Consider the following 228339-nt stretch of genomic DNA (forward strand, 5'->3'; position numbering starts at 1 on the left):
GATCGCGGATCTGGTGGGCGAGGGCATCTGCGTCAGTGTCGACACGATGCGGGCGTCCGTCGCGGAGGCCGCGATCGAGGCGGGTGCGTCGATCATCAACGACGTCGCCGGTGGCCGCGCGGATGCCGCGATGGCCTCGGTGGTCGCGGACGCCGGAGTGCCGTGGATCCTGATGCACTGGCGTTCGGCTGCCGACTACGTGCACCGCGGCACCGCCGATCACTACGACGACGTGGTCCGGGAGGTTCGGGACGAGCTGATGACCCAGGTCGACCTGGCCGTGAAGGCCGGGGTGGATCCGGGTTCCCTGGTGCTGGATCCGGGTCTGGGTTTTGCGAAGAACGCCGACCACAACTGGGCGCTGCTGAAGGCGCTGCCCGAGTTCAACGAGCTGGGATTCCCCGTCCTGATCGGCGCGTCGCGCAAGCGGTTCCTGGGTTCGCTGTTGGCGGATGCGGACGGGGAGCCGCGGCCGCCCGCCGGACGGGAGATCGCGACCGCCGTCGTTTCGGCGCTCGCCGCGACCCACGGGGCGTGGGGAGTGCGCGTGCACGATGCGCAGGGTTCCCTCGACGCCATCGCGGTCGCCGAGGCCTGGGCAAAGGGTGCAGCCGGACGTGAGTGATCGAATCGAGTTGCGCGGCTTGAAGGTTCGTGGAAATCACGGCGTCTTCGAACACGAGAAGCGGGATGGTCAGGACTTCTACGTCGACATCACCGTGTGGATGGACCTCGCCCCGGCGGCCGCATCGGACGACCTCGACGACACCCTCGACTACGGCGGACTGGCCGAGCGCGCGGCCGCGATCGTCGCGGGGCCCCCACGGGACCTCATCGAGACCGTCGCCGCGGAGATCGCGGACGGGGTGATGACCGACCCTCGCGTCCGGAGCACGGAGGTGGTGTTGCACAAGCCGTCCGCGCCGATTCCGCTGACGTTCGCGGACGTCGCGGTGGTCGCGCACAGGTCGCGGCCATGAGTCGCGCGGTGTTGTCGATCGGATCGAACGTCGGCGACAGTCTTGCCCATCTGCAGTCCGTTCTCGACGGGCTGGGTGACGCGGTCGTGGCGGTCTCTCCGGTGTATTCGACGGCGCCGTGGGGCGGTGTGGAGCAGCAGGACTTCCTCAACGCGGTTCTCGTCGTCGACGATCCCGCACTCGACGGTTACGGCTGGCTGCGACGCGGGCAGGAACTCGAGGCCGCCGCCGACCGGGTGCGGATCGAACGGTGGGGCCCCCGCACGCTCGACGTCGACGTCGTCACGTGCGACGACGTCCGCAGCGACGACCCGGAACTGACGTTGCCGCACCCGAGAGCACACGAGCGTGCGTTCGTGCTGATTCCGTGGCTGGACGTCGAACCCGAGGCCGTCCTGCGGGTCGACGGGACGACGACCCGGGTGGATGCGCTGCTGCCACTGCTGGACGACGACGAACGGGCCGGCGTGCACCGGACGCAACTCGTTCTGGACCGGCGGTCGCGATGAAGCCGGAACCGACGGGCACGATGAAACCCACCCGGATCTGGGATCTGCTGTTCCTGGCCGCTCTCGCCGTCGCCGCCACCTGGATCCTGGTCCGGGTGTTCTACGGCTCGTTTCCGCCGATTCCCGTGTACGCCGGGGCGTCGCTGTACCCGGTCGCGCTGATCGAGGTCGTGCTCGCGTTCATGGTGCGATCCCGGGTCAGCAATCATCAGGTGGGCGACGGACCGCGTCAGCTGCACCCGATCACCGCCGCCCGGGTGGCGGCGCTCGCCAAGGCGTCCGCGCTCGTCGGTGCCGCGACGGCGGGGGTGTGGGGCGGTTTCCTGCTGTACCTGCTTCCGCAGCGGTCGGTGCTCCGGGCTGCGGTCTCGGACACTCCCGGCGCGTGGGTGGGTCTCGTCGCCGCGCTTGCCCTCGTCGGCGCGGCGCTGTGGTTGGAACATTGCTGCCGCACTCCCGACGACCCCTCGGACGAGCCGGCGCACTAGGGCACAGGGGATCGCCGCAGGTCCGATGGAATGCGCGGCGCACCCTTCGCGGCCAAGTACCCTGGCACCATGACGAATCCTGGTCGCCTCAAGTCTGCGCGCCGCAACAGGCGCAGCGCGAGCCAGATGATCGTTGCGGGGTTGCTCGCCCTCGCGGTGATCGCGTCCCTCTTCCTGATCTTCAGCGACAGCGTCCAACTCCTGCGGGTGGGCCTGGTGGCCGCACTGTGGGCCGCCACGGTCGGTGCCATCGCCATGACGAAGTACCGGCGCGAGTCGGCGCTCGACAAGGCGAAGGTCAACGACCTGCAGACCGTCTACGAGTTGCAGCTCGAGCGGGAGATCTCGGCACGGCGCGAATACGAGCTCACCGTCGAGAAGCGGGTGCGCAGCGAGGTGCGCGCCGACGCCGAAGAACTTGCCGCGCTGCGTGCCGAACTCTCGTCGCTCCGCAAGAATCTCGAGGCCCTGTTCGACGGCGCGATGCCGACCGAACGGATCGCGCTGCGGGCGGATTCGACGCGTGTGCAGGAACTTGCAGGCGGGTCGTACAGCAGTTACCAGCCTGCTGCGTCGGGCCTGTACATCCCAGGGGCGGGACATGCCGCCGGGGCGGGGCATCAGAGTGGTTCCGCCCAGTCGTCGCACCACTTCGCGAATCCGGACGACGATCCGGTCACCGCCGAGACGTCCATCGTCGAGCCCGCCTATGCCGGACACACCGAACCCGAGATCGAGATCGAGGTCGAGCCGGAACCGGAGCCCGAGCAGGTTGCCGAGACTCGGCAGGCTCCCGAGCCGGAGCCGGTCGCGGAGGTCGAGCCCGAACCTGTCGCGAAGCCCGAGCCGGAGCCCGACTCAGAGGCAGCGGCAGGGGCAGAGGCCGAGCCCGAAGCGCGGCCGGGCCGCCGACGCGCGCCCGAGGACGACGAACCGTCGGGTGCGCACGCCAACGGGCTGTCGGTCGCCGAGATCATGGCCAACATGCAGTCGGCATCCGGGGCCGCCCAGAGCACCGGCGGCAGGCGTCGCCGGGCCGAATAAGGCCGGACGCGCCCGAGGATCAACCCGCATCGTGTGAGGCATATATCACTCTGCCTGCGCATGGCGGGCCGTGTTAGAGCCGGGCTATCCTCACCCTGGAACGTCTGGTACCCGCCGAGCGGGACTGGAACGAACGAGAGGACGAAGGTGACCTCTTTCGGGATCACTAATGGCCCTGCGCCTGCGAGGTTGACGGTAGGAATCGTCTCCGCCGGCCGGGTCGGTACAGCAATCGGTGCCGCGTTGGAGCGGGCAGGTCACGTCGTCGTCGCCTGCTCGGCCGTCTCCGACGCGTCACGTCACCGAGCCCGGACCCGGCTTCCCGAGACCGAGATTCTGCCGGTGGCAGAGGTCGCGGCCCGTTCCGAACTGCTCGTTCTCGCCGTCCCCGACGCCGAACTGCCGTCGCTGATCGCGGGGCTGGCCTCCACCCGTGCGGTGCCGAGTCGCGCGATCGTGGCCCACACGTCCGGCGCGAACGGCATCGGGATCCTCGACCCCCTTACCGAGCAGGGCGTCGTTCCGCTCGCGATTCACCCCGCGATGACGTTCACCGGGCACGACGAGGACACCGTCCGTCTCGCGTCCGCCTGTTTCGGCATCACCGCCGCCGACGATATCGGTTACGCGATCGCGCAGTCGCTGGTCCTCGAGATCGGCGGCGAGCCCGTCCGGGTCCGCGAGGACATGCGACCGCTGTACCACGCCGCTCTCGCCCACGGCAGCAACCACCTGGTGACGCTCGTCGTCGACGCCGTGGCCGCGCTGCGCGTCGCCCTCGAAGGCCAGGAACTGCTCGGCCAGGAGTTGATCGGCGACGATCCGAACGGCCTGGCCGAACGAGTTCTCCAGCCGCTACTGTCCGCGGCGCTCGACAACGCCCTGCGGCGCGGGCCGTCGGCGCTGACGGGGCCGGTCGCGCGGGGCGATTCGGAAGCGGTCGCCACGCATCTGCGGGTACTCGAAGAGGTCGATCCGCGGATCGCGGCCGGCTACCGCGCCCTGTCCCTGAGGTCGGCGCAACGCGCCGGTGCGACACCCGAACTGCTGGAAATCCTGGAAGACCGGAGGTGAGTTCCGTGAGCGATCTGCAGGGCGGATACAAGCGCGGCGAACTGACCGTGCACCACGACCCGAGCGTGCTGACCCGGGTCTCGAAGGCGCTGCGCGGTGTCGGCCGCCAGGTCGCGCTCGTGCCGACGATGGGGGCCCTCCACACGGGCCATCTGGAGCTGGTGCGGCAGGCCAAGCTCACCGGCGCGGTGGTGATCGTCTCGATCTTCGTCAACCCGTTGCAGTTCGGCGCCGGCGAAGACCTCGACGCCTACCCGCGCACCCTCGACGCCGATCTCGAACTGCTGCGGGAGGCCGGAGTCGAGCTGGCGTTCGTGCCCACCGCAGCCACCATGTACCCGGCAGGACCGCGGACCACGATCCATCCCGGACCGCTGGGCGCCGAGCTGGAAGGCGTGTCCAGGCCGACGCACTTCGCGGGCATGCTCACCGTCGTCGCCAAGCTGCTGCAGATCGCCGCGCCGAACGTCGCGTACTTCGGTGAGAAGGACTACCAGCAGCTGACGTTGATCCGGCAGATGGTGACCGACCTGAACTTCGACGTCCGGATCTTCGGCGTGCCCACGGTGCGTGAGCACGACGGACTGGCACTGTCTTCGCGCAATCGCTACCTCGACGAGGCGCAGCGCAGCGCGGCGACGGCACTGTCCGCGGCCCTGATCGCCGGCGCCCACGCCGCGGCCGGGGGCGCCGAGGCGATCCTCGCCACCGCGCGCGAGGTGCTGGCGTCCGTCCCTGAGGTGGAGGTCGACTACCTCGAGGTGCGGGGCGTCGATCTCGGCCCCGCCCCCGAGCGGGGCGACGGCAGGCTGCTCGTCGCAGCCAAGGTCGGGACCACCCGCCTGATCGACAACGTCGGTGTCGCCGTCGGCACCGGATTCCTCGAACGCGACGCCGAACCACCGTCGGACGCGTCGGCCGCAGACGAACTTCTTTCCCGCTAGAAGAGTAAGGACCGGAACATGTTTCGCACCATGATGAAGTCGAAGATCCATCGCGCCACCGTCACGCACGCCGACCTGCACTACGTGGGCTCGGTGACGGTCGACCAGGATCTGATGGACGCCGCCGACCTTCTCGAGGGCGAGCAGGTGTGCATCGTCGACATCGACAACGGCGCGCGGCTCGAAACGTATGTGATCGCCGGCGAGCGGGGAAGTGGTGTCATCGGGATCAACGGTGCGGCAGCGCATCTGGTCAAGCCCGGCGACCTCGTCATCCTCATCGCGTACGGCGTCATGAACGAGCAGGAGGTGCGCGACTACGAGCCGCGTGTCGTGTTCGTCGACGCCGCCAACTCACCGATCGAGCTCGGCGCCGACCCCGCGCACGCGCCGGAGGGCTCCGGTCTCATCACCCCGCGCATGCTGTCGACGCTCGACGCCGAGCGCGAATCCAGTTTGGTGTAACCCATGCTCCTCACCGTCGACGTCCGGAACACGAACATCGTTCTCGGACTGTTCACCGGGTCCGGCGAACACTCGAAGTTGGTGCAGGACTGGCGGATGCGCACCGACGCGAGGATGACGGCGGACGAGCTGGCCCTCATCTTCCGGGGCCTCCTCGGCGCGCACACGGATCAGATCACCGGTGTGTCCGCGCTGTCGACGGTGCCGTCGGTGCTGCGGGAGATCCGCGTGATGCTGACGCGGTACTGGGGGCACGTCCCGCACGTGCTGGTGGAACCCGGGGTGCGAACCGGTGTTCCGCTGCTCGTCGACAACCCCAAGGAGGTGGGCGCCGACCGGATCGTGAACAGTCTTGCGGCGCATCACCTCTACGACGCACCGTGCATCGTGGTCGACTTCGGGACGTCCACATGTGTCGACGTCGTGTCCGCCAAGGGCGAGTTTCTCGGCGGCGCCATCGCGCCCGGCCTCGAGATCTCCTCGGACGCACTCGCGTCGCAGTCGGCGGCGCTGCGCAAGGTCGAACTGGTGCGGCCCCGCTCCGTCGTCGGCAAGAACACCGTCGAGTGCATGCAGTCGGGTGCGGTGTTCGGTTTCGCCGGTCTCGTCGACGGGTTGGTCCGCCGCGTGCGCAAGGAACTGCCCGCCTTCTCCGGTTCCGACGTGGTGGTGATCGCGACCGGTGACCGCGCGCCGCTGATCATGCCCGAGACGGAAACCGTCGACGAGCACGAACCGGATCTCACGCTCGAAGGCCTGCGCCTGGTCTACGAGCGGAATCAGGCTCGCCGGGGTGCGCGTCGCAGCCCGCTCGAGTGACGGGTTCCCTCTTCGCGGAAGTTATGTCAGAATGGTCCCCGTGAATCTCTGCACGAGTGCTCAGGAGTGTTGTCGAGGCTGAACGCTGCCTTGACCAATTCACACTTCTGGGAGTCTCTCTCGTGCTCGCAACGTATTCTTCTGCATCTGTACCCACCCGTCTTCGCCCGGCTGACCTGCTGCGCATCACCGATCAGGGTGCTTCCGAGGTCCTCGACGGCCGCCACGACGTCCTGCTCCCGCAGAGCTGGCCCACCGACGAGCGCTGGTCGACCCGGCTCTACTCGGACGACGACGTCGACGTCTGGCTGATCAGCTGGGTTCCCGACCGGAACACCGAATTGCACGACCACGCAGGCTCTTTCGGCGCACTCACGGTTCTCAGTGGTGCACTGTCCGAGTTTCGTTGGGCGGGTGACCGTCTGCGTCACCGCACTCTCGAGGCCGGCGATCAGGCCTCGTTCCCGCTCGGCTGGGTCCACGACGTGGTGCGGGCGCCGGACGCGCCCGGGGCGGAGGTGGTGACGCCGACGCTGAGCGTGCACGCCTACTCACCGCCACTATCGGCCATGTCCTATTACGAGGTCACCGACCACGGCACGCTGCGCCGTACCCGGACCGAGCTCACCGATCTCCCCGAGGGTGGTTCGAAGTGAACATCGACCAGATGCTCGAAGAGGCCCGCACCCAGATCGACCGCATGTACGCATTCGAGCTGCCCGAGGCCGTGGCGCGTGGCGCGATCGTCGTGGACATCCGCCCGCAGGCGCAGCGGGCGATCGAGGGAACGCTCCCCGGCGCACTCGCCATCGAACGCAACGTCCTCGAGTGGCGTTGCGATCCCACCAGCTCGGCGCACCTGGCGCTCGCGGTGGACCACGACGTCGAGTGGATCATCGTCTGCTCCGAGGGCTACACGTCGAGTCTCGCCGCGGCGGCGCTGCAGCAGCTGGGTCTGCACAAGGCGACCGATCTCGTCGGCGGGTACAAGGCGATCAAGGCTGCGGGGTTGCTGGGCTCGCTCATCGCCACGCAGCACTGCGTGCGGGAGCTGGCCACCGTCTCGGCTCACTAACGGCGAGCCGTCGCATGACGCTGACGGCGAGCCGTCGCATGACGCTGACGGCGAGCCGTCGCATGACGCCGACGGCGAGCCGTCGAGTTGGTGCTGACCTCTGAATAGGGGCACGCGCGGGCGTCGATTAGGCTGGTGACCCGTGAGTGAAGTAGCAGCCCAGCCAGTCGACGACACCCCCGAGCAGCTTCGCATCCGCCAGGAGAAGCGTGAGCGCATCCTCGCGGAGGGACGCGAGGCGTACCCGGTGTCGGTGGCGCGCACCCACTCGCTGGCGGAGATCCGGGCCAAGTACCCGGAACTCGAGCCCGACACGGCCACCGGCGACCAGGTCGGTGTCGTCGGCCGGGTGATCTTCGTGCGCAACACGGGCAAGTTGTGCTTCGCGACGCTGCAGGAAGGCGACGGCACCCAGCTGCAGGCGATGATCAGTCTCGCCGCTGTCGGTGAGGATGCTCTCGCGTTGTGGAAGGCCGATGTCGACCTCGGTGACTTCGTGTTCGTGCACGGCGAGGTGATCAGTTCCCGTCGCGGTGAGCTGAGCGTGATGGCCGATTCGTGGCAGATCGCGTCCAAGTCGCTCCGGCCCCTGCCGGTTGCGCACAAGGAGATGAACGAGGAGTCGCGGGTCCGGCAGCGTTACGCCGATCTGATCGTGCGCTCCGAGGCGCGGGAGAATGCGCGTAAGCGGGTGGCTGTCGTCCGTGAGCTCCGGAACGCGCTCGAGCTGCGCGGGTTCCTCGAGGTCGAGACGCCGATGCTGCAGACGGTGGCGGGTGGCGCCGCGGCCCGCCCGTTCATCACTCATTCCAATGCCCTGGATATCGACCTCTATCTCCGTATCGCTCCCGAACTGTTCCTGAAGCGGTGCGTCGTCGGCGGTATCGAGAAGGTCTTCGAGATCAACCGGAATTTCCGCAACGAGGGTGTCGATTCGACGCACTCGCCGGAATTCGCGATGCTCGAGACATACGAGGCGTACGGCACGTACGACGATTCCGCCGTGATGATCCGCGAACTCGTCCAGGAAGTGGCGCAGGCCGCTTTCGGTTCGCAGGTCGTCACACTCGCCGACGGCACCGAATACGACCTCAGTGGTGAATGGAAGACCCTCGAGATGTACCCGTCGCTGTCGCAGGCGATCGGTGTCGAGGTCACTCCGGATACCACCGTCGAGGAATTGCTGGCGCTCGCCGAGAAGGTGGGCCTCGAGGTCCCCAAGGACAAGGGTTACGGGCACGGGAAGCTCGTCGAGGAACTGTGGGAGCACCAGTGCGGCGACCAGCTGTTCGAGCCGACGTTCGTCCGTGATTTCCCGGTCGAGACGTCGCCGCTGACTCGTGACCACCGCAGCAAGGCCGGGGTCACCGAGAAGTGGGACCTCTACATCCGCGGGTTCGAGTTGGCCACGGGCTATTCGGAATTGGTCGATCCGGTCATCCAGCGTGAGCGGTTCGTCGATCAGGCGCGTCTCGCGTCGGCTGGTGACGACGAGGCGATGGCCCTCGACGAAGAATTCCTCGCCGCTATGGAGCAGGGAATGCCGCCGACCACCGGCACCGGAATGGGAATCGACCGTCTGCTGATGGCTTTGACGGGATTGGGAATCCGCGAAACAATCCTCTTTCCCATTGTTCGCCCTTCTTCTCGCTGATTCACCAGGGTGAATTCGCGCGGATAAATTCGATCCATTCCTCGTATTCCGAATCGGAAGAACAGGGGTATGGTTACCTCCGGGTCGTAGCTCACGTTGACGATGAGACGTCGCTTCATTCGAGAGGAATTTCATCCCATGGCTAAGAAGGTCACTGTCACCCTGATCGACGATGTCGATCAAGAGGCGTCTGCCGACGAGACGGTCGAGTTCGGCCTCGACGGTGTTCAGTACGAGATCGACCTTTCCTCGGAGAATGCGGCGAAATTGCGCGAGCAACTCGACGTGTGGGTTTCCCACGCGCGCAAGGTGAGCTCGCGCAAGCGCGGCAAGGCCGTGGCGGCTCCGGCCGCCACCAAGTCCCGAGTTTCGGTCGATCGAGAACAGAGCGCCGCTATCCGGGAATGGGCGCGCAAGAACAACAAAAAGGTTTCTGCGCGCGGACGTATCTCCGCGGAAATTATCGACGCCTACAACAAGGCGAACTGAAAGTTAGCTGGGGACAGAATTTGCTGATTCGCTCCGCGAGGTGACCTGCACTGTTACCGTCCCGCACTGATTCGTTAATCGGGAAGTCGGGGGGTAGCTGTGCGGCGCTGCGTGACCGTTTCAGGGATTCTGTTCCTGGCGTTCGTGATGTGGGCCGGGGTGGCGTCCGCGGCGCCGACCTATCCGGTGCCGGATTCGTTCCTCGCCGGCGTGCCTCTCGAATTGCGAAATCCGGGCGGTTCGGCCCCGGGTTCGAACGACTGGTCCTGCCGACCGAGTGACGCGCATCCCGAACCGGTGGTCCTCGTCCACGGCACGGGAGGCGCACGCCAGACCAACTGGGCGGTGTACGCACCGCTCATCGCCAACGAGGGCTACTGCGTGTATTCCCTCACCTACGGCAACTTCCCCGACCTGCCGTGGCCGCTCGATGCGATCGGCGGGATGACTCCCATCGACACGGGCACCGCTCAGATCGCCGTATTCGTCGATCAGGTGCTGTCGAGCACAGGCGCCTCGAAAGTCGACCTGGTGGGACATTCCCAGGGCACTCTGCAGGCGAACAACTACGTGAAGTTCTTCGGCGGAGCAGACAAGGTCGCGAAGGTCGTGTCACTGGCACCGCCGTGGCACGGCACGTACGGCACCGATCAGGTCAGCGTCGGGCGGTACATGCGGTCGCTCGGCATCGACGACGAGGTGGCGGCAGGTTTCCCCGTCTGCCGGGCCTGCCCCGAGATGCTGCAGGGTTCCGCGTTCATCGACCGCATGCGGGCGGACGGGGTCTACGTCCCCGGCGTCGAGTACACGAACATCGCCACCCGCTACGACGAACTGGTCGTCCCGTACACGAGCGGCATCGAGCCGGGCCCCGACACGACGAACATCGTCGTCCAGGACGGTTGTGAGCAGGACTACTCCGACCACGTCGCCGTCGCCGGTTCTGCGCGGGCCGCGGGATTCGTGCTGAACGCGCTGGATCCCGCGCACCCGCGCGACGTGCCCTGCCGGTTCGTCGCCCCCATCGCGGGGTAACCTTTTCTGGCCTCGTCGCCGGTTACCGGGAGAGTCCTGAGCAACCCGCTGGGTATCGCGGTCGCCGCCGGCGGAAACGTAAGGGTGGCGAACTCACAGCTCATCGACATACCCTGTCCGGACACGCAGGTCTGGCTTCGTTCGAAAAGCGGGCCGCGAACTTCGCGGGCAAGCGGTTGTCGCATTTCTGTGACACCACGGCCAGGACGTGCCCGGAGGATCCCGTCCAGGACCGTCTGGATGGGGAACAACTGGAAAGAAGTGTCCATTCGAGCCGGTCCCGGCGGCTACGACATGGTGGTCCGCATCGGCATCGCGGAACCTGTTCGCTCCAGGCGTACAGCGAAGGGGAAACGATTGCCGGAGCTGGGGCGTTAAATACGGGTAAGCAGGCCTGCACTTCCATCTAAAGGGGTGGAGGGGCAGCAGGTCGATCGGCAGCCAACTAGAGTAATAGCTGGGGTCGTGGAACCTTCGTCGGTTCGGGGCTTCGGCCCTCGCAGCAGGCGCTGGCGATCTGCTTGTAGTGCCGGAGCGAAACGCGGCGAACAGGAACGAGACACCCGGTCTCGTGACTGCACGTCGGAAAGTGTGAGGGAGAGCGATGTTCGAGAGGTTCACCGATCGCGCACGGCGCGTTGTTGTCCTGGCTCAAGAAGAAGCCAGGATGCTCAACCACAACTACATCGGTACGGAGCACATCCTGCTCGGCCTCATTCACGAGGGCGAAGGTGTCGCTGCCAAGTCGCTGGAGTCGTTGGGCATCTCCCTCGAAGGAGTGCGCAGCCAGGTCGAGGAGATCATCGGCCAGGGCCAGCAGGCCCCGTCCGGCCACATCCCCTTCACCCCGCGTGCCAAAAAAGTCCTGGAGCTCAGCCTGCGCGAGGCACTGCAGCTCGGACACAACTACATCGGCACGGAGCACATCCTGCTGGGCCTCATCCGCGAGGGTGAAGGCGTCGCGGCGCAGGTGCTGGTCAAGCTCGGTGCCGACCTCAACCGGGTGCGTCAGCAGGTCATCCAGCTGCTCTCCGGCTACCAGGGCAAGGAGCCGGCCGAGGCCGGCGGCACTCGCGGCGAGGCGGGCACCCCGTCCACGTCGCTGGTGCTCGACCAGTTCGGTCGCAACCTCACCCAGGCCGCCCTCGAAGGCAAGCTCGACCCCGTCATCGGCCGCTCGAAGGAAATCGAGCGCGTCATGCAGGTGCTGTCGCGCCGTACCAAGAACAACCCGGTCCTGATCGGCGAGCCCGGTGTCGGTAAGACCGCCGTCGTCGAGGGTCTCGCTCAGGCCATCGTCAACGGCGAGGTCCCCGAGACGCTCAAGGACAAGCAGCTGTACACGCTCGACCTCGGGTCGCTCGTGGCAGGCAGCCGCTACCGCGGTGACTTCGAAGAGCGCCTGAAGAAGGTCCTCAAGGAGATCAACACCCGCGGCGACATCATCCTGTTCATCGACGAGCTGCACACCCTCGTGGGTGCAGGCGCGGCCGAGGGCGCCATCGACGCGGCCTCGATCCTCAAGCCGAAGCTCGCCCGCGGTGAGCTGCAGACCATCGGTGCCACCACCCTCGACGAGTACCGCAAGTACATCGAGAAGGACGCCGCACTGGAGCGCCGCTTCCAGCCGGTGCAGGTCGGCGAGCCGACGGTGGAACACACCATCGAGATCCTCAAGGGTCTTCGCGACCGTTACGAGGCGCACCACCGCGTGTCCATCACGGACGGTGCACTCGTCGCCGCGGCCACCCTGGCCGATCGCTACATCAACGACCGCTTCCTGCCGGACAAGGCCATCGACCTCATCGACGAGGCCGGAGCCCGGATGCGCATCCGCCGGATGACCGCACCGCCGGACCTCCGCGAGTTCGACGACAAGATCGCCGACGCCCGCCGCGAGAAGGAGTCCGCGATCGACGCGCAGGACTTCGAGAAGGCCGCGAACCTGCGCGACAAGGAGAAGACCCTCGTCGCCCAGCGTGCGGAGCGGGAGAAGCAGTGGCGTTCCGGCGACCTGGACGTCATCGCCGAGGTCGACGACGAGCAGATCGCCGAGGTCCTGGGTAACTGGACCGGCATCCCCGTGTTCAAGCTCACCGAGGAGGAGACCACGCGTCTGCTCCGCATGGAGGAGGAGCTGCACAAGCGGATCATCGGTCAGGAAGACGCGGTCAAGGCTGTCGCCAAAGCCATCCGTCGTACCCGTGCCGGCCTGAAGGACCCGAAGCGTCCGTCCGGTTCGTTCATCTTCGCCGGCCCGTCCGGTGTCGGTAAGACCGAGCTGGCCAAGTCGCTCGCCAACTTCCTGTTCGGTGAGGACGACGCTCTCATCCAGATCGACATGGGTGAGTTCCACGACCGCTTCACCGCGTCGCGGCTGTTCGGTGCCCCTCCCGGCTACGTCGGCTACGAAGAGGGCGGCCAGCTCACCGAGAAGGTGCGCCGCAAGCCGTTCAGCGTGGTGCTGTTCGACGAGATCGAGAAGGCACACCAGGAGATCTACAACACGCTCCTGCAGGTGCTCGAGGACGGCCGTCTCACCGACGGTCAGGGCCGGACCGTGGACTTCAAGAACACGGTGCTCATCTTCACCTCGAACCTCGGTACCTCGGACATCTCCAAGGCTGTGGGTCTCGGCTTCACGTCCGGTAAGGGCGACGAGTCGAACTACGAGCGGATGAAGCTCAAGGTGCACGACGAGCTGAAGAAGCACTTCCGTCCCGAGTTCCTCAACCGCATCGACGACATCGTCGTGTTCCACCAGCTCACCACCGAGCAGATCGTTCAGATGGTGGACCTGATGGTGGCGCGTGTCGAGGTGGCCTTGAAGAACAAGGACATGACGATGGAGGTCACCGACAAGGCCAAGTCGCTGCTGGCCAAGCGTGGCTTCGATCCGGTCCTGGGTGCGCGGCCGCTGCGTCGCACCATCCAGCGCGAGATCGAGGACCAGCTGTCGGAGAAGATCCTCTTCGGCGAGGTCGGCCCCGGTCAGATCGTGTACGTCGACGTCGAGAACTGGGACGGCGAAGGCGCGGGCGAGGACGCGAAGTTCACGTTCCGCGGCGAGACGAAGCCGGTCACGGTTCCCGACGAGGTTCCGGTCGACCTGGCCAAGTCCGGCGCAGCCGACTCGGAGTAGACAGGCAGTAGTCGAACGACAACGGGCCGCCGGTGGTTTTCCACCGGCGGCCCGTTCGTGTGTGCGGGTCAGATGCTCTTGCGTCCCGACCAGTTGGCGAGTCGCTCGGTGGGTCCGGCGGTGGGGTGCGGTTCGACCACGTCCGCGAACGGCACGTGGCCGCCGCGTGTCTCCGCCGGGATCGCGTGCCGTGCGACGGCGAGCATGGCCTCGGCGAGCTCAGGGCGGGTTTCGGAGGGCTGGCCGGTGGCGACGGCCAGGTCCCAGCCGTGCACGAGAGTCTCGTTGATGTAGCCCCAGATCGCGGCCCGGCCGGGGACGGTGCCCCACGGCGCGGTCACCGTCGCGTCGAGCCGGCTGTCGTCGGCCCAGACGGGCCACATGCGGTCCGTTGCGGACCGGTAGGTGTCTGCGTAGCCATCGTCGGGGATGTCGGTGACGACGAGCGGAACGGTGCCCGGGTCGCCGCCCTCACCGATCACGCGGGCACGCTCCACGGTGGCGACGAGGTGGCCGAGCAGGGTGCGGACGTCGAAGTCGGCGCAGGGAGTGGCTGCCGTCAGCTGGTCGTCGCGGACTTTCTCGACGAGGGCGGTGGTCCAGGCGAGGGCTTCGCGGTACAGGGGCCGGGGGTCTGTCGTGTTGTTTGTCATGAGGCAACTATCGCCGTGAAACATGACATCTCCTGTCATGTATTTCTGCCAGACTTTCCGCATGCGCGCCGACCGTCTGCTCTCGCTCGTCCTCCTGCTCCGTAACCGCGGGCGTATGTCGGCGTCGGCGCTGGCCCGCGAACTCGAGGTGTCCCCGCGCACCGTGTTGCGGGACATCGACGCACTGTCGACGGCGGGAATACCGGTGTACGCCGAACGCGGTCGTGACGGCGGCTTCGAGTTGCTTCCGGGATTCACCACCGACCTCACGGGCCTGACCGTCGACGAGGCCAAGGCCCTGCTGGCGGCAGGCTCGGCGATGACGTCGGAATCGCTGGGCATGGCGCCGGCGTTCGCGTCGGCGATGCGCAAGGTGGTGGCGGCGATGCCCGACGCACACCGGGCGGCGGCGACGAAGGTGGCGGAGCGGGTGTACGTCACCCAGGGATCGTGGCTGACCGATCCGGAACCGGTGGACGATCACCTCGGGCTCATCCAGCAGGCGGTGTTCGTGGGCCGGCGGCTGAGCATCCTGTACCCGTCGCGGGGCAACGACGCGGTGTGGCGCGTCATCGACCCGCAGGGGCTCATCCACGCGGCGGGACGGTGGTATCTGGTGGCGACGGACGCCGGCCGCGACCGGACGTACCGGCTCGAGCGCATCGAGGACGTCCGTGAACTCGACGAGCCGGCGCAGCGATCTGCCGACATCGACCTCGCCGCGATCTGGGAGCGTCGCCGTTCGGCGTTCCGGGCGCGCGGGACGCCGGTGGTCGCCGACGTTCTCGTGGACCGTGAGCGCCGCGACGACCTGGTGGAGCGTGCCTACGCCGTCCGCTCCGAGCGGTCGGTCGGCGACGACCGGGTGCGGCTGGAAGCGGTGTTCGGCGACGACTCCCACGCACGCGGGGTTCTGTGGGCGTTCGGCGAGGCCGCGGAAGTGCTGGCACCGGACGCTCTGCGGGCCGCCCTGCGTTCCCGCGCGCTGCGCATGTCCGCCCGGTACGAGTAGGTTCGACACGTAAACCGAAGAACCACGAGAGGATGTGGCATGCCGACACGTACCGCACGGACCGCTTGGAACGGATCGCTCGAACAGGGAAGCGGTCAGGTGGAACTCACCAGTTCCGGTGTCGCGACCTTCGACGTCTCGTTCCCGAAGCGGGCGGCCGAGGAGGCTGGTGGAACCACCAGCCCGGAGGAGCTGATCGCCGCGGCGCATTCCTCCTGCTATGCGATGCAGTTGTCCGCGCTCATCGCGGAGGCAGGCGGCACCCCGCAGAGCCTCGAGGTGAAGGCGGATGTCTCACTCGGACCGGACAATCCGGGTTTCAAGCTCACCGGCATCAAGCTGACGGTCCGCGGCGAGGTTGACGGTCTCGACGCCGACGGATTCGCGAAGGCCGCTCAGGCCGCGAAGGAGTCGTGCCCGGTGAGCAAGGCGCTCACCGGAGTCGAGATCACGCTGGACGCCGCACTCGAGGCCTGAGTGCAGTCGGCTACTGACGGTTGAACCGTGCGCGCACTTCCTCCATCTTCGCCTCGAGTTCGTCCGGGCTGATGACGCCCTTGTCCATCAACGCGTGAGCGGTGGCGACGACGGACCGGGAGCGGACGGGGAAGTCGCGGTAGATGGTTTCGCCCAGTTGGTCCTCGGTGTGGCGCCTGTCGAGATTGTCCCAGGCGCCACGCCAGGACAGGCATTCCGCGGTGGCTTGCATGCTCGATTCCCACGGGTCGGGCTTGCGGTCGAGGTCCGGTAGCGTGACGTCGTCGCGGGTCGTCTCCGGCGTCAGCGTGTTCAGGATGACGTCGTAGGCCTTGTCCGTCATCATCGCGCGGTTCCTCCGTTGTCCGAGGGTGGTGTGGTCGCGGTCCAGTCGACCTGCGGTACGGCGACACCGATCATGGTGTCGCGGGTGACGATCGACGCCAGTTGCTCCTCACTCCACCCGTCGGTGCCCTCGGGGCGCATCGGCATCACCATGAACCGCGATTTCTGGTTCGAATCATGCACGCGCACTTCGACATCCGGTGGGAAGTGTAAGCCGAATTCGGCGATCACCTCGCGGGGCCAGCGCACCAACCGGCGGCGATAGTTGGGGGTGCGGTACCAGTCCGGAGACATACCGAGGACGGGCCGCGGATAGCACGAACACAGCGTGCAGACGATGACGTTGTGGACTTTCGGGGTGTTCTCCAGCACGTAGAAGTACGTGTAGTCGCTCGGCGTGCCCGATCCGGTCGGGTCGCGCCAGTCGATCCCCACTTCCTTGCACGTTTCGGTGCCGTCGGCCAGCAGTCGCTTCTTGAACTCCGGGTCGACCCACGCCTTCGCGACCAATTTCGAACCACCCGACGGCCCTACCGATTCGGCCCATTCGGAGAAACGGCGGTGATCCTCGCGGGAGAACAGTCCGTGCTCGATGGACAGTTCCCGAATGGCGGTCTCCAGGATCTCGAACTCGCTAACCTCCTCCGAGGCCTGGATGGGGGCGTGATCGTCGTGCGAATGCGTCATGTGTCCGCCTCTCCTGCCGGCTCGAGCCAGCGCTCGGAGCACTCGGTTTCCAACGTGTCGATCTCGAATCCGGTGTAGCGGGGCCAGAGGTCGGTCTGCCGGAAGCGGACGACGTAGAACGGCTCGGTTCGGCCGTCCTCCACGCGTCCCCACGCCTCGTCCTCGGGAATCACCCACTCCGGGCGATGTTCGACGACCACGCCGGTGTGCCCGCGGATGAATGCCTGAGTCCGGGTGTGGAACATCGACGTCGCGTCCTTGACGGTGACCCGGTCGCCGATCTCGAACTTCGTCATGACTGGCCTCCAGTCGCGTTCCCGCCACCCGACCGGGCGCGGACCTCGTCGATCTTGGCGGACAGTTCGTCGGGCGTGATCAGGCCCTTGTTGATGAGCGTCTTGGCGGCCACCGTGATCCACCGCGCGTAGTACGGCAGCCCGAAGTAGAGCGTGGCGCCCAGGTCGTTCTCGGCGCGGCGGCGCTCCTCGGAGTTCCACACACCGCGCCACCCGAGGCATTCGCACGTGACGTATGTGCTCATCTCCCAGTCCTCTTCGACCTTCTCCTCGTACTTGACGGGAAGGGCGGCCTGGCCGCCGACGTCGTGGAGAACGTGCCGCAACGCGTCGAACGCGGAATTGGACAGGTAATACGGCGAATCCATCTCGACGTGATGGATCGGGCCGTACTCCGCGACCCTGTTCGCCTGTGCTTCGAAATCTGCTGGAGAGTTCATCGCGTGCTCCGTCGTGGTGGAACTAGTGACAGGGAACTCCCAGGAGGTGGCGGCCGTCGTGCATCAATTCGTGCAGGTACATGCCACTTCGGGAGATCGCACCCTGGTCGAATCCGACCAGGTAGAGGGTGAGCAGAGCGAGCAGGACGACTCCGACGGCGATCAACACGATTCCGAGTGACTCGACGGGCTTGCTCGGTGAGGAGACGTAAACCATGGCTACTCCTGGAGGAGTTCGGATTCCACGATCTTCGGGTTCAATGATCATCGAACCGCCGATTGTCCGGGCATCGCGACGAGCGCCCCTCACTCAGCGGCACGATCGATACGACGTTACTCTCGCCGTGTCGATCCCCTCACCGTACCGTTCGGTCGAATCCGGCGTGCGGAAATGCAGCGCGGCGAACCAAGACAAACACCGCGTCGAACCTGGCGGAACAGAATGCACCATCGATTCGTTCCACTGAACTGTGAAGACACAGCAGAACACCGACAGCGACATCGAGATCGAGATCTGGTCTGACGTCGCCTGCCCCTGGTGCTACATCGGCAAGCACCGTTTCCTGTCGGCCCTCGCGGAGTTCGAGGGGGGCGACCGGGTGAACGTGGTGTGGCGGTCGTATCAGCTGTCGCCGGAGACACCGGTGGGGGAACGGCGCAGTGAACTCGACGCCCTGGTGGAGAGCAAGGGTATGCCCGCCGAGCAGGTCCGTCAGATGTTCGGTCACGTTGCGCGCACGGCGGCCGACGAGGGGCTGAGTCTCGACTTCGACACCGTGATCGCCGCCAACACCTTCGACGCCCACCGGTTGATCCACTTGGCGGGCGATGAGCGAGATGCCGTGGTGGAGGCACTGTTCCGTGCCCACTTCGGTGAGGGGGCCGTGATCGACGACCGCGAGGTGCTCGTCGACATCGCGTCGCGCGCCGGCCTCGACGCCGACACCGTGCGCGCCGAACTCGAGTCCGATGCCGGTGCGGACGCGGTCCGCGCCGACCTCGAGACCGCCCGTCGACTACAGGTGTCGGCGGTGCCGTTCTTCGTCGCCAACCGCCGCGTCGCCGTGTCCGGCGCGCAACCGAAGGACGTGTTCCTGCAGCTTCTGACCCAGGCGAGCGCGGTGCCGGTGAACTAGCGGCGCGTGAAGTACCGGTTGGCGTCGGGCCGGAACATGAGTGCCACCGCCGCGATCACCGCCACGAGATGGGTGAGCCGGGCGGTCGCGATCACCGCGGCGTCGAGGGTCAGGCCGGAGACGGCGGACATCGGGTCGTTGCCGGCCCACATCCAGGTGATCGGTTCCATCACGAGCGAAGCGACACCGAACACGCCGAGACCGATCGCGAGGGTGTTCCGCGCCCATGCCCTGCCACTGCGGAAACGGGTCATGACGAACAGCACCGCGCCGTAGACGACGATGCGGACCACGAGTTGCCGGGCGAGGCTGGCGACGTCGGCGGCCGGGCCCTCCAATGCCGGCGACGTGTGCGCGATGGCCTCGACCTCGCCGGCGAACAGGGCGAGTCCGAGCAGCCGGTACGCGCGCTCGACCGGCTGCGGGACCGAGGGTGCAGTGCGAGTGGTCATGTCCCAATGCTGGTATCGGCGACGTCGCGGCACATCACTCCGGGGAGTGGAGGCCACCCCTACCCGGGTATGGGTGCGACACGCTTGCCATCACCCCGTACGAGGGGCACATTGAAATGCACGTCGTCGGCAGGGAGGCACTGTGCGCGAGCAGACACGGTCCGGAGATGCGTGGCCGGCGTTGAAGGTGGACGACTGGACGTCGACGCGGAACACCCTGCACATGTGGACGCAGATCGTCGGGAAGATCCGCTTGGCCCACGCACCGCTGATCAACCACTGGTGGCAGGTCCCGCTGTACGTGAGCCCCCGCGGTCTCACGACGTCGACGATTCCGTACGGCACCGACTGTTTCGACATCGAATTCGACTTCGCCGACCATCGACTGGTGATCCGCACCAGCACGGGCGGCACCGGGACGGTCGCCCTCGAACCGAAGTCGGTGGCCGATTTCTATGCGGAGACGATGGACACGCTGGCCGAACTGGGTGTGGCGACGACCATTCTGGCCCGGCCCAACGAGGTGGACCCCGCCGTCCCGTTCGCGGAGGACACGCAGCACTGTTCGTACGACGGTGAGTCGGTGCACCAGTTCTGGCGGCAGCTCGTGCAGGCCGACCGCGTCCTGCACGAGTTCCGTTCCCATTTCATCGGGAAGGTCAGTCCCGTGCACTTCTTCTGGGGTGCGCTCGACCTGGCCTGTACGCGGTTCTCCGGAAGAACAGCACCGACTCATCCTGGGGGAGCGCCGAACTGCGGCGACTGGGTGATGGTCGAGGGTTACTCGCATGAGCTGAGCAGCTGCGGTTTCTGGCCCGGTGGTGGCGTCGAAGGCGCGTTCTACGCGTACGCCTACCCGGAGCCGGACGGGTTCGCCGACTACCCGGTCAGGCCCGACGGAGCCTTCTACAGCAAGGAGAACGGCCAGTTCCTGCTGCCGTACGAGACCGTGCGCACCGCAGACGATCCCGATGCCGCACTGCTGAAGTTCCTGCACAGCACGTATGACGCGGCCGCCGAGCGGGGTGCCTGGGACCGGGCCGCCCTGGAGGCGGACCCGGCCCGATGGGACAAATCCCGCTGACGCCCTGTGGGTCAGGCGGCGTTCGCCGGCGCGGGTGCCGTGGCCCGGGTGGCGCGCTCCGTGAGGAACGCGAATGCCAGTCCGAGAACCAGCCACAACGTGGCCTGCGTTGCGAGGGACGACAGCCGGAACTGCCACAGCAGCACTGCGGGGAAGTCGTCGCCCACTTCGTCGACGGTGGGCAGCACGAGGTAGCCGATGGTCACCACGACGAGGAAGGCGAGAACCGGCGCCGCGATTCGCAGCGACAGGAATTCCTGCGCCGCGACGGCCTTCGCCGCGAAGACCGAGGTCACCACCGCGAGCAGACCCAGCACGACTGCGGCGAGCCACAGCCAGGTGCGCTGGGTGATCGTTTCGGGGTCTCCGACAGCCGGTGGGTTGGCGGGGTACTTGAAGAACGGCACCGCCTCGATTGCCAACCAGCCCAATGTGGCCAATGTCAGACCGAGCAACGGCCCGGACAGCGTCGTCACTCGACGTGCGTAATTCGCGACGACGGCGAAGATCGCCCCCAGAGCCAGGCCCGCAAGGGACGTGGCGAGGAACAGCCCGAAGCGCTGTCCGTCACGGCTGACCAGTGCCTCTTCCTCGTCGTGCGAGTGCCCGGCCGGCTCGGCCGCCTGAGTGGCGTCGTGTGAGTGGACTTCGGCTTCGGCGGCGCTGTTCGACTCTTCGATCGCGATGGCCGCATCGATGTGCGACTCACCGAGGACGAACGCGACGCCACCGGCCAGGATGCCTGCGATCAGGCCGGCCAGCAGGCCGCGGATGAGGAGTTTCGCGAAGGAATCGGTCAGTGGCATGGCAGACCCAGGAGGTGGCGGCCGTCGTGCATCAGTTCATGCATGTACATGCCACTGCGCGAAATCGCGCCCTGGTCGAAACCAACGAGGTAGAGAGCGAGCATCGCGAACAGAACGATCGCGAAAGAGATGACGGCGAGACGGGTCGTGTCGACCGACGAGCCGGGTGCGTAGGCGAGTGCCATAGTTCCTCCTGGGATTTCGCGTCCCCTAGGTCCAGGCGATGGCCGCAGTATCTGGCTGTCGAGGTGGCTCCCGTGAAGGACTACTCCGATTTACAGTGGCGCGACCGCTCCGGGATTGCACCGGATTCCTGCCGAACCATCGCTTTGTCCTGCGAACTTTTGCACCCGGCGGGCCGTCGTGTCAATCCTCCCGCTCGGCCCCGTCTCTCAGCCCTTGTTCGCTGCCGCGACGTCGAGAACGACCTCGAACTCCAGCAGAGACGCTCCGGACGCCACCGGCTTCTTCTGCTCACCCGCGTGTGCTTCCCGGGCCGGACCGTCGCGCCACGCCGCGAATGCCTCTTCGCTCTCCCACTGGGTGACGACGAAGTAGCGGTTCTCGCCCTTGACGGGGCGCAGAAGCTGGAATCCGAGGAAGCCGGGGGAGTTCTCCACGGCGTGCGCGCGCGCTGCGAAGCGCTTCTCGAGTTCGGGGCCTGAGCCCTCGGGGATTTCGATTGCGTTGATCTTTACCACTGCCATGCGGGCGAGATTACTCCGCTAGCGTCGGAGGGGTGGCAGGTGAGAGTGCGTTGCACGACGAGGGTGGGACGGGGCAGCAGATTCTGCTGTTGCACGGGCTGATGGGCAGCGCGCGGACCTGGGGTCGGCACGTGCCGTGGTTGCGCGAGCACGGCCACGTCTTCACGTTCGACGCCGCAGGTCACGGCAGGCCCGCACCGTCGCGGTTGACGACGGAAGCGTTCGTGGCAGATCTGGCCGCCGCACTCGCGCCCTTCGCCGAGCCGTGGGTGGTGATCGGTCATTCGATGGGCGCCCTGCACGCGTGGTGCCTGGCGGCCGAACACCCCGAGAAGGTGTCGGCGCTCGTGCTCGAAGACATGGCCCCCGACTTCCGGGGCCGGACCGCCGCGGACTGGGCGGCGATGATCTCGAACTGGCCGCAGCCGTTCGCGACACGGGAAGACCTCTTCGAGTTCTTCGGTCCGGTTGCCGGACAGTACTTCCTGGACTCGTTCGAGCAGCGCGCCGACGGCTGGTACCTACACGGGGACGTCGACACGTTCCGCGACATCTCCGAGGAGTGGGGCGGCAGGCACTTCTGGGACCAGTGGGCGTCGATCACCGTTCCTGCCCTGCTGATCGAGGGGGAGTTCACGATCACCCCCGACGGTCAGATGCGGACCATGGCGGAGCGGCATCCCGGCGCCGAGTACGTCCGCATCGAGGACGCCGGGCACCTCGTCCACGACGACCAGCCGGAGCAGTACCGGAAAGTGGTCGAGGAGTTCCTCCACGGGCTGGGCTGAGAGCCACCTCGTCCGCTGCGCAGGAGATTGTGTTCGTTTTTTTCGCTTCATGGTTGAGGTATGGCCGCTCGGATGAACCACACGGTGTTGCCGCCGGGCGCCGACGATCGGGACCTTCTCACCCGCGTTGAAGTATGTTATCGCTGGTCAGGATGATGTGACGATCTCGACTCCGGAGGGTTCGGCGCCGTTGCCGGACAGTGTCCGGAGGCTGCTCGTCGACGCGGTCACGGCTCTGGATCGGGGGCAGGCGGTGACGGTGGAGCCGCATCGGACGGTGTTGACGACGCAGGAGGCCGCGGAACTGCTGGGCATTACCCGGCCGACGTTGGTGCGGTTGCTGGGCCGGGAAGATTCCGTACTCGTCGCCGGGCAGGCACCGGCGGGTGGAGTTGGCGGACGTGCCGGCCTTTCGACAACACGAGCGCGCGCGATGCGGTCAGGTGTTCGAGGAGATGGCGCACGAGGAAACCCCAGACCCCGGCGACGCCGCTGACGGCTTCGTCTCGACCCGCTGATCGAGGGGCAGGGCAACCATGGCTGCCTGTCGGGTGGTTCTCGACGCGTGCGTCCGGCTTCCGCAGCTGACCGACGAGCAGATCGACTCGTTGCCGCCCGAGGTCCGGCAGACGTACCGGCAGCTTCGTGCGGTGGATCCGGCCGAATGTGGATCCCGACTTCCGGGCGGTACTGGCGCAGAAGTGGGTGCGTGACAACCACTGTCAGTTGACTGTTGACTGTTGACGGTTGGGAAAGTGAGGCGGTTGAGGCCGCCCTTGCCGGGCCGGTGCCGGCTCATCCGCTGTGGGTGCCTTTCGACCAGGATGGTCGCCCCATAGGTCGAGGCGCTCTACGTACTCGACGCCTCGGCGCTGGAGGGCGGTCTGTGGCAGCCGAACGATCCCCGGTACGTGTGCCCGGTCCTCGTGCATCTCGTCGACGGGCGTTGGCTGGTGCGAAATCTGGGGTCGGAGTCGGACCCTGCGACTACCACCTGAACCTACGTCGGTGCGGGCGGGGGTGGATGGTTGCCAGCCCCTGGGTATCTATCGCGCGATGCGGTGAAACCTCACGCTGGTTGAACGCCCGGCAGTCCGGGAGTTCCACGTATTGCTGTACTCCACAACCTATTCGAAGGCGCACAATGTATTTCGACTTCCGTGACAAGCCCGACCGTCTCTGTGTCAAAGAAATGGTTCATGGCTACAACATATCCAGCTGCTTGTTCGTAGCCGTCGAGCTGGAGCTCGCCGATCTGCTGGCGGCGGGCCCAATGGCGCTTGCCGACCTCGCCCAACGAAGCGGCACTGATCCCGATGCGCTGAAGCGGATCCTCCGCCTACTCATGAGCGCGGGGATCTTCTCCGTGGACGAGCAGGACAGATGCGCACTCACGCCGCGAGCCGAATTCTTGCGCAGGGATAATCCGGAATCGATCGCAAGCGAGGTGGAGCTCTTTGCCGGCGCAGAAACGTACCTGGCCTGGAGTGAGCTGCTCCAATGCGCACGTACGGGACAGACAGGATTCGGCCAGTTCTTCGGCAAATCCCTCTTCGAGTACCTGGCCGAGCACCCCGACTCCGCCCAGCGCTTCCATCTGGGCTGGCACGAGATCTCGATCCGCGCCGGTCTCGAGACCGCGGAAGCGATCGATTTCACGGACAATCGGCACGTCGTCGATGTCGGCGGTGGCTACGGCATCGTGACCGCCCAGCTGTTGCACAAACACGATCATCTGCGGGGCACGATTTACGACTTGGAGTTCTCGCTGGCCAGGGCCGGTCACACGTTGCGGGAATATGGCGTCGATGAGCGGTGTGGCATTGTGCCCGGCGACGGTTTCACAGAGGTGCCTGGCGGGGGCGACGTCCACCTGCTCAAGAGCGTTCTCCACACGATGAACGACGACGACTCGGTACGCGTCCTCATCAATTGCGCGAACGCACTCGAGCCCGGCGGCAGGATCCTGGTCCTGGAGCGGGTGATCAGCGGGGACGGCGGATACGTCTGGGGAAATGTGGTGGACGTCGCCATGCTGGTCATGACGGGCGGCCGGGAGCGAACGATTCAGGACTACGCGCGCCTATACGAGCGCGCAGGCCTCGAACTCACCGGCAGTACGCTCCTGCCCTGCGGCTTCAGCGTAATCGAGGGCCGGAAGTGAGACCGGCCGGACGAGCGCGACCTCCGGGAATCAGCGGACCTCGAGGAGCTGGGTCGGCATGGCTCACATTTTGATCGTCGGCGGACATGACGAGACTTTCCGAAGGATCGAAGATCTACCGGTCGAGCTGTCTGTGTTTCAGAATTCCGAATCGGTCACCGCGCGGCAGGCCAGGCGCGCCCACCGGCTGTGCGTATTCGATTACCGCAACCAGGCAGAGGCGCTCAGCATGGCGCAGGAGCTGCACGAGGTTGAACCCGTCGATGCCGTCGTGTCATTCACCGAGCACGGCCTCATGCCGGCCGCCGTGATCAAAGAGGCATTGGGCATCAAGGGCAATGCGCGGGAAGCCGTCCGGTTGACCCGCGACAAGATCGCCATGCGCGAGCACCTGGCCGGCCGTGATCTCGGAGCTGTGCTGACCCGAAGCTGCGATTCGGCCTCCGAGGTACGGAGCTTTCTTCGGTCAGTGGGCGGCCCGATCATCGTCAAGCCGGCTGAAGGCGCCGGCAGCTCCGGTGTTTTTCGCGTCTCCAGCCTTGACCAGGTCGAATCCGCATTCGCCTGCTCTCGCGGCGAGTGCCCCGGGCCGACCCTCGTCGAAGAGTTCATCGACGGCCCCGAATACAGCGTCGAATCCTTCACCACGGATGGCCGGCACGACATCATCGCGGTGACCGCAAAAACCACCACCGGCCCGCCACGGTATATCGAAACCGGTCATCTGATGCCGGCCGCGCTCGCGGCATCGGCCCTTGCCGAGCTCCGCCGTCTCGTCACCGATTTCCTCAGTTCGATCGGTCATTCCTTCGGGCCGGCTCATACCGAAGTGCGTATCGGTTCGGCCGGGCCCCGGATCATCGAGGGCAATACCCGTCCTGGAGGCGATTTCATTTGGGAGCTGGTGCACCGTGCGATGGGTCGCGATCTGGTCCGGGAGTCGATCTGTCATCTTGCCGGGCTGCCGCCGCAATCGCGAGCACCCGGGCGCGGTGCAGGCTGCGTCGCATTCTTTGGTTACGAGAATGTGGTGATCGAACGCGTGCAGGGCATCGAAGCCGCGCGTCAGGTCGAGGGGGTCATCCGGTTGCAGTGTTCTCTCGAACCAGGGCAACACCTCGGTCCACTCCGGTCCTCTGCGGATCGTCAAGGTGTCATAGTCGCGGTCGGCACTGATCTCGTGGACGCCGAGCGCCGCTTGGCTGAGGCGCAGGCTCGGATTCGGGTGGAGACGAGCGCCTACGTAGATCTCGTACTATCTGCCACTGGTGTGGCTGATGGTTGAGATGTACGTGTGTCACGGCTACCCGCATCACCGTGTGGTGGTGTGGGTTGGACCGTGTCCCACACCGACGCTTGTGGTGCAGGAACATGCTGTGTCGGAGTCACCCCCGCCCGCGGCGTTGTGGTGCGGAGGCTGCGGCGGACCCGGCGACAAATACGAGAATCCGATAGATAGCTTTAGATAAATTGACAACAGCTGACAGCCCTCTCCCGCACTGACCGGGCAGATTCACGTTCTGTCCGGTCAGCCAGTTGTGGGGCATTGCGTGGGCTGCTCAATCGGTACGACTTGCACGGTCGTCAGGATTTCGCGAATGAGTGAGGTCACTTCAGAGCTCGACCGGCCGGCGACGATGCCGCTGACGGGCAATTCGAAATCGAAATAGCTCACGGTCTCCGGAAGAGAAGCGCCCGCATCCAGCTCCTTCCATCGAACAACGTCTGGGTGGGCCTGAAACCGTTCTCCACCCGATATCGCGCAGTACCGCGACGGAAGCAGGTGACCCGGGAACATGAAATCCCCGTAGACCGTACTGCTCGCCGTACTTTCGAACCACCGTTTCAGTGGATTGATTTCGAGAGGTGACCAATCGAGGTTGCAGGCCAAACCGGCCGCGACCAAGTCGATGCCTGTGGCAAGCCTGAATGTCTCCTTGATATGTCCGCCGCCAGGGCGGGCGCCGACCTCCAGGAAAACCATTCCATCTGCGGCCTCAATCATTTCGAGATGGAATGGGCCATTGTCGATACCCACGGCCCGAAGGTACTCGACCGCTACCTTGCAACGCCCACCGTCGTCGTCGACTTGAATCGATCCCTGCGGAACTCCCTGGGCAAACTCGAGGCAAGTGCCCAGATATCTGCTGGCGACGATCGCCACCGGCGCACCGGCAAGCATCACGCCATCGAAGTGGAAGATCGGCCCCTCCACATATTCTTCGAGCTGGAAGCGTTCCGGATCCCAGTCCTCCAGACCCGTAGGGTGGTTGAGAATCGCAGTGCCGGCGTCAGCGTAGGTGGCGAAAACGAAAACATCCTTGCTGGCGGTTCCATCGAGTGGTTTGAGCACCGTCTTCCCAGCCCAGGGAGTGACATCGGCGGAGGAAGCGGTGAGCGCCTCATCGCAGCGAACAAATCTGGGCACGCGAAGTCCGCATCCTGCGACTGCGGCTTTCATCGCTACCTTGTCGTTCACGATGTGGACCTGCTCCGGTGATACTCCTTCTACTCCGAGGCTCCGTCTTATCTGCGCTGCCTCCATCATCTCGTACTGGGAGACGCTGATGACTCGGTCGAAGGCATCGTCGGGGGAGAACAGGGTGCGAACTTCCTCGGCCAGACCCGCTCGACCCGGGCGTTCAACCCTCGTGCAAGGAAGTTCGGGCGGCACGGTCGCAAGTTGCGCACTCGAGCCCACGTAGACGACATCGTGAATTCCATGATCGATTACACGATGGTATTCGATGAAGGAATACGGAACGCGATGGAGAATGAGCAGTTTCATTCAGAAGACCCCACTGGATGGAATATCGTTCGGCGAAATGGACTTTCACCTTCCAGTACTATCCCGGGCCGACGGCCGTGAAACTAGGAACCCTGGGGGGAAGGATGACCCACCTTGCTTGGTCGTCATCGGATCGCGGACCGGCCGTTGGTCAAGTGCCGATACTCGGTTGCAATCGCATCGACCACTGCGGACTTCGCATACCGGATCTCGTCGATGCCGGAAACCTCCATGATTTCGATCGCAGTCCCGCACAGAAACGCGGCGTCGAACGATCCGATCTCGTCGTAGGCGATGTCGCGTTCCGTTACCGAGAGCTTCAGTCGCGGACACAGCTCATCGATTATCACCCTTCGGGTAATTCCGTCGAGGGCCAATTCGGCAGTCGGCGTGAACAATGCGTTTCCCTTGACGAAGAACACGTTCGAGCCGCTCGACTCGCACACAGCGTCGGCTGTCGAGAGGAAGAGCACATCATCGTAGCCGTCGGCCCGCCCGCGGTGGCTCAAGTAGCTCAACGCGTAGGTAGACGACGTTTTCGCCTGATACGGGTGGCACGAGGCGGGTGCACGCCGCCACGTTGCCGTCGAGAGCCGATATTGCTCCGCGGCCGAATTCGAAGGAAAGGGCAGGGCGAACAGGACCACCTTGCTGGAAGAGCCCTGCGCCTTGAAACTCACATCGGTGTCGTCATAGAAGACCAAGCACTTGATGTACGCATCGGCCAGATCGTTGGCCCTCACCAATTCGTGGCACGCGTCGGCCAAGTCCGCATTCGAATAGTGCACGGTGTGCCCGAACAACTCGGCGGACCGTCGCAACCTCGCTATGTGGTCGTCGCATTTGAAGATGCTGCCGCCGTATGTGCGGATACCGTCGAACACCGAGGTGGCATAGGACAACCCATGGGTGGCAGGTGACAGGATCACCTCGTCGAATCGCACGCATCTTCCATCTGCCCAGGCTATTTCGCTGATCATCTCAGTCTCCATGTCGCGATCTCGCGTAGTCTTGCATCGCCTGTGTACGCTGTGTGTTGACCGGAATCAGCCAGTTGTCCAGGTCGACAATGTGAATTGCGCCCACCCGGACCTTCGCGTCGATGGCGCCTCGGCCGAGACAGACGTCCGCGAAACCCAGCCGATCCGCGAAATGATACATTTGGTAGTAGTCGGCGATATACAGATTCAACCCACGCGGAATTCGGTCATGGTCCAGTCCCCGAACGAGTTTCGTAAACACGCCACGGTGATCGTCGGCGTAGCTCAGTGATCCGGCCAACGGAGTATTCGAATACTTGTCGTAGTCCAGCTTCACGAAGTATTTCTCACCTTCGGACGAGCGTGCCAGCATACGCAGCACATCGCTCGTATAGAGGTTCTTGGCGTGTCGGTACTTGGCCACATTCAAGGCCTGAAGGCAGGCGAAATCGCGCAGGACCCGATTGTCTTCTGCCACGTCCGAGAGACGGTGTATCTCGGTTGTGCACGCCGCTTCGGCCTTCCTCGTGAGCCTGACGATTGATTTGTATTGGCTGGCTCCTACCGCGGTTCGCAGGGCGAGGTCCACACTTCGCGAAGACCGGAAGAATGCCGCCTTCATGAATGGAACTGCAATGACGTCGGCGCGCCGACGGCGATCGGATCTGCGAAGGGAAGGGACCAACAACCAGTCGGCGGTTGACGCCAGGCTCGACAACTCCGCCAATGTCCGATCGTCGGGCTCGTCGCACACGGGCATGTAGAAGTATCCGGGTGCGACGTACGCTCGCTCGTGATGCAGGGCGTCATTGCTCCTCACGCTGCCCTGGAGTACCGCGTTCCAGTGCGCGATGTTCCTCAGCGGAAGTTGTGGCCGTGGAACGTTGTGACTGTTACAGAACGCATCGCGTTGGGGCAGCCATTCCATGGTCTTCCTCCTGTCCATTCCAGTTCCGATCGGCTGTCGTGTGCGACTGGCCAGAATCCTCGAGGAGGCGTCGCTGGCCGTTGAAGTGGAAGACTCGGTTGGCAAGTTCGGTCAGCTCGGGATTGTGCGTGATGATGAAGAAGAGCGTGTCCGGCAAGGCAGAGATCACGGCCTGCAATATCGAGAGCTCCGCTGTTGTACTCAACTCGGAAGTCGCTTCGTCGAGAATTGCGACCGCCGGGCGATTGATCAACAGGTCGAGGAGCGCCAGCCGCTGCAGTTCCGTCTTGCTCAGATTCAACTGACCGGTGGCAGGGACGGGCTCGTCGAATCCGGACGGTAGTCGCCCGACGACGTCTGCCACGTCGAGATAGTCGACGACGCGAGCCAATTCGAGCGGTAACGGGCTGTTGAAGTGTTCGATCAATCTGCCTGGCTTGAAGATCGGACTCGACGTCAGGAGGAGGATGTCTTCGGCGTGGGAATTCGAGACGTATCCCGTCGTCCGGCCCAATGTCGAGAGGACGCCTGTTGTCGGCTGCAGACTGCCCACAACCAGCTTCGCAAATGTCGACTTACCGACCCCGCTCGGGCCCATGACGACCACGACGTCTCGGCTGGCAAAGGACTCGGAAAGCTCTTCCAGTAGCACCGCCCCGGTGTGCGGCGCGACGTACGTTACCTCCGAAAACGATACGAGCGCTGCGTCTTCAACTGCTGAGCGGGTCCAGCACTGCGCCGGGCCGGTCGGAGGCGTGAGGAGACGATCCGCGCTGTCGAGAACCTGTCTGAGGTCCACCAGGCAACGGCCCACTCGGGCGAAGACAGCGATGAGGCTGTACGAGAGACTGAGCGCGAGAACACCGCTGAGACCGGATCCGCCGCCGGCCTGGACAAACACAGTTGAACCGACGACGACCGACAGGAAGAGCACACCCATCAAATCGAGCTTGTAATTGAACCAGCGGCGCGCGCCCGCATTGTCCATCGAAGCGAAGGCGCGATTCATCAAACTCTTGTTCAGCCAATTGACGAGGGCCGAGTTGTCGCGTGCCAAGTCGAATCTCGCTGAGCTCCAGGTAATGGCCTCGACCCGCTCCAACACGGTCGACGTCGTACCGATCTCTCTATCGTTGAAGTCCTGCAGTCGCCTTCCCGATCGCTTCGAACTGTGCCAGTAGGCGAAGCACATCCCGACAAGGGGCAGCAGGACGAAAATGTTCTTGCTCAATACGAACGCGGCGGTCGTGAGCAGCAATGTAACCGCACCCAGCGTATTCAGAAGTACTTCTGGCAGAAGTTCGTCGATACGTCGTTGATCCCAGGTCAGTTTGCTCTGATAGTCCTGATCGACCTCGTCGAAGGCCGGCCTGGGCTTTGGACTCATGACGGTCGAGAAGTAATTCCGACATTTGCGGGATGCCGCCACGATGCTGCGTTTGACTATGAACAGGGAGGTGAAAATCGACAGGAGGGCCCCGGCGGACAGTGCGGCGATGAGGGTTGTCGCTGCTGTCCGCGCATTCGTGGTCGAAATTCCGCTGGCAGCTGTGTAGTCACCGACAATCGTCAGAACGTCGCGGCACGCAAACAGGACGCATGCGACAACCGCGACCTTCGCGACGCCCAGGCTCATCAGACTGCGGCGTGACGAAGTCGAGAGTTCCGCTCGGTCCACGCCCTGGGGACGGCGAGCGACCGACCGATCCTCTGGAGCGAGAAGCCTTTTGCGTTCTCGAGCAGGGTTCGCCGCACGTGGTGTGAGGTTTCGCATCACCTCCACGACTTCGCCTCCGGCCACTACCCATATCTCGTCTGCAGCATCTTTTTCATCGGGCTTGTCCGTTGCATAAATGACCGTGGTGTCGTGCCACGGCCCGCGCAGAAGGGAGGCCAACAGCCCATTCGCCAGGTCGTCGTCCAGCCCTGCTGTGGGCTGATCCAGGTAAACGAACTTCGGTTCGGCCAGTATTGCCCGTGCCAGTTCCAGCCGCTTCCCCTGCCCGCGGGACACGTTCCAGCCCTCGGTCCGGTCGCGTGACTTGCTCGAGAGGTAGTCGCCGTAGAAGGTTCCGGGAAGTCGGGACAGTGCCAAGGCTCGACGGGCCTCGTCGTCGGTGAATTCGCTTCGATAGAGACACAAATTCTCGTAGAGCCCGCCAGGGAATATCCACGGTTCATCCGGTACGAAGAACGTTTTGCTGTTCACCTGGCTGCTGTGGCGTGCACCGATTTTCAGAACGGACGTCTTGCCACTGCCTGCGGCGCCGACGACGGCGATGTGCTTCGCCGTTGTTGCCGGTAGGCGCGTTGCGGTCGCATCGGTGTCCAGCGAGTGCGGACTGGATAGATACTTCGCAACGTTGGTGTGCCCGACAATGCCCTGGGACAGACTCTGAACAATGAAGGGGATATTGTTGGCGACGGATTTCAAGCCTCCGACCAGCGCCATTGTGGACAACAGGCCTGCTGGATCGACGTAACCAACGTGGGCCAGCTGGGTAAACACCGCGGCAAGCATGGCAACGATCGGAGTGAGTGTCGATATGAGGTTGATCCGCGCGATGAGACGCGCCGCTTTCAGGAGCGCGCGCTCCTCGCCATCTCGCTTGTCGGCATAGCGCCGAAAGAGTTCGTCGTTCCAGTTCTTGAGCCACGCGAGCAGGCGATTGTTCAGCGAAAACAGGCCGACTTCGATGCGATCTGCCGCCGTCGCCGACAGTGCAGCGTGCGCGGCATTCAATTGTTTGGCGTTCCAGTAGATCACCGCGGAACTGACGAGAATCACCGACAGGGCCGCCAGAGCGCTCAGTCCCAACGCCACGAAGAAGTACGCGGAGGTAAAGGTGATGGTTGCGAGTGCCAAAATGATGAAAATGATTCCCGACCAAGCATTTTCGACGCGTGCTGCCTCCCGGTCCAGAAGGGTGACCAGGTCGGCCGGTTGGTCGGAAGGGGCAATGCTGCGTTTCTTGTGCAGCAGCCTTTGTTCGATGTATGTCCGGGCTCCGATGCCTACCACGTCGGCTTGCATGAAGGTGTGATTCAATGCAAGCCACGCCAAGTAGGTCAGCACGATGCAGGTGATACCAAGCGTGAGGTTCGTCGTGAGTGCTGAATCGCCGGTGACGAGGTGCTGGATAAGCGATTTCAGCGTGATCGCAGCACCGAAGGCGCATCCTGCATTGACCGCGATGGCCACGAGCCCGAGCATGATGTCACGACGAAGTCCGCCGAAGACGGATCTGCTCAGTCGCTCGCCTCGGAGCGCGTTCACGCTGTCCCGCTGCGCCGCGTCACACCACCGCTGCCATCTGGCAAGGTGCGAGGCGTTGGGCACAGGGTCGAGTCGAGTTCGGGGTTTGGGAACCTCGAACCAGACGACTTTCCTGAGGACGCTCAGCATGTGGAGTACGTGGGGACCGCCGTGTCGGCCAGGGCGATCGACGCGATTCTGTCGCACAATTGCGTGATCATCTTCCATCCCTCGGCGAGTGCTTCGCGGAGTTCTCGAATCTCGGCCGGCGTTGCGCGATCGAGCAGATCGATCCCCATACTCACGTGCTGGCCGTCGTCTTCTCCGTGTTCTTGGAAGTGCGGAATTGCCGGAAACGCTCGCGCCGCTTCCCGGTGCCAGATTTCGCCACTACCTTCAAGCACCACATGCATCAGCAGAGTGCGCACCATGTCGCTCCGGTACAGCATTTGATGCCTGAACCACTCCATTGTCGATACGAACGTCTCATCGGTGACCGGCGCGTGCGCTGATCCCCGTTGGTTGCGCAGGTTGTCGTTATGGCCCAGTTCCTCGACCAGATGGTCGAGCGCCACCTGCTTGTGCGCCGTATCGGTGGTCATCGCGACACGCAGGTGCAGCAGGTCCTGAAACACGTCCGACCAGGTCTGCTGGCAGTCGAGCAGCCGTTCCCGAACGTGGGGGTCGTCGAACGAGGGGTCATCGATCAGCCGCAACAGGCTGCTGGTACCAAATTGCTGCAGGTACTTCTCGTTGTCCGCCAGGAGCACAGCCGCCCGATTCGGTACCTCGCCTGCAAACACCGCGTTGGGCTTCTCGGCGTCCTCGTAGAGTGCCTTGCCGTTGAACTGGATCGAGAGCGCCCAGAAACCGTCCCGGGTTCCTTCGAAGCCGTGCCAGGAGTCGCCGGGGACGAGGATCATGTCTCCCGCACCGACCTCCTGCTCAGCACTGCCCATCGTTCGTCCGGAACCCTCGCAGATCAGGATCAGACTGGGCTCCGGGTGCTTGTGCACCGCCAGCACCTCACCGCACTCCAACCTGACCCAGCTGATCGCCAAATTGCTGGAGGCAGGAATGAATTGCGCCAACTGAGGGTGTTGGCTGAATATCTTGACGACACCCAGGTTGTGGACGCTCCCGCCGACAACGGCTTCGTTGATCGTCTCGAGTGCGCTTCTGGCGATTATGTGCATAGATTTCTTCCTTCTGTGGGATCGACCTGCCTCGAGTTCTGTATCGCTCCCAATCCTGGGCACGTGCCTGCGGGCGGAACAGGCACCCCAGGGTTGAAAACGTCACCCCCCCAGCGGAAAGGGTGTCGAGAAGTCTCCCTAGGGTGTCTATCCGCATTCGCCACGCGTCGTCGAAGCTAGCTGAACACCGCAGTACGGATGAGAGGCGAGTTTCGCATTGATTTCCGAAACGCTGCTCGAAGCCGAGCAGAAATTTGTTCGTTCCGGCGTGATCGGCGTCGGAGGCGCGTGCCTTCAGGCTGCTGAAGCGACGACCGATGAATTGTCTGGACGCAATATCGAGAATGCGCTCCGACAATGGGAGGCGGGACACGCGGAGTTTCCCCATGCGGCTGTCGCGGCCCATTATCAGACGGTCGGGCGTAGCGGGGTCCGGCCCCACCTGGTCGCCATGCTGCAAAACTTCCATGACAACAACCGTGCGCATCCTGTTCTCGGTGCCTGGCTACCGATGACGTTCGATGCTCAGAATGGCGACTATCTGTCATATGTCGGGCTCGACTATTTCGACCAGGTCGTCCGGTCCGATGACGCGCAGCGCGTGGACGCATTCGTTGCTGCCGCGGCCATGGACCTCGCGTTGTTGGAGGCGCGAGCACTCGGGAGGTCGGCACACGCCCCCCAGGTGGTCCGGACGCGCGCAGTGACACGGGTCGTGACCCAACTCGACAGGCTCGCACCCGATTTCTCGCTCGATCCTTCCGTCGCTGCGGCCGGTCTTGCGGCGCTGGCTCAGCCGGGCGCCGACTACAGTTCGTTTGCTTCACACGCCGCGCCGGCGCTGAACGGTGTCCCCGAAGAGATCGGAAGTGCAGTTCGGCTGACGTTGTTGCCGACGACGCGCCTGCACGACGAGCAGATGTTCATCCGCTGCATCCAGATCTTCGAAGGTCTGTATCGGCAAGTCGCGATAGCGATTTCGATGGCGATCCGTGACCTGGGTCATGGTCTGGCCGCAGTGGCAAAGAGTCGCCTCGACCGGGCGTCGATCCGCCTCGAAGCGGTGCCTGCGCTCTTCCGGGTTCTCACGACGATGCCGGTTGACGCCTTCTCGATTATTCGCGGCTTCACCCATGGGCGGAGCGCGGTGCAGTCGCGCGCGTTTCGTGAAGTGGAGTTCGCCTGCGCTCCACTCGATCCCCGTGACTTCGAGCATAATGGGAAGATCGATGTCGGGGACACTACGTTGCAGGACGTGTATCTCTCGATGCGGAAGACGCATCCGGATGCACACGTTCTCGAGGAGGCGATGCGGCGCCTGGACCGTGCGTGGGTTGCGATGAAGCGCGGCCACTGGGGCATCACCCTGAAAGTCATCGGAACGGTACCTGGCACCGGCGGTACGGCAGGCGCGTCGTATTTGAAAGATGCTGCGATGATGTCACTCTTCCCGCGGCTGTCCGAGGTGGCGTGAACATGAGCGATGTCAACCACCGAGTGAGAAAGCAGATCATGGGATACATCGTGTCCCAATCTATTTCAGCCGTCTGCGAACTGGGTGTGCCCGACCGATTGGCGGACGGTGCGTGCTTGCTCGGCGATCTCGCGGCGAGCGTGGGCGCCGACGCCGACGCACTCGGTCGATTCCTGCGGGTCCTCGTCGCGGAAGGCTTGTTTGCGGAAGTCGGTGGAGGGCGATTTGCGTTGACGGAGGCCGGTGAGCTTCTGCGGGCAGACGCTCCGGGCTCGCTTCGTCACTTGGTCGGCTTGATGTCGAACGAGGCCTACCTCGTGTGGGGGCACGCAGCGCATTCGATCCGGACGGGGAAGGAGTCGTTTTCAACGGCGTTCGGAAACCCGTACTTCGAATGGTTGTCCGAGAATCCGTCGGCAGCCGATGAGTTCGCACGGGGCCAAGCAGGGCTGGTCGAGTTGCGTTTGCTGCCTTTGCTCGACCACGACTGGTCTGACGTGGGAACGGTCGTCGACGTCGGTGGCGGGACCGGCGCGCTGATCACCCGGTTGCTCGATCGGCACGCGCATCTACGCGGAGTTTTGTTCGATCTGCCTCATGTGGTCGCGGAAGCGCCGTCGACGTTTGGTTCGGCGGGCATCGGTGAACGAACGACAGTCGTGGGCGGAAGCTTCTTCGACGACGTCCCAGGCGATGGTGACGTGTACGTGCTGTCTCAGATTCTCCACGACTGGGATGACGCGTCCGCCGGCAAGATTCTCGGCAGTTGCCGGCAAGCGATCCCGCCAGGTGGACGATTGATGATTGTCGAGCAGGTCCTGCCGGAATCGGCGACAACCCACCCCATGGCTCTGCTGGATCTCCACATGCTGGTTCTCCTGGGAGGTCGCGAGCGCACGATCACCGAATGGCGCCGACTGTTGACCGACCACGGATTCACGCTGGATTCGATCACGCAAGGTCCCCGGTCATCCGTCATCGAAGCGGTTCCGGTGTGAGCTAGCTGCCCTCGCCCGCGAGGGCGAAGAGTCCGTCGTCGGTCTGTTCGACGAGGCCGTCGATCAGCAGGGAGTGGAGGGCGCGGTCGCGTTGGCCCGGATCGCCCGGCCACACCTGGTCGAGCCGCACGCGTTCGACCGGGGAGGAGCTCTCACGGAGTACGGCCATGAGCTTGCCGCGCACCTGACGGTCGGTTCCGGCGAATTTTTGGACCTTCCGGCGCTCACCGGTGTGCGCGGGACGTCCGGCATCCACCCAGGCGCAGCTGGGGAGCGGGCAGCGGGCGCATTCGGGGGAGCGTGCGGTGCACACGGTGGCCCCGAGTTCCATCAGGGCCGCGGAGAACGTGGCGGCCCGCGCGCGGGTGCGGGGGAGCAGCGCGGACACGTCGGCGAGGTCACGCGTCGTCGACGGATTTCCCGGCTCGGCGCTTCCGTGCACGGCCCTGGCCACCACTCGCCGGACGTTCGTGTCGACGACGGGGACCCGCTGTCCATAGGCGAAGCAGGCGACGGCGCGCGCAGTGTAGGCACCGATACCCGGCAGGCCGAGGAGAGTGTCGACGTCGCTCGGAACCACGTCGCCGTGTTCGGCGGCCAGCACGCCGGCGCACTCGTGGAGCCTCAGCGCGCGACGCGGGTAGCCCAGCTTGCCCCATGCGCGCAGTACGTCGGCCTGGCTCGACGCGGCCATGCGGGACGGGACGGGCCAGCGCCGCACCCATTCCTCCCAGATCGGGGCCACTCGGACGACGGGCGTCTGCTGCAGCATGATCTCGCTCATCAGGATGTGCCAGGCGGTGACGCCGTCGCGGCGCCACGGCAAATCCCGGGCCTGTACGTCGTACCAGTTGATCAGCGCGGCGGAGTCAACGGCCACTTCGTCCTCACAAGTCCCTTCGTTCACGGGGGAAACAGATTTTCCGCGGTTGTCACATTCCCGTCGCGACGGTGCGTCACGCCCGGTGCACAATGATCCCATGCCTAATTCCAACCCCGTGTCCGCGTGGAAGGCCCTGCGTCAGGGTAACGACAGATTCGTGAGCGGTACCTCGCTCCATCCCAGCCAGGGCATCGCCGATCGCGCGAAGCTCGTCGGCGGCCAGCACCCCACGGCCGTCCTGTTCGGATGCGGAGACTCCCGCGTCGCCGCCGAGATCATCTTCGACCAGGGTCTGGGCGACATGTTCGTCGTCCGCACCGCCGGTCACGTGATCGACGACGCCGTGCTCGGGTCCATCGAGTATGCCGTCGGCGTGCTGAACGTGCCGCTTATCGTCGTGCTCGGTCACGACAGCTGCGGGGCCGTCAAGGCGACGCTCGACGCCCTCGACGACGGCAACGTGCCGCCCGGATTCATCCGCAGCATCGTGGAACGGGTCGCGCCGTCGATCCTCATGGGACGCCGCGAGGGCCTCAGCACCGTCGACGAACTCGAGGGCCGCCACGTGGTGGAGACCGGTGCCCTGCTCATGCAGCGGTCGCGCATCATCGCGGAGAAGGTGGAGAGCGGCGCGTGCGCCATCGCGGGTGTCACCTACAAGCTGTCCGACGGCCGCACCCACCTGCAGGGCGCTGTCGGTGACATCGGTGAGCTCACGGACTGACCGCGACACGCCGCACCCGCTGAGCCGTTGCCGCGCGACGCCGAACTACCGTTGACGTCGTGCTGGAACCGAATGGACCGTTGCCCCCCGAGATTTACTGGCGCCGCAGGGCGCTGGCGATCGGCGGCGCCATCGTCGTGTTGCTGCTCGTGGTGTGGTTGATCAACTCACTTCGTGGTGGCGGTGACTCCGAGACGGATCCGGCGGCAGCGAGTTCCTCGTTGACCACTCCTGTGTCGATTTCCCCGACAGCCTCGGGTTCGTCCACGTCCAGTGGCGGATCGGGCGGTTCCGGTGGCGGCGGCGGTGGCGCCGCTGCCGCCGGCGGGGAGGCCGCCTCGGGCACGTCCGGTTCGTCCGGGGCGTCGAGCAGCGGTGCCTCGAGCAGCGCTGCTCCGAGCGGTCAGCCGGTCGCGGCGGGACAGTGCCCGGACCAGTCGCTGGCCATCAAGGTGGCCGCCGACAAGCCGACGTACCTGGCAGGTGAGGAGCCGAGCTTCACCACGGTCGTCACCAACATCGGCACCACACCGTGCGAACGTGATCTGGGCAGCAGCCTCCAGCAGGTGCTCGTCTACACGATCGACGGCGCCGTGCGGCTGTGGTCCAACATCGACTGCTTCCCGCAGTCCGCTGCCGACGTGCGGACCCTCGCGCCCGGCGAGCAGGCTCAGTTCACCGTGAAGTGGTCGGCCAAGACGTCCGCTCCCGACTGCCTGACGCAACCGGAACCCCAGCGCGATCCGGTGGGGCCCGGTGCGTACACCGTGGTCGGCCAGCTCGGTCAGCTCCGCAGCGCGCCGGAGCCGTTCAACCTCAGCTGATCCTCGGTGCGGGGTCGATGCGTGAGCGTCGATCGAATTCCTTGTCGAGGTCGGTGTGCTCGGGGTCGGCGAGCAGCGCCGCGAGGAGGATGCGGGCCTGACCTGCTCTGAGGTCGGTGGAGAACAGTGCACCCGCCGAGACGAGGTCGTGCCCGCCGCCCCCACCGCCGTACGTGGCGGAGGTCGGGCCGTTCGGCACCCGGGTGGTGACCACGACCGGGATCCCGGCGGACGCGCAGTCCCGCACCGCCTCGACGATCGCCGGGTTCGCATTTCCGGATCCGAGCCCGTCGAGCACCAGCCCCTGGGCCCCGGCGGCCCGGCACGCGTCGATCTGGACGCGGTCGGCCCCCGGATAGGCGGCGACGATGTCGACGCGGGTTCCGGAGATCGGATGCCACGGCAGTGGATCGAGACGTCGCCGCGGGGTGACACCGGCGGGGTGGACGGATCGGAACGCGTCGAGTGACGTCGTGTCGACCTTCCGCGTACCCGACGCCGGGTGCAGGGCGCCTCCGAACGCGATGAGCACACCTGCTCCGCGCAGAGCGGGGTCCGATCCCGCGGCGACCGCGTCGGCCAGATTGGTCTGGGCATCGGATTCCGGGTGGTCGAACGTGCGTTGCGCACCCGTGAACACCACCGGCCGCGGGTCGGCGTGGTGGAGGTCGACCAGGAAGGCCGTCTCCTCCATGGTGTCGGTTCCGTGGAGCACGACTACCGCGTCGAGATCGGGATCGCGAAGTTCCGCGGTGACGGCGTCGCGCACCCGGTCCATATCGGCGAACGTGATGCTCGAACTGTCCTTCGACATCACGTCGACGACACGGAGTTCCGTCCCGGTCCACGCATTGCCCAGCAGGTCCGGGCCTGCGACCACCGGCCTGCTGACACCCTGCCCGTCCCGCATGCTGGCGATGGTGCCTCCGGTGGTGACGATGGCGACTTTCGGCACTGTTGTCCTCTCTCGCTATCCGGTCGGGCGGTCCGAGGCCAGGCTGCGGATGCGGTTCCGCGCGCCGAACCAGCCGATCACCAACAGTGGGGCGATGATCGCGATGGACCCGACGGTCCAGGTTCCGACGGGGTGATCGAACGCCATCAGTATGACGACGCATCCGAGGAAGGCCAGCGTCAGGAGCCCGGTGTAGGGGGCGCCGAACATCCGGAAACCGGGCCGGGTGAGTTTCCCTTCTTTGGCGAATTTCCACAGTTTCAGCTGGCACAGTACGATCACGGCCCAAGCGCTGATGATCCCGAGCGCGGCGAGGTTCAGCACGATCTCGAACGCCTGTGCGGGGACGACGGCGTTGAGTCCGACGCCGAGCAGGATGACGAATCCGGTGAGGGCGATGCCGCCGTACGGCACTCCGGATTTGTTCATCCGGGCGGCGAACGAGGGCGCCGATCCGGCCATGGCCATGGAGTGCAGTATTCGGCCGGTGGAGTACAGGCCCGCATTGAGTGAGGAGAGCGCGGCCGTGAGCACCACGAGGTTCATGATCGCGTCGGCGCCCTGCACGTTGATGGAGCCGAAGAACGTGACGAACGGGCTCTCGCCGGCGTGGTACTCGGTGTAGGGGAGCAGCAGCGACAGCAGCAGGACGGACCCGACGTAGAAGACCAGGATCCGGATGATGACCGTGTTGATCGCCTTGGGGATGACCTTCTGTGGGTTCTTCGTCTCGCCCGCAGTGGTTCCCACGAGTTCGATCGAGGCGTAGGCGAAGACGACGCCCTGGATCACCACGACGGCGGGCAGGATTCCGTTGGGGAAGAGTCCGCCGTTGTCGGTGATCATGCTGAAGCCCGACGAATGTCCTTCGATCGGCGTTCCGAACAGTACGAAGTAGATGCCGAAGCCGAGGAACGCGGCGAGGGCGACGACCTTGATGAGGGCGAACCAGAACTCCAGTTCACCGAACACTTTGACGGAGACGAGATTCAGTCCGAGGACCAGTACGACCGCGGCGAGGGCGAAGACCCATTGGTCGACGTTCCCGAGCGGTGCCCAGTACTTCTTGAAGAAGTTCATGTACAGCGCGACGGCGGTGACGTCGACGACGGCCGTCATCGCCCAGTTCATCCAGTACAGCCAGCCTGCGGCGAAGGCCATCTTCTCGCCGAAGAATTCGCGCGAGTACGACACGAACGACCCGGAGGTGGGTCGGTGCATCACGAGTTCGCCCAGGGCCCGCAGGATCAGGAATGCGAAGAACCCGCAGAGGGCGTAGACGAGCACGAGTGCGGGGCCGGCTTGCTGGAGGCGCCCGCCCGCGCCCATGAACAGGCCGGTGCCGATCGCTCCGCCGATCGCGATCATCTGGATCTGTCTGGGGCCGAGCGCTTTCCGGTAGCCGAGGTCTTCCTCGACGAAGATGTCTGCGCCGGAGGTGTCGTCCTTCTCGATCGTCACGAGACCACCTCCGCGGCAGCGGCGACGGGTGTCTGCCGTGGCGAACCGGACGCTCTCAAGTTGGCGAGGTGCTCGGGGCTGAGGAGGCGGTCGAGTTCCTCGCGGTCGAGCAGACCCGCCTCGATCACGAGGTCGGCGACCCTGCGGCCGGAGACCAGCGCTTCCTGCGCGATCCGAGTCGAGGCGGTGTAGCCGATGTACGGGTTGAGCGCGGTGACGAGTCCGATGGAGTCCTCGACCCGGGCACGCAGCAGATCGGTGTTGGCCGTGATGCCGAGTACGCAGCGGTCCGCCAGGATCCGGCAGGCGGCGCCGAGGTGGCGCATCCCCTCGGACAGGGAGTGCACGATGATCGGCTCGAACGCATTGAGCTGGAGCTGCCCGGATTCGGCGGCCATCGTGATGGTGACGTCGTTGCCGATGACCTCGTAGGCCACCTGGTTGAGGACTTCCGGGATCACCGGATTGACCTTGCCGGGCATGATCGACGAACCGGCCTGTACCGGTGGGAGATTGATCTCGTTCAGGCCCGCGCGCGGCCCCGACGACAGCAGGCGGAGGTCGTTGCACACCTTCGACAACTTGACCGCGATCCGCTTGAGCACGCCCGAGAGGTGGACGAACTGACCGACGTCCTGGGTTGCCTCGACCAGGTCTGTGGCCAGGACGAGGGGGAATCCGGTGAGTTCCCGCAGCGTGTCGCAGGCTGCCTCGGCGTAGCCGGCGGGTGCGTTCAGGCCCGTGCCGATCGCGGTGGCGCCGAGGTTGATCTCGTGGACGAGGAGAGCGGCCTCGTCGAGGCGGGTGCGGTCCTCGTCGATCATCACCGAGTAGGTGGCGAATTCCTGGCCGAGTGTCATCGGCACCGCGTCCTGGAGTTGGGTGCGCCCCATCTTCACGGTGTCGGTGAACTCGACCGCCTTGGTCGCGAAGGCCTCCTGCAGGACGCGCATCGCGTCCAGCAGGTCGTCGATCGCGAAGATCGTCGCGATGTTGACCGCGGTGGGGTAGACGTCGTTGGTCGACTGGCTGAGGTTCACGTGCTCGTTGGGATGGAGCTCCGCGTACTCCCCGCGCCCGTGTCCGAGGATCTCGAGTGCCCGGTTGGCGATCACCTCGTTGGCGTTCATGTTCGTCGACGTCCCGGCGCCGCCCTGGATGACGTCGACGACGAACTGCTCGTGCCAGCGGCCGTCGACGATCTCCCGGCACGCCTGCCCGATGGCGTCGGCCCGGCGGTGGTCGAGGATCCCGAGTTTCTCGTTGGCGGTTGCCGCGGCCCATTTGACGTAGGCGAGCCCGCGGATCAGATACGGGTTGGTGGAGATCGGCCGGCCGGTGATGGGGAAGTTCTCCACGGCCCGCAGCGTGTGGATTCCCCAGTAGGAATCCGCAGGCACTTGGCGGTCGCCGAGCAGATCGTGTTCTGTTCGCGTTTCGAGCACTTGATCATTCCTCACGGGGATTCGCGCGAGCTGCTGCTCTGCACGGATGCGGTGGACGGAGTCTGCTGCTCGAAGAGGTAGATTTCTCGGTCGAGCCACCCGGCTATCCACCTGCCAGGCTGTCAGACAGGTGCAATTGTTACCTCGCTCACTTGCAGGCGTCAACCCCGGGGGGTGTTCCGTATTGACGCTGCGGGCGGGGCGTGAGCAGAATATCCCCATGAACCTGTCAGACAGCTGGGCAGCCAGGCGTCCTGTCACGGCGCGGGTCAGCGCCGCGGAGGCGGTCCTCGCGGATCTTCGTGACGCGATCACGTCGGGTGAGCTGTCGGTCGGTGAACGACTTCCGTCGGAGGCATCCCTCGCGGCGCGGCACGGGGTCAGCCGGTCGGTGATCCGGGAGGCACTGCGGTCGTGCCATGCGCTCGGACTCACGGAGACGAAGTCGGGCCTCGGCACGTTCGTCGTCAGCGATTCGATCGCCCGAGACCTCGACTTCGGGAACTACGCGGCCAACGAACTCGTCGAGGCGCGCCCGCACGTGGAGATTCCCGCCGCCGGATGGGCGGCGCAGCGGCACACTGCGGAGGACCTGGCCGCCCTGCGCGGCCTGGTGGACCAGATGCGGGACGAGGACGATCCCCTCGTGTGGGTGTCCCTGGATGCGCAGTTCCATGCGTTCATCGCCCGGACGAGCCGGAACCGCGTGTTCGAATCCGTGATCGTCGACATCCGCGAGGCGCTCACCCGGCAGTCCGAAACGCTGAATCTCGTTGCGGGGCGGCAGCAGAAGTCGAACGACGAGCACGACCGGATCGTGGAGGGCATCGCCTCCGGAAGCTACGACAAGGCCGCCCGCGCCATGGCCGAACACCTGGACGCGGTCCGGGTCGCACTGGAATCCGTGGTCGGAGAAGCAGGCCCCGACCGCCGGCAGTAAGGACGAGAACAGGCCCTAGTCGTACGGGCCGGAGATCGACGTCTCGGCGAGCCGGGACAGGCCCTCGCGGATGTGCCGGGCCCACAGCCCGCCGATTCCCTCCACCGACTGCAGGTCGGCGGCGGTCGCGGCGAGCAGCGACTGCAGCGTCCCGAACGAGCCGACGAGCCGGTGAATCTGGTTGAACTGCAGTCGGGGAACGCGGGTGAGGACGCGGTAGCCGCGAGGACTCATCGGCGCCTCGAGCGCTTCGATGGTGCCCGGATAGCCGAACGCCCGGGCCAGCGTCGTGAGGTCGAGAAGGTCTGCGTCCGTGATCCGGTCGAGCGCAGAGAGCGATTTCGCGACATCCTCGGCCGGTGCCGGGCCGGTGCCGGCCAGGTAGTCGCGCACGATGAGTTCCCTCGCCACGTCGTTGTCGCCGACGAGTTCCTCGAGCTGCAGTGCGAGCTGACGCCCGTCCGTGCCGAGTTCGAGGACGTCCTGCTCGATCTCGACGGACACGCGGCGCACCATCTCCAGGCGCTGCACCACGGTCAGGGCGTCGCGGAGTGTCACGAAATCCTCGATCTCGACCACCGACAGCTGACGGGTCACCTCGTCGAGCCGTGCCTTGTACCGCTCGAGGGTGGCCACCGCCTGATTGGCACGCGACAGGATCGTCGCGGACCCGTCGATGACGTGCCGGATGCCGCCGACGTACACGCTGACGATGCTCATCGACTGACTGACCGACACCACGGGGTACCCGGTCTGCATGGCCGTCCGCTCGGCGGCGCGGTGACGCGTGCCGGACTCGACGGTCGGGATCTTGTGGTCGGGGACCAGCTGGACGTTGGCGCGCACGATGCGGGACCCGTCGGTGGACAGGACCACGGCGCCGTCCATCTTCGACAGCTCACGCAGACGGGTCGGCGCGAACTCGACGTCGAGCTCGAAGCCGCCGTCGCAGATCTCTTCCATCTGCTCGTCGTAGCCGAGGACGATCAGCGCGCCCGTGCGACCGCGCAGAATGCGCTCCAGGCCGTCGCGAAGTGCCGTACCGGGAGCCAGCCGGGCTATCGTTTCGCGCAGCGCAGACGACGACTCGGCATCGTTCATCGCGCAATACTCCCGCTGAGGTAGACGTCACTTGTCGGGGACCGCCGCGTAAACACGTCCGGACCCGCGTTTAGATTACCTATCCATGAGTAGTACCTGGACTTTGCCCGACGACCTGACCCTGCCCGCACCGGTCGGCAGCTTCCCCGCCGCAGGTCAGCCCGTGCCGCAGCACTGGTCACGGTGCTTCGGGTGCGGCGACCAGTCGCCTGCCGGGATGTCGATGAGCTTCACGGCCGGGGAGGGGCTCGACGTGTGGGGCCGACTCGAGGTGGCACCCCGCTACCAGGGCGGTCCGGGAGTGATCCACGGGGGCATCCTCTCGACCGCGTTCGACGAGGCGCTGGGCATGGTGTGCCGATCGATCGTCGACGGTCCGGTGGTCACGGGTCATCTGGAGATCGACTTCGCCAGGCCCATCCCGCTGGGTTCCGTCCTCGAATTCCACGCACGCATCGACGGATCGGTCCGCCGCAAGGTGTATGCGAGCGCCGAGGCGCGCATCGTCGAGGGGCCGACGGCCGACCCCGACGTGGTGGTGGCGACGTCGCGGGGACTGTTTCTCACCGTCACCGCCGAGCACTTCGAGAAGACCAAGGATTTCGTGGACGGCGTGCCGGAGCGTCCGTTCGGCACGTCGTCGATCTGAGCGACATCTCGATCCGACCGTCACCGCAGTGACGCGATGGCTGCCCCCAGGTTCCCGACCTCGGTGACCTTCATGCCCTTCGGGGCCGCCCCGGAGTCGAGGGGAACGATGGCGCGGGTGAATCCGAGGCGGTGGGCCTCCGCGAGCCTGCGCCCGACGCCGGGTACCCGGCGGACCTCGCCGGCCAGTCCCACCTCGCCGAGGATCACCAGTCCGTCCGGAACCGGCTTGTCCTTCACCGCGGACGCGACGGCGAGGGCCAGCGCGAGATCGGCGGACGGTTCGGTCATCCGCATTCCGCCGACGGTGGCCGCGTAGACGTCGTTCTTCGCGATCGGCACCCCGCACCGGCGGTCGAGCACGGCCAGGACCATGGCCACGCGGGCGCTGTCGAGCCCGCTCACGGCGCGCCGGGGTGCGGGCATGGACGTGGCCGCCACAAGCGCCTGCACCTCGCCGAGGAGGGGCCGTTTGCCGTCCATCATGACGGTGACGGCGGTACCGGGAACGGCCTCGGCGCGGTGGTGGAGGAACAGTCCGGACGGGTCGCTGATGCCGGCGATGCCGTCTTCCCGCAGTTCGAAGCAACCGACCTCGTCGGCGGCGCCGAAACGGTTCTTGACGCCGCGCACCATCCGCAGCGTGGAGTGCTTGTCGCCCTCGAAGTGCAGCACCACGTCGACGAGATGCTCGAGCGACCGTGGTCCGGCGACCGCACCGTCCTTGGTGACGTGGCCGATGAGGAGCACCGGCACGCCGCTTGCCTTCGCGAGGGAGGTGAGGGCGCTGGTGACTGCCTTCACCTGGGTGACTCCGCCGACCACGCCGTCGACGTCTGCGGCCAGCATGGTCTGCACCGAGTCGACGATCAGCAGGGTGGGACGCACCTGCTCGACGTGGCCGAGGATGGTCGCGAGGTCGGATTCGGCGGCGAGGTAGACCCGCTCGTGGACGGCGCCGGTGCGGTCGGCGCGCAGTCGCACCTGCCCAGCGGATTCCTCACCGGTGACGTAGAGGGAACGGTCGTCCGGGCCGCGGCGGGCCCACTGGTGGACCACCTCGAGGAGGAGGGTGGACTTGCCGACGCCGGGTTCGCCGGCGAGGAGAACGACGGAACCGGGCACCACGCCGCCGCCGAGAACACGGTCCAGTTCGTCGATGCCCGTGGGCTTGGCGCGGGTGGACGTGCTGTCGATCCGCGTGATCGGAGTGGCGGGGGTGGACGGAAGTACCGCTCCGGCGCCGGCTTTCGCGAGCGAGGCGCCGGGGCGGCTCGCGACGGACGCGACGATCGGGGCCTCGTCCATCGATCCCCAGCTACCGCACTCGGGGCACCGGCCGACCCATTTGGGAACCGTGCACTGGCACGACGAGCAGCGGAAGCTGGTTTTGAGTTTGGCCACCGGGCCAGCCTAGGTATCGGGTCCGACAGCGGACCCGATACGGCCGTTAGTGTCCGCCGCCCTCGGCTTCGGATCCGGGCGACGTGTCGGAGACGTGGCGCTCGGTCTCGTGGCCCGCGTCGACGGGAACGGACACGGTGACGTCGCCGGCCTTCTCGAACGCAAACGTGACGGGGAAGGTGAGGCCCGGGCGGACGCCCTCCTTCAGGCCGTCCAGGGTGACGAGGACGACGTCGACCGGTGCGTCGGCGCTCTCGTCCGTCTGACCGGCGGCCTCGGCGCTCGCTTCGGCGTCCTCGCCCGGCTGGCCGGCGACGAGAGCGGTCTGCGGCGCGATCTCCAGCCCGCCCGCCTTGTCGCCGAGGGTGACGGACTGCGCGAAGTCGGTGCTGATCCGGGTCAGCTTGTCCGGGGTGTCCTCGTTGTTGTTGATCGCGATGAACGAGAGGACGGCGTTGCCGCCCGGCTCGAGGCTGTACTCGGCGGAGTTGGGGTAGACCACGTGCACGTTGCGCAGGGCGATCGAGCCGACGTTCGCGCTGTTGCCGTTGACCGCGGCGACCTGACTCGACGTCTGAGTGATCTGGCCCGCGCTGCAGGCGGACAGCACGAGTGCTGCGCCGGCAGCGAGAGCGACGGCGGTAGCGACTCGGCGAGTCGACTTGTCGAGAGCAGTCACGAGTTGTCCTCCGGTGTCAGGTTCGCACTTCAACTAGGCAGAGTAGTAGTTCGCCCGCGTGGCCTGCTCGCTGGGTACTCACAATGGTTGTCTGCGTGCGGTTTCGGCGCTGGAGAACCGCCCGATCGGGGTGTCCGGAATGCACGTATCGGGGACCCTGTCAACCCCTACGGTCAGGCCATGATGCCCCTGACCTGCACCGTTGATGCGACCAGCTTCCGGACACGTGTTAAACTCGAATGATCGAAAGGGGCACGGGACAGATGATTTTTAAGGTCGGAGACACCGTCGTATACCCCCATCACGGTGCGGCGCTGATCGAAGCAATTGAAACCCGCACCATCAAGGGTGAGCAGAAGGAATATCTCGTTCTCAAGGTTGCTCAGGGCGATCTCACCGTACGGGTTCCCGCAGACAACGCAGAGTACGTGGGCGTACGCGACGTCGTCGGCCAGGAAGGTCTCGACAAGGTCTTCCAGGTACTGCGGGCACCGCACACCGAAGAACCCACCAACTGGTCACGCCGCTACAAGGCGAATCTCGAAAAGCTCGCGTCAGGTGACGTCAACAAGGTTGCCGAGGTCGTTCGGGACCTGTGGCGTCGTGAGCAGGATCGCGGCCTGTCCGCAGGAGAGAAGCGCATGCTCGCGAAGGCGCGGCAGATTCTTGTCGGCGAGCTCGCACTGGCCGAAGGCACCGACAGCGACAAGGCCGAGACCATCCTCGACGAGGTCCTCGCGGCCGCGTCCTAGACAGTCGCGATACACACAGTGGCCGACGGAAAAGGTCCTGTAGTCGCGCTGGTTCCCGCCGCAGGTCAGGGAGTACGTTTGGGCGAGAACAGGCCCAAGGCATTCGTTGATCTGGGTGGGACGACCATGCTGACACGCGCGGTCGACGGGCTCCTGCAGTCGGGGGCTGTCGACCGCGTCGTCGTGATCGTTCCGGAGGAGCTCGTCGAGTCGACGCGAACCCTCCTTCCCGGTGAGGTCACCGTCGTGGCCGGCGGAAGTGAGCGGACCGATTCGGTTCGCGCCGGACTGGCCGTCGCGGATGACGCCGACTATGTGCTCGTGCACGACGCCGCCCGCGCGCTCACGCCACCGTCGCTCATCGCGCGGGTGGTCGAGGAGCTGCGATGCGGCCGCAATGCGGTCATCCCCGTCCTGCCGGTGACGGACACCATCAAGACCGTCGACGTTCTCGGCGCGGTCACCGGCACCCCCGAACGGTCCGAACTGCGGGCCGTACAGACGCCGCAGGGTTTCACCGCGGAACTGCTCCGGCGCGCCTACGCTGCCGCCGACGGCATCGCCACGGACGACGCCGGCCTGGTGGAGCGCCTCGGGGAACGGGTCCGCAGCATCGTCGGAGAACCCACAGCATTCAAGATCACCACGCCGCTGGACCTCGTGCTGGCCCGCGCGCTGGTGGAAGAGGGAGCGCACTAGTGCGAGTCGGAATCGGGACGGACGTCCACCCGATCGAGCAGGGGCGGCCGTGCTGGATGGCCGGCCTGCTGTTCGAGGACGAGAACGGCTGCGCGGGTCACTCCGACGGCGACGTCGCCGTTCACGCACTCTGCGACGCCCTGCTCTCCGCCGCCGGACTCGGCGACCTCGGCTCCGTCTTCGGAACCGGGCGGCCCGAGTGGTCCGGGGTGAGCGGTGCCGCGATGCTCGCCGAGGTACGCCGTCTCCTCGAAGAGGACGACTTCGACGTCGCCAACGCCGCGGTCCAGGTGATCGGGAACCGGCCGAAGATCGGCCCGCGCCGAAACGAGGCACAGAAGGTGCTGAGCGACATTCTGGGCGCGCCGGTTTCGGTGTCCGCGACCACCACGGACGGGCTCGGCCTCACCGGGCGCGGCGAGGGGATCGCCGCCATGGCCACCGCGTTGGTCATTCCCGGTCGAAGCGCCAGGTAGGATCGCTGGTCGTGACCCTGCGCCTATTCGACACCGAGACGCGGGCCTTGCGTGACTTCGTTCCGCTGGCCCCTGGACACGCATCGGTGTACCTGTGTGGCGCCACGGTGCAGGGCGACCCCCATATCGGCCACGTACGCAGCGGCGTCGCATTCGACGTGCTGCGGCGGTGGCTGCTCGCCCACGACTACGACGTGGCGTTCGTCCGCAACGTCACGGACATCGAAGACAAGATCCTGAACAAGGCCGCGGAGGCGGGCAGGCCGTGGTGGGAGTGGGCCGCCACCTTCGAGCGGTCCTTCACCTGGGCCTACCAGCAGCTGGGTGTGCTGCCGCCGTCCGTCGAGCCGCGAGCCACCGGCCACATCACGCAGATGGTCGAGATGATGCAGCGCCTCATCGACAACGGCCATGCGTACGCGGCGGGCGGGGACGTCTACTTCGACGTCCGCAGCTACCCCCGGTACGGCAGCCTGTCCGGGCACAAGCTCGACGACGTCCACCAGGGCGAGAGCGCAGGCGAATGCAAGCGCGATCCCCGCGACTTCACGCTGTGGAAGGCGGAGAAGCCGGGAGAGCCGTCGTGGCCGACGCCGTGGGGCCGGGGCCGTCCCGGCTGGCACCTCGAATGCTCCGCGATGGCCGAGTTCTACCTCGGCGCCGCGTTCGACATCCACTGCGGTGGTCTGGACCTGGTGTTCCCGCACCACGAGAACGAGATCGCGCAGGCCAAGTGCGCCGGCGACGACTTTGCGCAGTACTGGCTGCACAACGGCTGGGTCACCATGGGTGGCGAGAAGATGTCGAAGTCGCTCGGCAACGTTCTCTCGGTGCCGAACGTGCTGAAAAAGGTTCGCCCGCAAGAGCTTCGGTACTACCTGGGCAGTGCCCACTACCGGTCGATGCTCGAATACTCCGACACCGCGCTCGACGAGGGGGCTGCGGCGTTCCGTCGGATCGAGTCGTTCGTCCTGCGCACGCAGGAACGTGCCGGTGAGGTTCCGGTCGGCCTGTGGACCGAGGCGTTCGCTCGCGCGCTCGACGACGACCTCGCCGTCCCCGCCGCGCTCGCCGAGGTGCATGGAAAGGTCCGCGAGGGCAACATCGCCCTCGACGGCGGAGATCTCGAGGGTGCGCGCGGGATCGCGTCGCAGGTCCGGGCCATGCTCGGAATCCTCGGCGTCGACCCGCTGGACGAGCACTGGACTCAGGAGACCGCGGACGCGTCCGCGGCAACCGATGCCCTGGACGTTCTGGTCCGGGCCGAACTCGAGCGCAGGCAGAGTGCCCGCGCCGAGAAGAACTGGGCTGTGGCCGACGAGGTGCGTGACCGTCTCATCCGGGCGGGCATCGAGGTCACCGATACCCCCAACGGGCCCGAGTGGTCTCTCAAGGCAGGACAGTAGTAATGGCTGGAAATTCGAGTAGGCGTGGAGCCATCCGCAAGACCGGTACCAAGAAGGGGCAGGTCGCCGGTTCCGGTGGCCAGCGCCGCAAGGGGCTGGAAGGCCGCGGCGCCACCCCGCCCGCGGAGGCCCGCACCAAACACCCCGCCGCCAAGCGCGCCGCCCGCGCAGCCAGGGAAGCCGACAAGCAGCCCGGCCGCGGTCGTCAGACCGCCGGACGCAAGGTGCTCGACGGCCCCGAGAACGTGCTGGGCCGCAACCCCGTCGTCGAGTGCCTGCGCGCCGGTGTCCCCGCGACCGCGCTGTACGTCGCGGTCGGGACCGAGAGCGACGATCGCCTGAAGGAATCCGTTCAGCGGGCGGCCGACGCGGGCATCTCCATCCTCGAGGTTCCCCGGAGCGATCTGGACCGGCTCAGCGCCAACGGCATGCATCAGGGCATCGCGTTGCAGGTGCCGCCGTACCGCTACGCGCACCCCGACGACCTGATCGCGGAAGCGCGCAAGCACCAGGAGGCGCCGCTACTCGTGGCCCTCGACAACATCACCGATCCCCGCAACCTCGGTGCCGTCGTGCGGTCGGTGGCCGCGTTCGGCGGTCACGGTGTGGTGATCCCGGAGCGCCGCAGTGCGTCGGTCACCGCGGTCGCGTGGCGGACGAGTGCCGGCGCGGCAGCCCGCCTGCCGATCGCCCGCGCTACCAATCTCACTCGCACGCTGAAGGATTGGGCGTCCAAGGGCGTTCAGGTGGTCGGTCTCGATGCGGGTGGCGACACCACACTCGACGAGTTCGACGGCAGCGGCCCCGTGGTGGTCGTGGTCGGCTCCGAGGGCAAGGGACTGTCGCGTCTCGTCCGCGAGAACTGCGACGCCATCCTCAGCATCCCGATGGCAGGCCCCGTCGAATCGCTCAACGCGTCCGTCGCCGCGGGTGTCGTGCTTGCCGACATCGCTCGCCGTCGCCGCGGCTAGGCTGCGGATCCGCGAACAGCAGGGCGTCCTCGGGGCCGCTTGGCCCGCACAGCCGGTAGTGATCCGAGGGCGTCGCTGTCAACGCTGTCGGCACCTACCGTAGACCTACAGTGTTGACAGGCTGCTACCAGCGGCGTTCACTGAGATCATCAGTGGCCGCGAGGTTGGAGGCCGGTCATGGCAATCACCGATATCAAGGAATACGCGCACCTCACCCAGCAGGACGTCGAGGCGCTCGGATTCGAACTCGACGCACTTCGCCGCGACGTCGCGGAGTCCCTCGGGGAGAAGGACGCGACGTACATCCGCCGCACCATCGCGTTCCAGCGCGTGCTCGACGGACATCCACGGCAGCCGGACGACCACGGGCGTGGTTCTCGGTACGACCGCACTGGGTGCGGCCAAGAGCATCGAGAACATGGAGATCAGCCACAACGTCTCGCACGGCCAGTGGGACTGGATGAACGATCCCGAGATCCACTCGAGTACCTGGGAGTGGGATCAGGTAGGGCCGTCGTCGCAGTGGAAGTATGCGCACAACTTCCGTCACCACAAGTACACCAACGTGCTCGGAATGGACGAGGACGTCGGGTTCGGCGTCATGCGGGTCACTCGTGATCAGGAATGGCGTCCGATCCACCTGCTGCAGCCGATTCAAAATCTGCTGCTCGCGGCGTCGTTCGAATGGGGCATCGCGCTCCACGATCTGCTTCCGCCCAGTGCCGAAGACAAGGCGAGTCGGCGTCTGCGTCCACCGGTGCGAGATCTGCTCGGCAAGATCGCGCGGCAGATGGGCAAGGACTACGTGCTGTTCCCCGTTCTCAGTGGGCGGCGGTGGCGGCGAACGCTGAAGGCGAATCTCGTCGCCAACCTCCTGCGGAACGTGTGGTCGTACGTCGTGATCTTCTGCGGGCACTTCCCCGACGGAGCGGAGAAGTTCACGCTCGCGGAGCTCGAGCACGAAAACCGGGCCGAGTGGTATCTCCGCCAGATGCTCGGCACCGCGAACTTCCGGGCCGGCGCCGTCATGGCCTTCATGAGCGGCAACCTGTGCTATCAGATCGAGCACCACCTCTTCCCCGACCTTCCCAGCAATCGGTACGCCGAGATCTCGACCGCGGTGCGCGGCTTGTGCGAGAAGTACGACTTGCCGTACACCACCGGTTCGCTTGCGCGGCAGTACCTTCTGACGCTGCGCACCATTCACAAACTGGCGCTGCCCAACCGGTTCCTCCGGGCGACGTCCGACGACGCGCCGGAGACGGCGTCGGAAGTGAAGTTCCGCGGGCGGTCGGCGCTCGGCGCCGATCCCGTGACCGGACGCCTTCGCGGGCTCCGGACCGCCCTGGCCGCGAGGTAGACCGTCACCGCGGGATGGTCGACGCCACCGTTCGGTGGAAGCGGACCCGGTGCCCGGGACGCAATTGCGCGGCCACCGGCAGATCGGCCTCGGCCACCACGGCGATCACCGGATAGCCACCGGTCACCGGATGATCGGCCAGGAACAGGATGGGCCGACCGTTGGGCGGCACCTGCAACGCCCCCGCCACCATCGCCTCGCTCGGCATCTCTTCCGTCACGGCGCGGTGCAACGGTCCCGGACCTTCGAGCCGCGCCCCCACGCGATTGGTGTCGGAGCTGACCGTCCACGTCTCGCGGAGAAGGGCCTCGACGGACGCTGGTGTGAACCAGTCGTCCCGCGGTCCGAGCCGAACGCGCATCATCAGGGGATCCTCGGGAGCGACGGGTGGGGGGATGATCTCGTCCGCAGGCCAGTCGCCGGCATCCGCACCGACCAGCAGCCGATCACCCTCGGCGACAGGATCGGGGCCGATCCCCGACAGAGTGTCGGTGGACCGGCTCCCCATCACCGCGGGCACGTCGAAACCTCCGCGCACCGCGACGTAGCTGCGAAGTCCCTCCGACGCGAACGCGATCTCCAGCAGGTCGCCGGTCGTCAGGTGCAGCATTGTGTAGTCGGGCCGGGGTTCGGAGTTGACGGTAACGGGGTTGCGGGCGCCAGTGACGGCGACGGAGACGGTCCCGGCCGCACGCACCGCGAGCCCACCCAGCGTGACCTCCAGCGTAGCTGCGCCGGAGTGGTTGCCCACCAACCTGTTTGCGCTGTCGTGCGCGTCTCGGTCGGCGGCCCCCGACTCGCCGACGCCGATCGACGCGTAACCGGGGCGGCCCCGATCCTGCACGGTGGTGAAGGGTCCGGTGCGCACGACCTCGAGCCAAGCCATCGTTCGATTGTCCCGCATCCACACGTCTGCTGGATACGCTCTCGTCGGATCAGTCGCTCAGGAGACTGCGGTGTAGCCGTGCGCGGCAGCGACTTCGGCGGACAGCAGCTGTCCGTCGTGGGTGGACAGTCCCGCGGCGAGTCCGGGGACGGTCGCGGTGGCTTCCTTCCAGCCCTTGTCGGCGAGCGCCACGACGTAGGGGAGGGTGGCGTTGGTGAGGGCGTAGGTGGAGGTGCGGGGGACGGCGCCGGGCATGTTGGCGACGCAGTAGAAGACGGAGTCGTGGACCTGGTAGGTGGGCTCGGCGTGGGTGGTGGGTCGTGAGTCCTCGAAGCAGCCGCCCTGGTCGATGGCGATGTCGACGAGCACCGAGCCGGGCTTCATCCGTGAGACGAGGTTGTTGGAGACGAGGGTGGGGGCCTTGGCGCCGGGGACGAGGACGGCGCCGATGACGAGGTCGGCGCCCTGGACGGCCTGTTCGAGTTCGAGGCTGTTCGAAGCGATGGTCTTGACCTGGCCGTGGTAGAGGGCGTCGATCTCTCGGAGGCGGGCGATGGACAGGTCCAGGACGGTGACGTCGGCCTGCATGCCGTAGGCGATCGCGATCGCGTTCTTGCCGGAGACGCCGGCGCCGATGACGACGACCTTGGCGGGGCGCACGCCGGGGACGCCGCCCATCAGGACGCCGCGGCCGCCGCCGTGGCGCATGAGGTGGTAGGCGCCGGCCTGTGGGGCGAGGCGTCCGGCGACCTCGCTCATCGGGGCGAGCAGCGGGAGGGAACCGTCGGCGCCGACGACGGTTTCGTAGGCGATGGAGGTGGTCTTCGACGCGAGCAGTGCGTCGGTGCACTCCTTCGATGCGGCCAGGTGCAGGTAGGTGAACAGCACCTGGTCCTGGCGCAGGCGGGCGTATTCCTCGGCGATGGGTTCCTTGACCTTCAGGAGCAGGTCGGCGGTGTCCCATACCTGGTCGGCGGCCTGGAGGATCTGGGCGCCTGCGGCTTTGAAGTCTTCGTCGGCGAAGGACGAGCCGATGCCTGCGCCGGATTCGATGACGACCTCGTGGCCGCGTTCGTTGAGTTCGTGGACACCGGCGGGGCTGATGGCCACGCGGTACTCGTGGTTCTTGATTTCGCGGGGGATGCCGATCTTCATGAGAGCTCCGTGCTGTCGAAAATTCGATTGGTAGGTGCCAATAGTGAAGAAAGCAACCATTCATGCCAATAGTTGTGAAGATAATTCTCAACATGTCGGTGCTGGCTCGCGACTATTCGAATACGGGCACCCTGAGCCGTTCCTTGCCGAAGGATGTTCGAGAATGGCTTCGCCCCGTGAGTACTTGTTAACCGCCCGACGTTAATAAGTACTCACGGGTGGCGGAGCCGCAGGATCAGCATGGCCGCGTGCAGCGACGTCCGGGACTCGGCGTCGTCGAGGCCGACACCGAGCAGTCGCTGGATCGTGGCCAGTTTCGCGTAGAGCGTGGGGCGGGAGAGATGGAGCTGTTTCGCGAGTTCCGTCTTGTTGCCACCGAGTTCGAGGAAGCTGCGCAGGACGTCGACGCTGTCGCCGCCGTGCCGCGCCTGATGCTCCAGCAGGCCGCGGAGTTCGGTCTCGGCGAAAGCCTGCACACGCGGATCGGTCCGGATGAGGGCGAGGAGACCGCGCAACCGGATGTCGGCTGCTCGGTGAAAGACCTTGTCGCCCGGTGGCAACGACAGCGCGACCTCGGCGATGTGAGCGGATTCCGTCAGGCCGCCTGCGGCGTCCAGGAGCCGGGTCGATTCGGGACCGACGCCGATCGTGCACTGCAGGACGCCGTCCAGCCGGATGAGTGCGGCACGGATCGCCGCGCAGAGTTCGGGCAGCGCGTCGGGTGTGGACGCCGGTGGATGGGACAGGAGCAGGTCGATCTGCCCGGCGCGGGTGTTCGCGGTGAGTGCGGTTTGCCGCGACGTCCGGACCGCGTGGCGGACGGCGTCCAGCATGTTCACTCGGCGTCGCTGCGCGAGAACCTGGTCGGCGCTGGCGGTTTCGCTGACCCGGATGGTCATCGGCAGGTAGGTCAGCGCCGGCCGGAGGCCGAGCGCATGGGCACGCGCGGTCGCTTCGGCCTCGTCCTGGATGCGTCCGCGGCGGAGTTCGTCGACGAGTCCGCTCTGGGCCTGCTGCTCGAGTGCGGTCCGGTCCTGCTCGACCATGCGGTTCAGTGCGAGCGCCTGCGCGGCACGTTCGAGGGTCATCCGCGCCCGACCTTCGGCGGCGACGGGTCGGGGGGCGACGAGTCGTCCCCATTCCTGCCGATGTGCGCCGACGGGCGTCGTCGTCCACGACTCCGGGCCGTCGACCGCGGTCTGGTGCGACACGGGCGTCAGCCGCGATCGACGTTCCCACTCGGCGAGGAGGTCCGCCGCCGTGGTTCCCTGCGCCGCGAACGCCAGTACCTGCCGGTTGAGGTCCTCGAGGACGATCGGGGCGCCGAGCATGCCGGCTGCGGCGTCGACGATCTCACCGAGTGACGCCCGTTTCATGCTCAGGTCGGTGAAGACCTCGTGCGCGTGCCGTGCGAAGGCGACCTCGTCGTACTGCTCCGCGACGATCGAGCGGTGCACTTCCTCGGTGACCTCGACGAACCGGATCTGACGGTGCAGTGCGACGACGGGGAACGACAGTCTGTCGGCGGCGCGTGCCACCCCGTCCGGCACCGTGTCGACGTGCACGCCGAGTTCGACGACGAGTCCGGCTGCGCCCGCCGCGGCCAGTCCCTCGAGGTACGCCACGCTCGACGAGTCGTCTGCGAGGGGTTGGCCGGTGGTGAGGACGAGTTCGCCACCCTGGAGAAGGTTCGACAGGTCGGGTAGATCGCTGACGTGCACCCATCGGACCGGTCTGTCGAGCGGTCCGCCGCCGATCAACTCGGGTGTTCCCGCCTGCACGACCGGGAGCGCCAGGATGTCGACGATGGTGGGCTGCATTTACGTAGTGTAAATCAGATGTCGGATTTCCTTACAGATCGTCGGGCTCGAGTGCTTGGTTCAGGGACCAGAGTGAAGACATCGCACTTCGCGCGGAGTTTCCGCGTATCGGCTCTCTCGGTAAGGACACCCATGACACACAGCGATGGCGCAGCGCAGACCCGGACCATCACGCACTGGTTCGACAACAAGAGTTTCACGGGTACGAGTGGCAACACCGCTGCGGTGACGAATCCGGCGACCGGTGCCGTGACCGGTCAGGTCGCCCTCGCCAGCGTCGAGGACGCCCGCGCCGTCATCGACGCCGCCGCCGCCGCGTTCCCCGCCTGGCGCGACACCTCCCTTGCCAAGCGCACCCAAGTGATCTTCACGTTCCGGGAACTGCTCAACGCCCGCAAGGGCGAACTCGCCGAAATCATCACCGCCGAGCACGGCAAGGTCGTCTCCGACGCACTCGGTGAGGTGTCCCGCGGCCAGGAGGTCGTCGAATTCGCCTGCGGCATCGCACACCTGCTCAAGGGCGGCATGACCGAAAACGCCTCCACCAACATCGACGTCTCCTCCCTCCGCCAACCCGTCGGCCCGGTCGGGATCATCTCCCCGTTCAACTTCCCCGCCATGGTCCCGATGTGGTTCTTCCCCATCGCCATCGCCACCGGCAACACCGTCGTCCTCAAACCCAGCGAGAAGGACCCGACCGCCGCGATCTGGATGGCCGAACTCTGGGCCGAGGCCGGCCTGCCCGCGGGGGTGTTCAACGTGCTGCAGGGCGACAAGACCGCCGTCGACGAACTGCTCACCAACCCCGCCATCAAGGCCATCAGCTTCGTCGGCTCCACCCCCATCGCCCAGTACGTCTACGCCACCGGCACCGCCCACGGCAAACGCGTCCAAGCCCTCGGCGGGGCGAAGAACCACGCCATCGTCCTCCCCGACGCCGACCTCGACCTGGCCGCCGACGCCATGGTCAACGCCGGCTTCGGCTCCGCCGGGGAACGCTGCATGGCCATCAGTGCCCTGGTCGCGGTCGGCGACATCGCCGACGAACTCGTCGCCAAGATCAAGGACCGCACCGACACCCTCAAGATCGGCGACGGCACCCGGGACTCCGACATGGGACCACTGGTGACCAAGGTGCACCGCGACAAGGTCGCCTCCTACATCGACGCCGGCGAAAACGACGGCGCCACCATCGTCGTCGACGGGCGCACCGTGCAGGCCAATGGCGGCAAGGACGGGTTCTGGCTCGGCCCGACCCTGATCGACCACGTCACCACCGACATGTCCGTCTACACCGACGAAATCTTCGGACCCGTCCTCTCCGTCATCCGCGTCGGCTCCTACGACGACGCCCTGGAACTGGTGAACTCCAGCCCGTTCGGCAACGGCACCGCCATCTTCACCAACGACGGCGGCGCCGCCCGACGATTCCAGAACGAGGTCGAGGTCGGCATGGTCGGCATCAACGTCCCCATCCCCGTCCCGATGGCGTACTACAGCTTCGGTGGCTGGAAGAACTCCCTCTTCGGCGACACCCACGCCCACGGCACCGAAGGCGTCCACTTCTTCACCCGCGGCAAGGTCGTCACCACCCGCTGGCTCGACCCCAGCCACGGCGGCCTCAACCTCGGATTCCCCCAGAACAACTGAGCCGGAAAGGACCTACGGTCATGACGACGACAGTCTCCCAGGAACTCCTGCCCACCGGTCAGTCCCTCGATGCGGCGCGCGTCGAAGGGGAGCGCGCATATGCCCTCGACCGTGCGCACGTGTTCCACTCGTGGTCCGCGCAGGAGCAGATCACCCCGATGACGATCCTCGCGTCGGAGGGTTCGTACGTGTGGGACGGCGCCGGGAACCGCATGCTCGACTTCTCGTCCCAGCTCGTCAACACGAACATCGGGCACCAGCACCCCAAAGTCGTTGCCGCCATCCAGGATCAGGCCGCGAAGCTGTGTACCATCGCACCGCAGTACGCGAACGACGCCCGCTCCGAGGCCGCCCGGCTGATCGCCGAGCGGACCCCGGGTGACCTGAACAAGGTGTTCTTCACCAACGGCGGCGCCGACGCCAACGAGCACGCCGTGCGCATGGCCCGGTTGCACACCGGCCGCTACAAGGTGCTGTCGCGGTACCGCTCGTACCACGGCGGCACGGACACCGCGATCAACCTCACCGGCGACCCGCGCCGGTGGCCCAACGACTACGGCAACAGCGGAGTCGTCCACTTCCACGGGCCGTTCCTGTACCGGTCGCAGTTCCACTCGGAGAACGAGCAGCAGGAAACCGAGCGCGCGCTCGAGCACCTCGACCAGCTGATCCGCCTCGAGGGGCCGAACTCGATCGCTGCGATCGTGCTCGAATCGGTTCCCGGGACCGCGGGGATCATGGTGCCCCCGCCCGGCCACATGGCCGGTGTGCGCGAGATCTGCGACCGCTACGGCATCGTGTTCATCGCCGACGAGGTGATGTCCGGGTTCGGCCGGACCGGAAAGTGGTTCGCGATCGACCATGTCGGTGTCGTTCCCGACCTGATCACGTTCGCGAAGGGGGTCAACTCCGGCTACGTGCCGCTCGGTGGTGTCGCGATCAGCGAGAAGATCGCGGCGACGTTCGCCGACCGGCCGTACCCCGGCGGGCTCACCTACTCGGGACACCCGCTCGCCACCGCGGCCGCCGTCGCGACGATCAACGCGATGGAGGACGAGCGGATCGTCGAGAACGCGGCCCGGATCGGCAGCGAGATCCTCGGCCCCGGACTGCGGGGCCTCGCCGACCGGCACCCGTCGATCGGTGAAGTCCGCGGACTCGGCGTGTTCTGGGCGATCGAACTCGTCGCCGACCGTGCCACGAAGGAACCGCTGGCTCCGTACGGCGCCTCCAGCCCGGCGATGAACGAGGTGATCGCGGCGTGCAAGGCAGGAGGATTGCTGCCGTTCGCCAACTTCAATCGCATTCACGCCGTGCCGCCGTGCACCGTCACCGAGGCCGAGGCCCGTGAGGGGCTCGCGATCCTCGACACGGTTCTCGACATCGCGGACGCACACCGCAACTCCTGACACCCGTCTGCCGACACATCCGTGTCCTGACACTCGATCCGTCCCGCGGTCAATGGCGCCCGCGGGACGGATCTTTCTCGTTTTCCACGACAACACACGGCGCCCGGATCTCAACGGAGAGAATCTATGAGCTCGACCACGTCCACGCTCGCACTGTCCCTGCCGGAAGGCTATGTCGAAGAACGGGATCGGCCGCCCGTTCCCGACGTCGCGATCCTCGACCGCCTGACCGCCGACGCATTCGACCTGCACGTCGACACCGTCGGACCGAACGAGAACCGGCAACTGCGGGTCACGCTCTACAGCGGAGACTCGACCGTGTCGCTCGAACGGGTGCTGCGACTTCTCGGGAGCCTCGACCTCGAGGTCGAGGGTCAGCGGACGTCGGTGTTCCGCCGCGCCGACGGACTGGTGTGCCGGCTCTACGACTTCCGGGTGTCCGCGGGACCGCTCGTCGCGTCCGCGGTGGCCTCGGGATCCGTCGAACCCGAGTCCGTCCTGGAGACGTTTCGTGCGATGTGGTCGGGCCGCGCGGAGGCGGATCGGTTCAACGTGCTGGTGCTCGCCGCCGGCCTGGACTGGCGGGAGGTGGTGCTCCTGCGCGCGTACGCACGCTTCCTGCGGCAGAGTGCTCTGCCGTACGACCAGGGCCGGATCGAGGCGGTCCTGCTGTCGCGTCCCGAGTTCGCGTCGGCGCTCGTCGAGCTGTTCCACGCGCATTTCGATCCATCCCGTCCCGGTGGCGGCACGTCCCGCGACGACGACGTCGAACAGTGTGCGCGCCGGGTCGAATTGCTGCTCGCCGACGTGGAGGGCCTCGACGCCGACCGTATCCTGCGCGCATACTCGGGCCTCGTCGCGGCGACGACCCGCACCAACTTCTATCGGGACGGCGCGCTCGGTCCGGCTCGTCCCCAGTTGTCGCTGAAGTTCCGCTCCGGCGAGATCGACGAACTTCCGCGGCCGCGGCCGTTCTACGAGGTCTTCGTGTATTCGCCGGACATGGAGGGCGTGCACCTGCGATACGGACCCGTCGCGCGCGGCGGGCTCCGCTGGTCCGACCGCCTCGACGACTACCGCACCGAGATCCTCGGTCTCGTCAAGGCGCAGGCAGTGAAGAACGCCGTCATCGTGCCCGCGGGCGCCAAGGGCGGTTTCGTCGTGCGCAACCCGTCGTCCACCGGCCAGGACTGCTACCGGCAGTTCATCTCCGGGCTGCTCGACGTCACCGACAACCTTTCGGACACAGCCGAATCGGTTCATCCGGACGGTGTCGTCTGCCGGGACGGCGACGACCCCTACCTCGTGGTGGCGGCGGACAAGGGCACTGCCACGTTCTCCTACACCGCCAACGATGTGGCCCGGACGTACGACTTCTGGCTCGGTGACGCGTTCGCGTCCGGTGGTTCGGTCGGCTACGACCACAAGAAGATGGGCATCACCGCGAAGGGTGCGTGGGTGAGCGTCACCCGGCATCTGGCCGAACTCGGAATCGACGTCGACCCCACGCCCCGCCGGGAACAGGCCTGGCAGGAACGCCGCCGGTTGTTCGAGCTGCCGCGGTCGTCGTGGGCCGACTACGACCGGACTCTCATCAGTGAAGGCGGTGGCGTCTGGTCGCGTGAGAGCAAATCGATTCCGGTGAGCAGCCAGATGCGGACGGCGCTCGGTCTCGCCTCGTCGGTGACGACGCTGACGCCGCCGGAGATGATCCGCGCCATCCTCGCCGCCCCGGTGGATCTCCTGTTCAACGGCGGCGTCGGGACGGACGTCAAGGCCTCGTCGGAGTCGCACACGGACGCGGGTGACAAAGCGAACGACACCGTCCGGATCGATGCGGGCCGGCTGCGTGCACGCGCTGTCGCCGAGGGCGGCAACCTGGGTATGACGCCGCTCGCTCGCATCGAATTCGCCCGCACGGGTGGGCTCGTCAACACCGACGCACTGGACAATTCGGCCGGAGTGGACTGTTCCGACCACGAGGTCAACATCAAGATCCTGCTCGACTCGCTGCCCGTCGACCGGCGGCTGGACCCGGTGCGGCGCTCGGACCTGCTCGGTTCGCTCACCGACGACGTGTCGGAACTCGTGCTCGCGAACAATCGCGCGCAGAACCGGGTACTCGGCGACGCCCGGTCGAATGCCCACCGGATGGTGGACGTGCACGCGAGGATGGTGAACGACCTGGTCGAAAAGCGCGGCCTGGACTGCGACCTGGAGGCGCTTCCGAACCCCGACGGCTTCGCCGAACTGTCGGAGGCAGGGGTCGGACTGACCTCGCCGGAACTGGCGACCCTCCTCGCCCACGCCAAGCTGGATCTGAAAGCGGAACTCGAGGATACGGACGTCTTCTCCGACGGGTACTTCTCCGAACGGCTCGGCGCGTACTTCCCCGCCGCGCTGCGCTCCGTCCTCCCCGTCGACGCGCACCCCCTCCGCCAGGAGATCCTCGCCACCGAGATCGTGAACGACATCTTCGCCCGCGGCGGGCTCACGTACGCGTACCGGCTGCGCGAGGAGACGGGGGCCGGACCCGCGGATGTGGTGCGCGCGTTCGTCATCGCGTCGGAGGTGTTCGGGCTTGCGGAACTCTGGTCCGACATCGCCGCGGCGAAGCTGCCGCCGGCGACGGAGTACGAACTGGTCGTCGAGGCCCGCAGGCTGCTCGACCGGGCGTCGCGGTGGTTCCTCGCCAACCGTCGTCAGCCGCTGTCGGTGGACGCCGAGATCGACGATTTCCGGCGCCACGTCCACATCCATTCCGGTGACGTCGGCGGATGGCTCCGCGGCGCGGAGGTGCTGGCGATGGAGGACACGCGTCGCTCCTACGACGAGGCGGGCGTCGAGACGTCCATCGCCCGTCGTATCGCGGACGGCCTCTACCGGTTCAGCCTGCTCGACATCGTGGACGTCGCCCGCGAACTGGAGCACGACGTCGCCGAGGTGGCGCCGCTCTACTTCGCGCTCTCCGATCACCTCGGCGTGGATCGATGGCTGATCAAGGTGTCGGCGCTTCCGCGGGGCGAGCGGTGGCACACCCTCGCCCGGGTGGCGCTGCGGGACGACCTGTACCGCTCCGTCCGCCTCCTGACCCGGGACGTACTGTCGTCGGGGGAGCCCGGTGACGAACCGGACTCCCGGATTCTGCTGTGGGAGAGTACGAATCGAGCGAGGATCGAGCGTGCTCGCCGGACGCTGTCGGAGATCGACGCCGCGTCCACCCACGATCTCGCGTCGTTGTCGGTCGCGGCGCGCCACGTGCGATCGATGGCATAATGCGCTTCGCGCCTGTGAGTACTTATTAACGTCGGGCGGTTAATAAGTACTCACGGGCGCGAAGCGCACGACGACGCCGGGGCGGAGCAGGGCGGGGGGAGTGCGTTCGGCATCCCAGATCGGTTCGTCGGTGGTGCCGATGAGTTGCCACCCGCCGGGCGAGCTGCGGGGGTAGATTCCCGTGAACTCCCCGCCCAGTGCCACGGTCCCGGCGGGGACGGAGGTCCGAGGCGTCGCACGGCGCGGCACGTGCAGCTCGGGTGCGCCGCCGGTGAGGTAACAGAAACCCGGGGCGAAGCCGCAGAACGCCACCGTCCACGGTGTTCCGCTGTGTGCGGCGACGACGCCGTCGACACCGAGACCGGTCAGCTCGGCCACGTCCTCGAGGTCGGGACCGTCGTAGCGCACCGCTATCCGGATCTCGTCCGGGGGATCCTCGGCGACAGTCGCCTCCGGTTCCGTGGTCCGCACCCACTTCGCGACGCGGTCACGACTGGTCGCGCCGTGGTCGAACCGCACCAGGACGGTGCGCGCCGCGGGGATCACCTCCACGACCCCGGGTGGCCGGGAGTCGTCCAGCGCACGAAAATGCGCGAGCACGGTGTCGAGGTCCTCGAACTCGGCGAGGACCGCGCTTTCTCCGACGTCGAGGATGCGCATCACACGAACGGCTCCACCGTGATGCCCTCGGCGTCGAGCAACGACCGGATGGCGGTGGCCATCTCGACGGCTGCGGGCGTATCGCCGTGGACGCAGACGGATTCGGCGGTGACCGCGAGGACCGTACCGTCGACCGCTTCGAGGGTGTGATCGACGACGAGTCTGCGGACCCGTTCGGCCACCACCGCGGGATCGTGCAGTACGGCCCCGTCCGTCGTGCGCGGCACCAGCGTCCCCTCGGGTGTGTACGCGCGGTCTGCGAACGCCTCGGTGACCGTCCGCAGTCCGGCCTTCTCGGCCTCCTCGAGGAACACCGAACCGGGCAGGCCGAGGACGGGCAGCGTCTCGTCGTACGCGCTGACCGCCGCGACCACCGCGCGGGCCTGCTCACGATGGTGGACGATCGCGTTGTACAGCGCGCCGTGGGGTTTCACGTACGCCACCGCGGAGCCGGAAACCTGGGCGAGACCGTCGAGAGCACCGATCTGATAGACGACGTCGGCCGTCAGGTCACGCGGCGCGACGTCGATGAACCGGCGCCCGAACCCGGCGAGGTCGTGGTAGCCGACCTGCGCGCCGATCCGGACCGTCAGCTCGGACGCCGCCGAACAGGTGGCCGACAGGGTTGTGGGATCGCCCGCATGAAAGCCGCAGGCCACATTGGCACTGGTCACGAGCTTCAGCATCGCCAGGTCGTCGCCGAGGGTCCAGGCGCCGTAGCTCTCGCCGAGGTCGCTGTTCAGATCGATTGCCGGCACATATTCGATACTAGGGTTCCGAGTGCAGTCTTGTAGATTCTCTCGCGGGGGCGGGCGGAACCGGTGAGGGCCCTGCTGCGTCAGAACAATTGACCGTGCGTGGTGGACTGCGCCATCGGAGGGGGACACATGACCGACCCTGCATACATCAAGGATCCCGAGAACTTTCACTCAGACCAGTGGGATCACGCGCGGATCGCGAGCGCCGTCGCCGGCATGAATGTCGAGAACGTCAGCGGCATCGCAAGAGCCTGGGCCGAACTGGGGACGACGGCCCACGACGCGATCGTCGAGTTCAGCGACGCGATCAAGAAGACGATCAGCGAGAGCTGGCACGGTGCTGCCTCGTCGGCGGCCTACGGCGAGACCGAACGGTACTCGACCTCTGCGCCGCTGGCGCAGCAGCAACTTCACGGAGTGGCGGACGCGCTGACGCCTCTGGCGGAGACGGTCGCGTCGTTTCGATCGCAGGTTCCCGAAACCATCGGCACCGGCCTGTGGGACAAGCTGACGCCCTGGGACACGGACACCGAAGACGAGTACTACCGGCGCGAGGGCGAAGCGCGCGAGAAGATGGCCACGATCTACAACCCCGGACTCGCGACGTCGGACGGAAACGTCCCGTCGTTCACGAAACCGGAGAGCATCGTCGACGTTCCTTCGGGTCCGGTCGGGCCCGGTGTCGACTACGCGAGCGGCAGCCCGAGTTCGAGCGACCAGTTCGGTGGACCGAGCGGCGGGCAGCCGACTTCCGGCGACGTGCCCGTCAGCGACCCGTCCGATGTGGACGGCGCACTCGCTGCGGACAGCACGCAGCAGAATGCGGCCACCGCTCCGTCGGCGGCCACCACACCGGCGACGACGGCCCCGGCCTCGGCGACGGGGGATCAGGCGCAGAACCGGTCGGGCATACCTTCCGGCGCCGATTCGTCCTCGGGTGCCGGCTCGCGCTCCGCGGGTGCGGGTGGGGGTTCCGGTGGAGGCGGACTGGGAGTCGGCCCCCTTGGCGGTGGTGTCGGCGCCGGAAATCGGCCGGGGGCCATGGCCCGGCCCGGCACCGCACCCGGGGTTCCGGGGGCCAACGCCGGAGGTCGCGCGGGAGCCGGGATGCGGGGCACCGGCCCGATGGGTGGGGGAATGATGGGAGGCGGAGGAGCTGCCAAGGGCGGCGGCGAGGACAACGAACACAAGACGCCCGACTACCTGATCACCCTCGACAACGGCAACGAGTTGATCGGCAAACTGCCCCTCGTCTCGCCACCGGTGATCGGCGCATGAACATGCGAAACTGGCGGCTGCGTCCCGAACTGTTCGACGCCCTGTGGGCCGGCACCGGGCAGGACCGCATCCCGTATCCGTTCCGGATCGTGAGTGCGCATCCCGGGCTCAATGCCTATGTCGCCGAGCAGAACCGGATACGCGAAGCCTTCGCGGGAGCCGAGCACGACGATGTGAGGTCGGCGTTGGGTGTGCTCGCCGAGCCCGACGTGTATGTCGAGATCTCCGGTTCGACCGCCGACGAGACCCCGATCCGAATCGTCGGTGCACAACAGGGGCAACGGGTGGTGATCGCGTCGCAACTCCCCGGCCGGGCACCCCAGATCGGTGGCGACGTGGTCATCGGCGCCGGTGCAGCCGGGCGTCTGGGCGCCCAACTGATCGGGCTGATCCCGCAGAACGCCGCCGGCCGACGCCGATTCCAGCGGCGCGACGAACAGGACACCCACTTCTCTCAGGGAATCCTGCAGGAGGTCAATCGGGCGGCCCCCGCCCCGCGACTCGAATCCGCCGTACAGAAGGGCTACGCGGGCCGTGGGAAGATCCGCGTCTACCGCGGCCCCCGCTACGGCACCGGCAGGGACGTCGGCATCATGCACTGGATCGACATCGCCGGCGACGGACGCTACGCGATCGGACCGCACGACCCATCCGCTGCGCACCCGGCAGGCCCCGAACAACTCGTATCCTCGCTCGACACCCTGATCAGGGTCGGTACCACTCCTCGAGCGAGGTCGGTCGGTGCCCGCAGTTGGTAGATTGCCACGCGCCGGCGAAGGCACAGGTGGGGACACAGCACGACACACGGAGGGGACACCGACATGGCGGGGCCAGAAGCACCGGAAGCCGGATGGAAGGCTTTCACCGAGAACATCACCGGGGGAGGCAGGCTCGAACTCGACCCCGCAGGCATTGAGCAGTGCATCAAGCTGTGCCAGGAGCATGCGGATCTGATGGGCGACTTGGCTGACAACGCTCGTCAGAAACTTCGCGCTGCTGATCTGGGAATTGGAGAGCAGGACATCGACTCGGCGAAGCAGCTGGCACGCAAATTCGACGAGAAGGCCATCGGAGGCGGCGACATCGAGTTCGCGAATACCGCGGTGGGGCTATTCGGTGCGCATCAAACGTATGCGAAGGACATGAAGTCGATGTTCGAGGCGGTCCTCGCGCGATACAACGAGCAGGATGCGGCCATCGCGTCGAGTCTGGGGTCGGTCGGAGGGAACTTGTGAAGCGTCGGTCCGGCGGAATCGCCTTCGTAACCGGCCTAATGGGTATTGGCGCAATTGCAGGCTGTTCAACTCCGGTGGATGGCGCAGCTGCGCAGCAACCGGCGAAGGCGATCGCGTTCCACCCCTGTGACGGTCTTACCCAGGAGGCACTCCAAGCGGCGCAGATCGACGTGCGCGCAGGATCGCGGCTTTCGGATGAGCCGGCGAATCGTTCATGCTCATTTCGATCGCGCAATCCTGACTACGGCGTTGTCATTTCCGCGCTTGCTGAAACCGTCAGCAGCGTGGAGTCGAGCGACCGCTTCCACGTCCTGAGTGAGACGGAGATCGGCGGGCGGCGTGCTCTGGTGTCGGATTTCCGTGGCGGGAGTGCGTGCACGGTGTCGGTGGCGATCGAGCCGGGGATTCTGGAGTTCATGATCGGGTACAGCGAGTTGGAGGATTTCACGACCGTCGACGCGGCGTGCGATCAGGCGACGAAGGTGGCGACGACGTTGGCGCCCTATTTCCCCGACCACCTGTAGGGCAGATCTTGTACTGAGCCTCCACTCTTCGGCGTGTGAGGGCCGGTTCGGCCTTCGGATTGCCGAGAGTGGCGGCTCAGTGCGTGTGTGCGTGGGTGGGGGTGATGCGTCCCGCGTTCTTGCGTCGTGAGGATCCGCTGAGCCGGCAGACGAGGTAGATGACGAACGAGATCGTGGTGACGAAGCTCGATACGGGCACTCCCGGTGCGAGGGACAGCAGGATGCCGCCGACGGCGGCGAGTTCGGCGAACACGATCGACAGGATCGTGGCCTTGAGTGGGCTGGCGGTGACGTAGGCGGCGGCCGCGGCGGGGGTGATGAGCAGTGCCATCACCAGCAGTGCCCCGACGATCTGGACGCCGAGCGCGGCCGTGATGCCGACGAGCACGGCGAACACGATCGACAGCGCACGCACCGGGACTCCGCGGGCCTCGGCGACGTCGGGATCGGTGCTCGCGAACAGGAGGGGGCGGTAGATCAGGCCGAGGACCCCGATGACCAGCACGGCGCAGAGCAGCAGCAGCTGGAGGCCGCTGTCTCCGGGTGCCACGATCTGGCCGATCAGCAGCGAGAAACTGGTGCCGGTGCGCCCTTGGTACGACCAGATGAACAGCACCGACAGGCCGAGCCCGAATGCCATGATCACGCCGATGACCGAGTCACGGTCGCGGGCCTTCGCGCCGAGCAACCCGAACAGGACCGCCGCGACCACCGACCCGGCGATGGCGCCGGCCCCGACGCTGACACCGATGAGCAGGGCCGCCGACGCACCGGTCAGCGACAGCTCGCTCGTGCCGTGCACGGCGAACGACATCTGCCTGCTGACGATGAGGGGGCCGATGGCTCCTGCCAGCAGGCCGAGGATGGCGCCTGCGATCAGCGCTTGCTGGACGAAGTCGTACTGGAGCAGGTCGACGGTGGCCGAGACGTCGAACATGCGCGACATCGCGTCGGTGAACTTGTTGCTCATGCGTGTCCCTCGTCCGTGTGGTGCACACCCTCACCGGGGCGGAGGCCGCCCGCGCTGCCGAGCGCGTCGATGGCGTCGCCGGTGCCGATGACGACGAGGCGGCCGCGTACGTGCAGCACCTCCACGTCGGTGCGGTACAGCTCGGACAGCACCTCCGACGTCATGACCTCTTCGGGTTTGCCGATGCGGAACTGTCCGTCGACGAGGTAGAGCACGCGGTCGACGAGGGGGAGGATCGGGTTGATCTCGTGGGTGACGAACAGCACCGCGGTGTCGTGGGTGCGGCGCCGTCGGTCGATGAGGCCCGACACGAGATTCTGGTTGGCCAGGTCGAGGCTGAGCAGCGGTTCGTCGCACAGCAGGATCTGGGGGTTGCCGACGAGGGCCTGCGCGATCCGCAGTCGTTGCTGCTCACCGCCGGACATGGAACCGATCGGTGCGTCCGCGTAGTTCTCGGCGCCGACTTCGGTGATTGCCGCGTCGACGATCGCACGGCGTCGGCCTCGCCGGAGGAGACCGGTTCCCCACTGGTGGCCGTCGACGCCGAGGCCGACGAGGTCGCGGCCCCGCAGCGGCAGTCCGTCGTCGAGCGACTTCTGCTGGGGGATGTACCCGACGTGCGAATTGCCCTTCCGCGCCGGTGATCCGGCGATGCGCGCGGTGCCGGAGCTGAGGGCGAGCTGGCCGAGTAGCACCTTCAGCAGCGACGTCTTGCCCGACCCGTTGGGTCCGAGGACGGCGACGAATTCGCCGGGTTCCACGGTGAGGTCGAGGTCCTGCCAGAGTGTGCGTTCGCCGAAGGACAGTCGCGCCCCCGTCAGTTCCAGTGCGGGGACGCGACCGTCGCCGGCGTTCTTCGAAGTGGGTTCTGTCACAAGCCGATCAGTTCTATTGCAGAGCCGCGGCAAGCGACTCGGCGGTGTTGGTCTGCCACTGAATGTAGTCCAGGCCTTCGGGCAGGGTTTCGGTCACCTCGACGACGGGGATTCCCGCCGACTCGGCCGTGGCCCGCACGTCCTGGGTGACCCGGTCCTGCGTCTGCACGTTGTAGACGAGGGCCTGCACCTGCTTGCCGGTGAGCAGCTGTCGCGTCGCGGCGATGGCGGCGGGTGCGGGGTCGTTGCCGTTCTCGATGGCGCTCGTGAAGTCGGGCGGGGTGACGTCCTTCAGGCCCGCGGACTGCAGCAGGTAGTAGGCGATCGGTTCGGTCTGGGCGACGGGTGCGTCCTTGTGCGCTGCCGCGATGCCGTCGGTGATCGCGGAGATCTGCTCGAGCTGACCGTGGAAGGTGGCGGCGTTGGCCTTGTAGGCGTCGGCGTTGTCGGGGTCGAGTTGGCCGAGCTTGTCCGCGATGGACTGTGCGGTGGCGTCGACGGTGTCGACGTCGAACCAGACGTGCTCGTTGACGTCGCCGTGGTCGTGGCCCTCGTGCGAGTCGCCGCCGTCCGAGTCGCCGCCGGAGTGCTCGTCCTCGCCCGCGTGCGCGCCGCCCTCGAGGAGGTCGAATGCATTGACGGTGAGCTGGTCGCTGTTGCCGGTGCCGATGATGTCGTCGACGAAGTGGTCGTACCCGCCGCCGTTGTAGACGATCAGGGAGGCGTCGGTGAGCTTGGCGGCGTCGGTGGGGCTCGCCTCGAACGAGTGCGGGTCGGACGACGGTTCGGTGATGATCGAGGTGACGTCCACCTTGTCGCCGGCGACGGCCTGCGCGACGCTGCCCCACACGTTCGTCGACGCGACGACGGTCAGCGTGCCGTCACCGGTCGTGTCGGAGCCGCACGCGGTGAGGGTGAGGGCCGCGGCGAACGACAGCCCGACGGCCGCCGTGGCGGCACGAAAACCTGAGGAAGCGCGCACAGAAAACTCCTGACCGAAGACGAACGCTAAACGCTATTGGAAACCGTTACCGTTGCACTTTAGCGGATAGGTCCTGGTAGTGCACTTTCGGCGCAGCCCCGACGCGCCCGAACGGGGGCCAGGTACTAACGTCCCCCTATGCCCAGGTCTCGACAGCCTCGTCGCCAAGCCACGCTGGCGTCGCTCGCGGCCGAGCTCAATATTTCGCGCACGACGGTGTCCAACGCGTACAACCGGCCGGATCAACTCTCCGCGGAACTGCGCGACCGGGTGTTGCAGGCGGCCAAGCGCCGCGGCTACCCCGGCCCCGACCCGGTGGCCCGATCCCTGCGCACCCGCAGGGCCGGTGCCGTCGGACTGCTGCTCACCGAGGCCCTCAGCTACTCCTTCCGCGACCCCGCCGCGATGAGCTTTCTGTCCGGACTGGCCGAGTCGTGCGAGGCCGCCGGGCAGGGTCTGCTGCTGATTCCGGCCGGCCCGGGACGCGAGGAGGCGGACGCCGCCGCGGTCGTGCAGCAGGCGGGCGTCGACGGGTTCGTCGTGTACTCGGTGGCGGACGACGACCCGTACCTCGCGGCGGTGTGCGAACGTCACCTGCCGATGGTCGTGTGCGATCAGCCGCGCGAGATCCCGGGTGCGTCGCTCATCGGGATCGACGATCGCGGCGCGATGCGGGGCCTCGCCGACTATCTGATCGGGCTCGGCCACCGCGACATCGGTGTGCTGAGCATGAGGCTGGGGCGCGACCGCTCGGACGGGGTCGCCGACGCCGAGCGTCTGCGGTCACCGAACTTCCACGTGCAGCGCGAACGCATCGAGGGAGTGCGCGACGCCATGTCGGACGCCGGCCTGGACCCTCGGACGCTGACCGTCGTCGAGCGGTTCGAGCACACCGGGAAGTCGGGGCACGCCGCTGCCGCGCAGGCGCTCGGTGTGAATCCGAGAATCACCGCACTCGTGTGCACCACCGACGTCCTCGCGCTCGGCGCGCTGGACTGGGCGCGCTGGCAGGGCATCGACGTGCCCGGCCGGCTGTCGATCACCGGATTCGACGGAGTCGACGACGCACTGCGTGAGGGCCTGACCACCGTGCGGCAACCCCAGGAGGAGAAGGGTCGCCGGGCGGGTGCACTGCTCATGTCCCCGTCGCACTCCGGCGTCGCGATCGTCGAGATGCTCGAGACCGAACTGCTGCGGGGTTCGACGGCCGGGCCCGCCAAGCGCTGACCCGGCCTCCCGTTCAGGCCAGGAGCTGAGCGCAACGCAGCAATCCCAGGTGGCTGTACGCCTGGGGGTGGTTGCCCAGCGACCGCTCGGCGACGGGGTCGTACTCCTCGCTGAGAAGCCCGGTCGGTCCGGCGGCGTCGACCAGTTGCGCGAACAACGCCTCCGCCTGCGACCGCTGACCGATCAGCAGGTACGCCTCGACCAGCCAGGCCGCGCAGAGGTGGAACCCGCCCTCGGTGCCGGGCAGCCCGTCGTCGTGGTGGTACCGGTACACGGTCGAGCCGCTGCGCAGTTCCGCCTCGGTGGCCGTGACCGTGGCGGCGAACTTCTCGTCCGACGGGTCGATCAGCCCGGACAGTCCGATGTACAGGGTGGCGGCGTCGAGGTCGGTGCCGTCGTAGGCGGCGGTGTACGAGCGGACCTCGTCCTTCCAGCCCTTCTCGCGCACCTCCTCGGCGATCTTGTCGCGCAACGACGTCCAGCCGGGCTCGACGTCGCGGCCGAAGTGCTCGGCCAGCGCCACCGCACGGTCGACGGTGACCCAGCCCATCACCTTCGAGTACACGTGGTGACGCGGGTTGTCGCGGATCTCCCAGATGCCGTGGTCGGGTTCGAACCAGCGACGTTCCACGGCCTCGACCATGGCGCAGACCAGTTCCCAGTCGCGGTCGTTGAGCGCCACTTCGACGCCCTGCTTCTCGCGGGCGTGGGACAGGTCGTGGATGAGTTCGACGATGGGCCCGAACACGTCGAGTTGCACCTGCTGGTTGGCCGCGTTGCCGATGCGGACCGGCCGCGAGCCCGCGTAGCCGGGGAGCGAGTCGATGACGGCCTCAGGCGGCAGACCGCCACCGTGCAGCGTGTAGAGGGGGTGCAGGCGTTCGGGGCCGGGCAGCGTCTCGAGGACGTCGTGCACCCAGTCGAGGTAGCCCTCGGCCTCGCTCAGCGAGCCGAGGCTGACGAGCGCGGACGCGGTGAGCGCCGCGTCGCGCAGCCAGCAGTAGCGGTAGTCCCAGTTGCGGACGCCGCCGATCTCCTCGGGCAGCGAGGTGGTGGCGGCCGCCATGATTGCTCCGGAGTCGACGTGCACCAGACCGCGGAGGGTGAGCGCGGAACGCTTCATCAGGTCGGGTTTGAGGGTGGGCAGGGTGAGGCTCTTCGCCCAGTCCGACCAATACGATTCGGCCAGCGCGCGACGCTCCTCCTCGGGTGTCTCCGACGGTCCGAGTTCTTCGGTACCGCATCGCAATTCCAGGACGACGTCACCGCCGGACGGGTCGACGACGGCATGCGCGGTCTGCTGGTTGCCGTCGGACGTCACGTTCCACTGCACGCCGGGGGAGCGCAGCACGATCGGCTCGTTGGTCCCGTGCACCCGCAGTCCCTCGGAGACCGCCTCGAGGATGACCTGGCCCTGCCCGAACTCGGGCCGCGGTGCGAACGTCACGACGGCGGCGGCCTGCCCGCTGATCACCCGGGTCAGGTCGGTGCGGCCCTGGCGGACGTCGTGCGGCAGGTAGTCGGTGACGGAGAGGCTGGCCCACCGTGTCTGCACGGTCATGGTGCTGTCGATGTACCGCTGGCTCAGCGGCAGCGCGCTGCGGTGCGGGCCGACGCTGAAATGGCCGGCCTCCGGTCCGCCGAGCAGATGCGCGAACACGGACGCCGAGTCGGGTTCGGGATGACACAGCCAGGTGAGGGTCGCGTCGGGGGTGACGAGTGCGACGGTCCGCGGGCTGGCGAGCATGGTGAGGCGCTCGATCGGCGGGGCGTGTGCCCCGGACAGCCAGGTGCGGCGCTCCTCGAGCAGGAACGCGAGGGCCGCGGCCACGTCTTCGGTGGTCGACACCCGGAATTCGGCGAGACTCTCGCCGGGGCCCACCTTCACGCCGAGGTCGGGGCCCTGGAGACGCGCGAACGCCTTCTCGTCGGTGACGTCGTCGCCGACGAAGACGGCCGCCGTCGCACCGTCCTGGTGACGGATCAGGTCGAGCGCATGGCCCTTGTCGGTGGCGACGACGGCCAGTTCGATGACGGACTTGCCCTCGGTGACCTGCACGCCGACGCGCTGTCCGGCGTCGGCGCGCACGGCGGCCAGGGCCAGGGCACCTTCCTCGGCGTCGGCGTTGCGGACGTGGAGGGCGACGCTCGCCGGCTTCGCCTCCACCGACGTACCGGCGTGCAGCGTGGCGATCCGGGTGAGTTCCTCGGTGATCTCACCGAGAAGTTTCTTGGCGTCGGCGTCGATCGCATGGATGAACCCGATGTCGAATTCCGAGCCGTGGCTGCCGACCAGCTGAACCTCGGCGGGCAGCCGCGACAGCGCGGCGAGGTCCTTGAGTGCCCGGCCCGAGATCACGGCCGCCGTCGTTCCGGCGAGGCTGGCCAGGGCGCGGAGAGCGCGCACCGATTCGGCGTGGGGGAACGCCTTCTCGGGGTCGGAGACGATGGGGGCCATCGTGCCGTCGTAGTCGGAAGCGACGAGCAGGCGAGGGGTCCGCGCAACCCTCGAGAGGGCACGACGAAGTTCGATGGACAGATCATGGGCGCTCACATGTTCAAATCTAGGGGATGTGACGGCTGTGAGCGCGTTCTCGGCCGGGGCTGTGCCCCGATCGCGTCCTACTCGGGTCTGCGGCTTCCGTCACCGAGCAGCAGTTCGACGGTGAGTTCGAGCCGATTCGCGACATCGGTCGCGGACGAGCGGCGTGTGAGCCAGGCCACCAGGTTCGACAGCCACACGTCGGAGATGACGCGGGCGACGGCCAACTGGTCTTCGGTGGGCTCGGTGTCCGTCATCGCGCGGGCGAACAGGCGGTCCATCAGCTTGCCCACCTGATCGACCTCGGCGGCGGCGGAGGCGTCGGCGAACATGAAGGCGCGCGTCATGGCCTCGGTCAGCAGTGGGTCGCGCTGCATGGCCCGGGTGATCTGGCTGAGGATGAGCTGCATCCGCTCGAGCGGGTTCCGGCCCGGCGGGTTCTTTCCCCGCGAGTCGATTCGCTCGAACTCGCGGGCGAGCGCCGACACCAGCAGGTGCACCTTGGACGGGAAGTAGCGGTACAGCGTCCCCACGGCGACGTCGGCGCGTTCGGCGACGGCCCGCATCTGCACGGCTTCGTATCCGCCCTTGGAGGCCAGGGCCAGGGTCGCGTCGAGGATCCGCTTGCGCCGTTCCTTCTGCGCGTTGGAACTGAGATCGTCCTCGCCCAGCGTCGCCGCAGCGACCGTCGAGGACCGTGATCGAGAGCTGGTCGTCATTACCTGTTTTCCTTCGCGCCTTGACTCATGGCCAGGTGTCATATTAGAACACGTTCTAGACGAATGTGTCATTCAGGAGAGGCGGATACCCGTTGTGACAATCGCCACCACCGAGGAACAGAGGGCTGCAGCGGGTTCGATCCAGGCTTGGGCGCGGTCCACGGACCCGCTGGTCACAGTACGGCAAGGACCAGCAGATTCGTGGCGGACGTCGTGGCCGTCCTTCGCCTCGCTCGGAATTTTCTCGGTCGCCGTGCCCGAAGAGGTCGGGGGGTCGGGAGCGGAGATCGTCGATCTCGCCGCGATGCTCGAACAGGCCGCGACTGAACTCGTCCCGGGCCCTGTTCTCTCGACCGCTCTCGCCGCGCTCGTCGTCGGCCGCAGCTCCGGCGCCGCCGCGAAACGGTGGTCCGAGGACCTCGCCGACGGCGCGATGCCGTGCGCGGTGGCTCTCGGCAGCAACTCCCCGGTGAACGCGACGCTCGGGGCCGACGGCGGGTTGACCGTCACCGGCGACGCGGGCTTCGCGATCGGCGGTGACACGGGGGTGTCCGTGCTGCTGTCCGCCGACGCGGGCGACGGCGTCGTGTGGTGTCTGATCGACGGCGAAGCCGACGGCCTGGACGTCACGGTCGCCGACACGATCGACAAGAGCCGCCCGCTCGCGCGGGTGCGCTGCGATCGTGTGGCGGTGGCGGCCGACCGGGTGGTCACCGGCGTGCGGGACGGGCTCGTGGCCGACCTCGCCGCGACCCTCGCCGCCGTGGAGGCATCCGGGATCGCGGCCTGGTGTCTGCGAACGGCGGTGGAGTACGCCAAGATTCGCGAGCAGTTCGGCAAACCGATCGGATCGTTCCAGGCGATCAAGCATCTGTGCGCGGAGATGCTGTGCCGCGTCGAACAGTCCGGTGCAGCGGCGTGGGATGCGGCCGTGGCGGCGGAGGACGCGTGGGACGCGGACGGCGGCGAGCTGCCGATCGCGGCCGCGGTCGCGGCGTCGCTCACGCTCGACGCCGCCGTCGAGACCGCCAAGGACTGCATCCAGGTGCTCGGCGGGATCGGCTTCACCTGGGAACACGACGCGCACTTCTACCTGCGCCGGGCGACGTCGCTGCGGCAGCTGCTCGGCGGCTCCGCCCGCTGGCGGGCGCGGGTCACGGAACTGACGCGGGCCGGTGCTCGCAGGCACCTGTCGATCGACCTGTCCGGGCTCGACGACGAGCGGGCGCAGATCCGCGCCGAGATCGCCGACCTGGTGGCGCGGCCGGAGTCGGAGCGACGCGCGGCCCTCGCGGAGTCGGGTTACCTGGCCCCGCACTGGCCCGCACCCTACGGACGGGGTGCGCGCGCCGCCGAACAGATCCTGATCGAGGAGGAGCTGGCGGCCGCCGGGGTCGGCAGGCCCGACCTCGTGATCGGCTGGTGGGCCGTGCCGACGATCCTCGAGCACGGCAGCGCCGAGCAGATCGAACGCTTCGCCACCCCGACGCTGCGCGGCGAGATCATCTGGTGCCAGCTGTTCAGCGAACCCGGCGCCGGCTCCGACCTCGCGGCGCTGCGGACGTCCGCGGAGAAGGTGGACGGCGGGTGGCGGCTGAACGGTCAGAAGGTGTGGACGTCGAGGGCGCAGGAAGCGGACTGGGCGATCTGCCTGGCCCGCACCGACCGGGACGCGCCCAAACACAGGGGCATCAGCTACTTCCTCGTCGACATGACGAGCCCCGGCATCACCATCTCGCCGCTGCGCGAGATCACCGGCGACGCCCTGTTCAACGAGGTGTATCTCGAGGACGTGTTCGTGCCGGACGAGCTGGTGGTCGGGAATCTCGGCGACGGCTGGAAGCTGGCCCGCACCACGCTGGCCAACGAGCGGGTCGCGATGGGCGGGGGCTCCTCGCTCGGTGCGGCGATGGAGGAACTGCTCGCGCTCGCGGGGGTCGGCGACCCCGTGACCGACGACAGGCTCGGGCATCTCATCGGCAACGCGCTCGTCGGCTCGCAGCTCGAACTGCGCACCACCCTCCGGCAGCTGGACGGTCAGGACCCGGGACCGGAATCGAGTGTCCGCAAGCTGGTCGGGGTTCGCCAGCGGCAGGCGGTCGCGGAATTCGCGATGGAACTCGGTGGCGTGGACGGCTGGGTGGAGGGGCCGCTGGCGCGGGAGTTCCTCAATACGCGCTGCCTGTCCATTGCGGGCGGAACGACGCAGATCCTGCTGACGGTCGCGGCCGAGCGGATTCTCGGGCTGCCGCGGGGCTGAGCCGCGTCGCGATGGTCTTTCGCGAGGTCCGGGATGGTGATACAACTAGAACACGTTCTAAATTGAAAGTGGGATTGTCAGCGTGGACTTCACTCGAGACGAAACCCAGGAGGCCGTGGCCCAGGTCGCGGCCGGACTGCTGGCCCGCGACCTCGACGACGACGCCCTCTGGGCCGCGTTCGCCGACGCCGACCTGCTGACCCTCGCACTGCCGGAACGTCTCGGCGGTGAAGGGCTCTCGGTCACCGACGTCGGTGCGCTGCTCACCGAGGTCGGGCGGAAGGCGGCTCGGGTCCCGGCCCTCGCAACGCTCGGATTCGGTGTGCTGCCCATCGTCGCGCTGGGCGACGACGCCCAACAGGACGCACTGCTCACCGGTCTCGCCGACGGCCGCACGTTCACCGCGGCGCTCGCCGAACCCGGGGCGCAGTTCCCGGCCCGGCCCTCGGTGACCGCGGTCGCGGACGGGAACGGCTACTCCGTCACCGGGCGCGTGCTCGCGGTTCCCTTCGCCGAGCGGGCACACCGGATCCTCGTGCCCACGGACACCGGGGTGGTGCTGGTGGACCCGGGCGCGGAGGGCGTCACGCTCACGCCGACCCCCTCGGCGTCGGGTAGCCCGGAATTCGCGATCATGTTCGACGGCGCGCGCGGTGAACTGCTCGCGGCCGGCGACGACGCGGTGCAGACGCTGTACCGCATCGCCCTGGCGTCCATCGGAGCGGTCGCGGACGGACTGCTCTCGGGGGCAACGGTTCTGGCAGGAGAACACCTCGCGACGCGCCACCAGTTCGGCAAGCCGCTCGCCACGTTCCAGGCCGTCTCGCAGCAGATCGCCGACGTCTACGTCACGTCCCGCACCCTCCACGTGTCGGCGCTCGCGGCGTCGTGGCGGGTGTCCGAAGGCCTGGACGCCCAGGACGATCTGGACGTGATGGCGTACTGGATCGCCGCCGAAGTGCCTGCCGCCATGCAGGTTCTGCACCACCTGCACGGCGGGATCGGCGTCGATGTCACGTACCCGCTGCACCGCTACTACTCGACCGCCAAAGACCTGGCCCGCCTCGTGGGCGGCGCCTCGTACCGACTCGACCTCGTGGGGGCCCGGTGTTCATCGATCTGACCGACGAGCAGCGTGAGCTGCAAGCGGAACTGCGGCGCTACTTCTCCGGGCTGATCTCGCCTGCCGAGGCCGAGGTGATGCGCACGGAGCGCCACTGCAGCACCTACCGCGAGGTCATCCGCCGGATGGGCAAGGACGGCTGGCTCGGGGTGGGCTGGCCGGTGGAGTTCGGGGGCCGCGGCTTCGGCGAGATCGAGCAGCAGATCTTCGTCAACGAGGCGACCCGCGCCGACGTTCCGCTGCCCGCGGTCACGCTGCAAACGGTGGGTCCGACGCTGCAGAAGTACGGGACGGAGGAGCAGAAGCGCAAGTTCCTGCCCGCGATCCTCGCCGGCGAGGTGCACTTCGCGATCGGCTACACCGAACCGGAAGCGGGCACCGACCTCGCGGCGCTGCGGACCACTGCCGTACGCGTGGGTGACGAGTACATCGTCAACGGGCAGAAGATCTTCACCACCGGCGGTCACGACGCCGACTACCTGTGGCTCGCCGTCCGGACGGGCTCGGCGGATTCGCGTCACCGCGGCATCTCCATCCTGATCATGGACACCAAGGACCCGGGCTACAGCTGGACGCCGATCATCACGTGCGACGGTGCGCATCACGTCAACGCCACCTACTACTCCGACGTCCGGGTTCCCGCCGACATGCTGGTCGGTGAGGAAAATCAGGGCTGGCGACTCATCACCACCCAGCTCAACCACGAACGCGTCATGCTCGGGCCGGCGGGCCGGGTCGGCGGTCTCTACGACCGCATCCGCAACTGGGCGGTCGCGCACGACCTGCTCGACGAGCCGGACGTGCGGCGCGCGCTCGGCGAGATCCACGCGACGTTCCGCCTCAACGAACTACTCAACTGGCAGGTGGCGTCGAGTGAGGCGGACGCCGTCGACATCGCCGACGCGTCCGCGACGAAAGTGTTCGCCACCGAACGTATTCAGCGGATCGGCCGGCTCGTCGAAGAGATCGTCGGACGCTACGGCGACCCGTCCGAGCCGGAGACCGCCGATCTCATGAGGTGGCTCGACATGCAGGTGAAGCGCAACCTCGTCATCACGTTCGGTGGCGGTGTCAACGAGGTGATGCGTGAGCTGATCGCGACAGCCGGCCTGAAACTTCCCCGAGTCCCGCGATAGGAGCGCCGCGCGAAATGAGTTCCGAACAGATTCTCGCTGCCGCGGACGAGGTCCGGTCGGCGGGTCCGAGCGCCCCTCGCCCCGGACGTGACCCGATCAACTTGCCGATGATCCGCAACTGGGTGGAGGCGATCGGCGACCGGAATCCGATCTACGTCGACGAGGCGGCGGCGCGGGCAGCGGGACACGACGGCATCGTGGCCCCGCCCGCGATGGCGCAGGTGTGGACGATGCAGGGGCTGAACGCCGTCCGGCAACCCGACGACCCGCTCGGCCGCATGACGACGATCCTCGACGAGGCCGGGTTCACGTCCGTCGTCGCCACCAACTGCGATCAGATCTACCACCGCTACCTGAGGGTCGGTGAGGAGGTCACCATCACCACGACCCTCGAGGACCTCGTGGGTCCGAAGAAGACGGGCCTCGGTGAGGGTTGGTTCTTCACCACCCGCAGCCTGTGGCGGGTCGCCGGCGACGACGGCACCGACGAGGTCGTCGCCGAGATGCTGTTCCGCATCCTGAAGTTCGCGCCCAAACCCGCCGAACCGGTGTCACCGTCGGCGAACGGGCAGGGTGCATCTTTCGACGATCTGGACCCCACCAAGCTGATGCGGCCCAGCGCCTCGCAGGACACCCAGTTCTTCTGGGACGGGGTGGCCGCGCACGAGTTGCGGATCCAGCAGCGTGAGGACGGATCGCTGCAGCACCCACCGGTGCCCGCGCTGTGGAAGGACAAGACGGAGACGACGGACTACGTCGTCGCGTCGGGCCGCGGCACCGTGTTCAGTTACGTGGTCCACCACGCGCCGAAGGTGCCGGGACGCTCGCTGCCGTTCGTAGTGGCGCTGGTCGAACTGGAGGAAGGCGTCCGCATGCTCGGTGAGCTGCGCGGCGTCGACCCCGCCGAGGTGACGGTCGGGATGCCGGTGGAAGCGATCTACCTCGACTTCCCGGGCGACGACGAGACGGGCGGCACGCCGTGGACCCTGTACGCGTGGCAGCGCGGAGCGAAGGAGCAGTCATGACGTCCACTCTCGATGTCGCGGTGGGAACGACGCTTCCGGAATTGACCGTCACCGGCGACCCGACGTTCGTCGTCTCGGCCGCACTGGCGACACGCGACTTCCAGGACGTCCACCACGACCGCGACCTCGCGCAGCAACGTGGGTCGAAGGACATCTTCGTCAACATCCTCACCGACACGGGTCTGGTGCAGCGGTTCGTCACCGACTGGGCGGGGCCGAACGCGGTGATCAAGTCGATCGCGTTGCGCCTCGGCGTTCCGTGGTACGCGTACGACACCCTCACCCTGAGCGGCACGGTGGCGTCGGTGGGCGACGGCGTCGTCACGCTGGACGTCGTCGGGAAGAACGCTCTCGGCGACCACATCACGTCGAAGGTGACCCTCGTCCTGGACGGACGCACGAACGGAGCGGGTGCATGAGCGGGCTGTCGGGCAAGGCTGTCATCGCCGGTATCGGCGCCACGGACTTCTCGAAGAATTCGGGCCGCAGCGAATTACGGCTGGCGGCAGAGGCGGTCACGGCGGCGCTCGACGACGCCGGGCTGACCCCCGCGGACGTCGACGGCCTGACATCTTTCACGATGGACACCAACACCGAAGCGGCCGTGGCCCGTTCGGTCGGGATTCTGGATCTGAAGTTCTTCAGCCGCATCCACTACGGCGGCGGTGCGGCGTGCGCGACCGTGCAGCAGGCGGCGATGGCGGTGGCCACCGGTGTCGCCGACGTGGTGGTGGCGTACCGGGCGTTCAACGAGCGGTCGGGGATGCGCTTCGGGCAGGTGAACTCCGGTCTGGTGCAGCAGGTGAACTCGTCGGGTACCGACAACGCGTTCTCCTACCCGCACGGCCTGTCGACGCCGGCGGCGTTCGTCGCGATGGTCGCCCAGCGGTACATGCACGAATACGGCGCTACGAGTGAGGATTTCGGTCGGGTCGCGGTCACCGACCGCAAGCATGCCGCCACCAATCCGAACGCCTTCTTCTACGGCAAACCGATCACGCTCGACGACCACCAGAACTCCCGCTTCATCGCCGAGCCCCTGCACCTGCTCGACTGCTGCCAGGAGTCGGACGGCGGCATCGCGATCGTGGTCACGTCACCGGAGCGGGCGAAGAACCTGAAGCAGAAACCGGCCGTGATCGCGGCGGCGGCCCAGGGGAGCGGCAGCGACCAGTACATCATGACCAGCTACTACCGCCCGGAGCTCGCGGGACTGCCTGAGATGGAGCTGGTCGGCACGCAGCTGTGGGATCAGGCCGGGCTCGGACCGCAGGACATGGATCTGGCCGTCCTCTACGACCACTTCACCCCATACGTATTGATGCAGCTCGAAGAACTCGGCTTCTGTGGCCGCGGTGAGGCCAAGGACTTCATCGCCGACGGCGCCATCGACCTCGACGGCAGCCTGCCGCTCAACACCCACGGAGGCCAGCTCGGCGAGGCCTACATCCACGGGATGAACGGCATCGCCGAGGGCGTGCGACAGATCCGCGGCACGTCCGTGAACCAGGTCTCCGGCGTGCAGAACGTTCTCGTCACCGCAGGGACAGGCGTTCCGACGTCGGGTCTGGTGCTGACGGCCTGAGTCCGATCAGCGCAGGAAGGTACCGATCACCGGCGCGAGAGCGCCTGCGTTGGTGACGATGTCGATGTGCCCGCCGGAGTGCAGATGCAGCGTCGCATGCGGCAGGAGTCGATTCATGATGTGCGCGTTGACGACCGGGATGATGGGGTCGTCGGTTCCCGCGACGATCAGCGTCTGCTGCCGGATCAGGGGCAGCACCGGCAGACTGGTCCATACCGATCCGGCCAGCAGTTGGTGGAGGTAGCCGACGAGGGAACCGGCATGGAGTTGCTGCAGGAACAATTTCGCGACGTCGTCACCCTTGCGGTGTGCGCTCCCGCCGTACAGGTCGCCGGCGATCGAGGCAGCATAACCGGGGTCGGTGAACCGGCGCGGCGTCAGCATCTTCCCCAGTACCCGGGGACTACCCGGAACCATGAGTACCCCGGTCCCGGTCGCGACGAGGACCAACCGACGGCACCGGGACGGGTTCTGCAGGGCGAACTGCTGGGCGAGGGCGCCGCCCCAGGACAGCCCGAGGACGTCCACGACGCCCATACCCAGTGTGGTGAGCAACCGGCCCAGCACCCACGCGAGGTAGGGGAACCCGTACGGCAGGGGCGAGGTGGGCGACCCACCGGTCCCCGGAACGTCGAACCGCACGATCGGCCGTTCCGGATCCAGCTTCTGCACCAGGGGTTCGAGTACCTCGAATCCGGCGCCGATCCCGTTGCACAACACCAGGGGCACCCCGGTTCCGCGACGGACCTTCACCCGGATCCGCTGGCCGCCGACGGGGACGATGTAGGTGTCGTCCCCGCCGCGGTCCGCGAACAATTCGGTCACGCTCATCGGTACAACACCGCGCCCCCGGCGATGCACGGGGGCCGTTGTGCCCCCTCGATGTCGTAGGTGAACCCGAACGCCACCTCGATACCGGCCGGTTTCCGTTGCGCCGCGGTGACGGTGGTGCCGAGCGGACCGGTCGTGCCGACGGTCTGCCCGACCAATCCGAGAAGGTCGGACGGCTGTGCAAGGTGAAGGGTCATGGTTGTCCTCGGGTGTGTCGGGTATCAGTTCTGGTGCACGTAGGTGCCCGGTGCCGGGGCCACGGGTGGATACTCGCCGGTGCCGAGGCTCTGTGGCGCGTCGATCTCGGGGCCGCTGCGCTCACCGAGCCACTGCGCGTAGTCTGGCCACCACGAATCCGTCGCCGTCTGGGCTGTGTCCAGCCACTGTTCGGGGGTCTCGTGGTCGGCCTGGGCGAAGCGAAACGACGCGCGCGGGTTGTTCGGCGGGTTGACCATAGAGGCGATGTGGCCGCTCGACGAGAGGACGAATCGGTTGTCCTTGCTGCCGAGCAGGCGGGCGCTACGGTACGCGGACTGCCACGGGCTGATGTGGTCGGCGATACCGCCGATCACGTACGCGTCGGCGGTGACCGTCGACAGGTCCACGGGGGTGCCCAGCATGCTCACCGCGCCGGGCGTGGTGAGTGCGTTCCGCAAGGCCATCATCACGAGGTCGCGGTGGAGGGCGGCCGTCATCCGGGTGGTGTCGGAGTTCCAGAACAGCACGTCGAAGGCCGCCGGGCGACGTCCCTGCACGTAGTTGTTGACCCAGTACCGCCAGACCAGGTCGGTCGGGCGCAGCCAGGCGAACACCTCGGCCAGGGTACGGCCGTCGAGGTATCCCTGCGCGGACGACGCCCGGATCGCGGCGCTCGCGGCGCGTTCGCTCAGCGCGGCCGAGGCGAATCCGGCCCGGTTCTGGTCCAGCACGGTGACGGCGAGCGCCAGCCCGGCGATCCGGTCGCCCTCACCGATCTCGGTGAGATGGGCGGCCGTCATGGCGGCGAGGATGCCGCCCGAGCAGGTGGCCAGCAGGTGCGTTCGATCGGCGCCGGTGATCTGCTCCACCGCGTCGAGCGCGTCGATGATCGCCTGGCCGTAGGTGTCGGCGTCCCAACTGCGATGACGGGCGAGAGGGTTGCGCCACGAGATCGTGAACACCTGCTGGCCCTGCTGCAGCAGGTACTCGATCAGGCTCCGTCCCGGAGCGATGTCGAGAATGTAGTACTTGTTGATCACCGGGGGCACGATCAGCAGCGGGGTCGAGCGGACGGTCGGCGTCTGCGGTGTGTAGTGGATCAGCTCGAAGGCCCGGGTCTGGAGCACCACCGCGCCCTTGGTGGTGGCGACGGTCTCGCCGACCGCGAACGCGTCGGGCTCGACCATGGCGGGTACCCGCGGCTGGGAACTCATGTCCCGGGCGAAGGCACGCAGTCCCCGGACGGCGCTGAGACCTCCGGTGTCGATCAGTGCCTTCCACCCGAGCGGGCTGAGGAGCGGGCTGTTGGTCGGGGACAGGCCCTCGACGATGTTGTCGAGGACGAACCGGATCTTCTCGGTGTCCCGCCAGTCCAGGCCGGCGTCGGCGAGCAGGGCCTCGCTCGTGTGCGATGCCGCGAGATAGGCCTGCATGGTGCGACGGAGCAGCGGATTCTGCTGCCACGCGACATCACTGAAACGCTTGTCGGCCTTGGCCGGGGCACGATCGGACCGGCCGGCGGCGATCGCGCCGAGCTCACGCGCGAGGGCCCCGCCCCGGGAGGCGAGCGTGCGCGGTTGCTTGGCGAGTTCGAACCCGAAACGCGTCCACGAACTGTTCGGCTGCATTCTCGCCGGGAGCCCGCGCGTCGGCTTCGTGAGCAGGAGGTCGAGGGGGACGGCGAGTTCGTCGGGACTGGTGAACGAGGGTGCAGTGGTCACGGTGCGGTGCTTTCGGTGGTGGAAGCGGGGACGGTGATCTCGCGGCGGACGATCTTGCCGGTCGGGCCCTTGGGAAGGGTGTCGACGAGCCAGATCTTGCGCGGGTACTTGTAGGCGGCGACCCGGGTCCTGACGAAGTCACACAGCTCGGCGGGGTCGGCGTGCGCACCCGCTTTGAGCGCGATCGCGGCGCCGATCTCCTCGCCGAGGGACTCGTGCGGAACACCGACGACGGCCGCCTCGGCCACCGCGGGGTGCTCGTAGAGCACTTCCTCGACCTCGCGGGGGTAGACGTTGAAACCACCACGGATGATCAGGTCCTTTTTCCGGTCGACGATGACGAAATACCCGTCCTCGTCGACCTTTCCGATGTCGCCGGTGGCGAACCAGCCGTCCGGGGAGACGGCCGCCGCGGTGGCGTCGGGCAGGTTCCAGTAGCCCTTCATCACGTTGCCGCCGCGGATCTGAATCTCGCCGGGTTCGCCTTGCGCCACCTCGGCGCCCGCGTCGTCGACCACGCGCATCTCGACGCCCTCGATGGGAGTGCCGATCGTGCCGGGTTTGCGTTCGCGGCCCGGGTGGTTGAACGAGGCGACGGGGGAGGTCTCCGACAGTCCGTACCCTTCGAGGATCACGGCCCCGACGGCCTCCTCGAAGTCGGTGAGCACCTGCACCGGCAGCGCCGAGCCGCCGGATACGCAGACGCGGAGTGTCGCTGTGGCCGACTCCGGAAACTCGGACGCCACGCCGAGCAGCGCCGAGTACATCGTCGGGACACCCTCGAAGACGGTGACACCGTCACGTTCGACCACCTCGAGCGCCTGGCGTGGCTCGAACCGCGGGATCAACGTGAGGGTCGCACCGACCGACACGGCGGCGTTCAGCCCGCAGGTCAGGCCGAACACGTGGAAGAGCGGCAGACATCCCATCACCACGTCGGCGGGCCCGATCTCGAGCAGGGTGCGCGCGGTGACCTCGGCGTTCCGCGCGAGTCCGCCGTGGGTTAGTTCCGCGCCCTTGGGCTTGCCGGTCGTCCCGGACGTGTGGAGCACGACGGCGGTGTCGGTGTCCGTGCGATCGACCGGACGCGGCTGCGGCGGAACGTCGGCCATCAGGTCGTCGAGACCCGCGTCGTCCACCAGCCAGCACCGCGCGCCCGTCGCCGCCGCGGCGGCGGTGGCCGCATCCGCGAACCCCGGCGACCCGAACAGTGCCGTCGCGCCCGTGTTGGACAGAAAGAACGCCACCTCCCGCGATTTCAGCAGCGGATTCATGGGGACGGCGATCGCGCCGCGCCGCAGGATGCCGTACAAGACGATCGCGAACGCGGGGGTGTTGGGCAGCATCAACCCGACCCGGTCGCCCGGTGCGATGCCGGCGCGTTCGAGGACGGTGGCGAGCCGGGCGGCAGCGTCGTCGAACTCGGTGAAGGTGAGCTGCAGGTCGTCGCACCGGAGGGCGACGTTCCCGGGAACGTCTCGGGCGGACGCTGTGAGATTCATGCTCAGATTCGGCAAGATGGGTCTCCACTCGGTACCGGTTGTCGATTGCTTTCCATCGTGACCTCGCACGCAGCGAAGTGCGATGGTGGCGGGAACAACATGACGGCCCCCAGAATGTGCCCGGCCACAGTGCCCGGGTCCCGCCGACTATCGTGTCCGGTATGGCTGCGTCCCCCGACCCCTCTGTCGCAGCGATGGGCAGGGTGATGCTCGGCCACGCCGACGAACTGGGTGCGGAGCTCGCCGATCTGATCCGGGTGCAAGTCGATTTCTACGGTTCGAGTGCCGTCGTCGCGAAGGACGAGCTCCGGCAAAGTTGCGCCGCCAACATCGCTTTCGTCTTCCGGCAACTGTCCGGCGACGCCGACCCGGACATTCCCGCGGCGGCGGAGACCGGTACCGCGCGAGCCCGCGCCGGTGTTCCGTTGCCGGCCGTCATGGACGCATACCGTGTGGGGTTCCGATTCATGTGGGAGGCGACAATCGCGGAGGCACGCCGGAACGGCGACCTGTCGATCGACTCGATCCTGGATGCGACGTCGCAGATACTGCTCGCCCAGGACACCTTCACCCAGGCGATGACCACCGCCTACCGGAAGCAGCTCACCATTCAGATCCTCAGCCACGAGGAGGAGCGGTCCGCGTTGGTGGAAGCGCTTCTGTTCCGGCGGATCACCGACCGGCACAATCTGTGGGAGATCGCCGACACCCTGCGCCTGCCCACTTCGGGTCCCTATGTCGTTGTAGCAGCCGAGGTTCCAGAGATCGGACGACTGGGGCTCCCCGAGATCGCGAGCAAATTGGACGTGCGCGACATCCGCTCGGCGTGGCGGTTGCTTCCCGACCTACAGGTCGGGATCGTCTACCTCCGGGCGCCGGCGGTGCTCGGTACCGTCGTCGAGGTTCTCGAGGGCGTCGCATCGTCGCGTGTCGGGATCAGCCCGCGGTTCGACAATCTCGCCGAGACGGGTGAGGGGCTGCGTCTCGCCCGGCTGGCCATCGCGGGTGAACCCTCGTCGAAGTCACTGGTCGCGCTGTTCGACGATTCCCCGCTCGCGTTCGCCGCCGCGAGCGCACCCGACACGATGACCCGCATCCGGACGTCCATCCTCGGCCCCCTCGACGAGCTGCCGGACGCGGAGCGTCAGATCCTGGTGACCACCTTCGAGGCCTGGCTCGACACCGGCGGCTCGGCGAACGACACCGCGACCGCGATCTTCTGCCACCCCAACACGGTGCGTCACCGGCTGCGCCGGATCGAGGAGCGGACCGGCAGGTCTCTCTCGCGACCGCGGGACGTGGCCGAGTTGTGCCTGGCGTTCGAGATCGAGCGCCGCCGGCCGCGAGCCTCCGAGACGTAGTCAGGCGACCGCCTCCGGCGAGCGGACGACCACGCGTTTCGCGATGTGTTTCGCGACGTACGCGGCGTCGCGGCCCACGCCGCCGGTGAGCATCGACGCGAACGCCTGCAGGAACGGCAGCCCCACGAAATACAGTCCCGGATGGTCCGGTGAGACTCCGCGGGACTGCTCGGGCCACCCGTCGGAGCCGGTGACGGGGATCTGGATCCACGACGTGTCCTTGCGGAACCCGGTGCACCAGATGACGTTGCGGACGTCGAATGCGGTGCCGTCGTCGAGGACCGGTCTGCCGTCGTGGACGCCGGTGACCTTCGCGGGGAAGTGCTCCACACCGGCCGCAGCCAGGTCGGCCCGCTTGACCCGCAGGAGTGGTCCGCCGCCCGAGCGGACGTGGGTGCACATCTTCCGGCCGACGGGGGTGCGTTCCGTCAGAACGTGATTGGCCATGAACCACATGATCGGGACCGCGAGGTGGGCGAGGCGTCCCTCGATGTCGAACGGCACCTCCCCGCGGACGGGCCCGCAGATCGTGGTGCGATGCGAACGGGAGGCCTCCAGCGCGATGTCCGCGCCGGAGTGGCTGCACCCGACCACCAGCACCGGCCCGTCCTGCAGTTGGGACGGATTGCGGTAGTCGCTCGAATGCAGTTGCCGGATCCGGGGGTCGAGGCGCTCGGCGAGATCCGGGACGACCGGGGACTGCCAGGTCCCGGAGGCGACGACGACGTTGTCGGCCTCGAATCGGTCCGTCCCGGCGGTGACGACGTAACGGTCGCCGTCACGGGACAGGCCGTCGACGGTGGTGCCGGTCCGGATCGGGAGCGCGAATCGCTGCGCGTAGGCCTCGAAGTAGTCGGCGACCTCGTCCTTCCCGGGCCAGGACCACGCCGGGGCGGGAATTCCCCAGCCGGGCAGGCCGTCGTACCGGGCGGGACTGTAGAGCCGGAGCGAGTCGAATCGCTCCCGCCACACGTCTCCGACGCGGTCGTGGGCGTCGAGGATCACGAATCGCTGCCCGCATCGTGTGAGATGGTATCCGGTGGCGAGGCCGGCTTGTCCGGCGCCGATCACGATCGTCTCGAAGCGTTCTGTGGACATCGTCTGCCTTCTTCCCTGTGGTGATCGGTGGTCATGCTCAACGCTATGACCGGGCCGATCTCGGCGCGTCGGGAGAATGGCGCAGATACGTACGACCGTATGGGTACTTTCATGCAGACGGCCCGACGAGGCGATGCTCGTACGCATAGGCCGTGGCCGCGGACCGCGACGAGATCCCCAGCTTGACGAAGATGTTGCTCAGGTGCCGCGCGACCGTCTTCTCGCTGAGGAACAGTTCCGTCGCCACCGCCCGGTTGCTCTTGCCCGCCGCCACGAGGCGGAGCACACACACCTCACGCGGGGTCAGGGGAGTGCTGACCGCCGGGTCGGGGCGGAACTCCGCCCGGAGTCGCTCGAGATCCGGGACCGCGCCCAGTTGCCGGTAGGTGGCGGACGCGAGGTCGTGCTCCATCTGCGCGGTGTCGTCGTCCCCCAGGTCGCGGCACACCAGCGCGACCGACTCCCGGACCCGCGCGCACTCGTAGGGAGCGCCGATGTCCTGCCAGCGTCGCCACGCGTCGCGCAGAACGGTCAGCGCGTCGCTGCCCCGACCTTCGGCGTGCAGCACCGACCCCGACGTCTGAGCGGACAGTGCGCACAGGTAGGGGATCACGAATCGTGTTGCAATCGAGTCGAGTTCGTCGGCTGCGGCGCGAGCCGCCGGGACGTCGCCGGCGGCGAGCAGGATGTCCACGCAGGCGGGCAGCAGCCGGGCGCGTTCCACGGCGCCGGTGGACTCGTCCACCGCACAGCGGATCGAAGCGACCGCGCTGCCGACCCGCCCCTGCGCCATCCGCATCAGCGCGAGTCCGGGCTGCGGCCGCCTGCCCCAGCGGTTCGCCTCCAGAAACAGCTTCTCGGCCTGGGCGACCTCGCCGCGCAGGCGGTGGAGGTCGGCCATCACGTAGGCGGCGGACCCGGCCGCGGCGTGCGAGGCGAGCCGCTCGCGTGCCCGCCGCGCCGAGTCCATCGCCGTGGGCCACTCGCCCTGCAGTTGCAGGATCTCGGCGCGGTGGACGAGGCACTGACCGCGGTAGGGGACGAGGTCGGGTTGCGAAGAGCACCACTCCTCCAGCGCCACAGTCCATTCCCTGGACCGGCGGAGATCGCACATGTTCTGGCACTGCTCGATCACGGCGCAGTACACGATCCCCGCCACCACCGGGGACACCTCGTCGGACGTCACCCCGACCATCGCCTCGTCGAACGCGGACACCGCGTCGGCGACCTCCCCCAGCAGGACGAGCGAATGACCGGTGCCCAGCACCCCCAGCGTCGTCAGGTCCGGGTCGGCGAACCGGGTGCCCGTCTCCGTGATCGCACGGAAGATGTCGCGCGCGGCGGTGCCGTCACCGGCGTCGATCCGCCTCAGTCCCTGCGGCACCAGTAGGTAGCCGCGTTCGGCGCAGTCCACCCCCGCGGTGTCCAGCAGTCGCTGGGCCTTGCTCAGCCAGCCGCCGCCGCGCGCCTGCTCGCCCCGCATGATCAAAACGAACGAGAGCCAGAACGCGCACCGCGCGGAGCGCACCGGCCGACCCGCGCGGGCCCACTCGTGCACCGCCCGTTCCCACCATTCGGTGCTGGCGTCGTCCTCACCGAGCAGGTAGGCGGCGGTGGCGACCAGTTCGAGGTCGTCACCGGACAGCGGGTCCTGCCGGTCGGCGCCCGACAGTCGGGCGTAGGCGTCGCGCCAGTCTCGTCGTTCGAAGGCCGCACGGCCCGTCCGGAGTTCCGACGCCGCGTCGGACATCACTGTCTCCTGCCGAAGATCTGCGCGCTGACCTGCTCGGATTTCAGACTACCGCCGCACCGGGCCCGCCGGGAACGTCGAATATTTCCTGCAACCTGTCGGTGCCTCGAGTCACACTGGGTCCAGACGCCAACGGATGGGAACTTCTGATGGTCGATGCGATAACGGCAGAGGGTCTGGTCAAGAAATACGGCAAGGTCACGGCACTGGACGGGGTCGACCTCGCGGTCCCGTCGGGAACGGTGATGGCGCTGCTCGGCCCGAACGGCGCCGGCAAGACGACGGCGGTGCGGGTCTTCACCACCCTTCTCGTCCCGGATGCCGGCCGGGCGGAGGTGGCCGGTCTCGACGTCGTCCACGATGCGCGGGTGCTCCGATCCCGGATCGGGGCGTCGGGTCAGTACGCCGCCGTCGACGAGTACCTCACCGGTTTCGAGAACCTCGAGATGGTCGGGCGGCTCTACCACCTCGGGGGCAAGCGCAGTAAGGCGCGCGCCCGCGAACTGCTCGAACAGTTCGACCTGGTCGAGGCAGGAGATCGCCCCGTCAAGGGCTACTCGGGTGGCATGCGTCGTCGTCTCGACCTCGCGGGAGCACTCGTCGCCGAGCCGGAAGTGTTGTTCCTGGACGAACCGACCACCGGGCTCGACCCCCGCGCCCGGCTGGCGCTCTGGGATGTCATCGACAATCTCGTCGCCAGGGGCACCACGCTTCTCCTGACCACCCAGTACATGGAAGAAGCCGAGCGCCTCGCCGACCAGATCGCCGTGATCGACCACGGTTCGGTCATCGCCCGCGGAACTGCCGACGAATTGAAGGACCGCGTGGGCGGTGAGCGCATCGAGTTGAGCGTCCGGGAGGGCATCGAACTCTCCGTCGTGCGCGACGAACTGGCCCCACTCGCCGCTGGGGACATCCTGGTGGAGGAGAACGTCCGCCGTGTGACGGTGCCGGTGACCGGCGGTGCGGACGCCCTCGTCGAGGCGCTGGGCCGCCTCTCCGATCGAGGAGTGAAGGTGTTCGACGTCGGTCTGCGCCGACCGACCCTGGACGACGTGTTCCTCACCCTGACCGGACACGAAGCCGAAGAGGAGCACGTCTCATGAGCGCCCCACAGACCGCGTCCGTGCACACCGCGCTCGCGGACGGGCTCACGATCGCCAAGCGCAACATGATCAAGATCAAGCGCGTCCCCGACCTCATCGTGTTCACCACGTTGTCGCCGATCATGTTCGTGCTGCTGTTCGCGTACGTGTTCGGTAGTGCCATCCAGGTTCCCGGGATGTCCTACCGCGAGTTCCTGATCGCCGGGATCTTCACGCAGACAGTCATCTTCGGGGCCACATGGACTGGTCTCGGGATGGTCGAGGATCTGCAGAAGGGGATCATCGACCGGTTCCGGTCGCTTCCGATGGCCCCATCCGCCGTTCTCCTCGGCCGCACCTCCACCGACGTCCTGATCAACATCGTCAGCCTTGTCGTGATGTCACTGACGGGTCTGATCATCGGGTGGCGCATCCACTCGAGTCTCGGCGAAGCGCTGCTCGGCTACCTGCTCCTGCTGTTGTTCGCCTACGCGCTGTCGTGGGTGATGGCGGTGGTCGGCCTGTGGATCCGCACGCCGGAGGTGTTCAACAACGCCAGCTTCATCGTCATCTTCCCGCTCTCGTTCATCGCGAACACGTTCGTCGAGACCACCAACCTGCCCGGTCCGCTGAAGGTGATCGCGGAATGGAATCCGGTGTCCGCGGTGACGCAGGCCGTGCGAGAACTGTTCGGAAACACCAACCCGGACATGACCGTTCCCGACGCTTGGCCGTTGCAGCACCCGATCATCGCCTCACTGGCATGGTCGGCGGTGCTGCTGGTGATCTTCGTGCCGTTCGCGATCCGGCGCTACAAGAAGGCCGTCAGCCGCTGAGGGGCGGCGGTCACCGCCCCGCAGCCGGGATCACGCCCAACTGCTGGAGCATGGCGAGGACGTCCTTGTCCGACCACTTCTCCGCAATCCGCCCGTTCTCGATGCGGTGGATGACGGTGGCGGTCATTTCCATGCGGTTCCCCGTCGCGGGAATTCCGGGCAGATCACCCGTCTGCGTTCCGGCACACAGTAGCCGGGTAACGACCTTGTCGCCCTCGGCCACCTGATCCTCGATCACGTGCGTCCCCGGTGTGGCCTCCCAGAACAACCGGAATACCTGCTTCAGTCCCTCGCGCCCCGGTGCTTCGAGGCCGGGAAACGGCGGCGGTGAATGGTCGAGGTAATTCTCGTCGACGAGTTCGTCCAGTGCGTCGATGTTGCCTGCGTCGATCTCGGTGTAGAAACGCCGGATCAATTCCTTGTTCGCTTCCAGTGACATGTCTCCATTGTCTGCCGGTCGCGTCGCCGCGTACACCCACCTCCGCCGGACCAACGGGACGCTCGTTGCGTCAGATCGAACGAGCGTCCCGTTCGTTCAGGGGCTAGCGGAGTTCGCGCGGCGAATCGACGTCGCGTCCCGACCCCAGGTCGGAGCAGTCGACCGTCTCGGCGCCGTGTGCGCCGAGGTACGTGCGTGCGCCGGAGTCGCCGGTGAGACTGCGCCGCAACGGTAGCCAGTGGTCCCGGCCGATCAGCACGGGGTGACCCGGACGGCCGGCGTAATGAGCCTGACGGAGCGCCGCTCGGGCGTCGCCGGGCGGCACCGACGCCACCCGCCGGATTGCGTCGACACCGAGGTCGGGGAGATCGACGAGGGTGATGACGACGGCATCGACGTCGTCGAACGTCGCCGCGACCTCCAGCCCCCGGCGCAGGGAGGCGGACAATCCCGACTGCCAGTCCTCCGCGATCCCGACGGTGACGGGGGCGCCGTCGGGAAGTAGGTCCTCGGCCTCCTCGGCGCGGGCACCGAGCACCACGACGGTGGGCTCGCATCCCGCGGCCGACAGCACTCGCACGCCGCGCGCGAGCCACGGTTCTCCGTCCGCGCCGACGACGAGTGACTTGGGCATGCCCATGCGCGAACCGGCCCCGGCCGCGAGCAGCACGCCCCCGATCGTCATCGTGGTCTCACCGGTCCGCGCTGCATGCGTTCAACTTACTTTTCCTTGGCGAAGTTCGCGTTGACGCGCTGGTAGAGGTAGTCCTCGGCGGTGATGTCGGGGTACTTGCCCGCCGGTCCGGAGATGACGACGTCGCGGTTGGCCTGGGCGAAGAACGCGAGGCTGTAGCGGGCGCCGTGGTCGCCGTCCGGTCCGGGGTTCTTCACGCGGTGGAAGTTGGACGGCAACCGGTCGTCGCTCCACCGCATGAGCATGTCACCGATGTTGCAGGTGATCGCGTCCTCGGACGGCTCGATGGGCGTCCACTCCTGGGTGTCCATCTCCTTGCCCGGCAGCACCTGCAGACCGCCCTGGCCCTCCTGCTGGAACAGCAGCGTGAGGCAGTCGAAATCGGTGTGGGCGCCGGCGCGCCACAGGCCGAGGTCGCCGCGAAGGTGCTCCGGGATGGCGAAGTAGTGCAGCATCCGCAGGGTGCTCTGGTAGCTGTCCACCGACGGGTCGTGGGCCTCGGCGAAGAAGTTGCGCTCGAACCCGAGCTTGTCGGCGAAGCACGACAGCAGTCGCATGGCCACGTCCCAGCACTGCGCCTCGAATCCGAGCATCGTGTTGCGGAACCCGGCCAGTTCCTCCTCGGTGGGCCACAGGTCGCCCATGTGCGGCCGGGTGATCTGGTACGACTCCTTCTCGTCGGGGACGCCGATGGACGGGCGCACCTGGGTTTTGCTCTCCCACCCGGAGTTGAAGCCCTTCTTCAGCGGGTACTGCGCCTTCACAGCTGAATCGAGGGCGAAGAACTGCTCGGACATCGCAAACGCCTGGCGCACGTCGGCGAGGTCGATGCCGTGGTTGTAGACCTGGAAGAACCCGACGTCGACCGCCGCGTTCCACAGCTGTTCGGTGATGTCGGAGCGTCGAGCATCGAAGTCCGAGAGGTCGATTCGGCGGATCTCGCGGTCGGTGGTCTCGGTCCCGAGCCCACCCATGCGGGATTCCTTGGCGAGCTCGTTCAGCGTGTGGCTGCCGGTCATCGTGTCTCTCCATTCTTGATTACATGCAATCTTGCGTGTTTGGCCCACTATTGCGCGTAAACGTGACGAGGAACGTCTCGGATGTGACGTGCGAGTTAAATGCATGAGCGGCACATAAGTTAAGTCGGCGGCCCGACGGACCAAGCAAAAATTACATGCAATCCATGCTTCGCACCCCCGGCGCGGCATGCACCGTAGACTGGCCGGTGGCCTCGACACGCCAAACAGTCGGAACGGACGGACACATGGTGGATCCGAACAGAGTCGGCGAACCTTCCCGGCAGGAGTTCGCGCAGCAGTGGGGCGGCTCCGGCAGCGTCGTCGACCTCGACGGTCCCGTCCACTGGGTCGAATACGGTGCCGACACCGGATCTCCTCCCGTGGTGATGGTTCACGGACTCGGCGGCTCGCATCTCAACTGGGTCCGGATCGCACCGGCCCTCGCGGAGCGCACCCGGGTGCTGACCGTGGATCTCCCCGGATTCGGGCTCAGTCCGTCCGGGCGCCGCCGGACGGGGGTCGGCGCCAATGCGAAGGTGCTGCATCGTTTCCTCCGCGACGTCGTCGGCGGTCCCGTGATCCTGATGGGCAACTCGATGGGCGGCATGATCTCGCTGTTCGAGACGGCGGCGCACCCCGAGGCGGTTTCGGCGCTGGTTCTCGTCGACCCCGCACTTCCTGTCGCGCAACGAATCCCGGACCCGCGGATCGCCGCGCAGTTCGCGATGTACTTCACGCCGTTCGTGGGGGAGCGGTTCCTGCAGTACTCGAGCAGGAAGTTGACGGACCGGCAGTTGGTCGAGCGGATGATCGACCTGTGCTTCGCCGAGCCGAGCCGGGCGTCGGAAGATTCCCTCGACGCCGCAGCGGCTCTCGCGGGATACCGGCGCGGGCTGCCGTCCGAGGATGCGGCGTTCCTTCAGGCCAGCCGGTCGCTCATGCGGGTCCTGGCTCGCCCGCGCCGATACCTCGACACCATGCGGTCGATCGCACAACCCGTTCTCCTGCTCCACGGCGACCGCGACCGACTGGTCCCGGTCGCGGCGGCCCGCAAGGTGGCGACGGCAAACCCGCGGTGGGACAGCGTGATTCTCGGCAACGTGGGGCACACCCCGCAGCTCGAGGTTCCCGACACGATGCTCGACCACGTGCTCACGTGGGTGGACCGGCACGGACTGATCGACGCCTAGGTTTCGGCCGATCCGCGGGACCCGGCAATCGACTGTGCGAGCGCGCGGAACAGGTGGGTGAGTTCGGGTCTCGTCGCCGTTCCGCTCCGGACGACCCCGCACACCGGGATGCGCAGTCGGTCGTGCGCCTCGCGCAGAAAGCTCAGTCCGCGACGGGGAGTCGCGTCGGCCGTGTCGGCGTACAGCACCGTCCACGACCGCGGGGTCGTGAGGACGTCGAGGGTGGCGGTGTGGTCGCTGGGAATCGACGGTCCGAGCATGACCCGCTGTCCGACCTGCCGGAACGCGTCCTCGACCACGGTGTGGATCAGGATCTGACTGCTGCGTGGCGGCAGCAGCAGGGGGTACGGCGCCAGTTCGCTCAGATCGACGGTCGAGACCCCTGCCAGCGGGTGTTTGCTCGACGTGACGATCACCAGGTCCTCGAGCCCGAATTCCACGGTTTCGAGGCCCGGCCGGTCGACGCCGCCGCGGATGAGCGCGAGGTCGGCGTCGCCCGACGCGACGGCGGTCATCCGGTCGGTGAAGTCCTTGATGACGAATTCGATGTCGAGTTGTGGGAAGTCTTCGCGGACAGCCGATATCGCCTCGAGGCTCTGTGTCGCGAAGCTCATGCTCGCGCTGATGCGGAGCCGGTTGCGGGGATCGAGTCCCACCGACAGCGCGCGGGCCTCGAGGCCCATCATCTCCGCCGCGATGGGCATGAGCCGTTCGCCGGCCGCGGTCAGCCGCGTCGCGCGTGTCGACCGCTCCAGGAGGGTGGTGCCCAACTCGTGTTCGAGCTTGGCGATCTGGTGGCTGATCGCCGACTGGGAAATGAAGCAGCGTTGCGCCGCGCGCGAGAAACTGCCCTCCTCGCCGACCGCGAGGAAGTAGCGAAGCTGTCGGAACTCCATGACCTGAGGTTACGTCCTTCGGTGAAGACTTATGAGCAATCGAGATAACACAATTTCGATTTCCCCAGCTTACTGGCGATTAACCACGGGCGATCCCTAATGTGGAGCTCATACGCGGCGCTAAGTAGACGCCAGAAGCAGTAGGAGGTTTTCGGTGGATCGCACACAAGTCGTCATCGTGGGATCGGGATTCGGCGCCCTCGCGGCGGCGAAGAAGCTCGGCAAGGCAGGCACGCCGTTCGTGCTGATTTCCGAGACCACCGAGCATCTGTTCCAGCCCCTTCTGTACCAGGTCGCCACCGGTGTCATCTCGCCCGGCGAGATCGCCCCGTCCATCCGCGCGATCCTCGCCAAGTACCCCAGCGGCGACGTCCGGCTCGGACGCGTCGTCGACGTCGACCCGGACAAGAAAGAGGTCGTCTACGAGGCCGGCGGGGTCAGCCACACGATCGGCTACGACAGCCTGATCGCCGCGACCGGCGCCCGGCAGGCCTACTTCGGCCACGACGAGTTCGCCGAGGTCACGTACGCGCTCAAGACGGTCGCCGACGCCGACCGGCTGCGCAGGCAGATCGTCCGCTGCTTCGAGGAGGCGCACACCACCTCCGACCCGGAGCGTCGCCGCGACCTGCTGCACTTCATCGTGATCGGTGCCGGTCCGACCGGTGTCGAACTGGCAGGTCAGATCAAGGAACTGGCGGGCCGCTACTTCGAGAAGTCGCTCCGCGACATCACGTCCGAAGACGTCACCGTCACCCTCGTCGAGGGTGCGGGGGAGACGCTGCCCGTGTTCGGCGGCAAGCTCAGCAAGTACACCCAGGACTCGCTCGAACGGGCCGGTGTCGAGGTGGTGCTGGGCACGATGGTGACCGACATCGACGAACACGGCGCCACCCTGTCGTCGCCGAGCACCGGCTTCGAGAAGCGCCTCACGGCGGACACGATCATCTGGTCGGCAGGCATCCAGGCCAACGACTTCGCTGCGGTGCTCGCGGAACGGACCGGCTGCGAGACCGGCCGCGGCGGCCGTCTGCTGGTCGACGAGGACCTCACGGTGGGTCGCTACGACGACATCTACGCGATCGGCGACATGGCGTCGCTGAACAACCTGCCCGCGCAGTCGCCGTTCGCGATGCAGGGTGGGCGGCACGTCGCGGCCATCATCACCGGGAAACGCGCCCTCGGTACGCCGTTCACGTACCGCGACAAGGGCAGCATGGCGATCATCAACCGGTTCCGTGCGATCACCCGCGTGGGCAAGATCGAGCTGACCGGTGTGCTCGCCTGGTTCCTGTGGCTCGCCGTGCACCTCGTCTACCTGGTCGGATTCCGCAACCGGTACGTCGCGGTGATGTCGTGGTGCGGTTCGTTCCTCGGACACCGGCGCCCGCACTTCCACTACGCCCAGGAAATCGAACCTGCCGAGCTGCGCGAGCAGCGGGAGGACGCCGCGGCCTAGCCTGGGTCCATGACCGTCACCAGCGCTGGAGTACTCCTGTATCGCACCGACGATGCGGGGGTGCTCCAGTTGTGGATCGTGCACATGGGTGGCCCGTTCTGGGCGCGCAAGGACGAGGCCGCGTGGTCGATCCCCAAGGGCGAATACGTCGAGGGCGAGGATCCCTACGCGGCCGCACTGCGCGAGTTCGAGGAAGAGATCGGCGCGCCGCCGCCGGCCGTCGAGTACGAGCTGCTCGGCGAATTCCGGCAACCCTCACGCAAGCTGATCACCGTCTACGCGGCGGAGGTGAGCGAGGACGTCACGTTCGTCGAGAGCAACACGTTCGAACTGGAGTGGCCGCCGCGGTCGGGGAAGCGTCAACAGTTCCCCGAGGTCGACGACGCCCGCTGGTTCCCGGCGGATGTGGCCGAGACGAAACTGGTCAAGGGGCAGCGTCCGATAATCCAGGCCTTGCGCCTTCGCCGCCCGTGAGTACTTGTTAACCGCCGGGGGGCTGTTGCGGAATTGAGTGAGGGTGGTTTGGTTCTCTCGTGACTTGGCGGGTGCCGGTGCGGGCGGGGGTGTCCCCGCCTGGTCATGAGGTGGCCGGGAGCGGGGTGCCTGCGGTCAGGTGGGTGAGGATCTTGCCCAGGTTGTGCACTGCGGCGTGGAACGCCCATTCGCTGCGGGCGCGGTCGAGGCCGCGGCTGGTGAAGCGGCGGAATCCGAGGTTGTGTTTGGCGTGCCCGAACACGGTTTCGGCGATGGGTGAGCGTTTGCGGTAGGTGGCGATGCCGGCCTCGGTGCGCAGCCGGCGGGTCATGGCCTGGATCGGATCCGCTTGCGGCGGTGGCGGTCCGGTGACCGGATCAGCGGCGGCGGCAGCCTCGAGGTGATGGGATTTGCCGGTGGCGATCAACCGGTCCGGGCCCGGCGAGGTGAGATTGGCGCGGGAGCAGTAGCCGGCGTCGAAGAGCATCACCCCGATCAACTCCTCCGGGGCCGGGGCCGGGGCCGGGCGGGCAGGGTCCGCGCCGACCGGGTTCGTGTCGCGGCGGGAGGTGTCGATCAGCTGCGCGGCCTTGCCTGCCTTGTCGACCATGTCGGGGAAGTAGTCGTAGTCGACCGGGCCGGTCCCGACTCCGGTGGCCAGGATCAACCCGTCCGCACTGGTGAAGGCCTGGCAGTTGTAGCCCTGCAGCCACCCGCCGCCGCGCAGCGGCTGCAACCGCGAATCGGGGTCGGTGATGTTGCGGCGCCGCTGCCCGGCGGCAGCGGTGCGCTCACCCTGCTTGCGCAGGGCGGTGTCGAGTTCGGTGCGCCGACGCCGCACCAGGTGGTGCTCGTCGACCGGTTTCGGAACGAACCCGCCCCCGCCCCCTGACGCGGTGCGCCCCCGGAACCGCTCGATCACCGCCTGCTGGGCGGCGACCGCCTCGGCCAGACGCCGCTCGGCGGCGGCGACCTCGGCCCCGACCGGCACCCGGCCCATCACCGTCTCACCCGCGTCGAGCCGGGCCAGGTAGTCCTGTGCCTTCCCGTCCCGCTCGGACTGTTCGGCCTGCTTCTGCGCGTCGAGCTGGGCCAACGCCTCGGCGATGCGTGCCGAGCGGGTCGTGGGATCGGCCAACTCCGCCGGCACCTGCCCCGGGCCCGGATCGTCCTCGCCGTAGAGGTCGTCCTCGGCGTCATCGGTGGCGGCGTGCGCGGCCGCCGCGGCCGCGGCGATCCGCGCGGCCTCCGCCTCGGCTGCCCGGCGCAGCCCGTCCTCGGTGCGGTTGGCGTCCTTCGATGCGTTCGAGGCGATCTTCACCCCGTCCAACGCGATCGTCTCGAGCCGGCCCAGACCCAACCGTGCGGCCAGGATCAGGACCTGCGTGAACAGGGCCTCGCAGGCGGTGTGGTTGTCCTTGCGGAACCGTGAGATCGTCACGTGATCGGGGGCATCGCCGGCGCAGATCACCCGGTAGGACACCACCTCCGAGCAGGCCCGCTCGATCTGCCGCGACGACCGCACCCCCCGCGACCACGACCACACCAGCAGGGTCACCAGCATGTCCGGGTCGTACCCGGCCCGCCCGGCGCCTCCGGTGCGGCGAGAGTCATGAAAGGCACTGGTGTCGAGATGGGTGTCGACGATCTCGATCACCGTCCACACCGGATGCGTGGGCGGCACCCACTCCCGCATGTCCGGTGGCAACAAAAACTGCTGGTCACGATTCACCGGTCGATATCCCTTGGCCACCAACACATTATTCAGGAAACCCAAGGTCAGGGCATGGTGCCACGCGGGCGCTCCGTCCCGGGATTTCGAAACAGCCCCCCGGACGTTAATAAGTACTCACGGGCGCGGGAGCGCACGCCAGACGGCGGCGGGGGTCATCGGGATCCGACGGAGCCGGGCGCCGGTGGCGTCCGCGATCGCATTGGCCAGGGCAGGGGCCACCGGGTTGTACGGGGACTCGCTCATCGACTTGGCGCCGTGCGGGCCCAGTTCGTCGTAGGTGTCCGCGAAGTAGACCTCGGTGTCCGGCACGTCCACGAGCTGCGGGAGGTGATAATTCCGGAGCTGCGGGTTGAGCACCGTCCCGGCGCCGTCGAGCAGGATCTCCTCGTACAGTGCGCTGCCGATCGCCTGCGCGACGCCGCCCTCGACCTGCCCGCGGCACTGCTGCGGGTTGAGGACCGTACCCGCATCCGCCGCCTGGATGGACTGCAGGATGCGGACCTCCCCGGTGACGGTGTCGACGGCCACCCGGAACGCGTGCACGTTGAACACCACCGAGCGGGGGGTGCCATCGTGCCTGCCCTCGGCGCGGATCGGTCCCTCGGGCACCAGCTTGTCGAGTTCGACGACCCGCCCAGCCACCTCGACGGCCTCGGGTGTCAGCGCGCAGTCGGCGTCCTCGGTCGCACCCGCGACGCGGCGAGCAACCTCGAACAGCTGCTCCCGTAACCGGGTTCCCGCAAGATGGACCGCCTTCCCGGCGACCACCGTGCCTGCCGAACCGAACGCGCCGGTGTCGTGCGCGGCGACGTCGGTGTCGGACTGCAGCACGCTGATCCGGTCGGCGGTGGTGCCCAACGCGGACGCGGCGAGCTGGGCGTGGACGGTGGTGGTGCCGTTGCCGAACTCCGCGGTGCCCACCCGCAGTTCGTACCGGCCACCTTCGACGAGGGTGCAGGACACGTCCGCGAAGTGCCCCCGCGGCGGAATGGTCGCGATCATCGACGCCGCCATGCCCTCACCGACCCGCCACTGCGGGCCGTCCGGCGGGCGCACGTCGTTGCCGCGGCGCAGCGCGGCCTCCGCCAGGTCGAGGCATTGATCGAGTCCGTAACTGCCGTATGTGAGGTCGCCGTGCTCCACCTCGGCGTCGACGAAATCGTCACCCGGAACGACCACGTTGCGGCGGCGCAGTTCGAACGGATCGATGCCCAGCTGCGTCGCCAGCTGATCGAGCGCGGATTCCACCGCGAAGATGACCTGGCCCAGACCGTAGCCGCGGAACGCCCCGGACGGCAGGTTGTTGGTGTAGACGGCCTGGGCGTCCACCCGCTTGTTCGGCGACCGGTACAGGGCAACGGATTCGCTGCAGCCGTGGAACATCACGCCCACCGAATGATTGCCGTACGCACCGGCGTCCGAGAGCACGTCGACGGCGAGCGCCGTCAGCTTTCCGTCGCCGTCGGCGCCGACCTTCACCGAGACCCGCATGGGATGCCGGCACGGGGCGATCGTGAACTGGTCGGAGCGGGTGAACTCGTACTGGACCGGTCTGCCGGTACGCAGAACGGCGAGGGCGACGAGATCCTCGACCAGCATTTCCTGTTTGGCGCCGAAGCCGCCCCCGATGCGGGCGGTGAACACCCGGACCTGTGAGCGGTCGCGCGAGAACAGGTGGGCGAGTTCGTCGCGGACGAGGAAGGGCACCTGGGTGCTGCTGCGGAGGGTGAGACGCCCGTCGGAGTCGAGCCAGCCGATGGCCGAGTGGGTTTCGAGATGCGCGTGCTGCACGCGTTGCGTCTGCCACGTGCCCTCCACCACGGCACCCGTGTCCCGCGCCGCCGCGAGCCCGGCAGCGAGGTCGCCGACTTCGCCGTGGACTTCCGCCACCAGGTTCCGGGCCGGGTCCGCGATCCGGGAATCGGCGCCCTTGTCACCGTGCAGCAGGGGGGCACCGGGACGGCGTGCCAGGTCGGGATCGAAGACCGCTTCCAGTACTTCGTACTCCACGTCGATCAGTTCCACTGCACGCCGGGCGATGTCGACGGAGTCGGCCACGACGGCCGCGACCCGTTGCCCCCGGAACCGGAGGATCGTGTCGAACACGTAGGTGTCGTCGGGGTCGTCGGTGCGGAACTCGTGGCGGGCCGTGGAGAAGGCGACGTCGGGACTGTCGCGGTGGGTGAGCACCGCGTGGACGCCGGGCAGCCTCTCCGCGGCGGACGTGTCGAGTCGGGTGATGCGGGCGTGCGCATGCGGGCTGCCGAGTATCTGGATGTGCGTCAGACCCTCGACGGCCAGGTCGAGTGTGTAGGGCTCGGCGCCGCACACCACCCGGGCGGCGGCGGGCGCGGGAATGGACCGGCCGAACGACTCACCGGCACGGTCCGATTCGGTGGTGCACACGCCGCCGACAGCGTCGCGAATGGCGCGATAGCCGGTGCAGCGGCACAGATTTCCCTTCAGTGAGCGCGGCAGGTCGGCGCGTTGACCGGAGTCGAGCGCGGACGCGGTCACGACAATCCCGGGTGTACAGAACCCGCACTGGAAGCCCGCCGCGTCGACGAACTGCTGCTGCACGGGGTGGAGTCGGTCGGGACTGCCGAGACCGGCCGCAGTGGTCACCTCGCGGTTCTCGGCGCGGTGCGCCGGCACCACACACGAGTGCACCGGGACGCCGTCGAGCAGTACGGAACAGGCGCCGCAATCGCCGGCGTCGCAGCCCTTCTTGACCGCGAACCGCTGCTGTTCCCGCAGGAAGGTGCGCAGGCACTGACCGGGCCGGGGGTCGGCATCCACCGACTGTCCGTCGACCGTCAACTTCATTCCAGCTCCCTCCTGATCTCCTCGGCGAGTACTCGCGTGACGTGACGCCGCCAGTCCGCGGCGCCATGCGCGTCGGTCAGGTAGTCGTCGGGGGAGATCCGTTCCGACAGGGACTCGCTCACCACGTCGGGGCCGGGAACGGCGGGGAAGCGGAGGACGAACGGGCGGACGGTCGACGCGGTGACGGTCAGCGCGAAACCGTCCGCGTCGACCCGTCCGGCCAGCAGCGCGCCGGACCGTCCGAGCGGCGAGTACGCGATCTTGCGCAGCGACGTGCGGCCCCGCAACGCGCTGGCGGGGAGGTGGATGCTGCGGATCAGGTCACCGGCTCCGAGCACCGTGCGACCGGCATCGGTGACGAATCGGTCGACCGGAACCCGGCGATCGTCCCCGTCGGCCGTCCAGATCAGGAGTTCGGCGTCGAGCGCGCAGCACAGCGTGATCATGGCCCCGGCCGGGAGCGCCAGCGCGAGGTTGCCGCCGACGGTCGCGGTGTGCCAGATCTTCCACGATGCGACCAGGGACTCGGCGCACGGACGGAACAGGCTCGTCGCCGTCCACTCGGCGGGAAGCGGTGCGTTGCAGAGGTTCTCGATGGTGCACGTCGCGGCGAGCTCGAGTCCGTCGTCGTGGACGGTGATCGCAGGCCAGTCGAGGGTGGTCAGGTCCACCAATCGGGTCACCGTCGGCTGGGGTTCCGAATACAGCCAGGTTCCGCCCGCCAGGAACGCCGTTCCGGGTTCCGGGGCCGGCAGGTCGTCACGGCTGCGCGGCACCGAGAGTTCCGTCACGAACGACAGATCCATCGACTCACCCCGCCTTACGCACCAGGGCCCGGTGGGCCTGCTCGACCTCCGCGGCGACGTTCTCCTCGTTCACGGTGATCACTCTCCCACGCTCGACGACGGCCCGCCCGTTCACCAGAAGCAACTCCAGCGGCGGTGTGACTCCGAGCACGAGCGCCGCCACCGGGTCGGTGATGCCGGAATGTGCGAGGGTGTCGACCCGCCACAGTGCGAGATCGGCCAGTTTGCCGGGCTCGAGGGAGCCGAGTTCGTCCTCCCTGCCGAGGACCCGGGCCCCGCCGCGGGTGGCGAGTTCGAGGGCGGTGCGCACCGTCATCTCGCCCGGGCCGCCGCGGGCCCGGGCGAACAGCACGGCGTGCCGGGCCTCCTCGAGCATGTTGCACGCCTCGTTGCTGGCGGCGCCGTCGACTCCGAGCCCCAGCGGAACCCCCGCTGCGTGGAGATCCTTGGCGCGGGCGATCCCGGCGCCGAGGCGGGCATTGGACGTGGGGCAGTGGGCCGCCCCGGTTCCGGTGCCTGCCATCGCCGCGATCGCGACGTCGTCCAGGTGGACGGCATGCGCGTACCAGACGTCGGGGCCCACCCAGCCGAGTTGCTCCATGTACTGCACCGGGGTGCAGCCGAACCGCTCGTGGCAGAAGTCCTGCTCGTCAAGGGTTTCCGCGAGATGGGTGTGCAGCCGCACGCCTGCCGAACGGGCCAGGGCCGCGGCCTCGGTCAGGAGGTCGCCGGTGACGGAGAACGGCGAGCAGGGGGCCACCGCGATCCTCAGCATCGAGTCGGGAGCCGGGTCGTGCCAGCGGTCGATGACGTCCTGGGTGCCCTTCAGAACGTCCTCGAGACGCTCCACCACCGAATCCGGTGGCAGCCCGCCCTGACTGTGGCCGAGGTCCATCGACCCTCGGCTGGGGTGGAATCGGAGCCCGACGGTCTGCGCGGCCTCGATCTCGGCGCCGAACACGTCGCCGCCGTCGCGTGGCACGACGTAGTGGTGGTCCGTAGTGGTCGTGCACCCGTGCTTCGCCAGCCAGGCGAGACCGCCGGTGGCGGCGGTCCGGACGGCGTCGGCGTCGATGCCCGCCCAGATCGGGTAGAGGGTGGTCAGCCAGCCGAACAGGGTGTCGTCGGCGGCGAGCCCGCGGGTGATCCACTGGTACAGGTGATGGTGCGTGTTCACCAGCCCGGGAGTGAGCAGGCAACCCCGTCCGTCGACCACCCGCGCACCGTCGATCACGGGCGCGCGGCCGGCACCGACGTCGACGATGCGGTTGCCCCGCACGACGACGTACCCGTCCGGGTACTCGGTGCCCGCCGCGTCGACAGTGGCGACGTACGCGCCGGAGACGACGACGGTACCCGGGCCGGCGTTCATCAGCTGAGCCAGCCCGCGTACGCCGACCAGGCGGGTCCGGCGTCCGGAGCGTCGGACCGCTGCACCGTCGCCTGGATCAGGCCGTAGGGGCGGTCGGCGGCGTGGAATACCTCGTTGTCGTTCTCCACACCGAAGCGGGCGAGGTCGTGGGCGAAGTGGTGCTTGTTCGGCGCGGACAGGCGCACTTCCGCGAGCACGGGGTAGCGTTCGAGGATCGCCTTGCCGATCTCGTACAGCGTCTGCTGGAGTGCGAGCGAGTGTACGGTGGCGAACGTCGCGACGATCCGCTCCTTGATGCCGGCGTAGACACCGTTCCAGTCCACGTCGGTGGTGACGAACCGCCATTGCACGACAAGCGAAGTCGCCATCACGCGGTCGTGGGTCTCCTCGAGGATCGTGTACTCGTCCTTCAGGAATCCGAAGAACTCGCTGCCCGTGGACTTGAGGATCACCAGATCCTTCAGCCCGCCGACCACCCACGTGCCGTCGCCGTCGACGGTGATCGCCGCGGTGCGCACCTCCTCACCCTTGCGCACCCAGGTGTGGTCGTGCTCCGCTCCGTCGACCACCGCGCGCTGCCAGGCGTATTCCTCGATCTCGATGCGGGCGCCCTCGACCGGGGCCACGTCGTCCACGAAGTGCCGTGCCAGCGTGAGCCCGTACTCCTCGATGGAGTCGAGTCCCTTCTCCTTCGCGTAGGAGAACGCCGTCTGCTTCTGGGTGTCGGTGGGCAGCACCGAACTCTGGTCGCCGGCGAGATGCGCCGCCGAGAAGTCGCCGCGCAGGCAGGTCGACACGCTCACGTCCCGGATCTCGTGCCGGGGGGTGTCGCGGTAGATCCGCACGATGCGGTTCTCGGCTTTGCCGTACTGGTGGTCGCCCAGGACGATGGCGCCGGTGAGGTCGGTCATTCTTCAGCTCCCGCGGTAGGTGGAATAGGCATAGGGGGACAACAGCAACGGGACGTGGTAACCGCGCTGCGGGTCGTCGAGGACGAACGTGACGGAGACCTCCGGGTAGAACGTCTCCTGGCCGCGGGCGGCGAAGTACTCGCCGGTCTCGAAGACCAGCGAATAGGTGGCCGCGATCAGACCCTCGGGAGCGATCTCGGCTATGCGGCCGTCCGCATCGGTCGACGCGCTCGCGATGACGTCGCGTTCAGGTGACAGCAGGTGAACGAACATCCCGGCCGCGGGTGTGCCGTCGGTGGCGTCGAGCACATGGGTGCTGAGGATCTTGGACATCAGTGTTCGGTGTCTCCGATCTCGCCGAGAAGGCGTTCGAGGCGTATCCGGTTGATGGCGGCCAGTTCGGTCCGCAGGATCTTGCGCTCCGTCGCGCTGTCGTTGCCGAGGCGGTCGCGCAGCACGTCGAGCAGTTCCTGCGCCGACCGGCCGGACGCGCACACCAGGTAGACGTGCCCGAACTTCTGCTCGTACTCCTCGTTCCCGGCCCGCAGGCGCGCGCGGACCACGTCGTCGGCGGAGGCGACCGCCGATTGTTCGCGAGCGGAGGACGGGTTGTCGGCCCGGTCGCCGATCCTCGGGTGGCCGGCCAGGGCCGCGTCGATCTCGGACTCCGTCAGGTCGCCGAGAACGTTGTCGGCGGCGGTGTACAGCGCGTCGGCGGACGGAAACGGGCGGCCCGCGGCGACCCGCTCCGCCCACACCGCCGACGAGCAGCACTGCACGAGCAGATCGGCGGCCCGCGCGTCGCTCAGTGCGTTGAACGCGATCAGGCCGGGCGGTTCGGTCATGAGGGCTCCTCGCTCGTGCGCCTTTTCGGTACCTCTGGCTACCACTATGGCGCACCGGTGGCGGTCAATTCGGCGATAAGCCCCGCTTCGTCGACCCTGGTGCTGTGCCCGTCCCGGATCAGTACTTCGCCGTCGACCAGGACGGTGTCGACGATCTGCCGGCTCCCGGTGGTCAACAGCGTCGCGCCCGGATCGCGGACCGGCAGGCAACCGAAGTCGCGCTCGAAGCGGATCACGGTCAGGTCGGCTGGGCCACCGACGGAAACACCGTCCGGGCGGGACGCGAAACCGAGATTCCCGTTCGCGCCGTCCGTCGCGAGGTCCATCATGGCGTCGAATCCGAACAGGTCGGCCGTCTTGCGGTGGGCCCGCTGCACGTAGGCGCCCATGCGCAGCGTTTCGAGCATGTCCTGGGTGTCGTTGCTGGCGGCGCCGTCGACGCCGAGCCCGACCGCGATCCCCGCCTCGAGCATCTCCGGGACGGGGGCGACACCGCTTCCGAGTCGCATGTTGCTCATCGGGTTGTACGAGACGGCCACACCGCAGCGGGCCAGCACCTCGCGCCCGTGGGCGTCGAGTTCGCAGCAGTGCACGGCGAGCAACCGGTCCCACAGGAACCCGTTCGTGTCGAGATAGTCGACCGCGCCTGCGCCGGCATGCTCACGGCACATCACGTCGTCGGTGGGCGTCTCCAGCAGGTGGATCGACACGGTCATGTCGAGTTCGCCGGCGAACTGCCGCACCGCTGCCATCCCCTCCGGCGTCAGCGATCGGGGATTCGGGACGGCCAGACCGACCGTGACGCGTGTGCCGTCGGCCTGCTTGACCAGCTGGTCGGTGTGCTCGAGCACCCCGGCCAGCGGCTGCAGGAGGCGCGGGTCGACGCCCCACTTGCGCGTTGCGTCCGCCCGGTCCGCGACTCCGCGACCGAGGAGCGCCCGCACCCCGGTGTGCTCCAGGGCGCGCAGCACCGCGTCGTGCACGTCCGGAGACGGATGCGGCCACATGTGCTCGACCAGCGCCGTGGTGCCGCTGCGCAGGGCGTCGAGACTTGCGGCGACCGCGGCCAGATACGCCCGCTCGGGGGTGATGACCGCGGACGCCTCACCCACGGTCAGCAGCCAGCTGAGCAGCGGCTGCCCCTCGCCGATGCCGCGCATCAACGACTGCTGCAGGTGGGTGTGGGTGTTGACGAATCCGGGGATCAGGTAGGCACCCGACCCGTCGACGGCCGTGGCCCCCGACGGCGCCGGAGCGGTCGGGCGGATCTCGGTGATCAGACCGTCGGCGATCAGGACGTCGCGGTGCGGCAGCCAGCTGCCGTTCGAGTAGACGGTGACATCGGAAATCAGATCGGCATGCATCCGCATCCTCCATGGGTTCTCGGGAGTGCGGCTGGTTCGCGCCCGCCGGACACGGGTTCGCCCGTTGCTCGTTTCAGCCATGGGCAACGTGTTCCGAAATATAGGAGGCTCGTGTGTCCATCAGATTTCCTGTGCGGAAACAGTTCTCGGACCGACCGAGGCGCAGAAGTCGACGAGTGCCGTGAGAAGGGCCGCGCGCGCCGACAGCTGCGGGGCGTGATCGCTGTCCAGCGTCACCACCTGCGCGCCCGGCACCCGGGCCTGCATCGCACGCTGCGTCACGAGCGGCACCGAACGGTCGAGCGTCGCCTCCACGTACAGGCGGGGGACGGAGCCGAACCGCTCCGGCGTCCACGCCGGGGCCATCAGACGTGCAGTCTCGAGTTGCGGCAGCAGCTTTCGCGCAGCAGCAATTGCAGCACCGGCCGACGACTCGTGAAAGAACACGGCGGCCGCCGCTTCCGGCGGCACGACGGTTCCGGACCCGTCGGGGGTGGACTCCAGCCAGGCCGAGATCCCGACCGGTTCCGGTAGACCCAGGTCTCCGCAGAGGTCGCCGAAAGTGCTTCCCGAGGGCAGCATCATTCCGGCGACGTACGCCATACCCGAGATCCGGTGCGGAAGGCGTTCGGCCACCTGGGTGGCCACGATGCCGCCTCCGGAGTGGCCGACCACGAACACGGGCCCGTCCAGCGAATCGATATGTGCGACCACCACATCCGCGACGTCGTCCAGATCGGTTCGCGCGCCGTCCGGCCAGCTCCCCACGCCGGGAAGATCGAGCGGGTGCGGCTCGTACCCGCTGTTGCGCAACGGCTCCAGAAGTGTGTCCCACACCCAGCTGCCCGCCCACGCGCCGTGAATCAATACGACGTGCCCACGATTCACCGGGCGGCCGCCCGTTCCGCGGCGGCGAGGACCCGCTCGGTCTCCCGCCCCGCGGCGGTGTTCTTCTTGCCGTGACGGGAACCCGCCAGTTTCGCCTTGATGTGCTCACGGACCGTCACCGGCGCGTACCCGTCGTCGGAGTGTTCGCACAGTCCCGGCAGGGTCGCGATCACCGCGTCGACGTTGCCGTCGTGGAAGAACGCCGCCGATCGGCGGCGCTTGATCGTTCCGTCGACGACGGGCGGAGTCACCCGGTGCAGCGTCGACATCCACCGGTCGTTCGTGAGCCGGGCGGTGAGGTCGCCGAGGTTGACGAGCAGTGCGCCCTCCGCGGGACTCACATCGTGCCAGCGCTCGTCGCGCCCGAGAACCTGCAGGCCGGCCACCCGGTCGGCCCACAGCACCGTGACCAGTCCGAAGTCGGTGTGCTCACCCATGCCGGTCAGCTCGCCGTCCAGGGTGACACTGCCTTCCGGCAGCGCGTAGTTGTTCATGCGGAGGACGTCGATGGAATGGTCGGTCAGGGCGGTGAAGAAACCCGGATCGAGCCCGAGGGCGTCGGCGAAGATCCGCGTCAGGGTGTGGGCGACGCGCTCGCCGTGCGCGTAGTACTCCTGGACGGAGTCGGTGAACGAGGGCACCTCGGGCCACACGTTCAGTCCGTAGTCGGCCTCGGAAAGGTTCAGGTCCGGGAACGACCGGGCCTCCGTCCCGACGTTGTAGGCCTCGAAGAAGTCGTTCATCCGGGTGGCCGATTCGACGCCCAGGCTCAGGCTGAGCGACTCGCTCTTCGGCGGGCTGTACCCGCGGTTCGCGCCCTCCACGCGATACGTCTTCTTCGTCTCCAGGGGCAGCGCGAAGAAGTCGTCGACGGCGCCGGCGAGTCCCTCGATCACCGGTTCGGGGATGCCGTGACCGAGGATCTGGATGAATCCGACGGTGGCGCAGGCGGAGTCGATCTCGCGCGCCACCCGGGCGCGTTCCGAGTCGGACCCGCCGGTCACGTACGGGGAGATGTCGATGACGGGGACGTCGAACGGCTCAGGCACGGGCGGCAACATGCGGCTCCTCGGAGGTCGGGGAAACGGGGTCGGCTGCGATGACGGGTGCGGAGGCGGCGCGGGCCGCGGCGCCGATCCGGGTGTGATTGAACAGCAGGTTCAGGGAGAACGCGGAGATCGCGGCGAGTGTGATGCCGCTGCCGAGCAGGATCTGGGCGGACGAGTTGAAATGCTCGAACATGCCCTCGGCGAACTCGGGGAGCAGGCCGATGCCCACCGACACCGCGACGATGGTGGTGTTGATCCGGTCGCTGAGATCCACCTTGCGGAGCGTGTTCATCCCCACCACGGCGACCGTCGAGAACAGGATGATGCCGACACCGCCGACGACCGGGGCGGGCAGGGCCGCGACGACGGTGCCCATCTTCGGGACGAGTCCGAGGACGATCAGGATGGCACCGCTGGTAGCCGTCACGTACCGGCTGTGGATGCGGGTGGTGGCGACGGCTCCGACGTTCTGCGTGAAGATCGTGTCGACGAATGCGTTGAAGATGCCGCCGAGTACGCCGGACAGCGCATCGCCGACGAGTCCGCGAGCCACGTCGCCCTTGGTCAGCGGCTTGCCGGTGATCTCGCCGAGGGCCAGCATGCTCGCCGTCGACTCCGCGAACACCACGGCCATCACGATGCTCATCGCCACCACTGCCGTGATCGGGAACTCCGGTGCCCCGAAGTGGAACGGCGCGGTGATGCCGAACCAGGGGCTGCCGGAGACGCCGCCCAGGTCGATCAGGCCCATCGGAATTGCGACGAGCGTGCCGGTCACGAGGGCGAGGAGCACGCCGAGCTGGGTCCAGATCCCGCGGCCGAGGCACAGGAATGCGATCGCGACGAGCACGACGACCCCGGCGAGCATGATGTTGCCGGGATCCGCGAAAGTGGCTGCCGTCGGATCGTTTCCGACGACGAGACCGGCGGCGACGCCGATCAGGGAGATGCCGACGACGGTGAGGACGACGCCGGTGACCAGCGGTGGGAAGAACCGGATCAGCCGCGCGAAGGGTACGGCGAGGGCGAGTCCGACGACGCCGCCTGCGAGCATCGAGCCGTACACCGCCTGCAGCCCGTATTCCTTGGCGATGAGGATCATCGGAGTCAGCCCGGCGAACGTCGCGCCACAGACGATCGGCAGCCGTGCGCCCGCAAGCTTCCCCACCCCGAGGCTCTGGATGATCGTGATGATCCCGGCGATCAGAAGGTCGGCGCTGATCAGTAACGCGACGGTGGACTTGTCGAGTCCTACTGCGGCCCCGAAGACCAGCGGAACGGTGATGCAGCCGGTGTACATGATGAGCACGTGCTGCAGACCGAAGGCCGCCTGCCGCACCAAGGGCAGGCGCTGGTCGACTGCGTGGAAGGACATGGGTCGATCTCCGTCCGAGTGAAGGGAGCGTTCGAGTTCACGTTCTATTGAGCACGCCAATCTTTACTAAGCAGGGTCAATTTCGTTTCGTCCGTGTTATCAGTCGCGGATTCCGCGAAACACGGTGCTAGCGTTCGCCTCATGGACGAGGATCAACACCTGCTGGCCGTCGCCATCGGCACCGCGATCAGATCGGCCCGGCATGACGCGGGGCTGACGCTGCGCGACGTGGCGGCCAAAACGGGACTGTCGCAGCCGTTCCTGAGTCAGGCCGAGAACGGCCACTCGGTGCCGAGCGTCATGAATCTGCACCGGGTGGCCCAGGTACTGGGAACCACGGCGCACGCCCTGCTCGAACAAGGTGCGCGCACGCCGACGAGTCTGGTGCGCAGCCGCGAGGGCAGACGCTTCGCACTGTCGGACGGAGCCGTGCTCCGGTTCTGTTCCACGGGGGTGCGCGCGATGGAACCGAACGAGGTGACGGCGCAACCGGGTTCGCAGGCCGGCGAGCACACCGAACACGCCGGCGAGGAGTTCATCTACGTCATCGACGGCAGCGTCCGGGTGGAAGTCGGCGTCGAGGAGAGTTACGTGCTCGACAAGGGAGACACTCTGTACTACCCGGCCACCGTGCCGCACCGGTGGTTCAACGACGCCGCGGAACCGGCGAGGTTCCTCATCACGAGCACCCCGCCGTCCTTCTGACCGTCAGCGGCCGAAACCCTCGAGCAGTCCGGTGTACTTCTTGGGCAGGGGAGCCGCGAATTCTCCGCGCGCGCCGGTCCGCAATCCGAGCGTCACGAGGGACTGCACCATGAGGGTGGCCGCCGCCACGCCGTCGACCACCGGCACCCCCAGCTCCGCCGAGATGACGGCGCACAGGTCCGCCATGCCCGCGCACCCCAGCACGATCGCGTCCGAACCGTCCCGGTCGAGGGCGAAGCGGCAGGCCTCGGTGATCACCTTCACCGCATCCGGATCGCGGTCGAGGTCGAGGACGGCGATCTCGCACGCGTGCACACCGAGGCAGAAGCGTTGCATCCCATACCGTTCGGCCAGTTCCCAGGCCCGGCCCCGGGTTCGTCCCAGCGTCGTGACGACGCTGAACCCGCGGCCGAGGAAACTCGCGGCGTGCATGGCCGCCTCGGCGATCCCGAGGACGGGCCCGGAGGCCAGTTCACGGGCCGCGTCGAGGCCGGGGTCGCCGAAGCAGGCGATCACGTACCCGTCCACCCCGGCCGCCTCACCACGTGCGATCTCCTCGAGAAGGCCGGGGACGCTGAGTGCTTCGTCGTAATGACTCTCGATCGAAGCCGGACCCATCTGGGGGCTCACCGCCTCGACGAGCGTCCCAGGCCCCGCGACGGAGCGCGCGCAGTCGCCGATCTTGTCGGTCATCGACTGGGTGGTGTTGGGATTGATGATCTTGATGTGCACGTTCGTCGACCTACGCTTCGATCGGGGCCGTGCGATTCGCACGACGGGCACCGGCGGACAACCCGAGGTAGCAGACGAATCCGACACCCATGCCGAGGAACCACGAGTACTGGGCCGCACCCGCCATGCCCCACACGTCGAGTCCGAACGGCTGGGCTTTGAGGATCACGGGAATCATCGCGACCAGAGCTCCGACGACGGTGGAGATGATCGCAGCCGGGTTGTAACCCTTCTTGTACCAGTATGTTCCGCTCTCGGACATGGTGAACATGTCGTCCAGGATCACCCGCTGCCTGCGCACCAGGTAGTAGTCCGCGATGAGGATTCCGAACAGCGGTCCGATGAACGCTCCCAGCGTCTCGAGCGTGTAGTGGATCACCTCGGGGTTGTTGTACAGGTTCCACGGTGTGATCAGGACGGATCCGACGGCGGCGATCATTCCGCCCGTACGCCAGCTGATGCGCTGCGGGCTGACGTGCGAGAAGTCGAAGGCAGGAGAGACGAAGTTGGCGACGATGTTGATACCGATGGTGGCGACGATGAAGGTGAGGAGGCCGAGGACGACGGCGAACAGGTTGTCCATCTGCGCGACCGTCTCGACGGGATCGGTGATCAGGCGGCCGTACACGGGCAGGGTCGCGGAGGCGGTGACGACGGTGAGGATCGAGAAGAACAGGAAGTTCACCGGGAGACCGAGGAAGTTGCCGCGCTTGACCGCGCCGAACGTCTTGCCGTATCGGGAGAAGTCGCCGAAGTTGAGCATCGGGCCCGAGAAGTACGACACGACAAGGGCGATCGCGCCCAGCACCACGGGCACAGCGGACCAGCCGGTGTAGTTGACCTCGCCGAGGTTCAGGCTGATGTTCGACCATCCGGCCTCACTGATCAGGTAGATCGCGAGCATCAGCATCACGACGTAGACCGCGGGACCGCAGAAGTCGATGAACTTGCGGATGCTCTCCATGCCGCGCCAGAAGACCAGCGCCTGCAGCACCCACATCGTCATGAACCCGGCCCAGCCGAGCGCCGACAGTCCGAGGAATCCGTGCTCGTGCACGTCCGCCCAGGGCGCCAGACCCGGCCAGATCTTCAGGCCGAGGATCACGAACGCATGCGACGCCAGGTACGTCTGGATTCCGTACCAGGCCACCGCGATGAGTCCACGGATGATGGCAGGCACGTTGGCGCCCAGAACACCGAAGGCGCTGCGGCACATGACCGGGTAGGGGACACCGGTGACCTGGCTGGGCTTGGCCACCAGGTTCGCGAACACGTTGACGATCGCGATGCCGACCACCAGGGCGACGAGGACCTGCCAGCTGGTCAGCCCGAGCGCGAACAGGCTGCCCGCGGTGACGTAGCCGCCGACGCTGTGCACGTCGGACATCCAGAACGCGAAGATGTTGTACGAAGACCACGACTGCGTCTTCAGCGGCGCGAGATCGTCGTTGGTGAGTCTCGGGTGATAGCCGGGCTTGATCAGCCCGGCGCCGGCCAGGTGTGCACCGGGGACGGTTTCCCCCTCGTTGGAGGGCGCTGTCTGAGTCATCGTTTTGCTCCCTGGTGCAGTACGGACACGACTGCGTCGACGTAAGGGGTGCCTCGGTGAAAAGCACACCACCGAAGTGCTGGGAGCAAAAGTAGTTTTCGGATATTTCCTGCCTGTGACGGCGAAGATATATTCTCGCCGGGCGCCGGTGTGAGCTGAGAATATATCTTGCTGGTCGGCTTACCCGGGCGTGTCCCGGAAGATTCCGGTGTCCGTGGGGAGAGCGGCGATCACCGTGTCGAGTTGTTCGTTGTGCCGGTCGGTGGCCGCCTTCAACGCCGCGGCGTCGCGGGCGAGGAACGCCGCGAGCATGTCCCGGTGCCCGAGATGGAGTTGCAGCCGCGCCGGCGTTCCCACCTGCGACATCGGCTGCACCGGCTCGGTGATGTTCCACGCCGATTCGAACATGTGCAGCAGTCGCTGCATCCGGCAGGGCGACGCCAGGGCCAGGTGGAAGTTGCGGCTCTCCCGGTGGTACGCGGTCAGGTCGTCCTCGAGAACCGAGCGGTCGAGTGCCGCGTACGCCTGCCTGGCCCGGGTGTCGTCGGCGTCGTCGGCGAGGGTGATCGCCACGGAGTGCGCCGCCGACTCGAGGACGCCCCGCACCAGGTAGAGCTCCTCGAGTTCGTCGACGGTCAGCCGGGCGACCGTGTACCCGGCGTTGGCCCGGTGGTCGACGAGACCCTCGCCGATCAGCGTCTTCAGCGACTCCCGGATCGGGATACGGCTGACGCCGAAGTGCTCGGCCACCTCGTCCACCGGGATCGGGGTGCCGGGTGGGGCGCCGCCGCTGAGGATCACCCGGCGCAACTCCTCCAGGATCACGGTCTGAGAGCTGCCGGGATCGCGGTTGGCCAGATTCGTGACCAGCATCGACGGTCGTCGCGGGGGCATGGGTCCGTCCTCAGGCGGGGTGTACGTCGCGCCAGTGGCGGGCGATCTCGATGCGCCGGGCGACCCAGACGTCGTCGTGGGACTGCACGTGATCGAGGAAACGCTCCAGCGCCGCGGTGCGGGCGGGCCTGCCGACGATGCGGCAGTGCAGGCCCACGGACAGCATCTTCGGCGCCCCGGCCGTTCCCTCCGCGTACAGGACGTCGAAGGCGTCCCGCAGGTGCGCGAAGAACTGCTCGCCGCTCGGGAAACCGCCGGGCGACGCGAACCGCATGTCGTTGGTGTCGAGGGTGTACGGCACCACCAGGTGGTCGACGAGGCCCTTCCCGGGGGCATCGACCTTCACCCAGTACGGGAGGTCGTCGGCGTACGAATCGGAGTCGTACTCGAAGCCGCCGTGCTCGACGACCAGCTGCCGGGTGAGCGGGGAGTCGCGGCCGGTGTACCAGCCCAGCGGTGCCTCGCCGGTGAGGTCGCGCAGTATCTCCACCGCCTCGGCCAGGTCCTTGCGCTCGGCGTCCTCGTCGGAGAGCTGGTACGACTTCCACCACAGACCGTGGCAGGCGATCTCGTGTCCGAGTTCGCGAAAGGCACTGACGGCCTCGGGGTTCCGCTGCATCGCCTTCGCCACCGCGAAGATCGTGAGCGGGAGTCCTCGTCGCTCGAATGCCCGGAGCACGCGCCACAGTCCGGCGCGGGATCCGTATTCGTAGATCGATTCCATGCTCATGTGCCGGTTCGGGAACGGCTGGGCCCCGACCATCTCGGACAGGAACGTTTCCGACGCCTCGTCGCCGTGGAGCACGTTGTTCTCGGCGCCCTCCTCGTAGTTGAGGACGAACTGGACGGCGATCTTCGCGCCGCCCGGCCACTGCGGATCGGGCGGGTGCTGGCCGTATCCGACCAGGTCGCGTGGGTAGCTGGAGTCGAAACCGTGGGTCATGATGCCAAGCCTGCCCGACCGGCCTCGGTCACGGAACCCCACAGGCGCAACCGCGCCGTGCCGCTGTCCGGGACGATCTTCCCGCCGAGTGTGCGTCCGGCCAGGTCCGGCAGACTCCGGAAGCCGGGCGGGGTCAAGGTGTTCGGGCTCACGGGTGCGGCTACCTCCTGATCGGGCGTGGGGCAAGTGTAGGGCGTCGAAGTGGTGTTGCGGGCGGTCCTCGTGCGCGGCGAGGTGCTCAGCTCCCCGGAATCACCGCCCGGGTGAGGAGGTCGCGCAGGGTGTCCACCGTGCATCCCGGGGCCTGCGCGCGGACGGCGTCCTCGTCGAACGCGCCGCACGCCAGTCCCCGCAGGATCACCGTCGCGAGGGCCTGTGCGGTCGCCGGTTCGTCCATCACCCCGCCACCCTGGCGGTCGAGGTACGCCTGCACGCGGGTGGCCGCGGCGGGCAGCGCGGCGCGGTAGAAGTCGAACGTCGCGAGCCAGCGGGTGATCAGGTGCCCGGGATGCATGTCCCATCCCTGGTAGTACCCGCGTTCGAGCGAGCGGGTGACGAGCCGGTAGTGCCGGGCCAGCGCGGCGTGGATCTCCTCGTCGCTGCCCTGCGGGATGACCTGGGTGGATCCGTCGCACACCCACACCCCGGTCTGGGCCGCCGCCACCAGCATCACGGACTTGGCGTGGTCGGCCACCGGGTGCTCGAGCGACTGGAACCGGGACGCGATTCCGCAGGCCGCGCTGTAGTCGTAAGTGCCGTAGTGCAATCCGGTGCAGCGTCCGTCGGCGAGGTGGATGGCCTTCGCGACGGTCACGGTGCCGTCGGGTCCGAGCACGGCCTGCGGGCTCTCGATCTGCAACTCGAAGTGCAGCGACCTGTCGGGGAGCCCGTACGCGCGCTCGAGTTCCTCGCACAACGCGACGACGGCGGTGACCTGCTGGGCCGCACGCAGTTTCGGCACCGTGAACACGAAGCCGTCGGGAACCCCACCCGCGCCTTCGAGGACGAGTTCGAGCGTCCGGATCCCGCGGCGGCGCTCGTGCGGGGCCAGACCCTTCGCGCGGATGCCCAGCGACCGCGGGCCGGACGGGTCGGACGAGAGCAGTCGCAGCGTGCGCCCCGCCTCCAGTGCGGCCGCGTCCTCGACGTCGTCGCTCCGCCAGCCGTAGCCGTCCTCGAAATCGATCCGCAGATCCATGACCGGACGGTGCTCGAGCATCGCGCGGACGTCGGGAAGCGCACCGGTCGTTCCGATTTCGGACAGCGCATTCGTGTGCCTGTCCAGCAGTTCGACAGCCTGCTCGCCCCACACCCTCGGGGTGTCCGGTCCGGCGTCCGCCGCACTCACATAGACGGTGTGGACGGGCTGCGGTTGCTGCCGATCACCCGGAAAGGCGTCCGCGAGGTCGGTGTCGACGGGGTCGAGGAGTGCGTCGACGCGGTCGAAACCGCTGTCGGGGAGACGGCTGAGGTACTGGGGGTTCACGCCACGATCTTGGCAGAAATGCGGGATTCTCGTCGTACACACCGCGCCGGGTGACCTTCGTTCAGGCCGTCACACCGCGCAGATACGACTCGACGGCGCGGGCCAGCTGCCGCACGCTGCGTTCGGTGCCGGGCTCGATGCCGTCGAGTGACCTGGCTCCTGCGAAACGGTCGAAGACCAGGCCTTCGACGACGCTGACGAAGTCCGCGCCCGCGTTCTCGGGGTCGGTGACGCCGAGGGCGTCGAACAATTCGGTGGCGCGGGCACGGGAGAACAGGCACGTCGCGAGGAGTGCGTGCAGTTCGGCATCGCCGGACAGTTCGACGGTCAGAGCGTGCCGCGCGACGACGTCGTCGTGGCGGGTGTGCAGCAGCCGGTCCAGCGACCGGGCCACGCCCTCGGCGAGGGATGCGAGGTCGAGCGGCGGGGCCGCCGTGGTCTCGAATTCCTGCCGCGAGCGTTCGGCGAGCCGGCGGACGGCGGATTCGATCAGGGCACGCCGGGTGCGGAAGTAGTAGGACGTGGACCCGCCCGGAAGATCCAGGGCGCGGTCGACGGCCCGATGCGTCAGCGCCCGCATGCCCTCGCGCGCGATGATCGCGATGGCCGCGTCGGCTATCTGCTCACGCCGCTCGGGCACGGTGTCTTCCTCCTCACATCGGCTTGTCGCCCGAGACTCTACATTCGTAGTGTTTCCTCTGTGGATGTAGAGGTTCTGTTGGACGACGCGCAGCGCGCGGCCGCGGCCGTCCTGCACGAGACCGCCGAGGGCCTGGAGCAGGGGAGGCCCGGAGTTCGCGGCGTGTACCTGTGGGGGCCCGTCGGACGTGGCAAGACGTGGTTGATGGACCGCTTCTACGGGTCGGCCGCGGTCCCGAAGCGGCGCGTGCACTTCCACTCGTTCTTCCGCCGACTCCACGCCGACGCGCACGCGCTGGGGTCCATCGACCTCGCGATCGACGCGGCACTCGGGGATGTCCGGCTCCTGTGCTTCGACGAGTTCCACCTGCACGACGTCGGGGACGCGATGCTGGTCGCGCGACTGCTGAAGGTCCTGTTCACCCGCGGAATCACGCTGGTCGCCACGTCGAACTATCCACCGGACGGGCTGTTGCCGAATCCGCTGTTCCATCACCTGTTCGCGCCGGCGATCGCCGTGCTGAAACAGAATCTGACCGTCGTGCGGGTGGCCGGTCCCGTCGACTACCGCACCGTGGCCACGGCGGACGCCGGGTTCGCTTCCGGACGCTTCGTCCGGGTTTCCGAGACCGAGCCCCCGGCCCTGTGCGAGCGCGTCGCTCTGACCGTCGGGACCCGCACGGTGACGGCCGCCGCGGTGCGGGACCGCACGGTCTGGTTCGAGTTCGCGGTGCTGTGCGGCACCCCGACCGCACCCGCCGACTACCTCGAACTGTCGGAGCGGTTCGGGTGCTGGGTGATCACCGGTGTCCCCCGACTGCGGGAGGCAGGCGCGGAGACCGTGCGGCGGTTCGCGAACGTCGTCGACGTGCTGTACGACCGGGGAACCGCGCTGACCCTGGTCGCCGACGCGTCGCGGGACGACGTGTTCGCCGGGCTCGACGGCACGCTCGACTTCGACCGGCTTGTGAGCAGACTGTCGACGCTGAGCCGGTGACCACCGAGGCAGACCCGTACGTGGGTCTGCCTCGGTGAATCGATCAGACGTACCGGCTGTACGCGGGGAGGTCCAGCTGGCCGTTGCCGGACAGTCCGATGACCACGACCTCCGGTTCGGTGACCGTGCGGGCGTGCTCGATGGCAGCGGCCACGGCGTGCGTGGATTCCGGCGCGGGGATGATGCCTTCGGCGCGGGCGAAGAGCAGGCCCGCGGCGAGTGCGTCGTCCTGTTCGATCGCGGTCGCGTCCATCAGCCCGAGGGCGACGGCGTGCGAGACCATCGGCGACATGCCGTGGTACCGCAGTCCGCCCGCGTGGATGGCGGGCGGAACGAAGTCGTTGCCGAGGGTGTACATCTTCAACAGCGGCGTCAGGCCTGCGACGTCCCCGAAGTCGTAGCGGTACTCGCCCTGCGTCAGCGACGGGCAGGCCGCCGGCTCACACGCGACGAGGCGGGTGGTGGTGCCCTCGCGCAGATTGCGACCCAGGAACGGGAACGTCAGGCCCGCGAGGTTGGAACCTCCGCCGGCGCAACCGAATACCGTGTGCGCGACAGGCTCACCCGCCTCCTCCAACTGGACCAGAGCTTCCTGGCCGATCACGGTCTGGTGGAGCATGACGTGGTTGAGGACGCTGCCCAGCGAGTAGTGCGCGCCGGGATCGTTGGCGGCCACCTCGACGGCCTCGCTGATCGCCATGCCCAGCGAACCGGTGGTGTCGGGGTGCTCGGCCAGGATGGCCCGACCGGCTTCTGTCAGGTCGGACGGAGACGGATGACAGATGCCGCCGTATGCCTCCATCTGGAGTCGGCGGTACGGCTTGGCGTCGAACGAGGCGCGAACCTGCCAGACCTCCACCTCGAGGCCGAGCAGGGCGCCGGCGAACGACAGCGACGCGCCCCACTGGCCCGCGCCGGTCTCGGTGGTGAGCTTGGTGGTGCCCTCGAGTGCGTTGTAATAGGCCTGTGCCACAGCCGTGTTCGGCTTGTGTGATCCGACCGGGCTGACACCTTCGTACTTGTAGTAGATCCGTGCCGGCGTGCCGAGCACTCGCTCGAGCCTGCGTGCGCGCACCAGCGGCGACGGCCGCCACATGCCGTAGATCTCGCGGACCGTCTCGGGGATCTCGATGTACCGTTCGGTCGCGACCTCCTGCTCGATCAGGCTCGCGGGGAACAGAGGTGCCAGGTCTTCCGGTCCGAGCGGCTCACGAGTGCCGGGATGCAGATGCGGCGGAACGGGTTCCGGAAGATCGGCTGCAAGGTTGTACCAGTGCGTGGGCACGGCCGAGGGGACCGCAACCCCCAGAGATTCCAGCGATCGCGCCAGTTCGGCTCCGGTTACCGGGGACGTGGTCAAGTAACTCTCCTTCGTGGATGGATACGTCCCGAACATGCTGCGCTGTCCGCCGCCGTGAACGGGTGATTTTCCCGGTCCCCGCGTGTCACGATGGAGGGGCAACTCGGGAGTGAGGATGCCGGACCGTCGCGTGCGAACCAGGCTCGTCCACACGGTCGCCCTGCTGGCGGCCGTCGTGACGGTCACCCTTGCCGTCCGGGTGGTCCCCGCGCCCGACACCCCCGCGACACCGTCGGAGCCGGGCGCAGGTGCGACGCGCGCTCTCATCATCCTCTCGGCGATCGCCGTCGTCGTCGCGGCGGTGGCGCTCGCGTCCGCCTTTCGCAGCGGTCGGCCGAGGGCCGCACCCGACCCGCCGCCGGTCGGGCTCACCGGAAACACCGGGTCCTCGGTCTCGCGCCGACACATTCTCGGATGGTCGGCGTTCGCCGCGCTTCTCGTGACCGCGGCGTTCCTCCTCGGGTCCGTCGGCGGTGACGAGCCGCTCGACCGTCAGCGGTCGACGGCGAGCCCGACCACCGACGACGGGGCCGACCGAACCGACGCGTCCGTGCCCACCGACACACGCCCACCGCCCGACATGGTGAACGAATCCCGCGAGGACCTGGCGGAATTGTGGACCGCGGCAGCGATTGTCGGTCCGATACTGGTGACCGTGCTGATCCTCGGCGCCGTGGCCCGGCGCCCCCTCCGGGCCCGGGTCGGCGGCTGGACCGCGGCGAGTTCCCCCGACGGTCCGGCTGCCTCGCAGTCGCTGGCCCGGGCGGCGGAGGAAGGTCTCGCCGTGGTCGTGGCACCGAGTCTGCCGCCGCGTGAGGCCATCATCGCCAGCTACGCCGCCATGGAAAATGCGCTGCGCGAGGCGCCGGGCGCCGAACCGCGGGAGTCGGACACCCCGTCCGAAGTGCTCGCTCGCGCAGTACAATTCGGAGCGCTGCGCTTCGAGGCGGCGGCGCCGCTGGTGCGGCTGTTCTCCGAGGCACGGTTCAGCCTGCATCCGATGGGCGAACAGCACCGTGACGAGGCCGCCGATCTGCTCCGGCGCGTGCTCGACGACCTGGGGATCGACGCGTGCTCGCCGTCGCCGTAGCCGGTGTCGGGGCAGTGCTGGCCGTGGAGGTCCCGCTGGTGGCGGCCGGCCGGTACAGTGCGGCCGTGCTGGTCGCGGGAGCGGTGACCGCGCTGGTGCTCTTCGAGATTCGACGACGCATGGCACCCGGGGAAGTCGACGACCAGCCGCCGGGCCTGGAGGCGGAACGGGCCGAGGCGACGGCCCGCTGGATGGCGCGGACGGAATCATTGATCAGCTGGGCGGACGGTACGCGCGGCGACTGGGATCACCATCTGCGTCCGCTCCTGGCGCGCGAGTTCCAGCAGTCCACCGGACAGCGGCAGGGACTCGACCCCGCCGACACGGCGGCCGCGGGTGAGGTGTTCTTCGGCGACTTGTGGCAGTGGGTCGATCCCGAGTGCGTGCAGCGCTCCGACAGGGCCGCACCCGGTCCGGGCCGGGACGTGCTCGACCGGATCCTGCAACGGCTGGAGCAGCTGTGACGATGCCCGCCGAGGTCACCACCGCGCGCGCCCACGCGGTGCTGGCGGAGGTCGAACGGGCGGTGGTCGGCAAGCACGACGAACTCACGTCGATCCTGCTCGCGGTACTCGCCGGCGGGCACGTGCTCATCGAGGATCTGCCCGGACTCGGAAAGACCCTGGTGGCACGATCTTTCGCTGCCGCGCTCGGGCTCGACTTCACGCGGGTCCAGTTCACCCCCGACCTGTTGCCCGCCGACCTGCTCGGCGCCACCATCTACGACATGCCGTCGGGGCGCTTCGAGTTTCGTCCGGGCCCGATCTTCACCAACCTGCTCCTGGCCGACGAGATCAACCGCACCCCGCCCAAGACCCAGGCCGCACTGCTCGAGGCGATGGCCGAGGGGCAGGTCAGCGTCGACGGCACCACCCGGATCCTGCCGCGTCCCTTCGTCGTGCTCGCCACCGACAACCCCATCGAGTACGAGGGAACCTACCCGCTGCCCGAGGCGCAGCTGGACCGGTTCGCGCTCCGCCTGCGACTGGGGTACCTCACCGAGACCGACGAGCACGAGATGCTGCGCCGACGGCTCGACCGGGGATCCGCCGCCGTCGTCGTCGAGCAGGTGGTCGATGCGGCCGACCTCCTGGCGATGCGCGAATCGCTCGAGCAGGTCAGCGTTCATCACGACGTCCTCGGGTATGTCGTCGCGCTCGCGAACGCCACCCGGCATCACCCGCAGGTCGAGGTCGGGGCCAGCCCCCGCGCGGAACTCGACCTCGTGCAGCTCGCTCGGGCGCGTGCGCTCCTCTCGGGCCGCGACTTCGTCATACCCGAGGACATCAAGGCCCTGGCCGTTCCCGCTGTCGCGCATCGCATCAGCCTGCGCCCGGAGATGTGGGTGCGCCGCATCCGCAGCGACGACGTCCTCGCGGAACTGTTGCGCCGTCTCCCCGCGCCGAGGGCACGATGACGGAGCACCGGCTGACGTGGCGTGCGTCGCCTGCAGCCCTCGCGCTGACGACCTGTGCGGCCGTGGCGCTGACGGCGGGTGTCGTGGGGCGGTGGTGGGAACTGATCGTGTTCGCCGCCCCGATGCTGGGAGCGCTCGGCACGGTGATGTGGTTGCCCCGCCCGGCCACCGGCGTCCGCGTCGAGGTGTCGGCACGCATGCTGCGGTGTTTCGAATCCGAGTCCGTGCACTTCTCGGTGGACGTGACGGCGTGCGATGGTGCGGCGCAACTCGCGGTGGCACCGACGCCGTCCGACGGCTACACGGTCGAGCAGGTCGGTGACGGCGACTATGTGGTGTCGGCCGACCGGTGGGGCCGGTACGAACCGGCGCTGACGGTCACAGCACGTGCAGGCGGCGGCCTGCTCACGGCGTCGCTGCCGGTTCCCGTCGCGGAACTGCGGGTGTTCCCGTTGGCGCCGCCGATGCCGACTCCGTTGCCCCACGCCACCCTTCCGGACCGGATCGGCGCGCATCGCACCCGCCGATTCGGTTCGGGCGTCGAGTTCGGGGACATCCGGCCGCACGCGCCGGGGGATCCGTTGCGCAGCGTCAACTGGCCGGTGAGTGCCCGGCGCGGCCGCCTCCATGTCACCGAACGGATCATGGACCGCGCCGCGGACGTCGTCGCCGTACTCGACACCACCCCGCAGGCACCGGGCCCGGCGTCGGAGAGCCTGCACCGGACCGTGCGCGGGGCCACGCAGGTGGTGCAGACGGCCCTGCAGCGCGGCGACCGGGCCGGGGTCGTCGTCCACGGGCTCCGGCTGCGATGGCTCGGCGCCGACATCGGACGCAGGCAGTTCTACCGGATCCTCGACACCGTCCTCGACTCCGACGCCGGCGCCGCCGAAGGCACACTCGTCCCGCGGGTCGCGTTGCCGCCGCGGGCCGTGGTCATCGCGTTCTCCACCATGCTGGACACCAACTTCGCGCTGTCGTTGCTGGAGTTGAGGCGTCGCGGTCACGTCGTCGTGGCCGTCGACGTGCTGCGCGGCCCGCCGTTCGAGTACGAACTCGATGCGATGACCGGCAGGATGTGGCGGCTCGAGCGGCGGAACATGTACCGGAACATGGGTGTGCTCGGTGTTCCGGTGGTGGCGTGGGACGACGATTCCGCACTGGATCTGGCGCTGGCTCTCGCCGATCGAGCCCGCCGGCCGTCGGGGGCACTCCGATGAGATGGGTCGCGGTGGTCGCGGTGCAGGCAGCGTTGATCGCGCTCGTCCTGGGCGACGCGTCGGCGTTCGCGGCCGCCGCCGCGGGGGTCGCCGCGACGGCACTGTTGCTCGTCGCGTACGCCGGCCTCGCACCGGGAATCTCGACGCTACTGCTGGGCGCGGTCGTCACGGCGGCCGCCGCCGGTCTGGCAGCGACACTGCCGGAAGGGCCGGCGTGGGCGTCCCTCTTCGGGCCGGTGGCGGTGGTGGTGCTGTTCCTCGTCGCGGTGTGGCCGTACGTCGGCAGACGCACGACCGAGAGTCAGAACCGGCGGATGCTGTAGATGTGGAACTGCGACAGCGGCGCCAGACCTACGGGGACGCCGCGTCCGTACGCATTGAAGACCTGGCCGAAGCCCGCGTAGATACCGATGTGCGACGCGTCAGGGTTGAGCACCACGATGTCGCCGGGAGCCAGCGCCCACAGTGGAATGGGTGCGCCGACCTCGGCCTGCTCCCACGTGGTGCGTGGCAGATTCACCCCCGCCTGCCGGAATGCCCACTGCACCAGCCCCGAGCAGTCCCACGCGTCCGGACCCGTCCCACCCCACAGATAGGGCTTGCCCGTCTGGGTCGTCGCGGCCGCGAGCGCAGCCAGCCCGGTCGGGGTGGGAATGGGCGTCGGGAGAACGGACGAACCCATCGAGCTGCCGCCGGTGCTGCCGCTGTCGGAACTGCCCGCCACGGGTGCGGCGTTCGCGGGGAGAGCGACGAGGGCGGTCGCACAGAACGCGAGAGCACCGGCAACGGCAGCGCGCCGCACGGGACGGAGATGTCTGCGCTGGGACACGAGGTCCCCCCTTTGTTCGCTACTGCTCGTGGAGAGCCGTGGAACCGCCCCGACCATCGGTTGACACGTCTCGATGAGGTCACGGAAAGCGTACAAAGTGTTGCGGCATCGTGCCTGATATTCGCGAATATCCGCCCGAACTGGGCACATTCGGTCAAATTTCGGTAACTGTCACGCCTGGGCCAGGGTCAGCACCACGTCGGCCAGGGCCGGAGCATGATCACGCTCGGGAACCGTGGCCGAGATGAGGAGCCTGCCCTCGTCCCGCCAGATCCGCGTGTGCAGCGTCTCGCCGGGAAAGACCACGCCCGCGAACCGGACTCGGAAGCCCGCGACCTGCGATGCGTCCGAGTCGAGTACTGCGTCGACGGCCGCTTTGCACACCATCCCGTAGGTGCACAGGCCGTGCAGGATCGGGGCGGGAAACCCTGCGGCGGAAGCGAACTTCGGGTCGGAATGCAGGGGGTTGCGGTCGCCGCACATCCGGTACATCAGCGCCTGCTGCGGAAGGACGGGGGTGTCGACCTCGACGTCGGCAGGCCGGTCGGGCAACTCCACGGACTGGGACGGCCCGCGCTCACCGCCGAAACCGCCTTCACCGCGGGCGAAGATGGACGACCGCCCGGTCCACAGGGCAGTGCCGTCGAGGTCGGTGGTCGTCGACTCCTGCACGATGACGGCGGCCTTGCCCTTGTCCCACACCTCGGCTATGCGGGTGGTGGTGCGGGCCGTGCCCTCCGGGGGAATCGGCTGGTGCACGGTCACTTCCTGGCTGCCGTGGACCACCTTGGCGAGGTCGATCTCGACGCCCGGGAACGACACACGCGGGGCCTCGGTCGCGTGAAAATTCGCGGCCACCGTGGCGAACGTGGGGAGCACCTGCGGCTTCCCGTCGGTCAGGTACCGCAACTCCCTCTCGTCCAGCGGACGGGACCCGGCACCGAGCGCGAGGTGGTAGTGCTGCACGTCGGAACTGGTCCAGGAGAACTCCTGAACGGGCAGTTCTGCTCCGATGGCGATGTTCGGATCAATGGGCATTGGTGGTGTCTCCGGTGAGTGACGTCGGGGAATCGGCCTGCGAGGACTTGTCGAGGATATCGAGAACCGCGAGATAGCCGAACGTCATCGCCGGGCCGATGGTCGCGCCGGGTCCGGCGTAGGTGTGGCCCATCACCGGGCCGCTGGCATTGCCCACCGCATAGAGGTTCTCGATGGTGCTGCCGTCAGCCCGCAGCACGCGGGCGTTGCGGTCGGTGCGGAGACCGCCCTTGGTGCCGAGGTCGCCCGGGACCATCTTGACGGCGAAGAACGGCGCCTTCTCCAGCGCCCCGAGGCTCGGGTTGGGCTTGTTGCGGGGATCCCCGTAGTAGTGGTCGTACCCGCTCTCACCACGGCCGAAGTCCTCGTCCTTGCCGTTGCGGGCGAAAGTGTTGAAACGCGAGACCGTTTCGGTGAGCGCGTCGACCGGCACGCCGATCTTCCCGGCCAGCTCGGCGACGGTGCCCGCCTTGACGATGACACCGGCCTTCAGCCAGCGACCGGGGAACGGGGACCGCGGGGTGACTCCGGCGAACGCGTACCGGTCGCGGTAACGCTGGTCGAGGACGAGCCAGCAGGGCACGTTCTCGCCCGGTCCGTCGCCCTGGCCGTGCGTGCCGCCGTACATCGCGTGCGTCGCTTCGACGTACGGTGCGGATTCGTTGACGAAGCGCTTGCCGGATCCGTTGATCATGATGCAGCCCGGCAGGCTCCGCTCGGACAGCGCGAACCACGGGCCGCCGGTGAGCGGGATGGACGGTCCCCACCAGGCGTCTTCCATCAGATCGAGCGCGGCACCGAGCTTTTCGCCCGCCCAGATGCCGTCGCCGGTGTTGGCCTTCGCGCCGACGGTCCACTCGGTGCCGATCGGTGCCCGCTGGTACTTCTTGCGGGCCTCGTCGTTGTGCTCGAAACCGCCCGACGCGATCACCACGCCGCGGCGTGCCCGGAACACCTGCGGCTGTCCGTCGACCGTGGCGTTGACGCCCTTGACCACGCCGTCCTCCACATACAGGTCGGTGAGCGGGGTGTCGAGCAGGATCGGGACGCCGGCGGCCTTCAGTCCGGCCTGCAGTCCCGCGACGAGCGCCTGACCGCGGACGAGCAGGCGCTTCCCGGTGAGCTTGGCGCCGAGGAAGCGGAGGCCGACCCGGGCTGCGCGCAGCGGGCCGCGTGGGTTGCGCATCAGGAGATTCAGCCAGCGGTAATCGGCCTGGGTGATCACGAAATTCGACGGCGCCTTGACGTAGTCGGGTTCGAGCTTCGCGAGGTCGGCGCCGAGTTTCCTGCCGTCGAACGGTGTCGGCTCGACGGACCGTCCGCCGAGCCGTCCGCCGGGGGCCTCGGGGTAGTAGTCGGAGTATTCGGGCACCCACTGCAGTTTCAGTGGGCTGTTCTTCAGCACGAACGACAGCATCTCGGGGCCGCGGTCGATGTAGGCGTCGATCCGGTCCTTCGGGACGACGTCGCCGATGATGCTGTGCAGGTAGGTCCGCGCGGCGTCCGTGGTGTCCTCGACTCCCGCGGCGATCAGCGCCTCGTTGTTCGGGATCCACACGCCACCGCCGGAGCGCGCGGTGGAGCCGCCGAAGTGCGGCGCCTTTTCGAGGATGACGACGCTGAGTCCCTTGTGGGCCGCGGTGAGGGCCGCGGTCATTCCACCGGCACCGCTACCGACGACCACGATGTCGTATTCGTGCTTGCTCATGTAGAACACGTTATAGAATGATGGGGTTGTCAGTCCATCCTTTCTGCCAGGAAGTATTACTGACGCCAACAAACAAGAACGAAACACGTTGCAGTGGAAACCGGTGGGCGTGCGTACGCAAACGAACTTCAGGGAAGGTCCTCACACCATGCTCTCGACCCAACTACGCACCGAGTTGGCGAATCAGCTCGACGCCGCGGAACGGGGCCGCGCTCCCATCGGCCCCCTGACCGCGGACCATCCCGACATCGACGTCGTCGACGCCTACGAGATCCAGCTGATCAACATCCGCCGCCGGCTGCAGGACGGCGCGAAGGTCGTCGGGCACAAGGTCGGCCTGTCGTCCCTCGCCATGCAGCAGATGATGGGCGTCGACGAACCCGACTACGGCCACCTGCTCGCCGACATGGAGGTCTTCGAGGACCAGCCCGTCGACACGGCGCGGTTCTGCTTCCCGCGCGTCGAGGTCGAGGTCGCATTCGTGCTGGGCGCCGACCTCCCCGGCGCCGGCTGCACCGAGCAGGACGTCCTGGACGCCACCGTGGCGTTCGCACCGTCCATCGAGCTGATCGACAGCCGGATCACCGACTGGAAGATCACGCTGCCCGACACGATCGCCGACAACGCGTCGTCCGCCGGGTTCGTGCTCGGCAAGAACCGGGTGCGGCCCGAGGACATCGACATCAAGTCCATCGACGCGGTTCTGACCAGTAACGGCGAGACCAAGGCCGAGGGACGCAGCGACGCCGTGCTCGGCAACCCGGTGACGGCCGTCGCCTGGCTCGCGCAGAAGGTCGAGAGCTTCGGCGTCCGGTTGAAGGCCGGCGACATCGTGCTGCCCGGATCGTGCACCCGCGCCATCGACGCGCACCCGGGCGACCACTTCCGCGCCGAGTTCAGTGGGCTCGGATCCGTATCCCTGCAGTTCAAGTAGGAGTTTGTTCATGACCAAGGCAAGTGTGGCGATCGTCGGTTCCGGAAACATCAGCACCGACCTGCTCTACAAGCTGCAGCGATCCGAGTGGCTCGAACCCCGCTGGATGATCGGGATCGACCCCGAGAGCGAAGGCCTGGCACGGGCCCGCAAGTTGGGACTGGAGACGTCGGCCGAGGGCGTCGACTGGTTGCTGAACCAGCCGGAGAAACCCGACCTCGTCTTCGAGGCCACGTCCGCGTACGTGCACCGGGAGGCTGCACCGCGGTACGAGGCCGCCGGGATCCGCGCCGTCGACCTGACACCCGCCGCCGTCGGACCGGCCGTGGTTCCGCCGGCGAACCTGCGCGAACACCTCGGCGCCCCCAACGTCAACATGATCACGTGCGGAGGGCAGGCCACGATCCCGATCGTGTACGCCGTCTCCCGCGTCGTCGACGTGCCGTACGCCGAGATCGTCGCGTCGGTGGCGTCCGTCTCCGCAGGCCCGGGCACCCGCGCCAACATCGACGAGTTCACCAAGACGACCAGTCGCGGCATCGAGACCATCGGCGGAGCGCAGCGCGGCAAGGCCATCATCATCCTCAACCCGGCCGACCCGCCGATGATCATGCGCGACACGATCTTCTGCGCGATCCCCGAGGACGCCGACCGTGCCGCCATCACCGATTCCATCCACCGCGTCGTCGCGGACATCCAGCAGTACGTCCCCGGCTACCGGCTGCTCAACGAACCGCAGTTCGACGACCCGAGCGTCGTGTCGGGCGGGCAGGCGACGGTCACCACGTTCGTCGAGGTCGAGGGCGCGGGCGACTTCCTGCCGCCGTACGCGGGCAACCTCGACATCATGACCGCAGCGGCGACCAAGGTGGGCGAGGAGATCGCCCAGAAGCTCCTGAGCGTGGAGGCATGAGCACTATGGTTCATTTCGACGGGGCGAGCGGAGCGACGGGAAATATGCGCAGCAGCTGGGACATTCGAGTCACCGACACCTCCCTGCGGGACGGTTCGCACCACAAGCGGCACCAGTTCACCGGTGAGGAGGTCCGGGCCATCGTCGGAGCGCTCGACCACGCCGGGGTCCCGGTCATCGAGGTGACGCACGGCGACGGACTGGGTGGGTCCTCGTTCAACTACGGGTTCTCCAAGGTCCCTGAGCAGGAACTCATCTCGATCGCCGTCGACACGGCGAAGAACGCGAAGATCGCCTTCCTCATGCTGCCCGGGCTGGGCATCAAGGACGACATCATCGTCGCCCAGGACAACGGCGCCTCGATCTGCCGCATCGCGACGCACTGCACCGAGGCGGACGTGTCCATCCAGCACTTCGGGCTGGCCCGCGACCGCGGTCTCGAGACCGTCGGCTTCCTGATGATGGCGCATTCGATCGCACCGGAAAAGCTCGCCAAGCAGGCCCGCATCATGGCCGACGCGGGCTGCCAGTGCGTGTACGTCGTCGACTCCGCAGGCGCGCTCGTGCTCGAGCAGGTGTCGGACCGCGTCGAGGCGCTGGTGCAGGAGCTCGGCTCGGACGCCCAGGTGGGATTCCACGGTCACGAGAACCTCGGACTCGGTGTGGCCAACTCGATCGCCGCCGTGCGGGCAGGTGCCAAGCAGATCGACGGCAGCACAAGACGATTCGGTGCCGGTGCGGGTAACGCGCCGGTCGAGGCGTTCGTCGGCGTGTGCGACAAGATCGGAGTCAAGACGGGGATCGACTTCTTCGCGATCGCCGATGCCGCCGAGGACGTGGTGCGTCCGGCGATGCCCGCCGAATGCCTCCTCGACCGCCAGGCGCTGATGATGGGGTACGCCGGCGTCTACTCGAGCTTCCTCAAGCACGCCGAACGCCAGGCCGAACGGTACGGCGTCTCGTCCGCCGAACTCCTCGTCCGCGCCGGGAAGCGCAAGCTCGTCGGCGGCCAGGAAGACCAGCTCATCGACATCGCGCTCGAACTGCAACGCGAGCGCCTGTGAGTACTTGTTAACGTCCCGCGGTTAATAAGTACTCACGAGTCAGCGGGCGGTCTCCCACAGCCCGACGACGTTGCCCTCGGAGTCGGTGAAGTAGGCGGCGAATCCCATGTTCCCGACGGGGGTCCTGCCGGTGACGGTTTTGCCACCGAGGGATTCGATCCTTTCGAGGGCGGATTCGATGCTTTCGACGTCGACGGTGACCACGGGAGTGGTCACCTCCCCGCGCTGCATCATGCCGCCGTTGATGTAACCGGGTTCGTCGGGCATGCCGCTCTCACCGACGGGTCCGGTGGTGACCATGCTGTAGTCCATGTCGGGGATCTCGGCGATGGCCCACCCGAATGCGTCCCGATAGAACGCTCGTGCGCGGTCACCGTCGTCGAAGGGGATCTCGAAGTGCACGATTCGGCCTGTCATGGCACGCCTCCGGTTCGGCTGGAACCGCCGTATCCGACGGCACATCCAGCCTAAGCGCCCAATGTGACATTCGTGCAGCCTGACTGCACGAATGTCACATTGGGCGACGCATCCGCGTCGCAGCGGTACCGACGACTATTCGATGCGATCTCGCACGTCGATGAACCCCTCCATCACCGCGTGGTTGATGCTGTCCCACAGTCGCGGGCACCCCTCGCGGAGCGCGGTGGACTGTCCCTCGCCGACGGCGTCCCGGAACGTCGGGCACGTCTTCGCAGGGTCGTCCGTCCACTGGACGCTCGTGTGCTTGAGGCTGTTCTTGCGCACCAGCACACAGGTTCCGCACGTACGGCACTCGACTTCGTTCATGCCGTCGTCGAGGTAGTTGGCCTTGTCGGCCAACGTCTGCGCATGAATGGCCTCGAGCCGAGCAGGCTGCCCGGCGAAGTCGGGAGCTTTGGCCCATTCGGTCGAGGCACTCATGATCAGACCTGCGCTTCCCGGTTCTCGGACCGCTCCGCAGTCGTGTTCTCGGACCGCTCCGCAGTCGTGTTCTCGGACCGCTCCGCGGCCTCGCGTTCGGCCTTCTGACGGGCCAGGTTCTCCTCCACCTCGTGCTGCCAGGCCTCGTTGGCCTTGGTGGTGTCGACCTCGAACTCGAAACGCTGCGTCATCTTGTCGGTGACGTCGGCGACGTCGACGTAGAACTGGTCGTACCAGCGTCGCAGCTGATAGACCGGACCGTCTTCGTCGCAGAGCAGGGGGTTGTCGATCTTGGTCTTGTTCTTCCAGATCTCGACGTCCTGCAGGAAGCCCTCAGCGATGCCCTCGGTGAACTTCGCGGCCAGCTTGTCGGCTGTTTCGTCGTCGATGCCGGTCGGCTTCTTGACGGTCACGCCGTACTGGAGCATGAACGAATTGTTCGTCACCGGATAGTGGCAGTTGATGAGGACGCTCTCGACCTCGTACCCGCCGTAGCTGTTCCACAGCGGATTGATCATGTAGGACGGCCCGTAGTACGCGGCCTCGGAGCGCAGCAGCGATTCCATGCCGTACTGCGTCGCCATCCCGACGTCCGGGCGACCCTTCGTGTTGAGGTACTGCGTCGCGATGTGGCCTTCGAAGACGTTCTTGAAGTACGTCGGGAACGCGTAATGGATGTAGAAGAAGTGCGCCATGTCGACCACGTTGTCGATGATCTCGCGGCAGTTGGACCCTTCGATCAGCATGGAGTTCCAGGTCCAGTCGGTCCACTCGTCGCTGTAGGCGCCCTCGATGCGGGGGATGGTCACGTTCTCGGGCGGGGGATTGCCCTCCGGGTCGTTCCAGACGAACAGCTGACCGTTCTGCTCGAGGGTGAGCCATGCCCGAGTGCGGGCGATCGGGGGAACCCGGCGGGCGTAGGGAATGCTGGTGCACTTGCCGTTGCCGCCCCAGCGCCAGTCGTGGAACGGGCAGGCCACGGAATCGCCCTTCACGGTGCCCTGCGACAGGTCGCCGCCCATGTGCCGGCAATACGCGTCCAGAACCTTCAGTTCGCCCTTGCTGTCGGCGAAGACGACGAGTTTGGTGCCGAATGCCTCGATCGAATGCGGTTTGCCGTCCTTGAACGTCTTGGTCAAACCGAGGCAGTGCCAACCACGCGCGAAGCGGGTCTGGACCGTGCCCACATCGATCTCGCGAATCTGCGCCATTGTGCCCTCACATCCCTTCATGCTGTTAGTAGAACACGTTATAGAACTTCGACACGATCCGCCAGATTTTCGGGGGCTTTCTTCCAGACCCGGGCCGTCAAACAGCACCTTTGCCGGTACCTCGACATAAATGGGAACGTGTTCTAGTCTCAGAAGATAAGTGAACCATCGAACGAGACAGGAGCGTCCTGTGGGTGACCATGACAGTCACGAGGTGATGCAGCGGCTCGACGCACTACTGCCGACGCTGCGAGAGCGTGCGCAGGAGACCGAGGATCTACGTCGTATTCCCGACGATTCCATGAAGGCGCTCCAGGAGACCGGATTCTTCCGGTTGCTCCAGCCCGAACAGTGGGGTGGTTACCAGGCGGATCCGGTGCTGTTCTACTCCGCGGTGCGGAAGATCGCGAGCGCTTGCGGTTCCACCGGGTGGGTCTCGTCGATCATCGGTGTCCACAACTGGCACCTCGCCCTGTTCTCGCAACAGGCTCAGGAAGACGTGTGGGGCAACGACACCGACGTCCGCATCTCGTCCTCGTACGCGCCGATGGGCGCCGGGCAGGTCGTCGACGGCGGATACACGGTCAACGGCGCCTGGGCCTGGTCGTCCGGCTGTGATCACGCCAGCTGGGCGGTGCTCGGCGGACCCGTCATCAAGGACGGACGCCCCGTCGACTTCGTCAGCTTCCTGATCCCGCGCGAGGACTACCGAATCGACGACGTGTGGAATGTCGTGGGACTTCGCGGAACCGGCAGCAACACCGTGGTGGTCGAGGACGTGTTCGTTCCGACGCACCGCGTCCTCAGCTTCAAGGCGATGAGCAACCTCACCGCTCCCGGGCTCGAGCGCAACACCGCACCCGTCTACAAGATGCCCTGGGGAACAATTCATCCCACCACCATCTCCGCGCCGATCGTCGGGATGGCCTACGGCGCCTACGACGCGCACGTCGAACATCAGGGCAAGCGGGTCCGCGCCGCGTTCGCCGGTGAGAAAGCGAAGGACGACCCGTTCGCCAAGGTCCGCATCGCCGAGGCCTCGAGCGACATCGACGCCGCCTGGCGCCAGCTGTCCGGAAACGTCGCCGACGAATACGCACTGCTCGTCGCGGGTGAGGAAGTCCCATTCGAGCTGCGGCTGCGGGCACGCCGCGACCAGGTGCGCGCCACGGGCCGCGCCATTTCGTCCATCGACAAACTGTTCGAGAGCTCGGGTGCCACCGCGCTGGCCAACGGCACGCCGCTGCAGCGTTTCTGGCGGGACGCGCACGCCGGACGCGTCCACGCGGCCAACGATCCCGAGCGCGCCTACGTCATGTACGGCACAGGCGAATTCGGTCTGCCCATCACCGACACGATGGTCTAGGAGAACACGTGACGACTACCGAAGAGGCCCTCACGTTCGAGTCCACCTCGAAGTTCGCCCAGGTCCGGCCCCACCTGAAGTTGCACTACCACGAGGCCGGAGTCGGCAACGACACCACGATCGTGCTGCTGCACGGCGGCGGGCCGGGCGCTTCGTCGTGGTCGAACTTCGCCAGGAACATCCCGGTTCTCGCCGAGAAGTTCCACGTGCTCGCAGTCGATCAGCCGGGATACGGGTTGTCGGACAAGCCGACCGAGCACCCGCAGTACTTCGTGCACAGTGCGTCCGCGTTGAAGGATCTGCTCGACACCCTCGGCGTCGGCGGGCGTGTCCACCTGCTCGGCAACTCCCTCGGTGGCGGTGCCGCAGTGCGTTTCGCGCTGGACTACCCGGACCGCGCGGGCCGGCTGGTGCTCATGGGCCCGGGCGGACTGAGCGTCAACCTGTTCGCCCCGGACCCGACCGAGGGCGTCAAGAACCTCGGAAAATTCGGCTACCAACCCACTCGCGAGAATCTCGAGGCGTTCCTGCGCATCATGGTGTTCGACCAGAAGTTGATCACCGACGAACTGATCGACGAACGTTTCGCCGCCGCGAGCACACCCGAGTCGCTCGCGGCCGCCAAGGCGATGGGAAAGTCGTTCTCCTCGGCCGATTTCGAGCTGGGAATGCTGTGGCGCGACGCATACAAGCTGCGCCAGCGCGTGCTGCTGATCTGGGGTCGCGAAGACCGGGTCAACCCGCTCGACGGGGCGCTGGTGGCGCTGAAGATGATTCCGCGGGCACAGTTGCACGTCTTCGGCGGGTGCGGACACTGGGCGCAGCTGGAGAAGTTCGACGAGTTCAATCGTCTGGCCACCGATTTCCTTCTGGACGGGGGTAAGTGATGAGTATTCGTTCACTGGCGTACATGCGCATCGAGGCCACCGACATGTCCGCGTGGCGCGAGTACGGTCTCAAGGTGCTCGGCATGGTCGAGGGCAAGGGCTCCGACCCGGACGCCCTGTATCTGCGGATGGACGACTTCCCGGCGCGCCTCGTGATCTTCCCCGGGGAGCACGACCGGCTGTCGGTGTCGGGCTGGGAGACGGCCAATGCCGCGGAGCTGCAGGAGGTCCGCGACAACCTGTCGGCGGCAGGCGTCGCGTTCAAGGAGGGGACGGCCGAACAACTGCAGGACCGCAGGGTCGACGAGCTGATCACGTTCGAGGACCCGTCGGGCAACACGCTCGAGGCGTTTCACGGCGCGGCGCTGGAGCACCGGCGCGTGGTCAGCCCGTATGGGCACAAGTTCGTCACCGGTGAGCAGGGCCTCGGGCACGTCGTCCTCTCGACCACGGACGACGAGGCGTCGCTGCGCTTCTACCGCGACGTTCTCGGCTTCCGCCTGCGCGATTCGATGCGGCTGCCCCCGCAATTGGTCGGGCGGCCCGCGGACGGTAAGCCGGCGTGGTTGCGGTTCTTCGGCTGCAACCCGCGGCATCACAGTCTCGCGTTCCTGCCGATGCCGACGCCGAGCGGCATCGTGCACCTGATGATCGAGGTCGAGAACTCCGACGATGTCGGATTGTGCCTCGACCGCGCGCTCCGCAAGAAGGTCAAGATGTCGGCCACGCTCGGCCGTCACGTCAACGACCTGATGCTGTCGTTCTACATGAAGACCCCCGGCGGGTTCGACATCGAATTCGGTTGCGAGGGACGTCAGGTGGAGGACGAGAGCTGGATCGCGAGGGAGAGCACGGCCGTCAGCCTGTGGGGTCACGACTTCAGCGTCGGGATGCAGCCGTGAGTGAGGTGACCGGGGACGGGGCCGTCGCGGCCGAGGCGATCGATCCGCGACGGTTCCGGACGGTGCTCGGCCAGTTCTGCACCGGCGTCACCATCATCACGACGATCGACGACGGCGTGCCCGTGGGGTTCGCGTGCCAGTCGTTCGCCGCGCTGTCGCTCGAACCCCCGCTCGTGCTGTTCTGCCCGACCAAGACGTCGCGGTCGTGGGCGGCTATCGAGCGCAGTGGCATCTTCTGCGTCAACGTGCTCGCGGAAGAACAACAGTCGACGTGCGCCCGCTTCGGTTCCCGCGACCCGGACAAGTTCGCCGGGATCGACTGGACGGAGTCGCCGCTGGGCTCACCGATCCTCACCGGTTCGCTGGCCCACATCGATTGCTCGCTCGAGAGCGTGCACGACGGCGGCGACCACTGGGTCGCGTTCGGCCGGGTCTCCTCCCTGAGCGAGATCAGGGAGGAGCGACCGCTGCTGTTCTACCGCGGGCAGTACACCGGCATCGAACCGGACAAGACGGTGCCTGCGCCGTGGCGCGACGACCTCGAGGCGTTCCTCACGACGTCGTCGGAAGACACCTGGCTCTAGCTCCTAGACGGCGACGCCGATGTACTTCGTCTCGAGGAATTCGTCGATGCCGGTGGTTCCGCCTTCGCGCCCGAGTCCGGATTCCTTCACGCCGCCGAACGGCGCGGCCGGATTCGACACCACACCCTGGTTGAGGCCGACCATGCCCGACTCCAGCGCCTCGCACACGCGGATGCCGCGCTTGAGGCTGTCGGTGTACACGTAGGCCACCAGCCCGTACGGGGTGTCGTTGGCCCGCTCGACGGCCTCGGCCTCGGTCTCGAACGTGCTGATCGCGGCCACCGGACCGAAGATCTCGTTGTGGCACATCTCCGCGTCGTCGGGCACACCAGTCAGGACTGTCGCCGGGTAGAAGTTGCCCGGGCGGTCGAGTGCCTCGCCGCCGGTGAGCACCGAGGCGCCGCGTTCGACCGCGTCCGCGACGAGACTGCTCACCTTCGCGACGGCCGCCTCGTCGATCAGCGGTCCGACCACGACGCCGTCCTCCGTGCCGCGCCCAACGGGCAGGGCCTCCATCCGCTGTGTGAGTTTGCGTGTGAATTCTTCGGCGACCGAACTGTGCACGAGGATTCGGTTGGCAGCTGTGCAGGCCTGGCCGATGTTGCGCATCTTCGCCGCCATGGCCCCGTCGACGGCGTCGTCGAGATTCGCGTCGTCGAAGACGAGGAACGGCGCGTTGCCGCCGAGTTCCATGGATGTGCGCATGACCGTGCGCGCGCACAGTTCGAGCAGATGTTTCCCGACCTTGGTGGAACCGGTGAACGACAGCTTGCGGGCCCTGCCGTCGAGGATGAGGGGAGTGATGACCTCGTCGGGGCTGGACGTGGTGACGACGTTGACGACGCCGTCCGGCAGCCCGGCCTCGGTGAGGATGTCGGCGAGCGCCAGGATCGACAGCGGCGTCTGGGCCGCCGGCTTGATGACGGACGTGCACCCGGCGGCGATCGCGGGCCCGATCTTCCGGGTGCCCATCGCCATCGGGAAGTTCCACGGGGTGATGAGCAGGCTCGGCCCCACGGGCTGACGGGTCACGAGAAACCGCGACCCGCCGCCGGGCGCCGTCATGTAGCCGCCGTCGATGCGGACGGCCTCCTCCGCGAACCAGCGGAAGAACTCTGCGGCGTAGGCGATTTCACCCCGAGCCTCGGTGAGGGGCTTGCCCATCTCGAGCGTCATGACCAGCGCGAGCCGGTCGACGTTCTCGAGCAGAAGTCGGTGTGCGTTCATGAGGATGGTGCTGCGTTCGCGGGGTGTCGTGGCCGCCCACGACGGTTGCGCCGCCACCGCCGCGTCGAGCGCCTCGCGGGCCTCCGCGGCGTCGGCGTCGGCGACCGTGCACAGGATCTGTCCGTTGGACGGGTCGTGGACCGGCATGGTGCGGGCGCTGTCGCGCCACTTGCCGCCGATGAACAGGCCGGTCTGCACCGATGCGATTGCTGCTTCCTCGAGCATGATTTTTCCCCATTCTCCGTTGCCGAAGGGACGCTCCCCATGTTATACAGATTGTCAACAATCTGACAATGCACTTGCCGATATCCACCGGCATCTACGCGTGGGAGGGTTCTCGTGACTCGGCTATCTCCACTGCTCGCACAGGCCACACCCGTGACGGTCGATCACGGTGAAGGGTGCTACCTCTACGGCACCGACGGCAGGCGCTATCTCGACTTCACCGCGGGCATCGGCGTCACCAGTACCGGGCACTGCCACCCGCACGTCGTGGAGGCCGCGCGTAGGCAGATCGGCTCCCTGATCCACGGCCAGTACACGACGGTCATGCACCAGCCGATGCTCGAACTGGTCGATCGGCTGGGGTCGGTGCTGCCCGCGGGGCTCGACTCGCTGTTCTTCGCGAACTCGGGGAGCGAGGCCGTCGAGGCGTCGCTGCGACTGTCGCGGCAGGCGACCGGCCGCCCCAACGTGATCGTCTTCCACGGCGGATTCCACGGACGCACGGTCGCGACGGCGACGATGACCACGTCCGGCACCCGGTTCTCGGCCGGCTTCAGCCCGCTGATGGGCGGTGTGCACGTGGCACCGTTCCCCAACGCCTACCGCTACGGCTGGTCCGAGGAGGAGGCGACCGCGTTCGCGCTGAAGGAACTCGACTACATCTTCGCGACGCTCACCGCCCCGAACGAGACGGCGGCGTTCGTCGTCGAGCCCGTCCTCGGCGAGGGCGGATACGTGCCCGGCAACACCGCGTTCTTCCAGGGGCTCCGCGAGCGCGCCGACCGCTACGGCATCCTGCTCGTCATCGACGAGATCCAGACCGGTTTCGGCCGCACCGGCAAGTTCTTCGGGCACCAGCACTTCGACGTCCGGCCCGACATCATCACCATCGCCAAGGGTCTGGCCAGCGGCTTCCCGCTGTCGGGCATCGCGGCGTCCGAGGCGCTCATGGCCAAGGGCTGGCCGGGGTCGCAGGGGGGAACGTACGGCGGCAACGCCGTGTCCTGCGCGGCCGCGGTCGCGACGCTCGAGGTGATCGAGAAGGAAGACCTCGTGGCCAACGCCGCCGCGCGGGGCGTCCAGTTGCTCGACGGTGCGCGCACCCGGGCCATCGACGGGATCGGCGACGTCCGTGGTCTCGGACTGCTCGTGGGAAGCGAGTTCACGGCCGCCGACGGCAGCGCGGACCGCACGAAAGCGTCTGCGGCGCAGCAGCTGGCCGCGAAGAAGGGGCTGCTGCTGTTGACCTGCGGCGCCCACATGAACGTGGTACGGATGATTCCACCGCTCATCGTGACGGCGGAACAGATCGAGGACGCCCTGAAGATCTGGTCCGAAGTACTCGACGAAGTGTGACAAGCACCCGTGAGTACTTATTAACCGCGGGCGGTTAAGAAGTACTCACGGGCTCCGAAGGAGGAATCGTGGCTCGCTACATCACCATCAGCCTGGACAAGCGCGGCGTGACCTGCCGTGCCCGGCTTCTCGACGAGGACGCACCACTCACCTGCGACGCGGTGTGGAACGTGCTCCCGCAGAGCGGCGACGCGTACCACGCCAAGTACGCGCGCAACGAGGTGTACACGCTGATCCCGCGGATCACCGCGGCGCCGCGGCGGGAAAATCCCACCGTCACACCGATTCCCGGCGACGTCTGCCTGTTCGACTTCGAGCCCTGGGAGATCGGCAACTCCGCCTACGGGTACGAGCCGGGCTCCGAGGCGCACGCCGCGCAGGGCGCCACCGACCTCGCGATCTTCTACGGCCGCAACAACCTCCTGCTCAACGGCGACGTCGGCTGGGTGCCGGGCAACGTGTTCGCCGCCATCGAGGAGGGACTGCCGGAACTGGCGGCCGCGTGCAACGACCTGTGGATGCGCGGCGTCGAAGGCGAGACGATGAGCTTCGCGCGAGCCTGACGTCGGGACCGGTCCAGCGTGTGCGCGATGGCCCTCGACGGGCGCCGGATCGTCCACCACCATCGGACGCTATGAAGCTGGACATCTATCAGATCGACGCATTCGCCGCCGGACCCTTCGAGGGCAACCCGGCGGCGGTCATGCCGCTGACCGACTGGCTGGAAGATTCGGTGCTTCAGCAACTCGCCGAAGAAAACAACCTGTCCGAGACGGCGTTCTACACCGCCGGGCTTCCCGCGGACGCGGGGCCCCACGACCCGGAACATCCGGCGTATCACCTGCGGTGGTTCACCCCTGCCGTCGAGGTGGACCTGTGCGGTCATGCCACCCTCGCGACCGCCGCGCAGATCTTCGAGGACGTACACCCGGACGCCGACCGCATCCAGTTCTGGACGCGCAGCGGTTGGCTGCACGTCGACCGTGGACCGGACGCGACGCTGGTGATGGATTTCCCGGCCGAGCCGCCGGTGCCGACCGCGGCCGATCCCCGGATCGTCGCGGCACTCGGCATTCCGGTGCGGGAGTGCCTGAAGGCCACCGACCTCGTGTTCGTCGCCGAATCCGAACACGACATCGTGTCGATGGCACCCGACTTCGCCGTTTTCAGCCCGCTGAAGGTGCGGGGAATCGTCGTCACCGCGGCATCCGACGTCGAGGGACTCGACTTCGTGTCGCGATGGTTCGGCGCCGCGGCCGGCGTGCAGGAGGATCCGGTGACGGGGTCCGCGCACTCGCAGATCGCACCGTACTGGGCTGACGTCCTGGGCCGAAACAGCCTTGTCGGACGCCAACTGTCGGCGCGGGGAGGAACCGTTCACTGCGCGGTGCGCGGCGACCGCGTCCACCTGTCCGGGGCGTATCGGCGGTACCTCCGGGGCACCGTCGAGTTCTAGCGCTAGCTGAAGACCTCCGAATACAGCGTCTCGATCTGGCCGGCGGTGGGGACGACCGGATTGTTGCCGGGCGATCCGGACGCCAGCGCCTGCTCTGCCATCAACGGAATGAGGCCGTCCCAGGCGTCGCGGTCGATCCCGTAGGCGAGCGGCGTCGGAACCTTCAGGTCGTGACACAGCGTGCTCAGGGTCTCGACGAGGAACTGCGCGGCGACGGAATCGCCTGCCGATTCGGGTGCAGCGCCGAACGCTCGCGCGCAGTCGGCGTAGCGGCTCTCCGCTCCGTTCACGGAGAACGCCGTGATCGCGGGAAGCAGCATGGCATTCGACAGTCCGTGTGCGACATGAAAATGCGCACCGATCGGCCTGCTCATCCCGTGCACCAGCGCCACGCTCGAGTTGGAGAACGCCATACCGGCCTGCATGGACGCGACCATCATCGCTTCTCTCGCGGTGCGGTCTTCACCGTCGGCGTACGCGGTGCCGATGTGCTTGCCGATGGTGCGGATCGCGGACAGCGCGAGTCCGTCGGTGAACGGCTGGGCCTTCTTGCTGACGTACGCCTCGATGGCGTGGGTGAGCGCATCGATTCCGGTGTCGGCGGTCAACCGCGGCGGCATCGACATCGTGAGTTCGAAATCCACGATCGCGGCGATCGGCAGGAAGGAGAGTCCCGGACACAGCATCTTCTCGTCGGAAGCGCTGTCACTGATGACGGTGAATTGCGTCGCCTCCGAGCCGCTTCCGGCGGTGGTCGGTATCGCGATGATCGGCAGCGCCTTCCCGGCGTACACGTGAGGTGCCTTGTACGACCGCATCTCGCCGCCGTTCGCGGACAGCACTGCCAATGCCTTCGCGGTGTCCATCGGACTACCGCCGCCGAACCCGATCACCGAATCCGCGTTGTGCTCGGCGACGATCCTCAGCCCCTCCTCCAGAGAATCGGTGGTGGGGTCGGGCACGGTGCCGGAGAACAGTGCCGGCTCCTTGCCCGCGGACCTGAGGAGGCTCATGATCCGGTCGGCCGCGCCGGTGCCGGTCAGATAGGAGTCGGTGACGAGAACCGGTCTCTGCAAGCCAAGTTGGTCGACAACCGAGCCGATCTCGTCGACTGCTCCGGCCCCGATCCTGGCGAAACGGGGGAGTGAGAGGTGTGCGGTCATGGGAGAGGTTCCTTAGTTGTTCTGGGGGAATCCGAGGTTGAGGCCGCCGTGGCTGGGGTCGAGCCAGCGGGTGGTGACGACCTTGCCGCGGGTGAAGAAGTGGACGCCTTCGGTGCCGTGCGCGTGGGTGTCGCCGAAGAGGGAGTTCTTCCAGCCACCGAAGCTGTAGTACGCCATCGGGACGGGGATGGGGACGTTGATGCCGACCATGCCGACCTCGACCTCGTTCTGGAATCGTCGGGCGGCGCCGCCGTCGTTGGTGAAGATGGCGGTGCCGTTGCCGAACGGGCTGGAGTTCACCAGTTCCAGGGCGTCGTCGTAGGAGCCGACGCGGATGACGGAGAGGACGGGTCCGAAGATTTCGTCGGTGTAGACGGACATGTCGGTGGTGACGTGGTCGATCAGGGTCGGGCCGAGCCAGAACCCGTCCTTGCCGCCATTGGCCTGCACGGTGCGCCCGTCGACGACGATGGTGGCGCCGTCGTTTTCGCCGGCGTCGATGTAGGAGGCGACCTTGTCGCGGTGCACCTTGGTCACCAGTGGTCCCATGTCGGAGTCCCGGGTGCCGTCGCCGATCTTGAGGGTGTCGGTGCGGTCCTTGATCTTGGCGACGAGTTCGTCGGCGATGTCGCCGACCGCGACCAGGGCACTGATGGCCATGCAGCGTTCGCCGGCGGAGCCGAAGCCGGCGTTGACCATGGCGTCGGCGGCCAGGTCGAGGTCGGCGTCGGGGAGGACGATGGCGTGGTTCTTCGCCCCGCCGAGGGCTTGGACGCGTTTGCCGTGGGCGGTGCCGGTGGCGTAGACGTACTGGGCGATGGGGGTGGAGCCGACGAAGCTGATGGCCTTGATGGCGGGGTTGGTGAGCAGTTCGTCGACGGCGGTCTTGTCGCCCTGCAGCACGTTGAACACCCCCGCGGGCAGGCCGGCCTCGGCCCAGAGTTCGGCCATCCAGATCGCGGCGGTCGGGTCCTTCTCGCTGGGTTTGAGGACGACGGTGTTGCCGGTGGCGATGGCGATGGGGAAGAACCACATCGGGACCATGGCGGGGAAGTTGAACGGGGAGATGATCCCGACCGGGCCGACGGGTTGGCGGAGGGAGGAGACGTCGATGTTGGTGGAGGCGTTTTCGGTCATGCCGCCCTTGAGCAGGTGTGCGATGCCGCAGGCGAATTCGACGACCTCCTGGCCGCGGGACACCTCACCGAGTGCGTCGGAGACGACCTTGCCGTGCTCGGCGGTGATGATTTCGGCGAGTTCGCCCTTGCGGGCGTTGAGCAGTTCCCGGAACGTGAAGATCACCTGGGTGCGCTTGGCGAGGGAGGTGTCGCGCCAGGCGGGGAACGCGGCGGCGGCGGCGTCGATGACGGCGCGGGCGTCCTCGACGCTGGCCAGGGCGACCTGACCGGTGACGGCACCGGTCGCCGGATTCGTCACCGGAGCGGTATCGGCACGCGTTCCGGGGTAGGACTTGTTGTTGAGCCAATGCGAGATAACGGCCATGGGGTTCACTCCTGGGAAAGGTGGGGTGCCCACGAGTCTGCTGGGCAACAATGCCTGCGTCAACGAGTAAAATGGCACTTCGGACTGCACTTTTGCACGAGGATGAGAGCGATGTTCACCGCAGACAACATGCGTTACCTCCTGGAGTTGTCGAGAACCGGCCGCCTCGCCGATGCGGCGAAGCGACTCGGTGTCGATCACACGACCGTCTCGCGGAGAATCACCCGGCTCGAGAAGGACACGGGCACGAGACTTTTCGATCGTGGCGTGTCGGGGTGGCAGCTCACCGAGGCGGGCCGGCGACTGGTTCCCCACGCGGAGGCGGTGGAATCCGCGGTGCTCGCCGCTCTCGACGAAACGTCGTCCCTGGGCGGGCTGACGGGCACCGTCCGGATCATCACTCCGGACGGTTTCGGGTCGTTCGTGCTGGTGCCGGGGTTGGCCGCACTGCGGTCCGTGCACCCCGACCTGTTCACCGAACTCGTCACGTCCACCACCCACGACCTGCTGACCGGGCGCGACTTCGACATCGCGGTCACCCTCGAGCGTCCGTCGCCGCGGTCCGTGGTGGTCCGCAAACTGGCCGACTACGACCTTCGTCTGTACGCGTCGCGGCGCTACCTGGACGCACACGACCCCATCACGTCACTCGAGGATCTCCGGCACCACACGCTCATCTGGTACGTGGATGCGTTCCTGGACGTCGAGCCGCTGCGGATCCTCGACGCGCTGATTCCCGACTTCCAGGCCCAGATCCAGACCAACAACATCGCGGGCCACTACCAGGCCGTGAAGCACGGAGTCGGGATCGCGCCGCTGCCGAGCTACATCGGGGCGCTGGACGAGGATCTGGTGCCGGTTCTCCGCGACGACTTCATCGCCCACCGCACCTACTGGCTGGTGGTACCGCGGGAACTGACGCGACTCGCGCGGGTGAAGGCGATCACCGAGGCGCTCTACTCCATCGTCGACGGCAATCCCGAACTGCGAGGTGCAGCAGGGTAACTTACCGGTCCGCAGTGACGGGTCCGGCGCTCTCGCGGACGACGAGCTCGGTGGGGAGTGTGATTTCCCGTCCCGCTCCGCCACCGATGATGTCGAGCAGCAGTTGCGCGGCCTCGCGGCCCTTGTCGACGAGTGGTTGCCGGACCGTCGTGAGTCCGGCGGCCCGGGCCGCGGGAATGTCGTCGAAACCGACCACCGACAGATCCTGCGGCACCCGGAGACCACGTTCGTGTGCGACGTCGATGGCCGCGAGGGCCAGCAGGTCGGAGGCGGCGATGACGGCGGTCACGGGACCGGCATCGAGCAGCGTCTCGACGGCGGTGCGCGACAGTTCGTAGTCGAACCCGCCTGCTTCGACGACCACGGTGGACGACCACGGCACCGTGTATTTGCGGCAGGCGGACGCGTATCCGGCGAGGCGTTCCTTCATCACGTGGTCTCGTGCGGCCCGGGTGCGGGCGGCGTCGACGGGCCCACCCTTGCCGTCGGGGACGAGCCGGTCGACGAGAAACCCGACACGCCGGTGCCCGAGCGACAGAACGTGCTCCGCGATCTCCTTGGCGGCCTGCCGATCCCGGATTCCGACCCGCGGCAGTCCGCCAGGGTTGGGGCCGTCGATCACGACTATCGGCAGCCGGCGGCTCATCGCCGTCTGCATTCCGGGATGGCCGTCCGGCATCGCATACGCGAGGAAGCCGTCCACCGCGCCCCGCACGAGCACGCCGGAACCCTCGGCCACCCGGGTCGACTCGAGTGGGCAGGGCAGCAGCGTCAGCGCGACCTCGGCGAGTTCACCGACCTCCGATATGCCTTTGAGCAACTGCGAGGTGGCCGGGTCGTCGAATGCGTAGCGCAGCGAGTCGGTGATCATCAGCCCCAGCGCACCGACCTGCCCTGTGCGGAGATTGCGTCCCGCGGGGTTGGGGCCGGCATACCCGAGTTCCGCGGCCACCTGGAATATGTGGGCGCGCCGCGCTGCCGACAGTTTGTGGGGCTGGTTGTACGCGTACGAGACCGCGGCCTGGGACACGCCTGCGGCTCGGGCGACGTCGTGCATCGTGGTCACGAATGCCGATCCTCTCCGTCGCACGGTTACCGAGCCCAGCTTATCGGCCGGACCGTGCGCGTCCCCCGGGTGTCAGCTCGCTCTGGCGACAACGGTGTCATCGTCGTCCTCACCCCGGTCGAGGAGAACGAGTTTGCCCATGACGTTGCGTGCCGCCACCTGTTGATCGGTGACGGTCATCTGTCCCCGCCACGACCCGACGAAGGTCCACGTCCACGACATGAGCGTGGACAGCCGGCTCCGGAACCCGACGACGTAGACGACGTGGACGGCCAGCCACAGGATCCACGCCAACAGTCCCGCGAGTTCGATACCCCCGACCTTCACGACCGCGTGGAACCTCGAGATCGTGGCCATCGCCCCCTTGTCCCGGTATTGGAAGGGAACGCGGTCGGGTGACGAGTCACGTCCTCGGGCGCCGGCCGCGATCTGCTTTGCCGCGTAGCGGCCACCCTGGATCGCGACCTGCGCCACCCCGGGAAGGCGGTCGCGCGCCATCATGTCTCCGATCACGAATACCTCGGGGTGTCCCGGCACCGTCAGGTCCTCGTGTACGGCGATCCGCCCGGCGCGGTCGAGTTCGGCCCCCGACTGCTCGGCCAGCTGCCTGGCCAGCGGGCTGGCTTCCACGCCCGCCGACCACACCTTGCACGCGGATTCGATGCGGACGGTCTCGCCTCGCCCGTCCTTGATCGTCACGCCGTCCGCGTCGACGTCGGTGACGGCCGCCCCGAGCCGCACCTCGACACCGATCTTCTCGAGGCGTTCGGCGGCGGTGGACCCGAGCCGGTCGCCGAACGGCGGCAACACCGCGGACGCGGCGTCGAGCAGGACGATCCGGGCGTCGCGGGTGTCGATGTTCCGGTACGCGCCGACGAGGGTTCGGTGGGCCAGTTCCGCTATCTGACCGGCCATCTCCACCCCGGTGGGTCATGCGCCGACCACCACGAACGTCAGGAGGCGGGCCCGCTCCTCGGGGTCGGTGGACAGCTCGGCGCGTTCGAACGCGCCCAGGATCCGGCCGCGGAGTTCGAGTGCGTCGTCGATGGTCTTCATGCCGGGGGCGTGTTCGGCGAAGTGGTCGTTACCGAAGTACGACTGCCGGGCTCCGGCCGAGACGATCAGACTGTCGTACTCGGTGGTGGTGGTGGTTCTGCCCTGGTGGGTCGAGGTGATCCTGCGCGCGGTCAGGTCGATGTCGGTGACGTCCCCCAGCATCACCGAGGCGTTCGACTGCTTCTTCAGCACCATCCGCGTCGACGGTGCGATTTCTCCCTCGGACAGGATTCCGGTCGCCACCTGGTACAGCAGCGGCTGGAACAGGTGGTGGCTGGTGCGGTCGACGACGAGCACGTCGACGTCGGCGCGGCGCAACGCCTTCGCGGCGAACAGGCCGCCGAATCCGGAACCGATGATCACCACGCGATGACGTGCCTCGGTGCGGGCAGGAGTATTCATCACACGCTCTTCCCGGATCGCGCCTATCGCCATCCGCAGTACTGGTAGGGGTGAAGCGTGCCGCCCGACACACGGGGTGTCGGGCGGCACGATGGACACGACGCACCGGAGACTCGAATGTCGGTTCAGGACCCGGCGTGCCGCGAGATCACCTGCGGGACCGGCGACGCCGTTGTCAGCTGCCCTGGGTGCGGGTGATCAGATCGGTGAGGTAGGTGTAGCTCTTCTTCGCGGCGTCGAGGCCACCGCACTCGACCGACAGGACGACGTCGTGGTCGGCCTTATCCAGTGTGTTGACGATCCGTTCCCAGTCGATGACGCCGTCGCCGCAGGCGCAGCCGAGCATGCCGCGGACCTTGCCGCGCAGCCGCTTCGCGTCCTCGATCCCGATGTCCTTGGCGTGCAGGTGCGTGACGCCGCCGATGATCTGCTCGAGCCACTCGTGCGGGTCGTTCTCACTGAGATAGCTGTTGCCGGTATCGAGGTTGATCGTCAATGCCGGGCTGTCGATCAGCGTCGTGATCTTCTCGAGCCGCTCCGGGGTCGCGGTGTACTCGCCGTGCGTTTCGATCGCAATCTTGATGCCGCGCGGTTCGGCCACCTTCGCCGCCTCCTGAAGTGTGTACCGCATCAGCGTGTAGTTCTCCGCCTCGGTGGTCCACGTCGGCAGCGGCCCGTCGTCGACCATGATCATCGGCGAACCGACCTCGGCCGCGTAGCGGATCGACTGCTTGAGATAGTCGACGCTCACGTCCGGCTTGGCCAGCGGCGCATGACTGGACAGCGAGGAGATGTTCAGCCCGCGTGATTCGGCGGCGTCCCGCATGATGAGCGGGTCGTCGAGCATCGACCGGGTGTGGAAGTACCCGGCCGTGCTCAGCAACTCGCGGCCCCAGTAGACCATCGGCTCCACGTACTTGTAGCCGATCTCCGCGGCCTGGTCCATGGCCCAGTCGAACGACCCGTTCTCGAATCGGGCGAACTCCAGGTTCAGGCCGAGCTTGATCTCTCCCATGCCGGTCTCCGATCAGAATCCGCGTTGCGCGACGTAGTCGTCACGGACCTCGCCGTGGTAGGCGGGAACGGTGATGTCCCACCAGCCGGTCGGGTGCATCTCGGTCCACGGCAGCTCGTGGGCGCTCATCGCCTCGATGATCACCGGGCCCGGCGTCGCGAAGGCGCGCTCGATCGCGTCGGCCAGCTTCTCCGGGTCCTCGACGCGCTCGGCGCTGCAGCCGAGTGACTGGGCGAACCGGGTGATGTCGGCGAAATACGGTGTCCCGTCGAGGTTCTTCCACCCGGAGATGATTTCGCGTTCTTCGCCGAACAGGCTGATCTGGAGGTCCTTGATCGCTTCCCAGCCGCCGTTGTTGAGCACGACGATCACCAGCGGCACTCCGAGCATCGCGGCGGTCGCGATCTCGGTGCCGGTCTGGAGGAAGCTGCCGTCGCCGACCATCGCCAGGACCGGGGTGTCCGGGGCGCCGATCTGCGCGCCGATCGCGGCGGGCACACCGAATCCGATGCCAGAGAAGCCGCCGGCCACGATGTTGGTCTTCGGGTCGTAGATCGGGAACTCGTTGAACGCCTGGTTCGCGGGGTTCGACGAGTCGGTGACCAGAATGCCTTCGCGCGGAAGGGCCTTGCGGATCTCGACCATCGCCCGCGAGTTGGTCATCGGCAGGTAGTCGGTGGTCCGCATCGGCCGCAGGTGCTCTTCCCACTGCGCCTTGAGGTCCTGCAGTTCGGCGAAGTAGTCGGTGCTGCGGTAGTCGAGGGCAGGCCCGAGGTCGGCGAGCACGTCGCGCAGCGCGGCGAGGGACGTTTTCGCGTCGCCGACGACGCCGACCTCGACCGGGTAGTTGCGGCCGATCTCGAAACCGTCGATGTCGATCTGCACGAGCTTGGTGTTCGGGATGTCGAACGTGACGCCGGGGCGGTACGACGACGTGATGCGGTCGCTGAACCGGCAGCCGACGGCGAGGATCACGTCGGCGGTGCGCGTGACGCCGTTGCCGGGGATCGACCCCATGTCGCCGCACGGCCACGCGTAGAGGTCGTGGTCGGCGGGGAACGCGCCCTTGCCCTGGAACGAATGGGTCACCGGCGCGCCGAGGTGCTCGGCGACGGCCATCAGTTCGGCGGCGGCCTCGGCGTGGATGACGCCGCCACCGGCCACGATGACGGGACGTTTCGCACCGGCGAGCAGGCGTGCGGCCTCGGCGATCACGGCCGGGTCGCCGGTCGCGCGGGTGGCGGGACGGCGGGCACCGGTGTCGGGGGTGTAGTCGCCGTACTCGGCCTGCAGGTCCTGCGGGATGTCGACGAGCACGGGTCCGCGCCTGCCCTCGTGCATCGTGTTGAACGCCTGCGCGAGCGCCACCGGCAGCTGTTCGAGGCGGCTGGGCTGCCACCACCGCTTGACCACCGGCTCCACCATGCGGGGGAAGTTGTTGCCGTGCGGGCGGTCGATTTCCTGGAGCACCCCGCGGTTCTCCATGTAGGTGTGCACGGCGCCGGTGATCAGGAGCATCGGCATCGAGTCGGCGAACGCGGTCGCGAGCCCGGTGAGGGTGTTGGTCGCGCCCGGTCCGATGGAGGTACAGATCGCGGCGATCTTGCCGGACGCCCGGTAGTAGCCGTCGGCCATGTGGGCGGCGCCCTGTTCGTGCATGGCCGGCACCAATTCGATCTCGTCGGCTCGGTCGACGAACGCGTCGAGGAGGGCGGTGTTGCCGTGTCCGGGGATCGCGAAGACCTTCTCGACTCCCTCGCGGATGAGGAAGTCGACGACCATCTGTCCGCCGGTGAGTTTCTGTGTTGTCATCGAAGAGGCTTTCTGGGTGTGGTGGGGGCGAAGCGTCACAGGGACGCGGACTGGGCCGGGGTGTCGTGGGAACGGGTCTTGCCGACTCGGTCGGCGATGCTCTCGGCGACGCGGAAGGCGTTGGCCGCGATGGACAGGGCAGGGTTCATCACGGGCAGGGACGGGAAGAACGACGAGTCGACGACGTACAGGTTGCCGACGTCGTGGGCGCGGCAGTCGGCGTCGAGCACGGAGGTCGCGGGGTCGGTTCCGGCCCGCACGGTGCCGGCCTGGTGGGAGTTGACCTCGATGCCGGTGCCCTGGCTGAAGACGAACGGATAGCCGATCTTCCGGAGGATCTTGCGCACCTCGCGGACGAGTACCTCGTGGGCGCGAGTGTTGTTGGGGGTCCACGCGATCTGGATGTTGCCGTCGTCGGTGAGGGTGACGCGGTTGTCCGGATCGGGCAGATCCTCGGTGAACAGCCACCAGTCCATGCTGCGGGCCGTGGCCTGGCTCAGCGCCCACTTGGGGATCAGCGGCCGTTGGCCCTTGATCATCTCGCCCTGCAACTTGCCGATGAGTTGCACGTGTCCCAGCGGGTAGGGGTGGTCGGCGGTGCCGTGCGTGTAGAAATCGTTGATGTACAACGTCTTCTGGAACTCGGACGTGTTCTTCTTCAGTGGGTTGACGCCCACCATGATGGAGTTGTTGTGCACCATGTAGTTTCGTCCGACCATGCCGGAGGAGTTGGCGAGACCGTCCGGGTGCGCGGCGTTCGCCGACCGGAGCAGCAGCGCCGCGGAGTTGACGGCGCCACAGGACACCACCACGGTGCGTGCATCGACGACGAGTTCGGTGCCGCGGTGCCGGATCTGCACGCCGGTCGCCCGGTGCCCGGTCTCGTCGGTGAGCACGCGCTCGGCGTACGCGTTGGTCAGCAGTTCCACCGAGCCCGACGCGATGGCAGGCCGGACGCAGCACACATCCGCGTCCGACTTCGCCAGCACCCGGCAGGGGAACCCGTCGCAGGTCCGACATCGGATACATCCGCCGCCGTCGCGCAGGTCGATGCCCAGTGGGATGTTCGACGGCGTGTACCCGAGGCGCCGCAGTGCGTCGGCCGCCTCCTGCACCGGTGGCTCGTGTCCGATCGCCGGGTAGGGGAAGGGTTCGTCGCGGGGGAGCGTCGGGTCGTCGGTGTGATCGCCGTGGACCCGGTGCACCTGTTCTGCCCGTGCGTAATACGGGGCGAAGTCGTCGTACGAGAACGGCCACTCGGGAGATTCGCCGGCCTCGTGTTGCGTCGACTGGAAGTCTTCACGCCGGAACCGCGCCAGCGACGAGCCGTACAGCTTCGTGTTCCCGCCGACGTAGTAGTACGTGCCGGGGCTGAACGGCCTGCCCTCGGTGTCGTACCACTGCTCGGCGTTCGCATACCGGTGACCTTCGAAGACTTCCTGCGGGTCCCAGTTCTGCTTCTCCTGCGGCAGGAAGTCGCCGCGCTCGATCAGAAGCACATCGACTCCCGAGTCCGCGAGCGCGTAGGCGAGCGTTCCGCCGCCCATTCCGCTGCCGACGATGACGACGTCGTAGCTGTGTTTGCTCGGGCCTGTGGGCTCCCCCACGGATGCGTCTCTCATGGGTCCTGCTCCTCGGTCGTAGAGAGTGGTGTCACGGATCTGCCGGGCGGGTCGACGTGAACCGGCAGTCGGTGAAATGGTTATACGTATAACTAAAGGTTAGCGGCAGTGTCGGGGATGTCAACCCCGCACGAGCAACTCATCCCGGCGGGGGATGAGCTGCCCGCGGCCGTCAGGGCACGAGCGGTCGAGTGAGGTTCTCCGGCCGCAGCACGTCGTCGAGTTGCTCGCGGCTGAGCAGACCCCGCTCGAGCACGAGCGCGGCGACGGTGCGCCCGGTCGCGAGTGCGTCGGCGGCGATCGCGGTGGCCGCGGTGTACCCGATGTGCGGGTTGAGGGCCGTGACCACGCCGATGGACGCGTCCACCATGTTCTTCAGATGGTCGATGTTCGCGCCGATACCGACCACGCAGCGTTCACGCAGGACGGTGCATCCACGAGTGAGCAGTTCGATCGTCTCGAACAGGCTGTGCGCGATCACCGGCTCGAAGGCATTGAGCTGAAGCTGCCCACCCTCGGCCGCCATCGTCACCGTCAGGTCGTTACCGACCACCCGGAAGGCGATCTGGTTCACCACCTCCGGGATCACCGGGTTCACCTTGCCCGGCATGATCGACGATCCTGCCTGCACGGGCGGCAACGTGATCTCACCGAAACCGGCACGCGGGCCCGACGACAGGAGCCGAAGGTCGTTGCAGATCTTGGACAGCTTCACCGCGGTACGTTTGAGCACCCCGGACAGCTGGACGAACGCCCCGACGTCCTGCGTGGCTTCGATCAGGTCGGACGCCGTCGTCACCTCGATCCCGGTGATCGCGGCAAGATGTTCGCGCACCCGCCACGCGTACTCGTGGTGCGCGTTGAGACCGGTCCCGATCGCCGTTCCGCCCAGATTGATCTCGGAGATGAGCGTCGCCGCCTCCCCGAGCCGCTGGGAATCCTCGTCGATCATGAGAGCGAACGTCGCGATCTCCTGGCCCAGGGTCATCGGAACCGCATCCTGCAACTGGGTGCGGCCGACCTTGAGGACGTCGGAGAACTCCGTCGACTTCACCGCGAACTCCGCCGCCAAGTCCCGCATGGCCGCCCGCAGCCTGGTCAGGGCGGTTTGCAGGCCGGCCTTGATCGCGGTGGGGTAGACGTCGTTCGTGCTCTGGCTCATGTTCACGTGCTCGAGCGGATGGAGATACTCGTAGCGACTGCGCCGGTGACCGAGCAATTCCAGAGCCCGGTTGGCCACCACCTCGTTCGCGTTCATGTTCGTCGACGTGCCTGCACCGCCCTGGATGACGTCCACGACGAACTGGTCGCGCAGGGCGCCGGCCCGGATCTCCTCGCAGGCCGCCACGATGGCGTCCGCCTCGCGCCGCGGCAACAGGCCGAGGCCCGCGTTGGTCTGCGCCGCAGCCTGCTTGACGGACGCCAGCGCCGACACGAGGTCGGGATGGCTGGCCAGCGGAATGCCGGTGATCGGGAAGTTCTCCGTCGCCCGCAAAGTGTGGATGCCGTAGTAGGCGTCCTCGGGGACCTCGCGGTCGCCGAGGAGGTCGTGTTCGGTGCGGGTCATCGTTCCGACGTCACCCGGGTAGGGATGTCGCCCCACGGGAGCGGGGCGTTGCCGAACTTGGCGGCGCGAAGGTCGCCGGAGCGGGCGTGCCCCTCGAACTTCTCCAGCCGCGACAGGCGGCCGCACACCTCGCCGAGTTTCGCGCTGCTGCCGAGATCGCGCACCTCCTGGTAGGTGAGCGTCTTGAGGAACTTGCCCACCCACAGACCGCCCGTGTAGCGGGCCGCACCGAGCGTCGGGAGAACATGGTTGGTTCCGATCAGCTTGTCGCCGTAGGGAACACACGTGCCTTCGCCGAGGAACAGGGCGCCGTAGTTCCGCATGGAGGTCAGGGCCTGACGGGGGTCCTCGGTGAGGATCTGGACGTGCTCCGACGCGAAGACGTCGGCGAGCCGGTACGCCTCGTCGAGCGTGTCCACCACGTGGATCTGACCGTGATCACGCCACGCGGGGCCGGCGATGGCGTTGGTGACCAAGCCGGGGAGCAGGGCGTCGATATGGTCGATCACCGCCCGTCCCACGGACTCCGACGTGGTGATCAGCACGCACGGCGAATCGGGGCCGTGCTCGGCCTGGCTCAGCAGGTCGACGGCGATGGTGAACGGGTCGGCCAGGTCGTCGGCGACGATGAGCGTTTCGGTCGGCCCGGCGAAGAGGTCGATCCCGACCTCGCCGAACAGTTGGCGCTTCGCCTCGGCCACGTAGGCGTTGCCGGGGCCGGTGAGGATGGACACCGGGTCGATGGTCTCGGTGCCCAGCGCGAGTGCGGCGACCGCCTGTACTCCGCCGAGAACGAAGATCTCGTCGGCGCCGGCGAGGTGCATCGCCGCGACACTGATCTGCGGCGGCTCGCCGGCATTCGGGGGCGTCGTCGCGGCGACGCGTTCGACACCTGCGACCTTCGCGGTGAGCACCGTCATGTGTGCGGACGCGGTCAGTGGGTAGCGCCCGCCGGGTACGTAGGCGGCGGCCGCGTCGATCGGGACGTTGCGGTGCCCGAGGAACACCCCCGGCAGGGTCTCGACCTCGAGGTCCTGGATGGAGTCCCGCTGCGCCTGGGCGAAGTCGCGGATCTGGCGCTGCGCGAATCGCAGATCGTCGAGGACGGTCTCGGGAACGGACTTCACGATCTCCGCCACCCTGTCCTCACTCAGCCGGAACGATTCGGGGGACCAGCCGTCGAACTTCTCGGAGTACTTCCGGACGGCCTCGTCGCCGTTCGCGCGGACATCGGCGATGACGGCGGCGACGGTGTCGACCACGGCGGGGTTGCTCGCCCGCTGCGCTGGTTCACTGACGGCGGCCTTGAGAACGAATGACATGGGATGCTTCCTTCGGATGAGCGAGGGGCTGGATCTGTTGCCACTCAGCATCGCGGTGCCACACACGTTTCCGACAGTTGCATTGTGGGAACTATTTGCGTCGGTTCATGCACGTTCTGTGTACCATTGAGCATGGTCTTCACCGTCGCCGACGCTCTCGACATCGATCTCCTGAAAGACGCGGGAGCCCGTGTCCTGACCGGATCGGACAGCCTCGACCGTGAGGTCCGCTGGGTGCATTCGTCGGAGATCTCGGATATCGCCCGCTTCCTCCGGGGTGGAGAATTACTCCTGACCGCCGGGCTCGGAATGGGCAGCACGGACGCCCTTCAGCAGGTGTTCGTCCGCGCAGCCGCTCATGCCGGGGCCGCCGCTCTCGTCATCGAGGAGTCGGGACGGATGTTCGACCGCGTACCGGATGCGGTAGTCGCCGAAGGGCAGGCCTGCGGCCTGCCGATCATCGCCCTTGCCCGCGAGGTGTCGTTCGCCGGCGTCTCGTCGCAGGTGCACGAGATCCTGACCGACAAGCGCCTGCAGGCGCTCACCCACGAACGGGAAGTCGAGTCCACGTTCTCGAACCTCCTCCTGGACGGCGCCGACTACCTCTCCATCGTGCAGACGCTGGCCGAACTCACCGACGGCACGGTGGTACTCGAGAACATCGCACATCGCGTGATGGCGTACGTCGGCGAATTCGACGAAGAGGCCGGCATCGAGGACTGGGACCGGCACGCGCGGGGCCTCCACAGCGACGACAGTGGATGCGTCCGCAGGCCGGTGCTGATGCGCGGTCAGCCGTGGGGCTGGATTCACGTCTTCACCGACCGGCCCGCGACCGAACGGTCCACCGCGGGCTTCGCGACCGAGCGTGCCGCCGCGTCCGTCGCGATCTCGCTGCTGACCGACCGGAGCCGCGAAGCGAGGGACGATCAGCGGAGCACGGCACTGATCACGCGACTGCTGATCGGCGATCTCTCCGGCGCCGAATTCGTCGACCAGGCAGGAAGACTCGGGTACCAGCTGGGGTCGGGACAGATCGTCGTCGTCATCGCGAACAAGGATGCCCGCGACGACTCGTCCGGTCCGCGCGCCGGCCGTCAGATCGACACGGGTGCGATCAGCGCCGACATGGGCGACTACGTCGTGGCCGTGGCGGCGGAGTCCGGCCGGACCCGCGCCGAGCTCGCGGGCCTGCTCGGGACAATGGAGCACGGCGGCGGCATGAGCCGCACGGTGCCCGCATCGATGCTGCAGGTCGCGGTCACGCAGGCGAAGAGTGCCGCCGCGGTGTCGCGCTCCCTCCCTGCCTCACCCATGCTGCATTTCGACGACCTCGGCGTCGAACGTCTGCTCGTGACGTTGGCGCAGGGGCCCGAGCTCGCCAGCTTCGTCGAGGACGAGCTCGGCCCACTGCTCACGAAGGACGCGCAGTCCACGACCCCGCTGCTGCCGACACTGCGAGCATTCCTCGCCGTCGACGGCCGCAAGACCGAAGCGGCGGAGAAACTCTTCATCCAGCGCCGGACCTTGTACAACCGGCTCGACCGCATCGCCGCGATTCTGGGCAAGTCCCTGGACGACGCCGCCACCCGCCAAAGCCTGCTGCTCGCGGTGAAGGGGCTGGATCTGCTCGAAGGGTCGTCGGTCGTGGCTCGGCGGAGCTCGCGACCATGACACTGTCGCCGGGTTCTCATTCTGTGCAGTCTGCGCGCAGGAGGTACACGGTCTGTACCTGTTGTGCGGCGCGTCACCTTCGTAGTGTTTTCACCAAGATTCCGGCCATCCAGTCGGCGTTGATCGAAAGTTCACGCACTCGCTACTCGCTGAACGGACGCCTACCCCCGTAGGCGTCCGCGGCGGTCCGAGACCTACCGCAAGGACGAAATCATGGCAACACATGGAGCAGGCACCGCTCCCGTGCTCGACCATACACGCGTGCGTAAGGCGCGAATCGCGACATTCTTCGGCTTCTTCCAGCTGGGCGCCGTGATGTTGATGTGGTCGACGAGCACCACCTCGTTGCGTAGTCACCTCGGATGGGAAGGCGACGGCGGCGACTCCCAGTTCGGCCTCCTCGCGCTGTCGATCGGCATCGGCGCCGCCGTCGGCTGCTTCGCCATCGGCCCCTTCATCGATCGGTACGGTCCGAGAAACACGGCCATGCCCACGATGGTCGTCTACCCCCTCTGTTACATCCCACTCGCGTTCCTCGACGGACTGGTCGGAGCGATGGTGATCGGCGTGCTCATCGGACTGCTCCGCGGTGCCTTCGACACGGCGTTCAACACCCACGGTGTGCAGGTCGAGCGGTACTACGGGCGACCCATCATGTCTGCGTTCCACGCCGCCTACCCGGCAGGTGGCTTCGTGCTCGGCCTCGTCGGCAGCGCTTTGGCCCGGCACTTCACCGACAGCCCGGCCGTCGCCTACATCTCGATCGGCGTGGTCCTGTCGGTACTCGGTGTCGTCTTCGGCAAATGGCTTCTGTCTCTCGACGAGTTGCTGCCTCCGGAACAGGACGAGATTCCGGGCGCCGCCGACCCCGCGCACCCGGGAAAGCGTTCGGCCACCACCGCGACGCTCCTCGTGATGATCGGATTCGGTGTGCTTCTGCTCGGATCGATGTTGAGCGAGGGCGCGGTCCTGGACTGGGGTCAGGAATTCGTTCGCCGCGCGGTCGGCACCACGGCAGGCCTGGCAGCGACGGCTGTCACGCTCTACTCGGGAGCTCAGTTCGTCGGCCGGTTGTTCGGCGACAAGCTGGCCGAGTACTTCGGTGCGCGACTCATCGTCGGTGCGAGCGGTGTCATCGGCGCCGCCGGTGCGCTTCTCACGATGCTGGGCGGCTCGGCTCCGCTCGCCCTCACCGGCTTCGTGCTGCTGGGACTCGGCCTGGCGTGCATGGCGCCGCTCATGCTGTCGGCGGCCGGGCGACGCGATCCCGAGAACGCCGGACGGAACATCGGACTGGTCAACGCAATCGGCTACGTGGGCATGCTCGTGGGGCCTGCCGCGATCACCGTCGTCGTCGACAACCTCGGTATCGAATGGATGCCGCTGCTGCCGGCCATCCTCCTCGCGCTGATCGCGATCGGCGGCCCCGCGCTGATGCGCCTGGTGCCGCGCTACCACAAGCCGTCGTCGGAGACGACCAGGCACGAGGTCGCGACCGGGTAGGTCTTGCTCTTCCGGTTCTGCGGTCCGGTACCTCTCCCGAGGTGCCGGACCGCCTTTCGTGTCATGAGCGGGTGATACGATTAACCATCCCCCGACACGAACAGGAGACAGCTGTGCCTACCGAGAGTCCGCCGTTGAAGCGGGGCGAGCGTGGCTGGAAAACAGCAACTTTCGTCATCTTCGTCGGGACGGGGATCACCTATGCGTCCTGGGTGACCCGCACTCCGGCCATTCGCTCCTCCCTCGGAGTCGGCACGGGCGACATGGGGCTGATCATCCTCGGACTGTCGATCGGATCGATGGCGGGACTGCTGCTCGCCGGTCCCGTCGTCGCCCGAGTCGGCGCCCGTCACGTCATTACGGCCGCGGCCACCGTCGCGAGCCTCGGCCTGTTCACGGTGGGACTCGGTTCGGGTGTCGCGATCGCGGCCCTGGTCGGTCTGGGACTCGCGTTCACCGGTGCGGGATTCGGCATGTGCGAGGTGGCGCTCAACGTCGAGGGCGCAGCGATCGAGAAGCGTATGGGACGCAGCTTTCTGCCGTCGCTGCACGGTGCGTTCAGTCTCGGAACGCTCGCCGGCGCCGGCCTCGGGGCGATCGCCGAACTGCTCGACGTTCCGGTGCCGGTACATCTCGGGGTGCTGGCCGTCGTGGTCATCGTGTCGAGCGTGAGCGTCGTGGCACTACTCCCTCCGGCTACCGGACGAGAGGTCGGGCGCACGCGTCGACGATCCGGCACGTCCGGCCTGACCATCTGGCGGGACACCCGGATCGTTCTCCTCGGCCTGATCGCGCTCGGCATGGCGTTCGCGGAAGGCAGCGCCAACGATTGGCTGCCACTGGGAATCGTCGACGGGTACGGCGTCGGATCGGCCACCGGCGCCGCGTTCTACGTCGTGTTCGTGGCCGCGATGACGTCGGGCCGCCTGCTCGGCGGGCGCGTCGTCGACCGGTACGGCCGCTCTGCGACCGTCCGCTGGTCCGCGGCGCTCGCGGTGGCGGGGGTCCTGATCGTGATCCTGGCCGGGAACCTGGTTCTCGCCGCGCTCGGCTGCGTGTTGTGGGGTGCCGGTGTCGCTCTCGGATTTCCGCTCGCGCTGTCCGCGGCGGCCGACTCGGGTGCCGACGCCGCGCGACGCGTCAGCGCGGTGTCGACGCTCGGCTACATGGCATTTCTGGTCGGGCCGCCGCTCCTCGGGCTGCTCGGGGAGCAGTTCGGACTCCTGCAGGCCTTCTACGTCGTCCTCGCCGGCGCCGTCCTCGCCGGGCTGGTCGCGAGTGCGACCGGGGAAACCCGTGCGACCGAGGAGTCTCCGCTCGCCCGCGTGAGGTGAGAGTGGCTCGAGGTGATCACGCGATCGCCCGGCCTCTGAGAACGAGGCCGGGCGAACCGTGATCGGATCACATCACACTGCGGCAGAAGCGATCTCCGGCGCCACGCGCAGCGCGTTGGCCGCGATGGTCAGCGCGGGATTGAGCGCCGCCGACGACGGGAAGAACGACCCGTCCACGACCCACAGATTGTCGACGTCGTGACTGCGACAGTTCGGGTCGAGGACACTCGCCGCCGGATCGGTACCCGCGACCGCGGTTCCGCACATGTGCGAATTCGTCGCGATGCCCATCCGCTCGGTGAGGATGATCGGATACCCCGCCTTGCGGACCGCCGCGGAGACGCGGCGAACCAGTTCACTGTGCGGTGCAGTGTTGTTGGGAGTCCAGTCGACGATGATCCGGTCGCCGTCGATCCGGACCCGGTTGTTTCGCGTCGGCAGATCCTCGGTGGTGAGGTAGATGTCGAGGCTGCGATCCACCACCGCCTTCAGCGCCCACATCGGAGCCCAGGGCCGCGCCCCCTTCACGTGCGCGGCCTGCAGTTTGCCGAGCATCTGCAGATTGCCGAGCGGGTACTCGTTGTTCGGGCCCGCGACGTACCAGTCGTTGATTCCCAGCGTCTTCTGCCACGCAGTCGTATTCGTCCGGAAGGGGTTGACGCCCATGAAGAACGTGCTGTTGTGCACCATGTAGTTCCGGCCCAGCAGCCCCGACGAGTTGCCGAGTCCGTCCGGATTCCGTTCGTCGGCCGAGCGGAGCAACAGCGCCGCGGTGTTGACCGCCCCTGCCGAGACCACGAACTGGTTGGCCGTGATCCGGATCGTGCGACCACGGAACTCGGCCTCCGCGGCGATGATTCGCGTGCCCTTCGCGTCCGTGAGCAGACGCGTCACCTTCGCTTCGGTGAGCAGACGCACCCGCTCCGACTGGAGAGCGGGCCGCAACGCCCGGTTCTCCGCCTCACTCTTGTGATCGGTCTGCGACGGGGTGCCGTCCGACGCCGTCGACTGCCGGCGATGCTCCTGTGTGGTCAGGTTCATGCCGTTCGGCGTGTGGAACGGGTGCAGGCCCTGCTGGCGAAGCGAGGACGCGAAACGCTCGATCGTCTGCTCGTGCGGCAGCGGTGGCAACGGGTACGGAGACGACCGCGGCGGTTCCGTCGGATCCTCGCCGTCGATGCCGTGCACCTGATAGAGACGCTCCGCCTCGGCGTAGAACGGTTCGAGATCGGCGTAGCTGAACGGCCACCTCGGTGAGATGCCGTCGTAGTGCTGTGTCTCCTCGAAATCCGTGACGCGGAAGCGGGGGAGGCTGCCGCCGTAGAACTTGGTGTTGCCTCCCACCCAGTAGTACACGCCCGGCTGGAACGGTTCACCGTTTCTGCCGTCGAACCACGGTTCCGCGGTCTTGTACCGGCCCTCGAGGAACATTTCCGCGGCCTGTGAGTTCTCCACCTCGCGGGGGAGGAATCGTCCGCGCTCGACGACCAGGACATCGACGTCCCGATCGCGGAGCGCCCACGCCAGCGTCGAACCACCCATCCCGGATCCGACGACCACGACATCGGCCGTGACCGTGTCGGAGTCGCCCACATCGACCACCGCGCCCTCGCGCAGCGGTGAATACGCGTCGATCTGATCGTGTCCGGACGTTCTCACAGGTGCTGTTCCTTGGCTCGGGTCGCCCAGTACTCGTCCTGACGCTCGTCCTCGATGTACGCGGGAACGGGGAAGTCCCACCAGCCGGGAACCCAGGGTCCCGCCGCATCACGATCGGTCGGGATTTCGATCAGCGCAGGCGCTTTCGAGTCGAAGGCCTTCCGGTACGTGCTCTCGAGGTCGGCCGGGTCGTCCACCCGGAACGATTCGAGTCCGAACGACTGGCCGAGTGCCTTGAAGTCGGGGCTGTACGGGGTGCCGTCCGGGCGGTTGAACTCGGTGCCGATGTGCCGGCTGGTCTGCTTGCGCTGGCCACCGCGGATCGACATGAAGCCCGCGTTGTCCTGGACCACGAAGACCACCGGAATGTCGTGCTGCACGCAGACACCGATCTCCTGCGACGTCATGAGGAAGTCGCCGTCACCGAGCACGCACGCCACCTGCCGGTCGGGGGCGGCGAGCTTGGCGCCGATCGCGGCGGGCACGGCCCAGCCCATGGACGAGAATCCACCCGACGTCAGGTGGGTGCGCGGGTGATACACCGGGAACGTCTGCTTCACGGCGCCCTGGGTGTTGCCGGAGCCGGCGACGATGATGCCGTCCCGTTCCATCACCGATCGCAGACCGCCGAGGGGGCGCTGGGAGGTGAACGGGAACCGGTCGGAATCGCGACGGCCTGCGAGTTTGGTCTCCCACTCCGTCTTCAGTTGCTCGAGTTCGGCGAGGTATACGGACCGGTCGGCGCTACTGCGGGGGAGGGAGGCGACGATCGCGGCGACGGTCGGCTTGGCGTCGGCGACGATGCCGACCTCGGCCGGGTAGTTCTTGCCGATCTCGTGCGGATCGATGTCGATGTGAATGAGCTTGGCGGGCGGAATCGAGAACGTGACTCCCTGCGCGTAGCTGGAGGAGGACCAGTCGGTGAACCGGCAACCGATGGAGATCACCACGTCGGCGCGGGAGGCGACGGCGTTGCCCACGATCGTTCCGGTCTGGCCGACGCTGCCCGCGAACAGTGCGTGGTCCTCGGGGAACGCGCCCTTGCCGTTCCACGTGGTGACGACGGGGATCTGCCACGTCTCGGCGAGGGCGAGCACCTCGTCTGCCGAGTCGGACGTGATGGCGCCGCCGCCGACGACGATCACCGGCCGTCGAGAGTCACGGAGCACGTCGACGGCCTTGTCGATCGCCAACGGGTCGGGCTGCTGGAGCCCGACCGGCAGCCGCCGTGCGAGGTCGTGGAGCGAGACGTCGGCGGCCTCGGCCTGCACGTCCATCGGCACCTCGATGTGCGCAGGCCCCGGGCGACCGGTCAGCATCGTGCTGAACGCACGGTGCATGATGAACGGCAATTCCTCCACGCGGGTGGCGACCCAGCTGCGCTTCGACACTGCGTCGGTGACCTGCGGAAAGCCGTTGTCGGTGTGCCGCTCCAGTTCCTGGAGCAGACCACGCCCGCGCATGTGGGTGGGCGGCCCGCCAGTGATGCACAGCAGACTCGTCGAATCGCTGTACGCGGTCGCGAGACCGAGCACGGTGTTCGCCGCACCCGCCCCGATCGACGCCACCGCGGCCATCGGCTTCCCGGACACCCGGTAGTACCCGTCCGCGAGGTGCGTGGCGCTCTGCTCGTGGTAGACCTGGATGAACGGGATCTCGGACCCCTTCTCCAGGAACGCATCGGTGAGCGACCAGATCCCGTGGCCGGGAATTCCGGTGACGTACTCGACGCCGTACTGCTTCAGGACCTGGGCGACCACCTGCCCGCCGGTCAATTTCGCCATGATCGTGTCTCCTTGCTGTGTCAGTTCGCTACGCGGGCGGCGTAGCGCAGTCCCTGCTTGGTCAGTCGGCGCACGTTCGGCTCCGACAGGTCTGCCGGCGTGTGGCCGATCGAGTGGTAGAAGACCCGGCCGGCGCCCCACTGGCGCACCCACGCCACCGGGCTGCGCAGTCCCTCCAGCCAGGGCAGGTGCTCGCCGCTGAACTCGGTCTCCGCGAGCACCCGGTTGTTCGGGTCGACGTGCATGTAGTACTGCTCGGACGCCACCGCGAAGTCCTCGACACCAGCGGTCACCTCGTGCTCGCGGTCGGTGATGGTCACCTTGTACGGCTGCGGGAAAGCCTCTCCCGCAGGATGTTCGACGAAGTCGCCGCCGAGGAGGAAGTGGTACTTCAGGCTCGCCCGGAACGCGGCGGCGGCGCCGTGCCACGCTGCGACCCCGGTTCCGGCCACGACGGCGTCGAGCAGGTTCTTCTCCTGCGAATCGCTCAGGTCTTCGGTGGTGAGCGCGTTGTTCCAGCCGAGCACGATCAGGTCGTATCCGGTCAGGTCACGGTCGAGGGTGAAGATGTCCTGTGACTCCTCGACCTGGTAGTTCAGCTCGGAAAACAGTTCGCGTGCCCATGCGGCGATGTCGTACGGATGGTGGCCGGGCCAGCCGCCGTAGAGGTAGAGGACCTTGGTCATGAGTGCTCCCGTGGATGATGAAACCGCAAATGGTGAAACGATTAACTTATGGTGGTGAATCGTATCACCGGCTGGGGAGCTGTCAATGGCTGATGCCGAGGGGGACGTGGGGAGCGTCCGGACGCGGACTAGGATCGGGCTTTGCCAATTGTGCGCTCCGGTGCGCAACGGCCGGTTGCGGCCGATGATCGCCGACGAGGGAGCACCACTTGGTCACGATGAAGGACGTCGCCCGAGCGGCCGGAGTATCGGTCGCCACCGTCTCCTACGCTTTCAGCAAATCGTCGAAGGTCTCTGCGACACAACGGGAACGCATCTATTCCGTCGCCGCGGAACTCGGTTACGCCGGGCCGAACATCGCCGGGAGCAGTCTGCGGTCGGGGCGAATCGGCGCGGTCGGGGTGATCGTGCCCGACTCCCCGGTGCAAGCGCTCGAGGATCCGTCCGTGACCCTGCTGATGAAGGGCATCGCGGAGATCGGGAACTCGGCCGACATCGCCCTCACCCTGTTTCCGGCCTCACGTGGTGGCTCCCCGGATTCACCACCGAACTCGCTGGTTCTCCGTGGACTCGTGGACGGTGTGGTCATCCACAACGTCCCCGACGGTCATCCTCTGGTCGAGGCGATCATCGCGCGCGGTATCCCGGCCGTCGTCGTCGATTCGCCCAGAAGTGCGGGACTGCCGTTCGTGGCCATCGACGACCGGCACGGCGCCTATCTGCAGATGGACCACATCCTGAGCCTGGGCCATCGACGCATCGGGATCATCGTCGACAAACTCGGCCAGGACTCCGACTGCCGGATGGTCACGGCGGACGACGTCGGCGCAGCGACCGAACGCAACGCGCGGGAGCGGCTTGCCGGTTACTACGCCGCGGCCCGTGACCACCACCTCCCGGTGGAGGAACTGTCGATCGTCGTGGCGGGCAACATCGATCGCGCCGCCGGTGCCGAGGCCACCCGGATCCTGCTCGACGCCGCTCGGCCGACCGCTCTCGTGGCGACCTCCGATGTGCACGCGGTGGCGGCGTGGCAGGTGTTACGCGAGCGCGGCCTGACGGTGCCCGACGACATGTCCGTCATCGGATTCGACGACGCACCCGTTGCAGAGCTTCTCGGTCTCAGCACAATTCATCAGCCGATCGTCGAGAAGGGCCGCGCGGCCGCGACGATCCTGCTCGATCGGCTGGGCGGCGGCACCCGCACACGATCGTTGATGAAGACGTCGCTGGTCGTCCGCGCCAGCACCGCGCCGCCGCGCGAATCCAGCACCGCGCCGCCGCGCGAATGATGGCGATGCCCCGCGACGGCCGGGCGTCATCCTCCATGATGGATCGATGACGACTGCGGTGCCGCGACTGGGCGTGACGTTCATCCCGACGATCGAACCCGAGAGGTTGAAGGACTTCGCGCGGGTGGCCGAGGACAGTGGTCTCGACGAGATCTGGTTGTGGGAAGACTGTTTCAAGGAGAGCGGCGTTGCTACGGCGGCCGCGGCACTCGCGTGGACGGAGCGCATCCACGTCGGCGTCGGGTTGATGCCCGTCCCGCTGCGCAATGTCGCGCTCACCACGATGGAGATCGCCACGCTCGCTCGGTTGTTTCCGGGTCGAGTGATCGCGGGTATCGGACACGGTGTGCAGGGCTGGATGGAGCAGGTGGGTGCGCGGGCGGCGTCGCCGATGACCCTCCTCGAGGAATACACGGTGGCGCTCCGGGCACTGCTGGACGGCGAGTCGGTGAGCACGCAGGGGCGGTACGTTCGGCTCGACGGGGTGAGACTCGACTGGCCTCCCGCTGAACGGGTTCCGCTGATGCTCGGCGGCGAAGGTTCCAAATCGGTCCGCCTGGCGGCACGTCTGGGTGACGGCAACCTCCTCGCGTCCGCGGTCGGCGACGGCGACATCCGCAGAACCCGCGACCTGATCCTCGACGAAATCGGAGCCGACGGGGTGTCATCGCATCACCTGGTCGTCCCGAAGATCGCCGCTACCGGGGAGGGTGCGCGGCAACGGGTGGACGAGGAACTGGCGCGGTGGGAGAAGCCGGCCGACACCGGAATCGGGGTCGCGGGTGACGCGAACACCGTCGCCGAGGAGGTGCGAAGGCTTGCCCGCCTGGGCGCGACGTCGGTAGCTTTCGCGCCGACCGAGGATGAACCGGACCTGCTGGGCTTCGTCGAGTTCCTCGGCCGCGCCGTCAAACCTCTTATCCCGACGTGAGTGGGAAAGAGTGCCCGAGCACACTTTCCCACTCACGTGCGGGTCAGTTGCCGGTCGGCCAGGTGTCGGACAGGGTGTAGCCGGTAGGGAACGGGTCGGCGGGGTCGAGCCCGACCTGGCTGAGCTCGGTGATGTACGCCTGGCCGCTGACGCGGGGGACCACGGCGTCGTACGTTCCGACCTTCGTCAGTCTGTCGATCCGGCTCTCGAAGCGACTGCCGATCACCGATTCGTGCACGAACTTCTCCCCGACCTCGATGAGGCCCTTCGCCTTCAGCACCGCCAGTCGGGCGGACGTGCCGGTGCCGCAGGGCGAGCGGTCGAGTCGGCCGGGGGAGACCACCACGGCATTCCGGGCGGTCAGCACCCCGTCGGTGCGTGAGAGCGGGCCGACGAACTCGGTCTGGGTGATTCCGGCGAACTCGGGATTGGTCGGGTGCACCGCGGGGATCTGCTCGGCGGCGGCGGTCTTGAGCTTCTGTCCGAGGTCGCAGATCTCGCGCGCCTCGTCGGGTTGCAACTTCAATCCGAGTTGGTCGGCGTCGGCGAGCACGTAGGCCATGCCACCCCCCGCCACCTCGACGGTCAGGGTGCCGTAGCCGTCGAGTTCGAGCGGCACCCCGATCTCGTAGGCGAACGCGGGCTGGTTCTCGAATTCGACGCTCGTCACCTTGCCGTTCTCGCAGGTGCAGCGAATGCGGATGAGCCCGGCGGGTGCTTCCAGCACGATGTCGGTGACCGGTTCGACCATGGGAATCATGCCGGTCTCGAGCAGCGCGGTGGCGACGCACATGGTGTTGCTGCCCGACATGGCCGGGTACTCCGTGGACTCGGCGATGACGTAACCCATCTGGGCTTCGGGGTCCGTCGCCGGGACGACGAAGTTGACGCACTGGGTCACCGAGCCCCGCGGCTCGTGGAGCAGAAGCTGACGGAGGTCGTCGCGATGCTCGCGGAAGTGCTTCATCTTGTCGAAGACCGTGGCGCCGGGGACGTCGCCGATTCCGCCGGTGACGACGTTGTTGATCTCGCCCCCGACGTGACACTTCACTACGTTGACTACTCGACTCCAGCGCACGATCTTCCTCCGTGTGTTCGTCTGCGTTGCGGTGGCCTGGTTCCACCCTGCCAGGACTGAACTTCTCTGTGCCTGCCGGCGAGAGGCGAGGCCGGCAGCGGGGGTGATTGCTGCCGGCCTCTGCGCACGTGTCGGGGAAGGGTCACTCCGTGATGAACGCGCGCGGTCTTCTTGGTGGTGACTAGCGGGCGTAGGTGAGTCCGGTCTCGGCGATGAGCTTGGTGAGCTCTTCCTTCTTGTCCGCGGGCAGCTCACCGTACGGTGCGCGGGGCACTCCGAGGTCCACGCCGACGGCCTGAGCGGCCGCCTTGGTGGCCACGGCGTAGCCCTCCTTGCCGAGGAAGTCGAGGACGTTCCACAGCCGCTTGAAGATTTCGAGGGCCTCGGTGTACTTGCCGGCCTTGGCGAGTTCGTAGATCGCGACGCACTCCTTGGGGGCGAAGTTGGGCGCACCCCAGATGGAAACCGGCGGCACCGGCGGAGAAGGCGGGCAGCACGATCGTGTCCCAGCCGACGAAGGTGTCGATGGCGTCGCCGAGGCAGGTGTCGATGTCTCATCCCGTCAACCTGACCTTCACCGGAAAGGACAACACGGCGATCGTCAGGATGTGGGGACCCGTCGACCGGTGTTCATGGACGCGATGGAGGAACTGATCATCCTCGACCTCCCCGGATGGGATCAGAGTTCCGGCATCAGACGCGAGATCGAGTTCTTCGAGAGCCGGGACAGGCGGGTGAGCCTGTGGTCCGAGGCCTCCGCCGAGTTCGTCGCACCCGAAAGTTCCCCGGTCCGCTGACAGTCCTCCAACTCCCCATGCCGGGCGGTCGTTTCCGTGGCACGGTGGACGGGTAGCCGACCGTGCGGCGAGCAGACGAGATGACGACGGAGGACCATGAACCCCGAGATCCATCACGAGCCCAGCGAGATCAGCTACGACGAGCAGTTCTACCCGGCGCGCCCTCGGCCGTTGAAACCGTCGGTCCGCCGTGCGACCAGGGTCGATGCGCAGACGGGTGAGCCCGTGCCGGACAACCCGAACTATGTGGAGTGGCTGATCAATCAGTCGATCCTGCACGATGCGAAGTTGATCGCGGAGCAGTTGTCCGGCAAGGGCAGCATGTGGCAGAACCCGTATGCCGATCCGAATCCGCGCGCAGCGGTGGAACGCGGATCGGTGTGGTTCACGGCGTACCCGATTTCGATCATCACGGCACCGGGCGCGAGTTTCCTGAGTTCCCTCGGTGACGAGTCCCTGTGGCAGGCGTTCTCCGAGATCGGGGTGACGGCCGTCCACACCGGGCCGGTGAAGCAGGCGGGCGGGATCAACGGGTGGCGGGCCACGCCGTCGGTGGACGGCCACTTCGATCGCATCAGCATGCAGATCGACTCGGCATTCGGGACCGAGGAGGAGTTCCGCAGGCTCTGCGTCGTCGCCGCCGCGTACGACGGCATCGTCATCGACGACATCGTCCCCGGTCACACCGGCAAGGGCGCCGACTTCCGGCTCGCCGAGATGGCGTACGCCGACTACCCCGGCATCTACCACATGGTGGAGATCGAACAGCAGGATTGGCACCTGCTTCCTCGTGTGCCGGAAGGCCGGGACTCGGTCAACATCGACGCCGACACGGAGGCGCAACTCGCCAGGGCCGGGTACATCATCGGCCAACTCCAGCGCGTCATCTTTTACGAACTCGGTGTCAAGGAAACCAACTGGAGTGTCACCCCCGTGGTGAAGGGGGTGGACGGCATCGAGCGGAGATGGGTGTACCTGCACTATTTCAAGGCCGGGCAGCCCTCCATCAACTGGCTGGATCCGTCGTTTGCGGGCATGCGTCTCGTGATCGGCGACGCGTGCCACTCCATCGCGGACCTCGGTGCGGGCGCGCTTCGACTGGACGCCAACGGATTCCTCGGGGTCGAACGCCGAACCGAAGGACTGCCCGGGTGGTCGGAGGGGCATCCACTGTCCGAGGCGGCGAATCACCTGATCGCCAGCATCGTGCGGAAGATGGGGGGATTCACGTTCCAGGAACTGAACCTCACCATCGACGACATCAAGGCGATGGGCACGACCGGAGCCGACCTGTCCTACGACTTCATCAATCGTCCCGCCTACCATCACGCCCTCGTCATGGGGAACACCGAATTTCTCCGGCTCACCATGAACCTCGCCCGCGATCACGGTGTCGACGCCGCGTCGCTCGTTCACGCCCTGCAGAACCACGACGAGCTGACGTTCGAACTGGTCCACTTCGCGACGCTGCACAAGGACGACGAGTTCGCATATGGCGGCGAGTCGATCAAGGGGTCGGATCTCGGTGACCGCATCCGTAAAGATCTGTGCGAGAGGCTCACCGGACGGTGGGCCCCGTACAACCGCACGTTCACGACCAACGGGATCGCCTGCACGACCGCCAGTGTCATCACCGCGGCGCTCGGCATCCGCGACCTGGACAGGATGGATGCCGCCGACATCGACACCGTCAAGCAGGCGCATCTGCTCCTGGCGATGTTCAACGCACTCCAGCCCGGTGTCTTCGCCCTGTCGGGCTGGGATCTGTGCGGGCTGCTGCCCGTGCCGTCCGAGGACGTCGCCGACCTTCTCGCCGAAGGCGACACCCGGTGGATCAACCGCGGTGCGCACGACCTGATGGGGGTCAATCCCGAAGCCGCCCGGTCGGAGTCGGGCATTCCCCGGGGCACCAGCCTGTACGGGAGTCTGCCGGTGCAACTGCAGGACCCGACGTCCTTCGCTTGCGGTCTAGCCCGGATCATCGACGTCCGTAACCGGTTCGGCATCGCCACCGCGGTCCAGCTCGACGTGCCCACGGTGTCGCACAAGGGGCTGCTCGTCATGGTCCACGAACTGGCGGACGCGAGTCTCGAAGTGACGGTTCTCAACTTCACGTCCGAGGAGATCGCCCGCGACCGTGCAGTCCCAGTCCCCTGCCGGCCGGATCGCCTGCGGTCAATCTGTTCACCGACGAACAGATCGGCACCGTCGACGAACTCCACAGCTTCCCGATCACCCTGGCCCCGTACGAGGGGGTTCCCGTCGTCGTGCGACCGGGCAGGGCGGACGACGCGGGCTGATCCGGTCACGCTTGTGCGTCCCTGTTGCCCTGGAGCTCGGCCTCGGCGAAGACTGAACTCATGGCCGGCACACAGAGCGAGGCCGAGTTCCACCAGCTACGGACTCCACGGGCCGCGGCCGTCGCCGGTGTCGTCTTCGGTGTCCTTTTCGCCTCCAGCATCGTGCTGCTGCGCACCGGGCTGCCCGGCGAAGCCGCCACCCCGTGGTTACACCACCAACGGCAGATCACGACGGCGCTGATACTCGCACCGTTCGCGGGCATCGCGTTCCTGTGGTTCATCGGTGTCATCCGCGACCGGCTCGGGGACCTCGAAGACCGATTCTTCTCGACCGTCTTCCTCGGCAGTGGGCTGCTGTTTCTCGCCATGACGTTCGTGTCGACGGCAATCGCAGGCGGGCTCCTCGCCGTCTCCCGGCTGACCAACGTTCCGCAGAACGACCTCGTCTTCTTCGGGCGCGAGGTGATGTTGCATGTGAACAACGTCTACGGGGTGCGCATGGCCGGGGTGTTCATGATTTCGCTGGGAACAATCTGGCTGCGCACCGGATTGATGCCGCGGTGGCTGGCTGTCGCCACCTACGCGCTGTCCCTCACCTTGCTGGTGGTCGTGAGTTTCAGTCTCTGGGTGACGTTGGTCTTCCCGGCCTGGGTGATGGTGATCAGCGTGTACATCCTCACCGTGGATCGGCCGCCCTCGATCCCCCCGGACTGACCGCCGTTCCGGGACACGAGGTTCTCACCCGGTACGGGTGATGTGGCGCGAGGGCGCCGCGAGCAACGTCATGACTGCGATTCCCCCGATGATGCGAGGAGAGACAGATGACGGACGCGAAACCCAACATCCTGGTCATCTGGGGCGACGACATCGGTATCACCAATCTCAGCTGCTACAGCGACGGACTGATGGGGTACCGGACGCCGAACATCGACCGCCTCGCCGACGAGGGCATGAAGTTCACCGACTCCTACGGTGAGCAGAGCTGCACGGCGGGTCGCGCGTCGTTCATCACCGGTCAGAGCGTGTACCGCACCGGCATGAGCAAGGTGGGGATTCCGGGCGTCGACATCGGATTGTCGCCCGAAGACCCCACCATCGCCGAACTGCTCAAGCCCCTCGGATACGCCACCGGACAGTTCGGGAAGAACCATCTCGGCGACCTGAACAAGTATCTGCCGACCGTGCACGGGTTCGACGAGTTCTTCGGCAACCTCTATCACCTCAATGCCGAGGAAGAACCCGAACTGCCGGACTTCCCGAGCGCCCTGGACTATCCCAAACTGCACGAGTTGGTCAAGCCGCGCGGTGTGCTCCATTGCTGGGCAACCGAGGAGGACGCCGGTGAGGTCGATCCGCGGTACGGGCCGCTCGGGAAGCAGCGCATCGAGGACACCGGGCCGCTGAACAAGAAGCGGATGGAGACCATCGACGACGAGACGGTAACGGCGGCAATCGACTTCATGACGCGGCAGAAGGAAGCGGACACACCGTTCTTCGTGTGGATGAACACGACCCACATGCACCTGCGGACCCACACGAAGCCGGAAAGCATCGGCCAGGCCGGGCACTGGCAGTCGCCGTACCACGACACGATGATCGATCACGACAAGCATGTCGGCCAACTGCTCGACGCGGTCGACGAACTCGGCCTCGCCGAGAACACCATCGTCATCTACAGCACCGACAACGGTCCCCACGCGAACACCTGGCCGGACGGTGCGACCACCCCGTTCCGCAGTGAGAAGGACACCAACTGGGAGGGTGCGTTCCGCGTCCCGGAGGTGATCCGCTGGCCGGGCAGGATCCCCGCGGGCAGCGTGTCCAACGAGATCGTGCAGCACCACGACTGGCTCCCCACCTTCCTTGCCGCCGCGGGTGCACCGGATGTCGTCGAGCAGCTGAAGACCGGCTACGAGATCGGTGAGAAGACCTTCACGGTGCACATCGACGGCTACAACCTGCTCCCGTACCTCACCGGTGAGGTCGAGACATCCCCGCGCCGGGGAATGATCTACTTCTCCGACGACTGCGACGTGCTGGGCATCCGGTTCGACAATTGGAAGATCGTGTTCATGGAGCAGCGGGCGCAGGGCACCCTCGGGCTGTGGGCGGAGCCGTTCACCGCCCTGCGGGTACCCAAGGTGTTCAACCTGCGCACCGACCCCTTCGAGCGGGCCGACATCACTTCGAACACCTACTGGGACTGGTTCCTCGACCACGACTACATCACGATCTATGGAACATTCATCACCACCCAATTCCTCGAGACGTTCAAGGACTTCCCACCGCGACAGGAGCCGGCCAGTTTCACCATCGACCACGCGGTGGCCAAGCTGCACGCGTACCTGTCGAGGGACTGACCGACGTGGGCGCCGGGCTCGGTGGTTCCTGGTCGGACGGATCGACGCGGTCCGCGATCGAGGACTTCGTCGCACGGGTGACGTCGGCGGGCGGACCGGACTTCGTCGAGCCCGCCGACCGGGTGGCCGTGTTCGACAACGACGGCACACTCTGGTGCGAGAAGCCGATGCCCATCCAGCTCGACTTCACCATCCGGCGCTTCGCCGAGATGGCCGCGAAGGATCCCGACCTCCAGCAGACGCAACCGTGGAAGGCCGCCCACGAGCACGACCTTCAGTGGCTCGGCGCGGCGATGGTCAAGCACTATCAGGGCGACGACGGCGACCTGAAACTGTTGATGGGCGCAGTCACCGAAGCATTCGATTCGATCACCGTCGAGAATTACGACGCAAGGGTGCGGGCCTTCTTCGACGACGCGGATCACCCGACGCTCGGCCGCCCGTACGCAGGCTGCGGATACGCGCCGATGGTCGAGTTGCTGCGCTATCTCGAGGCGAACGGATTCACGATCTACATCGCGTCCGGTGGTGATCGGGACTTCATGCGCCCGGTCGCCGGGCGGCTGTACGGGATTCCGCCGGAACGCGTCATCGGCAGTGCCCTCGGCCTCTCGTACCGTGAAGGGGCGGACACGAGCGACCTGCTCTACAAGGCCGCGATGGACTTCTTCGACGACGGGCCGGAGAAACCGGTTCGAATCTGGAGCAGGATCGGGCGACGGCCGATCCTGTCGGTCGGCAACTCCAACGGCGACCTGCCGATGCTCGCGTTCTCCGGGCTACCCGACCGCCCGTCGCTTCGGGTGCTGATCCTGCACGACGACGCCGATCGCGAATTCGACTATGTCGCGGGCGCGGAACAGGCCCTCGAACACGCACGAGAAAAGAACTGGACCGTGGTAAGCATGAAGAACGATTGGACGAGCGTCTTCTCGCCGGCCGTCACCTGATCAGGCAGAAGGGCAGGCGTGTGGATACCCAGACCGTCTCCGAAGTCCGGCACATCCCCGCTCAGACCTTCACGATGGGTTCGGATCGGCACTATCCGGAAGAAGGTCCGGCGCATCGGGTCGCGGTCGACGCCTTCGCCATCGAGACCCACCAGGTCACCACCGCGCAATTCGCCCGGTTCGTCGGCGACACCGGGTACGTGACGGTCGCCGAGCGGCCGCTGGACCCCGCCGAATTCCCCGGTGCTCCCGCCGAGAATCTGCAACCCGGATCGATGGTGTTCACCCCCACTCGGGGCCCGGTCGATCTGCGTCACCTCAGTCAGTGGTGGACCTGGACCGTCGGTGCGTCGTGGCGGCACCCCACGGGACCGGGTTCGACGATCACCGGCCGCGAAACGCATCCCGTCGTCCACGTCGCCCACGAGGATGCGGCAGCGTACGCGGAGTGGGCCGGGCGGTCCCTCCCCACCGAGGCGCAATGGGAGGCCGCGGCGCGCGGCGGACTCGACCACACCGAATTCACCTGGGGCGACGCCGCCGAGAGCGAATCCCCTCCGCTGGCGAACTACTGGCACGGGGAGTTCCCGTGGCGCCCGGACCCCGGGTACGGCACCACGACCGCCGTCGGTAGCTATCCGCCCAACGACTACGGTCTGTTCGACATGGCGGGAAACGTGTGGGAATGGACCGCCGACTGGTACTCGGATCGGCACGCCGACACAGCGGAGTCGTGCTGCGCACCACGCAATCCGCGTGGGCCCGGCATGTCGGAGAGCTTCGACGCCCGACAGCCCCAATTCCGGGTGCCCCGGCGGGTGATCAAGGGTGGGTCGTTCCTGTGTGCGGACAGTTACTGTCGGCGGTATCGGCCCGCGGCACGGCGGCCGCAGATGGTCGACACCGGGATGAGCCACATCGGATTCCGCTGCGTCACGGCCCTGCCCGGGTCAGAGTAGGACCACCACGGCGAGGAGCGCGAGCACTGTGACGATGCTGGAGGTGACCACGGCGGTGAACGTCGCCGGTGCGAATTCCCCGGATTCGATCTGCCTGCTGATGACCCGATAGCGGATGGTGCCGTACGCGGACACCAGTAGTCCCGCGCCGATCAGGATCAGTCCGGCTGCCACGGCATGACCGCCGCGATTCGGTGCGAACTTGGCGACCGCCACACCGAGCGCGGCGACGCTGATGCCGGTGCGATGCCAGGCGAGGTAGGTCCGCTCGTTGGCGAGATGGTCGCGCGCGGTGCTACCCGTGTTCGGCTGGGTGGGTCCGAAAATGTTGGGGCTCATGCGCCGCTACCCAGGAAGCCGATCTCCGACAGGCGCGACTGGAACCCGGACTCGCCGCCGGACAGTCCCGAGATCCAGATCAGGACCCGGTCGGTGGGTGCGGGCGTCCGGGCCACGATCTGGGTGACCCCGTCACCGAGGGTGGCGCTGCCGATCAGCTGGGTGCGATCGATGCTCGCCCACGCGACGGGCGCGGTCCGGATCTCGACCGTGGTGCCCGGTGTCGGGGAGTCGATCCAGACGGTCCGCAGATCGACGGGCCCGGGAAACGACACGATCAGACCCATTCCTTGCTTCGCCGCCGAAAGTTGCTGTGGGTAACGGTCGGTCGCCCAGGATGTCGCGGGGTTCGCGTCGACGGCGAGGGAGGCAGTGGCACCGTTGTCGGGGAAGCGCAGAGGGGAGTAGGCGGCCGCGGACGACGGGGTGAGCGGCGCCTGACGGGGGTCCGGAACCGGCGCGATCTGGCTGAGCATGCTGTCTGCGACGGCGGCCGGGGGAGCGTCCGACGAGCTGAATGTGGCGCCCGCCGCCCACCCGGCGGCGCCGAGCGCGACGATCAGGGCGAGTGCACCGCTCAACGCGGGAAGCGGCGCGTTCGGCCGGGGTGACAGGTTGGTGGGTGCCGGGCGGGCTCTCTTCGTAGTCGTGGCGAATGCGGATGCCGAGCGGGCCCGCGCGTCCGCCAAGATGCGGTCGAGGGCGTCGACGATCGCCTGCGCGGTGGCCATCCCGGGTCGCCGGGCAAGCGCGTTCATGGCCACGTCGGACAGACGTCGTGGAATCGCGGGCCGCACACGATGCGGCGGGACGACCGAACCGTCACCACGCCTGCCGGCCGGGGGCAGCCCGGCTGCGCGGGTCGCGCCGGACGAGGACAACGGCCACGTGCCGAGCAGCAGGGCGTACAGCAGCGCACCGAGCCCCGCGACGTCGTCGGCTGCGCTGCCGTCGGCAAGTGTGGCGGGGAAGGCGAGGACCGCGAGTCCGTCGTGGGAGATCCGCACCCGGTTGGGATGATCGAGTGAGATGCGGGCACCGAAATGGTGTGCGTCTGCGGTCGCGGCGGCCAGGTGCCGCACGGTGCGAGCGGCATCCAACGGCCGTGGGACCGTGTGCGCGACATCCGCGACACGCCACCCCGGCGTCCATTCTGCGACCACGGCGATCCGGTCGCCGACCGCCGCGATGTCGTAGACCTGTGCGATCCGGCCCTCGTGGCTGAAGCTGGTTCCGGTGGTGTTCCGGCAGAAGCGCGCCACCGGATCCGGACGTGTGTCGGTGGCGCGGACGTGCGCCGAGTCGACGAGGCTGAGCGCGACGTCCCGGCACAGTTCGGTGTCGTGCGCGTGCCACCACTGCACCCAGTCGGGTCCGGCGAACCGGCCCAGGAGCCGGTATCGGGTGGCGACGAGCGTGCCCGGGGCGAGCGGATCCGGGCCCTGCGGCGAATGCGGCAGGGCCCCGGACACCGGCGTCGCTGTCATCTACTCTCCCGGGCTCTCCCCGACCCCGAAAATCCCTGTCAGGCAACTGTCACCCGGCAGCAGAGCAGATATTCGCACGGCACCGGGCCTACTGCTGATCATCCTCGGATGCCGAGCGAACCGTGTGCTTTTCGGCCGACCTAGCCGAGGACGTGCTCCGCGTATCGCGCGACCGCGAGCACCAGATCGTCCGAGTGCCGGGGGCCGATGATCTGCAGACCCACCGGCAGACCCGCTGCGGTGCGGCCGACGGGGATGCTGATCGCCGGCTGCTGCGTCAGGTTGAACGGGTAGGTGAACGGAGTCCACTGCGGCCAGCTCGTGAGATCGCTGCCCGGCGGCACGTCGTAACCGGCCTCGAAGGCCGGAATCGGGACCGTGGGCGTGAGCAGGACGTTGTGCGTCAGATGGAATTTGCCCATCCTGATGCCGATGTCCGCGGCGACCGCGCGAGCGTCGAGATAGTCGACCGCGCTGAACTTCTCGCCCCGTTCCCAGACCTTGCCGAGCCCCGGGTCGACCTTGTCGCGCGCACCCTCCGGGAAGTTCTTCAGCATGGCCGCGGCGCCGGCCGCCCACAGCAACTCGAAGGCCTCGATCGGATCGCTGAAGCCGGGGTCGGCGGCGGTGACCGGCAGACCGGCCGCGTCGAGGGCCTGCACCGCTCGGTCGACGATCGCCCGGACCTCCGGATCGACGGTCACGTAGCCGAGCGTGGGGGAGTACGCGACTCCGAGTCCGACCACGTCGCGGCCGATCTCGCCGCGGAAGGTGGTCGCGAACGGCGCGAGCGACGTCGGGTCGCGCGGGTCGGGCAGCGACAGGATGTCCATCAGCAGTGCCGCATCCTCGACCGTGCGGGTGAGGGGGCCGGCGTGCGCCAGCGGCCCGAACGGGCTCGCCGGGAACAGGGGGATCCGACCGTGGGTGGGTTTGAAACCGACGACGCCGCAGAACGAGGCGGGGATGCGCACGCTGCCGCCGCCGTCGGTGCCGACGGAGCAGGGACCGAGACCGGCCGCGACTGCCGCGGCACTGCCGCCCGAGGATCCGCCGGCCGTCTTGGTCGGGTCGGCCGGGTTGCGGGTGATCCCGCACAGGGCGCTGTCGGTCACGGCCTTCCAGGCGATCTCGGGGGTCGTGGTCTTGCCGAGGAACACCATGCCGTCCTCGCGAAGCCGGGCGGCCACGGGACTGTCGACGTCCCACGGCTGGTCCTCGTCGACGGCCTGTGATCCCCGCAGCGTCGGCCAGCCGTCGGTGAGGAAGATGTCCTTGATCGAGATCGGCACGCCGTCGAGCAGCCCCTTGGAGTAGCCGGTGGTCCAGCGCTCCTCGGATTTCCGGGCCTGCGCGAGGGCTCGCTCCTCGTCGACGAGGCAGTAGGAATTGATGGTGCGGTCACGCTCGGTGATGGCGTCGAGCATCGCTTGCGTCGCTTCCACCGGCGAAAGTTCTCCGGACGAGAAGGCCGTGACCAGTTCGACGGCGGTCATGTCGGTGGGATTCATGAGAACTCCTTCAGCCTGGACGTTCGGGCCCTGTCTTCATCGGCTCGGTACGTACCCGAGGTGCTTGTCAACTACGTTCTCGAGCGGGTACCCCGCAACCCAGCGTTCGAAATTGTCGGTGAACACGGTTACGAGGTCATCTCGCCAGCCGGCGAAGTCGCCCGAATTGTGGGGCGTGATCGAGACGTTCGGCATGTCCCAGAGTGGATGGCCGGCGGGGAGCGGTTCCGTGTCGAACACGTCGAGCGCGGCGCCCGCGATCGTCCCCGCCCGGAGCGCTGCGACGAGGTCGTCGGTGCGGACGAGCTCACCGCGTCCGACGTTCACGAACCGGGCTCCCGGCTTCATCGCGGCGAACGTCGAGTCGCGGAACAGGTGGCGGGTCTGGTCGGTGAGCGGTGCCACCGCGATCACGTAGTCGGCGGCGGCGAGCTGCTCCGGGAGATCTTCCGTTGCGGTGACCGTCCCGAAGTCGGGGTCGGCGTTGCGTGCGGTGCGGCCCGACCCGCTGACCTTCATACCCGCCGCGCGGAGAAGCCGTGCGATCGCGCGGCCGATGGGACCGGTGCCGACGATCAGGGCGGTGCGGCCCGCGATCCGTTCGGATTCGCGGTGCTGCCACGTGTGGGACTGCTGCAGGCGCAGCGAGCCCGGCAGATCCTTCGCGAACGAGAGGATCTGGGCGAGCACGTACTCGGCGATCGCCCCGTCGAACACGCCCCGTGAGTTGGTGATCGTGACGTCGCTGTCGCGGGCCTCGGGGAACATCACGGGATCGACGCCTGCCGCGGCGATGTGCAGCCACTGCAGCGAGCCGGCGGCGTGCCAGGCTCCCGGCACCGCGTCGGTGAGGAAGTCGTAGAGGAACAGCACGTCTGCGCCGTCGAGGGCGTCGCTCAGCCCCGCCTTGCCGGTGTAGCGAACTTCGGCACGGGACGCGACGGGTGCCATGAGTTCGTCGCTCGGCAGGACGTGGGCATGTAGCACCGCGACGATCGGGTTCCGACTCACGTTGACACCGTATGAGTAACTCGTATGATTGTCAACAATCTGATAATGCTCGGGCGTGGCCGAAACGAAGGTGAGGCCTGGTGTTGGAACTGAACATTCCCGAATTCGAGGGGCCTATCGCGCAACGGGGAATCGGCATCATCGCCCCGTTCGACCTGGCGCTCGAACGAGAACTGTGGCGATGGGCTCCCCTCGAGGTGAGCCTGCATCTGGCGCGCACGCCGTACGAACCCGTGCCCGTCAGCCTGGAGATGGCCGAACTCGTGTCCGAGCGAAGACACCTCATGGCGGCGACGCGCGACGTCCTGCACGTCGAACCCGAGGTCGTGGCCTACCTGTGCACGTCGGGAAGTTTCATCAAGGGCCTCGAATACGAGCGAACCCTGTGCGACGCGATCTGCGAGGCCGGCGCCCAGCACGCGATCACCACGTCCGGTGCGCTGGTCGAGGCGATCGAACACCTCGAGCTGAGCAGGCTGTCGGTGATCACGCCGTACGACGCCCCGCTGACCGAACGACTGCACGCGTTCCTCCACGAGGCGGGCACCGAGGTGGTGCGCTCCGATCATCTCGGGCTCGGCGGTGGCATCTGGAAGGTCAACTACCGCACGATCGCCGAGCGGATCATCGCCGCGGACGACCCCAGGTCGGAGGCGATCTTCGTGAGCTGCACGAATCTGCCGACGTACGACGTCATCGCCCCGCTCGAGCAGGAGCTCGGGAAACCGGTCCTCACCGCCAACCAGCTCACGATCTGGGCCTGTCTCGGCCGGATGAAACTCCCCATGACGGGCCCCGGCAAGTGGCTCCGCAACGTCTTCTGACATCACCCCTCACGACACGGAAAGAGGAGAACGTATGACGAGCACGCCGACCCCCACTGTGGGATTCATCTACCCCGATCACGCCGCCGAGGACGACTACCCCTTCGCCGCGGAGATGCTCGGAGTGGATCTGCCGGTCGTGCACATCTACGGCACCGACCTGCACGCCGTGCCCGAACTACTCGACCTCGGGAGCCCTGAGAAGCTCGCAGGCGGGGCCGCACTCCTCGCCGAGGAGAAGCCGGACGCCGTCGTGTGGGCCTGCACCTCGGGCAGCTTCGTCTACGGTCCCGACGGGGCGAAGCAGCAGGCCGAGACGCTCGCCGCGGCCACCGGTGTACCCACGTCCAGCACCAGTTTCGCGTTCGTCCACGCCCTGCACGCGCTGGGGATCACCCGCGTCGCGGTGGCCGCCAGCTACCCGGAGGACGTCGCGAAACTGTTCGTCGAGTTCCTCGCCGCCGCCGGTATCGAGGTGCTGTCGATGTCGAGTGCGGGAATCGACACCGCGGCCGAGGTCGGTCTCCTCAGTCCGGAATCCGTGGTGGAACTCGCGGTGGAGAACGACCACCCGGACGCCGAAGCCCTGCTCATCCCTGACACGGCCATGAGGACGCTGGGTGCGCTGAGTACTCTCGAGCAGCGCCTCGGCAAGCCGGTCCTCACGGCAAACCAGGTGACCATCTGGGAAGGCCTGCGTCTTGCGGGCCACACGGCGGTGCACCCGTCGTTAGGAACCTTGTTCGAGAAAGGCCACAGTCATGGCTCTGACTGACCTGGAACCCGTCAGTCGTCAATCGACTGCCGAATTCATCGCGGACCGCCTGCGGGTCGCCATCATGAAGGGTGCACTCGAACCGGGTGCGCAGCTGGGCGAGGCGGAACTGGCCGCGCATTTCCAGGTCTCGCGCGGGCCGCTGCGCGAAGCCATGCAGAGACTGGTGTCCGAGGGCATACTGCACAGCATCCGTCATCGCGGGATCTTCGTGACGGAGCTGACCCTCGACGACGTCGTCGACGTGTACCGCAGCCGCTCTGTCATCGAGCGCGGGGCGCTCGAGATGATTCTCGACGACGGCCGCCGGGAATCCACCTACCTGGCGCTCGAACCCGCCGTGCTCGTGATGCAGGCCGCGGCCGAACGCGGCGACGCCGCCGCCGTCTCGGACGCCGACCAGCAGTTCCATCAGATCCTGGTGGAGAGTTCGGAGAGCCCGCGGCTCATTCGCGCGGCGAGGACGCTGCTGATCGAGACCCGGATGTGCCTGGGTGCGTTGCAGACCACCTACGACGACATCCGCGAGCAGGCGCAGGAACATGCCACCCTGCGCGAGGCGATCCGGACGGGTACAGCTGGAGAGGTGCAGAAACTGCTCGCCGAACACCTGGACGACGCCGTCCAGCGGCTCCGCGCCGACCAGAAGACTCTGTCGTCGTAGCGACAGAGAAGTAGAGGTAAGTGCCGAGGAGGGACAATGACTCAGGTAGCTGAGGTTCAGGGATACACCAACCACCACGATCGCTACCCCACTCGGATCGCCGCCGAGCCGTCGATGCTCCAACGGGCCGAACCCGCCGTGTGGGGCACACCCGCCGACGGGCCGTTCGATTCGTCGGCCCTCGCCGGACACGAGTCACGCGGCTTCACCATCATCGACAACATCCTGAACGCCGGCGAAGTGAAGTCGTGCCGGGAGGAACTCGACCGGCTGTCCCGGGACCCCGCGATGCGTGACAGCGGGCGCGTCATCTGCGAACGCGGCACCGACGAGGTCCGTTCCGTCTTCGACGTGCACCGGCGCAGCGACGTGGTCGCCGAGCTGATCCGCGACGGCAGAATTCTCGACCGCGCACGGCAACTCCTCGGCTCCGACGTCTACATCCACCAGAGCCGGATCAACTCGATGCCCGGGTTCAAGGGCACCGGCTTCTACTGGCACTCGGACTTCGAGACCTGGCACGCCGAGGACGGTCTCCCCGTCCCGCGGGCCGTCAGCTGCTCGATCACGCTCACCGAGAACTACCCGTTCAACGGGTCGCTGATGGTGATGCCCGGTTCGCACAAGCGATTCGTCCAGTGCGTCGGCGCCACCCCCGACGAGAACTACACGTCGTCTCTCGTCGCCCAGGAGGTCGGGGTTCCGCGTCGTGAAGACGTGACCCGGATGGCGGGGGAGTTCGGGATCGACCAGTTCACCGGTGCCGCAGGCACCGCGCTGTGGTTCGACTCGAACGTCATGCACGGGTCGGGGAACAACATCACGCCCTACCCCCGGTCCAATCTGTTCCTCGTGTTCAACAGTGTCGAGAACACCCTCGTCGAGCCGTTCGCCGCGGCGCGTCCGCGGCCCGAGTACATCGCGTCACGCGACTTCACGCCGCTGTCCTGACGTGAGTGGCACAGCGTGCTCCGGCACGCTGTGCCACTCACCTATGCGGGGACTTCGTGCAGGGCTCGGGCGAGATGGGCGAGCTCGGGAATGTCGGCGGCCCGATCGAGCGCCGCCTCCAGCGTGGCGTCGTGAGTGGGACGAGCCTCGTCCAGTGCGGCCCGGCCGGCCGGTGTGAGCTCGGTGTAGATGCCGCGGCGGTCGTCGTCGCACAGAATGCGGGTGAGCAGTCCGCGGTTCTCCAGACGGTTCACGAGCCTGGTCGTAGCGCTGCTGCTCAACGCCGCCGCGCGGGCGAGTTGCGCCATGCGCATGTGCCAGCCGTCCTGGCGGCTGAGGGCGTCGAGCACCGTGTACTCGACCACCGAGAGATCGTGCCCACGCTGCAGGGCGCGTTCGAGCTCCGCCTCGAGTAGCCCGTGCAGGGCCGCGAGCGTGCGCCATCCCTGCGACCGGATCTCGACGGCGTCGTCAGCGACTGCCATGGCCCACCTCCTGTGGATACGACTGCCAGATCAGAATACCAGCTTGCGCACATAGAAGGCGTGTGCAACTATTTATACCGCGCCTGCAACTAATGCAGACGCGGTATTCGAGCTAGCGCTCTTATCTCCCAGTCTGTACGAAAGGAGTGGCTGCGATGCCACTGGGTCTGCTCGCCCTCGCAATGGGCGGCTTCGGGATCGGTCTCACCGAATTCGTCATCATGGGATTGCTGCCGGAGGTGTCGGCCGATTTCCAGGTGAGCGAGTCGGTGGCCGGCTACCTCATTTCCGGCTACGCCCTCTCCGTCGCCATCGGAGCGATCGTCATCACCGCAGCCGTCACCCACTTCGACCGCAAACGTGTGCTCCAGGCGCTGATGGTGCTGTTCATCGGCGGCAACCTGCTGTCGGCACTGGCCCCGACGTACGACGTCATGATGGGCGGACGCGTCCTCGCGGCCCTGTGCCACGGCGCGTTCTTCGGCATCGGCTCGGTCCTCGCCGCCGACCTCGTGCCCGCAAGCAAGCGGGCAGGCGCGATCGCGACGATGTTCGCGGGTCTGACCATCGCCAACGTTCTCGGTGTCCCGTTCGGCACGTTCCTCGGTCAGCAGTTCGGCTGGCGCTCCACGTTCTGGGCCATCACCGTCATCGGTGTCGTGGCGCTGATCGGCATCGCAACGCTGGTGCCGTCCGTGTCCCGTCCGGCGGACGCACCGGAATCCGCCGGTCTGCGTAGCGAACTGCGGGCCTTCCGATCTCCGCAGGTGTGGTTCTCGATCGCCGTCACCATCCTCGGATTCGGCGGTATGTTCGGCGCGTTCACGTACATCGCGTTCACCCTCACCGAGGTCGGCGGATTCGCCTCGACCAGTGTCCCCTGGCTCCTCGTGCTCTTCGGCGGCGGTCTGTTCGTCGGCAACGTCCTCGGTGGACGTGCCGCCGACAAGGCACTCACCCGCACGCTGATCACGATCCTCGCCGTGCTCACCGTCGTGCTCGTCGTGTTCGCCCTCACCGCGGGGAGCAAGCCGATGACTATCGTGGCCCTGTTCTTCATGGGCGCCTTCGGTTTCGCGACCGTCCCCGGACTGCAGATGCGGATCATGAACTACGCGGCGCAGGCGCCGACCATGGCGTCCGGCGCGAACATCGCCGCGTTCAACGTGGGCAACGCACTCGGGGCCTGGCTCGGCGGCATCACCATCGCCGCGGGACTCGGCTTCACGTCCCCGATCTGGATGGGTGCCGCACTGACCGTGGGTGCGCTCGCCGTTCTCGTCCTCGCCACCGCACTCGACCGTCGGCCGAAAGGTCAGTCGGTGGAGGAGGATCCGGCGGTGGTGTCGGTCTGACGTCAGCGCGGCAGCGTCGCGTCGCCCGGTGCGCGCGAGATGGTGGCGATCGTGTTCTCGTTCTGACTGGTGGCGTAGGCCCTCGCGCCGTCGGCGGAGACCGCGACGCCACCGGCGCTGCCGCCGACGGCGAGCGACGTCACCTCGGTGTTGGTGCCCGGATCGAACACGGTGACGGCCCCACCCTCGGAGTCGACGACGTACAGGGTGTGTCCGTCCGCGGTCACCGCGGCACCGCCCATCGTCCCGTCGACACCGAATGTGGCGGTCACCGTGTTGGTGGCCGCGTCGATCACCGACATCTCCGCGCCGCTCCGCACGTAGGCCCGGTCGTTCGTGGCCGTCACGGCACTGGGGTGGGAGGCGACGGGAATCGTGTCGACGACGGTCGTCGTCGCCGTGTCGATCACCGTCACCGTGTTGTCGGAGGAGTTGGTGACGTACACGTGCGTGCCGTTGGCCGCGAGCTGGATGGGGAAGGCGCCGACCGGAACCGTGGCGGTCACCGTATTCGTGGCGGTGTCGATCACGGAGACGGTACTCTCGACGCCGTTGGTGACGTAGGCGTGGGCCCCGTCTGCGGATACCGCGACCGCCAAGGCGAATTCGCCGACCGCAATCGTGGCCGCCACGGTGTTGGTGGCGGTGTCGATCACGGACACGCTCCGGTCGGCGGTGTTCACGACGAACGCCCTCGCACCGTTCGGGGTGACGGCGATTCCGGTGGGTCCGCCGCCCACCGGGACGGTGGCGGTGACGGCGTTCGTGGCGGTGTCGATGACGGAGACGCTGTTGGCCCCGGAGTTCGTGGCGTACGTGACGGCGCCGCCTGGTGCGACCGCCACCTGCATCGGCGTCTGCCCGACGGGAACGGTGGCGGTCACGGCATACGTCGGCGCCGCACCGGCGGTGGTGGCCAGGAGGCCCAGCGTGGCGACGCCGATCGTCAGGACAGTCGAAGTGCGGGCGAACATCACCGTCGTAGTGTCTCTCGCACCGTGGCCGTCGTCCGGGATGTCCGCAAGATCACGTGGCAGGCCCGGCGAGTCCCCCCGAGTTCGCGGTCTCGCGGGTTCGCTGCGCCAGCTCGCTCAGGCGACGGGCGCGGGCGATCTCGGCCGGAGTGAACGGCTCGTCCGCCGGCCGCACGAAGACGAGCGGCTCACCCTCACCCGACGGGATCTCGACGGACGCCCCCGTGGGCGGATGGTCGCTCACCCGCGAATCGACGTACTGGGCGCCGAGAAGCTCCGCGATCGACAGGGGCAGTTCGGACGGATCGGCCGCCACCCGCGCCGCCAACGTCAGTGCCTTGGTCTGGCCGTCGATCAGCGCGAGCGCCGACGCCGGCCAGATTCCCACACTGCGTCCGCCTCCGGCCCGGACGGCATGCGCGAGCGCCTCCGGCGACGTCTCGCGGCACGCGCCGACGATCAACTCGTCGAGCGAACCGCCGTCCAGGTGATGGACGTGCACCGTCAGGATGTTCGCCTCCAGCTTCGCGAGATTGTGGGCCAGCGATTCGAGCTGTCCCGGTTGGTCGCTCACCCGGACACGGATGCGCCAGAGCGACTGCCCCGTCGGGAGAGGGCCGTGCTTGCCGTCGGGCGGACCGTGCAGCCAGCCGCCGAGCAGTCTCATCGCCGACGGCTCCACCACCCAGATCACCAGCACCGTGGTGCTGACGGTCAGGACCGTGACGGTCATCAGATAGGAGACGTGGAAGTGAATGACCAGGGCATGGAGCAATAGTTCGACGGGAAAGACGGCGCACAGTTTCGCGAGCGCCAGGCGGACGCGACGGGGGTGCGGAAGCCGGCCGCACACCTCACACGCGTTGACATGAACTCCGGGTTCTCTCTCGGCATCGTTCATGCGCCCACTGTCGTCCGGAAGTATTGCCGGGTAGTTTCATCCCACGGTCGGTGGTGTGACGGATGATCGTGAAATGCGTTGGGGTGCAACGCCGATGTGGTGGGACAGACACCGCGTCACCGCGTGTGATCGGGGGCACGTGGACGGCTATCCGACCTCGAATTCGTTCGACGTCCCGGTGAACGAGGTGATCGCGCCTGCCGCGTCGCGGCTGTTGCCGAAGTGCTGCACACGGTAGCGCCCGGCGGGAGTTCCGGCGGGGACGTCCCACGTGATCTGCGCGACCGACCGGTTCGACCCGGTGCGCGTCCAGCGGTACTTGGTCGACCAGTCGCCGTCGTCGGCGTGACGCACCCAGCCGTCGCCGCCCCGGCGCTGGATCTCGAGGAACGTGCCACGCCGGCGCGGGTCGTTCCGGGGGTGGCCGGTGACGAACTCGACCGTGACCTGTTCGCCCGCCGACACTTTCGCGGCGGGCTCGGTCAGTACGTCGCCGAAGACGCGCCCTGCCGGTGGTTCGTCGTGGTCGACGCCCGGACCGGCGTACGGCTGGAACTGCGACAGGTCGCGGGGCGCTGGGCCGCGGGGAACGTCGCGGCCGGTGCGCATCGCGTCCGCGAGCGCCGCGAATCCCTGCTGGTACGCGGGCAGCGTGTAGCGGCCGAAGAGGGTCGAGCCGCCCTCGTACTGCTGCGCGTCGTACTCCTGCGGGGTGGTGCAGTAACTCGCGTACGAGTTGGCGTAGCCCTGGAAGATCACGTTCTCCAGCGGCACACCGAGTCTGTCGGCGACGGTGCGGCGGATCCGCAGCCCGGACACGATCGTGAATTCCGCCGGGCCGCCCACCACGTACACGCCGCCGATGCGGATGATCTGAATCTTCAGCACGTGCGGAACCCACCCGTCGGGTGGCAGCAGACCGACGGCCACGAGCACGAGTTTCGGGGCCTGCGCGTCCTGCAGCCACTGCGGGATCGGAGCGTCCATCCCGCCGAGCGCGTCGACGAGCGGGTTGGTGGTGCCTTCCGGGAAGATCGGGATGGCCGGACCGTCCTCGGTGCTGCCCGCGCTCATGGCGGCCCCGACACACGCGGGGGACGTGCGATAGGTGCGGCCGTCGGGGGTGAATTCGCCGCCGACCTCCTGATTCGCCATGTCGAGGTACATGATTCGGCTGTCCACACCGCCGGTGAGAATGTCTGACGCCGATTCCCACGCCGTGCGTGCGGCCGCGACCTGCCGTCGCCCGATGATGCGGGTGTTCTCGAATTCGTCGTCGGTGGGTCCGTGGCCGGGCCGGAGGTCGAGGTTGGGGGACATGTCGCCGGTGTTCGTCTGCGGGAACGCGGCGACGAAACGAGGCTTGTCGTCGTCGAGGTAGCGGACACCCTCGTGGTCGTGCTCCCAGAAGTAGGCGGCCGCACCCTTGTTGTCGCCGGATATCAGATGGTTCGTGTTGGTGAGCGAAGCGCCGTGGGTGGGGAACCAGTTGATCGCCCCGACGTCTCTGCCGCCCTGCGTGATTCGCAGGACCCGCATCGACGTGTCGATGCCCAGGGGGTAGTAATCCCGGTCCTCGGAGGGGTTGCGGCCGAAGGCGATCCGCGAACGGTTGACACTGGCATCGGTGAGTTCGCTGCGCCCGTACGACACCGAACCTGGAGCGAGGGAATCGTGCGCTGCGGTGATCGCCTCGACGATGCCGCAGACCTCGGCGTCGAACACTTGACGATTGTGGCCGAGCACGGCGAGGTTGTAGGCGTAGTCGTGGGACGCCCCGCCGCACGCCGCGTGGGAGTGCACCGCCGTGAGCATAACGTTCCGCTCCGTGTACAGGCCGCCGTGGAGTTCCGCGAGCCGGGCCAGCACGGCGTCGTGCACGGACTGAAAGATCATGCACACGTCGACGCACACGTAGACCACGCGCTGCCGACCGGGCTCGGCGAACACGAACGCCCGCGCACGGGTCCGCTGATGCAGTCCCTCGGCGCGCTGCTCGAAGCTGGAGTACCCCATCATCCCGACGTCGGCGACCGGCCCGGTGGCGTCGGAAATGCCGACCCCGATGAGGAATTCGGAGTCGGGGTCGGGATTTGCGGGTGCCGTCCCGGAACCGAGCGTGGCGAACGTCGGAGTCAGGGCCGCCCCCGCGAGCACGCTGCGTCGTCTGATCTGCACTACCGATCGTCCTTTCGGCGGCCGTCCCCCCAGGGGTGCCACGAATTGGTCAAGCGTCCAGAACCGTAGCCGGTATTGGACCCCAGTTCGGTCATCGGCGCAACCCCCCCACTCATGTGCGGTCAGACGGGCTGCGCGTCCCCGAACGTCATCTTCAATTCGGGGATCGAGGACGTGACGAGTGCCCGTTTCGGAAGTCCCAGCGACCGTAGTTCGTCCGCGATCGGGTGGCTGCCCAGTTTGAGCTCCGCCCCTCCGGGCCGGGAGCGGATCCCGGTCGGGTGCATGTCCCAGGTGGTGAATCGGGTGAGCCCGTCGAGGTGCGAATAGGCGGCGAGCGACGTGCCTGCCCCCGAACCCGGCACCGCAATACCCGGCTTGACACTCAACTGTGCGATCAGCCGGCCGTCCCGGCTCACCGAACCGCGCCTGACGGAACCGGTGTGGTCGACGTCGAAATCGGCCAGGACCTTCGGGAAGCCCCAGATGCCGCGGCCGGCGGCCAGAGTGAAGTCGCCGTCGACGGGCAGGTGATGAATCAGCGCACCCGCCCGGCCCCGGGCCAGCGCCTTCAGGTCCCGGGGGACCGAGGTGCTGTCGGCCCGGTGGTCGCGGACGAGGAACGCCACCCCGAATTCGTTGTACGGGCCGAGGTCGCCGTCCACGTAGTCGACGAACACGAGGACGCAGATGCCGCGTCCCGGCCGGAACTGCAGGATCTCGAGGCCGGTGTAGTCGATCAGCGACTGGGCGGCGCGGGTCGGCACCGAATACATCGCCATGAACGCGGACGCGGCCCGGATCTCCACGGGCATGTCGACCTGCTTGCCGAGAACCTGGTGCGACGTCACGGCCCGACCACCCCGCGCAGACCGTCGGCGCCGAACATGGGCTCGAACATCGACGTGAAGTCGGGTCCACGACGCAACATCTGGCCGCCGTCGACGTTGATGATCTGCCCCGTGATCCAGGTGGAGTCGGGGCCGAGGAGGAACTTGGCGAGCGCGGCGATGTCGGTGACCTCGCCGACCCGTGCGATCGGGGTGTTGGCCAGGTAGTCGTCCAGGACGGGCCCGCCGTCGGTGATGAGCGCGACGAGGTCGGTGCGGGTCAGTCCGGGGCGGATGCAGTTGACGCGGACGTTGCTGGCCCCGAGTTCGTCGGCGGCGAGTTGCGTCAGGTTGTCGACACCCGCCTTGGACGGACCGTATGCGCCGAACCAGCGGTGCGTGTTGCTGCTCGCGATCGAGGAGATGGTGACGATGGAACCGCCGCCTCCGGCGACGAGCGCCCGCGCGGAATGCTTGATCGTCAGCATGGTGCCGGTGACGTTCAGGTCCACGGTCCGCCGCCACGCGTCCACGTCGAGTTGGGTCACGGGTCCCACCGTTTCGTTCCCGCCTGCGCAGGTGACGACGCCGTGGAGCTGCCCGGTGCGCTCGGCCGCTGTTGCGACAGCGCGGATGACGTCGTCCTCGTTCGTGACGTCGGCGGTGACCGTGTCGACCGTCCCCGCGGGATCGCCGGTGGTGATCTGCTCCGCTGCGCGTGCCAGTTTCTCCTCGTTGCGACCGCAGATCGTGACGTGGACGCCGTCGGCCGCGAGGGCGGTGGCGACACCCAGTCCGATGCCACTGCCGCCACCGGTGACGAGTACGGACGTCTTCGCGAGCCCGCTGCTGCCGTCGTTGGTAACCACGTACACCTCCAGGTAATAGAACTCGTGTCAATTATCGAGCCGAGGATCTGTGAAACTTGCCGCTATACCACTGCGTCATAATAGGAACACGTTCTATTATCGGGGCACGATCGGCGGGATTCAATGCGGAGGAGTGCCTCGATGACGAACAGGCCGGATTTCGATCTGATCGACGGACGGTTCTACTCGGGCGAACTCGGCGACCCTCGGCAGGCCTACGCATGGATGCGCGCCCACGAACCCGTGTATCGGGCGGACGGGATTCTCGGCGCCGCGTCGTACGAGGCCGTCCTGGCGGCCGAACGCGACCCGGAGTTGTTCTCGAACGCGGGCGGCATCCGGCCCGGGCTGGGCCCGTTGCCGCAGATGATCGACATGGACGATCCACAGCACCTGCAACACCGTCGCCTCGTCAACGCCGGATTCACCCGCAAACAGGTGGAAGCGAAGATCGGCCGGATCCGGGAGATCTGCGATCACCTCATCGACGCCGCGTGCGACAAGGACGAAGTGGACTTCGTGCGCGACCTGGCCGCGCCGCTCCCCATGGCCGTCGTCGGCGACATGCTCGGCATGCGGCCCGAGGAACGCGACACGTTCCTGCAATGGTCCGACGACCTGATGAACGCACTCGGCAGCAACGCCACCCCGGAAGAACTCCAGGCCCAGGCCAACGCGTACCTGGCATTCAACGAATTCACGCTCCGGACCATCGAGGAGCGGCGGCAGAATCCGACGGACGACCTCACCAGCATCCTCGTGCACAGCGAGATCGACGGGCACCGGCTCAGCGACCCGGACATCGTCGGCGAAACCCTGCTGATCCTGATCGGCGGCGACGAGACCACCCGGCACGTCCTCAGCGGCGGCATGGAACAACTGATGCGTCACCCCGACCAGCATCAGCGGCTCGTGAACGACCCCGACGGGATCCCGGCGGCGGTCGAGGAGATGCTGCGCTGGTCTTCGCCGATCAAGAACATGTGCCGCACCGTCACCCGCGACGTCGAATTCTTCGGAACCGACCTGCGCCAGGGCGAGAAGATGATGCTGCTCTTCGAATCCGCCAACTTCGACGACGCCGTGTTCGACAGTCCCGAGGTGTTCGACATCGAACGGTCGCCGAACCCGCACGTCGCATTCGGTTTCGGCACCCACTTCTGCCTGGGGAACCAATTCGCCCGGCTCGAAGCGAAGATCATGTTCGAGCAACTGCTGTCGCGGCTGCCGGACATGGTGCTCGTCGACGACGGCCCACTGCGGCGTCGTCCCGCCAACTTCGTGTCCGGGCTCGAGGAGATGCCGGTGAAGCTCTAGGCGCTCCGCGCCCGTGCGCAGTTGACGAGTCTCTGGACTCGTTAACCACTCACGGGCGGCGAAGCCGCCTACTCCGGTGCGTCGATGTTCAACTCGTCCGGGTGGGCTCCGACGCGGACGCCGTCGTCCATCGTCTCGATCTCGCTGAGGTCCTGCTCGCTGAGCTCGAAATCGAACACGTCGATGTTCTCGCGGATCCGCGACTCGTGCACCGACTTGGGGATGACGATCAGCCCACTCTGCAGGTGCCAGCGGATCAGCACCTGGGCCGGGCTCTTGCTGTGCCGGTCGCCGATGCGGGTGATGATCGGGTCGGTGAGCAGCGTGTTCGGCTTCGAGTCGTCGCCCCACCCCGAGTTGCTGGTGCCGCCGAGCGGGCTCCACGATTCGACGGCGATACCGTGCTCGACGGCGAACGTCCGGATCTCCTGCTGCGCCAGATGCGGATGCAACTCCACCTGGTCGACCGCCGGAACGACGCCGCCCCGGTCGATCAGCAACTGCAGGTGACGCGGTTCGAAATTGCACACACCGATCGCCTTCGCGCGACCCGACTCGGCGATCTTCTCCAGCGCATCCCACGTGCGGAGGATGCGGTCGTCGTCCTGCAGCGGCCAATGGATCAGGTAAAGGTCGACATAATCGACGCCGAGACGTCCGAGGCTGGCGTCGAACGCCTTCAACGCCGGCTCGTAGCCCTGATCGGCGTTCCACAACTTGGTGGTGAGAAAGATGTCTTCGCGGGCGACTCCCGAGTTCGCGATGCCGCGGCCGACCCCTTCCTCGTTGCCGTATGCGGCGGCGGTGTCGATGTGCCGGTAGCCCGCCTCGTCCAGGGCGAACCCCACGGCGTGTTCGGTCTCGTCGTTGTCCGCCTGCCAGACGCCCAAGCCGAGCTGCGGGATGATGGTTCCGGAATTCAGCACGATGCTGGGTACTCGAGGACTCATGCTGTCCAGGCTATCGACTGTGGTGGGGTCGTGAGGGGTACATGCGCCCTGGCATCATGCGGAGGTGACGCAAATTCGGCTGTTGGCGACGGACCTCGACGGCACCCTGCTGCGGTCGGACCGCACGATCTCCCCTCGCACCGCGCAGGCAATGGAGGACGCGCGACTGTCGGGGGTGGAGGTGGTGTGGGCAACGGCCCGCGCCCGGCACTCGGTCCACGAGCTGGCGCAGTCGTGCGGATTCCGCGGCAAGGCGATCTGCGCGAACGGCGCGGTGGTACTCGACCTGGCCGACGGAACCCCGGTGATCACGGCGACGACGACCATCGCGATGGCGTCGGCCGCAGCGGCCATGGACCGGGTGCGGACCCTGATGCCCGGTGTCGTGTTCGCGAACATCGGTCCGACGCGCTTCGTCGCCGAACCGGCGTACGCGGCGTTGTGCGAGTTCGCCGACCACCACCGGCACCCGCACGAGATGGCGCTGTCGGAACTGCTGCCCGACATCGACGAGCCGATGGTGAAGATCGTCGCCCGGCACCCCGAGGTTCCCAGCGCGGAGCTGTACCGGGCGGCGGTGGCGGCCGGCGTCGACGGCGTCGAACTGACGCACTCCGGGGCACCGTACGTCGAAATGGCGGCGTCCGGCGTGTCCAAGGCGAGCGCGCTCGCCGAGCTCTGCGCGGTCGACGGGATCTCGACGGAGGAGGTCGCCGTCGCCGGGGACGCCATCAACGACGTCCCGATGCTGACGTGGGCGGGCACGGCTCTCTGCCCGTCCAACGCGCTGCCGGAAGTCCTCGCCCTCGCCGACCACATCCTGCCCAGCAACGACGAAGACGGGGTCGCCAGCTACTTGGAGCGGCTCCGCCGCCCGTGAGTGGTTAACGAGCACGGAGACTCTTTAACCACGCACGGGCGGCGGAGCCGCCTACAGTCCGGTGGCGGTGGCCAGTTGCGGCAGGTACTCCCGCGGCTGCCCGAACAGCTGTGCGCTCCCGTGCGCACGTTTGAAGTGCAGCTGCGCGTCGTGTTCCCACGTGATCGCGATGCCGCCGTGCAGCTGGACGGCCTCGGCCGCGACGTGCTGCAGTGCCTCCGAGCAGTACACCTTCGCGATGACGGCGTCCTCGTGCGTCCCCGACAGCGCCGCGGCGTACGACATGGACCTGGCCGTCTCGACGAGGGCGTACATGTCGGCCATGCGGTGCTTGAGTGCCTGGAACGACCCGATCGCCCGGCCGAACTGCTTGCGCGACTTCGCGTACTCGACCGTCTGCTCCAGCGCCGCGGACGCCGCACCCACCTGTTCCGCCGACAACGCGACCAGTGCGACCGTGCGCAACTGGTCGACGAGGTCGGTGGGGGAGACGAGCCTGCGCGCCGCGACTCCGTCGAACACGACCTCCGACAGCGGACGCGTCGGGTCCATCGCCGGGACGCGGCGACGCGTGACGCCGTCCGCCGCCGGGTCGACCTCGAACAATCCGGCGGACGTGGGAACCAGGAGCACATCCGCGACGTCACCGCCGAGCACGTACGACGCCGTCCCCGACAGCGTCTCGCCCGATGCGGTGACCCCGAATCCGGACCAGCCGTCCGCACCTGCCCAGCACAGCGCGGCGACAGTTCCGGCCGCGATGCCGGGCAGCAGTCGGGCGCACGCGTCGTCGTCCCCCGACAGCACCAGCGCCTGCGCGGCCAGCACGGCGCTGCCCAGCATCGGCGACGGCGTCAGCGTGCGGCCCAGTTCTTCCTGCACCACATGCACTTCCAGCAGCGACGCCCCCACGCCGTCGTATTTCTCCGGCACGGCCAGCGCGGCGACGCCGATCTGCTCGCACAGCTTCGACCACAGGGTGTCGTCGTAGCAGTGCTCGGTGGTGATCGCCCGGCGGACGGCGGCCGAGTCGGAATGCTTACCCAGCAGATCCCGGACCGACGACCGGAGCGCGGCCCGCTCCTCGTTGTCGAAACTCATGACGCCTCCACGAGCGAGTCGACGACGCGGCCGCGGTGGTACGCCGGCGTGCCCCAGGCGGTGACCAGCGCCCGGACCTTGGTGAGCCAAAGCGACAGGTCGTGCTCCTGGGTGTAGCCGATGGCGCCGTGCACCTGCAGCGCCACCCGCGCCGCCCGGTACGCGGCATCCCCGCACGCGACCTTCGCCGCGGAGACGTCCCGGGAACTGTCGACGGACCCGTCCCGCACGGACAGTGCTGCACCGTGCAGCAGCGGCCGCGACATCTCCAGCCCGACCGCGACCTCGGCCAGGTGATGTTTGATGGCCTGGAACTGTCCGATCACCTTGCCGAACTGCTTGCGCTGCTTGGCATAGTCGGTGGTCACGTCCAGCAGGGTCTGCCCGAGTCCCTGCAGTTGGGCGGCGGTGGCCAGGGCGCCGAGATCGAATGCGGGCGCGAAGTCGGCGTCGCCGAATGCGTCCCCGGCGGTCAGTGGATACAGCCGTCGCGACTGATCCACCGAGTTCTGCACCGCCCCGGCCTGTCCGAGGCTCACGGTGGCGCCGTCGACGAGCAGGACGAGGTCGGCCGAGTCGGCATCGACGGCGAACGGCACGTGCGGCGCGGCCGCGACCGTGGCGAGTGAACCGGAAGCCAACGCCGCCAACCGGTCCGGGCCCACCTGCGCGAGCAGGGCGGGCGCGACGGCCACGGTTTCGGCCACCGGACCGGGAACGGCATGGCGTCCGAGTTGCTCGACGGCCACGACGAGGTCGACGGCGTCGGCGCCCAGCCCGTCGTGCTCGTCCGCGACGAGCAGTCCGTTGACGCCGGTCTCGGCGAGGCGCTGCCACACCTTCAGGCCCGGACCCGTGTCGCCTGTGTTCCACGACCGGATCACCGCCGGCATGTCCGCCTTCGACAGCAACGCGTCGATGCTGGAAGCGAAGTCCTGATGGGAGGAGTCGAGTGTGAATCTCATCGATCCGCCTTCGGTAGGCCGAGCAGCCGCTCGGCGATCACGTTCTTCTGAATCTCGTTGGTGCCGGCGTAGATCGGCCCGGACAGGGAGAACAGGTAGCCGTCCATCCAGTTGTCCGCGAGCTCCGCCGAGGCGCCCTGCAATTCGAGTGCGGTCTCGTGCGTGGCGATGTCCCACTCCGACCAGAACACCTTGTTGATCGACGATTCGGCGCCCAGTTGCCCGCCGTCGGCCAGTCGGGTGACGGTGCCGAACGTGTTCAGCTGGTACGCGCGGGCGCCGATCCAGGCGTCGGCGACCTGGTTTCGCAGGTCCGTGTCGTCGGTGCGTCCGCTGTTCCGGAACAGCTCCACCAGCCGATCGACGGTCGCGAGGAAACGGCCCGGGCTGCGCAGCGACAGTCCGCGTTCGTTGGACGCGGTGCTCATCGCCACACGCCAGCCCTGGTTCACGCCGCCGATCACCCCGGACTCGCCGGGGTTCGCGGGGTCGTCCGGGACGAAGACGTCCTCGAGGAAGATCTCCGCGAAACCGGGTTCGCCGTCCAGCTGATCGATCGGGCGCACGGTCACGCCCTTCGAGCGCAGGTCGAACATGAAGTATGTGATGCCCTTGTGCCGCTGGGCATCCGGGTCGGACCGGAACAGTCCGAAGCCCCAGTCCGCGAAGCTCGCCCGCGAACTCCACGTCTTCTGCCCGTTCAGCACCCAGCCACCGTCGACGCGCCGCGCGGTGGAACGGAGCGACGCGAGGTCGCTACCCGACTCCGGCTCCGACCAGGCCTGCGCCCAGATGTCGTCGGCGCGGGCCATCCGCGGCATGATGCGGGCCAACTGCTCGGCGTTCGCGTGCTCGAACAGCGTCGGGGCGAGCAGGAAGATGCCGTTCTGGCTGACGCGTCCGGGCGCACCCGAACGGTAGTACTCCTCCTCGAACACCACCCATTCCAGCAGCGACGCGTCCCGTCCACCCCGCTCCTCCGGCCACGACACCACCGACAGCCGGGCGTCGGCGAGTGTGCGTTCCCACTCGCGGTGCGCCTCGAAACCCTCGGCGGTGTCCATCGACGGCAGCGGCTCGGCGGGAACGTTGTCGCGCAGGAAGGTTCGCACCTCCTCGCGGAAGGCGACGGTGGCGGCGCCGAACTCGAGATCCACTTACTTCGCCCCTTCGTTCGAGTTGCGTGCACTGGCCGCCATCGACTTGGCATCCATGCCGCCGAGCGGATCGGTGTCGATCTCGGCGTTGTGCGCGTGCGCGAAGTGGTGGAGGCCGAAGACGGAGTCCATGCCGTTCCGCATGCCCATCTGGTCCTCGCACTGGTTGACGGCCTTCTTGGTGAGCGCGAGCCCGAACCGGGGCATGGCGGCGATGCGCCCGGCGATCGCGAGCGTCTCCTGCTCCAGGTCCTCGCGGGGCACGACGCGGTTGACCATGCCCACCTCGTACGCGCGCTGCGCGGTGAACCGGTCGCCGGTGAAGAGGATTTCCTTCGCGAACCGCGGTCCGAGCATCCACGGATGCGCGAAGTACTCGACCCCCGGAATGCCCATACGTACGACCGGGTCGGAGAAGAACGCGTCGTCCGACGCCACGATGAGGTCGCACACCCACGCCAGCATCAGCCCGCCGGCGATGCAGGCGCCCTGGATCATCGCGATGGTCGGCTTCGGGATCTCGCGCCAGCGACGGCACATCCCGAGATAGACCTCCATCTCGCGCGCGAACCGCTGGTCGCCACCCGGCTTGTCGACGTGGTCCCACCACATGACGGCCTTGTTGTCGTAGTGCACGTGATGGTCCCGGCCCGGGGTCCCGATGTCGTGCCCGGCGCTGAAGTGCTTCCCGTTGCCGGCGAGGACGATCACCTTCACGTCGTCGTCCTCGACGGCCCGCTCGAACGCGGCGTCGAGGGCGTACGTCATCACCGAGTTCTGGGCGTTGCGGTAGTCGGGGCGGTTGAGCGTCACGAATGCGACACCGTCACGCACCTCGTAGGTGACGACGTCACCCTCGTCCGGAACCGTCATTTCTTCTCCTCACGCAGAACGTTTTTCATGACCTTCCCGGAGGGGTTCCGGGGGAGGGAGTCGACGAAGCGCACCGATCGGGGCACCTTGAAGTTGGCGAGTCGCTCCTTGCAGAACGCGACCACGTCGTCCTCGGCGAGCGTGACGCCCGGCTTGGCGACCACGTAGGCCCGCCCGACCTCGCCCATCCGCTCGTCGGGAACACCGATGACGGCAGACTCCGCGACGCCGTCGAGTCGGGCAAGGGCGTTCTCCACCTCAGCGGGATACACGTTGAAACCGCCGGAGATGTACATGTCCTTGAGGCGGTCGGTGATGTCGACGTAACCGCGGTCGTCCAGGGTGCCGACGTCGCCGGTATGCAGCCAGCCGTCCGCATCGATGGTCTTGGCAGTCGATTCGGGGTCGTCGAGGTAACCGAGCATCACGTTCTCGCCGCGCACCAGGATCTCGCCCTGGTCGCCGATCCGGACCTCCATCCCGGGGATGGCGCGACCCGACGTGGTCGAGACGGTCACCGGGTCGTCGTCGGTCCGGCACATCGTGACCACCACCGCCTCCGTCTGGCCGTAGGCGGTGAGGACGGCGTCGAAGCTCAGCTCCGACTGCATCCGTTCCACCAGGGCGACCGGCACCGCGGCCGCGCCCGTGATCGCGACCCGCAGGCTGGACAGGTCGTACTTCGGCCGGTCGGGGTGGTCGAGGATCGACTGGAAGATCGTGGGGGCGCCGGGCAGCACGGTGATCTGCTCGTCGTGCACGGTCGCCATCACCTTCGGCACGTCGAACACCGCCATCGGTACCACCGTCGCCCCGTTCAGCAGGCACACCAGGAACCCCGCCTTGTATCCGAAGGTGTGGAAGAACGGGTTGATGATCAGGTAGTTGTCGTCGGAGGTCACCTCGGCGCACTCACCCCACGCCTGCGCGATGCCCACCGACTGCCGGTGCGCACTCATCACGCCCTTGCTGCGGCCCGTCGTGCCCGACGTGAACATGACGTCGGAGACGTCGTCGGGGGAGACGGCGGCCGCGCGGGCATCGGCCTCGGCACGCGTGTCCTCGTCGGCGAGGGCGAGGAAGTCGTCGAAGTCGAAGACGCCGGGCAACTCGGCGTCGCCGCCGTCGACCGGAACCCGGACGACGGTCGGCAGGTCGAAGGTGCTCGACTCGTCGCGCAGCGACGCGTACCGGTCGGTGCCGAGGAAGTTGCCCGCGACCACCAGTGCGGTGGTCTTGGTGCGCTCGAGAATGTCGAGGGCCTCCGTGGCCGTGTACCGGGTGTTGATCGGGACGAGAGTCGCACCGGCGTAGTGGATGCCGAGCGCCGCGACCACCCAGTGATACGTGTTGGGCGACCACACCGCGACGTGATCGCCGGGCCGCACGTCCTGTGAGCTGAGTGCGGCGGCGAAATCGCGGACACGGTCGTGCAGTTGTGTGAAGGTCAGACGGACGTCGCCGTCCGCCACGGCTGTGAGCTCGCCGAATTCGCGTGCGGCCCGTTTCAGGGCGGACGGGGTGGTTGTCGGTTGTTCGGTCACTGGGCTCCCTACCTACCTAGCAAGTGCTTGGTAGGTTATCTTACAGACGTGGACCAGAGCGAGAGCCCGGACGGGCTGATCACCGACGACGACTTTGCGCAGACCGTCAGGACGTGGCTGAACGACAACCTCACCGGCGACTTCGCCCGGCTGAAAGGCAAGGGCGGCCCCGGCAGCGAGCACGAGTTCTTCGAGGAACGGCTCGCGTGGGACCGTCATCTCGCCGCGGCGGGATGGACCTGCCTCGGCTGGCCGAAGGAGCACGGCGGGCGCGGAGCCACGCTTGCCCAGCAGGTGGTGTTCCATCAGGAGTACGCGAAGTCGGGGGCGCCGGCGCGGGTCAGCCACGTCGGCGAGGAACTGCTCGGCCCGACGCTCATCGCGTTCGGCACCGAGGAACAGAAGCGTCGCTTCCTCCCCGGCATCAACACCGTGACCGAACTGTGGGCGCAGGGCTATTCCGAGCCGGGCGCCGGTTCCGACCTCGCGAACGTATCCACCACCGCCCGCCTCGACGGCGACAAGTGGGTGATCAACGGGCAGAAGGTGTGGACGTCCCTCGCGCACGTCGCCCAGTGGGCGTTCGTCCTCTGCCGCACCGAACCGGGATCCAAGCGGCACCAGGGCCTGAGCTTCCTGCTCGTCCCGCTCGACCAACCCGGCGTCACGGTCCGGCCCATCCAGCAGTTGACCGGCACGTCCGAGTTCAACGAGGTGTTCTTCGACGACGCCGTCACGGACGCGGATCTGGTGGTCGGGGAGCCGGGTGACGGCTGGCGCGTCGCGATGGGTCTGCTCACCTTCGAGCGCGGCGTGTCCACGCTCGGGCAGCAGATCGGATTCGCCCGCGAACTGCAGGGCGTCGTCGACCTCGCGAAAGCCAACGGTGCGGCGACCGACCCCAACATCCGCGAGAAGATCGCCCGCGCGTGGGTCGGGCTGCGGGTGATGCGAGCGCACGCACTGCGCACCCTGGAGGCGGTCGACGCCGGGACCTCCGGCGCGGAGGCGTCCGTCGCGAAGCTGCTCTGGGCCAACTGGCACCGCGACCTCGGACAGCTGGCCATGGAAGTGCAGGGCGCGGCGTCGCTGCTCGCCCCGGCCGATCCGGCGTCCGACGTCACGGACCCCGAACATCTCGAACTGGGCGACTGGCAGCGGCTCTTCCTCTTCACCCGCGCCGACACGATCTACGGCGGATCCAACGAGATCCAGCGCAACATCATCTCCGAGCGCGTGCTCGGACTCCCCCGAGAGGCACGACCGTGACACAGACATCCCCACTCGCCACCGCGCCCGCCGAGACTCCGGGACACGACCTGCTGAAAGACAAGAAGGTCGTCGTCACCGCCGCGGCGGGCACCGGCATCGGCTACGCGTCCGCGCGACGCGCCCTGCTCGAGGGCGCCGACGTGCTGGTGTCCGACTGGCACGAACGACGGCTCGGCGAGACGCAGGAAAAGCTCGCCGCCGAATTCCCGGGCCAGGTGGTCGAGGCGCTGACGTGTGACGTGTCCAGCACGGAGCAGGTGAATGCGCTGATCGCCGCCGCCGCCGAACGACTCGGCCGGATCGACGTCCTCGTCAACAACGCCGGACTCGGCGGCGAGACACCGCTCGTCGACATGACGGACGAGGAGTGGGACCGCGTCCTCGACATCACGCTCAACGGAACGTTCCGCGCCACCCGCGCCGCGCTGCGCTACTTCAAGGAGGTCCCGCACAACGGTGTACTGGTCAACAATGCGTCGGTCCTCGGGTGGCGGGCCCAGCACTCGCAGGCACACTACGCGGCCGCGAAGGCCGGCGTCATGGCCCTGACCCGCTGCAGCGCGATCGAGGCCGCCGAGTACGGCGTCCGGATCAACGCCGTCGCGCCGTCCATCGCGCGGCACGCGTTCCTCGCGAAGGTCACCAGCGAGGAACTCCTCGACAAGCTGGCGTCCGGCGAGGCGTTCGGCCGCGCCGCCGAGGTGTGGGAAATCGCTGCCACCATCGCCATGCTCGCCAGCGACTACACCACGTACCTCACCGGCGAGGTCGTGTCGATCTCGTCGCAGAGGGCGTAGCCGCCCCGTGCGTGGTTAACGAGTGTCTGGACTCCTTAACCACGCACGGGGCCGAAGGCCCTAACAAGCGCTTGGTTGATAGGATGTGACGATGACGCCACCCCCCGCCGACGACACGTCCGGCAAGTCCGGACGCCGGACCGAACTCCTCGACATCGCGGCCACCCTGTTCGCCGAACGCGGCCTGCGGGCCACCACCGTGCGCGACATCGCCGACGCCGCGGGCATCCTGTCGGGCAGCCTGTACCACCACTTCGACTCGAAGGAGTCGATGGTCGACGAGATCCTACGGGGCTTCCTCGACGACCTGTTCGGCAAGTACCGCGAGATCGTCGCGTCCGGCCTCGACAGCCGCGCCACCCTCGAAGCGCTGGTCACCACGTCCTACGAGGCGATCGACGCGTCGCATTCCGCGGTCGCGATCTATCAGGACGAGGTGAAGCACCTCGTCGCGAACGAGCGCTTCACGTACCTGTCCGAACTGAACACCGAATTCCGCGAGCTGTGGATGGGTGTGCTCGAGGCGGGTGTGAAGGACGGCAGCTTCCGATCCGACATCGACGTCGAGCTCGCCTTCCGATTCCTCCGCGACACCGCCTGGGTCGCCGTCCGCTGGTACCGGCCCGGCGGCTCGGTCACGGTCGACACCGTCGCCAAGCAATACCTCTCGATCGTCCTCGACGGACTTGCGAGTCCCCATAACTGACTAGGAGTTTCACATGACCGAGGCCTACATCGTCGACGCCGTTCGCACACCGATCGGCAAGAAGAACGGTGGCCTGTCCGGCGTGCACCCCGCCGACCTGGGCGCGCACGTCATCAAGGCCCTCGTCGAGCGCACGGGCTTCGACCCGGCGGGTGTCGACGACGTCGTCTTCGGTTGCGTCGACGCGATCGGCGGGCAGGCGGGCAACATCGCCCGCACCGCGTGGCTGGCCGCCGGCTACCCGGAGGAGGTCCCGGGGGTCACGGTGGACCGGCAGTGCGGGTCGAGTCAGCAGGCCGTGCACTTCGGTGCGCAGGCGATCCTGAGCGGCACCGCCGACCTGATCGTCGCCGGCGGTGTGCAGAACATGAGCCAGATCCCGATCGCCTCGGCAATGGTGGTCGGTCAGCAGTACGGATTCGACACCCCGTTCGGCGGATCGACGGGCTGGACGGAACGCTACGGCGACCAGGAGGTGTCGCAGTTCAACGGCGCCGAACTGATCGCGGACAAGTGGGACATCAGCCGCGAGGAACTCGAGCGCTGGGCGTTGCAGAGCCACGAACGGGCGCGGACGGCCATCGCCGAGGGGCGCTTCGACCGCGAGATCGTTCCGTTCGGTGACGTGACGACGGACGAGGGTCCCCGCGAGACCAGCCTCGAGAAGATGGCGGCGCTGAAGACCCTCACCGAAGGGGGACGTCTCACGGCCGCGGTCGCGAGCCAGATCTCCGACGGTGCGAGCGCGGTGCTGCTGGCCTCACCGGAAGCGGTCGAGAGGTACGGCCTGACTCCCCGTGCCCGCATCCACCACCTCAGCGCCCGCGGCGCCGACCCGATCTTCATGCTCAGCGCCCCGATCCCCGCCACGCGTTACGCGCTGGAGAAGACGGGCCTGAGCATCGACGACATCGACCTGATCGAGATCAACGAGGCCTTCGCGCCGGTCGTCCTCGCTTGGATCAAGGAGATCGGCGCCGACCCGGCGAAGGTCAACGTCAACGGCGGCGCGATCGCCCTCGGACACCCCCTCGGCGCGACCGGCACGAAGCTGATGGCCACCCTCCTCAACGAACTCGAGCGCACCGGCGGCCGCTACGGTCTGCAGACCATCTGCGAAGGCGGCGGCACAGCCAACGCCACCATCATCGAACGCCTGTGAGTACTTGTTAACCGCGGGCGGTTAACAAGTACTCACAGGTCAGGTGCGGGCGTGACCGGCGATGTCCTCCGTGAACGCCTGCATCATCTCGGCGGTGAGGGTGGGACGCACCGTGCCGATCACGTCCAGGTAGTCCTGGGTACCGGCATGGCAGCGTCCCCCCGAGTCGACGCTGCACTCGAACGTCGCCTGCGCAACGGTCCGTGCCGCGTGCGCGACGTCGGCGGGCGTGTAACCCTCGGTCGCGGCGACGAGGGCGGACACGTCGACCTGCTCGTTGCCGAGGTACCGCTCCCACAGTGCGTGCCGGGCCTCCGCGTCCGGCGCGCCGATCGGCAGCACATAGTCGAAACGTCCGTGACGTAGGAACGCATCATCCAGTGCGCGAACGGAATTGGTGGCGCACACCAGCAACCGTCCGCCGCGTTCACGGAAGTGGACGATCGATTTCAGCAGTTCGTTCACCACCCCGACTGACTGCGATCCGGGCCTGCGCCGCGCCGCCACCTCCTCCACCTCGTCGATGAAGACGACGACGTGCTCGAGTTCGCCCATCGACGTGAACGCCTCGCCGAGACCGGCAGCGAGACCGTTCTCGCCGGCCGCGAGCCGCGACGGGAACAGTTCGACGAACGGCCAGCCGAGCCGGCTGGCGATGGCACGCGCGAACGTCGTCTTCCCGGTTCCCGGTGGTCCGAACAGGACCACGGCGCGCGGCGGTGCCACGCCGTGGTCGGCGGCCAGCGCGGGCCGCGACAGGGGGAGCACGATCTTGCGTTCGATCAGCGACTTCTCCCGAGACATGCCGGCGACCTGTTTCCACAGTCCGGCGGGCGGTACCGCGCCGCCGAGCGTCGCCAGGACCCCGGCCGTACGGGGCGACACCGTCCCGAGCTTCTCGTAGTACGTGACTCCGCTGCGGGCGGTGAATCCGGAATTGCTCAGCGCGGTGGCACCGGTCTCACCTTCGGGGAGGAGCGCGCTCACCCGCCGCACTCCTCTGGCGAGGAGCTGGTGCTCGAGCTGCGACAGCAGGGCGCTGCCGAGCCCTTGGGCACGCCATTCGGGATCGAGGGAGAGGCGCATGACCCAGGCGCGGTCCTCATCGACGCGAGCGACCGCCGTCCCGATGATGAGACCGTCCTTCGTCGCGACGACCGCCGGGTGACGGTTCAGCAGACTTCCGACCACGTCCGACAGCGCGAACAGGGGCGGTTGGTCTGTGGTGGTGGAACTGCTGTCCATGCGCACGACGGACTCGAGATCCTCCGGTTCGAAGTCTCGGATGCTCCAGGCGTCCATGCGCCCTCCCTGATGTGGATGGCGGATCCTCAGACTACGTCTGCTGTGAGTACTTATTAACCGCCCGCGGTTGATAAGTACTCACGGGCGCGAAGCGCTACGCTCGAATCCACAGGTGACGAGTCCTGAACGGGGCCGTGATGCACGAGTTGGCAATCACCCAGAGCGTCGTCGACGCCGTCTGCGAGACCGCCGCGGGACGGACGGTCCACAGTGTGCGCGTGCAGGTGGGGGCGTTGACGGCCGTGGTCGCCGATTCGATGCAGTTCTGTTTCGAACTGGTCACCGAAGGGACCGTCGCGCACGGTGCCCGTCTCGACATCGACCACACCCCGGGCGGTGCGCACTGCCGTGAGTGCGGCGCGGACTTCGCGCTCACGGACCTGGTGTTGCTGTGCCCGTGCGGAAGTGCGGACGTGGAGGTCACGTCGGGTCGGGAACTACGAATCCTCTCGATGGAAGTGAGCTGACGCAAAATGTGTGCCACCTGTGGATGCGGAGACGAGACCGGAACCAGGATCACGGTGCCCCACGAGCACCCCCACGACCACGAGCACCCCCACGACCACGACCACGAGCATCCGCACGATCACGAGCATCCGCACGACCACGACCACGAGCACACCCACGAACACCCGCACGAGCCTGCGACCGAGACGGTGACCCTCGAGCAGAAGGTGTTGGCGAAGAACGACCTCACCGCGGAGCGCAACCGGGGCTGGCTGGCGGGGCGCGGGGTGCTCGCCCTGAACGTGATGAGTTCGCCGGGGTCGGGGAAGACGACTCTCCTCGAACGCACCATCGCCGACATCGGTGGGCAGCGACGCGTCTCGGTGGTGGAGGGTGACCAGGAGACGATGCTCGACGCCAACCGCATCAAGGCGACGGGATGTGCTGTGGTGCAGGTGAACACGGGAGCCGGGTGTCACCTCGACGCCGAGATGATGCGGGACGCGCTGACCGCCCTCGACCCCGAGCCCAACTCGCTGCTGTTCATCGAGAACGTGGGGAACCTGGTCTGTCCGGCACTGTTCGATCTCGGTGAGAAGAGCAGGGTGGTGGTGATCTCGGTGACCGAGGGGACGGACAAGCCGCTCAAGTATCCGCACATGTTCGCGGCGGCGAACCTGGTGATCGTGAACAAGGCGGACCTGTTGCCGTACGTGGACTTCGACGTCGATCTCTGCACGAAGTACGCACGGTCGGTGAACCCCGACCTGCAGATGATCACGCTGTCGGCGACGACGGGTCAGGGCATTGCGCAGTGGTACGACTGGATTGCGAAGCAATGACGCCCATACACGACGGGGTCGAACTGCGCGGTGCGACGCGCCGAGGACCGTTGACATCCGCTCGACGGCGGAGCTAAATAAATATCAGCGCCACACAGGTGGGCCGACGGTCGACTCCGGTGGCGACAGGAGTTGTGTTCACTCCGGAAAGCGACCTGATATGCCGACACAGGAAGCAATCAACGCCGAGGACACCCTGATTCACGTGCTGTGGATCAATGCGGGACTCAGTTGCGACGGCGATTCGGTGGCCTTGACGGCTGCGACGCAGCCCAGTGTCGAGGAGATTGCTCTGGGAGCCCTGCCGGGCCTACCCAAAGTGGCCGTTCACTGGCCGCTGATCGACTTCGAGAACGGCCCCGAGGGCGGCGCCGACGACTTCCTGGAGTGGTTCTGGAAGGCGGATCGCGGCGAGCTCGAACCCTTCGTCCTGGTGGTGGAGGGTTCCATCCCGAACGAGCAACTTCACGACGAGGGTTACTGGTGCGGGTTCGGCAACAATCCCGAGACGGGCCAGCCGGTGACGACGAGTGAATGGCTCGATCGTCTGGCTCCGAAGGCGACGGCGATCGTCGCGGCGGGCACGTGCGCCACGTATGGCGGTATCCACGCGATGGCGGGTAACCCGACCGGTGCGATGGGCGTTCCCGACTATCTCGGCTGGGATTGGAAGTCGAAGGCGGGCATCCCGATCGTCTGCGTTCCCGGCTGCCCGATCCAACCGGACAACCTGTCGGAGACGCTGACGTATCTCCTCTACATGGCCACCGAGCAGGCGCCCATGATTCCGCTCGACGACGCTCTGCGTCCGCAGTGGCTGTTCGGGGCCACGGTGCATGAGGGCTGCGACCGCGCCGGCTACTACGAGCAGGGTGATTTCGCCACCGAGTACGGCTCGCCCAAGTGCATCGTGAAGCTGGGGTGCTGGGGTCCGGTCGTCAAGTGCAACGTCCCGAAGCGGGGCTGGATCAACGGTGTCGGTGGGTGCCCGAATGTGGGCGGTATCTGCATCGGGTGCACGATGCCGGGCTTCCCGGACAAGTTCATGCCGTTCATGGACGAACCGCCGGGCGGCAAGATCTCCGCCGCGGCGTCCGGACTGTACGGATCCGCCATTCGGAGCCTCCGCAAGATCACCAAGACCACTTTGGACAAAGAGCCGCACTGGCGCAGTCGCGGTACGAAACTGACCACGGGCGCCACACGCACCTGGTAGTCCCGCTCGGGGTCTCGGGCGGTAGTCCGACGGCCTCGAACACTGAGAGGTACGTCGATGACAACGATCATTCCGGAACCTTCGCACAAGTCGGAATCCGACGGCCTGGTCGAGATGGCGTGGGATCCGATCACGCGCATCGTGGGCAGCCTGGGCATCTACACGAAGATCGATTTCAAACAGAAGGAAGTCGTGGAGTGCCACAGCACCTCGTCGATCTTCCGCGGCTATTCGATCTTCATGAAGGGTAAGGATCCCCGCGACGCCCACTTCATCACCAGCCGCATCTGCGGTATCTGTGGTGACAACCATGCGACGTGTTCGTGCTACACCCAGAACATGGCCTACGGTGTGCAGCCCCCGCACATCGGCGAGTGGATCGTCAACCTCGGCGAGGCCGCGGAATACATGTTCGACCACAACATCTTTCAGGAGAACCTCGTCGGTGTGGACTTCTGCGAGAAGATGGTCTCCGAGACCAATCCGGGGGTGCTCGCGCAGGCCGAGAAGACCGAGGCGCCGCACGCCGGCGAGCACGGCTACAAGACCATCGCCGACATCATGCGTTCGCTCAACCCGTTCACCGGTGAATTCTATCGGGAGGCGTTGCAGGTCAGCAGGTGGACGCGAGAGATGTTCTGCCTCATGGAAGGTCGGCACGTCCATCCGTCCACCCTGTATCCGGGTGGCGTGGGCACGGTCGCGACGATCCAGTTGATGACCGATTACACGACGCGTCTGATGCGCTACGTGGAGTTCATGAAGAAGGTCGTCCCCATGCACGACGACCTGTTCGACTTCTTCTACGAGGCCATACCCGGCTACGAGAAGGTCGGCCTGCGCCGGACGCTCCTCGGCTGCTGGGGATCCTTCCAGGATCCCGCGGTGTGCAACTTCTCCTACAAGGACATGGAGAAGTGGGGACGGGCCATGTTCGTCACGCCCGGCATCGTGGTCGACGGCAAACTGATCACCACGTCCCTCGTCGACATCAATCTGGGCATCCGAATCCTGCTGGGCAGTTCCTATTACGACGACTGGACCGACCAGGAAATGTTCGTGAAGAACGATCCGCTCGGGAACCCGGTCGACCGCAGGCATCCGTGGAACCAGCACACCAACCCGCACCCGCAGAAACGCGACATGGAGGACAAGTACAGCTGGGTGATGTCGCCGCGGTGGTTCGACGGCACGGACCATCTCGCGCTGGACACCGGCGGCGGGCCGCTGGCCCGGCTCTGGAGTACCGCCCTCGCGGGTCTCGTCGACATCGGGTACGTGCAGTCGACCGGTCACAGCGTGAAGATCAACCTGCCGAAGACCGCGCTGAAGGGCCCGGTCGAGCTGGAATGGAAGATCCCGCGGTACGGCAGCAACACGATCGAGCGTGACCGGGCGCGGACGTACTTCCAGGCCTACGCGGCGGCGTGTGCGCTGCATTTCGCGGAGAAGGCGCTCGCCGAGATCCGGGCCGGGCACACGAAGACGTGGGAGAAGTTCGAGGTCCCCGACGAGGGCATCGGCTGCGGCTTCACGGAAGCGGTGCGCGGAGTTCTGTCGCACCACATGGTGATTCGCGACGGCAAGATCGCGAACTACCACCCGTATCCGCCGACCCCGTGGAACGCCAATCCCCGCGACAGCTTCGGTACGCCGGGGCCGTACGAGGACGCGGTGCAGGGTCAGCCGATCTTCGAGGAGAACGATCGGGAGCACTTCAAGGGCATCGACATCATGCGGACCGTCCGCAGTTTCGATCCCTGCCTGCCCTGCGGTGTGCACATGTATCTCGGTGAGGGAAAGACGCTGGAGAAGCTGCATTCGCCCACCCAGTCCGTGACCGGCGAGTGACGAGGTACGCATGGAGCGTGGCGGATCGGAGACGTGGGGGAGTGACGAAGTAGGAGACGACCCCGATCGGTGGCGGACAGCCGGCGAGAGGATCGACAGCCTGTTGGACGCGAGTTCGACAGGTGGCTCGGTGGCACGTGAGCGCGCCGAGCAACTGGTCCGCGAGGTGGTCGAACTCTACGGCGCCGGGCTGCAGCGTGTCCTCGAGATCATCGGCGAGCGCGACGACGACCTCGTCGAACGACTGGCCGCCGACGAACTGGTGGCCAGCCTGCTGCTGGTGAACGGACTTCATCCGCACGACGTCGAGACGAGGGTCGCCACCGCGCTCGACAGTGTGCGCCCCTACCTGGGCTCACACGGCGGTGACGTCGAACTGCTCGGCGTGGTGGAGGGTGTGGTGCGGCTTCGGCTGACCGGCAGTTGCCAGAGCTGTCCGTCCTCGGCGGTGACGTTGGAACTCGCCGTCAAGGACGCCGTGCTGGCCGCCGCACCGGAGACCGTGGACATCGAGGTGGTGGGTGCCACCCCCGCCGCCGGTTCGGGGCTGATCTCCGCGGAATCGCTGTTCTCCCACGTTCATCCGGACGGATCGGACGGGTCGAGCGGTACCGGGACGTGGGTGTCGGTGCCCGAACTCGAGGACCTCACGCCCGGGGAGGTGGCCGGATTCTCCGTGGCCGGGCTCCCGATTCTGGTGTGCCGGATCGGGGAGCAGTTGTTCGCCTACCGCGACCGCTGCGCCGCCTGCACCAACTCGCTGGCCGGGGCCACGCTGCAACGGAAAGCGGGCGGGCAGGTGGGTGACGCGGTGCTGCGCTGTCCGTCGTGCCGGGCGCACTTCGACCCGCGCCGAGCAGGCCTCCGTCTCGACGGCGACGCCGATGCCGACACGCTGTCGCCGCTGCCGGTCCTCGTCCGTGACGGCGTCGTCTCCGTCGCGGTGCCCGCCGCGGAGGTGGCGTGATGAGCCCGTCGGGGAACGGACTGCGCATCCTGCAGCGCATCGCGTCCGAACGGCCCGCACCGGTGATCGGGGAACGGTGCGACATGTGCGCCGTGCCGATCGCCGACGCCCATCAGCACGTCGTGAACGTTCAGGACCGGCAACTGATGTGCGTGTGCCGTGGGTGCTACCTGCTGTTCACCGACGAGAGCGCCGAACTGCGCTTCCGGGCCGTCCCGGACCGCTACCTGTCGTTCCCCGACTTCGAACTCGCACCGGGCCGCTGGGACGAACTGGAAATCCCTGTCGGGCTCGCCTTCGTGTTCCGGAACTCGCTGCTGGCCAAGACCGTCGCCTTCTATCCCGGACCGGCAGGTGCCACCGAATCGGAGCTGCCGCTCGACGCCTGGGACAGCGTCCTCGCGGCCAACCCGGCCCTCGGCCGGCTGTCCGCAGACACGGAGGCGTTGCTCCTGCGGGTCCCCGAGCACGGCGACCCCGAGTGCTACCTCGTTCCCATCGACGCCTGCTACCAGCTGGTGGGCGAATTGCGGCAGGTGTGGCGGGGGTTCGACGGCGGCCAGGACGCCCGCCGGGTCATCGACACGTTCTTCGAGACGGTGCGTGCGCGCAGTCGCGTCGCGAAGGAGCCGACGTGACCGAATTGTCGTTCCGCGTGGAGGAGGTGTTCCCGGAACCGTTCGCGGTTGCGCCGAATCTCACTGCGCGAGTAGAGGTGACGGAGTCCAGCGGTGCCACCGTACACGCGATGGCCGTCCGCTGCCAGGTCCGCATCGACCCGCAACGCCGCCGCTACACGGACGGCGAGGCGGAGGGCCTCCTCGATCTGTTCGGGCCCCGCGAGCGGTGGACGGCCACTCTCAAACCCTTCCAATGGATGCAGACCAGCACCGTGGCCCAGGGGTTCACCGGGTCGAGTGTGGTGGAGTTGCCGCTGCCGTGCACGTACGACTTCGAGGTGACAGCCTCGAAGTATCTGCACGCCCTGGACGAGGCCGGGTCGACGGTGCCGCTCGTGTTCCTGTTCAGCGGAACGGTCTTCACTCGCGGGGTCGTCGGTTTCGGGGTGGAACGGATCCCGTGGGACCGCGAGTCGACCTACGACCTGCCGGTCGGCGTGTGGCGCGAACTGGTTCAGGCGCACTACCCGAACACGGGGTGGGTGCGCCTCGACCACGACACGCTCGCCGCGCTGGCGCGCTACAAGGCGGCGCACGGTCTGATCGGACTGGACGTCGCCATTTCGGACCTGCTGCAGGGAGCCGGGGAGGTGATCGCATGATCTCCCCGGCGTCCCTGCAGCGAGTACGTGCCGTGGCTGACGCGGTCCTGTACGAGGGCTACCTGCTGTATCCGTATCGTGCGAGTTCGTCGAAGAATCAGTCGCGGTGGCAGTTCGGAGTCCTCGGACCGTCGGGTGCGGCGGAGTCGGGGGTCGGCGAGGAACCGCGCATGTCCTGTCAGACCCTGATGCAGGCAGGCGACGGAGCGGGGGTCAACGTCACCCTCCGCTTCCTGCAGCTTCAGGTGCGCAGCATCGAACGCGTGGACGCAGACTCGGCGGAGTTCGTTCCCGTCGACGAACTGACGGTCGCGGGCGCGAGCTGGCTCAGCTGGGACGAGGCGGTGGAGCGCGAATTCGATCTCGGCATCCTGCGCCCCGCGGAGTGGCCGGGCGAACGCCGTCTCGACGTCCACATCGACGGCGGCACGGAGGTGGAGGAACTGCGGGACGAGGACGGATCCCTCGCCGGCCGGGTGGTGCGCACCCGGTGGCCCGCGCACGCGGTCGTGACGGTGGGCAGCGACGGCGTCGACGGGCTGAACCGCGTGCGGGTGTCGGTCGAGAACGCGACCACCGCGCAGGACGCCGCCGGCTGGGACAAGGACTCGGCGATCCGGCAGTCGCTGATCGGCGCCCATCTGATCCTGGCGGCGGAGAACACCGAGTTCGTCTCACTCCTCGAACCTCCCGCGGAGGCGGAGCAACTCGCGGGAACGTGCGCGCACGAACGGTGCTACCCGGTACTGGCCGGGCTGCCGGGGGAGACGGATCTCGTCCTGGTGTCGCCGATCATCCTGTACGACCACCCCGAGGTGGCCGAGCAGAGCGACGGGGCACTGTTCGACGCCACCGAGATCGACGAGATCCTCACACTGCGCGTCATGACCCTCACCGAGGAGGAGAAGCGGCAGGCCCGCGCCACCGACCCGCTCGCCGCCCAAATCATCGACCGGTGCGACCAGATGTCGCCCGCGACGCTCGCCCAGATGCACGGCATCCTCCGAGATCCGCACCTCCCGGACCCGGATTTCCCGGACCCGCACCTCCCGGATACGGGCCTCCCCGACATGGGGCTCGTCCCGGAACTGACCGACGACACGCCGTGGTGGGATCCGGATGCCGACAAAGCCGTTCGCCCCGACGTCGACGGCGTGATCGTGAACGGCGTCCGGGTGGCGAAGGGCACTGTCGTGCGGATCCACCCGTCGCGGCGCGCCGACGCCCAGGACCTGTTCTTCGCGGGACAGCTGGCTCGCGTGGTGACCGTGCACGCCGACGTCGACGGTGGCACCCACGTCGGCGTCGTGCTGGAGGACGACCCTGCGTCGGAGTTGCACGAGTGGTACGGACGGTATCTGTACTTCGCCCCGGATGAGGTGGAGCCGGTCTCGGCAGACACCGGAAAGGATGGACAGTCATGAAGATTCTCGGAGAGATGACCACCGCGGCTCTGGCGTTGGTTGCGGTCGCGGGCGTAGCGGTCGCCGTCATCGCGATCCCAGACATCAGGCGATATCTGCGTATCCGGAAAATGTGAGACGCACGTGACGGTGGGCAGGCGGGTTCTGGTTGCCGGTGTGGGCAACATCTTCTTCGGCGACGACGGTTTCGGACCCGAGGTGCTGCGCGGGGTCGCGACGAGGACGCTGCCGCCGGGAGTCCGCGCCGTCGATTTCGGCATTCGTGGAACGCATCTGGCCTACGAGCTGCTCGACGGTTGGGGCGCCCTGCTGCTGGTGGACGCGGTGCCCGGCCGTGGTGAGCCCGGCGCGCTGAGGGCATTCGAGGTGGGGCCCGATTCCGTTCCGGCGGCGCCGCTGGACGCGCACAGCATGGATCCGGGGGCGGTGTTCGGGAGTCTGCGCGCGCTCGGCGGAACCCTGCCGCGGACCGTGGTCCTCGGCTGCCAGGTGGCGAACACCGGCGAGGGAATCGGGCTCTCACCGCGGGTCGAGGCCGCCGTCGGACAGGCCGTCGACTTGGTGTTCGACATCGTGGATCAACTGCTGGAGTCCGACTCCGCGGCAACGCTGCAACCGGACGGGACGGAGGGCTGAATCATGTGTCTCGGTATTCCCGGTCAGGTGGTGCGCATGTTGGAAGGCTACGGCAACCAACTCGCGCTCGTCGACGTCGTCGGCGAACAGCGCAAGGTGAACGTCGGTATGCTGCCCGAGGACGTCAGCCTGGAACCGGGCGACTGGATCGTCATCCACATGGGTTTCGCCATGGAGAAGGTGGACGAGGCGGGCGCCGAGAAGGCGATGGCCGGGCTGGAGATGATGGGGCGGTCGCGGACGGCCGACGACGACTGACGGCGCAGATCATCGCATCCCGGCCTCACGGACGTCGGGTGGTCCGGCGACGAAGTCGCGTGCCCGGTTCCAGCGGGCGTGGTAGCGCTCGCCGAATCGTGACCGGGCACGGGCCATCCGGCGCGGTTTGTTCGGGTAGCGGCGCATCGCCCACCAGGAGTCGGGTTTGGCGAGGCGGATGGCGCCGATGATCGCCACCGGCTGGAACACGATCCCCACGATCCCGGTGACAAACTTGCCCTTGAGCATGCAGATCACCGAGATGGCGAGGGAGATGGCCAGATAGCCGATCGACGACCACCACTCCGGGGTGCCGATCCGGCCGGTCACGAGTTCGGCGCCGCCGATCATCAGACCGGTGATCATGAGCGCGCAGAAGATCGCGTCCACCGACTTCCGGCCGGACGTGCTCCAATACACGTCGTCGAGGTGCACCCACAGCGCGAACTCGTCGAAGGTGAGCGCGAGGCCCACTCCGAAGAGGGCGGCGAACACGTTGAGTGCGGTGCCCTCCGGGGTGGTGGCGATCAGTGCCAGCCCGGCCAGCGTCATGAACAGGATCCCGAAAACCTGGTGGTGCAGGTGCACGCCGCCGACGGTGATGTCGTTGATCAGACCGCCCCCCGACTCCGCGCCGTCGTCCGTTGGCGCCGCTCCCGACCGCGACCGGATACGGCGGGTGATGGTCCGGGTGACGACGAAAGTGACCAGGACCGCGAAGAACAACCACATCATGGGAATCAGGACCACTACCCGGCTGTCGCCTTCGGTGTCCACGACGATCTCGGCGAGAAGGGCCATCTCGACACTCCGTCAGGTGGGGGAAATCATCCTCTATCCGGGTATACACCCCGCTCGCGGACGGCGGACGAAGACGGGATGTTCCGCTCGACGGAGAGTCCGAGCCCGTGGCCGTCCCCGGGCTCGTCGACGGACGTCACGCCCGGAAGCGGTCCAGGGGACCGTGGTCGACGCTCGCACCCGTGACGGTCCACAGGCGGCTGGGGTCGTACCAGTGGTCGCGGCCGATCAGGTCGAGGTGTCGTTCGGTGAGGCCGTGCCGGGCGCCGGCGGTCAACGCGTCGTCGAAGGTGAGGCTCGTGGCAGGCAACCGGAGGCGGCCCGAGTCCGCGAGTGCCTGCCCGAGTTCGCGGACGGTCACCGAGTCGGGGTGGCAGGCGTGGAACACGTCGCCGGGGCGTGCGGGGAACTGCGCGGCGAGGGCGGCGAGGAGCCGGGCGAGATCGTTCACCGCGATAATCGAGATCCGGGATCGTCCCTCGTCGACCCAGGCCCCCAACGCCTCGATTATCTGGATGAAGCCGGGGACGAACCAGCGGTCGCCGGGGCCGTGGACGAAGCCGGGCCGGACGACGCAACCACCCCGTTCGAGGACGCGGTGTTCGGCGGTCAGCCTGCTCGCGCTCAGCGCCGAGACGGGTGCGGGCGTGGCCTCGAACTCACCGATTCCGGTGTGCGGCCCGGACCCGTACACGCCGATGGTGCTGACATAGATCACCCGGTTCATGCCGTTCCGGGCCGCCGCGGCAAGCAGATTCTCGGTGCCCGCGACGTTGACGGTGACGCAGTGCGCCGGGTCGTTCCCGGTGTGGGAGGCGGCATGGATCACGACATCGGCGCCGGTGAGCGCCGTTTCGAGGCTCGCCGGATCGGTGAGATCCGCCCGGGCCGACACGACGCCCGGAATCTCGGACTGTGAAGGTGTGCGCGCCACCGCGGTGCAGTGGATTCCGGCCGACGCCAGTGCCGTCACGGTGGCCGATCCGACGAAGCCGGTGGCTCCCACCACCGCGACACGGACCGGCGTGGAGGGTGTTCGACCATCGTCGGTCGCGGTCGACGCTGGTACCGTCTCTCCGGGCAATGGGCGCGTAGTCCGTGCTTTCATCGTCATCGTTCTTCTCTCGTGCGGCAGGGAAAGGTGTGAACGTGGTTCAGCAGGCGCGTGCTGCGGCGACACGACAGCAGATCGTCCGCGGGGCGGCGGAGATGTTCGAGAAGTCGGGGTTCGAAGGAGCCAGACTCGGCAACATCGTCGAGAACGCCGGAATCACGAAGGGGGCCTTGTACTTCCATTTCCGCTCGAAAGAGGACCTGGCGCGGTTCATCATCGGTGAGCAACACCGGATCTCCATCGCGTCGGTCGAGGCGATCGGCCGCGAGCAGGTTTCGGCGATCGAGCAGATCGTGATGCTCTGTCACGAGATGGCCCGGCAGATCGTGAACGACCCGATCGTGCGGGCCGGTATCCGGGTCACCCTCGAACTCAGCGCCGACGACCAGGGCCCCGCCGACCCCTATCTCGACTGGATCAACAGTTGCGAGATGCTCGCCACGCGGGCCGTCGACCAGGGGGATCTCCTCGCGGACATCGACCCGCCGAGGCTGGCGCGGTTCGTCATCGGCGCCTTCACCGGTGTCCAGACCGTCTCCCAGGTGCTGACGCAGCGCACCGACCTCGAGCAACGTGTCGACGACATGTGGGGGTTCCTGCTCCCCGGGATCATGCCCGCGGCCCGGCATCAGGACATCACCCGGATCCGCCGGGCCCGCTGGACACCCGACGACGCCGACTAGCGAGCGCATGCGCTCACCGCGGTAGGGGCCAGCGCCGCGGTCCCTCGCACGACCGCCAGTCCGCCCTGCACCAACGATCCGCGGATCGATAGCGCGCCGTCGTCGACGACGTCCAGCCGGATCGTGGCTCGCTCGTCGACTTCGGCGAAACGGTGGAACGTGGCGCCCAGGGAAACGAGGTGCGCTTCCGGCACGCCGAGCCGGGCGTAGGCGGCCTGCCGGAATGCCTCCAGCATCAGCATCCCGGGAATGTGATCACACGGGTGGTCGAACAGCACGGGGTGCGCGTCGTCGATTCGCAACTCCCACTCGTTCTCGGAACACCGGGGACCCAGGACGACGTGTGCGTCGTCGACGTGACCGACCAGCCCCGCCGGGCCGGGTGCGGGACACCACGGCGCCCCGATCGACCGCGGCCCGCGCTCACCCCACCGGGCCCGCGAGTACGCGGCCGGCGGAAACACTGACGCATGACCCGTCGCGGTGCCCACGTTCTGTCCGCCGAGCCGGAACCGCAGGTCCACGTGGAAGGCGGACAGCGCCCCGCCGCGGTACACATGCTCGGACACGGCGACCTCGACGATCACGTCGGCGGCCGCCGTGCCCACTGCGAGCGCGCCGGGCAGCGCCTGCACCCGGAGATGCTGCATGACGAACCGGTTCGGCAGCGGGACGGAGAAGCGGGTGTGTCCCAGGTAGATCGCGGTCTGCCGGAGCGTTTCCGCCAGCAGCATCGTGTCGTAGCGCCCATCCCGGGCGCGGTAGAAGCCGTGCAGGCGGGGCCACTGCGCGGCGACCACGAACCGATCCGGCCCCGGCAGCGACACACAGTCGGTGAGGAAGACCTCGGCCACGGATTGGCGATGGACGTACCTGCGCGGAACGGTCCGCTCGAACGACATCGGGGGAAGCGCATCGGGCATCGGCCGGGAAATTTGCGCCACAACCCCATCTCCCCACAGAACCGGTCGGCCCGATGCCGCGGACCCGCCGAACTATAGAACACAGACCGCGCGGTCTGTGATGTGGGGAGTGCGTCGCTACCGGCCCTTCAAGCTTCCGATCCGAAGTGACCCCGCGCTGCTGTCCTCGTCGAGTTCCTCCTCGACCTCCCGGACGTACTCCTGTGGATCTTTGTCCGAGGTGTCCACATCCTTCGTGGACCGGTGAACGAGGAAGTATTCGGCGAAGCGCCGCCCGAGCGACTCGCGAAGATCCCCCGATGCGCTGCGGAAGTCAGCGAGACCCTCGCGTTCCTCCTCGGCCATGTGCTCGTCGTTGGCCCGGCGCGTCCGGTCGACTTCCGCCCACCACTCCTCGGAGAGGATGGGGTATCCCGCCGCGGCTCGGACGCCGTCGCGGATGTCGTTGTGGTCCCCGATCGCGTCGAGGGTTTCCTCCTCGGCGTCCTCCTCGCCGACGCGGAGAAGCTGGGGATAGAAGATTTCCTCTTCGGCTGCCGCGTGCAGATCCAGGCGTTTCGCCAACGGTGTCCACACCCCCTCGACGGCAGTGATATCCACCCGGCGGTGAGCCTTCAATTCGTCCAGTGCGGCGAACTGTCGTCGGAACCACTCGTGGTCGGCGAAGATCAACTCGATGATGTCAGGCATGATGCAATCCATCGTCGCACATCGGACTTATCGCTTGTCCTTCTTCGCTTGCCGCCGTGCGCCTGCGGCGATGGTGGATGCTTCGAACTTCTTGCGGCCGGAGGATTTCCGGGTGGCGTCTACGCGCGCCTTGCCGGACGAGCCGACCTTGCCGTCGCTGTCGCCGAGCTCGCTGAAGGACGGGGCGTCGCTCCGGGCGCGGGCGAGTCGCGCGTCCTTCAGGTCGCGTGCGCTTGCGCGGGCAGCCGTCGCCAATTGGCCGCTCACCCTGCTCAGCGCTGCCTCGAAGACTTCCACCTTGTCCGCATTGCGCTTGTTGGCCGCCTTACCGGCTCCGCGCGCGCCCTTGTCCGCGACCTTCGCCGCGCCTTCCTGGCGGTACAGCTTCACGTGCTTGTTGCGGGCACGGCGGACGCGGGTGTGCAGTTTGATCAGCTTGTCCTCGTCCAAGTCGGCCATCTGAGCCTTCTTGGTCTCGCGGATCAGGACGAACTCTTCTTCGGACAGCGAGTTCAGAATCTTCTTCATGTCGGCTCCGATCCGGCCACAGGCAGTGGGTTCCAGTCATGGTAGCCGGGAAACGTTCGTGTCGGTCCGTTTCCGCGAGACGGGGTCGCTTGCCGAATCAGCCGCTGATTGGTCTGTGCAAGTTGCCATTCCGTCTGCCCGCGCAACCGGTCCACCCGATCCGGATCGAGACGGTCGCACACGAAATCCCAGTGCACGGCCACCCGGTCGCCCACGGTGAGGTCGTTCACGAAAGCCCCCTCGGGCACGCGGTAGTCGGCCGGGTCGTCCTGCTCGGGGCCGAGGGACAGCCGGGTGCCGTCCCACGACAGGCGGCGCGACCGGACGACGGCACGATCGTGATCGATGCCGACCACCTCACCCCAGCGGATGCGGCACGAGTCGAGAACCTGCAGCGGCTGAGGCATTCCGGTGTCCAGTAACCGCGACCACGGATACACGCCGAACACGTGGAAGTTGTGGGTGGGGGCCGCCTCCCCGAGCAGGTCCTCGGTGAGGTGCTTCCAGTAGTGGCCGGCCTGTGAGGCGAGGCGGGCGAGCAGGGCGGCGCCGAACTCGGCGCGGTCGATGCGGCCCGAGAGTTCGTCCGACGTCCAGTAGGCTCGAACAACCCTCTCGTCCAAGGGGTCCGGGATTCCGGCGAGCTGGGCGATCACCTCCTGGTACGGCCAGGCGCCGCTGAACTGCTTGGCCAGCGCCACCACGTCGGTGTCCGGCGCCCCACCGCACGCGACCGCCTGCAGGCGCTCCGAACCGGGAGGACCGCAGTAGCCCAGGGCATTCGGGGCGTGCGCGTATTGCGCGAACACACGGTGTCCGGACGGCATCCTGTGTTCGCGCGGCATCACCGGTCAGCCTCGCTGACCCAGCAATTGCGCCGTCTCGCGGTGGAGCCGGCCGAAGTTGTAGTACGCGGCGCACGCGCCCTCGGGCGACACCATGCACGTGCCGATCGGCGTCTCCGGTGTGCAGGCCGTCCCGAACACCTTGCATTCCCACGGTTTGATGACGCCCTTGAGGACCTCACCGCACTGACACGCCTTCGGATCAGCCACCCGCACCCCCGGCATCGAGAACTTCTCCTCGGCGTCGAACTCGGCGTAGTTCCGGTGGACCTTGAGTGCGCTCTGCGAGATGAACCCGAGCCCACGCCATTCGAAGTGCGGACGCAGTTCGAACGTCTCGGCCATCAACTTCAGCGCCTGCACGTTGCCCTCCGCGCGCACCACCCTCTTGTACTGGTTCTCGATCTCGCAGCGGCCCTCCCGGATCTGCTGGAGCAGCATGTGCACCGACGCGAGGATGTCGAGGGGCTCGAAGCCTGCGACCACCATCGGTTTGCCGTACACCTCGGACACGAACCGGTACGGCCGCAGGCCAACCACAGTGGACACGTGGCCCGGGCCGAGGAAGCCCGACAACCGCAGGTCGGGGGACTCGAGGATGGCCTTGATCGGCGGCACGATGGTGACGTGGTTGCAGAACACACTGAAGTTCTTCACGCCCAGCGCCCGCGCGCGCACCAACGTCACCGCGGTGGACGGCGCCGTCGTCTCGAACCCGACGGCGAAGAACACCACCTGGTGGTCGGGATTGTCGAGTGCCACCTTCAGCGCGTCCAGCGGCGAGTACACGAAGCGGACGTCCGCGCCGCGGGCCTTGGCCTCGATGAGATTGCCCTTGGATCCGGGCACCCGCATCATGTCGCCGAACGTCGTGAAGATGACGCCGGGCTGTTCGGCCAGCCACATGGCGTCGTCGACACGGCCCATGGGGATGACGCACACCGGACATCCCGGTCCGTGCACCAGTTCGACCGATTCCGGCAGGAGATGCTCGATGCCGTGACGGTAGATGGTGTGAGTGTGCCCGCCGCACACCTCCATGAACTTGAACTCGTCACCTCGGGCCAGTTCGGTGATGGATTTGACCAGGGCGCGAGCCGCCGCCGGGTCCCGGAATTCGTCGACGAACTTCATCCCTGTTACCTCGTTCTTGCTGTTGTCACGCGATTTCGGACGAGTTGAACGCGTCGATCTCGTTCACGTAGTCGGCGCCCATCTTCTGCACCTGATCCAGCGTCAGCTGCGCTTCGATCTCGTCGATCTTCGCCATCGCGAAACCGACGTGCACGAGCACCCAGTCACCGACGACGAGACCTTCTTCGGCGAGCAGTCGCACACTGATCGTTCTCTGGACGCCGTTCACGTCCACCTTGGCCAGATGCTGTTCGGCGTCGACGATGTCGACCACCTGACCGGGTATCCCCAGACACATCGTGGTTCTCCTTCTCGGGCTGTTCTTCAGCAGATTCGGGGGAGCGGGTCACCGACGAGCATGTCGACGATCCGGCTGCCGCCGAACGAGGTTCGCAGTGCGACGATGCCGGGCGGTTCGGCCAGGATCTCGCCGACCACGGTGGCATCGGCTCCCCGCGGATGGGCTCGCAGCGCCGCGACGGCCGCATCCGCCTCGTCCGCCGCGACGACGGCCACGAACTTCCCCTCGTTCGCGACGTACAGCGGGTCGATGCCGAGCATGTCGCAGGCGCCCAGCACCTGCGGCTCGATGGGCAGGGACTGCTCGTCCACGATCACCGCGAGCTGGCAGGCGTGAGCCAGTTCGTTGCACACGGTGCCGACGCCGCCGCGGGTGGCGTCCCGCATCCACCTCGTCGACGGGGCCGCCTCCAGCAGCGTCTCCACCAGCGCGTTCACCGGGGCCGTGTCGGAGGCGATGTCGGCCTCGATCGCCAGGTCACCGCGGGCGAGCATGACCGCCATGCCGTGTGCGCCGATGGTTCCCGACAACAGAACCTTGTCGCCGGCACGCACGAGATCGGGCGACAGCCGCCTGCCCTCCGGGATGACACCGACACCGGCGGTGGAGATGTAGACGCCGTCGGCGGCGCCCTTGCCGACGACCTTGGTGTCGCCGGTGACGATCTGCACTCCGGACAGGACGGCCGCCTCGCTCATGTCGGCGACGATCTCCCGCAGTTCGGCGATCGGGAAACCCTCCTCGATGACGAACGCCGCCGACAACCACTGCGGGCGCGCACCGGACACGGCGAGATCGTTCACGGTCCCGTGCACCGCGAGATGCCCGATGGAGCCGCCGGGAAAACGCAGTGGCTGAACCACGTACGAGTCGGTGGAGAACGCGAGCCGCTCACCCGAGGGCATGGTGAGCGCGGCCGCGTCACCGAGTTGCTCGAGTTCCTCGTTGCGGAACGCCTCGACGAACACCGCGTCGACGAGGGCCGCCGACGACTTCCCGCCCGCACCGTGAGCGAGGGTCACCACCTCGTCCAGCAGCCGCGGGCGGCGTTGCCGGAACTTGTCGATCCGCTCGAGGACCCGGTCTTCGCGTTCCGCCGAGGTGGCCGGTTCGGTGGTGCTCATGAAGCCTCCACGGAGTTGGGAGCGGGCCGCGTCATGTGTTCCTGGGCCACCGACCACAGCCGGTACCCGAGCATCGCGTGGCTCTCCTGGATCCGGTGGATGCTCTGCGAGTGGACGGTGTAGCAGAAGTCGAGTTCGCCGGCGGACGCCATCGCCGCCATCCGGCCGCCCTCGTGGCCCGCGAACCCGATGGTCAGCAGCCCCCGCTGTTTCGCCTCGGTGAGCGCGGTCATCAGGTCGTCGGAGTTGCCTGACGTCGACAATGCGATCGCGACGTCGCGGTCCCGGGCGTGGGCGATGATCTGCCGCTTGAAGATCAGATCGAAGCCGACGTCGTTGCCCAGCGCCGTCACCACGGCCTGATCGGCGGCGAGCGACCACGCCGCCACCGGACGTCCGCGGGCGGGACGGCTGAACAGCGATGCCAGCGTGGCGGCGTCGGTGGAGCTGCCACCGTTGCCGAACGTGTAGAGCCGGCCGCCGCGACGGAACCTGTCGGCCATGTCGATGCCGGCCGCGGTCAGTCCGTCGCCGTACTCGTCGAGGGACTCCTTCTGCAGGCGCGCGCTCTCGGCGGCCTTCCCTCGCGCGGACGCGGCGAGGTCGTCGAGGAGGCTCTGGGCGTCGGTTTCCTCCGAGTCGATGAACGGGTAGAGGAAGCTGGTGCTCTCCGAGTCGTGTGTCGTCATCGGTTCGCCTCCTGACCGGCGTCGTCGAGTCGTGTGATCGCGGCACCCGCGTGCACCAGGAGGAGGTCGTTGGGCTGGACGTCGCCGAGGACGCTGACGTCCACCCACTCCTCGCCCGCGGCGGTGCGGACCAGGGCGGGTCCGAGCGGTTCGGCCGGCTCGATCACCACCTCACCGAGACGACCCTCGTCGCTGCACGTGACGCAGACCGTCTCGTCGCACTCCTCGGCGTCGGGTTTCAGCAGTCCCGAGTGCTCGAAGCAGACGTGGGTGAGTTCCCACAGCAGGTGATACATGAGGACGAACCGCCCAGTGGCCGGCACCATCGGATCCTCCGAGTCGACCCAGAGGATGTGGTTCGCCGCACCGGCCGGAGGTCGGGGGCCTGCCCCGATCCACAGCGTCATCGCGCCCCACGCCGGTGCGCGGCGCATCGCGTCGACCACGGCGGGTTCGTTCGCCGACGCCACGGCCAGCAGGATGTCGCCGGGCCTGCTCGCCACCCGGGCCTGCGCCACCGGATCGGGTTCGACGAGTGCCACCGACGGCAGCGCCCGTTTGCCCATGATCACGGGATGCACGAATTCGACGGCGACGTGATGGGCGTGTGGTTCCCACTGGGGTGAGATCACCCAGAGTGTCGCGCCGTCATGGAATCTGCGGGCGAGTGACAATGCTGCGGCGGCGAGATCCGCAGACAGGTCCGTGTCGACAAGGTGCCCGCCCGCCTCTGCGGTGGTGGTCATTCACTAGCTCCCGTCCCGGACCGGCCGGTCGGGGGCTGCCGACGTCACGGTCCGCGCATGGTTGCCGCGGCACCGATCACCGCCTGGCCGAGGGAGAGTCCTCCGTCGTTGGGAGGCACCCGGTGGTGGGTGAGGACTCGATAACCGCTGCTCTCCCAGTGTGCTCTCACCAGTGCGAGGAATAAACGGTTTTGAAAGACTCCTCCGGTGAGTCCGATCGTCGACGCGCCGGTCACGGTGGCGGCCCGGTCGACGAGGTCGGCGGTGGCGGCGGCGAGGGCATGGTGGAAGCCCAGTGCGAGGGCCGCGGGCGGGGTCCCGTCGCGGAGTCCGGCGACCAGTCCGGACAGCAGAAGAGGCAGCCTGAGCTGGTCGTTCTGCACTTCCATGGCGAGGGGAGCCGGGTGCGGGGCGGTCCGGGCGAGGGCCTCGAGTTCGATGGCCGCCTGCGCCTCGTAGGTGACCCGGTGCCGGACCCCGAGCAGCGACGCGACGCCGTCGAACAGGCGGCCCGCGCTCGTCGTCCTGACGCAACCGAGACCCGACTGAAGTTGCGACTCCACGGCCGCGCGTTCCGTGGTGGGGATCGCCTCCACGCACGGCAACCCGTCGACGTCGGTGATCCCGCACTCGTGCAGCAGAGCCAGAGCCACCCGCACCGGATTCCGGACCGCGGCGTCACCGCCCGGCAACGAGAAGGGCTGGATGTGTCCCACCCTCCTCGTGTCGAGGACGTTCGGGCCGACGACGAGGAGCTCGCCGCCCCACACGGTGGTGTCGCAGCCGTACCCGGTCCCGTCGAACGCGACACCGAGCACCGTCGTCCCGACCAGTCCGTGTTCGGCCATCAGCGACGCGACGTGCGCGTGGTGGTGCTGCACGGTGAGCAGGGGGACGCCGGTCCTGTCGCTGTAGCGCCGGGCCCAGTGGTGCGTCGAATATCCGGGGTGCCGGTCGGCGACCACGGCCTCCGGGGTGATCCCGTGCAGATGCGTCAACTGCCGCACCGACGTCTCGAAGGCGCGCTGACTCTCCAGGCTGCCCATGTCGCCGAGGTGCGCCGAGCAGAACGCGTAGTCCTGCCGGGTCAGGCAGAAGGTGTTCTTGATCTCCGCGCCCACCGCGAGGATCTCCGGGCCGTGCGCGGGGAGCACGACCGGCAGCGGTGCGAACCCGCGCGAGCGGCGGATCGGCAGCACCGCCCCGGCCTCGACCGCGAGCACGGAATCCTCACAGGGCACCGCGATGCGGCGGTCGTGCATCAGGAACACGTCGGCGATGTCCGCCAATCGAGTGCGGGCGTCGTCGTTGTCGAAACAGAGGGGTTCGCCGCTCAGATTGCCGGACGTCATCACCAGCACCCGCGGTGGGTCGACGCCGGCGCCGGGGGTCCGGGTGAACAGGAGGTGGTGCAGCGGGGTGTAGGGGAGCATCACGCCGAGGTCGTCGATCCCGGGTGCGATGCCGTCGGCAACCGACGCAGTGTTCTTCTTGCGCAGCAACAGGATCGGCCGGGCCGCGTGTCGCAGCAGTGCGCTCTCGGGCTCGGAGATCTCGCACAGCTCGGCGGCGGCGGACGGGTCCGCGGTCATCACCGCGAACGGCTTGTCCGGGCGGTGCTTGCGCGCCCGCAGAGTCTCGACGGCGACGGGGTTCGCGGCATCGCAGACGAGGTGGAATCCGCCGAGGCCCTTGACCGCCACGATCCGGCCGTCCCGCAACGCCCCCTGCACCGCGGTGAGGACGGCGTCGTCCCCGTCGATCCGGTGCCCGTCGACCTCGGCGAACAGGTGCGGACCGCAGTCGGGGCAGCACACCGGCTGGGCGTGGAACCGTCGATCCGCGGGGTCGCGGTACTCGGCGAGGCATTTCGCGCACAGCGGGAACTCGGCCATCGTGGTGTTGGGCCGGTCGTAGGGGAGGTCGGTGATCACCGTGAACCGGGGCCCGCAGTTGGTGCAGTTGACGAACGGGTGGCGATACCGCCGATCGTGCGGATCGGCCAGTTCGCGAAGACAATCCGCACAGGTCGCCACGTCCGGCGACACCAGCGTCCGCGCACCGGGGACGTGCCTGCTGTCGATGATCCGGAACGACTCGTCGCCGCGCACCGGCACGGGCTGGGCGACCGCGTCGACGATCACGGCCATCGGCGGCGCGTCCGTGCGCAGCCGGCGCACGAACTCGGACACCGACGCGGACTTGCCCTCGATCTCGATGAACACGCTGACGTCGTCGTTGCCGCAGTGGCCGTGCAGTCCCAGGTCGTCGGCCAGTCGCGCGACGAACGGGCGGAAGCCGACCCCCTGCACGACCCCGTGGACCGTGATGCGCGATCGTTCGACCGTCATCCTCGGATGATTCCCCCGTCGAGGTGCGGGGCGCAAGAGTCCTCCCGTGGACGTCCGGCGGCACAGACGCACTCTTTCTCGGTTCGCGCACCCGAAATTGCGCCCGAAAACGTGTGCGGGAGCCGAAAAGGAGTGCGGCTGCCGGTCTACTCGCCGTCGACGGAGCGCGCGCCGGTGACGGCGTCGATCAACCCGTAGTCGCGCGCCTCGTCTGCGGTGAGGATCCGGTGGTCCCGCATGTCACCGCTCACCGCGTCGACGGGGCGCCCGCAGGAGTCGGCGATCCGCTGCTGCAGCCGCCGCAGCTGCTGCTCGTGGTGTTCGGCGGCGATGGCGACGTCCGACGCCGGACCGGTGCAGGAGGTCTGCGGTTCACGGAGGTGGAACGTGGCGTGCGACGCCGCCGTCCGGCGGTCGGCGGGCGCGAGGAAGGCGACCGCCATACCGCGGACGTCGCCGCGGCAGTGGACGTGCAGCGGAACCCCCATCAGGTCGAGGGTGTCGAGGAGCGTGGCGGCCGCGTCGACGTCGGCGTCGACGCCGTGCAGCCACAACTGGACCTCCCCGTCGCCCGAGGCGTCGAGCAACGCGAGCGACGCCGCCGCACGGTTGGTGGCCTCGGAGTCGAGTCGGCCGGTCAGCGACACGATCCGTTTGTCGAACAGGCGCTCGGCCAGCCAGTCGGGACCGGGAGCGGGAGCGGGCACGGACGTGACGGGCATCGGCGCGGGTGGTTGCCGGGGGTCCGGCTGCCAGGGCGTGTGAAACGGCGGGACCGGTGGTGGGGTGGGTGGTGGCCAGATCATGATGATGACTCCCGATGCGCTGAGATCGTCCAGTCGACCGTCCGGCCCACGGCCTCCGCATACCGTTCGAGCGTCGACAGGCGGGGGTCGACGTCGCCGCGTTCGAGCCGTGCCACGGCCGATTGCGACGTGCCCATGTGCGCGGCGATCTCCGTCTGCGTCAGGCCGTGCTCGCGGCGGGTGGTGACGAGCTCGTCCAGCAGCGCTCGACGCCGATCGGACAGGTGCTCCAGTCCGGGAAAAGACGTGCGTCGAGGGGTGGTCGACATACCATCGATGGTATCTCGAAAACGGTATATACGGAGGGGTGCTCATGGCGAAGATTCGTGCCGCCGTCATCGGCGGCGGCATCATCGGTCTGGCGGTCGCCCGGGAACTTCTGCACCGCATGGACGCCGTCGAGGTGACGCTGTTCGAAAAGGAGACCCGGGTCGCGGCCCACCAGACCGGACACAACAGCGGCGTCGTCCACGCCGGCCTGTACTACCTGCCGGGCAGCCTCAAAGCGCGCCTGTGCCGACGTGGTGTCACCCTCCTGCAGCAGTACGCGGAGAACAAGGGCGTGGCCTACGAGGAATGCGGCAAAGTGGTGGTCGCCCACGACTCGTCCGAAGTGGCGCGGATGGACGCCATCTTCGACAGAGCGGTGGCCAACGGGGTCCCCGGCATCCGCAAGGTCGCGGGGGAGGAGATCCCCGAGATCGAACCGCACGCGCGGGGAGTCGCCGCCGTGCACTCGCCGCACACCGCGATCATCGACTACGTGGCGGTCGCGGAGGCTCTCGCCGCGGACATCACCGCCGCGGGTGGACGCGTGCTCCTCGGCCGGGAGGTCGTGGGCCTGGACAGCCGGACCGCGGAAACGGTGGTCACCACCGGGCAGGGCAGTGAGGTCTTCGACCTGGTGGTCACGTGCGCCGGACTCCAGTCCGACCGGGTGGCACTGATGTCCGGTGAACCGCGATCGCCTCGCGTGGTGCCCTTCTTCGGCGACTACTTCCTGCTCGAACCCGAGCGGTCCTCGCTCGTGAAGGGGCTGATCTACCCGGTTCCGGACCCGCGGTACCCGTTCCTCGGCGTTCACCTCACCAAGCGGATCGACGGACGAATCATGCTCGGACCGAACGCCTTTCTCTCCTTCGGGCGGGAGGCGTACGACCATCGGGGATGGTCGGCGTCGGACGTGATGTCGGCGGTCGGGTTTCCCGGGTTCTGGCGGTTCGCCGTGCACAACACCGCGGCGGCGGTCCGCGAGGCCCGCACCGTCCTCAGCACGGGCCAGTTCGTGAAGGAGGCGCAGAAGTACGTGCCCGACGTGCGCCGCTCCGACGTCACCCGTGGGCCCCGGGGCATCCGCGCTCAGGCGATGAACGCCGACGGCAGCCTCGAGGACGACTTCGTCATCACCGGGTCGGAACGCGTAATCCACGTCCGGAACGCGCCCTCACCGGGTGCGACGTCGTCCCTCGCCATCGCCGAACACGTCGTGACGGAAGCTCTGGCCCGCGCGACCACGTGACACGCTTCGCCCGATGTCACATCGGTGCAGTCGAAGTAGACCGATGTGACATTGGGCGACCGAAGCGGGGGTCAACGCCGGCGGAGCTGCAGCGTGAAGCCCTCGGGCATGAGGGTGAGGCGCTCGGCGACCTTCAGTCGATAGTCCGGGTCGCCCACGATGTCGTATCGACGCAGGATCGTGCCGAGGACCAGGACCGACTCGTGGAGGGCGAACTGCCTTCCGATGCAGGCGCGTTCGCCGGTCCCGAACGGCTTGTACACGTGCGCGGGGCGGGACCGGATGCGCTCGGGGAGGAAATGGTCGGGGTCGAACGCCTCGGGATCGTCACCCCACACGGGGTCGCGGTGCAGGGCGGGGATGAGGACGAGCACCCAGTCGCCGACCTTCATCGGGTACTTGCCGACGAGGGTGGTGTCGACGGTCGCCTCCCTGCCGTACGCGGGGGCTGTCGGCCACAGCCGCAACGATTCGTCGAGCACCCGGCGCACGTAGCGGAGCTTCGCGATCTGCTCGAATGCGGGCTCTTCGTCGCCCCAGACTGCATCGACCTCCGCCTGCGCCTTCGCGAGGACGTCGGGATGCCGCGACAGGTAGTACAGGGCGAACGACAGTGCACCGGAGGTGGTCTCGTGTCCCGCGACCAGGAACGTCACCACCTGGTGGCGGATGTTCAACTCGTCGATGCGATGGGGGTCGTTCTCCCGGGCGGCCCGCAGCATGAGTTCGAGCAGGTCCTCGGGACCGTCCTCGGCGCTGTCGCGGCGGGCGCGGATCACCTCGTCGACGACCTCGGCCATGTGTTCGAGGTTGGCGATGTTGCGTCGATCCGACCGTCGCATCAGCAGGCGCCCGAGCGCGCTGGACTTCACGAACGTGGTGCGCTGCGAATGGCTCAGCGCACCGACCATCGCCTGCACGAACGGGTGCGGGCGCTCGCGTCCGAACGAGTCGAAGGAATAGCTGAAGCCGGTGCGGCCGATGGTCTCGAGCGTCAGCTTCGTCATGTCGGAGGACACGTCGACGGGGGAGCCGTCCACCCGCTCGTCCCAGTGCTCCGTCAGTTCGCCTGCGACATCCAGCATCGTGCGGTGATACGACCGCATCGCGGATTTCGTGAACGCCGGGGCGAGGAGGTTGTGCGCCTTGCTCCAGTTCGGCTCGTGGTTGTACGCGGTGAACAATCCGTCGCCGCCCACCTCGCGCAACGACGCGACGCCGGGTGCGAGGTGTTTCGCGAACCGGGATTCGTCGGAGAGTTCTGCGACCATGTCGGCACCGGAGGCGAATACGAACCGATTGCCGAGGACGTTGCGCTCGAAGATGGGCCCGAGTTTTCTGCCGATCTCCATCGAATTCTGCAAGGGAGTGCGGATGCTGATCCCGAAGACGTCGCCGACGACGGGAAGCCGCCATCGAGGATGCGGGATGGTCGCATCCGCCGTGGTGTGCAGTGATTCGACGCTCATGTCGACCCCCGTGTCGATGTGGCCTGCGTTACTGAATTGATGTCTAGTACGCAAGGTACCCCTTACTGAACCGGTGTCAAGCAGTACGGTGACTGGCATGACCAGC

General features: G+C 67.4%; 217 protein-coding genes, 6 pseudogenes and 1 riboswitch (2 of these 224 cut by a window edge). Of the genes and pseudogenes, 108 read left to right on the forward strand and 115 right to left on the reverse strand.

Annotation, left to right across the window (positions count from 1 at the left end):
• The 15 genes from folP to RHA1_RS21530 form a co-directional block, all read left to right on the forward strand.
• On the forward strand, positions 1 to 625 hold the 3' portion of the coding sequence (gene folP / locus RHA1_RS21460; protein WP_011596822.1) for a dihydropteroate synthase. The gene continues 233 nt to the left of window position 1, outside the view; 625 of the gene's 858 nt are visible here — the last part of the coding sequence; the start codon falls outside the window, past its left edge; the stop codon is at positions 623 to 625.
• Positions 618 to 980: a dihydroneopterin aldolase gene (gene folB, locus RHA1_RS21465; RefSeq protein WP_009477479.1), complete on the forward strand. Its 363-nt coding sequence runs from the start codon at positions 618 to 620 to the stop codon at positions 978 to 980. Before folP ends, folB begins: the two co-directional genes overlap by 8 nt.
• A complete protein-coding gene (gene folK / locus RHA1_RS21470) occupies positions 977 to 1489 on the forward strand; it encodes a 2-amino-4-hydroxy-6-hydroxymethyldihydropteridine diphosphokinase (RefSeq protein WP_011596823.1) in 513 nt (170 codons plus the stop codon). Before folB ends, folK begins: the two co-directional genes overlap by 4 nt.
• Positions 1490 to 1509: 20 nt before the next feature.
• On the forward strand, positions 1510 to 1977 hold the full coding sequence (locus RHA1_RS21475; protein WP_192817860.1) for a DUF3180 domain-containing protein: 468 nt from the start codon (positions 1510 to 1512) through the stop codon (positions 1975 to 1977).
• A gap of 69 nt (positions 1978 to 2046) precedes the next feature.
• Positions 2047 to 3021, forward strand: coding sequence for a DUF6779 domain-containing protein (locus RHA1_RS21480; protein WP_192815093.1), 975 nt, complete (start codon positions 2047 to 2049; stop codon positions 3019 to 3021).
• A gap of 147 nt (positions 3022 to 3168) precedes the next feature.
• On the forward strand, positions 3169 to 4095 hold the full coding sequence (locus RHA1_RS21485; protein WP_011596825.1) for a Rossmann-like and DUF2520 domain-containing protein: 927 nt from the start codon (positions 3169 to 3171) through the stop codon (positions 4093 to 4095).
• Between the two features lie 5 nt (positions 4096 to 4100).
• Complete coding sequence (gene panC, locus RHA1_RS21490; protein WP_011596826.1) at positions 4101 to 5039, forward strand: pantoate--beta-alanine ligase; 939 nt, start codon at positions 4101 to 4103, stop codon at positions 5037 to 5039.
• Positions 5040 to 5057: 18 nt separating this feature from the next.
• A complete protein-coding gene (gene panD, locus RHA1_RS21495; RefSeq protein WP_005262154.1) occupies positions 5058 to 5504 on the forward strand; it encodes an aspartate 1-decarboxylase in 447 nt (148 codons plus the stop codon).
• 3 nt (positions 5505 to 5507) lie between these two features.
• Positions 5508 to 6323, forward strand: coding sequence for a type III pantothenate kinase (locus RHA1_RS21500; protein ID WP_011596827.1), 816 nt, complete (start codon positions 5508 to 5510; stop codon positions 6321 to 6323).
• A gap of 122 nt (positions 6324 to 6445) precedes the next feature.
• A complete protein-coding gene (locus RHA1_RS21505) occupies positions 6446 to 6979 on the forward strand; it encodes a cysteine dioxygenase (protein WP_005244961.1) in 534 nt (177 codons plus the stop codon).
• The gene (locus RHA1_RS21510; protein WP_005244960.1) at positions 6976 to 7398 is read left to right on the forward strand and encodes a rhodanese-like domain-containing protein; all 423 of its coding nucleotides are present in this window, start codon (positions 6976 to 6978) and stop codon (positions 7396 to 7398) included. The genes RHA1_RS21505 and RHA1_RS21510 overlap by 4 nt, the downstream gene beginning before the upstream one ends.
• 142 nt (positions 7399 to 7540) lie before the next feature.
• The gene (gene lysS / locus RHA1_RS21515; RefSeq protein ID WP_009477486.1) at positions 7541 to 9052 is read left to right on the forward strand and encodes a lysine--tRNA ligase; all 1512 of its coding nucleotides are present in this window, start codon (positions 7541 to 7543) and stop codon (positions 9050 to 9052) included.
• Between the two features lie 138 nt (positions 9053 to 9190).
• Entirely contained in the window at positions 9191 to 9541 is a 351-nt protein-coding gene (locus tag RHA1_RS21520; protein ID WP_005244957.1) for a histone-like nucleoid-structuring protein Lsr2, read from the forward strand.
• A gap of 99 nt (positions 9542 to 9640) precedes the next feature.
• A complete protein-coding gene (locus RHA1_RS21525) occupies positions 9641 to 10576 on the forward strand; it encodes an esterase/lipase family protein (protein ID WP_011596828.1) in 936 nt (311 codons plus the stop codon).
• A 604-nt stretch (positions 10577 to 11180) separates the two neighbouring features.
• On the forward strand, positions 11181 to 13718 hold the full coding sequence (locus RHA1_RS21530) for an ATP-dependent Clp protease ATP-binding subunit (RefSeq protein WP_005244954.1): 2538 nt from the start codon (positions 11181 to 11183) through the stop codon (positions 13716 to 13718).
• Positions 13719 to 13786: 68 nt separating this feature from the next.
• Here RHA1_RS21530 and RHA1_RS21535 read toward each other — a convergent pair whose 3' ends face one another.
• A complete protein-coding gene (locus RHA1_RS21535) occupies positions 13787 to 14395 on the reverse strand; it encodes a TIGR03086 family metal-binding protein (RefSeq protein WP_011596829.1) in 609 nt (202 codons plus the stop codon).
• Positions 14396 to 14432: 37 nt separating this feature from the next.
• Here RHA1_RS21535 and RHA1_RS21540 point away from each other — a divergent pair, with 37 nt between their 5' ends.
• The gene (locus RHA1_RS21540) at positions 14433 to 15383 is read left to right on the forward strand and encodes a helix-turn-helix transcriptional regulator (RefSeq protein WP_050787350.1); all 951 of its coding nucleotides are present in this window, start codon (positions 14433 to 14435) and stop codon (positions 15381 to 15383) included.
• A 39-nt stretch (positions 15384 to 15422) separates the two neighbouring features.
• On the forward strand, positions 15423 to 15860 hold the full coding sequence (locus tag RHA1_RS21545; RefSeq protein WP_011596831.1) for an OsmC family protein: 438 nt from the start codon (positions 15423 to 15425) through the stop codon (positions 15858 to 15860).
• A gap of 10 nt (positions 15861 to 15870) precedes the next feature.
• Here RHA1_RS21545 and RHA1_RS21550 read toward each other — a convergent pair whose 3' ends face one another.
• The 5 genes from RHA1_RS21550 to RHA1_RS21570 are packed head-to-tail and all read right to left on the reverse strand — an operon-like array spanning position 15871 to position 17845.
• Positions 15871 to 16206 (reverse strand): SH3-like domain-containing protein, encoded by a 336-nt coding sequence (locus RHA1_RS21550; RefSeq protein WP_011596832.1) that lies wholly within the window; start codon positions 16204 to 16206, stop codon positions 15871 to 15873.
• A complete protein-coding gene (scnC, locus tag RHA1_RS21555; RefSeq protein ID WP_009477494.1) occupies positions 16203 to 16892 on the reverse strand; it encodes a thiocyanate hydrolase subunit gamma in 690 nt (229 codons plus the stop codon). Before scnC ends, RHA1_RS21550 begins: the two co-directional genes overlap by 4 nt.
• The gene (locus RHA1_RS52925; RefSeq protein ID WP_009477495.1) at positions 16889 to 17188 is read right to left on the reverse strand and encodes an SH3-like domain-containing protein; all 300 of its coding nucleotides are present in this window, start codon (positions 17186 to 17188) and stop codon (positions 16889 to 16891) included. Before RHA1_RS52925 ends, scnC begins: the two co-directional genes overlap by 4 nt.
• Positions 17185 to 17628, reverse strand: coding sequence for an SH3-like domain-containing protein (locus RHA1_RS52930; protein WP_009477496.1), 444 nt, complete (start codon positions 17626 to 17628; stop codon positions 17185 to 17187). Before RHA1_RS52930 ends, RHA1_RS52925 begins: the two co-directional genes overlap by 4 nt.
• A gap of 22 nt (positions 17629 to 17650) precedes the next feature.
• Positions 17651 to 17845 (reverse strand): CbtB domain-containing protein, encoded by a 195-nt coding sequence (locus tag RHA1_RS21570; RefSeq protein WP_011596833.1) that lies wholly within the window; start codon positions 17843 to 17845, stop codon positions 17651 to 17653.
• Between the two features lie 253 nt (positions 17846 to 18098).
• Between RHA1_RS21570 and RHA1_RS21580 the strand changes: the two genes are divergently transcribed.
• Positions 18099 to 18764, forward strand: coding sequence for a DsbA family oxidoreductase (locus RHA1_RS21580; protein WP_011596834.1), 666 nt, complete (start codon positions 18099 to 18101; stop codon positions 18762 to 18764).
• On the opposite strand, the gene RHA1_RS21585 is transcribed toward RHA1_RS21580, so the two are convergent.
• A complete protein-coding gene (locus tag RHA1_RS21585) occupies positions 18761 to 19216 on the reverse strand; it encodes a hypothetical protein (RefSeq protein WP_050787351.1) in 456 nt (151 codons plus the stop codon). The two genes, RHA1_RS21580 and RHA1_RS21585, sit on opposite strands and share 4 nt — an antisense overlap.
• A 142-nt stretch (positions 19217 to 19358) precedes the next feature.
• On the opposite strand from RHA1_RS21585, the gene RHA1_RS21590 reads away from it, so the two are divergent.
• On the forward strand, positions 19359 to 20300 hold the full coding sequence (locus RHA1_RS21590) for a DUF5996 family protein (RefSeq protein ID WP_011596836.1): 942 nt from the start codon (positions 19359 to 19361) through the stop codon (positions 20298 to 20300).
• 11 nt (positions 20301 to 20311) lie between these two features.
• Here the strand turns inward: RHA1_RS21590 and RHA1_RS21595 are convergent, their stop codons facing one another.
• The 3 genes from RHA1_RS21595 to RHA1_RS21605 all read right to left on the reverse strand — a co-directional run bounded on the left by RHA1_RS21595 (position 20312) and on the right by RHA1_RS21605 (position 21813).
• A complete protein-coding gene (locus RHA1_RS21595) occupies positions 20312 to 21106 on the reverse strand; it encodes a CbtA family protein (protein WP_011596837.1) in 795 nt (264 codons plus the stop codon).
• Positions 21097 to 21291, reverse strand: coding sequence for a CbtB domain-containing protein (locus tag RHA1_RS21600; RefSeq protein ID WP_005244930.1), 195 nt, complete (start codon positions 21289 to 21291; stop codon positions 21097 to 21099). Before RHA1_RS21600 ends, RHA1_RS21595 begins: the two co-directional genes overlap by 10 nt.
• 23 nt (positions 21292 to 21314) lie before the next feature.
• A riboswitch (cobalamin riboswitch) is annotated at positions 21315 to 21447 on the reverse strand.
• 51 nt (positions 21448 to 21498) lie between these two features.
• Positions 21499 to 21813 (reverse strand): antibiotic biosynthesis monooxygenase family protein, encoded by a 315-nt coding sequence (locus tag RHA1_RS21605; protein WP_009477502.1) that lies wholly within the window; start codon positions 21811 to 21813, stop codon positions 21499 to 21501.
• A gap of 32 nt (positions 21814 to 21845) precedes the next feature.
• Between RHA1_RS21605 and RHA1_RS21610 the strand changes: the two genes are divergently transcribed.
• The 3 genes from RHA1_RS21610 (at position 21846) to RHA1_RS21630 (ending at position 26050) form a co-directional block, all read left to right on the forward strand.
• Positions 21846 to 22601 (forward strand): alpha/beta fold hydrolase, encoded by a 756-nt coding sequence (locus RHA1_RS21610; protein ID WP_016884150.1) that lies wholly within the window; start codon positions 21846 to 21848, stop codon positions 22599 to 22601.
• 1144 nt (positions 22602 to 23745) lie between these two features.
• A complete protein-coding gene (locus RHA1_RS21625) occupies positions 23746 to 24765 on the forward strand; it encodes a methyltransferase (RefSeq protein WP_011596840.1) in 1020 nt (339 codons plus the stop codon).
• Positions 24766 to 24823: 58 nt separating this feature from the next.
• The gene (locus RHA1_RS21630) at positions 24824 to 26050 is read left to right on the forward strand and encodes an ATP-grasp domain-containing protein (RefSeq protein WP_011596841.1); all 1227 of its coding nucleotides are present in this window, start codon (positions 24824 to 24826) and stop codon (positions 26048 to 26050) included.
• On the opposite strand, the pseudogene RHA1_RS53265 reads toward RHA1_RS21630, so the two are convergent.
• From RHA1_RS53265 to RHA1_RS21655, 6 genes and pseudogenes are all read right to left on the reverse strand, one after another.
• Positions 26005 to 26199: pseudogene (locus RHA1_RS53265) on the reverse strand (hypothetical protein); the annotation flags it as partial. The gene RHA1_RS21630 and the pseudogene RHA1_RS53265 sit on opposite strands and share 46 nt — an antisense overlap.
• Before the next feature lie 94 nt (positions 26200 to 26293).
• A complete protein-coding gene (locus RHA1_RS21635) occupies positions 26294 to 27553 on the reverse strand; it encodes an ATP-grasp domain-containing protein (RefSeq protein WP_011596842.1) in 1260 nt (419 codons plus the stop codon).
• Positions 27554 to 27678: 125 nt separating this feature from the next.
• Positions 27679 to 28545, reverse strand: coding sequence for an aminotransferase class IV (locus RHA1_RS21640; protein ID WP_337504435.1), 867 nt, complete (start codon positions 28543 to 28545; stop codon positions 27679 to 27681).
• The gene (locus RHA1_RS21645; protein WP_041811844.1) at positions 28535 to 29461 is read right to left on the reverse strand and encodes a hypothetical protein; all 927 of its coding nucleotides are present in this window, start codon (positions 29459 to 29461) and stop codon (positions 28535 to 28537) included. Before RHA1_RS21645 ends, RHA1_RS21640 begins: the two co-directional genes overlap by 11 nt.
• On the reverse strand, positions 29427 to 32867 hold the full coding sequence (locus tag RHA1_RS21650; RefSeq protein ID WP_011596845.1) for an ATP-binding cassette domain-containing protein: 3441 nt from the start codon (positions 32865 to 32867) through the stop codon (positions 29427 to 29429). The genes RHA1_RS21645 and RHA1_RS21650 overlap by 35 nt, the downstream gene beginning before the upstream one ends.
• Complete coding sequence (locus tag RHA1_RS21655) at positions 32861 to 33913, reverse strand: cupin domain-containing protein (RefSeq protein WP_011596846.1); 1053 nt, start codon at positions 33911 to 33913, stop codon at positions 32861 to 32863. The genes RHA1_RS21650 and RHA1_RS21655 overlap by 7 nt, the downstream gene beginning before the upstream one ends.
• 217 nt (positions 33914 to 34130) lie before the next feature.
• Between RHA1_RS21655 and RHA1_RS21660 the strand changes: the two genes are divergently transcribed.
• Both RHA1_RS21660 and RHA1_RS21665 read left to right on the forward strand, forming a co-directional pair.
• Entirely contained in the window at positions 34131 to 35387 is a 1257-nt protein-coding gene (locus tag RHA1_RS21660) for a tryptophan 2,3-dioxygenase (RefSeq protein ID WP_011596847.1), read from the forward strand.
• A 2-nt stretch (positions 35388 to 35389) separates the two neighbouring features.
• Entirely contained in the window at positions 35390 to 36385 is a 996-nt protein-coding gene (locus RHA1_RS21665; RefSeq protein ID WP_011596848.1) for a methyltransferase, read from the forward strand.
• 1 nt (position 36386) lies between these two features.
• Here RHA1_RS21665 and RHA1_RS21670 read toward each other — a convergent pair whose 3' ends face one another.
• Positions 36387 to 37265, reverse strand: coding sequence for an HhH-GPD family protein (locus RHA1_RS21670; RefSeq protein WP_050787352.1), 879 nt, complete (start codon positions 37263 to 37265; stop codon positions 36387 to 36389).
• A 100-nt stretch (positions 37266 to 37365) separates the two neighbouring features.
• Between RHA1_RS21670 and RHA1_RS21675 the strand changes: the two genes are divergently transcribed.
• Together RHA1_RS21675 and RHA1_RS21680 are read left to right on the forward strand one after the other, a co-directional pair.
• A complete protein-coding gene (locus RHA1_RS21675; protein WP_005244926.1) occupies positions 37366 to 37992 on the forward strand; it encodes a carbonic anhydrase in 627 nt (208 codons plus the stop codon).
• A gap of 59 nt (positions 37993 to 38051) precedes the next feature.
• Entirely contained in the window at positions 38052 to 38816 is a 765-nt protein-coding gene (locus tag RHA1_RS21680) for a hypothetical protein (RefSeq protein WP_009477517.1), read from the forward strand.
• Here the strand turns inward: RHA1_RS21680 and RHA1_RS21685 are convergent.
• Genes RHA1_RS21685 through RHA1_RS21695 form a run of 3 tightly spaced genes read right to left on the reverse strand, consistent with a single transcriptional unit; the run spans position 38809 to position 42677 of the window.
• Positions 38809 to 39771: an asparaginase gene (locus tag RHA1_RS21685; protein ID WP_009477518.1), complete on the reverse strand. Its 963-nt coding sequence runs from the start codon at positions 39769 to 39771 to the stop codon at positions 38809 to 38811. The genes RHA1_RS21680 and RHA1_RS21685 overlap by 8 nt on opposite strands.
• A gap of 15 nt (positions 39772 to 39786) precedes the next feature.
• Positions 39787 to 41232 (reverse strand): amino acid permease, encoded by a 1446-nt coding sequence (locus RHA1_RS21690; protein WP_011596850.1) that lies wholly within the window; start codon positions 41230 to 41232, stop codon positions 39787 to 39789.
• Positions 41229 to 42677, reverse strand: a complete 1449-nt coding sequence (locus tag RHA1_RS21695; RefSeq protein WP_009477520.1) for an aspartate ammonia-lyase — start codon at positions 42675 to 42677, stop codon at positions 41229 to 41231. Before RHA1_RS21695 ends, RHA1_RS21690 begins: the two co-directional genes overlap by 4 nt.
• A gap of 220 nt (positions 42678 to 42897) precedes the next feature.
• Between RHA1_RS21695 and RHA1_RS21700 the strand changes: the two genes are divergently transcribed.
• Positions 42898 to 43617 carry a FadR/GntR family transcriptional regulator gene (locus RHA1_RS21700; protein WP_009477521.1) on the forward strand — a complete coding sequence of 240 codons (720 nt, stop codon included), beginning with the start codon at positions 42898 to 42900 and terminating at the stop codon, positions 43615 to 43617.
• Positions 43618 to 43632: 15 nt separating this feature from the next.
• On the opposite strand, the gene disA is transcribed toward RHA1_RS21700, so the two are convergent.
• Entirely contained in the window at positions 43633 to 44718 is a 1086-nt protein-coding gene (gene disA / locus RHA1_RS21705) for a DNA integrity scanning diadenylate cyclase DisA (protein WP_009477522.1), read from the reverse strand.
• Positions 44719 to 44803: 85 nt separating this feature from the next.
• Here disA and RHA1_RS21710 point away from each other — a divergent pair, with 85 nt between their 5' ends.
• Entirely contained in the window at positions 44804 to 45367 is a 564-nt protein-coding gene (locus RHA1_RS21710; protein ID WP_037197754.1) for a PaaI family thioesterase, read from the forward strand.
• Between the two features lie 20 nt (positions 45368 to 45387).
• On the opposite strand, the gene radA is transcribed toward RHA1_RS21710, so the two are convergent.
• Both radA and RHA1_RS21720 read right to left on the reverse strand, forming a co-directional pair.
• Entirely contained in the window at positions 45388 to 46770 is a 1383-nt protein-coding gene (radA, locus tag RHA1_RS21715) for a DNA repair protein RadA (protein WP_037197752.1), read from the reverse strand.
• A 46-nt stretch (positions 46771 to 46816) separates the two neighbouring features.
• Positions 46817 to 47449, reverse strand: a complete 633-nt coding sequence (locus RHA1_RS21720) for a copper chaperone PCu(A)C domain-containing protein (protein ID WP_011596854.1) — start codon at positions 47447 to 47449, stop codon at positions 46817 to 46819.
• Between the two features lie 263 nt (positions 47450 to 47712).
• Between RHA1_RS21720 and carD the strand changes: the two genes are divergently transcribed.
• The 6 genes and pseudogenes from carD (at position 47713) to RHA1_RS21750 (ending at position 53113) form a co-directional block, all read left to right on the forward strand.
• Positions 47713 to 48201 carry an RNA polymerase-binding transcription factor CarD gene (gene carD, locus RHA1_RS21725; RefSeq protein ID WP_005262216.1) on the forward strand — a complete coding sequence of 163 codons (489 nt, stop codon included), beginning with the start codon at positions 47713 to 47715 and terminating at the stop codon, positions 48199 to 48201.
• An 18-nt stretch (positions 48202 to 48219) separates the two neighbouring features.
• Positions 48220 to 48900: a 2-C-methyl-D-erythritol 4-phosphate cytidylyltransferase gene (gene ispD / locus RHA1_RS21730; protein WP_011596855.1), complete on the forward strand. Its 681-nt coding sequence runs from the start codon at positions 48220 to 48222 to the stop codon at positions 48898 to 48900.
• Positions 48900 to 49376 (forward strand): 2-C-methyl-D-erythritol 2,4-cyclodiphosphate synthase, encoded by a 477-nt coding sequence (ispF, locus tag RHA1_RS21735; RefSeq protein WP_009477526.1) that lies wholly within the window; start codon positions 48900 to 48902, stop codon positions 49374 to 49376. The genes ispD and ispF overlap by 1 nt, the downstream gene beginning before the upstream one ends.
• Positions 49377 to 49387: 11 nt before the next feature.
• On the forward strand, positions 49388 to 50782 hold the full coding sequence (cysS, locus tag RHA1_RS21740) for a cysteine--tRNA ligase (protein ID WP_011596856.1): 1395 nt from the start codon (positions 49388 to 49390) through the stop codon (positions 50780 to 50782).
• 2 nt (positions 50783 to 50784) lie between these two features.
• Entirely contained in the window at positions 50785 to 51753 is a 969-nt protein-coding gene (gene rlmB / locus RHA1_RS21745; protein ID WP_050787354.1) for a 23S rRNA (guanosine(2251)-2'-O)-methyltransferase RlmB, read from the forward strand.
• Between the two features lie 177 nt (positions 51754 to 51930).
• Positions 51931 to 53113 (forward strand): annotated as a pseudogene (locus tag RHA1_RS21750) (fatty acid desaturase family protein).
• A gap of 4 nt (positions 53114 to 53117) precedes the next feature.
• Here the strand turns inward: RHA1_RS21750 and RHA1_RS21755 are convergent.
• The 3 genes from RHA1_RS21755 to RHA1_RS21765 all read right to left on the reverse strand — a co-directional run bounded on the left by RHA1_RS21755 (position 53118) and on the right by RHA1_RS21765 (position 56974).
• A complete protein-coding gene (locus tag RHA1_RS21755) occupies positions 53118 to 53999 on the reverse strand; it encodes a 5-oxoprolinase subunit C family protein (protein WP_011596859.1) in 882 nt (293 codons plus the stop codon).
• A 57-nt stretch (positions 54000 to 54056) separates the two neighbouring features.
• Complete coding sequence (gene ald / locus RHA1_RS21760; RefSeq protein ID WP_011596860.1) at positions 54057 to 55154, reverse strand: alanine dehydrogenase; 1098 nt, start codon at positions 55152 to 55154, stop codon at positions 54057 to 54059.
• Positions 55155 to 55366: 212 nt separating this feature from the next.
• Positions 55367 to 56974, reverse strand: a complete 1608-nt coding sequence (locus RHA1_RS21765; RefSeq protein ID WP_011596861.1) for a PucR family transcriptional regulator — start codon at positions 56972 to 56974, stop codon at positions 55367 to 55369.
• Between the two features lie 132 nt (positions 56975 to 57106).
• Here RHA1_RS21765 and RHA1_RS21770 point away from each other — a divergent pair, with 132 nt between their 5' ends.
• The 3 genes from RHA1_RS21770 (at position 57107) to RHA1_RS21780 (ending at position 63309) form a co-directional block, all read left to right on the forward strand.
• The gene (locus RHA1_RS21770) at positions 57107 to 58624 is read left to right on the forward strand and encodes a CoA-acylating methylmalonate-semialdehyde dehydrogenase (RefSeq protein ID WP_011596862.1); all 1518 of its coding nucleotides are present in this window, start codon (positions 57107 to 57109) and stop codon (positions 58622 to 58624) included.
• 20 nt (positions 58625 to 58644) lie between these two features.
• Positions 58645 to 60033, forward strand: coding sequence for an aspartate aminotransferase family protein (locus RHA1_RS21775; protein ID WP_011596863.1), 1389 nt, complete (start codon positions 58645 to 58647; stop codon positions 60031 to 60033).
• A 126-nt stretch (positions 60034 to 60159) separates the two neighbouring features.
• On the forward strand, positions 60160 to 63309 hold the full coding sequence (locus tag RHA1_RS21780) for an NAD-glutamate dehydrogenase domain-containing protein (RefSeq protein WP_011596864.1): 3150 nt from the start codon (positions 60160 to 60162) through the stop codon (positions 63307 to 63309).
• Positions 63310 to 63348: 39 nt separating this feature from the next.
• Here the strand turns inward: RHA1_RS21780 and RHA1_RS21785 are convergent, their stop codons facing one another.
• Entirely contained in the window at positions 63349 to 63969 is a 621-nt protein-coding gene (locus tag RHA1_RS21785; RefSeq protein WP_011596865.1) for a 5-oxoprolinase subunit B family protein, read from the reverse strand.
• Positions 63969 to 64727 carry a LamB/YcsF family protein gene (locus tag RHA1_RS21790; protein ID WP_009477537.1) on the reverse strand — a complete coding sequence of 253 codons (759 nt, stop codon included), beginning with the start codon at positions 64725 to 64727 and terminating at the stop codon, positions 63969 to 63971. Before RHA1_RS21790 ends, RHA1_RS21785 begins: the two co-directional genes overlap by 1 nt.
• A 129-nt stretch (positions 64728 to 64856) precedes the next feature.
• Here RHA1_RS21790 and RHA1_RS21795 point away from each other — a divergent pair, with 129 nt between their 5' ends.
• The 4 genes from RHA1_RS21795 (at position 64857) to RHA1_RS21810 (ending at position 67764) form a co-directional block, all read left to right on the forward strand.
• Entirely contained in the window at positions 64857 to 66005 is a 1149-nt protein-coding gene (locus RHA1_RS21795) for a hypothetical protein (RefSeq protein WP_011596867.1), read from the forward strand.
• Positions 66002 to 66763 carry an ESX secretion-associated protein EspG gene (locus tag RHA1_RS21800; protein WP_011596868.1) on the forward strand — a complete coding sequence of 254 codons (762 nt, stop codon included), beginning with the start codon at positions 66002 to 66004 and terminating at the stop codon, positions 66761 to 66763. The genes RHA1_RS21795 and RHA1_RS21800 overlap by 4 nt, the downstream gene beginning before the upstream one ends.
• A gap of 63 nt (positions 66764 to 66826) precedes the next feature.
• A complete protein-coding gene (locus RHA1_RS21805; protein ID WP_011596869.1) occupies positions 66827 to 67240 on the forward strand; it encodes a hypothetical protein in 414 nt (137 codons plus the stop codon).
• Complete coding sequence (locus RHA1_RS21810) at positions 67237 to 67764, forward strand: DUF3558 domain-containing protein (RefSeq protein ID WP_011596870.1); 528 nt, start codon at positions 67237 to 67239, stop codon at positions 67762 to 67764. The genes RHA1_RS21805 and RHA1_RS21810 overlap by 4 nt, the downstream gene beginning before the upstream one ends.
• Before the next feature lie 76 nt (positions 67765 to 67840).
• Here RHA1_RS21810 and RHA1_RS21815 read toward each other — a convergent pair whose 3' ends face one another.
• The 3 genes from RHA1_RS21815 to RHA1_RS21825 are packed head-to-tail and all read right to left on the reverse strand — an operon-like array spanning position 67841 to position 70591.
• A complete protein-coding gene (locus tag RHA1_RS21815; RefSeq protein WP_005265172.1) occupies positions 67841 to 68734 on the reverse strand; it encodes a metal ABC transporter permease in 894 nt (297 codons plus the stop codon).
• Positions 68731 to 69609 (reverse strand): metal ABC transporter ATP-binding protein, encoded by an 879-nt coding sequence (locus tag RHA1_RS21820; protein WP_011596871.1) that lies wholly within the window; start codon positions 69607 to 69609, stop codon positions 68731 to 68733. Before RHA1_RS21820 ends, RHA1_RS21815 begins: the two co-directional genes overlap by 4 nt.
• Before the next feature lie 13 nt (positions 69610 to 69622).
• Positions 69623 to 70591 (reverse strand): metal ABC transporter solute-binding protein, Zn/Mn family, encoded by a 969-nt coding sequence (locus RHA1_RS21825; protein ID WP_011596872.1) that lies wholly within the window; start codon positions 70589 to 70591, stop codon positions 69623 to 69625.
• A 138-nt stretch (positions 70592 to 70729) separates the two neighbouring features.
• On the opposite strand from RHA1_RS21825, the gene RHA1_RS21830 reads away from it, so the two are divergent.
• Entirely contained in the window at positions 70730 to 71818 is a 1089-nt protein-coding gene (locus RHA1_RS21830) for a LacI family DNA-binding transcriptional regulator (protein ID WP_011596873.1), read from the forward strand.
• Between the two features lie 13 nt (positions 71819 to 71831).
• On the opposite strand, the gene otsB is transcribed toward RHA1_RS21830, so the two are convergent.
• Positions 71832 to 74372, reverse strand: coding sequence for a trehalose-phosphatase (gene otsB, locus RHA1_RS21835; protein ID WP_009477546.1), 2541 nt, complete (start codon positions 74370 to 74372; stop codon positions 71832 to 71834).
• A gap of 68 nt (positions 74373 to 74440) precedes the next feature.
• Complete coding sequence (gene kstR / locus RHA1_RS21840) at positions 74441 to 75079, reverse strand: cholesterol catabolism transcriptional regulator KstR (RefSeq protein ID WP_009477547.1); 639 nt, start codon at positions 75077 to 75079, stop codon at positions 74441 to 74443.
• 94 nt (positions 75080 to 75173) lie between these two features.
• Between kstR and RHA1_RS21845 the strand changes: the two genes are divergently transcribed.
• From RHA1_RS21845 to RHA1_RS21870, 6 genes are all read left to right on the forward strand, one after another.
• Positions 75174 to 77339, forward strand: a complete 2166-nt coding sequence (locus tag RHA1_RS21845; RefSeq protein WP_009477548.1) for an acyl-CoA dehydrogenase family protein — start codon at positions 75174 to 75176, stop codon at positions 77337 to 77339.
• 82 nt (positions 77340 to 77421) lie between these two features.
• Positions 77422 to 78462 carry an acyl-CoA dehydrogenase family protein gene (locus RHA1_RS21850; protein WP_011596874.1) on the forward strand — a complete coding sequence of 347 codons (1041 nt, stop codon included), beginning with the start codon at positions 77422 to 77424 and terminating at the stop codon, positions 78460 to 78462.
• Positions 78447 to 79598 (forward strand): acyl-CoA dehydrogenase family protein, encoded by a 1152-nt coding sequence (locus RHA1_RS21855; RefSeq protein ID WP_011596875.1) that lies wholly within the window; start codon positions 78447 to 78449, stop codon positions 79596 to 79598. The genes RHA1_RS21850 and RHA1_RS21855 overlap by 16 nt, the downstream gene beginning before the upstream one ends.
• Positions 79599 to 79612: 14 nt before the next feature.
• On the forward strand, positions 79613 to 80623 hold the full coding sequence (locus RHA1_RS21860; RefSeq protein WP_011596876.1) for a bifunctional MaoC family dehydratase N-terminal/OB-fold nucleic acid binding domain-containing protein: 1011 nt from the start codon (positions 79613 to 79615) through the stop codon (positions 80621 to 80623).
• Entirely contained in the window at positions 80620 to 81042 is a 423-nt protein-coding gene (locus tag RHA1_RS21865; protein ID WP_011596877.1) for a MaoC family dehydratase, read from the forward strand. The genes RHA1_RS21860 and RHA1_RS21865 overlap by 4 nt, the downstream gene beginning before the upstream one ends.
• Complete coding sequence (locus tag RHA1_RS21870) at positions 81039 to 82208, forward strand: lipid-transfer protein (RefSeq protein ID WP_011596878.1); 1170 nt, start codon at positions 81039 to 81041, stop codon at positions 82206 to 82208. The genes RHA1_RS21865 and RHA1_RS21870 overlap by 4 nt, the downstream gene beginning before the upstream one ends.
• Positions 82209 to 82214: 6 nt before the next feature.
• Here the strand turns inward: RHA1_RS21870 and RHA1_RS21875 are convergent, their stop codons facing one another.
• From RHA1_RS21875 to RHA1_RS21890, 4 genes are read right to left on the reverse strand one after another with little or no spacing between them, the layout of a single operon-like run.
• Positions 82215 to 83039: an alpha/beta fold hydrolase gene (locus tag RHA1_RS21875; RefSeq protein WP_011596879.1), complete on the reverse strand. Its 825-nt coding sequence runs from the start codon at positions 83037 to 83039 to the stop codon at positions 82215 to 82217.
• Positions 83036 to 83236: a hypothetical protein gene (locus RHA1_RS21880; protein WP_011596880.1), complete on the reverse strand. Its 201-nt coding sequence runs from the start codon at positions 83234 to 83236 to the stop codon at positions 83036 to 83038. The genes RHA1_RS21875 and RHA1_RS21880 overlap by 4 nt, the downstream gene beginning before the upstream one ends.
• Before the next feature lie 24 nt (positions 83237 to 83260).
• Positions 83261 to 84958 carry a PHA/PHB synthase family protein gene (locus RHA1_RS21885; protein WP_011596881.1) on the reverse strand — a complete coding sequence of 566 codons (1698 nt, stop codon included), beginning with the start codon at positions 84956 to 84958 and terminating at the stop codon, positions 83261 to 83263.
• The gene (locus RHA1_RS21890) at positions 84955 to 86475 is read right to left on the reverse strand and encodes a long-chain-fatty-acid--CoA ligase (RefSeq protein ID WP_011596882.1); all 1521 of its coding nucleotides are present in this window, start codon (positions 86473 to 86475) and stop codon (positions 84955 to 84957) included. Before RHA1_RS21890 ends, RHA1_RS21885 begins: the two co-directional genes overlap by 4 nt.
• Before the next feature lie 146 nt (positions 86476 to 86621).
• On the opposite strand from RHA1_RS21890, the gene RHA1_RS21895 reads away from it, so the two are divergent.
• Entirely contained in the window at positions 86622 to 87821 is a 1200-nt protein-coding gene (locus tag RHA1_RS21895; RefSeq protein ID WP_011596883.1) for a PucR family transcriptional regulator, read from the forward strand.
• On the opposite strand, the gene RHA1_RS21900 is transcribed toward RHA1_RS21895, so the two are convergent.
• The gene (locus tag RHA1_RS21900) at positions 87822 to 88919 is read right to left on the reverse strand and encodes a flavin-containing monooxygenase (protein ID WP_011596884.1); all 1098 of its coding nucleotides are present in this window, start codon (positions 88917 to 88919) and stop codon (positions 87822 to 87824) included.
• Positions 88920 to 89028: 109 nt separating this feature from the next.
• The gene (locus tag RHA1_RS21905; RefSeq protein WP_011596885.1) at positions 89029 to 90669 is read right to left on the reverse strand and encodes a helix-turn-helix transcriptional regulator; all 1641 of its coding nucleotides are present in this window, start codon (positions 90667 to 90669) and stop codon (positions 89029 to 89031) included.
• A gap of 149 nt (positions 90670 to 90818) precedes the next feature.
• Between RHA1_RS21905 and RHA1_RS21910 the strand changes: the two genes are divergently transcribed.
• Positions 90819 to 91775 carry a daunorubicin resistance protein DrrA family ABC transporter ATP-binding protein gene (locus RHA1_RS21910; protein WP_009477556.1) on the forward strand — a complete coding sequence of 319 codons (957 nt, stop codon included), beginning with the start codon at positions 90819 to 90821 and terminating at the stop codon, positions 91773 to 91775.
• Positions 91772 to 92590, forward strand: a complete 819-nt coding sequence (locus RHA1_RS21915) for an ABC transporter permease (protein WP_007295540.1) — start codon at positions 91772 to 91774, stop codon at positions 92588 to 92590. Before RHA1_RS21910 ends, RHA1_RS21915 begins: the two co-directional genes overlap by 4 nt.
• A 10-nt stretch (positions 92591 to 92600) precedes the next feature.
• Here the strand turns inward: RHA1_RS21915 and RHA1_RS21920 are convergent, their stop codons facing one another.
• The 3 genes from RHA1_RS21920 to RHA1_RS21930 all read right to left on the reverse strand — a co-directional run bounded on the left by RHA1_RS21920 (position 92601) and on the right by RHA1_RS21930 (position 94742).
• Positions 92601 to 93029 (reverse strand): ester cyclase, encoded by a 429-nt coding sequence (locus RHA1_RS21920; RefSeq protein ID WP_011596886.1) that lies wholly within the window; start codon positions 93027 to 93029, stop codon positions 92601 to 92603.
• 103 nt (positions 93030 to 93132) lie between these two features.
• Positions 93133 to 93714 (reverse strand): nucleotidyltransferase family protein, encoded by a 582-nt coding sequence (locus RHA1_RS21925; protein WP_011596887.1) that lies wholly within the window; start codon positions 93712 to 93714, stop codon positions 93133 to 93135.
• 35 nt (positions 93715 to 93749) lie between these two features.
• Complete coding sequence (locus RHA1_RS21930; RefSeq protein ID WP_016884102.1) at positions 93750 to 94742, reverse strand: isopenicillin N synthase family dioxygenase; 993 nt, start codon at positions 94740 to 94742, stop codon at positions 93750 to 93752.
• A gap of 245 nt (positions 94743 to 94987) precedes the next feature.
• Here RHA1_RS21930 and RHA1_RS21935 point away from each other — a divergent pair, with 245 nt between their 5' ends.
• The gene (locus RHA1_RS21935; protein ID WP_029539628.1) at positions 94988 to 95932 is read left to right on the forward strand and encodes an alpha/beta fold hydrolase; all 945 of its coding nucleotides are present in this window, start codon (positions 94988 to 94990) and stop codon (positions 95930 to 95932) included.
• Here the strand turns inward: RHA1_RS21935 and RHA1_RS21940 are convergent.
• Positions 95929 to 96828 (reverse strand): LysR family transcriptional regulator, encoded by a 900-nt coding sequence (locus RHA1_RS21940; protein ID WP_009477562.1) that lies wholly within the window; start codon positions 96826 to 96828, stop codon positions 95929 to 95931. The genes RHA1_RS21935 and RHA1_RS21940 overlap by 4 nt on opposite strands.
• 154 nt (positions 96829 to 96982) lie before the next feature.
• Here RHA1_RS21940 and RHA1_RS21945 point away from each other — a divergent pair, with 154 nt between their 5' ends.
• A complete protein-coding gene (locus RHA1_RS21945; protein ID WP_009477563.1) occupies positions 96983 to 98287 on the forward strand; it encodes an NAD(P)/FAD-dependent oxidoreductase in 1305 nt (434 codons plus the stop codon).
• A 9-nt stretch (positions 98288 to 98296) separates the two neighbouring features.
• Positions 98297 to 98761, forward strand: coding sequence for an NUDIX hydrolase (locus tag RHA1_RS21950; RefSeq protein ID WP_011596890.1), 465 nt, complete (start codon positions 98297 to 98299; stop codon positions 98759 to 98761).
• A gap of 103 nt (positions 98762 to 98864) precedes the next feature.
• Here the strand turns inward: RHA1_RS21950 and RHA1_RS21955 are convergent, their stop codons facing one another.
• From RHA1_RS21955 to RHA1_RS22005, 11 genes are all read right to left on the reverse strand, one after another.
• Positions 98865 to 100520, reverse strand: coding sequence for a transposase (locus RHA1_RS21955; RefSeq protein WP_423816242.1), 1656 nt, complete (start codon positions 100518 to 100520; stop codon positions 98865 to 98867).
• Positions 100521 to 100610: 90 nt separating this feature from the next.
• Entirely contained in the window at positions 100611 to 103322 is a 2712-nt protein-coding gene (locus RHA1_RS21960; protein WP_011596892.1) for a molybdopterin-dependent oxidoreductase, read from the reverse strand.
• Entirely contained in the window at positions 103319 to 104128 is an 810-nt protein-coding gene (locus tag RHA1_RS21965) for an FAD binding domain-containing protein (RefSeq protein ID WP_011596893.1), read from the reverse strand. The genes RHA1_RS21960 and RHA1_RS21965 overlap by 4 nt, the downstream gene beginning before the upstream one ends.
• A 4-nt stretch (positions 104129 to 104132) precedes the next feature.
• Positions 104133 to 105500 (reverse strand): 8-oxoguanine deaminase, encoded by a 1368-nt coding sequence (locus tag RHA1_RS21970; protein ID WP_011596894.1) that lies wholly within the window; start codon positions 105498 to 105500, stop codon positions 104133 to 104135.
• A complete protein-coding gene (gene pucL / locus RHA1_RS21975; protein WP_011596895.1) occupies positions 105500 to 106411 on the reverse strand; it encodes a factor-independent urate hydroxylase in 912 nt (303 codons plus the stop codon). The genes RHA1_RS21970 and pucL overlap by 1 nt, the downstream gene beginning before the upstream one ends.
• A 3-nt stretch (positions 106412 to 106414) precedes the next feature.
• Positions 106415 to 106744, reverse strand: coding sequence for a hydroxyisourate hydrolase (gene uraH / locus RHA1_RS21980; RefSeq protein WP_009477569.1), 330 nt, complete (start codon positions 106742 to 106744; stop codon positions 106415 to 106417).
• Positions 106744 to 107256, reverse strand: a complete 513-nt coding sequence (gene uraD, locus RHA1_RS21985) for a 2-oxo-4-hydroxy-4-carboxy-5-ureidoimidazoline decarboxylase (RefSeq protein WP_011596896.1) — start codon at positions 107254 to 107256, stop codon at positions 106744 to 106746. The genes uraH and uraD overlap by 1 nt, the downstream gene beginning before the upstream one ends.
• Positions 107257 to 107300: 44 nt before the next feature.
• Positions 107301 to 108620 (reverse strand): amidohydrolase family protein, encoded by a 1320-nt coding sequence (locus RHA1_RS21990; protein ID WP_011596897.1) that lies wholly within the window; start codon positions 108618 to 108620, stop codon positions 107301 to 107303.
• A gap of 120 nt (positions 108621 to 108740) precedes the next feature.
• The gene (locus RHA1_RS21995; protein WP_011596898.1) at positions 108741 to 109508 is read right to left on the reverse strand and encodes an alpha/beta fold hydrolase; all 768 of its coding nucleotides are present in this window, start codon (positions 109506 to 109508) and stop codon (positions 108741 to 108743) included.
• Complete coding sequence (locus RHA1_RS22000; protein ID WP_011596899.1) at positions 109505 to 110569, reverse strand: isopenicillin N synthase family dioxygenase; 1065 nt, start codon at positions 110567 to 110569, stop codon at positions 109505 to 109507. The genes RHA1_RS21995 and RHA1_RS22000 overlap by 4 nt, the downstream gene beginning before the upstream one ends.
• Positions 110550 to 111932 carry a uracil-xanthine permease family protein gene (locus RHA1_RS22005; protein ID WP_011596900.1) on the reverse strand — a complete coding sequence of 461 codons (1383 nt, stop codon included), beginning with the start codon at positions 111930 to 111932 and terminating at the stop codon, positions 110550 to 110552. The genes RHA1_RS22000 and RHA1_RS22005 overlap by 20 nt, the downstream gene beginning before the upstream one ends.
• A 141-nt stretch (positions 111933 to 112073) precedes the next feature.
• On the opposite strand from RHA1_RS22005, the gene RHA1_RS22010 reads away from it, so the two are divergent.
• Positions 112074 to 112637, forward strand: a complete 564-nt coding sequence (locus tag RHA1_RS22010) for a helix-turn-helix domain-containing protein (RefSeq protein ID WP_009477576.1) — start codon at positions 112074 to 112076, stop codon at positions 112635 to 112637.
• 3 nt (positions 112638 to 112640) lie between these two features.
• Here the strand turns inward: RHA1_RS22010 and RHA1_RS22015 are convergent, their stop codons facing one another.
• The 7 genes from RHA1_RS22015 to RHA1_RS22040 all read right to left on the reverse strand — a co-directional run bounded on the left by RHA1_RS22015 (position 112641) and on the right by RHA1_RS22040 (position 118881).
• Positions 112641 to 113369: an aspartate/glutamate racemase family protein gene (locus tag RHA1_RS22015; RefSeq protein WP_011596901.1), complete on the reverse strand. Its 729-nt coding sequence runs from the start codon at positions 113367 to 113369 to the stop codon at positions 112641 to 112643.
• Positions 113370 to 113379: 10 nt separating this feature from the next.
• Positions 113380 to 114918: an NCS1 family nucleobase:cation symporter-1 gene (locus RHA1_RS22020; protein ID WP_011596902.1), complete on the reverse strand. Its 1539-nt coding sequence runs from the start codon at positions 114916 to 114918 to the stop codon at positions 113380 to 113382.
• Positions 114919 to 115098: 180 nt separating this feature from the next.
• Complete coding sequence (locus RHA1_RS22025) at positions 115099 to 115812, reverse strand: GntR family transcriptional regulator (protein ID WP_009477579.1); 714 nt, start codon at positions 115810 to 115812, stop codon at positions 115099 to 115101.
• 10 nt (positions 115813 to 115822) lie between these two features.
• Positions 115823 to 116755, reverse strand: a complete 933-nt coding sequence (puuE, locus tag RHA1_RS22030) for an allantoinase PuuE (RefSeq protein WP_011596903.1) — start codon at positions 116753 to 116755, stop codon at positions 115823 to 115825.
• Positions 116752 to 116907, reverse strand: a complete 156-nt coding sequence (locus RHA1_RS50570; protein WP_167540950.1) for a hypothetical protein — start codon at positions 116905 to 116907, stop codon at positions 116752 to 116754. The genes puuE and RHA1_RS50570 overlap by 4 nt, the downstream gene beginning before the upstream one ends.
• 86 nt (positions 116908 to 116993) lie before the next feature.
• Positions 116994 to 118241 (reverse strand): DUF6986 family protein, encoded by a 1248-nt coding sequence (locus RHA1_RS22035; protein ID WP_050787355.1) that lies wholly within the window; start codon positions 118239 to 118241, stop codon positions 116994 to 116996.
• Positions 118242 to 118302: 61 nt separating this feature from the next.
• Positions 118303 to 118881 carry a TetR/AcrR family transcriptional regulator gene (locus tag RHA1_RS22040; RefSeq protein WP_011596905.1) on the reverse strand — a complete coding sequence of 193 codons (579 nt, stop codon included), beginning with the start codon at positions 118879 to 118881 and terminating at the stop codon, positions 118303 to 118305.
• Between the two features lie 78 nt (positions 118882 to 118959).
• Here RHA1_RS22040 and zapE point away from each other — a divergent pair, with 78 nt between their 5' ends.
• On the forward strand, positions 118960 to 119877 hold the full coding sequence (zapE, locus tag RHA1_RS22045) for a cell division protein ZapE (protein WP_009477585.1): 918 nt from the start codon (positions 118960 to 118962) through the stop codon (positions 119875 to 119877).
• 43 nt (positions 119878 to 119920) lie between these two features.
• Here the strand turns inward: zapE and RHA1_RS22050 are convergent, their stop codons facing one another.
• Positions 119921 to 121237 (reverse strand): TrpB-like pyridoxal phosphate-dependent enzyme, encoded by a 1317-nt coding sequence (locus RHA1_RS22050; RefSeq protein ID WP_011596907.1) that lies wholly within the window; start codon positions 121235 to 121237, stop codon positions 119921 to 119923.
• 115 nt (positions 121238 to 121352) lie between these two features.
• On the opposite strand from RHA1_RS22050, the gene RHA1_RS22055 reads away from it, so the two are divergent.
• From RHA1_RS22055 to RHA1_RS22075, 5 genes are read left to right on the forward strand one after another with little or no spacing between them, the layout of a single operon-like run.
• Positions 121353 to 122327 (forward strand): DUF4129 domain-containing protein, encoded by a 975-nt coding sequence (locus RHA1_RS22055; protein ID WP_011596908.1) that lies wholly within the window; start codon positions 121353 to 121355, stop codon positions 122325 to 122327.
• Positions 122309 to 122791: a hypothetical protein gene (locus RHA1_RS22060; RefSeq protein ID WP_011596909.1), complete on the forward strand. Its 483-nt coding sequence runs from the start codon at positions 122309 to 122311 to the stop codon at positions 122789 to 122791. Before RHA1_RS22055 ends, RHA1_RS22060 begins: the two co-directional genes overlap by 19 nt.
• Positions 122788 to 123744, forward strand: coding sequence for an AAA family ATPase (locus tag RHA1_RS22065; RefSeq protein WP_009477589.1), 957 nt, complete (start codon positions 122788 to 122790; stop codon positions 123742 to 123744). Before RHA1_RS22060 ends, RHA1_RS22065 begins: the two co-directional genes overlap by 4 nt.
• On the forward strand, positions 123741 to 124964 hold the full coding sequence (locus tag RHA1_RS22070) for a DUF58 domain-containing protein (protein ID WP_011596911.1): 1224 nt from the start codon (positions 123741 to 123743) through the stop codon (positions 124962 to 124964). Before RHA1_RS22065 ends, RHA1_RS22070 begins: the two co-directional genes overlap by 4 nt.
• Positions 124961 to 125287, forward strand: coding sequence for a hypothetical protein (locus tag RHA1_RS22075; protein ID WP_011596912.1), 327 nt, complete (start codon positions 124961 to 124963; stop codon positions 125285 to 125287). Before RHA1_RS22070 ends, RHA1_RS22075 begins: the two co-directional genes overlap by 4 nt.
• Here the strand turns inward: RHA1_RS22075 and RHA1_RS22080 are convergent.
• The 3 genes from RHA1_RS22080 to kstD form a co-directional block, all read right to left on the reverse strand.
• Positions 125266 to 125793 carry an NlpC/P60 family protein gene (locus RHA1_RS22080; RefSeq protein ID WP_005244825.1) on the reverse strand — a complete coding sequence of 176 codons (528 nt, stop codon included), beginning with the start codon at positions 125791 to 125793 and terminating at the stop codon, positions 125266 to 125268. The two genes, RHA1_RS22075 and RHA1_RS22080, sit on opposite strands and share 22 nt — an antisense overlap.
• A 171-nt stretch (positions 125794 to 125964) precedes the next feature.
• A complete protein-coding gene (chsH3, locus tag RHA1_RS22085) occupies positions 125965 to 126831 on the reverse strand; it encodes an enoyl-CoA hydratase ChsH3 (RefSeq protein ID WP_011596913.1) in 867 nt (288 codons plus the stop codon).
• On the reverse strand, positions 126821 to 128539 hold the full coding sequence (gene kstD / locus RHA1_RS22090) for a 3-oxosteroid 1-dehydrogenase (protein ID WP_011596914.1): 1719 nt from the start codon (positions 128537 to 128539) through the stop codon (positions 126821 to 126823). The genes chsH3 and kstD overlap by 11 nt, the downstream gene beginning before the upstream one ends.
• A 148-nt stretch (positions 128540 to 128687) precedes the next feature.
• Here kstD and RHA1_RS22095 point away from each other — a divergent pair, with 148 nt between their 5' ends.
• The 3 genes from RHA1_RS22095 to dmpG are packed head-to-tail and all read left to right on the forward strand — an operon-like array spanning position 128688 to position 131450.
• On the forward strand, positions 128688 to 129473 hold the full coding sequence (locus RHA1_RS22095; RefSeq protein ID WP_009477594.1) for a 2-keto-4-pentenoate hydratase: 786 nt from the start codon (positions 128688 to 128690) through the stop codon (positions 129471 to 129473).
• 10 nt (positions 129474 to 129483) lie between these two features.
• Positions 129484 to 130386: an acetaldehyde dehydrogenase (acetylating) gene (locus RHA1_RS22100; protein ID WP_009477595.1), complete on the forward strand. Its 903-nt coding sequence runs from the start codon at positions 129484 to 129486 to the stop codon at positions 130384 to 130386.
• Between the two features lie 44 nt (positions 130387 to 130430).
• On the forward strand, positions 130431 to 131450 hold the full coding sequence (gene dmpG, locus RHA1_RS22105) for a 4-hydroxy-2-oxovalerate aldolase (RefSeq protein ID WP_009477596.1): 1020 nt from the start codon (positions 130431 to 130433) through the stop codon (positions 131448 to 131450).
• Between the two features lie 39 nt (positions 131451 to 131489).
• Here dmpG and RHA1_RS22110 read toward each other — a convergent pair whose 3' ends face one another.
• From RHA1_RS22110 to RHA1_RS22120, 3 genes are all read right to left on the reverse strand, one after another.
• A complete protein-coding gene (locus tag RHA1_RS22110) occupies positions 131490 to 131867 on the reverse strand; it encodes a VOC family protein (protein WP_009477597.1) in 378 nt (125 codons plus the stop codon).
• A gap of 135 nt (positions 131868 to 132002) precedes the next feature.
• A complete protein-coding gene (locus tag RHA1_RS22115; protein WP_011596915.1) occupies positions 132003 to 132350 on the reverse strand; it encodes a hypothetical protein in 348 nt (115 codons plus the stop codon).
• A gap of 2 nt (positions 132351 to 132352) precedes the next feature.
• A complete protein-coding gene (locus RHA1_RS22120) occupies positions 132353 to 133561 on the reverse strand; it encodes a 3-ketosteroid-9-alpha-monooxygenase, oxygenase component (RefSeq protein WP_016884082.1) in 1209 nt (402 codons plus the stop codon).
• A 190-nt stretch (positions 133562 to 133751) separates the two neighbouring features.
• Between RHA1_RS22120 and hsaA the strand changes: the two genes are divergently transcribed.
• Genes hsaA through hsaB form a run of 4 tightly spaced genes read left to right on the forward strand, consistent with a single transcriptional unit; the run spans position 133752 to position 137300 of the window.
• Positions 133752 to 134927, forward strand: coding sequence for a 3-hydroxy-9,10-secoandrosta-1,3,5(10)-triene-9,17-dione monooxygenase oxygenase subunit (gene hsaA, locus RHA1_RS22125; protein WP_005244809.1), 1176 nt, complete (start codon positions 133752 to 133754; stop codon positions 134925 to 134927).
• Positions 134928 to 134935: 8 nt separating this feature from the next.
• On the forward strand, positions 134936 to 135814 hold the full coding sequence (gene hsaD / locus RHA1_RS22130) for a 4,5:9,10-diseco-3-hydroxy-5,9,17-trioxoandrosta-1(10),2-diene-4-oate hydrolase (RefSeq protein WP_011596918.1): 879 nt from the start codon (positions 134936 to 134938) through the stop codon (positions 135812 to 135814).
• Positions 135814 to 136716 carry an iron-dependent extradiol dioxygenase HsaC gene (hsaC, locus tag RHA1_RS22135; protein WP_011596919.1) on the forward strand — a complete coding sequence of 301 codons (903 nt, stop codon included), beginning with the start codon at positions 135814 to 135816 and terminating at the stop codon, positions 136714 to 136716. Before hsaD ends, hsaC begins: the two co-directional genes overlap by 1 nt.
• Positions 136713 to 137300 carry a 3-hydroxy-9,10-secoandrosta-1,3,5(10)-triene-9,17-dione monooxygenase reductase subunit gene (gene hsaB, locus RHA1_RS22140; protein WP_005244804.1) on the forward strand — a complete coding sequence of 196 codons (588 nt, stop codon included), beginning with the start codon at positions 136713 to 136715 and terminating at the stop codon, positions 137298 to 137300. The genes hsaC and hsaB overlap by 4 nt, the downstream gene beginning before the upstream one ends.
• Before the next feature lie 3 nt (positions 137301 to 137303).
• On the opposite strand, the gene RHA1_RS22145 is transcribed toward hsaB, so the two are convergent.
• Positions 137304 to 138752, reverse strand: coding sequence for an NAD-dependent succinate-semialdehyde dehydrogenase (locus RHA1_RS22145; protein ID WP_011596920.1), 1449 nt, complete (start codon positions 138750 to 138752; stop codon positions 137304 to 137306).
• A gap of 114 nt (positions 138753 to 138866) precedes the next feature.
• Between RHA1_RS22145 and RHA1_RS22150 the strand changes: the two genes are divergently transcribed.
• From RHA1_RS22150 to RHA1_RS22160, 3 genes are all read left to right on the forward strand, one after another.
• Complete coding sequence (locus RHA1_RS22150; protein ID WP_011596921.1) at positions 138867 to 140108, forward strand: aspartate aminotransferase family protein; 1242 nt, start codon at positions 138867 to 138869, stop codon at positions 140106 to 140108.
• 68 nt (positions 140109 to 140176) lie between these two features.
• Positions 140177 to 140671, forward strand: coding sequence for a DUF3830 family protein (locus tag RHA1_RS22155; RefSeq protein ID WP_009477605.1), 495 nt, complete (start codon positions 140177 to 140179; stop codon positions 140669 to 140671).
• A gap of 71 nt (positions 140672 to 140742) precedes the next feature.
• Positions 140743 to 141564, forward strand: a complete 822-nt coding sequence (locus RHA1_RS22160) for a PhzF family protein (RefSeq protein WP_011596922.1) — start codon at positions 140743 to 140745, stop codon at positions 141562 to 141564.
• Positions 141565 to 141566: 2 nt separating this feature from the next.
• On the opposite strand, the gene RHA1_RS22165 is transcribed toward RHA1_RS22160, so the two are convergent.
• Both RHA1_RS22165 and RHA1_RS22170 read right to left on the reverse strand, forming a co-directional pair.
• The gene (locus RHA1_RS22165; protein WP_011596923.1) at positions 141567 to 142727 is read right to left on the reverse strand and encodes an iron-containing alcohol dehydrogenase; all 1161 of its coding nucleotides are present in this window, start codon (positions 142725 to 142727) and stop codon (positions 141567 to 141569) included.
• 12 nt (positions 142728 to 142739) lie between these two features.
• Positions 142740 to 144230: a CoA-acylating methylmalonate-semialdehyde dehydrogenase gene (locus RHA1_RS22170; protein ID WP_011596924.1), complete on the reverse strand. Its 1491-nt coding sequence runs from the start codon at positions 144228 to 144230 to the stop codon at positions 142740 to 142742.
• A 111-nt stretch (positions 144231 to 144341) separates the two neighbouring features.
• Here RHA1_RS22170 and RHA1_RS22175 point away from each other — a divergent pair, with 111 nt between their 5' ends.
• Positions 144342 to 145235: a LysR family transcriptional regulator gene (locus tag RHA1_RS22175; protein ID WP_011596925.1), complete on the forward strand. Its 894-nt coding sequence runs from the start codon at positions 144342 to 144344 to the stop codon at positions 145233 to 145235.
• A 1-nt stretch (position 145236) separates the two neighbouring features.
• Here the strand turns inward: RHA1_RS22175 and RHA1_RS22180 are convergent, their stop codons facing one another.
• The 7 genes and pseudogenes from RHA1_RS22180 to hisD form a co-directional block, all read right to left on the reverse strand.
• A complete protein-coding gene (locus RHA1_RS22180) occupies positions 145237 to 146301 on the reverse strand; it encodes a LacI family DNA-binding transcriptional regulator (RefSeq protein ID WP_009477610.1) in 1065 nt (354 codons plus the stop codon).
• Between the two features lie 72 nt (positions 146302 to 146373).
• A pseudogene (locus RHA1_RS44660) lies at positions 146374 to 147759 on the reverse strand (NAD(P)/FAD-dependent oxidoreductase).
• 175 nt (positions 147760 to 147934) lie between these two features.
• On the reverse strand, positions 147935 to 148774 hold the full coding sequence (locus tag RHA1_RS22195; RefSeq protein ID WP_009477612.1) for a sugar phosphate isomerase/epimerase family protein: 840 nt from the start codon (positions 148772 to 148774) through the stop codon (positions 147935 to 147937).
• A 12-nt stretch (positions 148775 to 148786) separates the two neighbouring features.
• Complete coding sequence (locus tag RHA1_RS22200; protein WP_041812462.1) at positions 148787 to 150586, reverse strand: thiamine pyrophosphate-binding protein; 1800 nt, start codon at positions 150584 to 150586, stop codon at positions 148787 to 148789.
• A gap of 35 nt (positions 150587 to 150621) precedes the next feature.
• Positions 150622 to 152208, reverse strand: coding sequence for a GMC family oxidoreductase (locus RHA1_RS22205; RefSeq protein WP_011596929.1), 1587 nt, complete (start codon positions 152206 to 152208; stop codon positions 150622 to 150624).
• A gap of 172 nt (positions 152209 to 152380) precedes the next feature.
• Positions 152381 to 153775: an aspartate ammonia-lyase gene (locus tag RHA1_RS22210; RefSeq protein ID WP_011596930.1), complete on the reverse strand. Its 1395-nt coding sequence runs from the start codon at positions 153773 to 153775 to the stop codon at positions 152381 to 152383.
• A complete protein-coding gene (gene hisD, locus RHA1_RS22215) occupies positions 153772 to 155097 on the reverse strand; it encodes a histidinol dehydrogenase (protein WP_011596931.1) in 1326 nt (441 codons plus the stop codon). Before hisD ends, RHA1_RS22210 begins: the two co-directional genes overlap by 4 nt.
• Before the next feature lie 132 nt (positions 155098 to 155229).
• On the opposite strand from hisD, the gene RHA1_RS22220 reads away from it, so the two are divergent.
• From RHA1_RS22220 to RHA1_RS22230, 3 genes and pseudogenes are all read left to right on the forward strand, one after another.
• Positions 155230 to 156771, forward strand: a complete 1542-nt coding sequence (locus tag RHA1_RS22220) for a PucR family transcriptional regulator (protein WP_029539624.1) — start codon at positions 155230 to 155232, stop codon at positions 156769 to 156771.
• A 186-nt stretch (positions 156772 to 156957) separates the two neighbouring features.
• Positions 156958 to 158274: pseudogene (locus RHA1_RS22225) on the forward strand (MFS transporter); the annotation flags it as partial.
• A 113-nt stretch (positions 158275 to 158387) separates the two neighbouring features.
• Complete coding sequence (locus RHA1_RS22230) at positions 158388 to 159608, forward strand: MFS transporter (protein ID WP_050787357.1); 1221 nt, start codon at positions 158388 to 158390, stop codon at positions 159606 to 159608.
• 72 nt (positions 159609 to 159680) lie between these two features.
• Here the strand turns inward: RHA1_RS22230 and RHA1_RS22235 are convergent, their stop codons facing one another.
• Genes RHA1_RS22235 through RHA1_RS22245 form a run of 3 tightly spaced genes read right to left on the reverse strand, consistent with a single transcriptional unit; the run spans position 159681 to position 163737 of the window.
• On the reverse strand, positions 159681 to 161267 hold the full coding sequence (locus RHA1_RS22235) for a GMC oxidoreductase (protein WP_011596935.1): 1587 nt from the start codon (positions 161265 to 161267) through the stop codon (positions 159681 to 159683).
• Positions 161264 to 163051 (reverse strand): thiamine pyrophosphate-binding protein, encoded by a 1788-nt coding sequence (locus RHA1_RS22240; RefSeq protein WP_011596936.1) that lies wholly within the window; start codon positions 163049 to 163051, stop codon positions 161264 to 161266. The genes RHA1_RS22235 and RHA1_RS22240 overlap by 4 nt, the downstream gene beginning before the upstream one ends.
• 20 nt (positions 163052 to 163071) lie before the next feature.
• Positions 163072 to 163737 carry a ThuA domain-containing protein gene (locus RHA1_RS22245; protein WP_009477624.1) on the reverse strand — a complete coding sequence of 222 codons (666 nt, stop codon included), beginning with the start codon at positions 163735 to 163737 and terminating at the stop codon, positions 163072 to 163074.
• A gap of 209 nt (positions 163738 to 163946) precedes the next feature.
• On the opposite strand from RHA1_RS22245, the gene RHA1_RS22250 reads away from it, so the two are divergent.
• Together RHA1_RS22250 and RHA1_RS22255 are read left to right on the forward strand one after the other, a co-directional pair.
• Positions 163947 to 165029 (forward strand): LacI family DNA-binding transcriptional regulator, encoded by a 1083-nt coding sequence (locus RHA1_RS22250; RefSeq protein WP_011596937.1) that lies wholly within the window; start codon positions 163947 to 163949, stop codon positions 165027 to 165029.
• Between the two features lie 46 nt (positions 165030 to 165075).
• Complete coding sequence (locus tag RHA1_RS22255; RefSeq protein ID WP_011596938.1) at positions 165076 to 165960, forward strand: LLM class flavin-dependent oxidoreductase; 885 nt, start codon at positions 165076 to 165078, stop codon at positions 165958 to 165960.
• 43 nt (positions 165961 to 166003) lie between these two features.
• Here RHA1_RS22255 and RHA1_RS22260 read toward each other — a convergent pair whose 3' ends face one another.
• Positions 166004 to 167038, reverse strand: a complete 1035-nt coding sequence (locus RHA1_RS22260; RefSeq protein WP_011596939.1) for a proline racemase family protein — start codon at positions 167036 to 167038, stop codon at positions 166004 to 166006.
• A 181-nt stretch (positions 167039 to 167219) separates the two neighbouring features.
• Positions 167220 to 167513 carry a dihydrodipicolinate synthase family protein gene (locus tag RHA1_RS22265; protein WP_063721801.1) on the reverse strand — a complete coding sequence of 98 codons (294 nt, stop codon included), beginning with the start codon at positions 167511 to 167513 and terminating at the stop codon, positions 167220 to 167222.
• A 133-nt stretch (positions 167514 to 167646) separates the two neighbouring features.
• Here RHA1_RS22265 and RHA1_RS51970 point away from each other — a divergent pair, with 133 nt between their 5' ends.
• The 6 genes and pseudogenes from RHA1_RS51970 (at position 167647) to RHA1_RS22295 (ending at position 174404) form a co-directional block, all read left to right on the forward strand.
• Positions 167647 to 167835 carry a DUF1937 family protein gene (locus RHA1_RS51970; protein WP_237726938.1) on the forward strand — a complete coding sequence of 63 codons (189 nt, stop codon included), beginning with the start codon at positions 167647 to 167649 and terminating at the stop codon, positions 167833 to 167835.
• A 96-nt stretch (positions 167836 to 167931) separates the two neighbouring features.
• Positions 167932 to 170135, forward strand: a pseudogene (treS, locus tag RHA1_RS22275) (maltose alpha-D-glucosyltransferase).
• 60 nt (positions 170136 to 170195) lie between these two features.
• Complete coding sequence (locus RHA1_RS22280) at positions 170196 to 170849, forward strand: hypothetical protein (RefSeq protein WP_009477646.1); 654 nt, start codon at positions 170196 to 170198, stop codon at positions 170847 to 170849.
• Positions 170850 to 170956: 107 nt separating this feature from the next.
• The gene (locus RHA1_RS22285; RefSeq protein WP_011596943.1) at positions 170957 to 172495 is read left to right on the forward strand and encodes an arylsulfatase; all 1539 of its coding nucleotides are present in this window, start codon (positions 170957 to 170959) and stop codon (positions 172493 to 172495) included.
• 5 nt (positions 172496 to 172500) lie between these two features.
• Entirely contained in the window at positions 172501 to 173445 is a 945-nt protein-coding gene (locus tag RHA1_RS22290) for an HAD family hydrolase (RefSeq protein ID WP_011596944.1), read from the forward strand.
• Positions 173446 to 173519: 74 nt separating this feature from the next.
• Positions 173520 to 174404, forward strand: a complete 885-nt coding sequence (locus RHA1_RS22295) for a formylglycine-generating enzyme family protein (RefSeq protein ID WP_237724168.1) — start codon at positions 173520 to 173522, stop codon at positions 174402 to 174404.
• Here RHA1_RS22295 and RHA1_RS22300 read toward each other — a convergent pair.
• The 4 genes from RHA1_RS22300 to RHA1_RS22315 all read right to left on the reverse strand — a co-directional run bounded on the left by RHA1_RS22300 (position 174396) and on the right by RHA1_RS22315 (position 178752).
• Positions 174396 to 174743 carry a YidH family protein gene (locus tag RHA1_RS22300; protein WP_009477650.1) on the reverse strand — a complete coding sequence of 116 codons (348 nt, stop codon included), beginning with the start codon at positions 174741 to 174743 and terminating at the stop codon, positions 174396 to 174398. The two genes, RHA1_RS22295 and RHA1_RS22300, sit on opposite strands and share 9 nt — an antisense overlap.
• Entirely contained in the window at positions 174740 to 176230 is a 1491-nt protein-coding gene (locus tag RHA1_RS22305; RefSeq protein WP_011596946.1) for a protein kinase family protein, read from the reverse strand. The genes RHA1_RS22300 and RHA1_RS22305 overlap by 4 nt, the downstream gene beginning before the upstream one ends.
• A 140-nt stretch (positions 176231 to 176370) precedes the next feature.
• Positions 176371 to 177741, reverse strand: a complete 1371-nt coding sequence (locus RHA1_RS22310) for an amidase (RefSeq protein WP_009477652.1) — start codon at positions 177739 to 177741, stop codon at positions 176371 to 176373.
• Positions 177742 to 177777: 36 nt separating this feature from the next.
• Entirely contained in the window at positions 177778 to 178752 is a 975-nt protein-coding gene (locus tag RHA1_RS22315; RefSeq protein WP_009477653.1) for a D-2-hydroxyacid dehydrogenase, read from the reverse strand.
• A gap of 83 nt (positions 178753 to 178835) precedes the next feature.
• Between RHA1_RS22315 and RHA1_RS22320 the strand changes: the two genes are divergently transcribed.
• From RHA1_RS22320 to thpD, 4 genes are read left to right on the forward strand one after another with little or no spacing between them, the layout of a single operon-like run.
• Positions 178836 to 179576, forward strand: a complete 741-nt coding sequence (locus RHA1_RS22320; protein WP_037197713.1) for a maleate cis-trans isomerase family protein — start codon at positions 178836 to 178838, stop codon at positions 179574 to 179576.
• Positions 179577 to 179610: 34 nt separating this feature from the next.
• On the forward strand, positions 179611 to 180351 hold the full coding sequence (locus RHA1_RS22325) for a maleate cis-trans isomerase family protein (protein ID WP_011596947.1): 741 nt from the start codon (positions 179611 to 179613) through the stop codon (positions 180349 to 180351).
• Positions 180338 to 181015, forward strand: a complete 678-nt coding sequence (locus tag RHA1_RS22330) for a GntR family transcriptional regulator (protein ID WP_011596948.1) — start codon at positions 180338 to 180340, stop codon at positions 181013 to 181015. The genes RHA1_RS22325 and RHA1_RS22330 overlap by 14 nt, the downstream gene beginning before the upstream one ends.
• Positions 181016 to 181051: 36 nt before the next feature.
• The gene (gene thpD / locus RHA1_RS22335) at positions 181052 to 181966 is read left to right on the forward strand and encodes an ectoine hydroxylase (protein ID WP_011596949.1); all 915 of its coding nucleotides are present in this window, start codon (positions 181052 to 181054) and stop codon (positions 181964 to 181966) included.
• Positions 181967 to 182007: 41 nt separating this feature from the next.
• Here thpD and RHA1_RS22340 read toward each other — a convergent pair whose 3' ends face one another.
• The gene (locus RHA1_RS22340) at positions 182008 to 182451 is read right to left on the reverse strand and encodes a MarR family winged helix-turn-helix transcriptional regulator (RefSeq protein ID WP_009477657.1); all 444 of its coding nucleotides are present in this window, start codon (positions 182449 to 182451) and stop codon (positions 182008 to 182010) included.
• A gap of 155 nt (positions 182452 to 182606) precedes the next feature.
• Here RHA1_RS22340 and RHA1_RS22345 point away from each other — a divergent pair, with 155 nt between their 5' ends.
• Positions 182607 to 183806, forward strand: a complete 1200-nt coding sequence (locus RHA1_RS22345) for an MFS transporter (RefSeq protein WP_011596950.1) — start codon at positions 182607 to 182609, stop codon at positions 183804 to 183806.
• A 2-nt stretch (positions 183807 to 183808) separates the two neighbouring features.
• Here the strand turns inward: RHA1_RS22345 and RHA1_RS22350 are convergent, their stop codons facing one another.
• From RHA1_RS22350 to RHA1_RS22370, 5 genes are all read right to left on the reverse strand, one after another.
• Positions 183809 to 184780: a YVTN family beta-propeller repeat protein gene (locus RHA1_RS22350; protein WP_011596951.1), complete on the reverse strand. Its 972-nt coding sequence runs from the start codon at positions 184778 to 184780 to the stop codon at positions 183809 to 183811.
• Positions 184781 to 184832: 52 nt separating this feature from the next.
• Positions 184833 to 185681: an ACT domain-containing protein gene (locus RHA1_RS22355; RefSeq protein ID WP_011596952.1), complete on the reverse strand. Its 849-nt coding sequence runs from the start codon at positions 185679 to 185681 to the stop codon at positions 184833 to 184835.
• A gap of 147 nt (positions 185682 to 185828) precedes the next feature.
• On the reverse strand, positions 185829 to 187859 hold the full coding sequence (locus tag RHA1_RS22360; RefSeq protein WP_011596953.1) for a neutral/alkaline ceramidase: 2031 nt from the start codon (positions 187857 to 187859) through the stop codon (positions 185829 to 185831).
• Positions 187860 to 187981: 122 nt separating this feature from the next.
• The gene (locus RHA1_RS22365; protein WP_011596954.1) at positions 187982 to 188710 is read right to left on the reverse strand and encodes an acetoacetate decarboxylase family protein; all 729 of its coding nucleotides are present in this window, start codon (positions 188708 to 188710) and stop codon (positions 187982 to 187984) included.
• Positions 188707 to 189558 (reverse strand): SDR family oxidoreductase, encoded by an 852-nt coding sequence (locus RHA1_RS22370; protein ID WP_050787511.1) that lies wholly within the window; start codon positions 189556 to 189558, stop codon positions 188707 to 188709. The genes RHA1_RS22365 and RHA1_RS22370 overlap by 4 nt, the downstream gene beginning before the upstream one ends.
• A 141-nt stretch (positions 189559 to 189699) precedes the next feature.
• Here RHA1_RS22370 and RHA1_RS22375 point away from each other — a divergent pair, with 141 nt between their 5' ends.
• On the forward strand, positions 189700 to 190875 hold the full coding sequence (locus tag RHA1_RS22375) for a cytochrome P450 (protein ID WP_050787358.1): 1176 nt from the start codon (positions 189700 to 189702) through the stop codon (positions 190873 to 190875).
• Positions 190876 to 190943: 68 nt separating this feature from the next.
• On the opposite strand, the gene RHA1_RS22380 is transcribed toward RHA1_RS22375, so the two are convergent.
• The gene (locus RHA1_RS22380; protein WP_011596957.1) at positions 190944 to 191825 is read right to left on the reverse strand and encodes an aldo/keto reductase; all 882 of its coding nucleotides are present in this window, start codon (positions 191823 to 191825) and stop codon (positions 190944 to 190946) included.
• Between the two features lie 64 nt (positions 191826 to 191889).
• Here RHA1_RS22380 and RHA1_RS22385 point away from each other — a divergent pair, with 64 nt between their 5' ends.
• Positions 191890 to 192705, forward strand: a complete 816-nt coding sequence (locus tag RHA1_RS22385) for an HAD family hydrolase (protein ID WP_011596958.1) — start codon at positions 191890 to 191892, stop codon at positions 192703 to 192705.
• 51 nt (positions 192706 to 192756) lie between these two features.
• Here the strand turns inward: RHA1_RS22385 and RHA1_RS22390 are convergent, their stop codons facing one another.
• The 5 genes from RHA1_RS22390 to fadD3 are packed head-to-tail and all read right to left on the reverse strand — an operon-like array spanning position 192757 to position 198345.
• Positions 192757 to 193806 (reverse strand): acyl-CoA dehydrogenase family protein, encoded by a 1050-nt coding sequence (locus tag RHA1_RS22390; protein ID WP_011596959.1) that lies wholly within the window; start codon positions 193804 to 193806, stop codon positions 192757 to 192759.
• Entirely contained in the window at positions 193803 to 194771 is a 969-nt protein-coding gene (locus RHA1_RS22395) for an acyl-CoA dehydrogenase family protein (protein WP_011596960.1), read from the reverse strand. Before RHA1_RS22395 ends, RHA1_RS22390 begins: the two co-directional genes overlap by 4 nt.
• Complete coding sequence (locus tag RHA1_RS22400) at positions 194768 to 195928, reverse strand: acyl-CoA dehydrogenase family protein (RefSeq protein ID WP_011596961.1); 1161 nt, start codon at positions 195926 to 195928, stop codon at positions 194768 to 194770. Before RHA1_RS22400 ends, RHA1_RS22395 begins: the two co-directional genes overlap by 4 nt.
• A complete protein-coding gene (locus RHA1_RS22405) occupies positions 195929 to 196801 on the reverse strand; it encodes an enoyl-CoA hydratase (protein ID WP_005254492.1) in 873 nt (290 codons plus the stop codon).
• Complete coding sequence (fadD3, locus tag RHA1_RS22410; RefSeq protein ID WP_011596962.1) at positions 196798 to 198345, reverse strand: 3-[(3aS,4S,7aS)-7a-methyl-1,5-dioxo-octahydro-1H-inden-4-yl]propanoyl:CoA ligase; 1548 nt, start codon at positions 198343 to 198345, stop codon at positions 196798 to 196800. Before fadD3 ends, RHA1_RS22405 begins: the two co-directional genes overlap by 4 nt.
• Before the next feature lie 48 nt (positions 198346 to 198393).
• Between fadD3 and RHA1_RS22415 the strand changes: the two genes are divergently transcribed.
• The 4 genes from RHA1_RS22415 (at position 198394) to RHA1_RS22430 (ending at position 202282) form a co-directional block, all read left to right on the forward strand.
• Complete coding sequence (locus RHA1_RS22415) at positions 198394 to 199614, forward strand: acyl-CoA dehydrogenase family protein (RefSeq protein WP_009477671.1); 1221 nt, start codon at positions 198394 to 198396, stop codon at positions 199612 to 199614.
• Complete coding sequence (locus RHA1_RS22420; protein ID WP_011596964.1) at positions 199611 to 200414, forward strand: SDR family oxidoreductase; 804 nt, start codon at positions 199611 to 199613, stop codon at positions 200412 to 200414. The genes RHA1_RS22415 and RHA1_RS22420 overlap by 4 nt, the downstream gene beginning before the upstream one ends.
• Before the next feature lie 91 nt (positions 200415 to 200505).
• Positions 200506 to 201120 carry a TetR/AcrR family transcriptional regulator gene (locus tag RHA1_RS22425; RefSeq protein ID WP_009477673.1) on the forward strand — a complete coding sequence of 205 codons (615 nt, stop codon included), beginning with the start codon at positions 200506 to 200508 and terminating at the stop codon, positions 201118 to 201120.
• A 13-nt stretch (positions 201121 to 201133) separates the two neighbouring features.
• Positions 201134 to 202282 carry an acetyl-CoA C-acetyltransferase gene (locus RHA1_RS22430; RefSeq protein WP_011596965.1) on the forward strand — a complete coding sequence of 383 codons (1149 nt, stop codon included), beginning with the start codon at positions 201134 to 201136 and terminating at the stop codon, positions 202280 to 202282.
• A gap of 39 nt (positions 202283 to 202321) precedes the next feature.
• Here RHA1_RS22430 and RHA1_RS22435 read toward each other — a convergent pair whose 3' ends face one another.
• The gene (locus tag RHA1_RS22435; RefSeq protein ID WP_011596966.1) at positions 202322 to 203584 is read right to left on the reverse strand and encodes an ATP-binding protein; all 1263 of its coding nucleotides are present in this window, start codon (positions 203582 to 203584) and stop codon (positions 202322 to 202324) included.
• Positions 203585 to 203724: 140 nt separating this feature from the next.
• On the opposite strand from RHA1_RS22435, the gene RHA1_RS22440 reads away from it, so the two are divergent.
• The 11 genes from RHA1_RS22440 (at position 203725) to RHA1_RS22490 (ending at position 212510) form a co-directional block, all read left to right on the forward strand.
• Positions 203725 to 204054, forward strand: a complete 330-nt coding sequence (locus tag RHA1_RS22440; protein WP_007300861.1) for a hydrogenase maturation nickel metallochaperone HypA/HybF — start codon at positions 203725 to 203727, stop codon at positions 204052 to 204054.
• A gap of 6 nt (positions 204055 to 204060) precedes the next feature.
• On the forward strand, positions 204061 to 204876 hold the full coding sequence (hypB, locus tag RHA1_RS22445; RefSeq protein WP_011596967.1) for a hydrogenase nickel incorporation protein HypB: 816 nt from the start codon (positions 204061 to 204063) through the stop codon (positions 204874 to 204876).
• A gap of 160 nt (positions 204877 to 205036) precedes the next feature.
• Positions 205037 to 206092 carry an NADH-quinone oxidoreductase subunit B family protein gene (locus RHA1_RS22450; protein WP_005258614.1) on the forward strand — a complete coding sequence of 352 codons (1056 nt, stop codon included), beginning with the start codon at positions 205037 to 205039 and terminating at the stop codon, positions 206090 to 206092.
• Between the two features lie 57 nt (positions 206093 to 206149).
• Positions 206150 to 207943: a nickel-dependent hydrogenase large subunit gene (locus RHA1_RS22455; RefSeq protein ID WP_011596968.1), complete on the forward strand. Its 1794-nt coding sequence runs from the start codon at positions 206150 to 206152 to the stop codon at positions 207941 to 207943.
• A gap of 10 nt (positions 207944 to 207953) precedes the next feature.
• Positions 207954 to 208910 (forward strand): NifU-related iron-sulfur-binding protein, encoded by a 957-nt coding sequence (locus RHA1_RS22460; RefSeq protein WP_011596969.1) that lies wholly within the window; start codon positions 207954 to 207956, stop codon positions 208908 to 208910.
• Positions 208910 to 209548 (forward strand): DUF5947 family protein, encoded by a 639-nt coding sequence (locus tag RHA1_RS22465; RefSeq protein ID WP_011596970.1) that lies wholly within the window; start codon positions 208910 to 208912, stop codon positions 209546 to 209548. Before RHA1_RS22460 ends, RHA1_RS22465 begins: the two co-directional genes overlap by 1 nt.
• Positions 209545 to 210192, forward strand: coding sequence for a DUF6084 family protein (locus RHA1_RS22470; protein WP_011596971.1), 648 nt, complete (start codon positions 209545 to 209547; stop codon positions 210190 to 210192). Before RHA1_RS22465 ends, RHA1_RS22470 begins: the two co-directional genes overlap by 4 nt.
• Positions 210189 to 211616 carry a hypothetical protein gene (locus tag RHA1_RS22475; RefSeq protein WP_011596972.1) on the forward strand — a complete coding sequence of 476 codons (1428 nt, stop codon included), beginning with the start codon at positions 210189 to 210191 and terminating at the stop codon, positions 211614 to 211616. The genes RHA1_RS22470 and RHA1_RS22475 overlap by 4 nt, the downstream gene beginning before the upstream one ends.
• Positions 211613 to 211732, forward strand: coding sequence for a DUF6893 family small protein (locus tag RHA1_RS53645; protein WP_016884051.1), 120 nt, complete (start codon positions 211613 to 211615; stop codon positions 211730 to 211732). Before RHA1_RS22475 ends, RHA1_RS53645 begins: the two co-directional genes overlap by 4 nt.
• Before the next feature lie 7 nt (positions 211733 to 211739).
• The gene (locus tag RHA1_RS22485) at positions 211740 to 212252 is read left to right on the forward strand and encodes a hydrogenase maturation protease (RefSeq protein ID WP_011596973.1); all 513 of its coding nucleotides are present in this window, start codon (positions 211740 to 211742) and stop codon (positions 212250 to 212252) included.
• Positions 212253 to 212255: 3 nt separating this feature from the next.
• On the forward strand, positions 212256 to 212510 hold the full coding sequence (locus tag RHA1_RS22490; RefSeq protein WP_007300869.1) for a HypC/HybG/HupF family hydrogenase formation chaperone: 255 nt from the start codon (positions 212256 to 212258) through the stop codon (positions 212508 to 212510).
• A gap of 9 nt (positions 212511 to 212519) precedes the next feature.
• On the opposite strand, the gene RHA1_RS22495 is transcribed toward RHA1_RS22490, so the two are convergent.
• Positions 212520 to 213311 carry a hypothetical protein gene (locus RHA1_RS22495; RefSeq protein ID WP_011596974.1) on the reverse strand — a complete coding sequence of 264 codons (792 nt, stop codon included), beginning with the start codon at positions 213309 to 213311 and terminating at the stop codon, positions 212520 to 212522.
• Between the two features lie 136 nt (positions 213312 to 213447).
• Positions 213448 to 214425: an NAD-dependent epimerase/dehydratase family protein gene (locus RHA1_RS22500; protein ID WP_011596975.1), complete on the reverse strand. Its 978-nt coding sequence runs from the start codon at positions 214423 to 214425 to the stop codon at positions 213448 to 213450.
• 35 nt (positions 214426 to 214460) lie between these two features.
• On the opposite strand from RHA1_RS22500, the gene RHA1_RS22505 reads away from it, so the two are divergent.
• A complete protein-coding gene (locus tag RHA1_RS22505) occupies positions 214461 to 215108 on the forward strand; it encodes a ScbR family autoregulator-binding transcription factor (RefSeq protein ID WP_041812464.1) in 648 nt (215 codons plus the stop codon).
• Here RHA1_RS22505 and RHA1_RS22510 read toward each other — a convergent pair.
• From RHA1_RS22510 to relB, 12 genes and pseudogenes are all read right to left on the reverse strand, one after another.
• Positions 215105 to 216052, reverse strand: coding sequence for a ScbA/BarX family gamma-butyrolactone biosynthesis protein (locus RHA1_RS22510; RefSeq protein ID WP_011596977.1), 948 nt, complete (start codon positions 216050 to 216052; stop codon positions 215105 to 215107). The genes RHA1_RS22505 and RHA1_RS22510 overlap by 4 nt on opposite strands.
• Before the next feature lie 96 nt (positions 216053 to 216148).
• Entirely contained in the window at positions 216149 to 216721 is a 573-nt protein-coding gene (locus RHA1_RS22515) for a hemerythrin domain-containing protein (protein WP_043780872.1), read from the reverse strand.
• Positions 216722 to 216748: 27 nt separating this feature from the next.
• The gene (locus RHA1_RS22520) at positions 216749 to 217249 is read right to left on the reverse strand and encodes a hypothetical protein (protein WP_011596978.1); all 501 of its coding nucleotides are present in this window, start codon (positions 217247 to 217249) and stop codon (positions 216749 to 216751) included.
• Between the two features lie 36 nt (positions 217250 to 217285).
• Positions 217286 to 218076, reverse strand: a pseudogene (locus tag RHA1_RS22525) (DUF6390 family protein).
• Between the two features lie 24 nt (positions 218077 to 218100).
• Positions 218101 to 219228, reverse strand: coding sequence for a hydrogenase formation protein HypD (gene hypD / locus RHA1_RS22530; protein WP_005258643.1), 1128 nt, complete (start codon positions 219226 to 219228; stop codon positions 218101 to 218103).
• A gap of 25 nt (positions 219229 to 219253) precedes the next feature.
• Positions 219254 to 219526 (reverse strand): HypC/HybG/HupF family hydrogenase formation chaperone, encoded by a 273-nt coding sequence (locus RHA1_RS22535; protein ID WP_005244643.1) that lies wholly within the window; start codon positions 219524 to 219526, stop codon positions 219254 to 219256.
• A 26-nt stretch (positions 219527 to 219552) separates the two neighbouring features.
• The gene (hypE, locus tag RHA1_RS22540; RefSeq protein ID WP_011596980.1) at positions 219553 to 220653 is read right to left on the reverse strand and encodes a hydrogenase expression/formation protein HypE; all 1101 of its coding nucleotides are present in this window, start codon (positions 220651 to 220653) and stop codon (positions 219553 to 219555) included.
• Positions 220650 to 221342 (reverse strand): D-sedoheptulose-7-phosphate isomerase, encoded by a 693-nt coding sequence (locus tag RHA1_RS22545; RefSeq protein ID WP_011596981.1) that lies wholly within the window; start codon positions 221340 to 221342, stop codon positions 220650 to 220652. The genes hypE and RHA1_RS22545 overlap by 4 nt, the downstream gene beginning before the upstream one ends.
• Positions 221339 to 222088, reverse strand: a complete 750-nt coding sequence (locus RHA1_RS22550; RefSeq protein WP_011596982.1) for a sedoheptulose 7-phosphate isomerase — start codon at positions 222086 to 222088, stop codon at positions 221339 to 221341. Before RHA1_RS22550 ends, RHA1_RS22545 begins: the two co-directional genes overlap by 4 nt.
• A 44-nt stretch (positions 222089 to 222132) precedes the next feature.
• Complete coding sequence (gene hypF / locus RHA1_RS22555) at positions 222133 to 224439, reverse strand: carbamoyltransferase HypF (protein WP_011596983.1); 2307 nt, start codon at positions 224437 to 224439, stop codon at positions 222133 to 222135.
• 146 nt (positions 224440 to 224585) lie between these two features.
• Positions 224586 to 225161, reverse strand: a complete 576-nt coding sequence (locus RHA1_RS22560) for an ATP-dependent Clp protease proteolytic subunit (protein ID WP_050787360.1) — start codon at positions 225159 to 225161, stop codon at positions 224586 to 224588.
• An 80-nt stretch (positions 225162 to 225241) separates the two neighbouring features.
• The gene (gene relB, locus RHA1_RS22565; RefSeq protein ID WP_009477697.1) at positions 225242 to 225514 is read right to left on the reverse strand and encodes a type II toxin-antitoxin system RelB family anti-toxin; all 273 of its coding nucleotides are present in this window, start codon (positions 225512 to 225514) and stop codon (positions 225242 to 225244) included.
• Positions 225515 to 225558: 44 nt separating this feature from the next.
• On the opposite strand from relB, the gene lhgD reads away from it, so the two are divergent.
• Positions 225559 to 226764, forward strand: coding sequence for an L-2-hydroxyglutarate dehydrogenase (lhgD, locus tag RHA1_RS22570; protein ID WP_011596985.1), 1206 nt, complete (start codon positions 225559 to 225561; stop codon positions 226762 to 226764).
• Between the two features lie 71 nt (positions 226765 to 226835).
• Here the strand turns inward: lhgD and RHA1_RS22575 are convergent, their stop codons facing one another.
• On the reverse strand, positions 226836 to 228233 hold the full coding sequence (locus RHA1_RS22575) for a cytochrome P450 (protein ID WP_029539615.1): 1398 nt from the start codon (positions 228231 to 228233) through the stop codon (positions 226836 to 226838).
• 97 nt (positions 228234 to 228330) lie between these two features.
• Between RHA1_RS22575 and RHA1_RS22580 the strand changes: the two genes are divergently transcribed.
• Positions 228331 to 228339, forward strand: partial view of a TetR/AcrR family transcriptional regulator gene (locus RHA1_RS22580; protein WP_009477700.1) — the beginning only. The gene runs 576 nt beyond the window's last position; only the first 9 of its 585 coding nucleotides appear in the window; its start codon is at positions 228331 to 228333; its stop codon lies beyond the right edge, outside the window.

It is taken from the genome of Rhodococcus jostii RHA1 (assembly GCF_000014565.1).
Taxonomy (GTDB): Bacteria; Actinomycetota; Actinomycetes; order Mycobacteriales; family Mycobacteriaceae; genus Rhodococcus_F; species Rhodococcus_F jostii_A.

What these genes read in the sequence shown, in the direction of transcription:
- RHA1_RS22495 (WP_011596974.1), bottom strand. Translation starts at nt 213,311, where the DNA reads ATGGCCCTTCTCGCCGAGATCGTCGTGGACACCGAAGGCGACAGCCGG.
- RHA1_RS21910 (WP_009477556.1), top strand. Translation starts at nt 90,819, where the DNA reads ATGGTCGATGCGATAACGGCAGAGGGTCTGGTCAAGAAATACGGCAAG.
- RHA1_RS22100 (WP_009477595.1), top strand. Translation starts at nt 129,484, where the DNA reads ATGACCAAGGCAAGTGTGGCGATCGTCGGTTCCGGAAACATCAGCACC.
- RHA1_RS22055 (WP_011596908.1), top strand. Translation starts at nt 121,353, where the DNA reads ATGCCGGACCGTCGCGTGCGAACCAGGCTCGTCCACACGGTCGCCCTG.
- RHA1_RS22295 (WP_237724168.1), top strand. Translation starts at nt 173,520, where the DNA reads ATGGGTTCGGATCGGCACTATCCGGAAGAAGGTCCGGCGCATCGGGTC.
- RHA1_RS22280 (WP_009477646.1), top strand. Translation starts at nt 170,196, where the DNA reads ATGGCCGGCACACAGAGCGAGGCCGAGTTCCACCAGCTACGGACTCCA.
- RHA1_RS21545 (WP_011596831.1), top strand. Translation starts at nt 15,423, where the DNA reads ATGCCGACACGTACCGCACGGACCGCTTGGAACGGATCGCTCGAACAG.
- kstR (WP_009477547.1), bottom strand. Translation starts at nt 75,079, where the DNA reads ATGACGACCAGCTCTCGATCACGGTCCTCGACGGTCGCTGCGGCGACG.
- RHA1_RS22560 (WP_050787360.1), bottom strand. Translation starts at nt 225,161, where the DNA reads ATGCCCGTCACGTCCGTGCCCGCTCCCGCTCCCGGTCCCGACTGGCTG.
- RHA1_RS22175 (WP_011596925.1), top strand. Translation starts at nt 144,342, where the DNA reads ATGTTCACCGCAGACAACATGCGTTACCTCCTGGAGTTGTCGAGAACC.
- hypF (WP_011596983.1), bottom strand. Translation starts at nt 224,439, where the DNA reads ATGACGGTCGAACGATCGCGCATCACGGTCCACGGGGTCGTGCAGGGG.
- RHA1_RS21870 (WP_011596878.1), top strand. Translation starts at nt 81,039, where the DNA reads ATGAGCGGGCTGTCGGGCAAGGCTGTCATCGCCGGTATCGGCGCCACG.
- RHA1_RS21895 (WP_011596883.1), top strand. Translation starts at nt 86,622, where the DNA reads ATGGCTGCGTCCCCCGACCCCTCTGTCGCAGCGATGGGCAGGGTGATG.
- RHA1_RS22255 (WP_011596938.1), top strand. Translation starts at nt 165,076, where the DNA reads ATGACGACTGCGGTGCCGCGACTGGGCGTGACGTTCATCCCGACGATC.
- RHA1_RS22240 (WP_011596936.1), bottom strand. Translation starts at nt 163,051, where the DNA reads ATGGCGAAATTGACCGGCGGGCAGGTGGTCGCCCAGGTCCTGAAGCAG.
- hsaC (WP_011596919.1), top strand. Translation starts at nt 135,814, where the DNA reads ATGAGTATTCGTTCACTGGCGTACATGCGCATCGAGGCCACCGACATG.
- RHA1_RS21930 (WP_016884102.1), bottom strand. Translation starts at nt 94,742, where the DNA reads ATGACCGGCAGCCACACGCTGAACGAGCTCGCCAAGGAATCCCGCATG.
- RHA1_RS22515 (WP_043780872.1), bottom strand. Translation starts at nt 216,721, where the DNA reads ATGCCTGACATCATCGAGTTGATCTTCGCCGACCACGAGTGGTTCCGA.
- RHA1_RS21950 (WP_011596890.1), top strand. Translation starts at nt 98,297, where the DNA reads ATGACCGTCACCAGCGCTGGAGTACTCCTGTATCGCACCGACGATGCG.
- panD (WP_005262154.1), top strand. Translation starts at nt 5,058, where the DNA reads ATGTTTCGCACCATGATGAAGTCGAAGATCCATCGCGCCACCGTCACG.
- RHA1_RS21920 (WP_011596886.1), bottom strand. Translation starts at nt 93,029, where the DNA reads ATGTCACTGGAAGCGAACAAGGAATTGATCCGGCGTTTCTACACCGAG.
- RHA1_RS21900 (WP_011596884.1), bottom strand. Translation starts at nt 88,919, where the DNA reads ATGTCCACAGAACGCTTCGAGACGATCGTGATCGGCGCCGGACAAGCC.
- RHA1_RS22170 (WP_011596924.1), bottom strand. Translation starts at nt 144,230, where the DNA reads ATGGCCGTTATCTCGCATTGGCTCAACAACAAGTCCTACCCCGGAACG.
- RHA1_RS22110 (WP_009477597.1), bottom strand. Translation starts at nt 131,867, where the DNA reads ATGACAGGCCGAATCGTGCACTTCGAGATCCCCTTCGACGACGGTGAC.
- disA (WP_009477522.1), bottom strand. Translation starts at nt 44,718, where the DNA reads ATGAACGATGCCGAGTCGTCGTCTGCGCTGCGCGAAACGATAGCCCGG.
- RHA1_RS22405 (WP_005254492.1), bottom strand. Translation starts at nt 196,801, where the DNA reads ATGACGGTTCCGGACGAGGGTGACGTCGTCACCTACGAGGTGCGTGAC.
- RHA1_RS21630 (WP_011596841.1), top strand. Translation starts at nt 24,824, where the DNA reads ATGGCTCACATTTTGATCGTCGGCGGACATGACGAGACTTTCCGAAGG.
- RHA1_RS53645 (WP_016884051.1), top strand. Translation starts at nt 211,613, where the DNA reads ATGAAGATTCTCGGAGAGATGACCACCGCGGCTCTGGCGTTGGTTGCG.
- dmpG (WP_009477596.1), top strand. Translation starts at nt 130,431, where the DNA reads ATGCGCAGCAGCTGGGACATTCGAGTCACCGACACCTCCCTGCGGGAC.
- RHA1_RS22325 (WP_011596947.1), top strand. Translation starts at nt 179,611, where the DNA reads ATGACGAGCACGCCGACCCCCACTGTGGGATTCATCTACCCCGATCAC.
- hypD (WP_005258643.1), bottom strand. Translation starts at nt 219,228, where the DNA reads ATGAAGTTCGTCGACGAATTCCGGGACCCGGCGGCGGCTCGCGCCCTG.
- RHA1_RS52925 (WP_009477495.1), bottom strand. Translation starts at nt 17,188, where the DNA reads ATGACGAAGTTCGAGATCGGCGACCGGGTCACCGTCAAGGACGCGACG.
- RHA1_RS22545 (WP_011596981.1), bottom strand. Translation starts at nt 221,342, where the DNA reads ATGACGACACACGACTCGGAGAGCACCAGCTTCCTCTACCCGTTCATC.
- RHA1_RS21535 (WP_011596829.1), bottom strand. Translation starts at nt 14,395, where the DNA reads ATGTTTCACGGCGATAGTTGCCTCATGACAAACAACACGACAGACCCC.
- puuE (WP_011596903.1), bottom strand. Translation starts at nt 116,755, where the DNA reads ATGACCCACGGTTTCGACTCCAGCTACCCACGCGACCTGGTCGGATAC.
- RHA1_RS21770 (WP_011596862.1), top strand. Translation starts at nt 57,107, where the DNA reads ATGACACACAGCGATGGCGCAGCGCAGACCCGGACCATCACGCACTGG.
- RHA1_RS22005 (WP_011596900.1), bottom strand. Translation starts at nt 111,932, where the DNA reads ATGTCCTTCCACGCAGTCGACCAGCGCCTGCCCTTGGTGCGGCAGGCG.
- RHA1_RS22120 (WP_016884082.1), bottom strand. Translation starts at nt 133,561, where the DNA reads ATGGCGCAGATTCGCGAGATCGATGTGGGCACGGTCCAGACCCGCTTC.
- RHA1_RS21710 (WP_037197754.1), top strand. Translation starts at nt 44,804, where the DNA reads ATGAGTAGTACCTGGACTTTGCCCGACGACCTGACCCTGCCCGCACCG.
- RHA1_RS22395 (WP_011596960.1), bottom strand. Translation starts at nt 194,771, where the DNA reads ATGAGATTCACACTCGACTCCTCCCATCAGGACTTCGCTTCCAGCATC.
- RHA1_RS22205 (WP_011596929.1), bottom strand. Translation starts at nt 152,208, where the DNA reads ATGAGAGACGCATCCGTGGGGGAGCCCACAGGCCCGAGCAAACACAGC.
- RHA1_RS21775 (WP_011596863.1), top strand. Translation starts at nt 58,645, where the DNA reads ATGACGACGACAGTCTCCCAGGAACTCCTGCCCACCGGTCAGTCCCTC.
- RHA1_RS22200 (WP_041812462.1), bottom strand. Translation starts at nt 150,586, where the DNA reads ATGACAACACAGAAACTCACCGGCGGACAGATGGTCGTCGACTTCCTC.
- scnC (WP_009477494.1), bottom strand. Translation starts at nt 16,892, where the DNA reads ATGACGCATTCGCACGACGATCACGCCCCCATCCAGGCCTCGGAGGAG.
- RHA1_RS21540 (WP_050787350.1), top strand. Translation starts at nt 14,433, where the DNA reads ATGCGCGCCGACCGTCTGCTCTCGCTCGTCCTCCTGCTCCGTAACCGC.
- hypE (WP_011596980.1), bottom strand. Translation starts at nt 220,653, where the DNA reads ATGAGCACCACCGAACCGGCCACCTCGGCGGAACGCGAAGACCGGGTC.
- RHA1_RS22095 (WP_009477594.1), top strand. Translation starts at nt 128,688, where the DNA reads ATGCTCTCGACCCAACTACGCACCGAGTTGGCGAATCAGCTCGACGCC.
- RHA1_RS21990 (WP_011596897.1), bottom strand. Translation starts at nt 108,620, where the DNA reads ATGCATGCCGATCTGATTTCCGATGTCACCGTCTACTCGAACGGCAGC.
- RHA1_RS22575 (WP_029539615.1), bottom strand. Translation starts at nt 228,233, where the DNA reads ATGAGCGTCGAATCACTGCACACCACGGCGGATGCGACCATCCCGCAT.
- RHA1_RS22115 (WP_011596915.1), bottom strand. Translation starts at nt 132,350, where the DNA reads ATGAGTGCCTCGACCGAATGGGCCAAAGCTCCCGACTTCGCCGGGCAG.
- RHA1_RS22220 (WP_029539624.1), top strand. Translation starts at nt 155,230, where the DNA reads ATGGTCTTCACCGTCGCCGACGCTCTCGACATCGATCTCCTGAAAGAC.
- folK (WP_011596823.1), top strand. Translation starts at nt 977, where the DNA reads ATGAGTCGCGCGGTGTTGTCGATCGGATCGAACGTCGGCGACAGTCTT.
- RHA1_RS22340 (WP_009477657.1), bottom strand. Translation starts at nt 182,451, where the DNA reads ATGGCAGTCGCTGACGACGCCGTCGAGATCCGGTCGCAGGGATGGCGC.
- RHA1_RS21665 (WP_011596848.1), top strand. Translation starts at nt 35,390, where the DNA reads ATGAGCGATGTCAACCACCGAGTGAGAAAGCAGATCATGGGATACATC.
- RHA1_RS22070 (WP_011596911.1), top strand. Translation starts at nt 123,741, where the DNA reads ATGACGGAGCACCGGCTGACGTGGCGTGCGTCGCCTGCAGCCCTCGCG.
- RHA1_RS21865 (WP_011596877.1), top strand. Translation starts at nt 80,620, where the DNA reads ATGACGTCCACTCTCGATGTCGCGGTGGGAACGACGCTTCCGGAATTG.
- RHA1_RS22000 (WP_011596899.1), bottom strand. Translation starts at nt 110,569, where the DNA reads ATGTTGCCGCCCGTGCCTGAGCCGTTCGACGTCCCCGTCATCGACATC.
- RHA1_RS22455 (WP_011596968.1), top strand. Translation starts at nt 206,150, where the DNA reads ATGACAACGATCATTCCGGAACCTTCGCACAAGTCGGAATCCGACGGC.
- carD (WP_005262216.1), top strand. Translation starts at nt 47,713, where the DNA reads ATGATTTTTAAGGTCGGAGACACCGTCGTATACCCCCATCACGGTGCG.
- RHA1_RS21860 (WP_011596876.1), top strand. Translation starts at nt 79,613, where the DNA reads ATGAGTTCCGAACAGATTCTCGCTGCCGCGGACGAGGTCCGGTCGGCG.
- RHA1_RS21915 (WP_007295540.1), top strand. Translation starts at nt 91,772, where the DNA reads ATGAGCGCCCCACAGACCGCGTCCGTGCACACCGCGCTCGCGGACGGG.
- RHA1_RS22245 (WP_009477624.1), bottom strand. Translation starts at nt 163,737, where the DNA reads ATGACCAAGGTCCTCTACCTCTACGGCGGCTGGCCCGGCCACCATCCG.
- RHA1_RS21520 (WP_005244957.1), top strand. Translation starts at nt 9,191, where the DNA reads ATGGCTAAGAAGGTCACTGTCACCCTGATCGACGATGTCGATCAAGAG.
- RHA1_RS21960 (WP_011596892.1), bottom strand. Translation starts at nt 103,322, where the DNA reads ATGAAGTTGACGGTCGACGGACAGTCGGTGGATGCCGACCCCCGGCCC.
- RHA1_RS21940 (WP_009477562.1), bottom strand. Translation starts at nt 96,828, where the DNA reads ATGGAGTTCCGACAGCTTCGCTACTTCCTCGCGGTCGGCGAGGAGGGC.
- RHA1_RS21625 (WP_011596840.1), top strand. Translation starts at nt 23,746, where the DNA reads ATGTATTTCGACTTCCGTGACAAGCCCGACCGTCTCTGTGTCAAAGAA.
- RHA1_RS21585 (WP_050787351.1), bottom strand. Translation starts at nt 19,216, where the DNA reads ATGACCACTCGCACTGCACCCTCGGTCCCGCAGCCGGTCGAGCGCGCG.
- RHA1_RS22310 (WP_009477652.1), bottom strand. Translation starts at nt 177,741, where the DNA reads ATGAATCCCACCGACATGACCGCCGTCGAACTGGTCACGGCCTTCTCG.
- RHA1_RS22490 (WP_007300869.1), top strand. Translation starts at nt 212,256, where the DNA reads ATGTGTCTCGGTATTCCCGGTCAGGTGGTGCGCATGTTGGAAGGCTAC.
- RHA1_RS21965 (WP_011596893.1), bottom strand. Translation starts at nt 104,128, where the DNA reads ATGGATCTGTCGTTCGTGACGGAACTCTCGGTGCCGCGCAGCCGTGAC.
- RHA1_RS22210 (WP_011596930.1), bottom strand. Translation starts at nt 153,775, where the DNA reads ATGACCCGCACCGAACACGACCTCCTCGGCGACCGCGAGGTCCCCGAG.
- RHA1_RS21675 (WP_005244926.1), top strand. Translation starts at nt 37,366, where the DNA reads ATGCCTAATTCCAACCCCGTGTCCGCGTGGAAGGCCCTGCGTCAGGGT.
- RHA1_RS22075 (WP_011596912.1), top strand. Translation starts at nt 124,961, where the DNA reads ATGAGATGGGTCGCGGTGGTCGCGGTGCAGGCAGCGTTGATCGCGCTC.
- RHA1_RS22425 (WP_009477673.1), top strand. Translation starts at nt 200,506, where the DNA reads ATGACGCCACCCCCCGCCGACGACACGTCCGGCAAGTCCGGACGCCGG.
- RHA1_RS22460 (WP_011596969.1), top strand. Translation starts at nt 207,954, where the DNA reads ATGGAGCGTGGCGGATCGGAGACGTGGGGGAGTGACGAAGTAGGAGAC.
- RHA1_RS21645 (WP_041811844.1), bottom strand. Translation starts at nt 29,461, where the DNA reads ATGGAATGGCTGCCCCAACGCGATGCGTTCTGTAACAGTCACAACGTT.
- RHA1_RS21830 (WP_011596873.1), top strand. Translation starts at nt 70,730, where the DNA reads ATGCCCAGGTCTCGACAGCCTCGTCGCCAAGCCACGCTGGCGTCGCTC.
- RHA1_RS22355 (WP_011596952.1), bottom strand. Translation starts at nt 185,681, where the DNA reads ATGAACGATGCCGAGAGAGAACCCGGAGTTCATGTCAACGCGTGTGAG.
- RHA1_RS21635 (WP_011596842.1), bottom strand. Translation starts at nt 27,553, where the DNA reads ATGAAACTGCTCATTCTCCATCGCGTTCCGTATTCCTTCATCGAATAC.
- RHA1_RS22440 (WP_007300861.1), top strand. Translation starts at nt 203,725, where the DNA reads ATGCACGAGTTGGCAATCACCCAGAGCGTCGTCGACGCCGTCTGCGAG.
- RHA1_RS21480 (WP_192815093.1), top strand. Translation starts at nt 2,047, where the DNA reads ATGACGAATCCTGGTCGCCTCAAGTCTGCGCGCCGCAACAGGCGCAGC.
- RHA1_RS22500 (WP_011596975.1), bottom strand. Translation starts at nt 214,425, where the DNA reads ATGACGATGAAAGCACGGACTACGCGCCCATTGCCCGGAGAGACGGTA.
- RHA1_RS21935 (WP_029539628.1), top strand. Translation starts at nt 94,988, where the DNA reads ATGGTGGATCCGAACAGAGTCGGCGAACCTTCCCGGCAGGAGTTCGCG.
- rlmB (WP_050787354.1), top strand. Translation starts at nt 50,785, where the DNA reads ATGGCTGGAAATTCGAGTAGGCGTGGAGCCATCCGCAAGACCGGTACC.
- RHA1_RS21800 (WP_011596868.1), top strand. Translation starts at nt 66,002, where the DNA reads ATGAACATGCGAAACTGGCGGCTGCGTCCCGAACTGTTCGACGCCCTG.
- RHA1_RS22475 (WP_011596972.1), top strand. Translation starts at nt 210,189, where the DNA reads ATGATCTCCCCGGCGTCCCTGCAGCGAGTACGTGCCGTGGCTGACGCG.
- RHA1_RS21605 (WP_009477502.1), bottom strand. Translation starts at nt 21,813, where the DNA reads ATGGCAGTGGTAAAGATCAACGCAATCGAAATCCCCGAGGGCTCAGGC.
- RHA1_RS22025 (WP_009477579.1), bottom strand. Translation starts at nt 115,812, where the DNA reads ATGCCCCCGCGACGACCGTCGATGCTGGTCACGAATCTGGCCAACCGC.
- hisD (WP_011596931.1), bottom strand. Translation starts at nt 155,097, where the DNA reads ATGTCATTCGTTCTCAAGGCCGCCGTCAGTGAACCAGCGCAGCGGGCG.
- RHA1_RS22380 (WP_011596957.1), bottom strand. Translation starts at nt 191,825, where the DNA reads ATGAGTCCTCGAGTACCCAGCATCGTGCTGAATTCCGGAACCATCATC.
- RHA1_RS21970 (WP_011596894.1), bottom strand. Translation starts at nt 105,500, where the DNA reads ATGAACGCCGGCCCGGGTACCGTCGTCGTCTCCGGCGCGTACGTCGCC.
- thpD (WP_011596949.1), top strand. Translation starts at nt 181,052, where the DNA reads ATGACTCAGGTAGCTGAGGTTCAGGGATACACCAACCACCACGATCGC.
- RHA1_RS21530 (WP_005244954.1), top strand. Translation starts at nt 11,181, where the DNA reads ATGTTCGAGAGGTTCACCGATCGCGCACGGCGCGTTGTTGTCCTGGCT.
- RHA1_RS22300 (WP_009477650.1), bottom strand. Translation starts at nt 174,743, where the DNA reads ATGAGCCCCAACATTTTCGGACCCACCCAGCCGAACACGGGTAGCACC.
- RHA1_RS21765 (WP_011596861.1), bottom strand. Translation starts at nt 56,974, where the DNA reads ATGCAGCCCACCATCGTCGACATCCTGGCGCTCCCGGTCGTGCAGGCG.
- RHA1_RS21650 (WP_011596845.1), bottom strand. Translation starts at nt 32,867, where the DNA reads ATGCTGAGCGTCCTCAGGAAAGTCGTCTGGTTCGAGGTTCCCAAACCC.
- RHA1_RS22345 (WP_011596950.1), top strand. Translation starts at nt 182,607, where the DNA reads ATGCCACTGGGTCTGCTCGCCCTCGCAATGGGCGGCTTCGGGATCGGT.
- hypB (WP_011596967.1), top strand. Translation starts at nt 204,061, where the DNA reads ATGTGTGCCACCTGTGGATGCGGAGACGAGACCGGAACCAGGATCACG.
- RHA1_RS22145 (WP_011596920.1), bottom strand. Translation starts at nt 138,752, where the DNA reads ATGCTCGAGGAAGCAGCAATCGCATCGGTGCAGACCGGCCTGTTCATC.
- RHA1_RS22550 (WP_011596982.1), bottom strand. Translation starts at nt 222,088, where the DNA reads ATGACCACCACCGCAGAGGCGGGCGGGCACCTTGTCGACACGGACCTG.
- RHA1_RS22195 (WP_009477612.1), bottom strand. Translation starts at nt 148,774, where the DNA reads ATGGGAGAGATCAAGCTCGGCCTGAACCTGGAGTTCGCCCGATTCGAG.
- kstD (WP_011596914.1), bottom strand. Translation starts at nt 128,539, where the DNA reads ATGAGCAAGCACGAATACGACATCGTGGTCGTCGGTAGCGGTGCCGGT.
- RHA1_RS22430 (WP_011596965.1), top strand. Translation starts at nt 201,134, where the DNA reads ATGACCGAGGCCTACATCGTCGACGCCGTTCGCACACCGATCGGCAAG.
- RHA1_RS21795 (WP_011596867.1), top strand. Translation starts at nt 64,857, where the DNA reads ATGACCGACCCTGCATACATCAAGGATCCCGAGAACTTTCACTCAGAC.
- RHA1_RS22435 (WP_011596966.1), bottom strand. Translation starts at nt 203,584, where the DNA reads ATGGACGCCTGGAGCATCCGAGACTTCGAACCGGAGGATCTCGAGTCC.
- RHA1_RS22285 (WP_011596943.1), top strand. Translation starts at nt 170,957, where the DNA reads ATGACGGACGCGAAACCCAACATCCTGGTCATCTGGGGCGACGACATC.
- RHA1_RS21875 (WP_011596879.1), bottom strand. Translation starts at nt 83,039, where the DNA reads ATGAGCGTGACCGAATTGTTCGCGGACCGCGGCGGGGACGACACCTAC.
- RHA1_RS21925 (WP_011596887.1), bottom strand. Translation starts at nt 93,714, where the DNA reads ATGACGATCGGGGGCGTGCTGCTCGCGGCCGGGGCCGGTTCGCGCATG.
- RHA1_RS22010 (WP_009477576.1), top strand. Translation starts at nt 112,074, where the DNA reads ATGGACGAGGATCAACACCTGCTGGCCGTCGCCATCGGCACCGCGATC.
- RHA1_RS22465 (WP_011596970.1), top strand. Translation starts at nt 208,910, where the DNA reads ATGAGCCCGTCGGGGAACGGACTGCGCATCCTGCAGCGCATCGCGTCC.
- RHA1_RS21500 (WP_011596827.1), top strand. Translation starts at nt 5,508, where the DNA reads ATGCTCCTCACCGTCGACGTCCGGAACACGAACATCGTTCTCGGACTG.
- RHA1_RS21880 (WP_011596880.1), bottom strand. Translation starts at nt 83,236, where the DNA reads ATGACCCTTCACCTTGCACAGCCGTCCGACCTTCTCGGATTGGTCGGG.
- RHA1_RS22160 (WP_011596922.1), top strand. Translation starts at nt 140,743, where the DNA reads ATGAAGCTGGACATCTATCAGATCGACGCATTCGCCGCCGGACCCTTC.
- RHA1_RS22305 (WP_011596946.1), bottom strand. Translation starts at nt 176,230, where the DNA reads ATGACAGCGACGCCGGTGTCCGGGGCCCTGCCGCATTCGCCGCAGGGC.
- RHA1_RS21805 (WP_011596869.1), top strand. Translation starts at nt 66,827, where the DNA reads ATGGCGGGGCCAGAAGCACCGGAAGCCGGATGGAAGGCTTTCACCGAG.
- RHA1_RS21780 (WP_011596864.1), top strand. Translation starts at nt 60,160, where the DNA reads ATGAGCTCGACCACGTCCACGCTCGCACTGTCCCTGCCGGAAGGCTAT.
- RHA1_RS22165 (WP_011596923.1), bottom strand. Translation starts at nt 142,727, where the DNA reads ATGACCGCACACCTCTCACTCCCCCGTTTCGCCAGGATCGGGGCCGGA.
- RHA1_RS22390 (WP_011596959.1), bottom strand. Translation starts at nt 193,806, where the DNA reads ATGAGTTTCGACAACGAGGAGCGGGCCGCGCTCCGGTCGTCGGTCCGG.
- lhgD (WP_011596985.1), top strand. Translation starts at nt 225,559, where the DNA reads ATGGCGAAGATTCGTGCCGCCGTCATCGGCGGCGGCATCATCGGTCTG.
- RHA1_RS21600 (WP_005244930.1), bottom strand. Translation starts at nt 21,291, where the DNA reads ATGGCACTCGCCTACGCACCCGGCTCGTCGGTCGACACGACCCGTCTC.
- RHA1_RS21785 (WP_011596865.1), bottom strand. Translation starts at nt 63,969, where the DNA reads ATGCGCATCCTCGACGTCGGAGAAAGCGCGGTCCTCGCCGAGTTCGAG.
- RHA1_RS21755 (WP_011596859.1), bottom strand. Translation starts at nt 53,999, where the DNA reads ATGGCTTGGCTCGAGGTCGTGCGCACCGGACCCTTCACCACCGTGCAG.
- RHA1_RS21640 (WP_337504435.1), bottom strand. Translation starts at nt 28,545, where the DNA reads ATGGAGACTGAGATGATCAGCGAAATAGCCTGGGCAGATGGAAGATGC.
- RHA1_RS22350 (WP_011596951.1), bottom strand. Translation starts at nt 184,780, where the DNA reads ATGTTCGCCCGCACTTCGACTGTCCTGACGATCGGCGTCGCCACGCTG.
- RHA1_RS21570 (WP_011596833.1), bottom strand. Translation starts at nt 17,845, where the DNA reads ATGGTTTACGTCTCCTCACCGAGCAAGCCCGTCGAGTCACTCGGAATC.
- RHA1_RS22330 (WP_011596948.1), top strand. Translation starts at nt 180,338, where the DNA reads ATGGCTCTGACTGACCTGGAACCCGTCAGTCGTCAATCGACTGCCGAA.
- RHA1_RS21700 (WP_009477521.1), top strand. Translation starts at nt 42,898, where the DNA reads ATGAACCTGTCAGACAGCTGGGCAGCCAGGCGTCCTGTCACGGCGCGG.
- RHA1_RS22535 (WP_005244643.1), bottom strand. Translation starts at nt 219,526, where the DNA reads ATGTGTCTGGGGATACCCGGTCAGGTGGTCGACATCGTCGACGCCGAA.
- RHA1_RS52930 (WP_009477496.1), bottom strand. Translation starts at nt 17,628, where the DNA reads ATGAACTCTCCAGCAGATTTCGAAGCACAGGCGAACAGGGTCGCGGAG.
- ald (WP_011596860.1), bottom strand. Translation starts at nt 55,154, where the DNA reads ATGAAGATCGGCATCCCCCGCGAAATCAAGAACCACGAGTACCGCGTG.
- RHA1_RS22375 (WP_050787358.1), top strand. Translation starts at nt 189,700, where the DNA reads ATGACGAACAGGCCGGATTTCGATCTGATCGACGGACGGTTCTACTCG.
- relB (WP_009477697.1), bottom strand. Translation starts at nt 225,514, where the DNA reads ATGTCGACCACCCCTCGACGCACGTCTTTTCCCGGACTGGAGCACCTG.
- RHA1_RS21550 (WP_011596832.1), bottom strand. Translation starts at nt 16,206, where the DNA reads ATGATGACGGACAAGGCCTACGACGTCATCCTGAACACGCTGACGCCG.
- RHA1_RS21815 (WP_005265172.1), bottom strand. Translation starts at nt 68,734, where the DNA reads ATGAGCAACAAGTTCACCGACGCGATGTCGCGCATGTTCGACGTCTCG.
- pucL (WP_011596895.1), bottom strand. Translation starts at nt 106,411, where the DNA reads ATGACCGACCTCACCGGCGCCATCGTCCTGGGCGACCACCAGTACGGC.
- RHA1_RS22020 (WP_011596902.1), bottom strand. Translation starts at nt 114,918, where the DNA reads ATGACTCAGACAGCGCCCTCCAACGAGGGGGAAACCGTCCCCGGTGCA.
- RHA1_RS21655 (WP_011596846.1), bottom strand. Translation starts at nt 33,913, where the DNA reads ATGCACATAATCGCCAGAAGCGCACTCGAGACGATCAACGAAGCCGTT.
- uraD (WP_011596896.1), bottom strand. Translation starts at nt 107,256, where the DNA reads ATGACCGAACCGCCCGGCCTGATCGCGTTCAACGCACTGAGCGACGCG.
- RHA1_RS22450 (WP_005258614.1), top strand. Translation starts at nt 205,037, where the DNA reads ATGCCGACACAGGAAGCAATCAACGCCGAGGACACCCTGATTCACGTG.
- chsH3 (WP_011596913.1), bottom strand. Translation starts at nt 126,831, where the DNA reads ATGCCCATTGATCCGAACATCGCCATCGGAGCAGAACTGCCCGTTCAG.
- RHA1_RS22520 (WP_011596978.1), bottom strand. Translation starts at nt 217,249, where the DNA reads ATGAAGAAGATTCTGAACTCGCTGTCCGAAGAAGAGTTCGTCCTGATC.
- RHA1_RS21595 (WP_011596837.1), bottom strand. Translation starts at nt 21,106, where the DNA reads ATGCCACTGACCGATTCCTTCGCGAAACTCCTCATCCGCGGCCTGCTG.
- RHA1_RS21475 (WP_192817860.1), top strand. Translation starts at nt 1,510, where the DNA reads ATGAAACCCACCCGGATCTGGGATCTGCTGTTCCTGGCCGCTCTCGCC.
- RHA1_RS21905 (WP_011596885.1), bottom strand. Translation starts at nt 90,669, where the DNA reads ATGTCCGACGCGGCGTCGGAACTCCGGACGGGCCGTGCGGCCTTCGAA.
- uraH (WP_009477569.1), bottom strand. Translation starts at nt 106,744, where the DNA reads ATGTCCAAGATCCTCAGCACCCATGTGCTCGACGCCACCGACGGCACA.